Genomic DNA, 229,840 nt, shown 5'->3' on the forward strand with positions numbered 1-229,840 from the left:
TGGGCAGCGCCATGGCCGAATAGGCGAGCAAGTAGTACGCCGACATGGTCTCGCCGCGCTTGTGTTGCGGCACGACATCCGACAGGTGGCGCAGCGATCCGCCGAAACCGAGTCCGAAGGTCGCGCCCAGCGCGACGCCCGCGGCGAGCACCACCACCCAGTTGTGTGTGGCCAGCGCGGGCACCGTCAGCACAAGCGCCAGCGCCATGCCGGTGTCGCCGAGGATCGCGGCCCGCCGAGCGGGCACGCCGGTCGCGAACAGTTGCGCGGTGGCGCCGGAGAGGGCGGTCGAGGCGACGACGGCGCCGCCGAAGACCAAGTTGTGGATGCCGGTCTGCTGCGTGGCCAGCGAGGGGTACAGCGACAGCAGCACGCCCAGCACCGACCAGGCCGCCATCACGCCGATGGCCGAGAACCAGAAGTCGGCCCGAATCTCCGGCGGCACGGCGGGTTTCGCGATCCGGATGCGCCCGGCCACCCGGGCCGAATGCGGTTCGCGCAGCGCGAGCACGCCGACGCCGATCGCGAGGCAGACGACGGTGATCACGACGTACGGCGTCCGCAACGGATGCGGCGCGTACTGAGCCAGCAGCGCCGAGCCCAAGATCGCCACCGCCATTCCCACGTTGAACGCGACGCCGCTGAGTTGCCCGGACCGCGCGCCGCGGTGCGGACGCAGATCCAGCAGCGCGGCCGCGCCCGCGACCACGGTCGAGCCGACCGCGACGCCGTGCAGCGCACGGGCCAGCAGCAGCATGGGCACGCTGTCGGCGAGCACGAATACCAGCAATCCGGCGACCATTGTGGCGAAGGCGCCGAGCAGCACCGGTTTCCGGCCGACCACATCGGAGATCCGCCCGGATACCAGCACCGCCCCCAGGGCGGCCACCGCGTAGACCGCGAACACGATGGTCGTGGTGAGCGGCGAGAGATGCCACTGTTTCTGATAGATGCCGTAGAGCGGCGCGGGAACGCCCGAAACCCCCAGCGCCACGCCGCTGGCCGCCAGCACCAGGGCGTAAGCCCAGCGCTGTGAGGTCTGCTCGTCGACGGCCACCGCCATCGTCGCTGCCATCGGAACTCCGATCAGGTAGGTTTGATGATGATCGAACAGCAGTCGACGATACATCCGGTACGACAATCATCAAACCCGAGAGTGAGCCAGATCATGGTCGATGTCCGAGACGCGGACCAGCAGGCGCCCCCGGTGGCCACCCTGCCCGCGGTGCTCAGCGCGCTGCAGGACCCGGTGCGCCTGGAAATGGTGCGCCGGCTCAGCAACGCGGGAACGGCGGTCCGCTGCGGCGCGCTCTACGAGGTGATCAACAAGTCGACCGCCACCCACCATTTCAAGATCCTGCGCGACGCGGGCGTGATCGAGCGCCTGGTCATCGACGGCCAGACCTGCCAGCGTCTGCGCACCGACGAACTCGAGTCCGCTCTGCCCGGACTGGTGCCGACGATCGTGGCGGCCGCCAACCGCGCCCGGCCGGAATGACCCGGCCGAGCGGGTCTGCGGTCAGCAGTTGTCGAAGCGCCACTGCCCGTCGACGAATGTCCAGGTCTTGGGCTTCGAGTCGTCCTGGGCGGCGCGGGCGTCGAAATTCTTGACCGTGACCGTCCCGGTCGATCCGGACGTGGTGACGGTGATCTCCGACGGCTTCGACTTCAGGTCCCGGCCGTCGTACAGCTGCGCCATGGACGCCACGTAGTCGTCCTCGTTGAGCGTGAGCCTGCAACGCGCGGAACGGAATCGGTACGCGGCGGCGTAGTCGTGACTCGCCAGCGCCTCGGTCATCTTCGTGGCTTCCGTGCGCAGTGCGGCCTCGGTCGGCTCACCCGGCTCGCCCGCGTCCGCGTCCGTTCCGCCGCACCCGGCCAGCACGACGACGGACAGCGAAACCGCGCCGAGCAGGCGAAGGGCACGACTTGTTCGGTTCATCTCGACTCCTTGCCAGAGATCGCCGGATCCGACACCCGGACAATCGAGTTCAGCGCCCTCCGGCGAAGAACCGACGGCCGGGCGGCCGAAACAGTATCGCGGCGGGGGATGCTCCGCCAAGCGGCAACCCCGCGCCCGCGTGCGGATCAGCTCGGCACCAGCCGCCGGACGGCAGCGGGCAGATCACGGGTGCGCTTGTACGGTCCGGCGACCGACGCGGCGAACGGCCGCGCCAGCAAGGTCCGCGCGACGGCCGACACTTCCTCGGTCGTGACGGCGTCGATGCGGGCCAAGGTCTCCGACACGGTGCGGTGGTTGCCGTAGCTGAGTTCGCTGCGCCCCAACCGGTTCATGCGCGAGGCCGAATCCTCCAGACCGAGCACCAGCCCGCCGCGCAACGAGCCCTTGGCGCGGGCGCACTCGGCGTCGCTGATGCCGTCGGCTGCGACTTCCTCGAGAACGCCGCGGGCCAGTGCCGCCACCTGACCGAGGTTCTCCGGCTGGCAGCCGATGTAGACCGAGAACGCTCCGGTGTCGGCGAAGGTGTCCACGCTGGAATACACCGAATAGGCCAGTCCGCGCTCCTCCCGGATGCGCTGGAACAGACGGGAACTCAACCCGCCGCCGACCACGGTGTTCAACACCGACAGCGGCCAGCGCCGGTCCCCTTCGTGCCGCCCGAAGGCGCGCACGCCGAACACCAGATGAGCCTGCTCGCTGTCGCGATGGCTCCAGTGCAGCTGCGGGTCGCCGTGTGGGCGGAACCGGCCCTCGCGCCGCCGGGCGGGCGCCGCCGCCAGGTCGAGCCGGTTCTCGAAGGCACGATGCACCAATTCCACGGTGTGGTCGTGCTCCACGTTGCCCGCGACCGCGACCACCATCCGGTCCGGCCGGTAACGCCGCAGGTGGAACGACCGCAGCTGCGCGGCCCGCATCCCCTCGATGGATTCGATCGAGCCGATCACCGGACGCCCGATCGGATGATCGCCGAACAACGCCGCCAAGAAGGAGTCGCCGACCAGGTCCTCGGGGTCGTCGTCGCGCATGGCGATCTCCTCGAGCACCACCTGCCGCTCCACGTCCACGTCCGAGGCCCGGCACAAGCCGTTGAGCACCACGTCGGAGACCATGTCGACCGCCAAGGGCAGGTCGTCGTCCAGGACATGCGCGTAGTAGCAGGTCTGCTCCTTCGCGGTGAACGCGTTCAGCTCGCCGCCGACCGCGTCCATCGCCTCGGCGATGTCCAGGGCCGACCGCGTCGGCGTCGCCTTGAACAGCAGGTGCTCCAGGAAGTGGGCAGCTCCCGCGACGCTCGGGCCCTCGTCACGCGATCCGACACCGACCCAAACACCCACGGACGCCGAACGCACCCCGGGCAGATGCTCGGTGACCACCCGCAATCCGCCGGGCAGTACGGTACGCCGCACGCCGCTGTCCGAGTCCGCCCGCAGCTCGAGTGACGAACCCCCCTGCCCGGTGCTGAGCAGAGGGGTTGTCGTCTTCTTCTTCGTCACAGAGACAAGTACTACTCGGTCCCGGCCGAACCCGCATCGGCCGTGTCATCGCCGGTCTCCTCGGCGTTCTCCTCGACCGGCACGAGCGAGATCTTGCCGCGATTGTCGATGTCGGCGATCTCCACCCGCAGCTTGTCGCCGACGTTCACCACGTCCTCGACCTTCGCCACGCGCTTGCCGTTGCCCAGCTTGGAGATGTGCACCAGACCGTCGCGGCCCGGCAGCAGCGAGACGAACGCGCCGAAGGCGGTGGTCTTGACGACCGTGCCCAGGAAGCGCTCGCCGACCTTCGGCAGCTGCGGGTTGGCGATGGCGTTGATGGCGTCGATCGCGGCCTGCGCGGACGGGCCGTCGGTCGCGCCGACGAACACGGTGCCGTCGTCCTCGATGGAGATGTTGGCGCCGGTGTCCTCGGTGATCTGGTTGATCACCTTGCCCTTGGGGCCGATCACCTCGCCGATCTTGTCGACCGGGATCTTGATCGCGGTGACGCGCGGCGCGTACGGGCTCATCTCGTCCGGGGTGGTGATGGCCTCGGCCATCACGTCCAGGATCGTGGTGCGCGCGTCGTGGGCCTGGCTCAGCGCGCCGGCCAGCACCTGCGACGGGATGCCGTCCAGCTTGGTGTCCAGCTGCAACGCGGTGACGAACTGGCGGGTGCCCGCGACCTTGAAGTCCATGTCGCCGAAGGCGTCCTCGGCGCCGAGGATGTCGGTCAGCGCGACGTAGCGGACTTCTTCCTCACCCTGGTCGTTGGTGATGGTGTCCGACACCAGACCCATCGCGATGCCGGCGACCGGCGCCTTCAGCGGCACACCGGCGTTGAGCAGCGACAGGGTGGAGGCGCACACCGAACCCATCGAGGTGGAGCCGTTGGATCCCAGCGCCTCCGACACCTGACGGATGGCGTAAGGGAACTCCTCCTGGCTGGGCAGCACGGGAATCAGCGCCCGCTCGGCCAGCGCGCCGTGGCCGATCTCGCGACGCTTGGGCGAACCCACCCGGCCGGTCTCGCCGGTGGAGAACGGCGGGAAGTTGTAGTGGTGCATGTAGCGCTTGCTGGTCTCCGGGCCGAGCGAGTCGACCTGCTGGGCCATCTTCACCATGTCCAGCGTGGTGACGCCCAGGATCTGGGTCTCGCCACGCTCGAACAGCGCCGAGCCGTGCGCCCGGGGCACCACAGCGACCTCGGCGGACAGCGCGCGGATATCGGCCAGCCCGCGGCCGTCGATGCGGAAGCCGTCGGACAGGATCCGCTGACGGACCAGCTTCTTGGTGACGGAGCGGAATGCCGCGCCCAGTTCCTTCTCCCGCCCGGCGTAGTCGTCGGCCAGGCGGTCGAGCACGGCGAGCTTGATCTCGTCGATCTTCTCCTCGCGCTCCTGCTTGCCGGAGATGCTCAGCGCCTCGCCCAGCTCACGCTTCGCGGTGCCCTCGACGGCCTCGTACACGTCCCGGCCGTACGGCGGGAAGAGCGGGAACTCCTCGGTGGGCTTGGCGGCCAGTTCGGCCAGGTCCTGCTGCGCGCGGCAGAGGCGGGCGATGAACGGCTTGGCGGCCTCGAGCCCCTCGGCGACGACAGCCTCGGTCGGCGCCTGCGCACCGCCGTCGACCAGCGCGATGACGTTCTCGGTCGCCTCCGCCTCGACCATCATGATCGCGACGTCACCTGACTCGACCACGCGGCCCGCGACGACCATGTCGAATACCGCGCCCTCGAGCTGCTCGGTGGTCGGGAAGGCCACCCATTGGGATCCCGCCCCGTCGTGGATCAGCGCGACGCGCACGCCGCCGACCGGGCCGGAGAACGGCAGGCCCGCGATCTGGGTGGACGCGGACGCGGCGTTGATGGCCACCACGTCGTAGAGGTCCTTGGGGTCCAGGCTCAGCACGGTGACCACGACCTGGATCTCGTTGCGCAGGCCGTCGACGAACGACGGACGCAGCGGACGGTCGATCAGGCGGCAGGTCAGGATCGCGTCGGTGGAGGGGCGGCCCTCGCGGCGGAAGAACGACCCGGGGATGCGGCCCGCGGCGTACATCCGCTCCTCGACGTCAACCGTCAGCGGGAAGAAGTCGAACTGGTCCTTGGGCTGCTTGCCCGCGGTGGTGGCCGACAGCAGCATGGTCTCGTCGTCCAGGTAGGCGACGACCGAACCGGCGGCCTGCCTGGCGAGGCGTCCGGTCTCGAACCGGATGGTGCGGGTGCCGTAGCTGCCGTTGTCGATCAGCGCTACGGATTCGAACACGCCCGGCTCGACCTCGACGGCCGAGCTCTTGCGTTCAGTTGTTTCGGTCATTCTTCTCTCTCAACCTCTCGTCTTCGCCGGCTCCAGCGCACGCTGGCGCGATCCGGCTGTCGTCAGCCGTACCGGGTACGGACGCGCGGCAACCCTCCTGGCTGCGGCGCGCACACCCGGCCGAATCCCCTTGGACACGGCGACGCGGAGGCGGTCATCGATCGAAGCCCGACGGCGCCAACTCGCTGCCGATAGGCCACTACCGAAGACCGACGCCACGCGACGGGTGCATACGGCTGTGCAATGTTGTCGTGCGACGGGGGCAATCCGCACCCCTGTACACATATAACCAACGGTGCGATTGTACGTCTCCCCGTTGGCCGAACCAGCGACCGCCTCGGACACCCCCGTGTCGAGCAGCCGCCTACCACTCCGTCCATCGGCGCACCGGCTGCCCGGTGGCCACGGCCGGAAACCGCGCAAGCAGGGCCGGACCGATACCCCTGATTTCTGACGCGGCAGGCGCAACAACCCCCGGCCCGCGTCGGGTCCGTATGAACCACGACGGATCGCCTCACGAGCACGTAGGCGTGCACGACTCGGCAGCGCGAAAGCACCACGAGCAATGGTTACCAGCGGCGACCCGAACGCTTAGAACAGCAACTCTCCATCGACGGCCCCGCCGGACGGCGAACGAACAAACCGACACCGCAGCCCCACCAACGGATACTTCCCGAACAACACGGCCTCGCCGACGGATAACTCCCGACAACAAGGCCCCGCCGACGGATAACCCTCGACAACACGGTCCCGCCACCCGGACCGCACCGTCAGCACAAGGCGCGCTCAGCTCACCTCGACCACGTCTTTCGAGCGAAGCGAGACCAAGCCTGTTCCGTTCGCCGCCCGGCTCGCGTCCGAGTGGCCGCTGCGTCCGCGACGAAGTCGCCAGCAGTGGCCGCTCGGACGCGAGCCATGAAGGGGCGGCGAACACCCAGCGCCGCAGGCGCTGGAAATCAGCGCCTGAGCCCGAGCCGCTCGATCAGCGAACGGTAGCGGTTGATGTCGTTGTCCTGCAGGTACTTCGACAGCCGCTTGCGACGACCGATCAGCGCCATCAGGCCGTGGCGGGTGTGGTGGTCGTGCTTGTGCTTCTTCAGGTGCTCGGTGATGTCGGCGATGCGCTTGGAAAGCAGCGCGATCTGCGCCTCCGGGGAACCGGTGTCCTTCTCGTGCAGGCCGTACTCGGCGAGAATCGCCGACTTCTGCTCGGTGGTCAGTGCCATGGGGCATCCACTCCTGTTTCTCAGTTCCGCGCTCGAATGTCCGGTTACCCGGGTGCGGGCGCCACCGCGGACCGCAGCAAACCCGAGGGACCACCCTACCGGACCGGGATCTTCCCGCCGAAATCGCGGGCCGACCGAGTCCCATCCGGGCAACGACGCTCGCCCGCGCTGATCGAGCACGAGACCCGCCGCTACAGCGATCCGCTCGAGTTCGGAATTCCCGACGCTCAGCGGGCGTCGACGGCGGTGAGGATTTTGCGCGCGGTCTCCACGTCGCGGCCCATGCACTCGATGAGCTCGTCCACCGAGTCGAATTTGCGCTGGCCCCGGATGTGCTCGACGAAGTCCACCGCGACGTGCTGACCGTAGAGATCGGCCTCGCCGTCGAGCACGTACGCCTCCACCGTGCGGGCGCGTCCGGAGAAGGTCGGGTTGGTGCCCACCGAGACGGCGGCCATGGCCCGCTCGCCCGGGGTGACGGTGCCGATGGTGGGGCCGGGGCCGAGCACGGTGAACCACCCGGCGTACACGCCGTCGGCGGGAATGGCGGCATGCATCGGCGGCGCGACGTTCGCGGTCGGGAAGCCGAGTTGCTTGCCGCGGCCGTCACCGTGTACGACGACGCCCTCCACCCGGTGCGGACGCCCGAGCGCCTCGGCGGCGGCCGCCATGTCCCCCGCGTCGACGCACGAGCGGATATAAGTCGAGGAGAAGGTCACGGCGTGTTCGGCGAGCAGCGTCACGCCGTCGACCTCGAAACCGAATCGCTTGCCGAGCTCGCGCATGGTCTCGACCGTGCCCGCGGCCTTCTTGCCGAAGGTGAAGTTGTCGCCGACCACCACCTCCACCACGTGCAGCCGCTCCACCAGCAGGTCGTGGACATAGCTCGCCGGAGTCAGCTTCATGAACTCCTGGGTGAAGGGCATGACGCAGAACACGTCGACACCCAGTTCCTCGGCCAGTTCGGCGCGGCGGGTCAGGGTGGTCAATTGCGCGGGGTGCGACCCGGGGCGGACCACTTCCATCGGGTGCGGATCGAACGTCATCAGCACCGCGGGCACGCCGCGCGCGGCGGCGGACTTCACGGCCCGGCTGATCAGCTGCGCGTGGCCGCGGTGCACACCGTCGAACACACCGATCGTGAGGACACAGCGCCCCCAGTCCGCGGGCACCTCGTCGAGACTTCGCCATCTCTGCACAGTGCGCAGCCTACGCAAATCAGGTAGCGAACAGTATTCGGGCGTGCTGATCTCACACAACGGTTGCGCGGCCGTGAGCCGACGTGGAGGTGCGAAGCGCGCCGGGGCCCCGCGCGCCGGTTCGCGCCGCGCGGCCGCGCCGCGAACCGGTCGGATCATCCGAACCGCGGCACGACTCGTGCCGCAACCGCGGCGGTGGGATAACCGGCAGGTCGCCGTGGCCGTCGCACGACGGCGCGCCGCGGGGCCGCTACGTCGGGGTCGGCGACATCGCCGCGGAAGTCTTCGCGCACCGGAAACTAACCGGACGGATTCGCGAAAGCGCCGATATACCCCGGGTTTTCCACGGGCCCGCAAGCTCGTCTCACCAGCAGCGGGAATGGTCTAGCGTCCAATTCGTCGATGACGGAATGCCCCGGAGTAGCCATGAAAAGCGCAGTCAAGCACGTGCGTGTGATCAAACCGTCCGATGCGGCCGAAACAATCGGACGGCAACGACAACGCCTCATTCCTTGCATCACCACGGAAACCTGTGGCGCCACCGGCATTTCGGCGGGCATGGTCAACATGGCCCCGGGAGCGATGTCGAAAGCGCATTATCACGCGCACAGCGAGATCGTCGTCGTTTGCCTGCGCGGGCGAGCGGCCACCTTGATCGGCCCGGAACTGACGCCCTATTTCCACGGTCCCGGTGAGTTCATCTACATCCCCGACGGCGTCGTGCACGTGGCGGTGAACCTCGACGATGCCGAGGACCTGGTCGCGGTGGAAATGCGGACCGATCCCCTGTTCAACGACGACGTGGTGCTGACGCCGGAGTACGACGCCCACGTGCCCGAAGCCGTTGCCCGCCTGCGGCGGCGCGGGCCGGCCGGCGCCTGACATGGCCGTCGGCAAACGCAGCCGCGGCGCGGCCGAGGTGACCAGCGGTCCCATCGACGATATCTTCGCGGCACTGGCAGGCCGCCCCGACGTGGTGTCCTTCGCGGTCGGAGCGCCCGATCCCGCTCTGCTGCCGAGCGAGCTCGTGGCGACGCTGGCGCAAACGGTCATCGGCAGATACGGCAGCGCCGTCCTCCAATACGGCATGACCCGGGGATTCGCTCCGCTGTTGGACGAAGCCCGAAACCTTCTGCACGGCCGCGATATTCAGTGCACGCTCGAGCGCCTGCATATCTCGACCGGCGGCTCCGGCGCATTGCACAACGTGTGTTTGGCGCTGCTCGACCCGCAGGACGTGGTTCTGGTCGAAACCCCCACTTACGGCCCGGCGGTCAAGGAATTCCGCAGCCACGGAGCGACCGTCGTGGCGGTGCCGTCCGACGAATTCGGCATCGTTCCGGAAGCGCTCGAAGAAGCCCTGGCTCGATACGATACGGCATTCGTCTACCTACTGCCGACTTTCCAGAATCCGACCGGCCGGACGATGCCCGTCGATCGGCGCGAACGAATCGCCGAGATCGTCGTCCGCCACGGCACGCTGGTCATCGAAGACGACGTCTACACCGACCTGCGCTATCGCGGTGTGGCACCGCCCGCGTTGTCGTCTTTCGCCCCGGACAACTCGGTGTACATCACGTCCCTGTCGAAAACTCTCGCTCCTGCGATCCGCGTCGGGATCACCGTTATGCCCCCGGATCTGCTGCGGACCGTGCTCGCGTTGAAGCAGGGCATCGACATGCAGACCTCGACGTACTGCCAGGCGATTGCGGCCGAATTTCTCGGCAGTCCGGACGGGGCCGCGCACCTCGCTCATGTCGTCGACGCCTATTCGGCCAAGTTGGACGCGTTGACGGTCGCGCTCGAGCGGCATTTCCCGGCCGGGTTCCGGTGGGTCGAGCCGGAGGGCGGGATGTTCCTGTGGGTCGAGGGGCCGCCGGGTTTCGATGCCGACGCGCTGCTGGCGCGGGCACTGCGGCACGGAGTCGCGTTCCTGCCCGGCAGCGCGTTCTACGCCGACGACATCACCGAGCACCGCAACACCATGCGGCTGAGTTTCGCGAACGTGCCGCGCGACGCCATCGATCGGGGCATCGCCGCACTGGCGTTCGTCTGCGGGGAGACGGTATGAGTGGTCAGGCCCGGAGGCGGCAGCGCAGCGTGATCGCGCAGAGGCCAACTCGTGCCGGCGACGAACACAGCGCGAGCGATCGGCATCCGGTGCTCGGCACCTGGGAGGTTCGCGCCGACGGCGCTCCGTTCGGCTACCACGTGATGCAGTTCCACCCTGGCGGCACGATGCTGCAATCGAATCCCGACCACGGCAATCGCGCCACGAGCGACAGCAACGGCATGGGCACCTGGCACGGCGCGGGCAACCGGGTCACCGGCGCCTTCTTGGAGTTCACCGTCGATCGCACCGACCCCGCCGTAGTCCGCAAAGGGATCGTCGCCTTCGAACTCGACGTGACCGGCGACGACTTCACCGGACGCGCCACGGCGACGTTCTACGAGTTGTCCGGCGAGCCGGTCGGCGCGCCCGCGACCGCCCGGTTGGCCGGTCGCCGATTCGACGGCGTGGCCGCGCATCGGAACACGCTGGATCTGTCGAGAACGGTATGACCCAGGCGGACCGGCATCGGTCCACCGCTTCCAAATGGGTGAACGGCGAATAGCGATTCGCTGTCGATCGGCCGACGGCAGGTCGAGGATGTGTGTATCGGCGCGCCAGTGCCTAAGCTCGGGTATGTGCCAGGTAAACGAGATATCGCCACTCGACGCGAGTTGGCCGACGCCCCGGCGCCGGGCGATGCGCACGGCGGTACCGCGACGATCGCGCCTGTGCTCTCGTCGGTCGCCCAGGACTACCTGAAGGTCATCTGGACCGCGCAGGAGTGGTCGCAGGAGAAGGTGACCACCAAGTTGCTCGCCGAACGGATCGGCGTATCGGCCTCGACCGTGTCCGAAGCCGTCCGCAAGCTCGCCGACCAAGGGTTGGTCGAGCACGCCCGCTACGGCGCGATCGCCCTCACCCCGGAGGGCCGCCGAGCCGCCGTCGCGATGGTGCGCAGGCATCGGCTCATCGAGACCTTCCTGGTGAACGAGCTCGGCTACGGCTGGGACGAGGTGCACGACGAAGCCGAGGTGCTCGAGCACGCGGTCTCCGAGCTGCTGATGGCCCGGATCGACGCCAAACTCGGATACCCCGATCGCGATCCGCACGGCGACCCGATCCCGTCGGTGGACGGCGCGGTGCCCACCCCGCCCGCGCGCCAGCTCAGCGACTTCCATGCCGGTGAATCCGGCCGGGTCGCGCGCATCTCCGACGCCGATCCCGACATGCTGCGCTACTTCGACTCCGTCGGCATCGCCCTGGACACCGCCATCGCCGTCGTCGAACGCCGCGACTTCGCGGGCACCATCGCCATCCGCATCGGCGCCACCGAATCACCGACCGACCTCGGGCGCCCCGCCGCCGAGGCCATCTGGCTCACCGCCTGACCGGGGCTCCACAGATCAGGCCCACCCCGTCGAACCGGCGATAGCGGGTGCGTCGGGCTCGGACGCCGCCGGGCGTGCCATCGGGGCCGCACCGGGTAACGGCATGGCGCAGGACCGGGGTCACGCAGCCCCTCCGCCGGCCACGCGCGGGCGCATACGACTCGAGCCCGGCGATGGATGACCACCGCGAAGCCCGATGCCCGGAAACCGGCGAAACGATCCCGCCCAGACCGCTTCCGAACACCCCCGGTTTCCGAGGCGGTTCCGGCCGCGGACTCAGCCCAGGTCGGCCCTGAGGGCGGGACACACCAACTCGTCCGCGCGGGCGGCGATGGCGTCGCCCAGTTCGTCGGTGGTCGAGGTGCCACCGAGGTCCGGGGTGCGGACCTCCCCCGCGGCGAGCACGTCGCACACCGCTCGGTCCACCGCGGCCGCCGCGGCGGACTCGCCGAGATGATCCAGCAGCATCGCGCCCGCCAGGACCTGCGCGACGGGGTTCGCGATGCCCTGACCGGCGATGTCGGGCGCGCTGCCGTGCACCGCCTCGAACATCGAGGGGCCGGTGCGCTCGGGGTTGACGTTGCCCGACGGCGCCAAGCCGAGCCCGCCGGTCACCGCGGCGGCGAGGTCGGAGAGGATGTCGCCGAACAGGTTCGAGCCCACGATCACGTCCAGCCGGTCCGGGTGCAGCACGATTTCGGCGGCCAGCGCGTCGACGTGCATCTGCCGCGTCCGCACCTGGGGATACTCGGTCCCGACGCGTTCGAACACACTGTCCCAGTAGGGCATCGAATGGATGAGCCCGTTCGACTTGGTCGCCGAGCACAATCGCCCGGATCGCTCGGCGGCCCGCTCGAAGGCGTAGCGGATGATTCGCTCGCATCCGGTGCGGGTGAACACCGATTCCTGGAGCACGAATTCGTCGGGGCGGCCCTCGTTGTGGATGCCGCCGATCCGCGAGTACTCGCCCTCGGAGTTCTCCCGCACGATGAGGATGTCCAGATCGTCGGCGGTCCGGCCGCGCAGTGCCGATTCCGTGCCGGGCAGCAGGCGCACCGGGCGCAGGTTGACGTACTGACCGAAAGCGCGGCGCAGCGGGATCAGCAGGCCCCACAGCGAAACATGGTCGGGCACACCGGGAAAGCCGACAGCGCCGAGCAGGATCGCGTCGAAGCCCGCGAGCCGCTGCGCGCCGTCCGGCGGCATCATGGCGCCCGTGCGCACGTAGTTCTCGCACGACCAGTCGAATTCGGTCCATGCCAGACCGGGCAGCACGGCGTCGAGCACACGTACCGCCGCCGCGGTGACGTCGACTCCGATCCCGTCACCCGGGATGGTGGCGATGCGGTACTCGCTCACTGGCACTCCTTCACAGTCGCACTCCGATGTACTTGGTCTCCAGGAATTCGTCGATCCCGGTCAGCCCGCCCTCGCGTCCGAGCCCGGATTCCTTGACGCCGCCGAAGGGCGCGGCCGGATTCGACACCACGCCCTGGTTGAGGCCGACCATCCCGGTTTCCAGCGCCTCGCACACCCGCAGTCCGCGCCGGAGATTCTCGGTGAACACGTAGCTCACCAGCCCGTAGGGAGTGTCGTTGGCCCGGCGCACGGCTTCGTCCTCGGTGTCGAAGACGCCGATCGCGGCGACCGGTCCGAAGATCTCGGTGTGGCACAACTCGGCGTCGTCGGGGACGTCGACCAGGACGGTCGCGGGATAGAAAGTGCCCGGTCCGTCCCAGGCCGCCCCTCCGGTTAGCACCCCGGCCCCCCGGGCGCGGGCATCGTCGACCAAGCGCTGCACCTTGGCGACGGCCTCGGTATCGATCAGCGGGCCGACCACGACGTCCGGCTCGGTGCCCCGGCCCATCGGCAGGGCCGCCAGCCGCTCGGCGAGCCTGCGCGCGAAGACCTCGGCGACGCCGCGCTGAACCAGAATCCGATTGGCGGCGGTGCACGCCTGACCGATGTTGCGCATCTTCGCCGCCACCGTGCCCTCGACCGCCTCGTCGAGATCCGCGTCGTCGAAAACCAGCAGCGGCGCGTTGCCGCCCAGTTCCATCGAGGTGCGCATCACCGTCTGCGCGCACTGCGCGAGCAACTGCTTGCCGACCGCCGTCGAGCCAGTGAACGACAGCTTGCGCGAGCGGTCGTCGAGGATCAGCGGAGTCATCACCGCGGCGGGATCCGCCGTCGTGACGACGTTGACCACCCCGGCCGGCAACCCGGCGTCCGCCAGCACCTGAGCCAGCGCCAGCATCGAAAGCGGCGTCTGCTCCGCGGGTTTCACGACGCAGGTGCAGCCCGCGGCGAGCGCGGGCGCGATCTTGCGCGCGCCCATGGCGACGGGAAAGTTCCATGGCGTGATGAGCAGGCTCGGACCGACCGGCTGCCGGGCCACCAGAAAACGCGAGCCGCCGGTCGGCGCGGGCATGTACCCGCCGTCCAGGCGGACGGCTTCCTCGGCGAACCAGCGGAAGAACTCCGCGGCGTAGGCGATCTCACCGCGCGCCTCGGCCAGCGGCTTGCCCATTTCGAGGGTCGCGATCAGCCCGAGCCGGTCGGTGTCGGCCAGCAACGCGCGATGCACGCGCATCAGCAGATCGCTGCGCTCGCGCGGCGCGGTGGCTGCCCAGTCGGCCTGCGCCGCGCACGCCGCGTCCAGCGCCGCGCGACCGTCGTCCGGCGTCGCGTCGGCTACTTCGCACAGCAGTCCACCCGTCGACGGATCGAAGACCGGCAGCGTGCGGGTCGTCGCCCGCCACTGCCCCTGGATGAACAAGCCGCGCGGCACCGTGTCGATCGCGGCGCGTTCGGGCGCGCTCAGCGCGCTTTCGGTGAGCATGGTCGGTGGCTCCTTTCGGCAGCGCGCAGCGTCCGGCCATTGCTGCGACCCGTGCGGCCATGTTATGCATATTGTCGACAATCCGACAATAGACAATGACCCTCCATCCCACCCGCACCGGGAGGCGAACCACCATGACCGAGCTCTCGCCCATCCTGAAACAGGCCACTCCGGTGACCGTCGACCACGGCGCGGGGTGCTACCTCTACGGCACCGACGGACGCCGCTACCTGGACTTCACCGCCGGCATCGGCGTGACCAGCACCGGCCACTGCCATCCGAAAGTGGTCGCCGCCGCGCAGGCACAGGTCGCTTCGCTGATCCACGGCCAGTACACGACCGTGCTGCATCGGCCGCTGCTGGAGCTGACCGAACGGCTCGGCGCGGTGCTTCCGGAAGGACTGGACACGCTGTTCTTCGCGAACTCCGGCAGCGAGGCGGTCGAGGCCGCACTGCGACTGGTGCGCCAGGCCACCGGGCGGCCGAACGTCGTCGTCTTCCACGGCGGTTTCCACGGCCGCACCGTGGCCGCCGCGACCATGACCACCTCGGGCACCCGCTTCTCGGCCGGGTTCAGCCCGCTCATGCCGGGCGTGCACGTCGCGCCCTTCCCCACCGCCTACCGCTATGGCTGGAGCGAGCGGGAGGCCACCGCCTTCGCGCTGCGCGAACTCGACTACTTGTTCGCCACGCTCACCTCGCCCGCCGAGACCGCCGCGTTCATCGTGGAGCCGGTGCTCGGTGAGGGCGGTTACGTCCCCGGCAACACCGAGTTCTTCCACGGGCTGCGCGAACGCGCCGACCGGCACGGCATCCTGCTGGTCTTCGACGAGATCCAGACCGGTTTCGGCCGCACCGGGAAGTTCTTCGGGCATCAGCACTTCGGCGTCCGGCCCGACGTGATCACCATCGCGAAGGGCCTGGCCAGCGGCTTTCCCCTGTCCGGCATCGCGGCGCCGCGCGAACTGATGACGCGGGCGTGGCCGGGTTCGCAGGGCGGCACCTACGGTGGCAACGCGGTGGCGTGCGCGGCGGCGATCGCCACGCTCGACGTGATCGAATCCGAAGGGCTGGTGGACAACGCGGCCGCCCGAGGGGCGCAACTGCTGCGCGGTATGCGCGAGAGCGCCACCAAGGCGATCGGCGACGTCCGCGGCCTCGGACTGCTCGTGGGCGCCGAATTCACCACGGCCACCGGCGAGCCCGATACGGCCACCGCCGCGGCCGCCCAGCGCGCGGCGGTGGACAAGGGACTGCTGCTGTTGACCTGCGGCGCGCACATGAACGTGGTGCGGATGATTCCGCCGCTGATCGTGACCGATACTCAGATCGAGGACGCTCTGGCGATCTGGTCCGAGGTGCTCGCCGAGTTGTAGCGCGCACCCCACCCGTCCGCAGTGCCCGCCCGGCGGGCCCGATCAGGAAGCAGGACCGCATGGCCCGCTACATCACCATCACGCTCACCAAAGCCGCGGTGACCTGCCGCGCCCGTTTGCTGGACGAGGAAGCGCCGCAGACCTGCGCCGCGGTGTGGAACGCGCTGCCGCTGGAAGGCGACGCCTTCCACGCCAAGTACGCCCGCAACGAGGTGTACACCCTGCTCCCGCGCATCGGCGCGGCCCCGCATCGGGAGAATCCGACGGTCACGCCCATCCCCGGCGATGTGTGCCTGTTCGACTTCGAGCCGTGGGAGATCGGCAATCCGGCCTACGGCTACGAGCCCGGTTCCGCGGCCGAGCACGAGCGCGGGGCGACCGATCTCGCGCTGTTCTACGGCCGCAACAATCTGCTGATCAACGGCGACCTCGGGTGGGTGCCGGGCAATGTGTTCGCCACCATCGAGGAGGGGCTCGCCGAGATGGCCGCGGCCTGCAACACGCTGTGGTTGCACGGTGTGCAGGGCGAGACGCTCGTCTTCGCCCGCGCCTGAGCGACGGTGACGAGTGGCCCCGCGGTCTTCCGCGGGGCCATTCGCTTTCAGGAAGCCAGCACGAATTCGGCGTAGCGGGCTACCGCGAGGATCAGATCGTCGGAGTGGCGTGGGCCGATGATCTGCATCCCGACCGGTAGACCCGCGCGAGTCGTGCCCGCCGGGATACTGATCGCGGGTTGCTGGGTCATGTTGAACGGGTAGGTGAACGGCGTCCATTCGGGCCAGCTGCGCAGGCCGCTGCCCGGTGGCACGTCGTGTCCCGCTTCGAACGCGGGAATCGGCACCGTCGGAGTGATCAGGATGTCGTAGTCGTTGTGGAAGGCGCCCATGGTGATACCGATCTGGGCCGCGACGTTGCGCGCGTCGAGATACTCGACGGCGGTGACGGTTTCACCGCGCTCCCAGACCGCGCGCAGGCCCGGATCCACCCGTTCGCGCGTACCTTCCGGGTACCCGGACAGCATGGTGGCCGCGCCGGCCGCCCACAGCAGCTCGAACGCCTCGCGCGGATCGGCGAATCCGGGATCGGCGGCGCTCACCCGGAGTTCGGCGTCGGCCAGCCGGGTCACCGCCGCTTCCACGATCGCGGCGACCTCGGGGTCGACCGTGGCGTAGCCGAGCGCAGGTGAGTACGCCACGCGCAATCCCCGCACGTCGCGTTGCATTTCGGCGCGGAAGGCGGCGAGCGTGGGAGCCAGCGCGGTGGGATCGCGCGGATCCGGTAGCGACAGGATGTCCATCAGCAGCGCCGCGTCCTCGACGGTGCGCGTCATCGGTCCCGCATGCGCCAGCGGACCGAACGGGCTGGCCGGGAACAGCGGAATCCGGCCGTAGGTGGGCTTGAAGCCGACGATGCCGCAGAAGGCGGCCGGAATGCGCACGCTGCCACCGCCGTCCGTGCCCACCGACACCGGGCCCATGCCCGCGGCGACGGCCGCGGCGCTGCCGCCGGAGGAGCCGCCCGCGGTGGTCGACGGGTCGGCCGGATTCCGCGTGACACCCGCCAGCGGACTGTCGGTGACCGCCTTCCACGCGATCTCCGGGGTGGTGGTCTTGCCGAGGAAGACCATCCCGTCCTCGCGCAGCCGCGCAGCCACCGGACTGTCCACCAGCCAAGGTCCCGCCGGGTCGATGGACGTGGAGCCGCGCCGGGTGGGCCAGCCCTCGGTCAGGAAGACGTCCTTGATCGAGATCGGCACGCCGTCGAGCAGCCCTCTGGCATGACCGGACTGCCAGCGCGCCTCGGAGTCCTTCGCCTGCACCAGGGCGCGATCGGGATCGACCAGACAGAAGGCGTTGAGCGCGCCGTCGCGATCGGCGATCGCGCGCAGGATCGCCTCGGTCGCCTCGACGGGCGACAGCGCGCCCGCCGCGTAGGCCGAGACCAGCTCGACCGCGGTCATGGCGGTCGGGTCGGTGGGTTGGTTCTTTTCGGGGTAGCTCATGGATGGGCTCCTTCAGCCGGGCACATACCCCAGCCTTTTGTCGACCACGTTGTCCAGCGGACGTCCGGCGATCCAGTTGTCGAAGTTCTCGGTGAACGCGTCGACGATCTCGGTGCGCCATCCGATGAAGTCACCGGAGTTGTGCGGGGTGATCCGGACGTTCGGCAGTTCCCACAGGGGGTGATCGGCGGGGAGCGGCTCGGGGTCCACCACATCGAGCGCCGCCGCGGCGATCGATCCGGTGCGCAGCGCGGCGACGAGATCGTCGGTCACAACGAGTTCCCCGCGGCCGACGTTGACAAACCTGGCGTGCGGCTTCATCGCGGCGAAGGCGGCGGCGTCGAACATGTTCCTGGTCCGCTCGGTGAGCGGAGCGATCGCGACGACGTAATCGGCGCGGGCCAGTTCGGCGTGCAGATCGGTGGTGACCTCGCCGAAATCCGGGTCCGCCGCGCGCTCCCGCCTGCCGACGGCGCGCACGGTCATGCCGACCGCGCGCAGCAATCGGGCGATATGACGCCCGATCGAGCCGGTGCCCACGATCAGCGCCGTCGACCCCGCGACCCGTTCGGATTCCCGATGCCGCCACTCGTGCCGTTGTTGCAGCAGCAACGAACCGGACAGGTCCTTGGCGAAACCGAGAATCTGCCCGAGCACGTACTCGGCGATCGCGGCGTCGAAGACGCCTCTGGTGTTGGTCACGACCACGTCACTGGCCCGCAGTTCGGGAAACATCGCCGGATCGACGCCGGTGGATCCCATGTGCACCCAGCGCAGCCGGTCGGCGGCATGCCAGGCGCCGGGCAGCGCCCGGGTGCGAAAGTCGTAGACGAACAAGATCTCCGCTCCGCGCAGGGCGTTCGCCAACCCGGGCGCCTCGGTGTACCGGATGGTGGCGCGGCCTGCTACTCGGTCCATTCGTTCGTCGTCGGGCACACTGTCACTGTGCAGGACGACGACAATCGGGCCCTGTTCCACATTGACACACTAAGATCACATCGTATGATTGTCAACAATCCGATCGTGTTCGGAGGTCGTCCCGGCTGAGCGCGAGAGGGGCCGTAGTGGATTTGAGCTTTCCCGACCTCGAAGGGCCCGTTGCACAACGGGGTATCGGGATCATCGCACCGTTCGACCTCGCCCTCGAACGAGAGCTCTGGCGCTGGGCGCCTCTGGAGGTGAGTCTGCACCTGGCCCGTACCCCCTACGAACCGGTTCCGGTGTCGCTGGAGATGGCCGAATTGGTCTCCGACGCGGCGCATCTCACCGCGGCCACCCGCAACGTCCTGCACGTGGAACCCGAAGTCGTGGCCTACCTGTGCACATCGGGCAGTTTCATCAAAGGCCTCGCCTACGAGAAGTCGTTGCGCGACACCATCTGCCGTGCCGGGGCGCTGGACGCGGTCACCACCTCGGGCGCGTTGCTCGAAGCGATCCGCCATCTGGACCTCACCCGGATCTCGGTACTGACCCCGTACGACGAGATCCTCACCCACCGGCTGCACGAGTTCCTCGCCGAAGCCGGCTGCACGGTGGTCCGCTCCGATCACCTCGGGCTCGGCGGCGGCATCTGGAAGGTCAGCTATCGCACGATCGCCGAACGCATCGTCGGCGCCGACGACCCCGAGGCCCAGGCCGTCTTCGTCAGCTGTACCAACCTGCCCACGTACGACGTGATCGAGCCGCTGGAGAAAGCCCTCGGCAAGCCGGTGCTCACCGCCAACCAACTCACCATGTGGGCATGTCTCGGCCGGATGAAGCTCCCGATGATGGGCCCGGGCAAGTGGCTGCTCAACGTTTTCTGAAGGAAGAACATCACATGCACGCACCCACCGTCGGTTTCATCTACCCCGACCACGCGGCTGAGGACGACTACCCGCTCGCGGCGGCAGCGCTCGGCGCGCACCTTCCGGTGGCCCACATCTACGGCACCGATCTGCACGCCGTCCCCGAACTGCTCGAACTGGGCAGCCCGGAGAAATTGCGCCTCGGCGCCTCACTGCTCGCCCGGCACCGCCCCGACGCGATCGTCTGGGCCTGCACGTCGGGCAGTTTCGTCTACGGACCCGAGGGCGCGCGCGATCAGGTGCGCGCGCTGGCCGAGGTCGCGGGCGTCCCGGCGACCAGCACCAGCATCGCGTTCGCCGACGCCGTGCACACGCTGGGACTGCGCACCGTCGCGGTCGCCGCCAGCTATCCCGACGAGGTCGCCCGGCTGTTCGTGGAGTTCCTCGCCGACGCGCGCATCGACGTCGTCTCGATGTCCAGCGCGGGGATCGACACCGCCGCCGAGGTCGGCACCCTCACCCCGGCCCAGGTGCTGCGGCTGGCGGCGGACAACGACCATCCCGACGCGGAGGCGCTGCTCATCCCCGACACCGCGATGCACACCGTGGCGGTGCTGCCGGACCTGGAGGCTACGCTGGGCAAACCGGTGCTGACGGCCAATCAGGTCACGATCTGGGCAGGGCTGCGGCTGGCCGACGCCGAGCCGGTCGTTCCCGGATTCGGGACCTTGTTCGCGGAAAGGCAGATCGATGTCCGTCGTTGATTTCGAGCCGGTGAACCGGCAGTCGACCGCGGAGATGATCGCAGATCGGCTCCGCGAGGCGATCATGCGCGGCAGTCTCGCGCCAGGGTCGCAGCTCGGCGAGGCCGACCTCGCGGCGCGGTTCGCGGTCTCGCGCGGGCCGGTGCGCGAGGCGATGCAGCGCTTGGTGTCCGAGGGTCTGCTGCGCAGCATCCGCCACCGCGGCATCTTCGTCATCGAACTGAGCCTCGACGACGTCGTCGACATCTACCGGGCCAGGACGGCACTGGAGGGCGGCGCACTGGAGCTGATCCTGGACGGTCGCCGCCCCATCGCCTACGAGGCGCTCGGTCCCAGCGTCGAGGAGATGATCGCGTGCGCCGAACGCGGCGACGCGGTCGGCGTGTCGGAGGCCGACCAGGCCTTCCACGAGGCGCTGGTGGAGAGTGCGGCCAGTCCGCGGCTGGTACGCGCGGCTCGCACCTTGCTGATCGAGACGCGCATGTGCTTGGGCGCCTTGCAGACGACCTATCCGGACCTGCGGGAACAGTCCCGCGAACACATCGGCCTGCGCGACGCGATCGGCGCGGGCGACCCCGCGCGCGCCCGCGCTCTGCTCGTCGAGCACATGGACGACGCCGTGCAACGCCTCCGGCACCAGATCGGCTCCTGAACGCCGACTCACCGCGACCGCTACCCGGCCACTGCCGCCGCAGGCGACTTTCCCACACTGCGCGAATTTCCTTGCGGCGGTGGGATTATGCGATGAACCCCCTCGGCGGGCCGGAGCCGGTCACGGAAATCAGCAGACGAGGCTCGAATCCTGCGGCACGGGCAGGTGCGAGCATTGCACAGTGCCGAGCAAGCGCCGCGAGGTGGTCAACCACTATCGCCCGGGAGATTGGCGGGGCGGACGACCATCACCGAGGACGCGCGATTACCGGATTCCCGGAGCAGTGCGATAGCGCGGCCTTCCGGATCGATGGCGGCGTAGACGCCGGGCATTCCGGCCGGAGCGAGCCAGCGTCCGTTGCGCAGGTCGTCGGCCTGCTTGTCATCGATGTCGCGGCGCGGGAACGCCGTTCGCACCGCGGCATCGATATCGAGGCTCAGTGGCGGCACGCCGGACTCAGCGGCGGCGGCCAGATCGTCCAAGGTGCGTGCACGCTCGAGCGTGAACGGCCCGACGCTGGTGCGGCGCAACGCGGTCAAGTGGCCGCCGACGCCGAGCCCGGCGCCCAGGTCTCTGGCCAGCGCGCGCACGTAGGTGCCCGAGGAACATTCGACCACCACGTCCAGGTCGACGAAATCGCCGACATCGCGCCGCGTGAGCACGTCGAACCGCGACACCGTGACCGGGCGGGCGGCCAACTGCACGTCCTCGCCCGCACGGTGGCGGGCATAGGCACGTTCGCCGTTCACCTTGATCGCGCTGACGGTGGCGGGCACCTGCTCGATGTTCCCGGTCAGTTCGGCTGTGCGCGTGGCGATGTCGGCGTCGGCGAGATGACCGGCCGGTGTCGTGGCCAGCACCTCGCCCTCGGCGTCGTCGGTGCTGGTCGCCTGCCCCAGCCGGATGGTCGCGGTGTACGCCTTGGTGGTCAAGGTGAGCAGGCCGAGCAGTTTGGTCGCGCGTTCCACGCCGAGCACCAGCACACCGGTCGCCATCGGATCGAGCGTGCCCGCGTGGCCGATCTTCTTGGTGCGCAGCAGCTTCCGGCATTTCGCGACGACGTCGTGACTGGTCCAGCCACCGGCCTTGTCGATGACGAGCAGCCCGCCGAGTCCGTCCATCAGACGTGCGCGATCGCTGTCAGGATGTACCCGTCGGTGATCAGCCAACGACCGTCGAACGCGATCAGCGGCGTGCCGCCGTCGGTGGTCTGCCCCGGCACCAGCAGTTCGGTATGGAAGCTTCCGCGCCCGGAAGCGGCGGAGCTGTCCTCGATCTCGAACGTGATGTGCGCGTCCTCGAAGCCGAGCCAGCGCAGCGTCAGCGGGAACCACGCCTTATAGGTGGCCTCTTTGGCGCAGAACAGCAACCGGTCCAGGTGCAATTCGGACTCGGTGGTCTTCAGCCATTCCCGCTCCGGCGGCAGGCTGACCGAGTCCAGTACGCCGTCCGGCAGGGTGGCGTGCGGCTCGGCGTCGATGCCGATGGAACGGAACCGCAGTTTGTGACCGAGCGCGGCGGCCTGGTAGCCGTCGCAGTGGGTCAGGCTGCCGACGATTCCGCGCGGCCACACCGGAGCGCCGCGCTCGCCCTTGCCGATCGCGACCGGCTGCTCGCCGAGTTGCGTGAGCGCAAGGCGGGCGCAATGCCGCGCGCCGATGAAGTCACGGCGCCGCTTCTCCACCGACTTGGCGATGAGATGCTCCTCCGCCGGATGCGGCCGCAGATCCTCCGGGTACGCCAGCAACTCGGCCGAGGCCACACCCGCGGGCAGAATTTTCTCGATCATCACCGACGAGCGTAGTCGAGCCGCACCGGGTGGGATCGCAGCGCCATGTGCGTGGGACTACGCCAGCCCGCGCCGCTGCTGCGCTTTGCTGCGCATCTCCGCGGCGGCGGCTTCCATCTCGGGAGTCACCTGGAAGTGTCCGCCCCACTTGTTCAGCGTGCCCGGCGGATACTGCGGGGTCGGCAGGATCTGGCGCAGCAATCGCTCGGGCAGGCCGCGGCGCTGCCACTCGCGCGGGTAGCCGAGCGAGACCTCCTCGAATCGGACGCCGTCGTAGTGCGAGGTCCGCGGGATGTGCAGGTGACCGTAGACCGAGCAGACCACGTTGTAGCGGGTGTGCCAGTCCGCGGTGAGTTCGGTGCCGCACCACAGCGCGAACTCCGGGTAGAACAGCACGTCGGTCGGCTGCCGCACCAGCGGGAAATGGTTGATCAGGACGATCGGGGTGCCCGGGGCGAGCGCGTCGAGCTTGCGCTTGGTCACCTGCACCCGGGCGTGGCACCACGCGTCCCTGGTCAGGTACGGATCCGGCGAGAGCAGGAATTCGTCGGTGGCCACCACGTTGCGCTCACGCGCGATCGCCAGGCCCTCCGCTTTGGTGGTGGCTCCTTCCGGCAGGAACGAGTAGTCGTACAACAGGAACATCGGAACCAGCGTGACCGCTCCGCCGTGCTCTTCCGCGCCCGCGCCCTGCCACACCGGAAACGGATCCTCCGGCGTCAACACATCCAGGTCGCGGCAGATCGACACCAGGTAGTCGTAGCGTGCCACCCCGACCATCTGCACCGGGTCCTTGGCCGTCGTCCACAGCTCGTGATTGCCCGGCACCCAGATCACCTTGGCGAACCGACGGCGCAGCAGCTCCAGCGCCCACCGGATGTCCTCGGTCTTCTCCCCCACGTCGCCGGCCACGATGAGCCAGTCCTCCGGCGAGTCCGCCTTGATCTGCTCGACGACCGGCCGATTCCCCTGGTGCCCGACATGAATGTCGCTCACCGCCATCAACTTGGGTATCACCACACCTACCTTGGCACATCGTTTCGGATTCGCGCGCACCGGCCGAGCCGGGTGTCGCTCACCTCGGTACTTCGGCGCCGACCAGGGCCCACCGGCCCGACAGCGCCCGCCCCGCGACGGCGATCAGCCGCAACAGCATGAACGCGGCGAGGCCGGACCAGATTCCGGCGACGCCCCAGTCGAAGGCCAGCGACAACCAGATAGCGGGCAGGAAGCCGAGCAGGGCCGCTCCGAGCGTGGTGGTGCGCAGGTAGGCCGCGTCACCGGCTCCGAGCAGGACGCCGTCGAGCGCGAAGACGATGCCCGCCACCGGAATGAGCGCGACGAAGAACCACCACACCACGTGCGCGCGCTCCAGCACGTCCGGGTCATCGGTGAACAGCGCGGGGATCGCCACCGCCCCCGCCGCGAAGCAGGCGGCGAGCCCCAGGCTGAAGATCTCCGACCAGCGGGTCACGCGCCGGGCGATCCCTCGGGCGCCGGTGGCATCACCCGCGCCCAGAGCCGCGCCCGTGAGCGTCTGCGCGGCGATGGCCAGCGCGTCCAGGGCGAGCGCCAGGAAGTTCCACAGTTGCAGCACCAACTGGTGGGCCGCTACCGACGCGGCGCCGAAACGCGCGGCGACGGCAGCTGCCGAGACGAAGCACGCCTGGAAGGCGAAACTGCGGACGATCAGGTCGCGTCCGAGGACGAGCTGGGCACGCATCACCGACCAATGCGGGGCGAGGGAAACCTCCTCGCGGATCAGCGCGTTCAGGAACAGGACCGCGGTGACGATCTGACCCGCCACGTTCGCCGCGGCCGAGCCCGGCAGACCCAGGCGCGGTGCGCCGAACAGTCCGTGCACCAGCGCCGGGCAGAGCACCGCCGACACCCCGAGTCCGGCGACGACGTAGACCAACGGCCTGCGCGTCTCCTGGACGCCACGCAGCCACCCGTTCCCCGCCATGGAGATCAGGATCAGCGGCACGCCGAACAGCGCGATCCGCACCCAGTCCAGCGCCTGCGCCGCGATGTCACCACCGCCCGCGATGGCGCTGGTCACCGGCACGGCGAACGCTTGGACCAGCAGCAGGATCGCGACGCCGACGGCCACCGCGATCCACGTGGCCTGCACGCCCTCGGCGACGGCTCCTTGATGGTCGCCCGCGCCGTGACGGCGCGCCGAGCGCGCGGTGGTGCCATAGGACAGGAAGGTCAGCTGCGAACTCGTCTGCGCGAGGATCAACCCGCCCACGGCGAGCCCGGCCAGCGCGAGCGCGCCGAGCCTGCCGACCACGGCCAAGTCGAACAACAGGTAGATCGGTTCGGCGACCAGTACACCGAGGGTGGGCACCGCGAGGCCGAGAATGCGTTTGGGCCCGGCGGCGGCGGCCCGGTCGATAGTTTCCGGCTCGCTCGCGCGCAGGACCGGGTCACCGATATCCGCCCCACTACAACCCCGCGCGCTCACGAACACCTCCCCCGCATGTCGTCCTTCGAGACCACCGTCGTTGCGATCCGGCTCCCACCTTGGCACGGCCCACCGACAAACTCGGCGGCGTCCGGCTCCGGTCGCGGAGAGGGTCGCATCACCGGTGATTCCGGATGTGTGGCACGACGCCGAACCAGGCTCGGATGGCGAGGCGGGCGAACCGGCTCGACTTCCAGCGCCACTCGACAGGCAAACGCCCGCAGGGCACCGGGCACGAACGCGGGGCGCCCCGCACACGCCGAGAGTGCGCCGCATCCGCACACCGCCCCGGTCGATCCGTCGACCCGTCCGGACGACGAATTCGGCCTCAGCACTCGAAACCCGTCGGACCGGAACGTTTTGGTGAGAGCCGACCCGGCATTCGCCGATGATCGAACACGATCATCCGAGCGCGGTCAGCAGCGCGCCGATCAGGTCCTCGGGCGCGCCGTGTGCGGTGTACCCGGCCGCGAAGCGATGCCCACCACCACCCAGTGTCGTGGCCACCTCTGCGACGTCCACCCCGTCGCCCGCACACGCTCCGCTGTCCCGTGAGCGCAGCGATACCGTCCACCGATCCGGCACCACACGAGATTGCTTGAACACCGCGGCGATTCCCGCTTCGGCGGTCGTGCGCACGATATCTATGACGCTCTCGACTTCCTCCGAACGCACGTCGTCGATGTCGTCGCGCCGCACGAACGCGTACACCAATCCGACGCCGCCGCGCGCCCCCGGGACGAGCTGCGCCGTCCCGAGCACCCGCGCCAACATGGGCAGCCATCCGAACGGGTGCGTGTCCATCAAGGTGCGGGCGATATGCGCGCCGTCGATTCCGGTGGCCAGCAGCCGCTCCGCCAGTTCGTGGGTACCCGGCCGCACCCACCGGAACGAACCCGTGTCGGTGACCAGACCGGCGTACAGGCAATGCGCCACGTCCGCATCGATCGGCACACCCCACGCGTCGAGCAGTCGCGCGATCAGGCTCGTGGTGGACTCCGCGGCGGGATCGACCACGTTGATCGCTCCGAACCTCGTGTTCGACCGATGGTGATCGATCACCAGCGTCGTTGCGGCACCGGACAATCGGTCGACAAGCGCACCGAGCCTGCCCGCGCTGCCGCAGTCGACCGCTACCAGCAGGTCGACCTCGGCGCGCACTTCGGCGGGCGCCACCAGGTGCCTTACGCCGGGCAGCGACCGCATCGATACGGGCAATTCCGCCGGCTCGGCGAACGACACCTGCACCGGGACGCCGCGCCGGTGCAGCACCAGCGCCAGCGCCAGACCACTTCCTATGGTGTCCGCATCGGGCTGCACATGGCAGACGATGGTCACCGAGCGCGCGGCGTCGAGCGCCGCCACGGCCGTGTCCAAGCCGGCCGTTTCTCGCATCGTCGTCATCGACTACCGCATGTCACTCGTCGGCGTCGCGTTCGATCTTGTAGGGGTCGGCGTCGCCCGCGGGCCTGGCGGTGGCGGCCACCTTGGCGACCTCGTCGTCCGCGGCCCGCGCCCTGGCGAGCAGTTCCTCCATCTGCCGTGCCGCGTCGGGCACGGTGTCCAGTACGAATGCCAGCGTCGGGGTGAACTTCACCCCGGTTCCCGCGCCCACCTTGGAGCGCAGAACTCCCTTGGCCTTCTCCAGTCCGGCCGCCGCACCGTCGTAATCCGGTTCGGCGTCGAGGGTTTCACCCATCACGGTGTAGTACACCGTCGCCTCCCGGAGATCGCCGGTGACCTTGGCGTCGGTCACGGTCACGAAACGCAGCCGCGGGTCCTTCACCTCGTATTCGATCGCGGTCGCGACGATCGAGGAGATCCGCTTGGCGAGTCGGCGTGCCCTGGCTTGATCCACCATGGCCGTTTCCTCCTCACTATCAACTCTGTTCGATGGCGGTCGGAGCGTGGCTCGCGGCCGCCACCCGAGCTCCGTCGCTGCGCCGCGGTCAGTCCTCGGGCCCGAAGATTCGGCGGCGCACCGCCAGCAACTGTAACTCCGGACGGGCCGCGACGTGCCGTTCACATTTGTCCAGCACCTCGGTCAGATGATCCATGCCCGCACTGACCATGGCCACGCCCAGCAGCGAACGACGGTATAGATCGTGTTCCCCGCCTTCGGCGGCACTCACACCGAAACGCTGCAATTCGGCCAGGATAGGCCGGATCACCGAGCGCTTCTGTTTCAGTGAATGCACATCGCCGAGCAGCAGGTCGAACTCCAGTGCACCCAGGTACACCCACACCCTCCCCAGTCAGGAAGACCCGCCGGGCGCCGCGCACTTCGCGCGGCGCCCGGACTCGTCTCGGTCTATCAGTCGCGCGGCTTCTCGCGCAGTTCGTAGGCCTCGATGATGTCGCCTTCCTTGATGTCGGAGTAGGTGACCGTCATACCGCATTCGAAGCCCTCGCGGACCTCGGTGACGTCGTCCTTCTCCCGGCGCAGCGACGAGATCGACATCGTCTCGGCGATCACCACGTTGTCCCGGAGCAGGCGCGCCTTGGCGTTGCGCTTGACCGAGCCCGACGTGACCATGCAACCGGCGATGTTGCCGATCTTCGACGAACGGAAGATCGCCCTGATCTCGGCCCGCCCCAGCTCGACCTCTTCGTAGATCGGCTTGAGCATGCCCTTGAGGGCCTTCTCGATCTCGTCGATGGCCTGGTAGATCACCGAGTAGTACCGGATGTCGACGCCCTCACGGTTGGCCAGCTCGGTCGCCTTGCCCTCGGCGCGGACGTTGAATCCGATGATGATCGCGTTCGACGCCGAAGCGAGGTTGACGTTGGTCTCGGTGACGCCACCGACGCCGCGGTCGATCACCCGCAGCCGCACCTCGTCGCCCACCTGAATCCCGAGCAGCGCCTCTTCGAGGGCCTCGACCGTACCCGAGTTGTCGCCCTTGAGGATCAGGTTCAGCTCGCTGGTTTCCTTCAGCGCGGCATCCAGATCTTCCAGGCTGATCCGCTTGCGGCTGCGTGCGGCCAGCGCGTTGCGCTTGCGCGCGTTGCGCCGATCGGCGATCTGCCGGGCGATCCGGTCCTCGTCGACCACGAGCAGGTTGTCACCCGCGCCGGGCACCGACGTGAAGCCGATGACCTGAACCGGCCGCGACGGCAGCGCCGCCTCGACGTCGTCGCCGTGCTCGTCGACCATCCGGCGCACTCGGCCGTAGGCGTCTCCCGCCACGATCGAGTCGCCGACCCGCAGGGTGCCGCGCTGGATGAGCACGGTCGCCACCGGGCCGCGGCCACGGTCGAGGTGCGCCTCGATGGCCACACCCTGCGCGTCCATGTCCGGGTTGGCCCGCAGGTCCAGCGCCGCGTCCGCGGTCAGCAGGACCGCCTCGAGCAGCGCATCGATATTGATGTTCTGCCTGGCGGAGATGTCGACGAACATGGTCTCGCCGCCGTATTCCTCGGCGACCAGGCCGTACTCGGTGAGCTGCTGACGCACCTTCTGCGGGTTGGCGCCTTCCTTGTCGATCTTGTTGACCGCCACGACGATCGGCACGTCGGCCGCTTGCGCGTGGTTGATCGCCTCCACCGTCTGCGGCATGACGCCGTCGTCGGCGGCGACCACCAGGATCGCGATGTCGGTGGCCTTCGCACCACGGGCGCGCATGGCGGTGAACGCCTCGTGACCCGGGGTGTCGATGAAGGTGATCAGCCGGTCCTCGTCGCCGAGGTGGGTGAGCACCTGGTAGGCGCCGATGTGCTGGGTGATGCCGCCTGCCTCGCCCTCGCGGACGTTCGCCTTGCGGATGGTGTCCAGCAAGCGGGTCTTACCGTGGTCGACGTGACCCATGACGGTCACCACCGGCGGACGCTGTTCGAGGTCTTCCTCGCCGCCCTCGTCCTCGCCATAGGTGAGGTCGAACGACTCCAGCAGCTCGCGGTCCTCGTCCTCGGGGCTGACCACGTGGACGACGTAGTTCATCTCGCTGCCCAGCAGCTCGAGGGTCTCGTCGTTCACCGACTGGGTCGCGGTGACCATCTCACCGAGGTTGAACAGGGCCTGCACCAGCGCGGCCGGGTTCGCATCGATCTTCTCGGCGAAGTCCGACAGCGACGCGCCGCGAGCGAGCCGGATGATCTCGCCGTTGCCGCGCGGCAGCCGCACGCCGCCGACGGCGGGCGCCTGCATCGAGTCGTACTCTTGCCGCTTCTGCCGCTTCGACTTGCGGCCACGCCGGGGCGCGCCACCGGGACGGCCGAACGCGCCTGCCGCACCACCGCGGCCACCGGGACCGCCAGGACGACCGCCGCCGCCACCGCCGCCACCGGGACGACCGCGGAAGCCACCGGCCGCACCACCGGCACCGGGCGCACCCGCACCCGCACCGGGAGCGCCGCCACCGCCACCGCGGTAGCCGCCGCCACCGCCGCCACCGGGACGACCGGCACCGGCGCCACCGGGACGACCGGGACGACCCGCACCGGGGCCTCCGGCGCCGCCGGGACGCGCCGCACGCGACGGCATCGCGCCGGGATTCGGACGAGGCGGCATCGAGCCGGGGCTCGGCCGCGGGCCGCCGGGACGCGGACCACCAGGGCCGGGCGCCGGACGCGGGCCACCCTGAGCGGGGCCGGGACGCGGACCACCCTGGGACGGACCGGGACGCGGACCACCCTGAGCGGGGCCGGGACGCGGACCACCCTGGGACGGGCCGGGACGCGGGCCACCCTGACCGGGGGCCGGACGCGGCGCGGGACGCTCGGGAGCCGAGGAATAGGGGTTGTTACCGACGCGCGGGGTCTTCGGCCCAGGACGCGGGCCGGGAGCCGCGCCACCCGGGCGATGTCCACCCTGGCCGGGGCCGCCGGGACGCTGCTGCTGCCCGGGGCGCGGGCCGCCCGGCGTCGGACGCGGACCGGCCGGAGCGGGCGCGGAACTCGCGCTCGCGCCCGAAGCCGCGGCGGCTTGCGGGTTGATCGATTCCCGGGCGGCGGGCTTGGGCGCCGGGGCCGGTCCGGGACGCGCGGCGGGGCCCGGCTTCACGGCCGGGGATTCACCGGTACGCGCGGCCGGGGCCGCGGTCTCCTGCGCGGTGGGCGCCGGAGTGGGCGCCGACGGACGGGGACCTGGACGCGGGCCTCCGCCCGCGGGCTTGGGGGCCGGACGACCGGACGGTCCGGGGCGTGCACCCGGCTTGTTGCCGTTGGACGGGGCGGATTTCGCCGCGAACGACTCACGCAGCCGGCGGGCGACGGGAGCTTCCACCGTCGAGGACGCCGACTTCACGAACTCGCCCTGCTCCTTGAGCGTTGCGAGTAGTTCCTTGCTCGTGACACCGAGTTCTTTTGCCAACTCGTGCACGCGGGCCTTGCCTGCCACTGCTCTCCTCACTGAGAGGCCGAGCAGCGCCACCGTTGGGGACGGCGGCCCGCACGACCTCGGGTTATCTCCGATGGACGTTCATCGTTGGTACTTCACGGTGTGCTCATGAGTGCTCGTGCCTGTTCTCGAGGTAATGCTCCAGGGCTGAGATATCCAGATGTCCGGACACTCGTAGTGCTCTGCCGATCGCTCGGCGCCGCTCTGCCGCGCGCAGACAAGCCGAAAGGGGGTGCAGCCAGGCACCCCGTCCGGGAAGTCTGCGCCGCGGATCGGGAACGATCTCGATGACGTGGGAGCCGTCTCCGGTCTCACGGTCCCGAGCCACGATCCGCAACAGATCGACGGCCAGCTCGCGCTTCCGGCACCCGATACACGTCCGTACCGGAGCCGCTCGGCGCCGGGGCGCCTGGTGCTGCTCGGTGGTGCGGTCGGGCATGGAAACCGAAGACTCGGACTGAACCTTGGACCACTCTACCGCTGCCACGCTCGGAACGCCGAACCCCTCCCCCGCGGAAGTTACGAACCTGTCATCCCGAGCACTCCGCGGGCGGGCTCCGGTCAACTGCGATGCGCCTCCGTCCGAACGGATCCGCCCATGTCGGGCGCGGCGTCGCTGCGGATATCGATGCGCCAGCCGGTCAGCCGCGCGGCCAGGCGGGCGTTCTGCCCCTCCTTGCCGATCGCCAGGGAAAGCTGGAAATCGGGGACCACTACGCGGGCCGCCCTTGCCTCCGGGTCGACGATAGTGACCGAAACCACTTTCGACGGCGAGAGCGCATTGCCGACGAAGGTCGCCGGATCGTCGGCGTAGTCGATGATGTCGATCTTCTCGCCGGCCAGTTCGCTCATCACGTTGCGCACGCGCTGTCCCATGGGCCCGATACAGGCGCCCTTGGCGTTGACGCCGGGCACCGTGGTGCGCACGGCGATCTTGGATCGGTGCCCCGCCTCGCGCGCCACGGCGACGATCTCCACCGAGCCGTCGGCGATCTCCGGCACCTCCAGCGCGAACAGGCGCCGCACCAGATTCGGGTGGGTGCGCGACAGCGTGATCTGCGGTCCACGCGGCCCACGGGAGACCCCGACGACGTAGCACTTGATCCGGTCGCCGTGCTCGTAGGTCTCGCCGGGCACCTGCTCGGCGGGCGGGATCAAGCCCTCCGCGCCGTGCAGTTCGCTGCCGATGCGCACCACGATGGTGCCGCGGGCGTTGGCGCGCGCGTCGCGCTGCACCACACCGCCGACGATGTCGCCCTCGTGGGTGGAGAACTCGCCGAAGGACTTCTCGTTCTCCGCGTCGCGCAGCCGCTGCAGTACGACCTGCCTGGCGGTGGTCGCCGCGATCCGGCCGAACCCCTCCGGGGTGTCGTCCCATTCGGAGATCACGTTGCCGTCGGCGTCCACCTCGCGCGCCATCACCCGGACCACGCCGGTCCTCTGGTTGATGTCGATGCGCGCGTTGGGCTGGTGGCCCTCGGTGTGGCGGTACGCGGTGAGCAGCGCCGACTCGATCGCGGAGATCACGGTCTCGATCGAGATCCCCTTGTCGGCGACGATCGCGCGCAGGGCTTCGATTTCGATGTTCATTCCACGATCCCTTCGGTCGGCGAATCGGACGCTGTTACGGATTCGGACAGTGCATTCGGTGTTCCTCGGAGCTGCGCGGCGTCCTCGACCGCCACCGCGTCGTCCGCACCCGGAGCGGGCCGCCCCGGAACGACTCCGCCCGTGAGTTCCAGCTCTCGAGCACTCGGCGGGGAGAACTCGACTTGGACGACGGCCGTGGCGATGTCGGCGAGCGGGACCGTCACCCGGTGCGGGTCGCGTTTGCCGCCGAGCACCAGCGCCACCGAATCACCGGTGAGCGCGCCGACCCTGGCCTCGAAGGTCGCCGACCCCTCCGGCGGCTGTGCGCCTTCGCGTAGTCGCACGCGCACCTTCCGCCCGCGCGCCCGACGCCAGTGCCGGTCGGCGGTCAACGGGCGGTCGATCCCGGGGGTCGTGACTTCCAGCAGGTAGGGCGTCTCGCCGAACTCCCCCGCGTCGTCCAGCAGCGCCGACAGCTCCGTACTCAGAGTCGCCAGGGAGTCCAGATCGGAGGTGTCGCGGTCCACGGTCACCTGCACCCGAGCCTGCGCGTCCACGCGCGTGCCCGCCGTCGAGATCTCGACGCCCTCGAGATCGAATCCTCGGCGTTCGACGAGACCAGCTACTAGCTGGCTCACCCTTTCCTCGGTCGGCATCGGCATGTGGGCGGCTCCTGGTTCAGTTGTGACGCGGCGGGAAATTTCTCTACCGAAGGTCTAGCGTAACGCGCCACGAGAGTGTAAAGGACCAGCGGTCTCGGAGTCCGCACGCCACGGCCGATGCTCGTCCGGCGACGCCCCGCGAGTCTGGCACGATAGTGCCGTGCCCATCCGCCTTCCCGCCCCGCCGCGTGCCGGGCGCACTACCGGCATGCCCTCCGACCGGCACGAGCCCCGCCGCGCCGCCCTGGATCGTCGCAGCGCGCTACGTCTCGCCGGCGGCGGAACGGCCGGGGTGCTCGCCCTCGGCGCGCTGGTCGGCTGCACCGGTGACGACGTGGTCCACGAGCCGGATCCGCTTGCCGCACAAGAGGTCGCGGCCCGCTCCGACGCCGCGGCGGCGACCGCGGCCATCGCCGTCGCGCCCGACCGGCACGCCGCGTTGGCGGCGATCGCGGCCGAGCGCACCGCCCACGCCGACGCCTTGCGCACCGAGATCGACCGCGCGATCGGCGTCTACGCCGACGGCACCAAACCGGCGCACCGCACCCGCGCCGGTGCGTCCGGCCCGTCGGCCGTGGCTTCGGGCAGCGCCGTGCCGCCCACCGCGCCGCCGAGCGTCGAGACGCTGCGCACGCAGCTCACCGCCTCCCAGAGATCGGCGGCCGAACTCGCCCGCGCCCTGACCGGCTATCGGGCCGGTCTGCTCGCTTCGATCAGCGCGGCCTGCGCGGTGCAGACGGGGGTGTTGCTGGCATGACCGAGGACGAACGCCGAGCGCTCATCGGCGCGCTGAACGCCGAATACGGCGCGGTGTACGCCTACGGGGTGATCGCCGCCTACGCCTCCTCCGAGCGCACCAGGCTGGTCGCCGAGCACACCGCCGCGCACCGGGCTCGCCGCGACACCACGGTGGACGCCCTCGCTCTGGGCGGCGCGACGGCGCCGCCGCCGGACGCGGCCTACACGGTGCCGTTCGCCGTGACCGATCCGATCTCGGCCGCCAAGCTGGCCGTGACGGTCGAGTCCGACACCGCCGTGGCCTGGCGGTCGGTGGTCGAGCGCGGTGACTCCATGGCCATCCGGCGCACCGGTGTCGAAGCGCTCACCGAGGCCGCCGTCCGGCTGGCCGCGTGGCAGTCGATTCTCGGCGCGAATCCGCCCACGGTCGCGTTTCCTGGCAAAGCCTGACCCGTCGACCTGATCGACTGCCCGAGATCTGATGCGCCGCAAAGGAGACGACGCGAACGGCGGCCGCGGGCGACCCGGGCCGCCGTTCGCTCGACAACCGACCTACGGCCGCATCTCGTACGCGCCGTCGTAGGACGCGACCTCGGCCCACACCCGGTCGAAGCGCGGGCGATCGGCGACCGGCGGCCGCAACGCGGATGCCGCCCAGCCCTGCTGGTCCGGCGTGGCCGACGGCTTGCCGTACAGCGCGGTGGCGTAGCCGTTGAAGTCGCGGACCTGGAAGTCGAAGATCTGGTCGATCAGGTCGCGGTCCAAGCCGGTGATCGCGGCCTGCTCCAGAATCAGCTGCCCGTAGACCACCAGGGAGAACAGGTGGCCGATGGTCAGCATGAAGTCCAGGTCCTTCTGCTGCGCGGCGTCCGGTGCCGCCGTGGTCAGCAGCGTGCGCAGCGCCTGCGCCTGCTCGTAGAACCGGCTCACATTCGGGATGTCGGCGTGCTTGTCGTAGATCGGCGCCCAGTCGGCGAAGCGCACCTTGCCCGCGCCCCGCGCCGGGCCCTGGCGCCAGAAGAACGCGTCGTCGGCCGCGTCCTGCCGGGTGCCGATCTCCGGGTAGTCCTGCGGGTCGAACAGATAGTTGGGCATGAACTTCAGGATCTGCCCGACGTTCACGTGCACCGTGCCCTCGAGCCGGGGCAGCGTGCTGATCAGCCGTTGCACCTCGGCGAAGTAGGTGTTCTTCTCGAATCCCTTGGCGGCCAGCACATCCAGCAGCAGCGTCATGACGGTTTCGCCCTCGGAGGTCACCTTGGACTTCGTCATCGGGTTGAACAGCAGGTACCTGCGATCCTCCAGGCTCGCGCCGCGGAAGTAGTCGATCGCGCGGTCGCTGAACAGCTTCATCGCGATGATGCGCGCGTAGGCGTCGACGAAATTCGCCCGCACGTGCGGGAATTCGGTGACCGGGTTGCCGTAGAGGACGCGGTTGTTCGCATGGGTGATCGCCTCGTAGAAGGAGTGCTCGACCATGCCGATCCCGCCGTGGCACAGATTGAACTTGCCCACGTTCACGGTGTTCAGCGCCGCGGAGAACGCCTCGGGGCCGGTGTGCAGGATGTCCTCCGCGCGCACCGGGTAGTTCTCCAGCCGGAAGGTGCTCACGTACATCTGCTGGTGCACGACGTTGCCGAGCAGGCGATAGTTCTCGTGCCGGGAGTCGGCGGCGAACCAGACGTACGCGTCGGCGCCTTCGAGGTCGGCGCGGCGGGAGAACACCGACACCATGCTGGCCACATTGCCGTTGCCGATGTAGTACTTCTCGCCGTTGGCGCGGAAGAGGATTCCGGCTTCGGCGTCCGCGCTTCCCGGCTCGGTCGGGGTCAGCACCAGGTCGGTGTTGTAGATGTCGGCGCCGTGGGTCTGCTCGGACAGACCGAACGCCATCACCTCACCCGCGGCCAGGTCGGCGGCCGCGCGCTTCTTGGCCGCCTCGTTGTCGCTCTGCCAGATCGGGCCGAGACCGAGGATGGTCACCTGCTCGGCGTACCAGTACGCCAGACCGTAGAAGCCGAAGATCTCCGACAGCGCCGCGTTGCGCGCGGCGTCCCAGCGGCGGTCCGGGTCACCGTCGGCGTACGCCGCGGGGGTCAGGAAGGTGGCGAACAACTTCTCCTTCTTCACGAAGTCGAGGAAGTCCGCGGTCCACACCGCATTCGCGTCGTCGGCGAGCAGACGCTGCTTGCCCCGCCCCTCGAACCACTCGATCGTGGCGCGCAGCAGGCGCCGCGTCTCGGCGTCGAACTGCTGCGGATCATAGGTGGCGGGGTTGAACAACCGCACGTCGGTGTTTGTCATGCGGGTTAACTTACCAGCGGGTAACAGCAGCGTGGACGAGGTCTGCGGATCTGTGACCAGCGAATTCAGGTTACGGTCGCGTAGGTGGACACCGTCCCCGTTCCCGCGTGCGCATTCTCCTGCGGCCTTCGTGCCGATAGCGAACGGCCCCCGGCATTTTCTGCCGGGGGCCGTTCGGGGAAACGAGTCAGCCGCGAACTCTGGCCACCACCGCGTCCACCGCGGAGGCGGCGGGCAGTTCCTCGGTCTCGCCGGTGAAGCGGTCGCGCAGTTCGACCTTGCCCTCGGCCCAGCCGCGGCCGATCACCAGCACCAGCGGCATGCCGAGCAGCTCGGCGTCCTTGAACTTCACGCCCGGCGAGGCGGTGCGATCGTCGAAGAGCACGTCCAAGCCCTGCGCGTGCAGGCCGGACACCACCTCTTCGGCGCCCGCGCGGGCCGCGTCGTCCTTGTTCGCGATGACGACGTGCACGTCGTAGGGCGCGACCGCCGCGGGCCAGCGCAGCCCCTTGTCGTCGTGCTGCTGCTCGGCGATCACCGCGACCATGCGGGAGACGCCGATGCCGTAGGACCCCATGGTCAGCCGCACGGGCTTGCCGTTCTCACCGAGCACGTCCACCTCGAACGCGTCGGTGTACTTGTTGCCGAGCTGGAAGATGTGGCCGATCTCGATGCCGCGGGCCGCCACCAGGGTGCCGCGCCCGTCGGGCGAGGGGTCGCCGTCACGGACCTCGGCGGCCTCGATGGTGCCGTCCGGGACGAAGTCGCGGCCCGCGACCAGGCCGACGACGTGCCTGCCCGGCTCGTCGGCGCCGGTGATCCAGCTGGTGCCGGTGCCGACGCGGGGATCGACCAGGTAACGAATGCCGTTGGCCTGCAACGCCTTCGGGCCGATGTAGCCCTTGACCAGGAACGGATTCTCGGCGAAGTCCGCTTCGGTGAGCAGCTCGACCTCAGCCGGTTCGACCGAGGCGCCGAGGCGCTTGTCGTCGACCTCGCGGTCACCGGGGACGCCGATGCCGACGATCTCGGTCTTCCCGTCCGGGTGGCGCAATTTGACCATCACGTTCTTCAAGGTGTCGGCCGCGGTGACGGGGCGACCGTAGCGCTCGGCGATGCCCGCGCCGTTGGCCCAGTCCACCAGCCTCGCGATGGTGGGAGTGTCCGGGGTGTCGTGCACGACCGCCTCGGGCTGTCCTTCGATGGGCAGCGGTTCGGGAGCGGGCGTGACCACCGCCTCCACGTTGGCCGCGTAGCCGGATTCCGGGCAGCGCACGTAGGTGTCCTCGCCGACCGGGCTGTCGGCCAGGAACTCCTCCGACGCGCTGCCGCCCATCGCGCCCGAGGTGGCGGCCACGATGACGTACTTGACCCGCAGCCGGTCGAAGATGCGCTGGTAGGCCTGGCGGTGCGCGTGATAGCTGGCCTTGAGGCCGTCCTCGTCCAGATCGAAGGAGTAGGAGTCCTTCATCACGAACTCGCGCCCGCGCAGGATGCCCGCCCGCGGGCGCTCCTCGTCGCGATACTTGGTCTGGATCTGGTACAGCGTGACCGGCAGGTCCTTGTAGGAGCTGTACTCGCCCTTCACGGTGAGCGCGAAGAGCTCCTCGTGGGTGGGCCCGAGCAGGTAGTCCGCGCCCTTGCGGTCGCGCAGCCGGAACAGGCCGTCGCCGTATTCGGTCCACCGGTTGGTGGTCTCGTACGGTTCGCGTGGCAGCAGCGCGGGTAGCGAGATCTCCTGCCCCCCGATCGCGTCCATCTCCGCGCGCACCACGTCCTCGACCTTGCGCAGCACACGCAGGCCCAGCGGCAGCCACGAGTAGACACCCGGGGCGACGCGGCGCACGTAGCCGGCACGGACCAAGAGTTTGTGGCTGGGCACCTCCGCGTCGGCGGGATCGTCGCGGAGAGTGCGCAGGAACAGGCGGGAGAGGCGGGTGATCACGGAAGCACAGGGTAGTCGCTGGCCGGACGCAGGTCCCAGCGCATTACCGTATTCGTTCGTGCTGGTCCTGCTGCCTCCCTCCGAAACCAAGTCCGACGGCGGCGCCGGGGCGCCGCTCACCCTGGACTCGCTGGCGATGCCGCAGCTCACGGCGGTGCGCGCCCGGCTGATCGAGGAAGTGGTGCGCCTGGCGGCCGACCCGGAACGCTCCCGGCACGCGCTCGGCCTCGGCAAGGGGGCCGACGGCGAGATCGCCCGCAACGCCGCGCTGCGCACCTCGCCGACGCGGCCCGCGCTGGAGCGCTACACCGGCGTGCTCTACGACGCGCTCGACGCGCGCTCGTTCACCAAGGCGCAGCGGGCCAAGGCGGATGCCCGGCTCGGTATCGGCTCCGCGTTGTTCGGCGCGGTCCGCGCCGGTGACCCGATTCCCGCGTACCGTCTGTCCGGCGGCTCGAAACTACCCGGGCTGCCTACTCTTTCGGCCGTCTGGCGCGACGAGCTCGCGGCGGCGCTGCACGCCGAGGCGGCGGGCGAACTCGTCGTCGACCTGCGCTCGGGCACCTATCAGCAGTTGGGGCGGGTGCCCGGCGCGATCACCGCCAACGTCCTCACCGAGCATCCGGATGGGTCGCGCACGGTGGTGAGTCATTTCAACAAACACCACAAGGGTCTGCTGGCGCGTGCCCTCGTGCTCACCAGGGCCGAACCAGCCGACGTGCGGAGCGTCGCACGGGTGGCGGACAAAGCGGGGTTGCGAGCCGAGATCGCCTCTGCCACCGAACTTCTGATAATCACCTGAGCGCGTCCGGCTGTTCCGTGGTGAGCGCGGCGAGTTCGACCGCGAGGTTGGCTCGGGCCCAGTCTTACGCGAACCGCGGTCGCGCGACAACGGCGTGGCGACCGGGATCACCCCTGACCCGGACCCGCCGTCAGATCACGGATCAACAGCGCGGTGTGCAGGGAGGTGCGGGACTCGCCGTCGTCGAGATCGACTTCGAGGATGCGCGCGATGCGGGCGAGCCGTTCGTAGAGGGTGGGGCGGCTGATTCCGAGCCTGCGGGCGAGTTCGGTCTTGTTGCCCGCGAGATCGAGGAACTGCCGCAGCGTGCGGGTCAGATCCGCGTCGTGGCGGATGTCGTAGCGCAGCAGCGCGCTCAGCTCGGTCTCGGCGAAGCGCTGCACGCCCGGCTCCGCCCGGATCAGCGACAGCAGTCCGCGCAGCCGCACGTCGCCGCTGCGATAGAACGGCCGAGACGCCGAAGTTCGCAGCGAGAGCGCGACGTCCGCGACGTGCGCGGCGTGCGGGAGGCCGTGGGCGGTGTCCAGCAGTGTGTCGGATACCGCGCCCGCGCCGATCACCACTCCGCGCACGCCGTCGACGCGCCGGACCTCGCCGAGCATCGCGGCGCACGCGGCGGCCAACGCCTCGTCCGGATCACCGGCCCGGGGCAGCGCGACGATCAACGACACCCGGTCGCCCGGCTCGGGGGCGACCAGCGCGGTCACCTTGGCCAGCCCCAGCCCGTGCGTCACCGCGTCCACGATGCCCGCCGTGCGGCGCTGACCCGCCAGCGGATCGGACTCGGCCGCCGCGGCGACCTCGACGGCCAGCGGCACGTAGACGGCACGGCGAGCCAACCCGAGCGCGGCGGCGCGCGCGAGGGCGTCGCGCTCGTCCAGTCTGCCGTTGACCAGGTCGTCGATCAGTCCGGTCTGCGCCTGGCGGTGCAGGCCGAAGCGATCCCGCTCGATCATGCGGTGCAACGTCAGCGTCTGGGCGGCGCGTTCGAGCACCATGCGCGCCCGTGCGGTCGGCACGCCGTCGGCGCGCAGGATCAACCGTCCCCAGCGCTGCGGGTGCGGGCCGACGGCCACCGCGTTCCAGTCGTCCGGCAGCAGGCGGGAGGTGGCCTCCCAGTTCTCCAGCACCGCCGAGGCGGACGCGTGGCGCGCGGACAGGGCGAGCACCCGGTGCGCCAGGTCCTCCAGCACCACCGAGGCGTCGAGCATCGCCGCCGCGGTCTGCACGATCTCGGCCAGCGCGGCGCGACGCACACTCAGCTCCGTGAACGTCTCGTGCACGGTGCGCGCGAACTCCACTTCCGCGTATTGCTCGGCGACGATCACCCGGTGCACCGCCTCGGTGATCTCCACGAATCGGGTCACCCGGTGCAGCGCGATCAAAGGAAGCCCCAGCGCGTCGGCCGTCGCCCCGACAGCGGGCGACACCTCGGGCACGTGGTCGCCCAGTTCGACCACCAGTCCCGACACGCCCGCACCGGCCAGCGCGGTCAGATACCGCGTCGTCGCCGCATCGCCGTGGCTCATGGGCTGCCCGGTGGTCAAGATCAGCTCGCCGCCGACCAGCAGATGCGCCACGTCGGCCACCTCGCTCACGTGCACCCAGCGCACCGGCCGCGCCAGCGATCCCCCGCCGACGACCTCCGGTTCACCGGCACGCAGCACCGGCATCGCCAGCACATCGGCGACGGAGAGGAGCATTGACGAATCGTAATACTCGCTCCCGAATTCCTTACTGATCGTCGGCACACCGAGAAGGGTGTATGCCGGACAGTGTTAGTCAGGCCGCGTTCTCGCCCCCGATCCGGTCCAGGCGGGAACCACGGCACCGCTGATGCTCACCGATCGAATCGAGGAGACATGCAAACCATCGCGCACTGGCTCGACGGCAAAGCTTTCGCAGGCACCAGCGAGACGACGGCCCCGGTGACCAACCCGGCGACCGGCGAAGTGACCGGACAGGTCGCGCTGGCGACCGTCGCCGATACCCGCGCGGCCATCGATTCCGCAGCGAAGGCCTTCCCTGCTTGGCGGGACACCTCGCTGACCCGGCGCACCCAGATCCTGTTCCGGTTCCGTGAGCTGCTGAACGAACGCAAGGAGGAGCTGGCCCGGCTGATCACCGCCGAACACGGCAAGGTCGTCGCCGATGCCGTCGGCGAGGTGAGCCGCGGCCTGGAAGTCGTCGAATTCGCCTGCGGCATACCGCATCTACTCCAGGGCGGCTACACCGAGAACGCCTCGACCAAGGTCGACATCTTCTCCATCCGCCAGCCGCTCGGACCGGTCGCGATCATCTCGCCGTTCAACTTTCCCGCGATGGTTCCGATGTGGTTCTTCCCGATCGCCATCGCAGCGGGCAACACGGTGGTGCTCAAACCGAGCGAGAAGGACCCGTCCCCGTCGCTGTGGCTGGCGCGGCTGTGGGCCGAAGCCGAACTGCCCGCGGGGGTGTTCACCGTGCTGCAAGGCGACAAGGTGGCGGTCGACGAACTGCTGGACAACCCGGGCGTCAAGGCCGTCTCGTTCGTCGGCTCGACGCCGATCGCCCGGTACGTCTACCAGCGCGGCACCGCTGCGGGCAAGCGGGTGCAGGCGCTCGGCGGCGCGAAGAACCACATGGTGGTACTGCCGGACGCGGACCTGGAACTGGCCGCCGACGCCGCGGTGAACGCCGGGTTCGGCTCGGCGGGCGAGCGGTGCATGGCGATCAGCGTGGTGGTCGCCGTGGGCGGGGCGGGCGACGCGCTGGTCGGCAAGATCGCCGAGCGGGCCGGGACCATCAAGACCGGCGACGGCACCCGGGGCGCCGACATGGGCCCGCTGGTCACCCGGGCGCACCGCGACCGGGTCGCCGAGTACATCGCGGCGGGTGAATCCGCCGGAGCCACCGTGGTTCTCGACGGCCGGGGCGTCGAAGCGGACGGCGCGGCCGACGGCTTCTGGCTCGGTCCGACGATTCTGGACCGGGTCGCCACTGACATGAGCGTCTACACCGACGAGATCTTCGGACCCGTGCTGTCGGTGGTGCGCGCCGACAGCTACGACGACGCGCTGGCGCTGATCAACGCCAACCCCTACGGCAACGGCACCGCCCTGTTCACCAACGACGGCGGCGCGGCGCGCCGCTTCCACAACGAGGTCGAAGTCGGGATGGTCGGCATCAACGTGCCGATCCCGGTTCCGATGTCCTACTACAGCTTCGGCGGCTGGAAGAACTCGCTGTTCGGCGACGCGCACGCGCACGGCGCCGACGGCGTGCGGTTCTTCACCCGCACCAAAGCGGTCACCACCCGCTGGCTCGATCCCAGCCACGGTGGACTGAACCTCGGCTTCCCCCGGAACAGGTAGGCGGACGCGATGACAGAAAGCAAGGCCCGGGCGTCGGTCGACCGGGCCGACGACCTCGATCGCAGGCACGTCTTCCACTCCTGGTCGGCGCAGGCGCATCGGGACCTCATGACGATCACCGCGGCGGCGGGTTGCTACGTGTGGGACGGCGAGGGCAACCGACTGCTCGACTTCTCCTCGCAGATGGTCAACACCAACATCGGCCACCAGCACCCGAAGGTCGTCGCGGCCGTGCAGCAGCAGGCGGCGAAGCTGTGCACCGTCGCGCCGCAGCACGTCAACGAGGCCCGTTCGGAGGCGGCGCGCCTCATCGCCGAGCGCACTCCCGGCGACCTCGACCGGATCTTCTTCACCAACGGCGGCGCCGACGCCGTCGAGCACGCGGTGCGGATGGCGCGGCTGCACACCGGCCGCTACAAGGTGCTCTCGCGTTATCGCTCCTACCACGGCGGCACCGAGACCGCGATCAACCTGACCGGCGACCCGCGGCGCTGGCCCAACGACCACGGCAGCAGCGGCGTGGTCCATTTCTTCGGACCGTTCTTGTACCGCAGCCAGTTCCACGCGACCACCGAGGCCGAGGAAGCCGAGCGCGCGCTCGCGCATCTCGAGCAGACCATCGCGTTCGAGGGTCCGGAGACGATCGCGGCGATCGTGCTCGAAACGGTCCCCGGCACCGCGGGCATCATGGTCCCGCCGCCGGGATACCTGGCCGGCGTGCGGGCCCTGTGCGACGCGTACGGGATCGTGTTCATCGCCGATGAGGTGATGTGCGGCTTCGGCCGGACCGGCAAATGGTTCGCCCTCGAGCATTTCGACGGCGTCGTGCCGGACCTGCTCACCTTCGCCAAGGGCGTGAACTCCGGATACGTGCCGCTGGGCGGGGTCGCGATCGGTCCGGCCATCGCCGCGACCTTCGCCGACCGGGCCTACCCCGGCGGGCTCACCTACTCGGGGCATCCGCTGGCCACGGCCGCGGCGGTGGCCACCATCACCGCGATGCGCGAGGAGTGGATCGTGGAGAACGCCGCCGACATCGGCGCCCGCGTGCTCGGACCGGGCCTGCGGGAACTCGCGCAACGCCATCCCAGCGTCGGCGAAGTGCGCGGCCTGGGCGTGTTCTGGGCGGTCGAGCTGGTCCGCGACCGGGAAACCCGCGAGCCGCTGGCACCGTACGGCGGCTCGAGCCCGGCGATGACCGAACTGGTCGCGGCATGCCGGGCGGCCGGGTTGCTGCCGCTGGTGAACTTCAACCGGCTGCACGTCGTGCCGCCGTGCGTGCTCACCGAGACCGAGGCGAAGGAGGGGCTGGCGATTCTGGACCACGCGTTGGCGGCGGCGGACCGGCACACCGTCTGAGTGACAGCGTCTTTCGCGGCCGACGGGAATGCGGGGCCGTCTGGCGCTGTTCGCTCAGAGCGTGACCACTACCGCTGAGTTCTCCGACGAACTGAAGAAGTACCTGGACGAAGAGAAGGTCTTCGCCACCGCGGCCACGATCGGCCCCAACGGGCAGCCGCACCTGACCGTGATCTGGCTGAAGCGCGACGGCAACGACCTGCTCTTCTCCACCACGACAGATCGCCAGCAGGGCAAGAACCTCGCGCGCGACCCGCGCATCACCGTGCTGATCAATCCGCCGGACAACCCGTACGTCTACGCGGAGATCCGGGGCAGCGCGACCCTCACGCCCGATCCGGAGAAGACGCTGCCCAACGAGCTGTCGGCGAAGTACACCGGACAGAAGTACGTGGACTTCAACCCCGCCTCCGTCAACGACGGCCCGCGCGTCATCGTGCGCGTGACACCCCGTCGAGTAGCGGGGAGGTTCTGAGTTCAGGCCTGCTGGGCTTCTTCTTGGGCGTGCTGGGCCATGGCCAGTTGCTGCGGGGTGAAGCGCAGGGTCAGGGCGACCAGCCCGGCCGCGAACGCGGCGAAGGCGCAGACGAACAGCACCAGGGTGTAGCCGTTGCCGAGCGCGGCGATCTCCGCGGACGTCATCCCGGCCACCTTCTCGGTGCGGCCGCCGAGCGAGAGGGTGCGGGAGGCGGCGATCGGGGTGAGCAGGCCGATGGCCACGGGAGTGGCAAGGTTCATGAACATCTGCCCGACCGCGGCCAGCGGGCCGATATTGGCGGGCGGCACGCCGACCAGCACGCACAGCGGTGCGAGCACCATGGCGATGCCGACGCCGAAGCCGATCACCACCAGCAGCGGCAGCAGCGTGGCGAAGTACATGACCTCGCCGTCGAGGGTGGAGCCGAACAGCAGTCCGACACCGAGCACCACGGCCGCGCCCGCGAGCAGCCAGCGCGGCGCGATGTACAGCGCCGCCTTGGAGGCCACCGCGCCGCCGATGCCGATGCCGACGGTGAACGGAATCGCCGCGACGCCCGCCTTGAGCGGCCCGTACCCGATGACGTTCTGCATGAACTGGGCGACGAAGAAGGTCATCGCGCCCAGCACGCCACCGGCCAGGAAGATCAGCAGGAAGGTGGCGACGCGGTCACGGCTGTCGAACAGCGACCACGGCAGCAGCGGGTCGTCCACCCGCCGTTCCAGCGCCACGAAGACGATCAGCAGCACGACGCCCGCGATCAGCGAACCGATGATCGCCGGGTGCCCCCACCCCATCTCCGGCCCCTCGGTCGCGCCGAACACGATCGACGCGCAGGCGAAGGTGCCGAGCACCGCGCCGGGGATGTCGAGGGCCGAACGGTGATGTTCGGTGTCGGCGAGCTTGTAGGCCGCGCCGAGGATGATCAGCGCGCCGATCGGGACGTTGATCAGGAAGATCCACCGCCACGACAACTGGGTCAGCGCGCCGCCGACCACGAGGCCGCCGACGGAGCCGATGCCGACCATCGACCCGACGATCGCGATCGCCTGGTTGCGTGCCTTGCCCGGCGCGAAGGTCGTCGCCACGAGCGCGAACGCGGTCGGCGCCGCGACGGCCGCGCCCGCGCCCTGGAAGGCCCGCGCGGCGAGCAGCATCGCCTGGTTCTGCGCCAATCCGCACAACAGCGAGGCCAGCGTGAACACCGCGACACCGACCACGAGCATGCGCTTGCGGCCGAACGCGTCACCGAGCCTGCCGCCGAGCAGCATCAGACCCGCGAAGGTGAGCCCGTAGGAGGTCACCGTCCACGCGCTGCCCGCGCTGGACAACCCCATTTCCTCTTGCAGCCGCGGCAGCGCGAAGATCACGACCGTGCCGTCGAGCACGACCATGAGCTGCAATCCGCTCAGGACTAGGATCGCGAGCCCGAAGGCCCGCTGCGTCACTGGATACTGCATCGTCGCAGCGGGGTTCCGAAGCACAGTGAGTCACTGTAATTGATGCCGCTGCCGTATTTGTCCGCCCACCGGCCCGGCCGGGTACACGACGGGGAGCGCGCCCTGTGATCCGGGCGGCCCGAAAGGTCTCCGGCTCGTCCACTCCAGTGCCAGCCCTCGGTCGACTGAGCGACCTGCTGTGCGGCACGTCGCGGGGCGGATCGGGCGGCGGCCCGCGAGCGACGACGCGCGCACTCGGCGGGCGGCCACCGGCACGGGTGCCACCGCGACCGGGACGGGCGGCGGTCGATGCGGCCATGGTCTCGCGGAATCGGATCGCCGCACCGCCGCGGACGCTAGCCCGCCGCGGAGTCGGCGTGCGGAACGAGCGCGTCGGCGGAGAAACCGGCGGTCGGGCCGATCACCACGATCGCGGGTGGGCGGATGCCCTCGGCGCGAACCCGGGCGGCCACCGTGCCGAGATCGGCGCGCAGCACGCGCTGCGTGCGCAGCGTGCCCTCCTGGATGACGGTGGCGGGGGTACCCTCCGGACGACCGCCCTCCAGCAGCGCGGCGGCGAATTGTTCGATCCGCTCCACCGCCATCATCAGCACCAGGGTGCCGCGCAGCCGGGCCAGTGCGGGCCAGTCCACCAGCGAATCCGGGTGATCCGGCGCGACGTGCCCGCTCACCACCACGAACTCGTGGGTGACGCCGCGATGGGTGACCGGGATACCCGCCGCGGCGGGCACCGAGATGGGACTGGTGACGCCGGGCACCACCGTGACCGAGACCCCGGCGGCCACACAGGCCTCCAGCTCCTCGTACCCGCGCCCGAACACGTACGGGTCGCCGCCCTTGAGCCGCACCACGAACTTGCCCGCCTTCGCGCCTTCGATCAGCGCGTTGTTGATCGCTTCCTGCGCCATCGCCCGTCCGTACGGGATCTTGGCGGCGTCGACCACCTCGACCTCGGGCCCGAGCTCGGCGAGCAGTTCCGGCGGCGCGAGCCGGTCGGCCACCACCAGATCCGCCCTGGCCAGCAGCCGCCGTCCGCGCACGGTGATCAGGTCGGGATCACCGGGCCCACCGCCCACCAGGGCGACACCGGGCGCGATCGGCGTCGAGTCGTCGCTCACGACACCGGATTGCAGGGCTTCCAGCAACGCGTTGCGCACGGCCGCCGAGCGCCGGTGCTGCCCGCTCGCGAGCACACCGAGGGTGAGCCCGTCGTAGCGCGCGGTGGCCGGGGTGACCGCCGTGCCCAGCCGTGCCGTGTCGGCCCGCACGCAGAAGACCCGCCGCCGGGTCGCCTCGGCCACCACCGCCGCGTTGGTCTCGGGTTCGTCGGTGCACGCGATCGCGTACCAGGCGCCGTCGAGGTCGCCGTCGGCGTAATCGCGCAGCGTGACGGTGATCTGCCCGGAGCTCGCCATTCCCTCGACCGCGGGCGTGACGGCACGACTCACGACGTGGACGTCCGCGCCGGAGGCGATCAGCAGGCCCAGCCTGCGCTGCGCCACCGACCCACCGCCGACCACGACGACACGCCGTCCGTGCAGATCGAGCCCGACCAGGTAGTTCGGGTCGCCGGTGGGCTGCTCTTGCGTTGCGTCTGACGTGTTCGGCACAAGTTTCGAGCCTACGGCGTGACCGTCGGGCACCGGCAATCGACCGGCACGCCCGCACGGACGACGCAACGACCGCGCGGCCGGGCAAACCTACTGTGACCAGCGGTAACAAGCGATTCGGCGGTCCGCGGCGGTAGGTTGCGGTGTAGTCGTCCAGCTCGGAAAGGCGGACCGATGAAGCAGCCGACACCGGCACGACTGCTCGACGTGGCCTACGACGAGGCGCTGCGCGGGCTCGCCGAGGGCGGGATCCCGATCGGCGCCGCCCTCTTCGACGCGGGCGGCACCCTGCTCGGGCGTGGCCGCAACCGCCGGGTGCAGTCCGGCGACCCCAGCATGCACGCCGAGACCGACGCCTTCCGCGCGGCGGGACGTCGCCGCGATTACCGCGACACCATCATGGTCACCACGCTTTCGCCGTGCTGGTATTGCAGCGGCCTGATCCGTCAGTTCGGCATCGGCTCGGTGGTGGTCGGGGAGTCGCAGACCTTCTCCGGCGGGCACGAATGGCTCGCCGGGCACGGCGTCGCCGTCACCGTCCTGGAAGACCGGCGCTGCATCGACCTGATGACCCGCTTCATCGCCGAGCATCCCGCGCTGTGGCACGAGGACATCGGATTCGCCGACGATCTCGAGGCTTGACCCGAGCCGCGGGCGGCTCAGCGGAAATACGGATATTCCTGCACCCAATGAAAACCACGGCTGCGCAAGGGGAAGTCCTCGAGCGCGACCGAGGTCAGCGCCACCGATACCGGCTGCCCGGCGAGCGTGCCCGTCAAGGTCAGCCGTTCGGGCGCGGGCCGGTCGAAGCCGAAACTGCCCAGCGGTTGCGGTCCCCCGCCGACGGCCGTCGGCGGCGCGGCCATGACAAGCGTGCGCGCGCCGGGATCGACCATGGCGAGCACCGGGACCAACTGACCGTCCATTCGTTGCACGGTCGCCCCGTCCCGGTCGAAGACGACTTTCTGCCAACGTAATTGATCGGTGCTCAACGGTGGAAGCGGTTTGCCGTCCACGCTGAAGTCGGTGACCGCCCAGATGCCGTACAGCGGAGGTTCCGGCCGCCCGGCTCCCTCTTCGTTCCACCTTTCCCAGCCGGTGTAGGCGTTCGAGAACACCAGCCACACCCCGAGCGCGATCTGCGCCGCGGCCGCGATCCGACGGGCACGGGGCGAGTGCAGCAACGGCGGTGTCGTCGACGGTCCGGTGGGCCGGTCCAGTACGAGCGCGTTCGCCAGACGCCCGGCCTCCGGAACGAGCAGCACCAGGCACAGCAACATCAGGTGGAACGACAGGATTTTCGCGGGCACGTCGTAGGTCATGTCCAGCACGACCACCTGTGTCGTGCATACCAAGGCGAGCATGGCGCCCACCAGCGCGGTGCGCGGTACGAACAGCAGCACACCGGCGAGCAGTTCTGCCGAGCCCAGCAGGATCTCGTACTGCGGCGACACCCCGATGTGGTTCCAGAGCACCGCCATCGGACTGAAGTTCCCGTAGGGCTCGAGCAATCGGCTCAGCGGTGTGGGCGGCATCTGGGTCGGGACGGCCTTCGCCATGCCGTAGGAGACCAGCTGCCCCGCCAGGCACAAACGCACGAACAGCAGGAACCACGGTTGCACAGCGCGGTAATGCGGCCGCTGCCGATCCAGCACGCTCCAGAGCAGGGTTCCGAACACCGCGGCCACCAGGACGACGAACACCAGCACCCAGAAGTACGCCTGGTCACCGCTGATCGAAGCGGTGTTCGCCGCGACGGACGCGCCGAACACGCGCGTCCCGACCCCCTCCACCACCGGACGCAGCGCGCGGGCCGCGCCGTAGTTCACCCAGTCCGGCAGCCATTCGCGCGTCAGTCCGAGGAACTCCGGGACGATCGACGGATACGCCAGGCAGAACAGTCCGAAGTACAGGAAGCCGAAACGGAACGTCACCCGGGTCGCCCCGCTCCACGGCCGGACTCCGGCGTCCTCCGCGCTAGCGGCAGCGTCTGTCCGATCCAGGATCGCTTCGGTCACGACGGCCCTCCAGTCCGAGTCGATGCAGACCGAAGGTATCGAAAAGAGCCGTGGCCGTAGGGGATTTCAGCGGAAGTACGGGTATTCCTGAACGAAGTGGAATCCCCGGCCGCGCAGCGGGAAGGAATTCAGGTCCATCCGGTCCAGCGACAGGGTCACCGGCGTTCCGTTCAGCTCACCCGTCAACGACAGCGTGTCGGTACCGGGTCGGGTGAAGGTGAAGGCGCCGAGGCGGGCGGGCGGAGCGCCTGCCGACTGGGGAGCCACCGACAGAACAATGGTGTGCGCGGCCTCGTCGACCACCGCCACGACGGGCACGAACGAGTCGTCCATCTTCTGCACGGTCGTGCCATGGCGGTCGAAGACGAGCCGCCGCCAGCGGCCGTCGTCGGTGAGCAGCGGCGGCGCCGGATGCCCGTCCCTGGTGAACTCGCCGACGGTCCAGATGCCGTAGAGCGCGGGCTTCGGCGCGCCGTCACCCGACTCGCGCCAGGTGTGCCAGCCGATGTACACACCGCCGATCAGCACCCACAGGCCCAGAGCCACTTGCGCCGCCGCCGCGATCCGGTTCGCGCGGCGGGAACCGAACAGCGGCGGCTGCGCGGCCGGTTCGGACGGGCGTTCCAGCACGAGCAGGTTCGCCAACCGCCCGGCCTGCGGCGCCAGCACCACCAGCGAGAGCAGCAGCAAGTGGAACGAGAGGATCTTCACCGGCACGTCGTAGGTCATGTTCAGCACGAAGACCTGTGCCATGCTCACCAGACTGAGCAACGCGCCCGCCGTCGCGGTGCGCGGGAGGAACAGCAGCAGGCCACCGAGCACCTCGGCCGTACCGAGCAGGATTTCGTACATGGGCGCGGCGCCGACCTGGTTCCAGAGCACCGACGCCGGGCTCATCGTCCCGTACGGTTGCAGCAGCGCGGTCAGCGAAGGCGCGGGCATCTGCGACGGAATCGCCTTGGCCATACCGTAGAAGAGCATTTGGCCGCCCAGGCACAGCCGGATGAACACCAGGAACCAGTTGCGCAGTGCCGTGTAGTCCCGGCGGCGGCGATCGAGGATCGACCAGACGATCGTGATCAGCGCCGCGGCGACGAGTTCGCAGAAGATCAGCAGCCAGATCGCGGCCTGGTCGCCGCTGCCCGAATTCTCGTGCAAGACGGCTTCGACCCCGAAGACATGCTCGCCGACCCACCCGACCAGCGGGCTCGTCGTGCGCATCTGCCACAGGATCGCGCTCTCGGGCAGCCACTTGCTCAGTATCCCGGTGAAGACGAAGAGGATCTGGGCGAACAGCAGGCAGAACAGACCGAGGTAGGCGAAGACGAAGCGGAACGCGATCCGGGCCGGCAGGCTCCACGGCCGCCGCTCGCCACCGGTTCGCGCCTCGCCGCTCGTCAGGACTTCCATTTCGACGGTACGCACACCGCTCCCCTCGCAGGCCGACAGATTGGCCAGCCGAAAGTATCCGACCAGGTCATGGGATGACCTCCGGGAAAACCCTGGATTTCCGGGTACTTCTTTCGGCCTACGTGCCCGCCGCACCGAGCGGCGCCGGGATTCGTTCCCGGTTCCGGCCCGTCAATAACTAGAACGCGTTACAGTCGCGTATCCCGGCGCACCGCCAGCGGTGCACCCGGGCCGCACGTGTCAGGAGGACAATGATGACCGACGATCCGGACCCGGCACAGCGACAGCAGCTGACCGTCAGCGAACGCGACCTGGACACGCTCGCCGGGAACCTGGCGCGCTGGCTGAACGCGAAGGTCGCCGCGGACGAGTTGCCGCGCATCTCGGATCTGTCGCGTCCACAGTCCGGCGGCATGTCCAGCACCTCGATTTTGTTCGACGCCGAATGGACCGCCGGGGGTCGGGCGGAGCGCGGGTCGTTCGTGGCGCGGATGGCGCCCGAGGCCGGATCGTTCCCGGTCTTCGAGACCTACGACCTGGCCACCCAGTACCAGGTGATGGCCGGTGTCGCCGCGGCCACCGACGTGCCGGTGCCGGGCCTGTGCTGGCTGGAGAACGACGAAAAGCCGCTCGGCGCACCGTTCTTCGTCATGCGCCGGGTGGACGGACGGGTGCCTACGGACAACCCGCCGTACGTGTTCATCGGCTGGCTGTTCGATGCCGATCCCGCCGACCGCCTTCGGCTCACCCACAACACCGTCGAGGTGATCGCGAAGATCCACGGCCTCCCCGAGCCGGCGGCGCACTTCCCGATGCTGAGCGGGCCGGGAGACGCGCTGCGCAGGCACGTCGCCGCGCAGCGCTCCTGGTACCGGTGGGGGCTCGCGGACGACGGCTACGAGATCCCACTCATCGAGCGGAGTTTCACCTGGCTGGAGGAGCACTGGCCCGCCGATCCCGGTCCGGATGTGCTCACTTGGGGCGACGCCCGCCCGGGCAACATCATCTACCGCGAATTCGACCCGGTGGCGGTGCTGGACTGGGAGATGGCCGCCCTCGGGCCGCGGGAGCTCGACCTGGGCTGGGTGATCTTCATCCACCGGTTCTTCCAGGACCTGGCCACCCGCTTCGGGCAGCCGGGGCTCCCCGATTTCCTCCGCCGCGACGACGTGGTGTCGAAATACGAGGAGCTGACCGGTCACACGGTGCGCGATCTCGATTTCTACCTCGTGTACGCCGCGCTGCGGCACGCGATCGTGATGGCGCGGGTGAAACGCAGGATGATCCACTTCGGCGAGGACACCGACACGCCGGACCGCGACGACTACGTCATGCACCGGGCAAGCCTGGAAGCGCTGCTCGACGGAACCTACGAATGGGACTGATCATGCCTGTGCCCTTGGACGAGTACCCGATCCACCAGACCCCGCTGTCGCTGGCCCGGGTGGCCAGTAGCGATCGGAACTTCTACGACCGCAGCTACTTCAACGCGCACGACCGCGACGGCGGCACGTTCCTGATCACCGGTCTCGGCGTGTACCCCAACCTCGGGGTGACCGACGCCTACGCCGCCGTCCGGCGCGGCGACACGGTGCGCGCGGTGCGCTTCTCCGACGCGCTCGGCGACCGGAGCCTCGACCAGCGCGTCGGCGGCTACCGCGTCGAAGTGATCGAACCGCTGCGGCGCATCCGGGTGGTCTGCGAGCACGACGATCTCGGCTTCGACCTGACCTGGACCGGGGCCTTCCCCGCCGTGCAGGAACAACCGCACCAGATCCTCGCGGGCAACCGGCCGATCATCGACGCGTCCCGATTCGCGCAGGTCGGCTCGTGGGCGGGAACGCTGCACGTGGACGGCGACGACATCATGGTCGACCCGGCGGTGTGGACCGGGACCAGGGATCGTTCGTGGGGCATCCGCCCGGTCGGCGAGACCGAGCCGCCCGGACGCGCGGCCGCCGAGCCCTCGGGCGGATTCTGGTGGCTCTACGTGCCGCTGCGGTTCGACGACTTCGCCGTCGTGGTCATCGTGCAGGAGGAGCCGGACGGCAGGCGCACCCTCAACGACGCGACCCGGATCTGGCCGGACGGACGCACCGAACAGCTCGGCTGGCCCCGCATCGCCATCGACTATCGTTCCGGCACCAGGTTTCCCGTCGGGGCGCGACTGGAGCTGACCACGCCGGACGGCAAACCCCTGGAGATCGAGATCACGCCGGGCACGGGCGTTCCCTTGCACGTCGGATGCGGCTACGGCGGCGATCCCGACTGGCAGCACGGCCAGTGGAAAGGCCGCGACTGGTCCTCCTCCAGCCGCTACGACCTCACCGACCCCGGGATCGCCGCCCGCATCCCCTACGGCGTCACCGACCACGTGGCCCGCGCCCGCTGCGGCGACGCCGAAGGCTGGGGCCTGTTCGAGCACGCCAGCATCGGCCGCCACGACCCCACCGGCTTCGCAGACTGGGGCTCGGTCGCTCCCTGAAACAGGGGCCGGAGCAGGGTCGAACGGCTCTATCGCTCATACAGCGCTGCAGCGAGCACCACGCCGTGCACGACGCGCTTGGACAGCACCAGCGGCCCGCCTTCGGCGGCGAGCAGCGCCGCGGCCTCCGCGACGCTGGCCGTGCCGATGGCGGCACGCGTCCGGTCTCCCGGGTTCGGGACGGTGACCGCCGCCAGTTCGTCGGCGGAGTAGGACCGTAGCGGCACCCTGAGGTCAGCGGCGACCGCGCGCAGTCCGGGTTCGGCGGAGCGCCGCGTGATGGTGGCGAGGCACACGATCCGATGGTCGCCCACGCTCTCGTGCAGGGCAGCGCGAATCGTGCGGGCCGAAGTGCGCGGTCGCAGGCCGATGCCGACGACGATCTCAGCGGACGGCACGGGAACTCGCGAAACGCACTGTCTCCGTTACGAATCGACGCACCGCCTGGGGATTCCCCGCCGGATGTGTATGCAGGTACGAGGCATGCACGTTGCCGCTGAGCGCCCCTTCCTGGACGCGCTCTCCCGCGCTTCCGCGCCATCCCCACGCCGGATTCCGTGGCGGCGCGGACACCACGCGCGTGCGGTGGAATTCGTGCCCACGGACCCGTTCCCCGGCCCGCCACAACGGCGAGTCGGCGAGCGCGACGGCGTCTCGGTAACCGAGCGTCAGGCGCGGCCCGAACGCGGCGTCGGCCTCCACCACTCCGGCCATCGGGTGCCCGTCCAGCGAACGGGTCAGATACAGCAGCCCGGCGCATTCGGCATGGACCGGCATCCCGTGGCGGGCGGCTTCGGCCACCGCCCGCAACAGGCCGGAATTGGCGGCCAGCTCCGCGGCGTGCTCCTCGGGGAAGCCACCTGGCAGCACCAACCCTGCTGTCCCGGCGGGCAATTCGTCGTGCAGCGGATCGAAGACGACCACTTGTGCCCCCGCGGCCGTCAGCAACTCGCGGTGCTCGGCATAGCCGAACGTGAACGCCGGGCCACCCGCCACGGCGATCAGCGGACCCTCCCGATCGGCGGGTCCGCCGATGACGATCGCGCCGTCCGTGCTTTCGTCGGCTCGCGAGATACCACCAGGCTCCGTGGAGACGCGCGAGTCCCGATCACCGCCGACAAATGTCGTCGCCGCCATGTCACCGGCTTCACCGAGCGACGCCGCGGTGTCCTCTACCCCTTCGAGCCCACGCACGGCCGCGGCGGGATCCCACGCGGGTCCCGCCACCGACGAGCGAGCGAGTGCGGCGACGGCGTGCAGGTCCACATGCGCGGCGACGAGGTCCGTCATCGCCGCCACCGCCGCTGTCGCGGCAGAACCGTGTTCCACGGCCGGGATCAAGCCGAGATGCCGGGAAGGCACCTCGAGTTCGGCCAGGCGCGGCAACGACCCGAGCACCGGCAGCCCGACGCGATCGCAGGCGGCGCGCAGCACTTGCTCGTGCCGTTCGCTGCCGACCCGATTCAGGATCACACCGCCGAGCCGGACGCCGCTGTCGAAGGTCGCGAATCCGTGCAGCAGCGCCGCCAGGCTCTGGCTGTGCCCGCGCGCGTCGACCACCAGCACCACCGGCGCCCCGAGCAGAGCCGCGACCTGCGCCGTCGAACCCTCCGCCACCGCGCCGGAATAGTGTTCATCGATCCGCCCGTCGAACAGCCCCATCACGCCCTCGACCACGGCGAGATCGCACCCCCACGCGCCGTGCCGGTACAACGGCACAACCCGTTCCTCCCCCACCAGCACCGGATCCAGATTCCTCCCCGGCCGCCCCGCCGCCAACCCGTGATATCCCGGATCGATGTAATCCGGCCCCACCTTGAACGGCGCCACCCGATGCCCCACCCGCCGCAACGCCCCCACCAACCCGGTCGCCACCGTCGTCTTCCCGCTCCCCGACGCCGGCGCCGCCACCACAACGGCTCTCATCCCCGCCTCCGCTTCACGAGTGGTACACCCTCGTGCGGCCCTCTCGCGATTCGCCGCAGCCATGTGCCACTCGCGGAGATCACCATTCGATGCCTCGTTGGCCTTTGCGGCCCGCGTCCATGGGGTGTTTGAGTTTGGTCATTTCGGTGACCAGGTCGGCGGCTTCGAGGAGGGGTTGGGGGGCGTCGCGGCCGGTGATGACGACGTGTTGGTTTCCGGGGCGGGTGCGGAGGGTTTCGACTACTTCGGCGGTGTCCACCCAGCCCCATTTGAGGGGGTAGGTGAATTCGTCGAGGACGTAGAAGCGGTGTTGTTCGGTTCCCAGGCGGCGGGCGATCTCCTGCCAGCCCGCCAGCGCGGCCGCGGCGTGGTCGTCTTCGGTGCCCTGTTTGCGGGTCCAGGACCAGCCCTCGCCCATCTTGTGCCATTCGACCGGCCCACCCGCGCCGGTCTGCTCGTGCAGTGTGCCGAGAGCGCGGAAGGCGGCTTCCTCCCCGACCTTCCATTTGGCGCTCTTCACGAATTGGAACACCGCGACGTCGAAACCTTGGTTCCAGGCCCGCAGCGCCATCCCGAACGCGGCCGTCGACTTGCCCTTGCCCGGCCCCGTGTGCACGGCGAGCACCGGCTGGTTGCGCCGCTGCCGCGTGGTCAGTCCGTCGTCGGGAACGGTCTCGGGAACACCCTTGGGCATCGAATCTCCTTGCTCTCGACCTACAGCGTGTCCAGGTCGGAAGCCACGACCTCACACAACCGGCCCGGACCGAACGGGCGCGTGCTCGCTCGACCGATCGCGCCGCCCACCAGGCGAGTGCCGCCGAGCGGCACGTAGTGGACACGCCGATCGAAAGTCGTGGTCACGCCGCTCGAACCGCACCACTCGGGCGTGCGGAACTCGACCGCACGACATCGGCGACCGAATCGCCGGTCAGCTCGGCCAACCGCAGATATCCACCGCGCAGGTCGCGAGCCAGATCCGCGGCGAGACCGAGCCGGATCATGCCGCGTTCGCAGTCGACCACGATCGAGGTGACCGCGTCCCTGGCGAGCGAGCGGGCCGCGGCGCGGGCGCGGGAAACCGGGTCGGCGCCACCGGTGGCGCGGCCATCGGTGAGCAGCACCAGCATGGGCCTGCGGCGCGGATCCCGCACCCGCTCGCGCAGCACGATCTCGCGCGCCTTCAGCAGGCCCGCGGCCAGCGGCGTCTTCCCGCCCGTGCGCATCCCGGACAACCGGCGCACCGCGATGTCGACCGACGAGGTGGGCGGCAGCACGAGTTCGGCCTCGGCACCCCGCACGGTGACGACGGCGACCTTGTCGCGGCGCTGGTAGGCGTCGCGCAGCAGCGTGACGACCGCGCCGGTGACCGCGGACAACCGGTCGCGGGCGGCCATCGAGCCGGAGGCGTCGACGACGAACACGACCAGATTCCCTTCGCGGCCTTCCCGATACGCACCACGGAGGTCTGCGGCGGCCAGCCGCAACGGCCCGGCGGCCCGCCCGCGCGCATGCTGATGCGGCGCGGCCGCGAACACGGTGCCGAGCAGGTGCAGCCCCGAGGAGGTGTCGGTGCTGGAACGCACCGCTCGCCCGTGCCGGGATTCCGCGCGTGAGCGGCGCCCCGGAGCGCCCTCGCCGACTCCGGGCACTTCCCAGCGCGGTGTCCGCGCACCAGCGGAAACCGGTGTGCCGGTATGACCTTCACCCGAGCGCCCGCCACCCGGACCGTCCGGCGGCGACGGGTCTTCATGGCCTCCGCCCGGACCTTCCGGCGGTAGGGGGTCGTCCGGGTCGTCCCCGGGACGAGCCCGTCTTTCTTCGTCCGTCACCGCACCGTCGGCCTCCCCGGCGTCCTGCTGCGCGGACGACGGCTGTTCGCGTTGCGCCTCCGCGGCGGCGTCGCGCATGGCGTCGTCGAGCTGTTGCTCGCTGATGCCGGGCTCGTCGAACGGATCGCGCCTGCGCCGGTGCGGCAACGCCAGTTCGGCGGCCACCCGCACGTCGTGCTCGGTCACCGCGTCGCCGCCGCGCCATGCGGCGTGCGCTGTCGCGGTGCGCGCGACGACCAGGTCGGCGCGCATGCCGTCGACGTCGAACGCGGCGCACAGCGCGGCGATCCGGCGCAGCTCCACATCGTCGAGCGCCACCTGTCCCAGCCGGTCGCGAGCGGCGAGAATCCGTTCGGCCACTTCCTGGTCGGCCTCGGCGTACCCGGCGGCGAATCGGGCCGGGTCGGCCTCGTAGTCCAGCCTGCGGCGCACCACCGCCATGCGCACGTCCACGTCCCGGGAGGCGGCCACGTCCACGGTCAGGCCGAATCGATCCAGCAGCTGTGGACGCAGCTCGCCCTCTTCTGGATTCATGGTGCCGACCAGAACGAATCGCGCCGGGTGCGAATGCGACACACCGTCGCGCTCGATGTGCACCCGGCCCATCGCCGCGGCGTCCAGCAGCACGTCCACCAGATGGTCGTGCAGCAGATTGACCTCATCGACGTACAGCACACCGTGATGGGCGGCGGCCAGCAGGCCGGGACGGAACGCCTGCTCCCCGTCGCGCAGCACCCGCTCCAAGTCCAGCGAGCCGACCACGCGGTCCTCGGTCGCACCCACCGGCAACTCCACCAAGCGAGCGGGCCGGGCGCCGGTCTCGTCCACCACCGGCGGGAGCAACTGCGCCAGCGCGCGCACCACGGTCGATTTCGCGGTGCCCTTCTCGCCGCGCACCAGCACGCCGCCGATACTGGGATGCACCGCGCAGAGAATCAGCGCCAGTTGCAGCCGTTCCTGCCCGACCACCGCCGAGAAGGGAAATCCCGCCTCACCGTCCGAGGTGGAAAGTGTTCGGCCGCGCTGATCGGACGTAGGCACTGTTTCGGCATGGGACAGGGACACGCCCCAACTCTAAGGGCGCGCCCGCACCCGTCCGACAGGGCCCTTCGATTCAGAACCGATGCGGGCGGGCCCCGAAAGCGCCGCACCCGCCCCGGAGACTTCCGGAGCGGGTGCGAATGGCGGGTGGAGTGGCTACTCGCCTCCCCTGCGCATCGGCACGTGCGCGATGCCGTCTTCCTCGAACTCCGGGCCGTCGACCTTGAAGCCGTGCTTGGTGTACAGGTCGATCAGGTAGCTCTGCGCGCTCAGGCGCACCGTCGCCGAGCCCACCTCGGCCAGCGCCGCCTGCAGCAGTCGCGTGGTGTACCCGTGTCCGCGAGCGGGGACCGCGGTGCAGAGCCTGCCGATGCGGAAGCTCTTCACACCGTCGCGGTGCTCTTCGCACAACCGCAGCGTGGCGATGACCTCGCCCTCGTCATCGAGCCAGAAGTGCCGGGTCTCGGGAAGCAGGTCCTTCCCGTCCAGTTCGGGGTACGCGCACTTCTGTTCGACGACGAAGACTTCGACGCGAAGTTTCAACAGCTGGTAGAGCGTCGCGGTATCGAGATCCTGCGCCCAGGAGCGTTTGAGAGCAACCGTTGACATCATCGCGCCTTGCTATCACAACCTAGGCGTTCGCCGCGACCCCTGCACGTCTCGGCGTGTTGTCGCCGCCGTCGACGAGGTTGAGCGCCTTGGAGGTCCAATCCCACACTTCGTGGAACAGCGCCGGGTCCTCCGAGAGCTTGACGCCCAGCGAGGGCACCATTTCCTTCAGCTTCGGCGTCCATTCGGCGTACTCCTGCGGGAAGCACCGCTGCAGCACGTCCAGCATGGCGGTCACGCAGGTGGAAGCGCCCGGGGACGCGCCGAGCAGACCGGCGATCGTGCCGTCCTGGGCGGCGATCACGGCGGTGCCGAACTCGAGCACGCCACCCGCGCCCTTGCGCCGGATCACCTGCACGCGCTGGCCCGCTGTAATCAGCTCCCAGTCCTTGGCCTCGGCGCGCGGGATGAACTCCGACAGCGTGATCACCTTGCCCGCCTCCGACTTCAGCAGCTCGCTGACCAGGTACTTGGTCAGGCCGAGTTCGGTGACGCCGACGCCGAGCAGCGAGAAGATGTTGTTCGGCCGCACCGACTTGAACAGGTCGGTGTTCTTGCCATCCTTGAGGAACTTCGGCGTCCAGCCCGCGTACGGGCCGAACAGCAGGCCCGGCTTGCCCTTGATGACGCGAGTGTCCAAGTGCGGCACCGACATCGGCGGAGCGCCGACCGCGGCCTTGCCGTACACCTTGGCCTCGTGCTGGTTGATCAGCGCCGGGTTCACGCAGCGGAAGAACTGACCGCTCACCGGGAACCCGCCGAAGCCCTTCGCTTCTTTGATATTCGCCTTCTGCAGCAGCGGCAGCGCGCCGCCGCCCGCGCCGACGAAGACGAACTTGCTGATCAGCGTGCGACTTTCGCGGGTGCGTACATTGCGGACCGTGACCAGCCATGATCCGTCGGACTGCTTGGACAGGTCACGCACCTCGTGCCCGAAGGCCAGGTCGGCGCCGGAGGCGCCGAGGTAGGCGAGCAGTTCCTGGGTGAGCGAGCCGAAGTCGATGTCGGTGCCGCCGTCGGTCCAGTTCAACGCGATCGGATCGGAGAAGTCGCGCCCGCGCGCCATCAGCGGCAGGCGGCGGGAGAACTCGTCGGGGCTGTCGATGTACTCCATGCCCTCGAACAGCGGGTGCGGCGCCAGCGCCTCGTACCGCTTGCGCAGGTACTGCACGTCGTCGGCGCCGTGCACGAAGCTGACGTGCGGGATGGGGTTGATGAAGGCGGACGGATCGCGCAGGATGCCGTTCTCCACGCCGTAGGACCAGAACTGGCGGGAGACCTGGAAGCGCTCGTTGATGTCGACGGCCTTGGTGATGTCCACCGAGCCGTCGGGCCGCTGCGGGCTGTAGTTCAGCTCGCACAGCGCCGAGTGTCCGGTGCCCGCGTTGTTCCACGGATCGCTGCTCTCCGCGGCGGCGGCGTCGAGCCGCTCGAACAGGGAGATCGACCAGTCCGGCTGCAGCTGCCGCAGCAGCGCGCCGAGGGTGGCACTCATGATGCCGGCACCGATGAGTACTACATCGGTCTTTTCAGTCATGGCAGCGTTCGGCACGGGTAGATCGACTTCCTTGTCTGCGCGGGCCCACCGGGCGGGTGGACCAGCCTGGGCACGGTGTAGTTGTGGCTCGGTTCCGGCGTCCGCCGGTTCCGAACGGCATGGCGGGAGTCAGGTTACCCGCCGTTCACCTACGCCCAATTGTGCACCTCACCACGCCGCCACCCCGCAGCGAACCTGCAGAATGTGCGGAATGCGACAGAGACGGTCGTCACTTCGGCGGCCGGGCGGCGGCCGCGGACTGTCCGCGTTCGACACCGTCCAATAGATTGGTCGCGTGACGAACGAACAGTCGCTTGCCGAGCCGGTCAGCACCTCCCCGGATGGCGCAGGCTGGCGCCCCGACGTCCTCGGCCCGCACTATCAGCAGCGCACGCTGGACCTCGGTCCCGACCCCGACGGTGAGGGCGAGGTGGTCGCCACGCTGGTGCGCTACGTCCCGTCCGGCGACGTCGAGCAGACCGCGGGCGCGGTGCTCTATGTCCATGGCTTCACCGATTACTTCTTCCAGGAGCACCTGGCCGAGCACTTCACCGCGCGCGGGTTCCAGTTCTATGCTCTCGACCTGCGTAAATGCGGGCGGTCGCTGCGTGAAGGGCAGACCCCCCACTATGTGACGGATCTCGCTTTCTACGACCGCGAGCTGGCGGAGTCGCTGCGGATCGTCCGGGCCGAGACCGGTGCTCCCGTCGTGCTCAACGCCCACTCGACCGGCGGCCTGGTCGTGTCGCTGTGGCTGGACCGGCTCAATCGGGCCCAGGGCACGGCCGCCGCGGGGATCACCGGCGTCGTGCTCAACAGCCCGTGGTTCGACCTGCAGGGTCCCGCGTACTACCGGAGCATCGGAACGCCGATCATCAAGGCCGTGGGACGGTTCCGGAAGATGGTCCAGCTGCCCGGCGGCAAGATCAGCACCTACGGCGACAGCCTGCACCACTCGGCGTCCGGTGAGTGGGAGTACAACCTGGACTGGAAGCCGTTGCAGGGCTTCCCGGTCCGGCTCGGCTGGCTGCGCGCGATCCGCAACGGCCACGCGCGGCTGCACCAGGGCCTGGACATCGGGGTGCCCTCCCTGATCCTGCGCTCCCGGATGACCAAGTTCGCCAAACAGTACGGTCCCGCCGTGGCCGTGGCCGACGCGGTGCTCGACGTCAAACAGATCCAGCGCTGGTCGGGTTGCCTTGGCGACCGCACCAACATGGTGCCGATCGACGGCGCCAAGCACGACGTGTTCCTGTCCGGCCCGGAACCGCTGGCCCAGGCGTTCCGCGAGCTCGACAGCTGGCTCGACTGGCTCGCGGACTACCAGGGCGCGAAGTCACCAGAGGCTGGTGCGTAGCACGATCTCGGTGGCCAGCTCGTGGTCGGCTTCGGTGGCCACGTCGGTGACGTCGACCTCGACCACCCGGAATTCGCCGTAGACGAACCGCCCCGACGTGTCGGCCACCGAGCGCGGCAGATTCTTGGTCACCAAGAGCGTGGTGGGTACCTCGACCGGACCGGTGGACGCATCCACCACCGTTCCGTCGGCGCCGGGAGTCGCCGGGTGGCCGCGATCGGCCACGACCAGGCTCTGGAAGCGGCCGAAGCCGTGTGCGCACGCCTGCCAGGCCAGCACGGCACCCGCGCCGCATCCGGCCACGTTGACCCACGGCAACCCCAGCTCATCGAGGATCGCGGTCACACCGGCCGCGTCGAGGCCGTCGATCGACTCCACCGCGAAGGTGCGCAGATCCGAGGTGTGCAGGCGAGCGCACACCCGATCGAAGACGTCCGCCGGCTCGCCCGCGTCGGGCAGCAGCAGCACGCTGTGCCGGGATTCCGGTCCGTCGATCCGCACGGTCCACGCCCGGTCACCCACCGTGATCTGCCGAGATTCCATGCCGATTCACGCTACACGGCTCGCGGCGCCGTGGCGGCGGGTCCGGGGTGGCGGAATCAGGCGAGCAGGCGCATCCCGGCCCGCTCACCTGCGTTGTGGTCGAAGGTGACGGTCAGGTCACACCCGGCCTCCTGGCCGAGCTGCTGGATCAGCGCGTCGGCGAAGTCCGCGCCGTCGGCGGCCCGGCGCAGCGCCTGGCGAACGGTGTCGGCGCGCTCGACCACGATCTCGCTGGAATCGAGCAGTCCGAGCAACACGTCGGTGACCGCTTCGGGATCCTGTTTGTAGCCGCGGCGCAGCACCCAGTGGATCTCGGCGAGCACGATCATCGTGATGTAGCCGGGTTTGCTCTCGCTGAGCCCGTCGATCACCTGATTGGCGCGGGCGGATTGCTCCGGGTCGTCCTGGGTGAGGTAGCGGATCAGCACGTTCGCGTCCAGGCCGATCATTGCGCCTTCCCTTCCACCACGTTGCCCGCGATGGCCTCGTTCATCTCCCCGAGGCCGATCGGCGAGCCGGACCAGCCCACGATGCCCTTCAGCGACTTGATCGTGCGCGTTTCGGGCACCAGTTCGTAGGTGCCGCTGGGCGTGGGGACGAAGGCGACCCGCACTCCGGTACGCAATCCCATCGCCACACGCACGTCGATCGGGATGGTGATCTGCCCCTTACTGGTCACCGTCGCCGACACCACATTGCCCCCTCGGCTGTTGGGTCTCTTCTCCGCCGCCATCATCCTCGCACCCGACCGCACTCGCTCGACCCAGCCTTACCTGGAGCCGAATTCCTTACTGCAAGGTAAGGCGCGGGGTGGCTCCCGTCAACCGATACGGTCGCTCGCGAGCACCACGTCGGTGGCCATGATCGGCAGACCGGCGGGCGCGCCCTCGGCGACCAGGCGCTCGAGCGCGGCGAGGTCGAGGTGACCTTCGATCAGGTCGGCCAGCAGATCGAGTTGCGCGGCGCGCACCCCCGCGACCGAAACATCTTCGGCCACAGCGAATCCCGACCGACCTGCCGCGGCGGCGACCGCGCGGAGCCACCCGCGGCGGAACTCGTCGGACTCGAGCAGCCCGTGCAGGTGTGTGCCCCACACCGCGCCGCGGACGCTGCCCTCCGGCTCGCGGTCGATCGTGAGCCACGCCGGGTCGCCGCGGTGCGTGACGCGGCCGTGATGGATCTCGTAGCCGCGCACGGCGACGCCCGCCGCGTGCCCGGCACTGCGGCGCAACACCTTCGGCTCGGCGAATTCGACGGTCAGGTCGAGCAGCCCGAGTCCGTCCACCGCACCGGCGCCGGACTCGACGCGGTCGAGAACGCGGGTGCCGAGCATCTGATATCCGCCGCACACGCCCAGGATCGGCCCGCCCGCGGCGGCGCGCGCCATCAGCGCGTCGGCGATGCCGGTACGCCGCAACCACCGCAGATCCGACACCGTCGCCTTACTGCCGGGCAGCACCACCAGATCGGCGTTCGCCAGCCGGGACGGCTCGGTCACCCAGCGCACCGCGACGCCGGGTTCGCAGGCCAGCGCCTCGACGTCGGTGGAGTTGGAGATGCGCGGCAGCCGGATCGCGGCGACGGTCAGCCATTCCTCGCCCACCGGCGGCCGGGGGCGGCCCACCGGCGCGTCGGCGAGGGTGCCCAGCGAGTCCTCCGCGTCGATCCAGAGGTCTTCGGCGTACGGCAGCACACCGAGGGTCGGGCGACCGGTGAGTTCGGTGAGACGCTCCAGTCCCGGCTGTAGCAGCTCAACCGCGCCGCGGAACTTGTTCACGATGAAACCCGAGATCAGTTGCTGGTCCTCGGGTTCCAGGATGGCGACGGTGCCGAACAGGTGGGCGAGCACGCCGCCGCGATCGATGTCCCCGACCAGCAGCACCGGCAGGCCCGCCGCGCGCGCGAGGCCCATGTTCGCCAGATCCGTCGCGCGCAAGTTGATCTCGGCGGGCGATCCGGCGCCTTCGCAGACGACCACGTCGAATTCGGCGCGCAGCGCGGCGAGTTCCGCGGCGACCACATCGCGCAATTCCCGCCGATGCCGGAAGTAGTCCTCGGCGCCGACGGTGCCGATCGCCTTGCCCCGCACCACCAGCTGGGAACGGCGGTCGCTGCCGGGCTTGAGCAGGACGGGATTGAACCGCACGCTGGGCTCCAGCCCGCATGCCTGAGCCTGCAACGCCTGCGCCCGCCCGATCTCCCCGCCGTCGAGCGTGACCACGGAATTGTTGGACATGTTCTGCGCCTTGAACGGCGCGACCCGCACGCCGCGCCGCGCCAGCATCCGGCAGATCCCGGCCACGACGACGCTCTTCCCCGCGTCCGAGGTCGTGCCCGCGACCAGCAGCGCGCCCTTCATCGCGGGCCGGTCTTCCGGCGCACGGCCGGGCCTCCGGTCACGGGAGGGTCAGGATCTCGGTCCCGGAATCGGTGACCACCAAGGTGTGCTCGAACTGCGCGGTCCACTTGCGGTCCTTGGTCACCACGGTCCAGCCGTCGTCCCAGATCTCGTAGTCGATGCCGCCGAGGTTGATCATCGGCTCGATCGTGAACGTCATGCCGGGTTCGATGATGGTCTCCACCGCGGGCTGGTCGTAGTGCAGCACCACGAGCCCGCTGTGAAAGGTCGGGCCGACGCCGTGGCCGGTGAAGTCGCGCACCACGCCGTAGCCGAAACGGTTGGCATAGGACTCGATGACGCGGCCGATCACGTTCAGCGCCCGACCGGGACGCACCGCTTTGATGGCCCGCATGGTGGCCTCCTCGGTCCGCTCGACGAGCAGGCGCACCTCCTCGTCGACGTCACCGGCGAGGAAGGTCTTGTTGGTGTCGCCGTGCACGCCGTCGATGTAGGCGGTGACGTCGATGTTGACGATGTCGCCGTCCTCGATCACGGTCGAGTCCGGAATGCCGTGGCAGATGACCTCGTTCAGCGAGGTGCAGCACGACTTCGGGAAACCCTTGTAACCGAGGGTCGACGGGTAGGCGCCGTGGTCGCACATGTACTCGTGCGCGATGCGGTCCAGTTCGTCGGTGGTGACACCGGGGGCGACCGCCTTACCCGCCTCCTCCAGCGCCTGCGCGGCGATCTTGCCCGCGATGCGCATCTTCTCGATCGTCTCGGCGGTCTGCACCCAGGGCTCGCGTCCCTCGTTGGCGGTCTTCTTCCACGCGTATTCCGGGCGCTCGATGGCGCGCGGGACTTCACGGGTGGGCGACAACGTACCGGGAACGAGAGGCTTGCGGGTGCGGACAGACATAGCGAACAGCGTAATCGGCCGACACCAGCGGTGCCGAGGGCCTCCGGGGACAGGGCCGGACCACGGGCACCGTGCTCATCGGCACACCCTCGGAACGAGCTATCCCGGCACGTCGGCATAGGCGACACCCGAGCGAGTAATTCCGCCGACCGCGTCCTCCGTCCACATAAGATCATCTGTCGACCGAAAGCCCTCTTCCGGTGGGAGTGAAAATGGCCACTGAACCAGCTTCTCCACCGCACCGAGACAGAAATGAAGCGGCTTCGTCGCCCGAGATACCCCCCGACCAGTCGGAGGAAAACTCCACGACCGCGCAGGCCGCGCAAGAGGACGTGCTCCCGCGCGAGGCGGACGCGACCACCAGAAGTGGACGCTACGCGCTCATAGCGGCCCTGTGCGCTGCGCTGATCTCCAGTGTCGTGTCGGCGTCGGCGGCCGTGTACGTCACGGTCAACAAGGCAGACAGAGACCAGCAACTAGCGTTGATACAGGTGACTCGCGAGAATCGCCAAAAGTCATACTACGAATTTCTTGCGAGCACTTTCAATTTCGTGGAGCAGACGGGAAAGATGGCCGGTCTCCTTCGCGTGGACAACCTCGACGGCTTCCGCGCCGCGACAGTCGAGTTCAGCCAGCGCATGAACAAGTTCCTGTCCACTCTCTATATGGCCTCCATGACATCCAGCGAAGACATGATCCACCTGTTGGCCAAATTTCCCGAAGAGACCAAAGAATTGCTGGACAAGCACTACATGCCCTTCGTGCAGAAATATACGGTCAGGACCGAGGCCCCTTCCGACAGCGATGAACGGAAGCTCGACGGCGCCGCCCTCGATACGGTGCTCATGAATTTCATCAACAGGCTCGATTCTTTGGTGAGCGACTTCATCGAGCAGGGCCGCAGGGACCTCGGCTAGCCTGCCGGTCCGTGATCGTACGGAATGGGCATGCACTGCCTCTGAGTCGAGCATGTAGGGTCGCCCAACCCGGTAGCCGCGCCGGGCAGCGGAGTCCACCCCCTTGTTCGGCTCGGCAGCCTGGCAACGAGATCACGCCGCCGACACTGCACTCCCGGTCGCCCTACCATGGGCGCGTGTCCGCACTACCTCTCATCTTCACCGCAGGCTGGGCCAGCGGAGTGAACGCATACGCGGTGGTCCTGCTGCTCGGAATCTTGGGCCGGTTCGGATTCACCGATTCGGTACCGGATGGATTGCAGCGCACCGATGTCCTGATCGCGGCGGCAGCGCTGTTCCTGATCGAGGCCGTGGCGGACAAGATCCCGTATCTCGACTCGTTCTGGGACGCTCTGCACACCGTGGTGCGGCCGATCGCGGGCGCCGTGGTCGCGGCTCTCCTGGCCGGACAGGACGGTTCGCTGCCGCAGCTCGCCGCCGGTGCGGTGGGCGGTACCGCCGCGCTGGTGAGCCACCTGGTGAAGGCCGGAACGCGCATGGCCGTCAACACCTCGCCCGAGCCCGCCAGCAACATCGTGGTCAGCACCGCCGAGGACGTGACCGTCGCGGGTGTGGTCACCCTGGCCGTGTTCCACCCTCTGGCGGCGGCGGTGATCGCGGCGGTGCTGCTCGTCATCGGTCTGGCGCTGGTGTATTTCTGCGCGAGCCGGATCCGTCGCTATCTGCGCCGGCGCCGCGCCCGCCGGGCAGCGCGCGCGGGCAACCGAGTCGCAGTCGCTGAATAATTGCCACGCAGGCGAATCCGTCACGGGCGTGCCGCGCCAGTCGACCACGCGGCACGCCGGGCGGGGCGCCCCGTTGCGCCCGCCGTCACTGTGCCGGCGACATGAGCGCCCGGCTGGAGCCGCCGGCCATGGGACTCGGCGCCGGGACGTCGCCATTCGGACGAGTGACGCTGCGGGGCAGTGTCACTACCGCGGACGAGATCACCGTCGCGACGAACTCATTGTTCGGGCAAACGGCGGCGGCCACCGGCCACGTCGGTTACCAGGTCAGTGTACCCGTCGACGAGCTCGGCCAGTTGGTACCAATGTTTATGGGTATTGTCGCTGCGCCCGCCCTCGATGTGGATGACCTGATTGGCATCCACCCAGCTACGCGCCATCCGGTCCACCACGGCGCCGAGGCTTTCGGTGTGCAACGACGCGCCGTTGCGATGCTGCGGGATCTCCTGCGCGACCCAGTCGTTGATGTCGTCGACCAGTTCGAGTCGCCGGCAGTCGATTTCGGCGATGAGTGCGGCGTCCACCACCTGCGCGCGGCGCTGGTGCAGCTCGGCGAGTGCGTGTGCGGACCGCAGCAGTTCCCGGTCTTGGAAACGCCGTCCCTGGAAAGCGCACAGCAATTGCGGCGCGGTCGGTAAGGCGCCGACCGTCGGCGCGCTCACCGCCGCACTCCGAGTTGACCCGACCCCAACGCTCTTTGTACCAACATAATTGGCTCTCGATTCGGTTATCCCGGCCATCGGATGGGTTGTCACAACTAGGCTAGCTGGATCATGCACGTACAGATGCAAGAACGCAAGATTGCGTCTGCATTTCTGCGGTCAAGGGCTCCATACGGCGCGCGGAGGCCCAGAGCAGACCGGTCGCAACCTTTTTCGGCTCACCGATCGAGCGCTTCCGGCGCCGGTCGGCGCTGACGAGCACCACCACTCGTTCCCCATTTCCGGCCGCCCGCTCGGCCGGTCGCCGGCCCGTGCACACGAATTCGCCCACTGCTGTGCACGTTCGGTAGCCGACAGTGCGCTGTCGATCTTCCTTACGACGTGGGAAGCCCCTCGCGGTCGCCTTGCCACGCGCGCCGATACCGAAGCGTCGCACCGATCCTCAGCCGCTGGCCCGACTACGCGGCCACGTTCACAGCTGGGTCACGGCGGCGAGCAACGTCAGCGCGGGCAAGGCGCCCTGCACCACCGCGCCCCTGGCGAACCGGCGGTCGTGCGCCACCAGCACCACCGCCGCGGCCAGCATCGATCCGCAGCCGGCGAGCACCAGCGCCCATCCCGCCGCGGGCACCGTCCGCAGGATGGCCACGCCGACCAGTGTCGTCACCGCGAGGAACAGGTTGTAGAAACCCTGATTGAACGCCCACGGCCGCGCCGCGGGCAGTTCGGCTCCGGAAACCCGGAATACCCCCTGGTACACCTTGGGGTCGCCGAACCGCACGGACTCCATGACGAAGATGCCGACATGGAGTAGGGCGGCCGCGACGGCGAACACCTGTACGACCCAGAGCATTCGACCTCCTCACGATGCGCGCCGGGGAATCCTATGGCCCCCAGCCGCGGAACGCCGCGCAACACACCGCCGACACGCCGCCGCGCTAGTCGGTCAACCGGCCAGTCCGAAAACGCGTCGGGCATTGCCGCCCAGGTACAGCTCGCGAGTCTCGTCGTCCAGGCCGAGCGCGGCGAGGCCGTCGAGCGCGTGCTGCGGGAAGATCATCGGATAATTCGTACCGAACAACACCTTGCGGCGGCCGCTACCGGACTTCAGGTACGACACCAGTTCCGCGGGAAGGCGTTTCGTCGTGTACGCCGAGGTATCGATGACGACGTTCTCGTGCTTGCGCGCGACCGCGATCATCTCCTCGGTCCACGGATAGCCGATATGCCCGCAGACGATCGTCAGCTCCGGGAAGTCGAGCGCGACCTGATCGATGTACGGGATGGGGCGCCCGGTTTCCGACGGCCGCAACGGTCCCGTGTGCCCGACCTGCGTGCAGAACGGGATTCCCGCATCGACGCACGCGGCGAACAACGGATAGAAGCGCCGATCGGTCGGGGGCACTTCCCACAGCCACGGGAGCACCCGCAGCCCCTTGAAGCCCTGGTCCACGCGGCGGCGCAGCTCCCGTACCGCGTCCATCGGCCTGCGCAGATCCACCGACGCGATGGGGAGCAGGCGCTCCGGCGCCTCGGCCGCCCAGGCCGCGACCTCGTCGTTGGAGATGAGGACGCCTTCCGGCGCGTGCCACGCCGAGATGAGCGCTCGGTCGACGCCTGCGGCATCCATCGCATCGAGAGTGAACGACAGCGGGATCTCGTCGGTCGGTATAACGGCCCCGGTCCACCGCCGCAGCGAGGCGAACATGTCGTGGGCGAGGAATCGCCGAGTCGGATGCTGCGCCCAGACGTCGATGGTCATGCGCGGATTCTGACATACGTCATAGCGCCCCGGACACCCCCGCTACGACGTATGTCGCGGAAAGGTACTTTCGCGACAAACGGTGCGAGACAGCGACTTCCATCGCGACGTACAGATATTGCCGAGTCACGTCAGCCACACCGCGCCCGCCCCCGAAACCGACGATAATACCCTTCCCACCTCATGGTCTATATCAGCCGTAATAACCAGGGAAAGGGTTCGCTGGGCATAAACTGGGTATCTACCGCAGGACCACAGACAGCCGACAAGAGCAGGGCCATGGCAGGTTCGGACCCGTTCGCCACACAGCACGATCGACCTCCAGGTATCGAGCGGGAACTGGAGGGCGCGGGTCTCGACGACCCCGAAGTGATCGGCAAAGGCGGGTTCGGCGTCGTCTACCGCTGCAGGCAGCGGGCGTTGAACCGCAGCGTCGCGGTCAAGGTCCTCACCGCCCGGCCGGATCTGGAGCCGGAGAACGTCGAGCGATTCCTGCGCGAGCAGCAGGCCATGGGCGCCCTGTCCGGGCATCCGAACATCGTGCCGATCCTCCAAGTGGGCACCACCCGCAGCGGACGCCCCTACTTGGTGATGCCGTATCACTCACACGGTTCGCTGGAGAACCGTATCCGCCGGGAAGGCTTTCTGCCGTTGCCCGAGGCGATCGGGATCACCGTCAAGCTGGCGGGCGCTCTGGAGACCGCGCACCGGGCCGGGATCTTGCACCGCGACATCAAACCGGGGAACGTCCTGCTCACCGACTACGGCGAGCCGCAACTGACCGATTTCGGGATCGCCCGCGTCGAAGGTGGTTTCGAGACCACCACGGGAGTGGTGACCGGCTCGCCCGCGTTCACCGCCCCGGAGGTGCTGCGCTCCGGCGTTCCGTCCGTCGCCTCGGACGTCTACGGGCTCGGCGCGACGCTGTTCGCCATGATCACCGGCCACGCGGCCTACGAGCGACGTTCCGGTGAGCAGATCGTCGCGCAGTTCCTGCGCATCTCCGCCGATCCGCTGCCGGACCTGCGGCTCGACGGCATCCCCGACGAGGTCGCGGCCGCCATCGAGGCCAGCATGGCGCACAATCCCGCGGATCGCCCGCCCTCGGCCGCCGCCTTCGGCGAGATGTTGCGCGAGATCCAGCGCGGTAACGACATGCCGGTCGAGCACATGACCCTGCCCACCGGCGAGCAGCCCGCGCCCGAAGACCTCAGCACGCGGCCGCTCACCGCCACAGCGCGTTTTCCCACTCCCCACCCCAAGACGCCGCCGACACCCGAGACCAAGTTCCGCCCGGCGATGTCCACCCGGCCGCTGGTCCAGCGCGAGCGCCTCATCGACGCGTTGCAGACCGAGCCGCGGCCCCGCCTCGCCGTCATCCACGCCCCGGCCGGGTTCGGCAAGAGCACGCTGGCGGCCCAGTGGGCCAAGCGTCTCGCCGACACCGAGAAAGTGGCCGTGGCCTGGTTGAACGTCGACCGCGACGACAACAACGTGGTGTGGTTGCTGACCCACCTGATCGAGGCGTTCAACCGCGTGAGCCCCGCGCTGGCGCCCGGCCTTGCCCCGGTCCTCGAAGAGGGCGACACCAGCGCAGCGCGCTACGTGCTCACCACGCTGATCAACGCCATCGACGAACGCGACGAGCGGTTCGCCCTGGTGATCGACGACTGGGACCGGATCACCGACCCCGCCGCGGTCGATGCCCTGCTCTACCTGATCGACCAGGGGCCGCGGCACCTGCAGATCATCCTGACCAGCCGATCGCTGGAGGGCCTGCCGCTCGGCACCCTGCGCGTTCGTCACCAACTCGTCGAAATCGACGCCGCCGCATTGCGTTTCGATGCCGGGGAGGCGCGGGCCTTCCTCACCGAGCAGACCGGTCTCACCCTGGCCGACACCGAGAGCGCCGAGCTGCGCGACTACACCGAGGGCTGGGCGGCGGCCTTGCAGCTGGCCTCGCTGTCGCTGCGTGAGCATCCCGATCCGGCCTCGCTGATCGCCCACCTGTCCGGGCGTCATCACGCCATCGCGGAGTACCTGGCCGAGAACGTGCTCGACACCGTCGAGCCCGAACTGCGCGAGGTCCTGCTCGCCACCTCGCTTCCCGAACGGATCTCCGGCGGCCTCGCCACGGCGCTGACCGGGGACCCGCACGGGCAGGCCCTCCTCGAGAATCTCGAACGCCGTAACCTGTTCCTGCGCCGCGTCGACGAAGGCGGCGAATGGTTCCGCTACCACCATCTGTTCGCGGAGTTCTTGCGCCAGCGCCTCGAGCGCGACCATCCCGAGCGCGTGCGCGAACTGCATTGCAAGGCAGCCTCGTGGTTCGGCGACAACAGGATGCTCAGCGAGGCCATCGACCACGCGCTGGCCGCCGACGACGGCGACATGGCCGCAGACCTCCTCGAGGCGAAATCCCGCGCTCTGGTGCAGGACGGGCAGCTCGCCACGTTCCTGGGACTGCTCGACAAGCTCCCGCCCGGCATCGCCGCCAGCCGCCCCATGCTTCAGGTCGGTGTCGCCTGGACGCACGTGCTGCTGCGGCGGCCCACCGAACTGCATGCCGCGTTACGGCTGGTACGGGCGTCGCTGGAGAACGAGCCCGCCGCAGATCCCGATGTCGCGCTCGAAGCCGACCTCATCGAGAGCGTGGAGCGCGCCTTCGGCGACCACCCGGAAGGACTGGACGCCGTGGTCGGCAAATGCCTGGCCCGGGCCGACACGTTGGGGCCGTGGGCGCTGTGCGCGGCCGCCAACCTCGCAGCGTTTTCCGCGATCACCAAGTTCGACTACGAGCGGGCACGGGAGTGGAACGACTGGGCCACCCCCTTCTATCGCAAGAACCGCAGCACGTTCACCTTGATGTACAGCCACTGCCTGGTCGGCATCGCGGCCAGGGAACAACTCGACATCGCCACGGCGGAACACAGCTTCCGCACGGCGGTCGAGATATCCACCACCTCGTCGGGCCCGCGGTCTTATGCCGCTCGCTTGGCCGGCGCCCTGCTCGGCGAGCTGCTCTACGAACGCGACCAGCTCGCCGCGGCCGAGCGCCTGCTGGACGAAGCGGGCAGGCTCGGCACCGAGGGCGGCCCGGTCGACCTGCTGATGGCCAACTACGCCACCGGCGCGCGGATCAAAGCCCTGCGCGGTGACCTGGCCGCCGCCGCGCGACGGCTGGACGAAGGCGCCGAGTTGGCGCGGGCCATGAAGCTGCCGCGCCTGGCCACCCGCGTGGCCAACGAGCAGGTCCGGCTGGGCCTGACGGCCACCTACGTCACCGAACCTCCGGCCGGAGAGGGCGGTATCGCCACGATGGCCGCGGAAATGCGTGAGGACTCCGCTATCCGCATGCTGCTGCGTTCGGGGGCCGCCAAAAGGGTGACCGCCGCGTCCACGCGCGCCCGTCAGCTGCGGGATTCGATCGACCCCGATCGACGTCCCCGCGCCGCGGCACAGGCATCGCTGCTGCTCGCCTCCTGCCTCGCGGCGGCGGGAAAGACCGAAGCGGCCAAGGACGAGCTGGCCCCGGTGGTGGTCCGGTACGCCGATGCCGGTCTCATCCGGCCGCTGCTCGACGAGGGCCCCTGGATCATGTCGTTGCTGCACAGCTTGGACTACGACCTGCGCGAAGGCCTCTGGGACGAGGAACGACCGATGATCCCGCCCGCGTTTCTGCGCAGGTTGCTGGCCCGCTGAGCGCCATCGGCCGCCTGAGTCGCCACCCGCCGCGATACCTCTGCTCGAACGCGGACGCCGGACATCGCTCGGCCGCGAAGTTACGCGCGACGGGCGGTGGCTCGCTTCCGCTGCTCACAACACCGGTTGCGGACCGAGCGAAGTGTCGGTGTCCAGAATGTGCAACACCCACCGGCCCTTGCCGTCGGCCTTCGCCCGGTAGAGGCCGGTGTCGGCCGCGTCGAGCAGTGATTCGGCGTCCGCGCCCGCGACCGCGGTGACGACCGCGCCGATGCTGATCGACATGCGTAGTCGCCGGTCACCGGCCGTGATCGGGTCGACAAGCGCCTCGAGCAGGCTGTTCGCCACCGTGGCCACCCGGTGATCGCTGGCGGGCGGGGGGATCAGCGCGACGAACTCGTCCCCGCCGATGCGGGCGACCAGACACCCGGATCCGCGCACACTGTCCTGCAGGCGTCCGGCGACCGCGGTCAATATCTGGTCACCTGTGCCGTGGCCGTAGCGGTCGTTGACGTGCTTGAAGCGGTCGATGTCGACGAAACACAATCCCGCCCGATCCCCGTTGCGCGCCTCGTCGATCATCGCGTCGATCCGTTCGATGAGATGCCGCCGGTTCGGCAGTCCGGTGAGCGGATCGTGCCGGGCCTGCCGGTGCAGTTCCTCGCGCATCCGGTGCTGTTCGGTGACGTCCTCGCCGACCGCGAGCAGGTAATCGCTCTGCCCCTCCGCGCCCTTGACGAAGGTGATGGCGAACGACGCCCACCCGTAGCTGTCGTCGGCGCGCCGGATGCGCTGTTCCAGTTTCACCGTGCCCGCACCGGCCGGGACCAGTTTCTCGTACACCAGCGTGCGGATGCCCTCGCGGTCGTTGGGGTGCGCGAAGTCGTAGACCGACACCCCGCGCAAGCTTTCCACCGGGACTCCGATCATCTCGGCCAGACCCCGGTTGACATCCAGCAACGTACCGTCGGTGTCACCGATGGCGATCGCGATCGCTGCGTTGTCGAACACCACACGGAACCGCTCGTCATCGGATCGGTGCGCGTCCTCGTTCGCGCGCCGCTGGGCTTCGTATCCCTGACCGACCTCCGCGAGCAGCGCCGCGAGCCGTCGGCCGGCCTCCGGAGCCGTCGCCTGTTCGGCCAGCCCGTACAGGACCTGGGCCGACGTACTGGGCACGGCCGGGTCGTCGAGTCCCGCGGAGGCCAGCGACGCGCCGACACGCCTGCCGACGCTCGCGTCGAAGGGTTCGGCTTCCAAGCCGGAAGCCAGCTCCTCGACCATCCCGAGTAGCGCGAGCTCGGGGTCCGGTACAGACGCGGACCCACCGGCGACGGCCTGCAGAGCGCGCCACCACATGTTCGCCATCCTGGCGAGTTCGATCTGTTCCACCGCAACCCCCTCACCATTCAGGCCGGAGATAGCCCCCGACGCATCGTATCCACACATGTTCGAGACCGTCGAGTACTGCCGCCTGGAAGCATTCCCAGGAATGGTGAGAGTGGAGCTATAACTGCAACCCGTTCTCCCGGAAGATCGACGCCCCCTTGTACCGCAGAGTCTTCACCTGCCAGACCCAGGTCGCCTGGACGCAGGCGACCAGATCGGCGAGGTGGGTCGCGACGGTGGACGCCAAGGCGGCGTCCACCGCTGCCAGTCGGTCGCACCGTTCGGTGGCGACCGCACACAGTTCCCGGAACTCGGCCAGGCGCGCGCGCACGATCTCCGTGGCGCCCCGCACGGCGTCCTCCAGCGAGTATCCGGGGTGGTTCAGCAACACCGCGGGAATCAAGTTGAAATCCGCCAGATCGACGATGCACTCCTTCTCGAAGGAGAACACGTCGTTCATCAACGCGCCGATCTCGACGGTCAGCACCCGCAGCCGGAGGAGGTCCCCGGCCAGCCCCGTCCGCCGGATCAGCTCCCAGGGCAGATAGTCGTCCCGGCCGAACTCGCACAGCGCGATCGCCGGGTACATACCCGAGACCTGAGCCCGCAGATCGATGTACTCCGCGACGCTGAGCAACCCGCCGCGCGCCCGGGCGTTCTGGTCCTGGATCGCGGGCCGCAGGTGCGCGACGGTGGCTTCGATGAACCGATCGAGCCAGTCCGCGTCCGCGCGGGCGGACAGCATCGTGAGGAACGCCGAGGTCGAGGTCTCCAACGGGGTGGCGTCCGCCGGAGCCGACCCTGTGCACAGGAGCGCGCACAGCCGATCGATCGCCACCCGCGCCTGTCGCTGTTCGTCGTCGCCGAGGTGCCCGAACTTCTCCCGGCCGACAGTGTCGTTGAGCCAGAACAGGATCGCGTTGTACAGGCCGATGATCGTCATCCGCTCGGCGCTGACGGCGCCGGGGTGCAGATAGGGCGTCATGCTGTTGTAGTGCGGGCCCGCGGGCTCGAGCCAGATGCCGTGCTCGCGGCAGAAACGTTCCACCTCCGCACAGGCTTGCTCCCCGAACCGATTGGGCCGGAAGTCGCGGCAGTAGTCGATGATGTCCCAGTCGGGTGTGCCGAACATCGCGCGCAACGACCACTGCCGCCCGGTCCGCAGCAACATCTCGTGTTGCCCGCGCATGTCGACGATCTCCCGCTCGAGTGCCGATGTGTACTCACTGACCACAACGACTCCCTCCCACTATGGTTACTTCTAATGAATTGTCTCCGACTTATCGGTAGTGGGACCGGTCGAAGGGCGAAGATCACGCAACACTCGCGCCCTGAATGGCATTGGCGCATCGCGTATTCGACGGCGACACCGCGGCAAACGGGAGCTCGGTCCGCAGCGCGGCGCCACGGCTCGAGAGTCGACATGGCGCATGGAGGCAAGCGGCCGGTACGGGACGCGCAGGGTGCTCCGGTGCCGATGTCGCCGGACGCGACCTCCCCGTAGGGCCGCCTATCGGGTATCGGTCACCGGCACGGCGCTCACTTCGACGCCAGGACGTCGTGCATGGTCAGCAGCAGATGGTCGAAGCGCGCCCGTTGCGCCGCGGGACCGCCACCCATCGCGGGAACCTCGCCGACCAGTTGTTGCGCCAGGGTCCGCAACTTGATGTTGGTTTCCTGGGAGCGCCATTGCAGCACCCGGAAGGCCTGTTCGGCGTTGATGCCGTAGACCACCATGAGCACACCCTTGGCCTGCTCGATCACCGCCCGTGATTGCACCAGTTCGGGCAGCGTGTCGTCGAGGATCTCCTGCCGGTTCTCCTCGAGTGTGCCGGACACGTCGATGAAATAGCCCGCGGTGCCGACCACCGACTCCTGGTCGTCGAGCATGCGATCGGCGACGACGATGACGTGATGGGTGCGCCCGGCGGTGTCGATGACGCGGTGACGTCCGCAGAACGGCTCACCGGTTCGCACGGCGGAGGCGATGGACTCGGCGACGAGAGCGCGGTCGTCGGGATGCTTGTGCGCCAGCAACAGCTCCGTACTGGGTCGCGCACTCCCCTCGGTGTAGCCGTATATCGCGGCCGCCGCGTCCGACCATTCCCATCGCTGATCCTCGAACCAGAAGCGGAAGCTGCCCACGCTCTGCGGCGTGCCCGCGATGACGCTCTCGATCGCGGAGGCGCTTCTCAGCGCGAGGTCGTCCATCCTCGTCACGCGGTCATTATCCATCGGCGCCCGAGGGCCACGGCCGGGAACACGAGATGAAACCAAATTGTGGCAAACTTTCGGCATCATCAAGAAAAGGCTCTCTAGCTCGACACTATGGACTTAGTTCATATGTATGAATGCATTGGCAATTAATCCGCAATGGGCGTGATGCCGGGCGGTCAGCGCTGTTGCCCACGCCCCGAGCCGGAATCCACACCGGCCGCGTTGCGTCGCCCAGGCGCGGCAGCCGGGCCTCTCCCGGCCCGCCCGGACGCGCGGCGTCGTCCGGCGATCACGTTCGAGCGTGGCGTTCCCACCGCCCGGAAAGCGGCTCCGCACAGTTCGGCGAGTCTCCACATACCCCCGCAACCGAGCGGTCGGTCCGGTTCGCCCCGCGATATCGCCCAGCGGCCGTAAACGCACACGAAAACACCGACCATAAGGTGCATCACGGGAGGTAGTCTCTGTTGCTGTGCCCACACCAGGCACAGATCCGCTGCACGCAGGCCGCATTCGAGGTCGAACGTCAGAACACGTTCCAGCAAGTGCGCACACCGAAGGGGTTGGACTGATGGCAGGCAAGCGCACCGTACTGACCGTCCGGTTGCGGCGGCTGGCGGCGATGCTGCACGAGATGCGCGAGAACGCTCAGCTCAGCAAAGAAGAGGTCAGCGCGAAGACCGGGATCAACGTCACCACGCTGTACCGGATCGAGACCGCGCAGGCGCGGCCGCAGCGGCGCACCCTCATGGCGATGCTCGACCTCTACCGCATCGGCGACGAGCAGCGCGAGGACGCGCTGGAGCTGCTGTCCGACGCGCTGAAGCCCGGCATGTCACGCGCCTACGAGGGCAGCGTGTCGGAGGTCTACGCCGCCTACATCAATTTCGAGTCCGAGGCGTTGTCCGCGCGGCACTACCAAACCTCTTTCATTCCAGGCCTTTTGCAGACCTACGAGTACGCCACCGCCGTGATCGACACCTCCATGCCGAAGCTGGAGGCGTCGGTCATGGAGAGTAGGGCGAAGGCGAGGATGGATCGCGCCGTCAACCTGACCAAGGACGACCCGCTCGAACTCTGGGTCGTCCTGGACGAGGCCGCCATCCGCCGCACCGTCGGCGGGCCCGCGGTGATGCGGGGGCAGCTCGAGCGACTGCTGCAAGAGATCAAGCGCAAGAACGTGATCCTGCAGATCCTGCCGTTCGACGCGGGCGCGCACCCCGGCATGGCGGGTTCGTTCACCTTGTTGGACTTCCCCGACCCCGCCGATCCCGAGCTGGTCTATGTGGAGGGCATCGCGGGTGACGAGCTGATCGAGGGCCACTCCGAGATCCGTCGCTTCGGCGTGATCTTCGACCAGCTGCGCGCCATGGCGCTGAGCCCGCGCGACTCCGCGGCCATGATCGTGGAGGCCGCGGGGCAGATGGATCGGGAGGGCTAGCAGCCCGCCCCTGGCAGGTGAAATCCAGGCGAAATACGGCCCGGTGCACGACTATTCCGTATCGGAATGGGTACCCTCGCCCTACTGCCGAGGGGAGGACGCATGTCCGAAGTCACAGCCGATCCGCCGTCCGACTCCGGGCCCGAACTCAAACGGGTAATGGGGCCGGGATTGCTCTTGTTGTTCGTCGTCGGCGACATCCTCGGCACCGGCATCTACGCGCTCACCGGCAAGGTGGCCAACGAAGTCGGCGGGGCGGTCTGGGTGCCCTTCCTGGTGGCGTTCCTGGTCGCGCTCATCACCGGTCTCAGCTATCTGGAGCTGGTCACCAAGTACCCGCACGCCGCGGGTGCGGCCCTCTACACGCACAAAGCGTTCGGCATCCACTTCCTCACGTTCATGGTCGCTTTCGCGGTGATGAGTTCCGGCATCACTTCCGCGTCCACGGCCTCGCGGGCTTTCGCGGCCAACTTCGCCGAGGCCTTCGATCCGGATCTCGGCAGCGGCACCGCGGTGACGGTGATCGCGCTGCTGTTCATGGCCGTGGTGGCGGCGATCAACCTGCGCGGGGTGAGCGAGGGTGTCAAGCTCAACGTGGTGCTCACCTGTGTGGAGCTGACCGGGCTGCTGATCGTCATCGGGATCGGCTGCTGGGCATTGGGCGTTGGCGACGGCGACTTCTCCCGCATCGTCGAATTCGACACCGGGGAGCGCAACGCGGTCGGCGGCGTCATCGTGGCCACCACGCTCGCGTTCTACGCGATGGTCGGTTTCGAGGACTCGGTGAACATGGCCGAGGAGTGCAAGGAGCCCACCCGCATCTTCCCGAAGGTGCTGCTCGCGGGACTGATCATCACCGGGCTCATCTACGTGCTGGTATCGATCAGCGCGGTCGCACTCGTGCCCGCAGACCAACTCGGCGAAGGCGACACGCCGCTACTCAAAGTGGTCCAGGTCGGCGCGCCGAGCTTCCCGACCCACATCTTCGCCTACATCACCATGTTCGCCGTCGCCAATTCGGCGCTGATCAACATGCTGATGGCCAGCCGACTGATCTACGGCATGGCCCGTCAAGGCGTGTTGCCCCGGCCGTTCGGCCGCGTGCACCAGCGGCGCCGGACGCCCGTCACCGCCATCGTCTTCACCACGCTGCTCGCGCTGGGGTTGATCCTGTTCGTCGGCGAGGTACCCGAACTCGGTGGCACCACGGCCCTGCTTCTGCTGGCGGTGTTCACGGTGGTCAACGTCGCGGTGCTGGTGTTGCGCCGAGACACTGTGTCGCACAAGCACTTCAAGACGCCGACGCCGCTGCCGGTCGTCGGCGCGCTCAGCTGCGGCTTTCTCGTCACACCCTTCACCGACCGCAATCCGGCGCAGTACGCCATCGCCGGCGTGCTGCTGGCCATCGGGGTCGCACTGTGGGGCCTGAACTACCTGGCCATTCGGGCCATGCGGGCACAACCCTTGGACAGCGGGTCATCCGCTGAGTGACCGATCGCGTTGTCCCGCCGCGGATCACCTTTTGTCGGTATGCCCGGATTCCGCAGATGACTAGTCGCCGACCGATGGGTAAGGTGGGCGCCGATGACCAGCATGGAAGCCCGTTTCGGCGATGCCACCCGGACCGTGCCCCTCCCAAACCCGTGGAATCTGACCGCTTACCTGGCCGCGGTGGCCGCCCATCGCGGACGCTCGATCAGCCTGCATCCGGTGCCCAAGGCGATGTTGGCGGACATGGGTTGCGGCGGAGGCGGCTTGTGGGTGGCACGCAAGCACGACGACATCATCGTCTACGACGCCGCGGCGACCGGCCGCAACGCCGATCACGTCATCTTGCACGAGATCGGTCACATGCTCTTGGGTCACCACAACGACCAAGAACGCGGCGATCCGTTGCCGCCCTCGTTGGCCGTCGTCCTGCCCTCGATTTCGCCGCAATCGATCGACCACGTCCTCGGCCGTGCCGAGTTCGGCGTCGATCGCGAGCGGGAGGCGGAGGTCTTCGCCGACATGACCATGGTGTACGCGACTCTGCCACGTCGGCGCCGCCGCTCGTTCCGGCTGTTCGGGCGAGGTCGGTAGCTACCAGCGGTCGTAACGCCCGTCGGGTAGTCGTCTGGCTCCGGCACGCAGGTCGTCGATGAGATCCTGGTAACCGTCGGCCAATTCGTCGATTCGGACCCATGCGTCGTAGAAGACCGATTCCGGCGCGTGCGCCAGCGCCACGAACGCCTGAGCGGCCAGCATGGCCAGCCGGTCGACGATGTGGCCCACGGTCTCGGCGTGTTCGGGCGCGGCCGGCGGCGGGATCGGCGTCGCCAGGGTGACCCAGCGGTCGATGCCGCGCACGAGCTGCACTCGACGCCGGTCGAGTTTGTCGCACCGGCTCGCGGGAGTGCGTTCGCGTGTCTGGTGCAGCTGAGCCAGTTCTCCGGCCGCTTCCAGCATCGGATGATCCATGTGCGGCAAGCCCCGGAAGGCAGCCAGCAGGAGTTCTTTGCCCGGAATCACCCGGGCCTCGGACACCTGTTCCATTCTCCGGACCCCCATTCCGACCAGCGTGGACGCGTCTCGGTCGCGCCCGCGATGCCTTGCCTCGCCGGTGTCCCGGCACTGCCCGAACATCCACATATGCCCAGCGTGACCGAGAGTGGCCCGGGTCGCGTCGAATTCGATCACTTCCGCGCACGCGACACGCCCATTGACCGATTTATCCGGTCACACACCACCCTCCAAAGCTTTGGCAAATATCCAGTGACCTTGCGTTTTTCGACGATAGAGCCATATCTCCTGGGATTATGGCCAGCCGAGACGACACGCCAGCCACGCTCCGGCGAGCCGGGCAAACACTGACTGATGCTCACGCAACCGCGGCGAACGCGGCGGTCCCGGCTTCCGGCAAGCCGCCGCCCAATACCCGGCGAGCGCGCAGACGAAAGCGTCGACCGCCACGGGGTCCACGTCGCGAGTCACTGAATGGGTGGCGATGATCGGATCCGGATCCACACCGGCGGCCGCGATGGACGGCGCGAGCGCGACGAGGTCGATCCACGCGGCGCCCCGGCAGGCCCACGCCCAATCGACCGCCAGCACCGCACCATCGGGCCGCCGCAGCATGTTGTCCGGCCGAAGATCCGTGTGCAGCAAAGTGTTTCCTTCCGCGGCCGTGGGCCACGCGGCTTCCAGTTCGGCCAATTTCGTCAGGTGACGAAGCGACCAACTGTCCAAGTCCGCCGGAGGCCCTTCCGTCACGAACGTTCGCCAGCCGGTCAGCTCCGGTCCGTAGGCTTCCGCAACCGTCGGCACATCAGCCAGTGGGCTCGGAGTCAGCTCCGCCGCCAATCGCGCCACCAGCTCGAGAGTGTCTCGCAACTCCCCCGGCTCGCCGAGTCGGGGAAACGCTCCCTCGACATCGTCGAAAACCGCGACGAACCACCCCGCGATCTCCGTCGCGAACCGGCATCGCGGTGCGGGCACCGTCGCCGGGAGCCGAGCCGCGATCCGCGCTTCCTGCCGATACATCACCGCGAGACCGTCTTCCGCCTCGATCGCCTTCACGAAGGCAGCACCACCGCCGACGGTGCGCAAGCGCGCTGCCACACCGTGGCTGAACCCTCCGCGCTGATTCTCGGCAGTGTGGACGGCGTCTCCGAGTACGCGCTCTACTTCCGCCCGTACCGGCTCCGGCGCCTCGGCCCATCCGATCCGCAGAGCGGTGCCCTGGTAACCCACCATCACTCGATCGTCCGAGCCGCACCGGGAACTCACCACCGAATTACGCGCCCGCATGCGCTCGGATCGGCACTGCACCGCCACACTTCTTCATGAGGCAAGGCCGAACGCAAGGGCGACCTCGTCACACACGGGCAAGCCCTTCGACTCTGGGCAATTCAGCTTTCGCGCCGCAGGGCGTCTCCGCACTCGAGGCGCTGGCGTCTGATAGTGCGAAATTCGAAGCGCGCGTTCCGGATGGTTCTCCCGGGCACTACCGGAGCGCTTCTATTCCCCGCGGCGCGATCGACACGCCGCGTGGCAGGTTGCCGCCCACGGCCGGAGTGCGTCATGCCTGCGGGTCGGCATCGCTTCAGGATGTGATCTCTTGCGCGTCGAGATAATCCAGACCGCCGATGTAGATGGTGTGGCCGGGGTCAGCGGTGGCGGCGGTGGCATCGGCGACCGCGGTGGCGAACTCCGTGACCGTGGGCAAGTCGCCGTGCTCGCGGCGCGCGGCGACGGCGTCGGGATTTCGGCGTTCCAGCAGTTGGACGATGATCGTGCCGTCGATCATGTCGCCGGAGACCACGTGCAGGGCGATGCCCCTGGCATCGAGTTCCAGGATCATGGCGCGCAGCGCGTCCTCGCCCGCGCGCTTGCTGGCGGCGATGGGTTCGTAGTCGGCGGGGACGGGCTTGCGGCCGTGGAAGTGCGCCTGATGGCTGGTCACGAAAACGATCCGCGCACCGGAAGGCATGTGCGGCAGGGCAAGCCGCACAAGCCGTTCCTGCGCGTCACGATTGAGGGCCATGGCGTAGTCGGGCCGGGCATCGCGCTCCAGCCCACCCGACGCGTTCAGCACCAGCACATCGAGACGGCCGAACTCCTCGGCGACCCCGGCGACCAGCGCCCGGGCCGAATCCGCGTCGGCGATGTCGGCGCCCGCCGTCGAGGCACTACCGCCCGCCTGCCGAATCGACCCCGCCAGCGCGTCGGCCCGCTTCGCCTTCTCCCGGTAATTGATCACCACATGGTCGCCGCGCGTCGCGAGCACCCGGGCGGTCTCCGCGCCGATGCCGCGGGAGGCACCCGTGATCAGAACGATTCGCCGACCGGTCCTCTCGTCCACCGTCACCCTTTCGGTCCGCCCGGCACCCGGGCCAGTGCTTCTGATTCAGAACCACTATGCTGGTTCTAAATGAGAAGCGCAAACGAACCCAAGCCGCCGCGTGGGCGGGACGACCCGGCGAACGCGCCGTTACTGGCCACGATGGACTTACTCGGCCAACGCTGGATTCTGCGCATCCTGTGGGAATTGGAACCCGACCGCCTCGGCTTCCTCGAACTGCGCCGACGGATGGGCAACTGCTCCTCGAGCATGCTTTCGGTCCGCCTGCAACACCTGCAATCCGCGGGCCTCATCGCGAAGAACCCCGACAAGTCCTATGAACTGACCACCGCGGGAGCCGAACTCGGCACGGCACTCGGATCGGTCTGGGACTGGTCGCGCCGCTGGCGCGTGACCCCCATCGAGGCCGGGGCCGACTGACTCGCGCCAGGCTCGACGGTTCGCGGTTCTGCGAGTGGCGACCTCGTATGCGTGAGACGCGAATCACAGCATGGTCAGGATGAAGGAACCGTTCACCGGCGCGTTTTCCCCCACCCCTGGCCCCTCTGTTAGAGCACATCCGAGTGACAGGCGACGGCCGTGTGCTCTACCTCGACCAGTCGCGAAACTCTCGCGACACCGCCAAAGGCGGAGACCCGGCCGCCGATGCTGGATCTGTTCATCGCGATCCTGCCGCAAGTGCTGAAGCTCGTCGATGCTTTCACGTGGCCGGCGCACATACGCGGCCGGATGTCGAGCGCCTCGGTCTGCCCGTCCAGTTGCCCATGTCCTGCGGTTGTGCACCACCTGATTTGCGGCGGGCAACACCGACAGCCCCGCGAAGTCGCGGACACTGCGCCCTGGCGGGCTGCGGCAACTTCGGCTTTCCCGCAGCTCGGCAGCGTGCGCATCGCGTTCCAGCAGCGGAACACATGGACTGCGATTGGTTGCTCCACCCGCGAAGTTGACCTTCGAGTTGGTTGAGGCTCCATGATGGCCGGGTGGTGAGTACGGAGTCGACAGGGTTGATCACGATCGGCGTGCTCGCGCGAGCCAGCGGGCTCACGGCGAGCGCGCTGCGGTTCTACGACGACTGCGGCCTGCTCGTTCCGGCCAGAGTCGATCCGCTGACCGGATACCGCTACTACACCGAGGCGCAGCGGGAGCGGGCGGTGCTCATCCGGCAGCTGCGCTCGATCGATCTGCCGCTGGACACCATCGCGGAGATCCTCGCCGGTGACACCGACCGGGCACGATACCTGCTCGATCGTCACGTCGCGGAACTGGCGCGGCGAGCGGACGAGGCCGCGCGCGTCGCCGCCGTGGTCGAACAGTCTCTCGGCACGCAGGTGGCGATCGATGCGGCGACGCTGGCCGAGGCGCTCGACCAGGTCCGCACCGCGGTGGCCCGTACCCGCGAGATACCCGTGCTTGCGGGCGTTCTGCTGGAAGCGGGCGCCAACGCGGTAACCCTCACCGCGACCGATCGCTACCGGTTGTCCACGCGCACCGTGGTGGCGACCCGGCAGCACGGCGGCGAGTGGTCCGTGGTGCTCGATTCGAACGGGCTCGAGTCGATCACCGACCGATTGCGCGGCATGGACGAGGTCGTCGCCGCACCGTCCGGCGGCGGGCTGCTTCTGACGGGAGGCGGCGCGGAACACCGACTGGCAGTCATCGACGCTCCCTTCCCCGACCACCGCGCCGTACTGGCGGGATTGGGACCGGTGCGCACCAGGGTGGTCGTCGCCCGGCATCTGATGCTGCGGGTTCTCGAGAAATCGGATGAAGCACTGCAATTCGCGATTGATCCGACCGATATCTCGGTATCGGTGCCGGGGGACGTGCAGAGCCTGCCCGCGAAGGTGACCGGCTCCGCCGTCACACTGTCGTTCGACCCCGCGACACTGCTGCCCGCTGTCCACACCGCGCTCGGCCCCGACCTCATGCTCGACATCATCGCCGCCGATCAGCCGGTGGTGCTGCGCTCTGCCACCGACGGAGACCTCACCACCCTGGCCATGCCGGTCCGGTCTCTCCACCACAACGTCTCCGTATAAGTCGTCCGCGCCGCCGGCCATCGCCCGCGCAAACCACTGCGCGGCACGGACCACCGCGTCCCTCCCGCTCTGTTGGCACCGCGATCCGATCACCCATCTCGGTATCGCAGGTGCCCGCCCACCGCCACTACTTCCGATCGATCACCCATCTCGGAATCGCAAGTTCCCGCCCACCGCCACTACTTCCGATCGATCGGCCGCCCGACGCCGACCGTTCGGCCTCGCACACGAAACGATCCGCGTCCATCCCCCACCTGAAGGAGTTCCGCATGAACGACCACACCATGAACACCATCACCAGCGCCGTCGCACTCGGCCGCGAAGGCCGTCCGGACGACGCGCGGGAAGCTCTGCTCGCCGTATGGGCCTCGCTCGGCCCACAGGGCGACCCACTGCACCGGTGCACCCTCGCCCACTACCTGGCCGACTTGTACGACGACGCCGCCGAAGCGCTCACCTGGGACATCCGCGCACTGGACGCCGCCGACAGCCTTTCGGACGCTCGCGCTCGAACCTTCGACGAATCACTGCGGGTGACCGCGTTCTACCCGTCGCTGCACCTCAATCTCGCCGACGACTATCGCAGGCTCGGCTCGTTCGACGCCGCACAGCGCGAAATCGATGCCGCTCGCACACGTCTGCACACGCTCGCCGACGACGGCTACGGGGCGACGATCCGAACGGCGGTCGACGAAGTCGAGTCGGCTATCCGCGAACGGCGCACCGAACCCCGGGCCTCGGCCCCGAACGGAGGCCGCTGAAGCGCGAGCAGCCCGCACCGATTCGGTGCGGGCTGCTGCGGAGCGCGACTACTTCAAGCGAAGCTTGCCGAACAGACCGTCCTTCTCGTCGTCCGGTCCCGCGGTGAAGTACAGCGAGTCGGCGTCACCGAGGCTCTCGCCGTTGCCGAACATCAGCGCCCACAGTCCTTCGATGGCGACCGGCTTGCCGTCGGCATCGCGCAGGTAGTCGGCGAACTTGCCGGTGGTGTCGTCGTAGGCCAGCACGTGCCCCGCGCCGCCGAAGTTGCCGACCAGCAGTTTGCCGCTGAGCGGACCGAACCCGTCCGGCGCGATCGTCACCGCCCACGGGGCGTTGAGGCGCTTGCCGTCGTCGATGATGCGCACCAGTTTGCCGCCTGCGTCGAACTCGGCGAGCTTGCCCTTGTCCGGCTTGCCGCCCTCTTTGTCCTTGTCCAGCGAGTCCTCCTCACCGGCATCGAACTTGGTCGCGTCCTTCTCGTCCGGCTGGGTGGTGGCATAGGCGACGAAGACCCGGTTGCCGATGGTCGAGACGTTGAACGGCGCGGGATCGCCGGGCTTGGCCTTCTTGCCCTTTTCCGGCGCGGCCGGGTCGATCGCGTCGCCGGTGGCGAACGGGTTGGCGAAGCCGGTGGTCGGGATCAGCTGCCAGTTCTTGTCGAACGTCCGCACCTGCGGGTCGGCGCCGAAATCCGCGGCCAGCAGCTTGTCACCGGAGGGAGCCAGCGCGATCCCGAAGAACTGCATCCCCTGCGACTGTCCGTCGAAGACCAGGTTGGCGGGGCCGTCGTGGCGCACGATCCGGCCCTCGAAGCCCAGCTCGGTCCAGGCGGAGATCTTGCCGGAGTCGGTGGCGAAGATGAACCGCGCCGAACCGTTCAGCGGCCCGCCTTCCTCCTCCACCGGCTGGTCGTGGACGACGAACAGGTCGGAGGTGATCGGCGCCGGGTTGAACACCACGCCGGTGGTCTTGCCCGCGCTCTTGTCCGAGGTGTCGGCGTCGGCGCCGGGGATGGTGACGATCTTCAGCGGGTCCTGGAAGAGCTTGTGCACTTTGTCGTCCGAGGACTTGGTCACGTCGCCGACGAACTGGAACGACTTGCCGCCCGCGCCGACCCAGAAGTGCCCACCGGCGCCCTTGGGGCGGTTGGCCAGCCCCCAGGCGTTCACCAGGTCGGGGAAAACGAACTGCGCCTTGTACTCCGCGTTGTTGGCCGCGAGATTGGTCTGGACGTATTTGTTGCCGTCGAGCGCGGGCACCTCGTCCGACTTCGAGTCCGAGCAGCCGGCCGCCACGACCAGCGCGACGCCAAGCGCCGACGCGCGCAGCAGACCACTTCGGGTCCGCGACCGGGGCGTACCGCCACGGCGCGACTCATTCCAGCGTCCGTTCAACTTCTTGTTTCCTTTCCGACCACACCACATTGGTGATAAGGCGAAGCTAACCTTAGCCTGCGGCAAATTCGGGAGTACCCGAACGGTTCGATGAGGACGGGTTTAGGCTGTTCGCCGTGGCCGAACCCCAGCCTGCGATTGCCCTGCATCCCGATATCGCTCCGCTCGCTCCACTGCTCGGCACGTGGCGCGGTAATGGGCAGGGTGAATACCCGACCATTCAGCCGTTCGGCTATGTCGAGGAAATCCGGTTCGGCCATCTCGGCCGCCCGTTCCTCACCTACCGGCAGAAGACCCGCGCCACCGACGACGGCAGGCCGCTGCACGCCGAGACGGGCTATCTGCGTTGCCCGCGCCCCGACCGCGTCGAATTGATCCTCGCCCATCCCACCGGCATCACGGAAATCTGCGAGGGCTCGCTCGCCGTCGAGGACGGCACGCTGCGCATGGAATTGGACTCCACCGCTCTCGGCCGCAGCGGCACGGCGAAACTCGTGACCGCCCTCGGCCGATCGCTGCACCTCTCCGGCGACACCATCGACTACACACTCCGGATGGCGGCGGTCGGCGAACCACTGCAACATCACCTGGCCGCCACTCTGCTACGGAATTGACCCCGGCCGGAAGGTGCTCGGCAACCGGCGCCGCCCACTGCTCAGCTCGCTGACCAGGTCTTCATAAGCGACCGCTGATTCGGCCAGCCGCTCCCACGCGAACCAGAGGTCCCACTCCTGGTCGTCGGCCATGGCCGCGTGCGCGTACGCGCTGAGCCGCGCCAGGCGGTCGACCACCGAGCCGAACGATTCGGTGTGCAGATAGGCTCCGCCGCGCGCGGCGGGCAAACGAACCTCGACCCAGCGGTCGATGTCCCGAATCAGCCGTGACCGGCGCTCATCGCCGCCGCAACTACATTCCCCATCCACCCGGATGCGGCGAATATGGAGGTCAGCCAAGGTGCGCGCCCGCAGCAGCACGGGATGTCCCGGTGGCGGCACGTCTTCTCTACAGGCGCGCAGTAGTTGACTTCGCGTCGGCAGTCCTTCGCTCATACCGCACCTTTCCCACCCGCGCGGGCCAGCACGCAGTTCACGATCACCATCCCGGACGGACGAAACGTATCCCGCGGCGCCACCACCCAGCGGCGGAATACGCCGTTCGCGTCGGCGGGTGACGGCAGCGCGATTTCACTGCCGAACGGCACGATCGAAACGTCGATCCGGAACAACGCGGCGAACAACCGCACGTCGTCGGGTAGATCCGGTCGGCACAGGAAAGTCCATCGGCGAGAACGGATATGCGCGATCACCGGGCCGATCGAGTGGCCACGGAAAAGCATGTCGTCGCGCACGCGCTGCCCCAGCCTGTCGGGCATCGTGATCCCGCCCACCACGCCCGCCTTCACGACGATGCGGCCGATCTCCGGATGTATACCGGCGGGCAACCCACAGGTGCGGCGGTAAAACGCGCAGCGGGACGCGGGAGTGTCCGCGAATGCCGCATGATTCATTCGCCAGCCTCGATTCACATAGTTCGGTACGCGAAATCCCGGTCGCTGGACCTGGAACCGTTGGCGCGGTTAAGGTTTCAGCACTTCTTCGATTGGGTCCGGGCGCGTTCAGTGAAGCACCGGATATCGCTGGGCGGGAATGTTCTCAGTGGTGGAATCGGGCGGAAACGGCCCAGGTTCCAAGACCCCCCGCCACAAGGTTCCAGTTAGGTACCCGACCACTAGTTCGGCTACGAAAGGGATTAGTCGTGACTTCAACAGGTTCCACCCTGCCTCGCCGGATGCTGGGGCGTCAGCTCCGGGCGCTGCGAATCAACGCGGGCATCAGCGCGGAATACGCCCGTGACGCGATCGACGTGAGCAAGCAGACCCTGTGGCGGATCGAGACCGGGCAGTCCGTCCGGCTTCATCCGCTGGTCATCGAAGGGCTGTGCAAGCTGTACGGGGCGTCCGAGGAACGCACCGCCATCCTGCTCAACCTGGTCGAAGAGACCAAGCGCACCGGATGGTGGCATGCGTTCAACGACACCATCCTTGAAGACTTCAACCTCTTCGTGGAGTTGGAGGCGACAGCCGAGCGACTCGTCTCCTACCAAACAACCCTGCTCCCCGGCCTCTTGCAAACCGATGAGTATCGCCGCGCCCTTATCTGGGTGGACTTCCCAACGATTTCCGGACCAGAAGTCGAACGAATGATCGAGGTCTTCAGGCAACGAAAGTCACGTCTGGACAGCGATTCAAACCTTTTGCGCATGGATGCCGTCATCGACGAATCCGCGCTGCGGCGGGCGGTCGGCGGCCCCTCGGTCATGGCCGATCAGCTCTGGCATCTGACACGAGTTGGTGGGCAACAGAATATTTCGGTGCGAGTGGTCCCGCTCGCAGCGGAGACATACGTAGGGCTCGGCGTCGGCCCGTTCGCGATGCTCGAGTTCCCCAAACACCCCACTGCCCATCTCACCGAACCACCGGTTGTCTACGTGCAGGGCTTCACAGGCAACCTGTATCTTGAGAAGCCCGAGGAGATCCGGCAACACCGCCAGGCGTACGCCGATATCCAGCGATCGGCACTGGATCAAGAGCGAAGCCGAGCCCTCATCCGCAAGATCGCCAAGGAGTACGCCGAGTGAACGACGGCCTTTCTGAAGCCACCTGGTTCAAGAGCAGCTACAGCAGTGCGTCAAGGGACTGTGTCGAAGTCGCGTTCCTGAGCGGAGGTTCGGTGGGTGTACGCGACTCGAAGAATCCCACCGGCACGGCTCTGGTGTTCACTCCGCGCGAGTGGGACTCGTTCACCGCCTGCATAGCCAACGGAGAAGTCGACCGTTACCAACCCTGACGGAGCCGTTTGCCCACGTCCCTGGACCTCCCAGTCGGGGGTCCAGGGTGCTCGATCCAACCGGAGTTTCCGGGACGAGCGATGCATGTCGGCGCGCTTGCGCCCTAGGGAAATCTCCCGGTAGCGTCAACATTCACTGCAGGGGGCGGAGGAGCTGGTCCGGCCCTGGAGGGGCCAGGAACCACACACCGGTGCACGAGGGGAACCAATGACTTCAGGGCGGAAATCTCGGCGACTGACCATCCTCGCTCTCGGTGCCGCACTCGTTCTTCCAGGCTGCGATTCCTCAACCGATCATGCCGCGCCAACGGTAGCCACGTCCACCAGCCCCAGCATCGCCCCTGACGTACCCACCGGCTACGACCCGTGCACCGACATCCCACAAAGCGTGCTGGATTCAGAGAGCCTGCGCAGTAAGGACAAGCAGGACTCGAACGCGTCCGGCGGGGTCAAGTGGCGTGGTTGCGCTTGGCTCCAGACTGACGGCTACGCCCCGGTCATCACCACGACAAACATCACTGTGGACATGGTGCGGGACAAGAAGTTTGCAGATACGCGCGAGTACACGATCAACGGTCGCCGCGCGATCTCGACACGGCAGGTCGATGAGCACCCCGATGCAGTGTGCACGATCAACGTGGAGATGAAGGGCGGAAGCCTCGAAATATTCCTCAGCAATCCGCCGTCGCGCAAAAATACGGGGAGCCTGGATACTTGCGCACTGGCACGGACCCTCGCCGAGAAGGTAGTGCCAACAATGCCTGCCACGTCCTGAAACTCGCTGAAGCGATCGAACTCACCGGGAGGGAGTAACACATGGGTGACGACAGCGCGCAGCCGCCTCGGCCGATGGCGAACATTTTGAGCGCGACCAAAGAGGGCCAGCTAGAGATGCGGATGTCCGCAGAGGACTTCATCTACATTGACCGCGATTGCGAGTATTTCAAGAGCGCCATTCAGAAGATCCAGAGGTCCATGGATTTTGTTTCAAAGCAGTCTCACTGGGGCTTGGGGGAGGGCGACGGCGACATGGTCTCGGCACAAACCTTGGTCGATAGATTCAAAAAGAAGGCCCGCGGCGCGGAAGACAACAACAGCGTCTATCAGATCATGGAAGATCACTATCGGATCGTCGAGGACATCCAAGAGGTGCATCGGCTCGCCCGTGATCGAATCATGCAGGTAGACAGTGACTTTGCCGCAGATTTCAACCGGTTGAACACCACCCTGCCCGAGCGACCGCCCGTCGGCGTCCAGTTCTCACCGCCCAGACTCCCGAATGGAACCGACGAATGAACGGCTACGAGAACAAGCGCATCCCGAACGGTGGTGAGCACGCCGACAGCTGGGAACACTCCCGCATCACCGACACGTTCAAGCCGCTCGACCCCACCGACACGTTCACCCAAGCTGACACGTACTGGCAAGCTCGCAACGAGTGGGAGCGAGGTGTTGAGACTTTCGCGCGCTCCATCCAGACGTCCATTGCGCAAGCCTGGTCCGGCCCCGCAGCGGAGCAGTCCAAGAGCTCCATCGCCAAATACACCAGCGACGCACAGAATCTGACGACATCCCTCGAGGAGCTGTACTACCGGGTTCGCGACGCCGCCACCGCGATCACCGATACGAAGAAGGCCATCCCCGATCTCGTCAATATCCCGTTCGAGGATCGCATTTTCAATCCGAGGCGCTGGAATCTGTCGAGCGAACGCTTCCTGGCCGAGCAATCCGCGCGGGTCGCGATGCAGGAATACTACGTTCAGCCGTTCAGCGAGATGGACGGCAAAATTCCGGTGCTGCCCACTCCGGTCGGCCCGACCGCGTCGGTAGACATCCCGGCGCCCCCTCCGGGCGGATACCACAGCGACGGTAGCGGGGGCCCCTCGTCGAACGACTCCGACAACGGCCCTACCAACGATTCCGGTAGTCCCGGCGACAAAGGCGGCGACGGCAAGCCCGACGCGACGAGCACCGAAGAGCAGCAGTCCACCGACGAGTCGACCCAGAACCAGCAATCCTCCGACACGACGGCGTCCGATACCACGACCAAGCCCGCAGGCGTGGACCCCACGTCGACCACCCCCGCCTCCACCACGGACCCGACGAAGACCACGTCGACGGGCACCCCGACCCCACACAGCCCGGGCACACCGGGCAGCCCCGGCACGCCCGGCACAACGAACCAGCCGCAACCGGGACGCAGCATCGCGGGCACACCGGGAACGCCGAACACATCAATGAATCCGGCAGCCGCGGCGCGGACCACCTCCGGACTGCGAGGCACGAGCGGAACGTCGGGCATGATGCCGCACGGCTCTCGCGGCAGCGGCAAGGACGATGAATCCGAGCACAAGACACCGGACTACCTGATCACCCAGGAGAACACCGACGAGCTGCTCGGCGAGCCCCCGAGAACGCTGCCCGGCGGCGTCATCGGTGGCACCCCCGACTGACTGCCCGCACACTTCTCGACTCGGCGCACGCCCGCATCCACAGGTAGCGGGCGTGCGTGGATAGTGGCCGCTCCGACGCGGCCGGATTGGACCTCACATGGCTGAATGGACCTGGGAACCGGACGATTTCGCCGCTCTCTGGTACGGCGACGCGCACGATCGCATCCCCAGCCCACTGCGCTACACCAGCCGTTTCGCCTTCCGCGACGACTTCGCCGCCCACCGCGCCGCCGTATGGGAGCGCTACACCGCGGACGAACTGGACGAGATCGCCGCGGCCTTCCACACCCTCGGCGACTCCGATCTCCGAATCGAGATCCTCGGCGGCACCTGTAAGCACAGGAACAGCACCGGCCCCGACGACATCCGCGAGTACCGAATCCTCGGCGCCCGCGACAGCTACCGCGCCGTCGTCCTCAGCCAAGCGGGCAACCAACACGAGCACGGCCCGATCCGCGGCCGCATGTTCCCCGCCGAACAACTCCCGGCACGCCTCGTCAACGCCATCCCCGCCTGCGCCCCCGGAGGGGAGAAACCCGCCACCTTCCACCCCGACGACCTGATCCCCCGCCGCGACACCTACCTCCAGGACAACGCCCGCAACACCCCCCGCGAGCAATACCAGCGCCTCCTCGGCCGCCCCGTCGACGGCGGCGGCACCGCCGTTCTCATCACCGCCCCCCTGCACACCCACACCAAACCCACCAAAGTCCTCCAGTGGCACGACATCTCCGCCGACGGCCGCTACACCGAACACCGCACCGACCACATCACCGTCCGCCCCACCACCCCCACCGACCTGACCACCCACTTCACAACCTGGATCGACCAAGCCCTCCAACGCCTCGAAGCCGCCCGCCCCGAAAGCTGGTAGCAATCCATTGGAACCGAACCGGGTCCCGCGGCGTCCAACTAGTTCAGATAACCGCTGTAGGTCGCTCAAGAGCGACCGAGGAGAGGATGCCGCAGTGAATACTGAGGGTGTGCATGCACCCCGTTGCGAGGTGGGATCGAAAGTAAATGAACAGGTCGGTATCCGCACGGTCGGTACGGGTTCGTTCACCGTGAACCTCCATGACGGTCGACTTCCCGTCGCCGTCGATGCGGATCGGACCCACCACACTCGCTTGCACCCGCCGGGATTTTCCGCCGCCGCGATGACCGCGATTTCGGACCAGACGAATATTTGCACATCATTGACTGACAAACGCCGCGAGGTACTCTGATGGCGGTTCAAGGCCACTACAATCACTACGACGACCCCGATGAATTCTGGGATGACGAGCCGCTCGAACCGAGGCGAACTCATCGCCCACGGAGCGCCGCGGTGCCACCTTCTACCCGTCCGGAATCATCAGCGTCTTCGCTTGCACCGCTGTCGCAACAGGCAGTACGGAGCGATCGAGAAACCCAACCACTCGCGATCCAATATGCTGCCGGATCCTCACTCGTCTCGATGGATCTCGATGGCGGATTTCTACCAGTCAGCATCGATTTCAGTTCTGGGTGGCGCACTCACGTTGCTCCCCATGAAGTGAGCGACGAGTTGATGTCGGCATACAGGGCGGCAGCATCCATGCGCCTGGATCGGTTGTACTCTACTGGCCGTTTACCTTCCCCACAAGAAATTTCAGAGACGGCGGTTCCGGACCGGCGGAAGATACTTATGGTGCTGCTGGAGACCGAAACCTGGGAGCAGTTCAGTGAAACGTCCAGCAGGATGCTAAGAGACGCTGAATATCAGGTGTACGGTAGGGCGGAAACTTCTGACAGATATTTCGCTGAAGTGGTTGCCGATCGAACCTACCTACGGTCTATCAAGATTTCGTCGTCCTGGCCCGGGTCCACTGACCCTCATCAACTCTCCGACGAAATTTTGCGGTGCGCGCAGCAAATCCGCTCGTTGCGCCCGACATTCGAAGCTCGGCGGGACTACTCACGATACACCGAAGCAGATCTCGAGTACCACTTGGATCGCCACAGAGAACGACTTCTGGACGAGAGGCCGATATGACATCCGACAAGGTAACTGTCTCACTGAATCTGATGCAGCATGCTGTGAACAAATGGAATGAGGCTGCCGATCATCTGAACCGCGCGGCTATGAGAACCTTCGCCGTCGACATTCCCGAGGGAAAAGCCGGCGCGTTCGCCCTCACCCTGGAAAAGTACAGACCCGCCCCGAGCTACTTCCTCGGCAGAATGCTTGAAGGAAAGACCGTGTTCGAGGACATAGCCTCGGTACTCAAACAGGCACACGATACATATGAGGCAGAGGATATCGCTGGCGCGCATGCCATCCAAAGCAAAGCCGGTGAACTGTGACTACTACCCGCGAGGAGTTGATCAGACAGATAGAGGCCATTCGGTCGAGTAAGAACGACATCGGCAACCTGCCCCAAAAAGTACAGGACTGGCATGGGGATTTGGTCAAGCTGATCCGCGCGGAGGGGTACACCGGCGGATTGGTCACCGGTGGCGTGTTCACGACCGAAATGCAAGTAGATTTGGTATGGGCGAACCGCGATCAGATCAATAAGGCACTGGGTGAAACCTGGGACAAGCTTGCTGAAATGGAACCCGGACTCGAAGTCCCGGTTACTTTTATCGACTATGCGAACGAATGGCGCAATATAAGGAACGATATCTTCAATGCAAGCAATGCATTCTCGGAAACAGACCTCACAGGCGAATGGGAAGGCGATGCCGCCAACCGATACAGGGAACTGCGCATGCGACAGAAGCTCGCCCTGGACACCATGCCGCAAGTATGCGAGACAATAGCGACAAGCCTTGAGAGAATTGCCCAGAACGAGCTCGCCCTCTACACTGATCTCGCGACCAAATCAAAGGATCTGGTAACGAAAGTTCTGACTGTCGTTACAAGTCTAATCAAGTCCTTCTTCAATTTCCCTCTCGGTCCCATATCAGCCTCAACCGACCTGGTGGCGGCAGTGGATGCATCGAAGACCTTCATCCTTGGAGCTGCTACGTCCATTGCAACAAACGCTCAGACAAATATGATCGAAGGCAACAAGATTACACAGAATATATCGGCCCAAGCTGGCCTCCCTGAAAACAAATGGCCTCCGGGAGTCGTCGCAAGTTACGGCGAGGGTATCAATGGGCTTCGTATCGCACTCGGCGATGCATCGGTGAATGATGGCGACAAATCAGATTGGAAGCTCCAGCTGTGATCGGAATCTTTCGGTTTATGACGGTGGCCGTAGTTGCTGCAGCACTGACAGCCGGATGCGCCACGTCGCCTTCGCCTTCGCCACCATCTCCAGAGCAGCCGGCCGCTGTAACCCAGGGCGCCTTGTGCGATTCGCTGCTCACTTTCTTTGGCAACCAACTCGGCGCAGTTGACTTGACCGCGGTGCCGCTCTTCAATCGTGAAGAAACGATTTCACCCGGCGGGATTTGCACAGTCATCAACAGCACGAGCCAGAGGGCGAATGGCAGGGTATCGTTACGGAATGCACCGAACGCCCCGGACCCGACTGAAGGTGTCGTAGGATTTAGAAAAACGACCGGACTGAATGATCCAGTTTGGGTTCAGGATATGCGCACCGACACTAGAAATCCCGGTATCGAAGTCGTTTTGGCAACCCGGATCGGAGAGTGGAATGGACAATTCAGGATCACCGAATCCGAAACCCGAACCGCAACTGGCATCCTGCATCTAACGGATGAGGACATTAATAGGGCTGCCTATTTTCTCGTCGAGCTGACCAGAAAGGTTTCAAAGGCTTAGCGGTCAGCTCCGCGGGTGGAAGCTGCCGACGCGGCCAAACCTGTTGCCTGAGGTGAGTTCGTTCGAAGAAGGTGTTTCAGTGGGGTATTCACATTCCATCAACAATCGGTGGCCGCGCAGCTCTTCCGACGACTTCAACACCAACTCTCCCAGCTCCGAATGGCAGGCGACGTGATCTTCCGAAAGCTGCTTGCGATTTCGGCTCTGGGTGTGCTGCTTTCGGCCTGCGATTTGTTTTCGCACACTCATCCCGACAAGTATGAGATACCGACGAGCAGCCACACAATTCAGGAGTTGTGCGACTCTGCGAAACAGTTCTTCGTCACTCGAGCTGGTGCCGAAAATCTGCAGGTCAGCGCCGGCGCTGGCGGAAAATCGCTGACCGATAAGATCGGCACCGGCAATGGGTGTGTCTATGAGAAGGCAGACGGGTCCGCGTGGCCGTCTGCCCTCGGATACGTATCCCTGTTTCGCGTCACCGTCAGCGGTAACACCCTGTCCACACCTCCCGCGTCGACAGATAACTACCCGACCAAGGTTCTGACCGTGAACGGCGCGAGCGTCAAGGTCGCGACCGAGCCACTGCCCAAGGGGGGCGACCACGCCACCACACTGCTCGACGTCGACCTCACCACCACGGTCGACGGCTGGAAGGGCGAACTCCAGTTCCGAGCCACCGAAGCCCAAACGACGCGAGATGACCAACTGACCCGAGAAGGCGCGCAGGTGCTCATCGACACGATCCGCGCTCTCAGGGGTTGACGGCAGGCCCTCCGTCAGCGGACCGCGACCGACGGCAGTGTGCGGCCGGTCTCGCTGTGCTCCAATGGGTTGTCGTTTATCGCCGCCGAAGCATCGCGTGATGGATGTAGTACTTGTCGACCTGGCGGGTGAAGACGCTCACCAGTTCCCAGCCGAAGTACGTGTCCAGCCATTCGATACAGGAAGCCAGTATCGACAAATTTCCGTCGTGGTTGGCTTTCAGCAGGCCCGCATCCCAGGCGAGACCTCGCCGGGGTTGCGCGTAGATGACCAGGTACTTGCGCCGGTAGGTGCGCATGTCGACGGTTCCGTTCAGGACTGCCCTGGCGTCGAGTACCGTTCCCGGGCCCGCAGGGAGCAGCGGGGGCTGACCGTTCACGCTTCCGTTCCCACTCGCGCGGGTCGGGAGGCACGACCGAACCGCGCATCGGTGGCAGGCCGACGGAGGACGACCGGCCCCACAGTGATTCCCGCACCGGTTCTCCCGATCAATGAATCCCCCTCGGACGCAGCGCACTCGGACAGCACGACCGGGTCCACGATACCGCTTTCCCGCTGGTGCCGACGGGCTCCAGCCGCCGAGGCGTCGCCCGAGCTGCCATCACATCCGTATGTGTCGCCGGACCCGGTGACGGCGTCGGAAGGTCGCCGTCACCGGGTCCGGTCAGAAGAGCCCGTCACCAGGGTGCGATGGTCCGGCGGGCTACGTGCCGGGCGACGGTGGGATTCTCGAGATCCAAATGCCGGCTGGGCACCAGCAGATAGACGCTCGCGGCCGCGTCGGCTACGGCGCCATGCTGGTGCGCCTGGTGACCCGTCTCGACCCTCGCGCCCTCACCGTGCCCACCCTGGTGATCGCCGGACGTACCGACCGCATCGCGCCGGCGCATCGCTCTCGCCTCCTCGCCGAGAAGCTGCCGCGGCTGGTGGACCTGCGGACGAGGTGGCGGCGTTGCCGGCGTATCTTTTCCGGCCGCGGCCGAGGCCGTGTGACCCCGCGAGAACACCGCTGGGAGGCGTTCACACAGAATGGATTCGAAAACAGACAAAAACGGAGTGGCTGACTTATTGCCGAGGTAGCGGCGGTGAGCGCTAATGGAAAGAGCCGGGCCACTGAGTGAGTCGGGGCGCCCTCCCCCCGGCGTAGAGAAAACAATCTCCACGAAACCAGGAGGCATCGCCGTGCCCACAATCACTTCGATCACACCCACCTCGGGCCCCACCACGGGAGGCACCAGCGTCACGATCGCGGGCACCGGGTTCACCGGTCCGCTGACCGTGCGGTTCGGCTCCACCGCAACGACTTTCACCATCGACTCCGCCATACAGATCACGGCCGTCGCTCCCGCGGGGTCGGCCGGCGCGGTACAGGTGACGGTCAGCGATTCGGGCGGGACCAGCAACGGTGCCACCTACACCTATCTCGCCGTCCCGGCTTTGACCTCCATCGCCCCCGGCCAGGGGTCAACCGCCGGCGGGACGTCGGTCACACTCACCGGGTCCGGACTGACCGGTGCCACCGCCGTCACTTTCGGCACCACACCGGCGACTTCGTTCACCGTCGACTCGGATACGCAGATCACGGCCGTCGCCCCGGCGGGCACGGGCATCGTGTCGGTCACCGTCACCGCTCCAGGCGGCACCAGCAACGGGGTCACCTTCATCTATGTCGTGGTGCCCACCATCACGGCGGTCTCCCCTGCTTCGGGTCCCGCATCGGGCGGCAACAACGTCACGATCTCCGGCACCGGGTTCACCGGCCCGCTGACCGTCCGGTTCGGCAGTACCGCCACGACCTTCACCGTCGACTCCGCGTTGCAGATCACCGCCATCGCTCCCGGAGGTGCGACCGGATCCGTGCAGGTCACCGTCACCGGCTCGGGTGGCACCAGCAACGGCGTCACCTACACCTACGTCTGATCGAGACAACCCACGGGCCGTCGCCGGGAATCCGGCGGCGGCCCGATCGCGTTGAGCGCCTGATTCACTGCGAGCTTCTCGCAGTCCCTCTCGAGCAGACCGTCCGCAACAGCAGGGTCCTTCCTTCACACCGGCGACCGACAGCGGCCACCTGCCCGGAAGCCCACGCGCCGTGGAACGGCTCGGCACCGATAGTGACTGCGCGCGACTGGATTCCGTCCGCAGGAGGGACGGTCGGCTGCCAAGGCGACAGTCCCAGCCTGCCATGTCGGCGAGAACAACTCCGGGGCAAGGCCCGACGATCCGTTCCCGGCGCTGGTCAACACGTGGCAACAATCTGGAAAACGGACAAAAACGGATCATCCTACACGTTGCCGACGCGCTGTTCCTGGGGCATAACGGAGTTAACCGATCCAACACCAGCTTCGGGCACCCCCCGCTTTGGAGGAACCAGCAAACAGAGAGGCAGCGCCATGCCTACATTCCTCTCCCCGTCTTCGGGACGGCACGCGCGGGCTTCTCGTGTCACGGTGGCGACCGGCATTCGAGTGGACAGCATCGCGGTGGTGCGGGCGACAGCATCGCATCACGAACCGTCCTCCACCGCACACGGGTTCAACTAGGTCCCGCTCGGGGTGGATTCCACGACACCGACACGGTCCGAACTCGCGACCGTGTCCCAACGGACCCCGACGCCTGGGTGCGGCGCACAGTTCTCCAGTCATCGGGCTTCCAGACCGGCCGGCGGCACCCCGATGCCGCATCAAGAAAGAAAGGAAAGAACCGATGAACAAAGTAATCACGTTCCTGCACAGTGAGCCCGTCCGCGCATTGTTGTACCCACTGCTGGTCGCGCTGATCGGGTACGGAGTCGCCAAGGGCGTTGTCTCGTCCGACCTCTCCGGATTCGTCCTCGCCATCATCGCGGCGGCGCTGGGCCTGCCCGCGGTCGAGTCGGCACGCCACCGGGTCAGCCCGGCGCCACCGGACAGCGGTGAGCCAGCATGAAAGCGACCAAGGAGAAGACCCGCCACGACCCCTTCGAGGTGGTGCTGTGCGCTGTCTTCGGCGCCTCGATGCTCTTGCAGTGCGTCTACGGGCCGCCACCTGATTCGGCGACCGCGGCCATGCCGTCGGGGCTCCGGACACTGTGGCTGGTTCTCATGCTGATCGGCTGCGCCACGACGCTGGTCGGTTTGTTCGCCCGGCACGTCTGGGGGTATCTGATCGAGCAGGTCGGTCTCGGGGCGCTCGGCTGGTCCCTGGTGGCCTTCGGTGCGCAGCTGCTGCTGTTGCAGCTCGAGAACCGAAGCCTCGGCACGGCCACGTTTCTCGGCGGTCCGCTGCCGATCGCGCTGGGCGTCGCGTTCCTGTGGAAGCGCCGCCAGGTGCTGCAAGACGTGCGGACGTTGCACGCGGTGAAGGTGAGGGAGGTGTCATGAACCTGGTACAGCAGTCGCCGCTCTTCGCCGCGCTGGTGCTCATCGCCAGCTCATCGGCGCTGTCGGCGGCGGTGACGGCGTGGTTCAAGCGCGGCGACGTCGACGCCAACATGACCAAGACGAAGGCCGACGCGGCGAAAGTCCTCAGCGACCTGGCCATTTCGCAGACACAGCAGATGTCCGAGCAGATGGGCGAGTTCCGCATGGCGCTGCGGGCACACCGGGAGTGGGATCGGAAGATGGTGAGCCGGGTGCGGCAGGCGGGCATCGAATTCGACGATCCGCCCGAACTGTTCCTGTGACGCGGACAGGAGCTCGACGAGCGGGACACCGCGAGGCCATTTTCCAGTGGTCGCCGAATGTTCGCGGCTCTCCGCGCTCCGGCCACCCGCTTCGCGTCGGCAAATAATCGGCGGCGTCGCGACGCCGCCGAAAACTTCGCTGCCGCAACGTGTGCCAAGTAGTTCACTTCGCAAACAGACACGCCGGCACCTATCCGAAAACGGACCAAAACGGATTCCAGACATGTTGCCAGCCCCCGTATCTCGGAGTGAGATGGAAACCAGCCGGGCCATGGAATTGTCGGCGCCCCCCGGTGACAGAGGAACAAACACCACGGCAACAAGGAGGCAGCGCCATGCCTACCATCACCTCTCTGTCCCCGACATCGGGACCGACCACCGGTGGTACGAGCGTCACGATCACGGGCACCGGATTCGGCGGTCCCACCACCGTACGATTCGGCAGTACCGCAACCACGTTCACGCTCGATTCCGCCACCCAGATCACTGCGGTCGCCCCCGCCGGTTCGGTCGGCACCGTGCAGGTCACCGTCACCAACTCGGGCGGGACCAGCAACGGGCTCCCCTACACCTATGTCGCCGTTCCCGCGTTGAACAGCATCACTCCCAATCAGGGGTCGACCGCGGGCGGAACGACCGTCACTCTGAACGGATCCGGCTTCACCGGCGCCACCGCGGTCACGTTCGGCAGCACACCGGCTACGTCCTTCACGGTCGTCTCCGACACGCAGATCACGGCCGTCACCCCGGCCGGAACGGGGATCGTCCCGGTCACCGTGACCGGTCCCGGCGGCACCAGCGGCGCGGTCCCCTACACCTATGTCGTGGTCCCCACGATCACGTCCATCTCGCCGACTTCCGGTCCCACCGCGGGCGGTAACAGCGTCATCATCACCGGTACCGGGTTCACCGGCCCGCTGACGGTGCGATTCGGCAGCACCGCGACGCTTTTCACAATCAACTCCCCGACTCAGATCACGGCCGTCGCACCCGCCGGGACCGGCACCGTGCAGGTCACCGTCACCGGATCGGGTGGAACCAGCAACGGAGTCGCCTACACCTACGCCGCGGTGCCCACGCTGACGAGCATCGCCCCCAGCGCCGGGCCGGTGACCGGCGGGACGACGGTGGTTCTCACCGGAACCAACCTGACCGGAGCCACAGCGGTCACCTTCGGTGCCACACCGGCGACCTCGTTCACCGTCAACTCCGCCACCCAGATCACCGCCGTCGCACCGGCCGGAACCGGAACGGTATCAGTCAAGGTCACCACACCGGGTGGAATCAGTAACGGCGTCGCCTACACCTACGTCGCGGTGCCCACCCTCACCACGGTGGTCCCGAACACCGGACCGGCCGCGGGCGGAACAACGGTGATACTCACCGGAACCAACCTGACCGGAGCCACAGCGGTCACCTTCGGTGCCACACCGGCGACCTCGTTCACGGTCAACTCCGCGACCCAGATCACCGCCGTCGCACCCGCCGGAACCGGAACAGTGTCGGTCACCGTCACCACTGCGGGCGGGACAAGCAACGGAGTCGCCTACACCTACATCGCCGTTCCCGCCCTCACAGCGGCAGTGCCGAACGTGGGTCCGGTGTCGGGCGGAACGACGGTCGTTCTCACGGGAACGGGACTGACCGGAGCCACAGCGGTCAGCTTCGGTGGCACACCGGCGACTTCGTTCACCGTCAATTCCGCCACCCAGATCACCGCCGTCGCACCCGCCGGAACCGGAACCGTATCGGTCACCGCCACCACACCCGGTGGAACCAGCAACGGAGTCGCCTACACCTACGTCGCGGTGCCCACCCTCACCACGGTGGTCCCGAATGTCGGACCGGTGTCCGGCGGAACAACCGTCGTTCTCACGGGAACCGGACTGACCGGAGCCACAGCGGTCACCTTCGGTGGCACACCGGCGACCTCGTTCACCGTCAACTCCGCCACCCAGATCACCGCCGTCGCACCCGCCGGAACCGGAACCGTATCGGTCACCGCCACCACACCCGGTGGAACCAGCAACGGAGTCGCCTACACTTACGTCGCGGTCCCGACCCTCACCGCGGTGGTCCCGAATTCGGGTGTGGCAGCTGGTGGGACGACGGTCGTCATCACCGGCACCGGGTTGTCGACAGCTACTGCGGTCACCTTCGGTGGCACACCGGCGACCTCGTTCACGGTCAACTCCAATACGCAGATCACCGCCGTCGCACCCGCCGGAACCGGAACCGTATCGGTCACCGTCACCACAGCGGGCGGAACCAGCAACGGCCTGCCCTACACCTACATTCCGGTTCCCACTCTCACCACGGTGGTCCCGAATATCGGGCCTGCCGCGGGCGGAACAACAGTCGTCATCACGGGAACCGGGCTGACCGGTACCACCGGGGTGGACTTCGGCGGTGCACCGGCGACCTCGTTCACGGTCGACTCCAATACGCAGATCACCGCCGTCGCACCCGCCGGAACCGGTACAGTGCAGGTCACCGCCACCACATCCGGCGGAACCAGCAACGGCCTTCCATACACCTACATCGCAGTTCCCACGCTGACGGCAGCTGTCCCGAATGTGGGCGTGGAAGCGGGCGGTACGATCGTCGTTCTCACCGGCACAGGGCTGACCGGAGCCACAGCGGTCGACTTCGGTGCCACACCGGCGACCTCGTTCACCGTCGACTCCGCCACCCAGATCACCGCCGTCGCACCCGCCGGAACCGGAACGGTGCAACTCACCGTCACCACAGCGGGCGGAACCAGCAATGGCGTGGCCTACACCTACATTCCGCTCCCCACCCTCACCACGGTGCTGCCGAATGTGGGATTGGAAGCCGGTGGGACGATCGTCGTCCTGACCGGGACGGGGCTCTCCACCGCCACCGCGGTCACCTTCGGCGGCACACCGGCCACCTCGTTCACAGTGCTCTCCGATACGCAGATCACCGCGGTCGCGCCCGCGGGGACCGGCACCGTACAGGTCACCGTCACCACCGCAGGAGGTACCAGCAACGGAATCGCCTACACCTACCTCGGGGTTCCCACATTGATCACGGCGCTGCCGAACGTGGGGTCGGTGGCGGGCGGGACGACGGTCGTCATCGCCGGAACGAACCTGCTCGGAGCCACCTCGGTGGACTTCGGCGGCACACCGGCGGCGTCGTTCACCGTCGACTCCGCGCTCCAGATCACGGCGGTCACACCCGCCGGAACGGGCACCGTACAACTCACCGTCACCACTGCAGGAGGAACCAGTAATGGTCTTGCGTTCACCTACATCTGACGGCTGAAGCGGCTGGGCCGTCGGCAGGCTGTTGCCGGCGGCCCAGCTTCGTCGCGGTCGAGCGACTACGACACGAGTCTCCGCCACCGTGGACGGAGGCTGCAGGGGTTAAGGGGGTTTCGTTGGCGACCGTACTCAAGATGCTGCTGGCGGAGCGGCATCTCAAGAGTCATCACGATTTTCTGGCCGCGTACGACCGGTGCGCGGCGCGGCTCGATCCGCCCATCCCGCCTGGGCACGGGCCGGCGAAGGCGCAGTATTACCAGTGGTTGTCCGGGCGCATGATCGGGCTGCCGCGCGACTATCACTGCCGAGTGCTGGAGCGGATGTTCCCGGGCTGGACCGTTGAGGGATTGTTCCAGATGGCCAACTCCGCACCCGTCGACATCCCTTCGCACGAGACGGGATTCTCCGGCGTCGAGGCCTCACTCGAGGCTTTCCTCGGCGCCGAGATGATCACCGACGGAACGACGCTGGTGTACTCGGCATTCGAGTTGGCACGGCCCGCCGCGCAAGCACTTCGAGCGGCGGGCATCGGCCAGCAGCGTGTGTTTCAGAAGCATGGCGGCGCGTTCGGGAACCGATACGTCGACCTCCCGTCGGTGGTGGCGGAGAACGATCTGCGGGGATTGCTGTATGTGCTTTCCTTCCTGCAACGCCACACCAGCATCCCGGTCGACGTCCGCAGCGACCGCGATCTCGTCGCGCGCCGCGACCGCCCGTGCATCAGCTTCGGGCTGACCGGCAACGACTGCCTGCGGTTGTATCTGGACACCGTCGAGCGTCCGCTGTTCACCGTGCGCGACAGCGTCGCCGAGGACGGTTTCCGTTCCGTGCAGCTGCGACTGGCCGACGGAAGCGGGTACGACTCCGACGACGACCGCAACATCGGCGTCGTCGCCCGGGTACGCCCGAGCCCCGATCGGCATCCCGGCCGCTACTGGATGCATTGCGGCGGTTTGGGTCCACGGGGCACCGCCGGAGCGGGGTGGTATCTGGCCCACTCGTGGGGGGCTCTGCAACAGCGTGCCGGTGATCACGACTTCGTCGCCGTCATCGGTGTCGACCAGTACTCCGACCACACGGTCAGCTTGGAGCATCTGCTGATCGGGCCGGCCTCCGGTGAATGACAGTGTGGGCGGCGATGCGTCAGTATCCGGGTGGCAGCGCCGCCAGCATGTCCCGTGTCACCGCGACGGCGTTGTCGGAACTGCCCCCTTCGACCAGCAGCGTCGCGAAAGCGATGTCGCCACGGAAGCCGACGAACCAGGAGTGCGACCCGCCGTCCACTTCGGCTTCGCCGGTCTTGCCGTAGACCTCGCCCTGATCGGCGATCCGCTCGGCCGTACCGCCCAGGACCACCTTGCGCATCATCGTGCGCAATCCCTCGATGACGTCGGGAGCGAGGGGCGGACGGTCGCCATCGACCTGGGTGGGCCGCCCCGCGATCAGGTACGGCACGGGCACCGAGCCGTGCGCGACGGTCGCTGCCATGAGCGCCATGCCGAACGGGCTGACCACCACTTTGCCCTGACCGATGCCGTCCTCGGTGCGCTGGATCAGGTCGTCCGAGGCGGGCACCGAACCGGTGGTCGTCGGCAGCCCCACCACCGTATACGTGGGTCCCACACCGAGCTTCGCGGCGGCCTCGTGCAACGCGGGACCGGGCAGATCACTGGCGAGTTTGGCGAACGAGGTGTTGCAGGACCGCTCGTAGGCCGTGGACATCGGCACATTGCCGACGGTGAACAGGTTGTAGTTGGGGATGGTCCGCTCCCCGATCACGATTCGGCTGGGGCACGGCAGCACCGTGTCCGGGGTCACGAGGCCGTTCGACATGGCCGCGGCGGCGGTCACCGTCTTGAACACCGAGCCGGGCGGATACTGGCCGATCGTCGCGAGGGGACCATCTCGATCGGCGGCCTTGTTCTGCGCGACCGCCAGGATCGCGCCGGTGGACGGGCGCACCACCACCATCATGGTCTGCTCGGTACGCGCCTGCACGGCACGCTGTGCGGCGTTCTGCACGTTGCGGTCGACGCTGAGCGAGAACGACGGCGCGGGTTGCGAGGGCACCTCCATCAGGACATCGGTGTCGGCGCCGTTGGCGTTCAAGGTGACCACGCTCCACCCCGCTTTGCCGTCCACTTCCGCGATCACCGTTTTACGCACCTGGGTGAGCAGATCGGGCGCGAACTCCCGATCGGTGGCGACCAGATCCCACTGCTGGGTCAACGTGACGCCGGGCAACCCGATCAGATCGGTGGTCACCTCAGCGGATTCGAGATCGTTGAGCAGCGCGACCGTGTAGGCGCCGTGCGCGGCCTCGGCCGCGTCGAGAATCGACTGCGGCGTCAGCGACTTGTCGAAACGGTACAGCGCGGCGGAGAGCGCGGTGGCCACACTTTTCGGATCGGCGGCGTCGGCCGCCACGAACGCGACCCGGGACACCTTGCCGGGCACCATGATGTCGCTGCCGGACTGCTCGTTCACGCGCGCCCGCGGCGGCGGCTCGGATCGCAACGCCATGGTCTGGGTGTCACCGAGTTTGGGATGGATGTCGGAAGAGGTCCAGCGGACCATCCAGCGCCCGTTGCTGCGTCCCATCTGCAACTGGCCCGAGTACTTCCAGGTCCGGTTCTTCGGTAGCCGCCACTCGTAGGTGTAGTCGACGGTCGCGGTGTCACCGGTCACGCGCGCCGCGCCGGTGCGCGCCGTGAGCTGTTCGGCCTGGAGTTGATTCCAAGCGGAACGCAATGCTGCGTCTGCCTTTTCCGGCAGGTTCGTAAGGTCGGCGGCGGCGCTGACCCGGTGCTCGGCGAACGCTTTGACGAACGCGTCCGCGACGGGAACCGGCCCCTGCGGCTTGCTCGCACAACCGGCGGCCGCCACCGTGAGGGCTGCGACGGCGACCGAGAGAAGCATCCGAGTGGACATCGGCACCGATGGTAATAGTCACTGATGGGCAAACGCCTGCGGCACTCCGGGATTCGCCGCGGAGTCGGCCACGCTCAGTCGACCAGCACGGTGGCGAAAGTCGCGATCTGCCGGAACCCGACGCGGCTGTAGGCGCGGCGAGCGATCGCGTTGTAGTCGTTCACGTACAGGCTGGCAGTGCGGCCGGAGGCGACCACGGCGTTCGCGACCGCCGCGGTACCCGCGGTGCCATGCCCCTTCCCCCGATGATCCGGGTGCACCCAGACGCCTTGGATCTGGCCCGTGCGCCGGGACAGCGAGCCGACCTCCGCTTTGAAGACCACTTCCCCGTCCTCGAAACGAGCCCAGGCGCGGCCGGATTCGATCAAGCTCTGGATGCGGCGGCGATAGCCGCGTCCGCCGTCACCCGCGCGCGGATCGACGCCGACCTCCTCGATGAACATGGCGATCGCGGCCGAGAGGTAGCGGTCGAGCTCGTCGCGACGCACCCGGCGTACCTCCGCGTCGGGCGTCGCCACTGGTGGCTGGGCCAGTGCCAGCAGCGGTTGTTCCCCGCGTAGCTCACGTTCCGGACCCCAGTGCCCGGTCAACATCTCCCACAGCGGCAACGCCAGTTCCCTGCGCCCGACCACCGAGGAACAGACGCGGGGCCAGCGCATAGCGCGGTCGGCGAACGCGCGCAGTGCGCCACGATCCCCCAGCAACGGCACCAGGTTCGCACCCGAGAAACACAGCGATTCCGACGGGCCGCCCCTGCTCCACAGCTCCCCTTGGCCGCACCGGTTGTCCAAACCGAACTCTTGCAGGCGGGCCGCGACCATGCACGAGGCGACCGGATCCGCATCCAGCACACGTAGCACCTGAGCAAGATCCCGATTAGCGAGCTGCCGCGCAGGGGCGTATTTGGCCCGTCGCGCCGGCTCCAGCAGACTCCGCACGATGACAGCCTGCCACGAACCGGCGCTATGCGGTATGACTAAGCCGAAAGCGCTGGTTAGGCGCGTCCTCAGCCGACGGTGACGACCGGTTCGCCCGCGCCCGAGTCCTCGCCCATCTCCTCGGCGATGCGCATCGCCTCTTCGATCAGCGTCTCGACGATCTGCGCCTCGGGAACGGTCTTGATGACCTCGCCCTTGACGAAGATCTGGCCCTTGCCGTTGCCGGAGGCCACACCCAGGTCGGCCTCGCGCGCCTCACCGGGCCCGTTCACGACGCAGCCCATGACGGCCACTCGCAGCGGCACCGCCATGCCCTCCAGGCCCGCGGTGACCTCGTTGGCCAGCGTGTACACGTCGACCTGCGCGCGCCCGCAGGAGGGGCACGACACGATCTCGAGCTTGCGCGGGCGCAGGTTCAGCGATTGCAGGATCTGCCCGCCGACCTTGACCTCCTCGGCGGGCGGCGCGGACAGCGAGACGCGGATCGTGTCGCCGATGCCCTCCGCCAGCAGCGCGCCGAACGCGACCGCCGACTTGATCGTGCCCTGGAACGCAGGGCCCGCCTCGGTGACGCCGAGGTGCAGCGGGTAGTCGCACTGCGCGGCCAGCTGCCGGTAGGCCTCCACCATGATCACCGGGTCGTTGTGCTTGACCGAGATCTTGATGTCACCGAACCCGTGCTCCTCGAACAGGCTCGCCTCCCACAGCGCCGACTCCACCAGCGCCTCCGGCGTGGCCTTGCCGTACTTCTCCATCATCCGCTTGTCCAGCGAACCGGCGTTCACGCCGATGCGGATCGGGATGCCCGCCGCACCCGCGGCCTTGGCGACCTCCTTGACCCGGCCGTCGAACTCCTTGATGTTGCCGGGGTTGACCCGGACCGCGGCGCACCCGGCGTCGATCGCGGCGAAGATGTAACGGGGCTGGAAGTGGATGTCGGCGATCACCGGGATCTGGGATTTCGCGGCGATCGTGGCCAGCGCGTCCGCGTCCTCCTGACGCGGGCAGGCCACTCGCACGATGTCGCACCCCGACGCGGTCAGCTCCGCGATCTGCTGCAGGGTGGCGTTCACATCGTGCGTCTTGGTCGTGGTCATGGACTGCACCGAGATCGGGTGGTCGCTGCCCACCCCGACCTTGCCCACCATCAGCTGGCGGGTCTTACGCCGTGGAGCGAGCACTGCCGCGGGGGCGGTCGGCATCCCCAATCCGATTGTGCTGGTCACCTTCGGCTGCCTACTTTCGTCGTGTCCGGCCGGTTCGGTGCCGAGTCTAGCCGTGGCGCGCGACGCCCACCCTACGTCGCCGGTCACACCGCCTGATCGGCGGCGCCGGTCAGAACAGCTTGATCGGGTTCACGATGTCGGCGGCCAGGGTGAGCAGCATGTACGCACCGCCGATCACCACGACGACATAGGTCGCCGGCAGCAACTTCAGGTAATTCACCGGCGCACCCGGCGCGAGTCCCTTCCAACCGCGGATGGTGTTGCGGATCTTCTCGTAGATCACCACCGCGATGTGGCCCCCGTCCAGGGGAAGCAACGGCAGCAGGTTGAAGATGCCGAGGAAGAAGTTCAGGCTGGCCAGCACCAGGATGAAGACGTTCCACAGGCCGCGTTCGGCGGTCTCGCCACCGATCTTGCTGGCGCCGTACACGCTGACCGGGGTCTCCGGATCACGCTCGCCTCCGGTGACCGCGTTCCACAGCGCGGAGACCTTCGCGGGCATCTCGGTCAGCGAGTCGACCGTGCGCAGGAACATGTCGCCGGTGAACCCGGCGGCGGCGGGGACAGCGCCCAGCAGGTCGTATTGCACGGGGTCGTAGCGCTCGGGCGCCACGCCGACGGCGCCGACCACGCGGCCCTCGCCACCGCCCTCGGGGTAGCGCACGACCCGCTCCGGGGTCACCGGAATGGTGAGGGTGCTGCCGTCGCGCTCGATGAGGTAGGTGAAGGGGCCGGTCTGCTTCTGGGTCTCGGCCTGGAACTGCCGCCAGGTGTCCACCTTTACGCCGTTCACCTCTTTGACGATGTCACCGCGCCGCAATCCGGCGCGCTGCGCCGGGCCCGTGCCGGTGCAGGACTCGGACGAGCCGTCCGGCTTCCCTTGCGGCACGCAGCTCATGACCCCCAGCGCGGTGGCGGGGGGTTCCTTCAGATTGGGCAGCCCCCAGCCGACAGCGAGCACCACGATCAAGATGAAGCCGAGGACGAAGTTCATCGCGATGCCGCCGGACATCACCACCAGCCGCTTCCAGGTGGCCTGGCGATACATGGCGCGGTCGAGTTCTTCCGGGCGCAATTCGTCGAGCGCCGTCATGCCCGCGATGTCGCAGAAACCGCCGAGCGGAAGCGCCTTGAGTCCGTATTCGGTCTCGCCGCGGCGGAACGAGAAGATCTTCGGCCCGAATCCGATGAAGTACCGCCGCACCTTCATGCCGGTCGCCTGGGCGGTCCACATGTGCCCACATTCGTGCAGCGCGATCGACACCGTGATGCCCAGCGCGAACAGCACGAACCCCAACGCGAACACCATTTGCTCTACAGCCCTCCTGCGTATGCGCAGCTCGAATATCCCGCACGCGCGCGTCCGCTCCTGGCCGCGAGCACTCTGACCACCTTAATGGGACAAAGCTCTGTCCTGTGTGTTCAGTGTGCCAGGACGCCGTCGCTTCGCGCGTCCGATCCGGCGCCGAAGGGCGTCAGCCGCGTACCCGGGCGGCGGCGAACTCCCGCGCCCAGGTGTCCGCGGCGAGGACTTCGTCGAGCGATTCCGGCTCCGCGCGCCACTGCTGGGCCGCCTCCACCGCGGCGGCCACCGTGCCGACGATCTGCGGGAAACGGATGGCGCCGTCCAGGAAAGCCTGCACCGCGACCTCGTTGGCGGCGTTGTAGACCGCGGTGACACTGCCGCCGGCCTCGCCGGCCGCGCGGGCCAGCTCGACCGCGGGGAAGACGTCGTTGTCGACCGGTTCGAACGTCCAGGTGGACGCGGTGCCGAAATCGCAGGCCGCGGCCGCGCCTGGCACCCGGTCGGGCCAGCCGAGCGCCAGCGCGATGGGCAGCTTCATGTCCGGCGGGCTGGCCTGAGCGAGCGTGGAGCCGTCGGTGAAGGTGACCAGCGAGTGCACTATCGACTGCGGGTGCACGGTGACGTCGATGCGGTCGTAGGGCACGCCGAACAGCAGGTGCGTCTCGATCAGCTCGAGTCCCTTGTTCACCAGCGAGGCCGAGTTCAGGGTGTTCATCAAACCCATCGACCAGGTGGGATGCGCTTTGGCCTCGGCGGGCTCGACCGACTCCAGCATCTCGGCGGTCCAGCCGCGAAAGGGGCCGCCGGAGGCGGTCAGCACCAGCCGGTCGACCTCGTCGGCGCGACCGCCGCGCAGGCACTGTGCCAGCGCGGAGTGCTCCGAGTCGACCGGGACGATCTGTCCGGGGACGGCGGCCCGGGTGACCAGGGAGCCGCCCGCGACCAGCGATTCCTTGTTGGCCAGCGCCAGGCGCGTACCGGACTGGAGGGTGGCCAGGGTCGGCTCCAGCCCGAGCGAGCCGACCAGAGCGTTCAGCACGACGTCCGCCTCGGTGCGGCGCACCAGTTCGGTCACCGCACCCGGGCCGCCCAGCCGCAGGTCCAGCCGCTGGGCCGCGGCCGGATCGGCCACGGCCACATTGCGTGTGCCCGTGGCGGCCATCTGGGCGGCGAGCAGCTCGGTGTTGCCGCCGCGCGCGGCGAGTCCGACCACCTCGAAGCGGTCGGGATTGGCGGCGATCACCTCGAGCGCTTGGGTGCCAATGGATCCGGTGCTGCCCAGCAGCAGGACTCTCACGATGTCGGACACGCCTTCATTGTGTCCTACCTGGGGAACGTGTTCGACCGGCGCGGGCCGACTTACAACGACGCACCGTCGTATGTCACGATATGCGGCAGCAGCTCATCGAGTGCGTACCGGAATATCGGTACAAGTAACAGCTAAGGAGCGATCGTGGCCGCCACGGAACTCGAACACGTCGAAACCGAGCGCGTCGTCACTCGCGTGGATCCCGCCGAAGTTCCCTCCGCCGCCTGGGGCTGGAGCGGCGAGTCGCGTCGTACCTTCCGTATCGCGGGCTGGATCGTCGCGCTGATCCTGCTGGCCATGCTGGTCGGCAATCACAAGGGCAAGATCGAGGACATCTTCCTCGTCGGCTTCGCCGTCCTGATCGCGGGCATCCTGATCCGCGACTCGGTGCTCCAGCGCAAGCCGCGCTAGCCGAAAAGTCCTCTCGCACAATTTCATTCGTCCTGTATCGCGGGCTGCGGCCCGGTACCGTGTGCGTCCGAGGTCCGCGTCCCAGCCGGGTCGCGGACCTCGGTTTCTGTTCGCACGACTACTTAGGACGCAATGATCAAGATCTGTTCGGCCGCCCTGCTCGCCGCGAGTGCGTTCGGCTCGCTGCTGTTGTCGCCCGCCGCGCCCGCGTACGCCCAGTCACCGGCGTGCGGCGCGGCCGTCGACGCGATCAACGCCGCCATCGACGAGTCGGGCGGGAATCTGGACCCGACCGTGCAGCAGTCCCTTGCCGCCAAGCTCTCGGCCATCCAGGCCGACGGCGCGGAGAAGGAAGCCATCGCCGCCTACGCCCGCGCTCTGACCGACGACAAGGTCACGAGCATGGACGCCGCGACGGACGAGCTGAACCGAGTCTGCAAGAGCTGATCGCCGGGCGGCGCGGACCCGGGCCGGGTTCGCGCCGTCGCCGGACGGATCGCTAGCGTCCGCGGCGTCGGGCAGGTTTCTTCTTGGCCGGGGCCGAACGACCGACCACCTTCTTGGCCGGGGGCTTCTTCCGCGACTCGTCCTTGTCGGCTCGGGCCTGGCTGCGGGAACTGCGCTCGGAACGGCCACGGACGACGCCGACGAACTCCTCGACCAGATCCGTGGTGCGGCCGGCGGGCCAGGCCAGCGCGACCTCCGTGTCGGGAACGTCGAGCATCGGACGATAGACGAGGTCGCGGCGATGATGCAGGCGAGCGAGCGAGTGCGGCACGATCGCCGCGCCGCCGACCGCCGCGACCAGCTCGAGAGCGCCGCCGATCGCATCGACGTCCGAGGTGTCCTGGAGACGCTCGTCGGCCAGGTCGGCCATGCGCACCTCGTCGAACACCGACAGCGGGTGTTCCTTCTGCACCACCACGACCGGGACCTCGCGGTAGAGCGGGATCGCGCTCATGCCTTCGCGGTCGATCGGCAGCCGGACGAAGCACATGTCCACGCTCCCCGCGCGTAGAGCCGCCTCCTGATCCGCCTGCGCCAGCGCGCTCACCTCCAGCGGGATGTCCGGGAACCGCTCGGCCCAGATCCGGGTCCATTTGGACACCGTGACGCCCGGCACGAAACCCACCCGCAGGGCGGCCGATGCCTCCGGCTCGTGCCGCTGCGCCGCCGACTCGGCGCGCGCGATGATCTCGCGGGCCCGCTCCAGCAATTCGCGGCCGTCGTCGGTGAGCTGGGTCGGTTGCGCGCCGGGCACGAAAAGCTTTGTGCCGAGTTCGTTTTCCAAGTCGATGACGGTATGGCTGAGCTTCTGCCGCGAGATGTGCAGCGACTTCGCCGCGCGCGCGAAGTGCAACTCCTGCGCGACCGCGACGAACCAGCGCAGGCGCACGACATCGATCGACTCCAACGGGCTCATTCGTGGAAGCGTATGCCACCGCGCGGTCGGGCCCCGCCGCGCCGCCCAGTAAGCTGGGTCGGTGAGCCCGGACAAGAAACCGCAGATGATGAAGCCGTTGACGGCGGCGAACAAGCTCGGCATCTACCTTCCGGCCGCACCCGAGGAGTTCCGCAACGCGCCGATCTCGCGCACCCAGCTCGACGCGCTGCGCGCCGATCCGCCCGAATGGCTCACCGAACTGCGCCGCACCGGCCCGTTCCCGCGCGACGTGGTGGCACGCAAACTCGGCGTCTCCAACACCGGCTTGACCCGCGCCGGGGTCTCCGACCATCTCACGGTCGACGAGATCGACGCCCTGCTCGCCGACCCGCCGGAGTGGCTCGTGCGCGAGCGGGAGAACTACGCCGCGGTCCGCGCGGAGAACGAGCGCATCAAGACGAAGGAAGCCGAACGTCGCGCCGCCACCAACCGTCCGGCGAAGAACCGCGGCTAACGCTTCCGTCGGGGAAACGCTGGCCCTGCAATGGGCGGCGCGAGGCTATGCCGCCACCCATCATGCGCAGCCGAGATTTCAGTTCTCCGCGGCCAACTGCCCGCAGGCGGCGGCGATCTCTTGGCCGCGGGTGTCGCGGACCGTGCAGGGCACGCCCTTGGCGTTGACGCGGCGGACGAATTCCTGCTCGACCGTCTTGGGGCTGGCATCCCACTTGGAGCCCGGAGTCGGGTTGAGCGGGATGACGTTGACGTGGACCCGGGAGCCGAGCGCCTTGTGCAGCTTCTCGCCCAGCATGTCCGCGCGCCACGGATGGTCGTTGATGTCCCGGATGAGCGCGTATTCGACCGAGACGCGGCGGCCGGTCTTGTCGGCGTAGTAGCGGGCCGCGTCGAGCACCTCGGCGACCGGCCAGCGGTTGTTCACCGGAACCAGGGTGTCGCGCAGTTCGTCGTCGGGCGTGTGCAGCGAGACCGCGAGCGTCACCGACAATCCCTCGTCGGCCAGTTTGCGGATGGCCGGAGCCAGCCCCACGGTCGAGACCACGACATTGCGCTGGGAGATACCGAGTCCGTCCGGCGCGGGCGAGGTGATCCGGCGGACCGCGGCGACCACCCGCTTGTAGTTCGCCAGCGGCTCCCCCATGCCCATGAAGACGATGTTGGACAGTCTGCCCGGCCCACCGGCCACTTCCCCGTCCCGCAGCGCGGCGGCCGCGGCACGCACCTGGTCGACGATCTCCGCGGTGGACAGGTTGCGGTTCAGCCCACCTTGGCCGGTGGCACAGAACGGGCACGCCATGCCGCAACCGGCCTGACTGGAGATGCACAGGGTCGCGCGATCGGGGTAGCGCATGAGCACGCTTTCCAGCAGCGTGCCGTCTCCCGCACGCCAGAGCGTTTTGCGAGTCTCCCCCTCGTCACACGCGACATGCTTGACCACGTCGAGCAGCGGCGGGAACAGTGCCGCGCCGATCTTCTCCCGGACCGCGGCGGGCAGATCCGTCATCCGCGCCGGATCGGCCTGCAATCGCGCGTAGTACTGCCGGGCGATCTGATCGGCACGGAACTTCGGCAGGCCGAGTTCCTCGATGGCCGCGCGCCTGCCATCGGCGTCGAGGTCGGCGAGATGACGCGGCGGCATGCCACGGCGCGGAGCGTCGAAAACCAGGGGCAGGGAGAGGGTCATAGTCGTTCCATTCTCCCATCCGAGGCAGACACCCCCGCACTCGACCACATACGCACGTCTCGACATGCTCGGTCGTCCCGAGGAAATGCGTGCGGGCGTGATAGCCGTCGGCCATGATCGAGATATGTCCACGCATGCCGAACACCCGCCGGAACCGGATCCGGACCTGTCACAGCGTCAGCGCACGACGCCGCCGGGCGCCCCGCCGGTCGTTCCGCCCGCCGTCCCGGTCAAGAAGTCTCTTGCCTCGCGCACCGGTTACGCCTGGACCGGACTCGTCGCAGGCGTCTTGATCCTGGTCCTGTTGCTGATCTTCATCGTGCAGAACCTCGAGCAGGTCCAAGTGCACTTCTTCTTCTGGGACTTCTCGCTGCCACTCGGCGTCACCGTGCTGCTGTCGATGATCGGCGGCGCGCTCGTCATGGCCTCGGTGGGCGGCGTGCGCATCCTGCAGCTGCGCCGCGCGGCCAAGAAGGTCTGACGCGCCGGATCACAGCAGCGTGGACAGCACCAGCCAGGAGACGAACGCCGAGGGGAGCATGGAGTCGAGGCGGTCCATGATGCCGCCGTGGCCCGGCAGCAGCGTGCCCATGTCCTTGATGCCGAGTTCGCGCTTGATCTGCGATTCGATCAGGTCGCCGCAAGTGGCCACCAGCACCAGGCCGACGCCGAGGACGACGCCGATCATCGAGTTGGCATCCAACAGGAGCGTCACCGTGAGCAGACCGCCGATCACGCTGAACACCAGGGAGCCGCCGAAACCCTCCCACGACTTCTTCGGGCTGATCGAGGGCACCATCGGATGCTTACCGAACAGCACGCCCGCGACATAACCGCCGACGTCGGAGCAGACCACCAGGATCATGAAGGTCAGCACCCGCAGATTGCCGTCCGGCTCGAGCAGCAGCAGGGTGGCGAACGAGGCGAGCAGCGGAATCCAGGCCAGCGTGAACACCGTGATAGCGGTGTCGCGCAAGAAGTTTCGTGGAGCTGTCCGTAAGCCGTGGTCGAACAGCCGCCACGCCATGCAGATCAGCGTGGTCGCGGCGAACGCGCCCGCGACACCGCTGGCGCCGTACGGCCAGCCCAGCCAGAACACCGCTTGGCCGCCCACGATCAGTGGAATCCGCGGGACGAGCACATCGGCCTCGCGCAGGCGCTTGGCGACCTCCCAGGTGGCCACGCCGACCCCGGCCGCCGCGACGCCGATGAACACCTTCGGCACGAACAGCAGGATCGCGATCAGCGAGAGGCCGAGGCCGAAGCCGACGGCCAGCGCGGCGGGCAGATTGCGACCCGCCCGCGAACCACTCGAGGCGGGAGCGGTGTGCGCCGCAGCGGGATTCGCGGGACCGCCTAACCGTTCATAACCGGAAGCACCAGCATCGTGCGCGTGCTGTCGCATCGCATCGGCTGTTCCGTTCACCGGCGGCTCCTCTGCCGCACCGGTCGCGGCGGCGTTCTCGGCCACGATTGTCCCGTCGCTCAACTCGTCGTTCCGTTCGTCCCCCGCCCGGGCGGGCCTCGGCGCTGTCACGGGCGGCACTCGCGGTGACTTGGGCCTCCTCCGGGCCCGGTCACGCCTGCCGACCGATCCGCGTCAGACCTCGAGCAGTTCGGCTTCCTTGTGCTTGACCAGTTCATCGATCTGGCCGACATACTTGGCGGTGGTCTTGTCGAGCTCCTTCTCGGCACGCCCGACCTCGTCCTCGCCCGCCTCGCCATCTTTCTGGATGCGGCCCAGTTCGTCCATCGCCTTGCGACGGACATTGCGAATGGCGACCTTGGCGTCCTCGCCCTTGCCTCTCGCCTGCTTGGCGAGCTCACGACGGCGCTCCTCGGTCAGCTGCGGCACCGAGATGCGGATGATGTCCCCGTTGTTGGTGGGGTTGACGCCGAGATCCGAATTGCGGATCGCGGTCTCGATCGGCCCGAGCTGGGCCGCCTCGTAGGGCTTGATCACGACCATGCGCGGCTCCGGCACCGTGATGCTGGACATCTGGGTGATCGGGGTCGGCGATCCGTAGTAGTCGACCACGACCCGAGAGAACATGCCCGGATTCGCGCGACCGGTGCGAATGGTTCCGAGATCGTCCTTCGCCACCGAGACGGCCTTCTCCATCTTCTCCTCGGCGTCGAAGAGCGCTTCTTCAATCACGACCGTTTCCTCCACAGCGTCGTCATGTCATGATCCGCGGTCGGCGGGTATCAGGACCGAACCAGTGTGCCGATCTTCTCACCGGCGACCGCGCGGGCGATATTGCCCTTGGTCAACAAATTGAACACCAGAATCGGCATCTGGTTGTCCATGCACAAGCTGAAGGCGGTCGCGTCCGCGACCTTGAGGTCGCGCTCGATGACCTCTTTGTGGGTGATCTCGGTGTACATGGTCGCGGTCTCGTCGACGCGCGGGTCGGCGGTGAACACTCCATCGACCGCCTTGGCCATCAAGACCACGTCCGCGCCGATCTCCAGCGCGCGCTGCGCGGCGGTGGTGTCGGTGGAGAAGTACGGCATACCCATGCCCGCTCCGAAGATGACCACGCGGCCCTTCTCCAGATGCCGCTTGGCGCGCAGCGGGAGGTAGGGCTCGGCGACCTGGCCCATGGTTATCGCGGTCTGCACCCGGGTGTCCACACCTTGCTGCTGCAGAAAGTCTTGCAGCGCAAGGCTGTTCATCACCGTGCCGAGCATGCCCATGTAGTCCGAGCGCGCGCGTTCCATGCCGCGCTCCTCGAGTTCGGCGCCGCGGAAGAAGTTCCCGCCGCCGATCACCACGGCCACCTGGACGCCGGTGGCGACCACCTCGGCGATCTGCTCGGCCACCGTCTGCACCACGTCCGGGTCGAGTCCGACCTTCCCGCCGCCGAACATCTCTCCGCCGAGTTTCAGCAGTACCCGGCGATATCCTGGGCGATCGGTCCCCGGGTCCGTCATGGGTCTCCAGTCTCCTTCGGCGAGGGATTGTCGTTCTTCCGGCGATTCGTTGCTCACGGCAGGCGCCTGTGACGTAGAGCAAGGCAGAGCGGCATCTATCCTGCCTTATTCGGTTGGAGCGGCAGCAGAAGGCCCCCCGTCAACCGGCGTTCGTTCGGTCGGCGGGGGGCCTGCACGCTGAAGGTGCGGCGAAACTCAGTTCGCGCCGACCTCGAAGCGGGCGAAGCGGGTGACGGTGACACCGGCCTCGTCCAGCAGAGCCTTGACGGTCTTCTTCGAATCGGTGACCGACGGCTGCTCGAGCAGCACGACGTCCTTGAAGAAGCCGTTGACCCGGCCCTCGGTGATCTTCGGCAGCGCGGCCTCAGGCTTGCCCTCCTCGCGAGCGGTCTGCTCGGCGATCCGGCGCTCGTTCTCCACGAGGTCGGCGGGAACCTCGTCGCGGGTCACGTACTTGGCCTTGAGCGCGGCGACCTGCATGGCGGCGGCGCGAGCGGCCTCGGCCGCGGCGTCGCCCTCACCGGTGTACTCGACCAGCACGCCGACGGCGGGCGGCAGGTCGGAGGCACGCTTGTGCAGGTAGGTGGCGACCGGGCCGTTCAGCGAGATGACGCGGCGCAGCTCGAGCTTCTCGCCGATCTTCGCGGCGAGCGCCTGCACAGCCTCGTCGACGGTCTTGCCGCCCAGGTCAAGAGCCTTCAGCGTGTCCAGGTCGCCCGGCTTGGCGGACGCCGCCGCGGCGACGACCTGCTCGGCCAGCTGCTGGAACTCCGCGTTCTTCGCGACGAAGTCGGTCTCGGAGTTGATCTCGACCATGACGCCGTCCTTGGCGGCGACCAGGCCTTCGGCGGTGGTGCGCTCGGCACGCTTGCCGACGTCCTTCGCGCCCTTGATGCGCAGCAGCTCGACGGCCTTGTCGAAGTCACCGTCGGTCTCGGCCAGCGCGTTCTTACAATCCATCATGCCGGAGCCGGTCAGCTCCCGGAGCCGCTTCACGTCGGCAGCGGTGTAGTTCGCCATTCTCGGCGAGCCTCCTTTGGAGAAGTGTGGATGTTGACAGCGGCGATCACGATGGCACTGGCTCGTGATCGCCGCCGAAACAGCTGGTTACGAGTCCGCTCAGGCCTCGGCGGAGGTCTCTGCGGCCTCGGCGCCAGGGGCGGCCTGCGCGAGCAGCTCCTGCTCCCACTCGGCCAGCGGCTCGCCCGCGCCCGCCTCCGGCTTCTCGTCGCCCGAGGACAGACCGGCGCGCGCCTGCACGCCCTCGGCCACCGCGGAGGCGACGACCTTGGTCAGCAGGGCGGCGGAGCGGATCGCGTCGTCGTTGCCCGGGATCGGGTAATCGACCAGGTCGGGGTCGCAGTTGGTGTCCAGGATCGCGATGACCGGGATGTTCAGCTTGCGCGCCTCACCGACGGCGATGTGCTCCTTGTTGGTGTCGACGACCCAGATGGCCGAGGGCACCTTCTGCATGTCGCGGATACCGCCGAGGGTGCGCTCCAGCTTGTTCATCTCACGCGTCAGCATGAGGATTTCCTTCTTGGTGCGACCCTCGAAGCCACCGGTCTGCTCCATGGCCTCGAGCTCCTTGAGGCGCTGCAGACGCTTGTGCACGGTGGAGAAGTTGGTGAGCATGCCGCCCAGCCAGCGCTGGTTGACGTAGGGCATCCCGACGCGAGTCGCCTCGGCCGCGATCGACTCCTGGGCCTGCTTCTTGGTGCCGACGAAGAGGACGGTGCCACCGTGGGCGACGGTCTCCTTGACGAACTCGTAGGCCTTGTCGATGTAGGTCAGCGTCTGCTGCAGGTCGATGATGTAGATGCCGTTGCGGTCGGTGAAGATGAACCGCTTCATCTTCGGGTTCCAGCGCCGGGTCTGGTGTCCGAAGTGTGCGCCGCTGTCGAGCAGCTGCTTCATGGTTACGACAGCCATGGCTCCCGTATCTCTCTTTCGTTTGCCGGTTGACGCAGCGAATCGGCGATCCGCTGCCCTGGCGCCACCGAATCGTCGGACCCGACCACGAAGGTGGGGACCAGCCGGCGATTCCCTGTTCCGAACACGCTGCCGCGAACCCAATTGTCTCGAGCTCGATTCGAACAGCGCCGCTGTGAACAAGCACGGTGGCGCGCGAAGTCGGTCCATGCACGCACAGACCGCTCGATCAGTTTACGACCTCGGGGCACCAGATCTAAATCGGTCCGATCCGAAGCCTCCGACCAGGCGGAACGGCGGCTTTCCACAGTCGAGCGGGTTATCCCCATTCCACGGATCGAGCCCTCGGCGACGCCGGAGCCGCGGAAGGGTTGAGCCATGAAACCGATCTCCACCGCGACAACCCTTCTTCTTCCGCTGTTCTTCGCGCTCGGCATTGTGACCGCGCCGCCGGTCGGGGCCGAGACGCCTGCCGTGAAACCCGGGCTCGGGGCCTGCACGGGCTCCGTCTGCCTGCCGTCTCTGTCCGGCCTGCCGCGTCGCGCGCCGCTGCCCTTCCGGCAAGCCGGACTCGGTGGCGGTGGGGACGACCGGCATGAGACGAGTTCCGCCCCCGGTAGCGACCTGTGCGCACCGCCCGCACCCCTCTGCGGGCGGTAGTCGGCCCTCCCGGCGCGGCGCGAATGACCAGGTCGAATGCGATGCGGCGGCGGTCTTCTTCGGCGCTGGCTCTCGGCATCGCCGCAATCGTCGCGGCGGCGCCGACCGCGACAGCCCGACCCGAAGGGCGATTCGACTGGCCCCTGCAGCCGCGCCCCGCGGTGGTTCGGCACTTCGACAAACCCGCGCAGAACTGGCTACCGGGGCATCGGGGGGTCGATCTGGCAGGCGCCGAGGGGCAAGCTGTGCTCGCGGCGGGAGAGGGGATCGTCATTTTCGCCGGAACGGTGGCCGACAAGCCGGTCGTTTCCATCGACCACCCCGGCGGGCTGCGCACGACATACGAGCCCGTTCGCGCCGAAGTCCCCGTGGGAAGGCGGGTCGGACGAGGTACCCGGATCGGCACGCTGGAGTCCGGGCACCTGGGATGCGTGGCGGTGTGTCTGCACTGGGGAGCCCGCGTCGAGGGCGGTCTCCACCGCAACCGTGAGTATCTGGACCCCCTCGGGCTTCTGCATCTCACTCCCCTGCGGCTCAAGCCGGTGCGTCCTGGTTCCAGCGTCGGACGATCCGCCGCGTCGCAGCGCATCGGTCGGCGGCCTCGGCGCCCCCGGACCGGCGTGTCTGCGGCAGAAGGTGGCGAGACCGTAGGCCGTGGGGCGAAGATCAGGACATGGCGGATGGACTGGAGCCGTTCACGTACTCCGAACTCGGCGCGACCCGGGGTGTGGCGCCGGAGGGCTATCACGGGTTACGGCTGCGGCGGCGCATCGGCCGGGGACGCGCGCTGTTCGAGCAGGCGGGGGCGCAGATTCTGGCCTACCGCGTGCAGAAGGGCACCGGGATCTTCCGATCCGCCGATACTCCGACGGCCGAACCCGGCACCGCCGTCACCGTGCGGCTCGGAGTCGGGCCGTTCGGGATCACCGCTCCGTGCCGGGTGGTGTACGTCCTCGACGAACCCGACCGGCGGGGTTTCGCCTACGGCACCCTGCCCGGGCACCCGGCCTCCGGTGAAGAATTGTTCGCGGTCGAGTACGACTCCGCCGACGACATGGTGTACGGGCTGATCGTCGCGTTCTCCCGCCCAGCCACCTGGTACACCCGGCTCGGCGGACCCGTGATGCGGCTGACCCAGCGCTTCGTTGCGGGCCGATACCTCGCGACATTGCCGACGTCCGATTGAACGATGACGGAACGGCCGTACGTTCGGAACAACCGAAAAGTGCTTTGTATCAGAACTTTTGATCAACCAGCAGGGCAGCGACGACGGGGCGATACTGTTCCGGTGACCGGCGAACCCGAAATGGCCGAGGGTCCTGTGAATTTCCCTGTGGACAGCGATCCGGCCTCGCCCATTTACGGCGAGGCACTCGACAGCCGTGCCGAGATCCAGGAGATCATCGAATCTTCTCGACTGATGGGCGTCGAGTCCCTTTCGTTCGACCAGATGATGACCTACATCACGGCGAAGCGCGAATACCAAGCATCGGCCTATGCCGACACCGAGGCCGTCGATCGAGCTCGGCGCGACCATGAACTGCAGGCGGAGTCGCGCCGCACCGAGCTGATCAAAGAAGAGGCGGAGGCGAAGAACAAGATCCTGGAGGCGCGCTACCGCGCAGGACTCGCCGCCGCGCTGGTGGCGGGCACGGTGGCCGGAGTCATGTTCGGCATCGTCAAAGGTCTGCCCGCACAGGAACTGACGCAATACCTGGCGCCGGTGTCGGGCCTCGCCGGGATCGTGGTCGGCTATTTCTTCGGCCGCGAGGCGAGATGAGCAGAGCGCGGACTATGGTGTGACGATCGCGAAATCGGGGTCCGGGGCGTCGAAGATGTCGACCAGTTCGGCGAGCTTGGTGACGTCTCCCTCGATGACGATGTCGCCGGCGGCCGCCGCGACGCCGAAGTCGTCGCCGGCCAGCAACACGCGGATCAGTGTTGCCTTGGCCAGCGTGAAGGTGGCATCGGCTTCCGGCAGGGACATGCCCGGGGCGACGTCGAAGTGGGTGAGGCGGCCGTTGCGCAACTCGAGCCGATGGGTGCGGTCCTGGTCGGTGAGGATCCAGTCCGTCACCAGCCGATGGTTCCACGCCTTCGGGCCGTCGACGCGCAACGCCAGCGCGTCGAAGATCTGGTCGACGGACAGCGCCGCCGCCATGGTGGCCGATTCCGTCTTGGTGGGCGTGCCGAACGAGCCGTAGCGCAGTTCGTAGGCGCCGCTGAGATAGAAGTTGCGCCACGTGGCGTTCTCCGCGCCGTAGCCCAGTTGCTCGAACGTGCTGGCCTGCAATTCTTTCGCGGCGTCGTTGTCCGGATCGGCGAAGATGACATAGTTGACCACCTGCGCCACCCAGCGGTAGTCCCCGGCGTCGTAGGAGGCCCGCGCTTTGCGGAGCACTTCTTCCGCACCGCCCATGAATTCCACGTGCCGCCGAGCGGATTCGACCGGCGGATGCTCCCACAGATGTGCGGGGTTGCCGTCGAACCACCCCATGTAGCGCTGATAGACAGCCTTCACGTTGTGACTGACCGAGCCGTAGTACCCGCGCGCGTGCCAGGCCTCCTCGATGGCGGGCGGGAGGGCGACCAGCTCGGCGATCTCCGCGCCGACGTAGCCCTGGTTCAGCAGGCGGACGGTCTGGTCGTGCAGATACCCGTACAGATCCCGTTGCAGGGAGAGGAACTCCACCAGGCGGTCGGTGCCCCAGGTCGGCCAATGGTGCGAGGCGAAGACGACGTCGGAGTCACGGGCGAACAGGTTGATCGCCTCGGTCAGGTATTTCGCCCAGACATGCGCGTCACGCACCAGCGCGCCGCGCAACGTGAGCACGTTGTGCAGGGTGTGGGTCGCGTTCTCCGCCATGCACAGCGCGCGACGGTCGGGGAAGTGGAAATTCATCTCCGCGGGCGCTTCGGTGCCGGGCGTGAGCTGGAAGACCATCCGTATGCCGTCGATCGTCTTCTCTTCCCCGGTGGCGGTGATGTCGACGGTCGGGGGGATCAACGTGACCGTGCCGACCGACGTGGTCTGGCCCAGCCCGGAGCCCACCGCGCCCAGCGGACCGCGCGGCAGCACGGCGCCGTACATGTACCCCGCACGGCGCGCCATCGCCGTGCCCGCGTAGATGTTCTCCGCGACCGCGTGTTCCAGGAATCCGGCAGGCGCCAGCACCGGGCAGCGTCCCGTCTCGACCTCCTCGGCGGTGATGACGCCGCAGGCTCCGCCGAAATGGTCGGCGTGCGAATGCGTGTAGATCAGACCGGTCACCGGGCGGTCGCCACGATGCGCGCGGTAGAGCGCGAGACCGGCCGCGGCGGTCTCGACCGAGATCAGCGGATCGATCACGAGGACTCCGGTCTCGCCTTCGACCAGCGTCATATTGGAGATGTCGAAACCACGGATCTGATAGATGCCCGCGCACACCTCGTACAACCCCTGTCGCACCGCGAGGCCGGACTGCCGCCACAGGCTCGGATGGACCGAGGGCGGGCAGGGTTCGCGCAGGAACGAGTAGGAGTCGTTGTCCCAGACGACGGTTCCGTCTTCGGAGGTGACCACCCCGGGTTCCAGCGCGGCCACGAAGCCGCGATCGGCGTCGGCCAGATCGGTCCTGTCGGCGAATGGCAGCGCGGCGGTCGCACGCTCGTGCTCCGCGACGATGAAGCCGCTCGGCTCGCTCGCTGTGCACATTGTCGTCCTCCTGTCGTCTCGGCCAACTTTGCTGGGCCGCTACCCGATCAAGGCAGCGGTTCGAGAGAACCGGCCGCCGCGGCGGCCAGCGCGACCACGACCACGGCCGCGGCCGTCGCGGCGATGACGCGACCACCGTGGGCGTAGCGGCCCCGGCGAAGACCGCGGTTGCGCAGATAACAAGCCCCCGTCAGCGCCGCCATCGCGATCGCGGCTCCGATGGGCGCGACCGCGGCCGCACGCCATCCGCTGCCGAGAGCCTGATGCAGGAACAGCGTGCCGACGACCATCGCCGACACGGCGGTGCGCCGCCACGCCAGTGCGGTGCGTTCGGCGGATAGATGTGGCGCGCTCACCGCAGCAGCACCGCCACCGCCGCCAGTACCGAGACGATCGCGATGCCCGCCGACAGGATCGGCACCAGCACCGTCTCCGGCAGCGGATCGCCGCGCCGCATGGCCACGCCGATGCGCCGCCAGTGCCCGTACGCGCCGATCGCGACGACCGCCGCCAAGACCAGGCAGCTGAGCGCGATCGCGCGCCGCAATCCCGCGATCCGGAACGACTGAACCAGTGTGTGCACCGCGACGCCACCGGCCAGCAGTCCGAGCGAGGTCCGCATCCAAGCCAGGAAGGTGCGCTCGTTGGCGAGCGTGAAGCGGTAGTCGAGCTCCTCCTCACCCTCTTCCCCTTCGGCTCCGGGGTTCGGGTTCGGGAGCGTCACGCCGCCTCGGTTCGGGTCGAACGACATCGGGCGTCCGCCCACCTGCGCCTCGCGAGGGCGACCCGCTCGCGCCCCGCGGGTCTGCATGTCGTTGCGCCAGGCGGTGTTCCGATGCGCAGGAGGACGCCGGACTGCACGGTGGTCACGACACACCACGCTAGTGGGGATCGGGGCAGCTCGCGGCGCACCATCACCGGCGGCGGGAACGCGACCGACTCCGTCACGTGTCCTGAGAATCTTGTCCGGGCGAGCACACTGACCATCGAGCGGTCCGGTCGGCCGGCCGAAGACCCGAACGTTTCTGAATAACTCAGCAACCAGAGTTTCGGCGCGTATCCGGTACCGGAAATCACTTGCGCAAGCCACTCGAAATCGTGCGATATCCGCTGTTCACAGCGCCCATCAGCGACGCAGGTCCGGTCGGCGACGATCACGGGCACACTCCATAACTTAGAGCGCTGGCAAACGATCCGCTAAGCCAGGCTAACCGCAGCCGCGCCGGACCGTCCACGTACCCCACCCGCCCGTGACCGGGTGGTTATGCGGAAGGCACGTCAGATCGAGATCGCGTCTTCGAACGTCATCGCCAGCCGCGAGACGGACGACGACATCGACGCACGCCGCTGCAGACCGAGCGACCGGAGTTCCGCGGCGATCGCATGGTCGCCCAGCGTCAGCTCGGCCCCGCCGAAACGCGCACGCATGCCGGAAGGCCGCATCTCCCAGCGCGTGCAGCGAGTGACGCCGTCGATGTGCGAGTAGGCGTCGAACGAGGACGCCGCGGCGCGACCGTTCGGGGTCGCGAATCCCGGCCGCACCGTGAGATCGGCGATGAGCTGCCCGTCCTGGTGCAGCGCGCCGCTGCGCGTCCGGCCGTCGTGATCGACGACGAATTCGGCGAGTTCCTTCGGAAAGCCCCAGATGCCACGCCCTGCGGCCAAAGTGAACTCGCCGTCCACCGGCAGCTTGTGGATGAACACGCCGGCCTGCCCGGTCACCAGCGCCCGCAGGTCGCCGATTCCGGAGGGCGCCCCCGCGGTGTGGTGGCGCACCATGAACGAGACGCCGAACTCGTTGTACGGACCCAGATCGCCGTCGACGTAGTCGACGAAGACCAGCGTGCACATCGCCCGCCCGCCCGGGAGCCGGAGAATCCCCAAGCCGGAGTAGTCGATGAGGCGCTGCGCCCGTTCAGCGGGCACCAGATAGGTGGCCATGAACGCGTGCGCGAGCCGGATGCGGACCGGCATGCGCACCTCTCGGCCGAGAACGGTGTGCGTGCTCACGTCAGACGCCTTTCTGCGCATCGGCGCTCGGGCGCGCCGCGTGGCCATGCGTGATCCGGTACCGGATCACGTCTATAGAACACGTTTCAATTTATCGGCACAATTCCGATTTTCAGCCCGTTTCGACTACCGAGAACCTGTTTCATGTTTGTTCAGCGTCACCCACGGGCGATCCCGCCGCCCGCGACTCTTGCCCGGGTTCCCGCAGGTTGCGCAGGCGAGCTTCCAGGCCATCGAGGACGCAGAGCAAGCCGAAGTCGAACGCCATCGCACGCCCGGCCTCCTGGTCGGTCGGCACGGTCGCCCGATAGTCCGCCAGCATCTCGGGATAGTCGCCGGCCACGTCCTGCATCACGCGCAGCACGCCGTCGGCGTCGATCTCCATCCCCTCGGATACCTTGTCCCATGCGATCTCCGGAATCACCTGGCCTAAGACGAAACACATCACCGTGCCGCTCGCCAGATAGATGTCCACGCCATGAAAACCCGCCCGGACGAACGCGCGGCGCAGCCGATCGCTCAAACGCAGCGAGTTGGGGCCGATGCTCGGCAGTTGCCCGACCAGCGACGCCATCCATGGGTGCTCCCTGATGGACGCGCGCAAGTTGTAGGCGAAGGTGTTCAGCAGTTCACGCCAGGACGCCTCCTCGGGCTCCGGGGTCCGGACCAGACCCCAGAACTCATCGAGCACCAATTCCAGCAACTCGTCCTTGTTGGAGACGTGCCAGTAGAGACTGGTCGCCCCCGCACCCAGTTTCGCGCCGAGCTTGCGCATGCTCAGCGACTCCAGCCCCTCGGCGTCGAGAATCTCGACGGCCGCCGCGATGATCTGCTCGCGGCGCAGCCCGGGCGATTTGGGCTGGCGCGGCTGCTTGGTCCATACCGACGCGAACTGCTTGGTCACAACACGATCTTATAATCGCTCGCACACTGTTCGAGTTTCTCGTACGCTGTGCGAGTGGAATCGAACATTGTGCGAGACCCCCGGCGCTGGTGGGTCCTGGGGGTCCTCTGTCTGTCCTTGCTGGTGCTGATGCTCGACAGCACCGTGCTGAATCTCGCCATCCCCTCGCTGATCCGGGAACTGGGCGCGACACCGTCGGATGTCCAGTGGATCCTGGACGCCTACGTGCTGGTCTTCGCCGGGCTCCTGCTCACCGCGGGCAGCTTGTCCGACCGGTTCGGCAGGCGACGAGCGCTGATCACCGGGCTCGCCGTGTTCGGGATGGCCTCGCTGGCCGCCGTACTGGCGACCGAACCGTGGCAGGTCGTGGCCGCCCGCGTCGCGATGGGCGTCGGTGGGTCGCTGTTGATGCCGTCGACGCTGTCGATCCTGATGACCAGCTTCGCCGAGGACGAACGGCGCACGGCGATGGCGGCGTGGTCGACGGTCTCCATGGTCGGCATCGTCGCCGGTCCCACGCTGGGCGGCTTCCTGCTCCAGCACTACTGGTGGGGATCGGTCTTCCTGCTCAATATCCCGGTGGCGGCGCTCGCGATCATCGCGGCCGTCGTGCTGATGCCGGAGACCACCGGTGAGCAGCGACCGGTCGACATCGTCGGCGTCGTCCTTTCCGTCGTGGCGCTGAGCGCCACGGTCTACGTGATCATCGAACGGGAATGGAACTTCGGCGTGCTCGCGCTGGCCGCTGTCGCGGCGACCGCCTTCGTCATCTGGGAGAGCCGTTCGGCACATCCGATGCTGCCGTTGGCGGTGTTCCGCAGCCGCGATTTCACCGGCACCTGTTTCACCCTGTTGCTGATGGTCTTCGGCATGGGTGCGGTCATGCTGATGCTCACTCAGTACTTGCAGTTCGTCCTCGGCTACGGCCCGATGAAGGCCGGACTGGCGTTGCTCCCGTACGCCGTGGCCGCCGCGGTCTGCAACGGCCTCGGCGCGACGCTCGGCAAGACGCTGAGCAACAAGACACTCGTCGTGTCCGGCCTGCTCGTCATGGGAGTGGCCTTCGGCATCCTCGCGCTCGGGAGCGGATATCTCTGGGTGCTGGTCAGCATGCTGGTGATGGGTGTGGGCGGCGGCTTGGCGGGTCCGGCCGCCTACGCGGCCATCATGAGCGCCATTCCGCTGGAGCACGCCGGTGTCGGCTCCGCGATGAACGACACGATCCAGCAAGTCGGCATGGCGATCAGCATCGCCGTCCTCGGTAGCGTGCTGGCCGGTGTGTTCACCTCGAACATGCCCGCCGACGCGCCCGACACGGCGCGTGAATCCATCGGCGCCGCCTTCCAGCTCGGCTACGTCGAGCCCGCCAAGGACGCCTTCACCGCCGCGATGTCCACGGGCGCGTGGATCAGCGCCGGATTCAGCATCGCCGCCGCCGCGCTCGGCGCGGTGCTGCTGCGCGCCCGGCGTCCGCAACCGGCCGAGCAGCCGGATCCCGCTCCGGTCGCGCACGGCTGATCGTTTCGGCGGGCCGCGCCGGGCAGGTGAGATCACCGTCCGGCGCGCCGCCGCCTGATTCGACGGCCACATTCGGTTCGCGCAGAATAGCGATTCCGATGTCATCTCGCCTCCTCCGGTATGAATGATTCCGACCCGGAGGCTGATGGCCTCTTGCGCTTGCTCCGAGCAGAGTTGGTTGTGTGTTCACACTGAGGCCTTCAACAAACGAGGGCTGGTGAAGCAATCAACCACTGGAGACACATCATGATCACGAACAAAATGCGCGTAACGGCGGCGGCGGTAGCGCTCGCACCGATCATCGCCCTCGGGTCAGGTTTCGCTTCCGCAGCCCCGGACGTAGCACCGGGACCGGTGCAAGTGGCGGACCATCCGGTACCTGTCCAGGTCGAGCCCGCGACACTGGGCCTGATTTGGCCGCTGGGCATTTTCTGCGCTCCTCTGTTGCTGCTTCCGCCGGTGGCCAATGCGGTTGCCGTGGCCGTTTGCGCCGCCTGATCGCGTTTCGTCATAAGCTCGTCGAACACGAGTGCGCCTCGGGCGTAGACCCGAGGCGCATCACATCTGACCATCGATTCCCGTCCCGATGAAGAAATTCGTTTCGAGCCGTATCCCTGCCACGTGAACATCTGGGAATCGACGGTGACGCACGGACAAGTGCGGTTGAATTACCGGATGACCAAGTTCAGGAAACTCGTGGGCGCTGCGGCGGCATTCGCCGCGCTGACAGCGCCGTTCGGAGCACCTGGGACCGCGCAGGCCGCGACGCCATCCGTGCTGGGTGGCGGCTCCGGCATCGTCGTCGGCGGTCAGAACATCTGCACTCTGACCACGATCGGACGCGACTCCGGTGGTCGGCTGGTCGGGTTCACGGCGGGGCATTGTGGTGGGGCGAATGCCGCCATCGTCTCGGAGAACGATCGCGATGCCGGCACCCTCGGCACCATCGTCTACGCCAACAACGACATGGACTATGCCGTCATCGAATTCGATCCGGGGAAGGTGACGCCGGTCAACCAAGTGGGCGGAACCACCATCACCGGCCTGGGCGGACCGGCTCGATTCCCGGACACCGTCTGCAAGGAAGGCAGGACGACCGGCCGGACCTGCGGGCCTGCCTACGGCGATATGTTGACGGGCGGCAATTCGACGTGGAGCCAAACATGTGTCGCCGAGGGAGATTCGGGCGCTCCGCTCGTCGTCGGAACGACACTCGTCGGCATGGTCAACGGTTACTTGGGGGTGCCGTGTCTCGGACCGGAACTCGGCGCCGACATCACCGCGGTCGTCGCGGACGTGAATGCACGAGGCGGGGCAGGGTCCGGTTTTCAGCCGATCTGATCGGATTTCATTTCGTTCCCAGCCGGAGCCTTACCTCTCCTGGTCGGTGATGATGCCGAATTCGATAGCGCGTTCGACCAGGAACAGCCTTTTCTGGTTCGGGGGTAAGGCTTCGACCTGGAATATCCGGAACAGCGCCCGCATATGCGTCTTCACCGTGGACAGACTCAGACACAAATTGTCCGCGATCTGCCGGTTGGAGGCGGGGTACGAGTACGCGTCGCGCGCGTCGTACGGGTGACACAGAGCCTCGAGAACCACGTACTGGGCCGGGGTAAGGGAGTTTCGGGTCGGCAATGGTGAATGGGCGAGAGTCATTTCCTCGTCGAAGGACTCGTCGACCCGCAAGACGAATACCGATCGACCCACGCGAATCATGTCGCCGGAACCGAGCTTCCGCCGACCGCCCACACGTTCGCCATTGACGAATGTCCCATTCTTGGACAATCCGTCGTCGACGATTGTCCAGCATCCGCCCACTCGCTCGAGAATGGCGTGCAGCCGGGACACGGTCGGGTCGGAAGTCACGATGATGTCGGCGGCGACGGAGCGCCCGATCGTCATCCTGGACGCGCCGCCGTCGAGGGAGATCTCCCGCGCCCCGTCCGGTGCGGCGGGCTGCGGCGAGGCGGAAGCGATGGCCGAGCGTCGCCACGCGGACTGCCCCACCAGTGGGTACAGTTCGCGACGCAGGGCCTCCGGTCCGCTGGACGTAGACATCGCTCGTCTTCCCACTCGAAGTACGCCGTGAACTGCGGGCACTGATTCGCTACCTCAAGGGTGCCCTTTCTCAACGCCGATCACATGCGTATTCGACTACTTCGCTGCGCGAGCGAGGCGGTACCGGACCGCAGTGCACGACAATGAACGGAAATCCAACCGACCGGTCTGAATAATGCTGCCTCCAGCGTGGGGCAGTAAGAATGGTCGAGATGAGCGTCATCATTCGACCGCGCACCGAGGGTGATCTCGACGCCTGCGCCGCGGCACTGCGGCACGTCCACGACAGCGATCGGTATCCGGACGTGTGGCCTGCGAACCCGGCAGGCTGGCTGTCGCCGCCCAAACTCCTCGCGGCCCTTGTCGCCGAACACGACGGAGCGGTGGTCGGGCACGCCGGACTCGGCACGGGCGGCGGAATGCCGGAGGTCGTGCGCGAATCGGTCGGCGCGGAGACTGTCGTCTCGGTGATCCGGCTGTATGTCGTCCCGGCCGCGCGCCGGGTGGGAGTGGGTTCGCAGTTGCTGACCGCGACTGCGCGCATGGCCGCGAGCCTGGGGCACCGTGCTGTACTCACCGTGGCCTCCGACAGTGGCGCGGCGATAGCGATGTACGAGCGGCACGGTTGGCGGCAGGTGTACAGCGGGCTCGGCGGTTGGCATACCTCGGATGGACAAGAGGCGCGGGTGCATTACTACGTCAGCCCGTGACGGGTCGGATGTTGTCGCTTGTCCACTCACTCCCTTTGTCCGGGAGATCGCGGCCTGCGACGATGCCGGGTGTCGTAGTGGCGGCGCGCGCCGCCTGGGCGGAACCGGCGACCGCACTGCGAAGGTGCGGGTTCGGCAGGGGCGCGACGAGCAAAATGGATGCGGCTCACTCGATAAAGCCCACACGGCCTCCCACGCACACGCGCCGGCAGGCAGGCAGGCTAAGGCACTGGCCCCGCCCACACTCGCACAGTCCAGCAGGCCAAGAGCACCGGCCGCCCACACTCCGGTAGGCCAACGCACAGGCCACGCCTCCCTCACCCACACTCTCCAGCAGGCCCACGCACGAACCGCCGCCCCCACACACTCCAGCAAGCCAAGGGCACCAGCCGCCCACACTCGCACACGCTTCGGCAGGGCAAAGCACGGACCGCCGCCCTCACACACTCCAGCAGGCCAACACACGAACCGCCGCCCCCACGCACACTTCAGGATGGCCAGCACGGGCCGCCAGCACTCGCACACGCTCCAGCAGGCCAACCACACGAACCACCGCCCCCAGACACTCCAGGATGGCCAGCACGGGCCGCCCGCACTCGCACACGCTCCAGCACAGGCCAACACACGAACCGCCGCCCCCACGCACACTTCAGGATGGCTAGCACGGGCCGCCAGCACTCGCACACGCTCCAGCACAGGCCAACACACGAACGCGCGCCTTCACGCACACTCCAGCAGGCCCAGCGGCGCGCCACGGGGCCGCCCACACTCTCACATGCTCCAGCAGGCCAACACACGGACCACCGCCCTCCCGGCAGGTCCAGCGGCACGCCACGGGCCGCACGCGCTCCAACAGGCCAAAGCATGGGCCCGGCGCACTGTGCACGTGCGCGCCCGCTGGCGGTACCGGAGGACAGCGTGCCCGGCCATCCGACCGGTTGCCGACGCCGTGATTGGCGTCGACAGCCGGGCTATTTGTCGTCGCCTTCAAGATGCCGCCGTCTCCGCGTGACCCCAAAGGGCCGAAGCCGATGGACGCCGCGTCGCCGAAGGTGAGCTGCATGCACTCGTTCGCTCGGCCCTCACCCGGACCGATCACTTGGGTATCGGCGAAACCAACGTGCACGCACTACGCCCCGTCGCCGCCACCGCCCCACGAGCGGGTCAGGCGCGGGGGTGAGCCTGGTCGTGCACCTTCTTGAGACGGTCGATGGAGACGTGGGTGTAGAGCTGAGTGGTGGCCATGCTTGCGTGTCCGAGGAGTTCCTGGACCACGCGCAGGTCGGCACCGCCCTCGAGGAGGTGGGTCGCCGCGGTGTGCCGCAGACCGTGCGGCGCCAGGTCCGGTGCGCCGGGGATGGCCGAGACCACCTCGTGCACAACGGTTCTGGCCTGGCGCTGATCCAAGCGCCTGCCGCGGCGGCCGAGCAGCAGCGCTCGACCCGAGTCCGCGGTGGCGAAAGCGGGGCGTCCGTAGCGCAGCCAGTTGCCTACCGCCTCGTCGGCGGGCGTGCCGAACGGCGCCGAGCGCTCCTTGTTGCCTTTGCCGAGCACCCGCACCACGCGCCGCTCGCGGTCCACGTCTTCGATGTCCAGCCCGCACAACTCGCTGACCCGGATACCGGTGGCGTACAGCAACTCCACGATCGCCCGATCGCGCAGCGCCATCGGATCGCGCTGCGCGGCACCGGATTCCGCCGCGTCCATGGCACCGAGCGCCTGTTGCCGCCCGAGTACGGCGGGCAGCACGCGATGCGCCTTCGGCGACCCCAAACGCAGTCCGGGATCGACAGGCAGCCGGCCGGTCCGGGTGAGCCACGCGGTGAACGTGCGCGCCGATGACGCCCGCCGGGCCACAGTCGTGCGCGCCGCACCCGTGGCGGCTTGCCGGGCCAGCCACGAACGCAGCAACATCAGGTCCAGTTCGCGAATCGCCGAATCCGCCGATCGCGCGTACAGATGCTCCAGCAAGGATCGCGCGTCCCCCAGATACGCGCGCACCGTGTGCTCCGAGCGGTTGCGCCCGAGCCGCAGATGCCTGCCGTACTCCGTCAGCAGCGCTTCCAGATCTTCGGGCAGTTCCTCCATGCCTCCACCGTCCCCACCCGTGGCCCGGATGGCAAGCGACCGCGCCGAACACGCTCATCGACCCCGTACCGTTCGGTGCCAACCGCTTTCGTCACTGGACACCAGACCCGCCAATTCGAGAGCGGACAAAGTCGCACGGACCACCGGAAGCGACAATCCGCACTGCCGGGCGACCTCCAGTGGCAGTCGTGAGCCGATTCTCGGCAGCGCGGCGAAGACCAGCCCGTCGTCTCCGGTCAGCTGATCCTCCGGATTGCCGCCCGGTGCCGTCGCGGGGATCGACAGCCGCAACGGTCCGGCCTCGTCGACGACTTCTTCGGCTCGGGTGACCAGCAGGGCTTCGCCGTCGCGGATCATGCGGTGACAGCCCACCGAAGCGGCCGAGGTCACCGGACCCGGCACGGCCAAGGCGGGACGACCCATGCGGCGTGCCCATTTGACGGTGTTGCGCGCGCCGCTGCGCAGGCCCGCCTCGACGACGAGCACGCCGTCGGCGAGAGCGGCGATCAAGCGGTTCCGGGCCAGGAACTGATGCTTCTGTGCGGTGACGCCGGGCGGGTATTCGCTGACGACCAAGCCTGATTCGGCTATATCGGCCAGCAGGCGTTCGTGCTGCACCGGATAGGGCCGGTCGATGCCGCAGGCCAGCACGGCGATCGTGGGGCCTTCCACCGCCAGCGCTGCCCGGTGCGCCATGCCGTCGATACCGAACGCCGCTCCGGACACGATGGTCCACCCCTGCGCGGCGAGGTCGCCCGCGATCTCCCCCGTGACCCGGTTTCCGTAGCCGGTGCTGCACCGCGCACCGACCACCGCCACCGCGCGTTCGCTCGACTCCAGCAGTGAGCGCGGGCCACGTACCCAAAACACCAGCGGTACCGCGCCGTCGCGATCCTTGCCCGGCTCGAGCTGGGCGAGACCGAGCATGCGCCATGCGGGCCATTCCGGATCGTCCGGCGTCACCACGCGCCCGCCGATCCGCTCGACGGTCTCGAGATCCCGCGCCGCGAGGTCGATGTCGCGCCGCTGCGCCGTGGGCCCGCGAAGCGGCTCGGGCAACGCGCACTCCCGCACGGCACGGGCCGCCTCGACAACCCCGACCGACTCGATGAGCGCCGACAGCGGAGCACACGGCCCCTGCACCACCCGCGACAGATACACCCACGCGAGCCGCGGGTCGTCGCATTCACCGGACGACGATCCCGCTCCGCTCACGGGCACACCAACCACCGCAGGCGCATCTACGACCCCAGGAACGCCCGCCGCTGCCGGCGTCTCGACAACCGGTACTCCGTTCGCCGTAGCAGCCACCTCCGCGAGCACAGAGCGATCCGCGCCTGCACTCGAGTCCCCCACTCCAGAGACCGCCACCATCGCGGGCACCTCGACAACGGCAGGCACATCCACCTCGCGCCATTCCGCATTCCCAGCCACGTCGACAACCACGGACAAACCCGCCCGGGCAGGCAGTGCGGGCACGTCCACGGCCTCACGCGCCTGTCCGACACCAGGAACAACCACCTCGGCGACTGCAGGCGCATCTGCGGCTGCGCGCATGTGGGCCCCCGCCATTGCCCCGAAGACCACAGGGGCGCCGACGATCGCTGGCAGATTCACGACGCCGGATAAATCAATGCTTCGAGGCACGTCCACCACCGCGGGCGCATCGGCGGCCACAGGCGCACTGTCGGCTGCAGTTGCGTTCGCGCCCGCAATCACGTCCGCGCCCCCAGCCACATCCTCGGCGGCAGGCACATCGACCGCCACACACGCCCTATCGGCTGCAACTACGTCCGCGCCCGCAAGCACGTCCGCAACCCGAGGCCCGTCCTCGGCGGTGGACACATCGCCGACCACACACCCGCTGTCGGCCGCAGTTGCGTTCGCGCACGCAAGCACATCCACGACCCCAGCCACACGCTCGGCGGTAGGCACATCGACCGCCACAGGCAGGTCGTCCGCGCCTTCGGGCGGCACTGTCGCACTCATTGCGCACCCCGCTGACGGAAGTTCAACGCGGACAGTACGTCCTGCGCCGAGGGCAGCTCGCCGCCGCGCAGATCGCATATGGTCCACGCGACGCGGATGGCTCGGTCGGCACCCCGCGCGGACATGCGACCGAGACGCAACGCGGCCTCGACCGGAGCGAGCGATTCGCGCGGCAACCGGAATCGTTGACGCAGGATGTGGCCGGGAACCTCAGCGTTGGTGAGCCATCCGTATTCGCGCCACCGGGCGGCGGCGGCGCGCCGTGCGACGGCGACCCGGCCGCGGACCACCTCGCTGCTCTCGGCCGCATCGGTGCTGAACGCCGCGCCGGACTGCCCGTGCATCCGCACCCAGATGTCGATCCGGTCCATCAGCGGACCGGACAATTTGCCGAGATAGCGACGACGAGCCAGCGGCGCGCAGATGCAGTCGACGTCGCGCGCCGGAGCACATGGACACGGATTGGCCGCCAGCACCAGCTGGAAGCGGGCCGGGTACCGCGCGACACCGTCGCGCCGGGCGATGCGCACTTCCCCTTCTTCCAACGGCGTTCGCATCGCTTCCAGCACTTTCGTGCCGAGCTCGGCACATTCGTCGAGGAACAGAACACCGCGGTGGGCTCGGCTGACCGCGCCCGGCCTGGCGGTCCCCGATCCGCCGCCGATCATCGCGGTCACCGAGGTCGAGTGGTGCGGGGCGACGAACGGCGGCGCGGTGACCAACGGGTGATCGCCTGCGAGTGTGCCCGCCATGGAGTGGATGGCGGTGACCTCCAGCGCCTCGGTCTCCGTGAGTGGTGGCAGCAGCCCAGGAAGACGTTGGGCCAGCATGGTTTTGCCGATGCCGGGCGGCCCGGTGAGCAGCAGGTGGTGCCCGCCCGCAGCGGCCACCTCCAAAGCCCAGCGGGCTTCTTCCTGCCCCACCACCTCGCTCAGATCGCCGCCGTGGCGCACCGTGTCCGGCAGGTCGCCGTCCGGCTCGTCGAGCGCGCCTTCCCCGCGCAACCAGGCCACCACCGCGCGCAAACTGCGCGCCCCGAAGACCTCGATGCCCTCGACGAGCCCGGCCTCCGCCAGGGTCACCGCGGGCACCACGACGGTCGACCAGCCCGCCCTGCGCGCGGCGAGCACGGCGGGCAGGATGCCGCGCACTCGCCGCACCCGTCCGTCCAGCGCGAGTTCGCCGAGCAGCACCGTCTTCGCGAGCCGTTCGGAGGGCACCGAGCCGGACGCGTCCAGCACGGCGATCGCGAGCGCCAAGTCGTACACGCTGCCCAGCTTCGGCAGTGTCGCGGGCGACAGCGCGAGAACCACCCGGCCGTCGGGCCACTTCTCCCCCGAGTTCGCCACCGCGGAGCGGATCCGGTCACGGGATTCCTGCAACGCGGTGTCGGGAAGCCCGACCAGGTGGACCGATGGCAGGCCCTGTCCGATATCTGCCTCGATCTCGACGAGCAGACCGTCCACGCCGGTGACGGCGACCGAGTGCGCCCGCCCCAGCGCCATTCAGAACACCGCCTCGAGATGGTCGATGACCGGCGTACGCCCCCGCGCCACCAGCACCGACACCACGTCGAACCGGATGCGCCGCCACGGCCCCTCCTGCTCGGCCAGCCATAGCAGCGCCAGCCGCCGGATCCGCTGCCGCTTGGCGAAGGTGACCGACTCCGCGGGTGTGCCGTAGCCCAACCCGGAGCGGGTCTTGACCTCGACGAACGCGGTCACATCCCCGTCGCGGGCGATCAGATCGAGCTCGCCGTATCGGCACCGCCAGTTCCTGGCGACGATCTCCATCCCCGCGGCGCGCAGAAAGTCCGCCGCCAGTTCCTCCCCGTGCGCGCCGAGCGCCTGTTTGTCCGTCACCCGGCCAGCGTGCGCCGCAGCCGGATCAGGTCAGCGCCGCCGACCTGGGGAATCGGAAAACCTGTTGATAACCGAGTCGCTGTGCAGAACGCCGGGCGGGCTCACTCGGGCAAGCGCAGGTCCGGCTTCTCCAGCTCCTCGATGTTGACGTCTTTGAAGGTGATGACCCGGACGTGCTTGACGAAGCGGGCCGGGCGGTACATGTCCCAGACCCACGCGTCGCTCATCCGCACCTCGAAGTACACCTCGCCGTCCGCGTTCTGCGGCCGCAGCTCCACGGAATTGGCCAGGTAGAAGCGGCGCTCGGTCTCCACCACGTACGAAAACTGACCGACGATGTCCTTGTACTCGCGATACAGCGAGAGCTCCATCTCGGTTTCGTACTTCTCGAGGTCCTCGGCACTCATCGGGTGGGACGTCCTCCTTCTCGCCGCATCGCGTCGTGTGGTGACATCATCGCGCATGCGCTGCATCGGTAGCTACTCGGCCAGCCGTACGCCCGTTCGGAAACTGCTCCGACAGCGCCTCGTCCAAGCCCTCGGCCAGTACGGTGTCCGCGACATCGGCCGCCGCCGCGACCGGGCGCAACCCGGCGGCTTCGCGTACGTTGCGCCAGGAGCGCCGGTGCTCGCTGCTCGGGCCGAGACGTTGCAACGCGGCGGTGTGCTCGGGCGTGTTGTAGCCCTTGTGGGCGGCGAATCCGTAGCCGGGGAACCGCCCGTCCAGCTCGACCATGATGCGGTCCCTGGTGACCTTGGCCAGGATGCTGGCCGCCGCGATGCAGGCCGCCGCACCGTCGCCGCCGATCACCGGCAGCGAAGGCACCGGTATGCCGGGCACCCGGAACCCATCGGTCAGCACGTAGCCGGGAGTGCGCCGGAGCCCGGCCACGGCGCGGCGCATCCCCTCGATATTGGCGACGTGGATGCCGATCGAGTCGATCTCCCAGGCCGGGATCACGACGACCTGATAAGCGAGTGCCAGACGGACGATCACCGGATACAGCTCTTCGCGAGTGGCCTCGGTGAGCTTCTTGGAGTCGTCGAGGCCGGCCAGCCTGTCGTAGGCCTTCGGGGCCAGCAGGCACGCCGCCACCACCAGTGGTCCCGCGCAGGGGCCGCGCCCCGCCTCGTCAACACCCGCGACCGGCCCCAGACCACTGCGGATCAACGCCGCCTCGAGCGTGCGCAATCCTCCGGCCCTGCGCATCACCACACGCGGCGGCCAACCGTTACCCACCGGCACTCGACCTTGCCCCACCGTTCAATTATCCAGCGCCTCGCGTGATCAGTTCTGCTGGGGATTCTCCGAGTGCACCGGACCGATCCGTCCGGGCGGCCAGATCTTGAACACCGCCTTGCCGCGGACGTTCTCCACGGGGATGGTGCCCTGCAGTTCGTCGGTGATGTGGGCGCGGGAGTCGGCGGACTGGTTGCGGTTGTCGCCCATCACCCACAGATGCCCTTCGGGCACCTTCACGGGCTTGAACTCGCGGCCGCCGGACGCGTTGTAGGGCTGGCCGGGCACGTACGGGGCGAGGTACCGGGCGTACGGCTCGTCCAGCGGCTTGCCGTCCACGATGACCCGCCCCTGCGGGTCGCAGCACTCCACGGTCTGGCCGCCGACCGCGATGACGCGCTTCACCAGATCGTTCTCGTCCGGCGGCACCAAGCCGAAGAAGGAGAAGAAGTTCTGCACGCCACGGACCGCGGGATTGTCCGAGCGGATCGACTGGTAGCGGGTGTTCCACGACGGCGGGCCGACGAACACGACCACGTCGCCCGGTTGCGGGTCACCCCAGTAGTAGCTCAGCTTCTGCACGTAGATGCGGTCGCCGGTGCATCCGGCGCATCCGTGCAACGTGGTTTCCATCGACTCCGAGGGAATCACGTACGGCCGACCGACAAAGGTAACCATCAGCGCGGCGATCACCGCGGCGATCACGATGAGGATCGGCAATTCCTGCCAGAACGGCCGCTGCTTCTTCTTCGATCGCCGCTTGGCGCGACCCGCCCGCGTACTCTCGTCGCCCGATTCGGACACCGATACCGACCCACTTTCGTCTGCCACGCCGAACAGATTAGCCCGGCAGCGAAACCGAGGTCCGATGCCGGGCTGAGGAAGATCTGTTGTGCCGAAAAGCTAACTCAGCGCTTTTCCTTGATCTTGGCGGCCTTGCCACGCAGGTCGCGCAGGTAGTACAGCTTGGCGCGACGGACATCACCGCGGGTCACGACATCGATGTGGTCGATGTTCGGGCTGTGCACCGGGAAGGTGCGCTCGACGCCGACACCGAACGACACCTTGCGGACGGTGAAGGTCTCGCGGATGCCACCACCCTGGCGACGGATCACGACGCCCTTGAAGACCTGGATGCGCTCCTTCGAGCCTTCGATGACCTTCACGTGCACGTTCAGCGTGTCGCCCGGCCGGAACTCGGGGACGTCGCTGCGCAGCGACTTCTCGTCGACGAAGTCAAGGGTGTTCATTTCCATCCTTATGGTTTCGCGCGAACAGAGGACCCTGGCGGCACTGGGCGTGCTCGGCCGGTTCATGCTCCGATCAATGGGATGCGCCGGGTCGACAACCACCCAGGGCAACCTGAGCATTGTGCCAGATCGGCGCGCCGTGGAAGAAATCGACCCTGGTGATGGCGAGTCGGCGGTCTCTTCACGTTACGCCCGAAGGCGGTGCGATCGGTTCACGACTCCGGCGGGAGTATGGGCGAGGCGAACACTTCTTCGAGCGGAATCGGGCCGGTGTAGCGGCGGCAGTTGCAACCGACCCACTCACGCAGGCCGTGGATGCCTTTGCGGGAGATCTCGGCGTGACAAGCGCCCGAGGAGCGGTCGTGCAGTGCCAGGTCGTGACCACAACCGCAGCGTGCGCGAAGCTCCTTCCCCGCCCGGCCTCGCCGAGGCACGAATCGACCACATACCCAGCCGACACCGACGAGGCCGGCGCCGACCGCAAGGCTGAGCGGATCCAACATGAACGCAGTATACGTATACGCATAGCCACCGTCGATCGAAAATGTCCTGCGACAGAACCATTTACGGGTTACGCGACACAGAGGCTTCCGGCAATCTCACGCGACCCCGATCATCCCCCGCCGCGAACGGCACGTTGCCCGGCCGACCCCTCCGCTGAGCGTTCGTCAGCGGTGCTGTTCGCCGGAGATCGCGTCCTGGACAGGCGGCGGGCCGGGCGTACGCGGCGAGCCGTGGTCGGAGTGCCAGAACGAATGGTCGCGGTGCGGAGCGGGCGGGGCGGGCACGACCGTACGGGTGAGTTCCGCCTCCGCCGCCGTGCGGACGTGCTCGACGTCCGGTTTTCCGGCGACCAGATCCTGCACGAAGATCTTGGCGCGGATGACCGGGCGACGGTATCGCCGTTCCCGGACGATGGCCCGGTACCTCAGGCGCCTACGGTCGCCGTAACGCCAGCGCGCCCAGGGCGCGCCAGGGCGGCTCAGCCGCAGCGCACCGACGACCAGCAACGGCAGGAAGAACATGCCGAACAGGCCGGTCCAGATCTTCCCTTTGGCGATCACGATGGCGGCGAGAGCGAGGTTGACCACGGCGAACACGACGACGAAGGAGCGGACCTCCAGGCTCGGATCGCGCCGGAAATCATTGATGTCCAGCAGCCACAGCGGGTGGAAGCCCAGCAGCAGCAATCCTGTCACGGCGAGCGCGACGAACACCGCGTCCACCGATGTCCGCCCCTGCTCCTCCCAATACACGTCGCGCAGATAGAAGATCAGCGCGAATTCGTCCAGCACCAGAGCGGCGCCCACGCCGAACAGCGCGGCGAGGATGCTGCCCGTGGCGGTGTCGGCGCTCTCGTACTGGGCGACCATGCCGACGCCGGAGGACAGCAGCAGGATCACCCCGAACACCATGTGGTGGATGTGCGTGTCACCGGCCCGGAGGTTGCCCGGCCACCAGCGCACCCGCGCGCGGATCAGCCGGACGCTGAGGCGGATGAACAGGAATCCGACGATGAATCCGAGCAGGAAGCACAGCAACGGCAGCCGCCCTTGGGCGATCACGTCCTCGTGGAGCCACCGTCGCATGGCCGCTACTTCCTCCTGCGGACCGGGCTACTGGCCGAAACCCGCCCTGCGCAAGGCGTCCGCCATCGCGCCGCTAGGTGCCGGCGCGTTCCTGCGCTGATTGCCGCCACGCCCCTGTCCTTGATTACGGTTCTGGCCCTGCTGCCTGTTCTGACCATTCTGCCGCTGCCGCTGATCGCCTCCACCGGATCGGCCGCCGCCTTGACCGCGCTGCCGGTTGTCGCCGCCCTTGGCGGGCGTGCCGGGTTCGTCGTCCAGGCGCAGGGACAGACCGATGCGCTGGCGCGCGACGTCCACCTCGAGCACCTTCACCTTCACGACGTCGCCGGACTTGACCACTTCGCGCGGATCCTTGACGAAGTTGTGCGACATGGCCGAGACATGCACCAAGCCGTCCTGGTGCACGCCCACGTCGACGAACGCGCCGAAGGCGGCCACGTTGGTCACCACGCCCTCGAGCACCATGCCCGGCTTCAGGTCGGCGACTTTCTCCACGCCCGCGGCGAACTCAGCGGTCTTGAATTCCGGACGCGGGTCGCGCCCCGGCTTCTCCAGCTCGGCGATGATGTCGGTGACGGTCGGGACACCGAAGCGCTCGTCGGTGAAATCGCCCGCGCGCAGCGAGCGCAGCGCCGTGGTGTTGCCGATGATCTCCGCGATGCCGCGTCCCGTCGATTCGAGGATGCGCCGCACCACCGGATACGCCTCCGGGTGCACCGCGGAGGTGTCCAGCGGATCGTCGCCGCCGCGAATGCGCAGGAAGCCCGCGCACTGTTCGAACGCCTTCGGGCCCAGCCGCGGGACGTCGAGCAGCGCGGTCCTGCTGCGGAACGGGCCGTTCTGATCCCGGTGCGCCACGATGCTCTCCGCCACCGACCCGGCGATGCCGGAGACCCGCGACAGCAGCGGCACCGAGGCGGTGTTCACGTCCACGCCGACCGCGTTCACCGCGTCCTCGACCACCGCGCCCAGCGAACGGGCCAGCAGCGATTCGGACACGTCGTGCTGGTACTGGCCGACGCCGATGGACTTCGGATCGATCTTCACCAGTTCGGCCAGCGGGTCCTGCAGCCGGCGCGCGATCGACACCGCGCCGCGCAGCGACACGTCCAGCTCGGGCAGCTCCTGCGAGGCGTAGGCCGAGGCGGAGTACACCGAAGCGCCCGCCTCGGAGACCACGATCTTGGTGGGCTTGTTCTCCGGGATGCGGGAGATCAGTTCGGCGGCAAGGGCGTCGGTCTCGCGCGAGGCGGTGCCGTTGCCGATGGCGATGAGTTCCACGCCGAATCGGGCCACCAGCGCGCCGAGCACCGCGAGCGACTTCTCGGTCTGGCCCTGCGGTTTGTGCGGGTAGATCACCTCGGTGGCGACCACCTTGCCGGTGGCGTCGACCACCGCCACTTTCACGCCGGTGCGGTAGCCGGGGTCCAGACCCATCGTCGTGCGGGTGCCCGCGGGGGCGGCGAGCAGCAGATCGCGCAGATTCGCGGCGAACACGTCGACCGCGTCCTTCTCCGCCGCCTGCCGCAACCGCATCCTGGTGTCGATGCCGAGGCTGACCTGCAGCTTGGTCCGCCAAGCCCAGCGCACCGTGTCCAGCAGCCAGGAGTCGGCGGGGCGGCCCCGGTCGGCGATGCCGAAGCGAGTGGCGATACGACCCTCGTAGACGGTGCGTTCGCCCGGCTGCGGCTCCTCGGTATCCGGTTCGAGGTGCAGGGTGAGCACCTCCTCCTTCTCGCCGCGCAGCAGCGCCAGGATGCGGTGGGAGGGCAGCTTGTCGAACGGCTCGCTGAACTCGAAATAGTCGGCGAACTTCGCGCCCGCCTCCTCCTTGCCCGCGCGCACGGTCGAGGTGACCTGCCCGCGGTTCCACATCAGTTCGCGCAACTCGCCGACCAGATCGGCGTCCTCGGCGAAACGTTCGACCAGGATGGCGCGCGCGCCGTCGAGTTGCTCGGCGGTGTACTGCGCCGGGTCGGTGTTCGGATCCTCGATCAGGGCGTCGGCCACCGGCTCGTGCCCGGCCTCACGCGCGATCTGCGCCTTCGTGCGCCGCTTCGGCTTGTACGGCAGGTAGATGTCCTCGATCCGGGCCTTGGTCTCGGCGAGCAGGAGCTGCCGATGCAGAGCGTCGTCGAGTTTGCCCTGGCCCCGGATCGATTCGATGATCGCGGCCCTGCGCTCGTCGAGTTCGCGCAGGTAGTGCAGACGCTCGTCGAGCACGCGCAGCTGCGCGTCGTCCAGGCCGCCGGTGACCTCCTTGCGGTACCGGGCGATGAACGGCACCGTCGAGCCCGCGTCGAGCAGCTCGACGGCGGCGCGCACCTGGGTCTCGCGCACCGCGAGTTCCTCGGCGATGCGACGGTTCACGCTGGCTGGGCCCGCGGTGTCGGAGCGTGGCACGGCGGGTGTGGACTCTGCACTGGCAGTCTCGGGCGCTGTCGTCACGTCGGAGACACTACCGTCGCCGCCTGACACGCGGTCCACACCCAGGTGAACCTCCCTCGTCTCAGCTGTCGTCCAGGCCGAGCAGCCGCCGCGACAGTTCCCGCATCTGCGCCTTGCGAACCTTGCCGGTGACCGTCATCGGGAATTCCTCGACCACATGCACGTAGCGGGGAATCTTGAAGTGCGCCAGCTTGCCGGCGGCGAAGTCGCGCACGGCGGTGGCGTCCAACGGCGTTGCGCCCTCGCGCATCCGGATCCAGGCCATCAGTTCTTCGCCGTACTTCGGATCCGGCACACCGATCACCTGCGCGTCCAGGATGTCGGGATGGGTGTAGAGGAATTCCTCGATCTCCCGCGGGTAGACGTTCTCGCCACCCCGGATGACCATGTCCTTGATCCGGCCGGTGACGGCCACATAGCCCTCGTCGTCCATCACGCCGATGTCGCCGGTGTGCATCCAACGGGCGGCGTCGATGGCCTCGGCGGTCTTGTCCGGCTCGTCCCAGTACCCGAGCATCACCGAATAGCCTCGGGTGCACAGTTCGCCGGGTTCGCCGCGCGGCACCGTGAGACCCGTTGCGGGATCGACGATCTTGACCTCCAGGTGCGGCCCGACCCGGCCGACGGTGGCGGTGCGCCGTTCGATGCCGTCGTCGCGCCGGGTCTGGGTGCTGACCGGAGACGTCTCCGTCATGCCGTAGCAGATGCAGACCTCGCGCATGCCCATCCGGTCGATCACCCGCTTCATCACCTCGACCGGACACGGCGAGCCCGCCATGATCCCGGTGCGCAGCGTGGACAGGTCCGCGGCGGCCGAGTCAAGCGCGGCGAGCATGTCGATGAACATCGTCGGCACACCGTAGAGGGAGGTGCAGCGCTCGGCTTCGACCGCCGCCAGGGCCGCTCTCGGATCGAACGACGGCGACGGAATCACGATAGCGGCACCGTGGCTGGTGCTCGCCAGGTTGCCCATCACCATGCCGAAGCAGTGGTAGAAGGGCACCGGGACGCAGATCCGGTCCTGCTCGGTGTATCCGCACAGTTCCCCGACGAAATAGCCGTTGTTCAGGATGTTGTGGTGACTGAGCGTGGCGCCCTTCGGGAAACCGGTTGTGCCCGAGGTGTACTGGATGTTGATCGGGTCGTCGGCGGAAAGCCGCGCGCCCAGTTCGACGAGCCGATCGGTGTCGATCTCGGTGCCCGACAGCGCCTCCCACTCCGGTGTGCCCAGCACGAGCACCTCCGTCAGCGCCGGACAGTTCGGCCGGACCTGCTCGATCATCGCCACGTAGTCCGAGGACTTGAACCGCTCGGCCGCGATGAGCATTCGCACGCCCGCCTGGCACAGCACGTACTCCAGTTCACTGGTGCGGTACGCCGGATTGATGTTGACCAGGATCGCGCCGATTTTCGCCGTGGCGTACTGCACCAGAAACCATTCCGCGCGGTTCGGCGCCCAGATGCCGACCCGGTCGCCCTTGCCGATGCCCTGTGCGGCCAGGCCGCAGGCCAGGGCGTCGACCGCGGCGCCGAGAGCGCGATAGGTCCAGCGCCGTCCGCTCGGCAGGTCCACCAGGGCTTCCCGGTCCGGGAACGCCGCCACCGCGCGATCGAGATTGCCGCCGATGGTGTCGCCGAGCAGCGCGACGTCCGACACGCCCGAGGCGTAGCTGGGCAGAGGCAACATGGCCGAAGTCATCGGGCACCGCCCTGCCGCAGCACGAACCGCTGCACCTTGCCGCTGGGCGTCTTCGGCAGGCTCGCCACGAAGTGAACCCGGCGCGGGTAGGCATGCGCCGCGAACTTTCGCTTCACCAGGCTCTGTAGCTCGGCTTCCAACGCGGCATCGCCGACGGCGCCGTCACGCAGCACGACGAACGCCTCGAGCACTTCGCCGCGCAGTTCGTCCGGCATGCCGACCACCGCCGCCTCCGCGACCTGCTCGTGCAGCACCAGAACGCTCTCCACCTCGAACGGGCCGATGCGGTAGCCGGCCATGATGATCACGTCGTCGTCGCGGGAGGAGAAGCGGAAGAAGCCGTCCGCATCCTGTGAGCCCGCGTCACCGGTCAGATACCAGCGGCCGTCGGCGGTGTAGCGCTGCGCGGTGCGGTCCGGAGCGTCGAGGTAGCCGAGGAACCACAGCAGCGGACTGCGTTCCGTATCGATCGCGACCCGGCCCAATTCGCCGGTGGGAGCGATCGTGTCCGCGTCGTCGGAGAGCACGGCGCAGGTCCAGCCGGGCAGCGAGCGACCCATCGATCCGGCCGGGGTCTCGGTGTCCAGGTCTTCGTGCCAGGCGTTGCAGATAACCATGCCGTGCTCGGTCTGGCCGTAGTGGTCGCGCACCGGGACACCGAGGTACTCGACGGACCACGCGACCACTTCAGGGGTCAGCGGTTCTCCCGCCGAAGAGGCGCGGCGCAATCGGGAATGCACGGGCGGCGTGGCACCGTCGGCGCGCAACGCTCGATATACCGTCGGGGCGGCGGCGAAGTTGGTGACGCCGAACGTCTCCAGCACCTGCCAGGTCAGCGGTGCCGAGAAGCCCGCGTGCAGCAGGATGCTGCGGATGCCGGTGGCCAGCGGGCCGAGGATGGCGTAGTAGAGCCCGTAGGCCCAGCCCGGATCGGCGGCGTTCCAAAAGACGTCGTCGGGGCGGACGTCCAGCGCGAATTCCTGGTACGCGTGGAAGGAGGCGAGCGCGCGCAGCGGAATCGGGACGCCCTTGGGCGTGCCCGTGGTGCCGCTGGTGAACAGTTGGACGAGCAGTCCGTCACCGCCGACCGCGATCGGCTGAGCCTGCGGAGAGGTGGCCGTATGAGCGTGGAGCAACTCGTCCATCCGCAGCGCCCCTTCGGGCGCCTCCGCTCCGGTGACGATGAGCCGCCAGGACGGATCGCCGGGCAGATCGGGTCCCGGCGCCAGCTTCGGCGCCTGGTCGGCATCGGCGATGACGACCGAGGCGCGACTGGCGTTCAACCGCAGGGCGATCGCGGGCGGAGCGAAGGCGGTGAACAGCGGAACGTGCACCGCACCCCGGCGCCAGATCCCGAGCAGAGCGACCACCAGGTCCGCGGATTTCGCCATCAGCGTGGCGACCCGGTGGCCGGGTTCGACGCCGAGTCCGGCGAGTGCGTCGGCGAAGCGGGCGGAGCGTTCGCGCAGTTCGCCGTAGGTGAGGTCGGTCGAGGACAGGTCTGCCTCGACGATCGTGAAGGCGACCCGGTCGGCCGGGTGCCGATCACACAGCAGGTCCGCCGCCGACGCGTCGGCGCGGTCGTAACAGTCCAGCAGTTCGCGCACCCGCTGATTCAGATCGGTGCCCATCTTCAGTTCTCCTCGTTCTGTGATCCAGCTCAACCCGGGTGTGCAATAGGATGTGGGTCACATCCCGCTGCCCACTACCCCCGAAAAGGGGTGAGTCTCGTGACCCACACCGCACTGCTGCGTCCGCGCGACAGCGACGCGCTGCGCGCCGAGATCCGCTGGGTGGCGAGCGCGGCGGGCGTGCCGGTGGCGTTCGGCGGCGAAGTGCACGGCGACGCGCTGCTGCTGTCGGAATTCGTCGGCACGCTGACCAACGGCCTGCGCGGTCTGGCCGTCGTGCGGGCTTCCGGGCTGGGCGGACGGGTGATGGATTCCGGACGGCCCGCGGCGGTCTCCGACTATCGCCGCGCCTCCTCGATCACCCACGACTACGACGGGCCGGTCTCCGGCGAGGGCATCCGCTCGGTGCTCGCCGTGCCCGTGGTGGTGGACCAGCGCTCCCGCGCGGTGCTCTACGCCGCCACGCGCGGCGCGAGTCCGCTGGGCGACCGCACCGCGGATCTGGTCGTGCAGGCCGGGCGCCGCTTGGCCACCGAGATCGCCGTTCGCGACGAGGTCGACCGTCGGCTGCGCATGCTGGAGGCCACCGCGCCGTCGGCGGCCGCGGCACCGGCGATCACGGAGGAACTCCGCGACATCCACGCCGAACTGCGCGGCATGGCGCGCTCGACCGAGGACGATCGGCTGCGCGGACGCCTGCACGCGGTATGCGAGCGCCTCACCCGGGTCATGACCGGCGACCCGCGGCCGGACGGCCCGAAACTGTCCCGCCGAGAACTCGACGTGCTATCCCAGATCGCCTTGGGTTGCACCAATCAGGAAGCGGCGCAACGACTCTCACTCGGCCCGGAGACCGTGAAGAGCTACCTTCGCAACGCGATGGTCAAACTCGACGCCCACTCCCGGCACGAGGCGGTGGTGGCCGCCCGCCGCCATGGTCTGCTGCCCTGACGATCCCCGCTGCAGTCCACCGAGGGCAACGTTCCGTTGTCGGTACACCTCTCGGCGGTGACGTCGGTGCCGAAGGCCCGAGCACGGCCGATGACGCATGGCTGCTCGAGAATTCGGATTCAGGTGGGTGAGGAGGTCGTCGACCAGGTCGGTGGGGTCGGCGTTGCCTTTCCATCGGCCGCGAGGTGGCCCGCCGCGGCGAGGTCGGCGGCGCCGTGCGCGAGAGCGCGGAGCAGGGCGGCGAGGCGGATGGGGTCGCCGGGCGGGAAGGTCGCCCGCGGCTTGGCATCGGGCGACGATGTCGATCTGCGCCTCTTGCGCGGCGTGAGCGGCCGTGGCGAGTTCGGGCGAGTCGATCGTCCACGCGCCGAAGACCAGCCTGAAGCGGGCCGGATAGGGGCCAGTGCCCACTCGATGTAGCCGTGCAGCGGTCTATCGCTCGGGTCCGGCCGTGCCGTGGTCCGCGAGCAGGTCCGGACGACGCTCGCGGGTCCGCGCGAGTGATTGCTCGCGCCGCCAGGCCGCCACCTTCGCGTGGTCGCCGGACAGCAGGACCGGCGGGACGTCCAACCCGCGCCAGGAGACCGGACGGGTGTAGCTGGGACCTTCGAGCAACCCGTCGGAGAACGAATCCTCTTGATGTGATTGCTGATTGCCGAGGACACCGGGCAGCAGCCGGACCACGGCCTCGGTCATCACCAGCACGGCCGCCTCGCCGCCGATCAACACGTAGTCGCCGATGCTGACCTCTTGCACCCGGACGCGGCGGGCGGCGTCGTCGAAGACGCGCTGGTCGATGCCCTCATAGCGGCCGCAGGCGAAGACGAGATGCCGCTCGGCGGCCCAGCTGTGTGCCATGGCCTGCGTGAACGGCACCCCCGCGGGCGTGGGGACCACGAGCAGCGCGTCATCGGGACATACTTCGTCGAGCGCGTCGCCCCACACGGTCGGTTTCATGACCATGCCCGGCCCACCCCCGTAGGGGGAATCGTCGACGGACTTGTGCACGTCATGCGTCCAACGGCGCAGGTCGTGCACCGTGAGCGAGATCAGTCCCTTGTCGATCGCCTTACCCAGCAGTGCCGTGCGCAACGGCTCCAGGTACTCGGGGAAGATCGTGACGACGTCGAGTTTCATGACTGTCTCCTAGCGCCGCCGGGCCGCAGGTCGTCGGCCGGGGCGAGCGACGCGCGGTCGGACGCCCACCGTGTCATTCCGGGTCGAGCAAACCTTCGGGCGGATCGATCACGATCACGCCCTCGGCGAGGGACACCGTGGGCACGATGGCGGTGACGAACGGGATCAGGATCTCCCGCCCGTCGTCCGCGGCCCGCACCTCCAGCAACTCACCCGCCGCGGAATGCAGCACTTCGCGCACGGAGCCGACCACGGTGCCGTCGGTGAGCCGTACCTCCAGCCCCTCCAGTTCATGGTCGTAGAACTCGTCCGGATCCTCGGAAGGCGGAAGGTCGGCACTGTCGACCACGAACAGCATGCCGCGCAACGCGTCGGCAGCGGTGCGGTCGGTCACACCGGACAGGAACACCAGAAGCCGGCCCGAGTGCTCCCGGGCCGACTCCACGGTGAACTCGCGAACCTCCGCCGCTCGCGGCAGCCGACCGCGCAACCTGACGCCCGGCGCGAAACGCGCCTCCGGCTCGTCGGTGCGCACCTCGACGACGAGTTCGCCGCGCACGCCGTGCGACTTGGCGACCCGCCCGACGACGAGTTCCATCTACTGGTCGGTGTCGACCACGTCGACCCGGATGCCCCGGCCGCCGATACCGGCGACGAGGGTGCGCAGCGCGGTCGCGGTACGTCCGCCGCGACCGATCACTTTGCCCAGGTCATCGGGGTGAACGTGCACCTCGACGGTGCGTCCCCTGCGGCCGGTGATCAGCTCGACGCGGACGTCATCGGGATTGGCGACGATACCGCGCACCAGGTGCTCGACGGCATCGGCGACGACGGCGCTCACTGCTCCATCACCTCACGACGCAACTCACCCGTCGGCGGGGCCGGTCTGCGCACGGCTCGTGACGGGTATCGGATGGACGGGTATCGCCCGCTCATTACTCGCCGGCCTCGGCAGCCTCGGCGCCCTCCTCGGCGTCCTTCTTGCCCTTCTTCTTGGGGGTGACCGCCTCGGCGACCGGCTCGTTGTCGGCGGCGGCCAGCGCGGCGTTGAACAGGTCCAGCTTCGACGGCTTGGCCGGCTTGACCTTCAGGGTGCCCTCGGCGCCCTCGATGCCCTTGAACTTCTGCCAGTCGCCGGTGATCTTCAGCAGCTGGAGGACCGGCTCGGTCGGCTGCGCGCCGACGCCGAGCCAGTACTGCACGCGCTCGGAGTTGATCTCGATCAGCGAGGGCTCTTCCTTCGGGTGGTACTTGCCGATGGACTCGATGGCCCGGCCGTCACGGCGGGTGCGGGCGTCCGCGACGACGACGCGGTACTGCGGGTTGCGGATCTTGCCCAGGCGGGTGAGCTTGATGCGAACAGCCACTGCTGATCTGCCTTTCGTTGGTTGGTCACGACGCAATTCGGCGACCCGCATGGTCTGCGAGCCCGGTTTTGCGCTTTCGAGTGTGTGACCGCCGCGCGGTACGGAACCGGAGACGGGCTGACACTTGTCCGGAAGGACGGTGGTCCATTGTGCCAGACCGGACGATCCCGCCAGAAATCGCGTGCGTGTTCACACAGCGATGCCCACCCGCCATAACCAGGCATGCGACTGTTCCGACGCCACCGCACACGACCCGCCCGCATCACCCGCGACATCGCGAGCGAACTCGGCGATGAGGCTGCCGTCGAGTACGTCGTACCCGGCGTGTTCCGGGTGCTGCGACTCGTTGCCGCGGGCGTCGCCCGCGCCATGGAGTGAGGCTCGGCGTCTCGATGCGGCTAGCCCGGGACGGTGGCGGTGAGCGCACGGGTGGGGACCCAGGGGCCGCCCCACCACATCTGCCACCCCACGGGGCGCAGGGTGAGGGCGGTCGCGCCGTTCGCCGCCAGGACGGCGCGGTACGCCCGGGTGTCGCCGATATCGACGATGACCAGTTTGCCGCCGGGACGCAGCACGCGGCACGCCTCCCGGAGCGCCGCCGCCCGGCCCTCGGCGGTCTTGATGTCGTGAATCGCCAAGCTGGAGACGACGACGTCGAACACGCCGTCCGGGAACGGCATGCGGGTCATGTCGCCGGTGCGCAACTCGATCCGGTCGGCGACGTTCTCCGCGAGCGCGTTCCGCTCCGCGGTGGCCGGGGTGTTCTCGCAGTGGTCCGCGGAGCACCACAGATCCAGGCCCACCGCACACCCGGCGGGCAAGCGGCGCGCGGCGGCCAGCAGCACCGCGCCGCGCCCGCACCCCATGTCGAGCAATCGTTCGTCGCCACGCAGTTCGAGGTCGTCGAGCAGGCGCGCCCAGACCCGGAACTTGCCCCGGCGGGTCGCGTGCAGGAACAGCCCGAACTGCGTGGCCAGCACGACGCCGATCAGCAGGAGCAGCAGGCTCGGGCGCAGTTGCTGGAACAGCGCCACCACCAGCGCGGCGGCAAGATACCCGACCGCGAGAACTCCCAGCAACAACAGCACCGACGGCGCGTCGACACCGTACGACGCGCGCCACGGAGGGGCTATCATTGCCCGATCATAACCAGCGCCAACGGTATTCGCGCCGGGTTCGCGCTCGTCAGCGCACCAAGGGAGCGAAGGTACGCCCGGCGAGTTCGACCGCACCCGGCTCGTGCCCGTTGAACACCATATTGATGATGAGACCGTCTACGCCGTGGTCCAGAACGCGAGTCCGCAGCTGTTCGGCAACCTCGTCCGGTGTGCCGACGAACTGGCGGTCGGCCGGGCTCTGCGCGAGCTCGGCGTCCGACAGGGCCGACAGGTCGATACCCATGCGGCTCAAGTAATCCCGCTGCTGCTTGCGCACGAGGTCACCGTCTTCGTCCATCATGACGAAGCACAGGTAGCTGGTCTCCAGGGTCCGCGGATCCCGGCCGACCTCCGCGCAGCGCGCCCGCAGCGCCTCGATCTTGCGCGGCAGCTCGGACGCGTTGCAGATGATGTTGAGATGGTCGGCGAAGCGAGCGGCAAGGCCGAAGGTCTTCTTCTCACCGCTGCCGCCGAGCAGGATCGGCAGATCGTCGCGTACGCGCGGCTCGTTCATCGCGTTCTCGACCCGGTACCACTTGCCCTGGAAGGTGGGCCGCTCGCCGCGCAGCATCGGCTGGATGATGTGCAGCGCTTCGTCGAGCCGCTCGAAGCGGTCGGTGAAGGTGCCGAACTCGTAGCCCAGGGAGCGGTGCTCGAGTTCGAACCAGCCCGCGCCGATGCCGAGCACCGCGCGGCCACCGCTGACCACGTCCAGCGTGGTGACCGTCTTGGCGAGCATCGCCGGGTTGCGGTAGGTGTTGCCGGTGACCAACGCCGACAACTGGATTCGCTCCGTCGCCGTGGCCAGGCCGCCGAGCGCGGTGTAGGCCTCTAGCATCGGCTCGTCGGGCGTGCCGATGCCAGGCAACTGATAGAAGTGGTCCATGACGAAGGCCGTGTCGAAACCGGCGGCTTCGGCCTCTCGGGCCTGCGCGATCACCGTGGGGAACAGCTCGCGCACCGACTTGCCGTAGCTGAAGTTGGGCATCTGATATCCGAGGCGAATTGTCACGAAATCCGACCTTACGCCCCTTTCGGATACGCGCGGGTGAGCCGCGGCGCCGAGTTATCTATGGCCGGTGACCGGACCGTGCCCGCCGTACACGCGCCCGCGCAGCACGACGGCATACGGCGTGGTGAGCGTCTCGGGGTGGCTACGCGGATCCTCCTCGTAGACAACGAAATCCGCGGGAGCACCGTCCTCGATGCCGGGTCGCCCGAGCCACTCGCGCGCCTGCCAGGAGGCCGCGCCGAGCGCGTCGTGCCGGGACAGTCCCGCGGCGCCGAGCGCGGCGATCTCGTCGGCGATGCGCCCGTGGCGGATGGAACCGCCCGCGTCCGTGCCCGCGAAGATCGGCACGCCCGCCTCGTGCGCGGCGGCGACCGTGCCGCGCACCCGCCGGTGCAGATCGCGCATGTGCGCGGCGTAGACGGGGAATTTGCCCGCGCTGTCGGCGATACCGGGGAAGGTGTCGATATTGATCAGGGTGGGAACCAGGGCGGTGCCGTGCTCGACCATCATCTCGATGGTCTCGTCGGTGAGACCGGTGCCGTGCTCCAGGCAGTCGATACCGGCGTCGATCAGGCCGGGCAGCGCGTCTTCGCCGAAGACGTGTGCGGTGACCCGCGCACCGTTGGCGTGCGCTGCGGCGATGGCCTCCTTCAGGATCGCGTCGCTCCACAACGGCCGCAGGTCGCCCACCGAGCGGTCGATCCAGTCGCCGACGATCTTCACCCAGCCGTCGCCGTGGCGGGCCTGCTCGGCGACGATCTCCGGCAGGTCGCGTTCGTCGTCGAGCTCGATGCCCAGTTCGCGGATGTAGCGCTTCGGACGGGCGATGTGGCGCCCCGCGCGGATGATCCGCGGCAGGTCCTCGCGGTCGTCGACGAACCGGGTGTCGATGGGCGAGCCCGCGTCGCGCAGCAGCAGGGCACCGGCGGCGCGCTCGGTCTCGGCCTGCGCGACGGCGCCGGCGTGGTCCTCGTGGCCCCCGCCGTACCGGATTCCCACGTGGCAGTGGGCGTCGACCAGTCCCGGCACGATCCAGCCCGAGCCGCACAGCGTTTCGGCTCCGGGCACGGGCTCGAACGACACCAGGCCGTCGCGCACCCAGAGGTCGCGCACCTCGCCTTCGGGAAGAACCACACCGCGCAGATGCACCGCAACCTCCTGGAACTCGTCGGCGGCCGCCAACCTGGTGTCCGACTCCCGAATCGGACATTTCGCGCGAAGCACGGCCACGCGGCAGCGACGCCGCGCACACGGCGACCGACCGGCGAGGCACACAGGCACGCCGCCCACGAACAGCGTGGGCGGCGTAAGTGGCCTACTTCTTCGGGAACTTCAGTTTGCTGAGATCGAAGCCCTCCAGGCCGGGCGGCAACTGGTCCAGACCGGCAGGCATGTTGGACAGGTCGGGCATCCCCGCGGGCAGGCCGGGCATGCCGCCCATCCCCGGGAAACCACCGCGCACCTTCGGCGGCGTCGGGCCGCGACCACCCTTCTTGCCCTTCTTGCCCTTCTTCGCGTTGCCGCGACGGGCGCCGGGCAACCCCATCTGGCGGCCCATCATCGTCATCATCTTCTTGGCCTCGAAGAAGCGGTCGACGAGCTGGTTGACCTCGGAGACCTGGACACCGGAACCGTTGGCGATGCGCAGGCGGCGCGAGGCGTTGATGATCTTCGGGTTCGCCCGTTCGGCCGGGGTCATACCGCGGATGATCGCCTGCACCCGGTCCAGCTGCTTGTCGTCGACCTGGGCGAGCATGTCCTTCATCTGGCCCGCGCCCGGCAGCATACCGAGCAGGTTCCCGATCGGGCCCATCTTGCGGATGGCCAGCATCTGGTCGAGGAAGTCCTCGAGGGTGAGCTCGCCGCTGCCGATCTTGCGGGCGGCCTCCTCGGCCTGCTTGGCGTCGTAGACCTGCTCGGCCTGCTCGATCAGGGTGAGCACGTCGCCCATGCCGAGAATGCGGCTGGCCATGCGATCCGGGTGGAAGACGTCGAAGTCCTCGAGCTTCTCACCGGTCGAGGCGAACAGGATCGGCGCGCCGGTGACCTCGCGGACACTCAGCGCCGCACCACCGCGGGCGTCGCCGTCGAGCTTGGTGAGCACCACGCCGGTGAAGCCCACGCCGTCACGGAACGCCTCGGCGGTGTTGACCGCGTCCTGGCCGATCATGGCGTCCAGCACGAACAGGGTCTCGTCCGGTTGCACGGCGTCGCGGATGCCCGCGGCCTGGCGCATGAGCTCTTCATCGATGCCGAGACGGCCCGCGGTGTCGACGATGACGACGTCGTACTGCTTCTGCCGCGCCTCTTCGACACCCCCGCGCGCCACGTTCACCGGATCGGCGGCGGAGATGCCGAGCGGGTTCTCACCGCCACCGATCGAGGTGCCGGGGTGCGGCGCGTAGACGGGCACGCCCGCGCGCTCGCCGACGACTTGCAGCTGGGTGACGGCGCCGGGGCGCTGCAGGTCGCACGCCACCAGCAACGGTTGATGGCCCTGCCCCTTCAGCAGTTTGGCCAGCTTGCCCGCGAGCGTGGTCTTACCGGAACCCTGCAGACCGGCCAGCATGACCACCGTCGGCGGGTTCTTGGCCAGGTTCAGCCGCCTGGTCTCGCCGCCGAGGATCCCGATGAGTTCCTCGTTGACGATCTTCACGACCTGCTGGGCCGGGTTCAGCGCCGCGGAGACCTCCGCGCCCTTGGCGCGCTCCTTGATCCGCCCGATGAACCCGCGGACCACGGGCAGCGCGACGTCGGCCTCCAACAAGGCCAGGCGGATCTCGCGGCAGGTGGCGTCGATGTCGGCCGGTGACAGACGCCCCTTACCGCGCAGATCCTTGAGGGCACCGGTAAGCCGGTCGGACAGGGATTCGAACACCGATCGCGCTCCTGATCTCGGGGGACGTCACATTCTCTCCCAGGGTAATGGGATCGCCCGCGTGTTCGCGCAGGCGGTGCGTCCTTCCCGGCGCGGCGGGCTCGCTAGTCGAGCACGCGACGGCGCGGCCTGGCCGTTTTGCGGTAGTCGTGGTTCTCCTCGGCCACCATGAAGACCGCCTCGTTGGCGGTCAGGCCCAGCTCGAGGGCCAGGCCGTCGAGAACGGCCCACTCGGCCCTGCTCGGGATGGGCGAGGTGGCGACCGTGGAGGCGATCGTCATCGCGGTAACCGCCTGTCGCCCGGTCAGCGTGCGACCAGGAAGCCAGGAGACCACCCACCGGTCGCCGCCGACGCAGCGCGCCATGTGCGCGGTCTCGTCACTCGTCATCGTGGATGCCGAAACGACTTCAATTGCCATCGACCTGCTCCCCTCGTGCTCGCGATAGCCGGACGCTCTAGATCGTAGGGTCAGGTCACGAGACGAGAGTTGGGATGCAGCAAATATTGCGCAACAGATTTATCACCGGATAAACGTGCTGCTAATCACCATTTTCCGAATCTCGAGCACCGTCAGCAGGCGGTTTCGGCGCGGTTCTGGGAACCACCGCGATAAGCGCTTTCTCGATCGTTTCGCGGCGCGCGGGGCTGTCCTCGGCGCCCAGCTCAAGGCAGAAGCTGTCGACCACCGCGGACCCCATCGTGACCACCTTGGCCCAACGGACGTCGGCTCCGCAGCCGGCCAGCTCCGCGGCCAGGCGGCTGAGCAAGCCGACCCGGTCCTCGGCGCGCAATTCCAGGATCACCTGCCCCGGTACCGAGGTGTTCGACCAGATCACCCGGGGTTGGGCCTGCGCGTACCGGCTCCGACCGATCGTGCCCGCCTCCCGCTCGCGTTTGGCCAGCGCCGCCGCCACATCCAGGTCGCCGGCCGTGGCCCGGATCAATTCCTGGCGCAACAGCCCCGGGTCCGGCGGATCGCCGAACTTGGGCGCGACGACGAAGGTGTCCACCGCGGAGGCGCCTTCGACGCCGAGCGCGGCCGACAGCACACGCAGCGAATGCAGCGCGAGCACACCCGCGGCGTCGGACAGCAGCCCGGAACTGTCGGGCGCGATGACGGTGACCACATACGTGTGCTTGCTCTCACCGGGCTGCAGATCGACGTGCACGCCGCCCGCCCTGGCCTTCTCGACCAAGTCCGGTGCGATCGGTTCCGGTGTCGGCAGCTGGTCGCCCGCCATGACCAACCGGCAGCGCCGGACCAGTTCGCCGATCAGCGACGCCTTCCAGTCGCCCCACACGCCGGGACCGGTGGCCTGCGAATCCGCCTCGGCCAGGGTGTGCAGCAGCTCCAGCAGTTGCGGATCGCCGTCGAGCGCCTCGACGACGTGCCGCACCGTCTCCGGATCGGACAGATCGCGCCGGGTCGCGGTTTCCGGCAGCAGCAGGTGATGGCGCACGACCGCGCTGAGCGTGCGCACGTCCGACGGCCACAGTCCGAGGCGGCGGCCGATATGGGTGGCCAGTTCCGCGCCGACCACGCTGTGATCGCCTGCGCGACCCTTGCCGATGTCGTGCAGCAGCGCACCGAGGGCGAGCAGGTCGGGGCGGGCGACCCGGGTGCTCAGCCCGCCCGCGTAGGCGACCGTCTCCATGAGATGCCGGTCGACGGTCCAGATGTGCTGGACATCGCGCGGCGGCAGGTCGCGCACGGCGCCCCATTCCGGCAGCAGCCTGCCCCACAATCCCGTCCGGTCCAGCGCCTCGATCGCGTCGATCGTGCCGCGGCCCGCGCCCAACAGGACCAGCAAGTCGTTGAGGGCGTCCTTGGGCCACGGCTCGCGTAGCTCGGGAGCGTCCTCGGAGAGCCGGTTGAGGGTGGTGGCCGACATCGGCAGGCCGGTCTGCGCCGACGCCGCCGCGACGCGCAGGATCAGCCCGGGGTCGCGCTGCGGGCGGGCGTCTCTGGCCAGCACGACCTCACCCGCGTGCTCGACCACGCCTTCGTCCAGCGGCCTGCGCACCGGCATCCGGCGCAGGCGCGCCAATCCCCGGCGGGGCAGTGCGTTGGCTGCGGTACGCAGCCCGACGTCCACGGAGTAGCTGACCGTCCGGGCCGAATCGCTCAGTGTGCGGGCCAGATCGAACCGATCGCCGATGCGCAGGGCAGCGCCGATCTCGTCGGCGTCCTGTGCGCGCAGCTGGTCGCGGGCTCGTCCCGCAACACGGTGCAGTTCGGTGCGCACGTCCAGCAGCCGACGGTGCGCCTGCTTCAATCCGCCGCCGGGCACGTCCGGCCCCAATCCGGGCATGGCGTCGGTGAGCTGCGCGATCGCCAGCGCGTCCAGCAGCTGGATGTCGCGCAGGCCGCCGCGCCCGTTCTTCAGGTCGGGCTCGGCGCGGTGCGCGATCTCGCCGTTGCGCTCCCATCTGGCCTTGGCCTGGGCGATGAGCTCCTCGAAGCGGGAGCGGATGCCGGTGCGCCACTCCCGGCGCACCCCGCCGATCAGCAGATTGCTCAGTTCCTGGTCGCCGACGATGTGCCTGGCCTCGAGCATGCCGAGCGCGGCGATGAGATCGTCCGCGGCCACCCGAAGCGCCTGCGGAACGGTACGCACGCTGTGGTCGAGTTTGATGTGCGCGTCCCACAGCGGATACCAGAGCTGGTCGGCGACCTCGGCCACCCGGGCCGGGTCGACGTCGTCGTGCAGCAGCACCAGGTCCAGATCGGAGTACGGCAGCATCTCCCCGCGCCCGAGACCGCCGACGGCCACCACGGCCAGACCGCTGTCGGGGGCGATGCCCAGTTCGGCGCCCTTGCTGGTGAGCCAGAGTTCGTAGAGGTCGACCAGCGCCTGGCGCAGCGACTGGGCGTCCAGCCGGGGATTGCGCGGCTGGCCGCCGTCGAGCAGTTGGGTTCGCGCGCGGACCAGGTCGGCCGCCCCGTTGGACACCTTGCCGTTGCCTTGTTCGGTGACCTTCGGATCACCGTCGTGCTCGTACTGACTAGCCACAACCCACCGCCCATTTGATGCGCGCGGCCCCGCCCCGACCGGGAGCTCCGGTGGGAGCGGGGCCGCCGCTCGACTCGTTTCCGCTACAGCGCGTCGGTGCCGCGTTCGCCGGTCCGCACCCGGATGATCGCCTCCACCGGAGTGATCCAGACCTTGCCGTCGCCGATCTTGCCGGTGCGGGAGGCCTCCACGATCACCTCCACGACCTTGTCGACGGAGGCATCGTCCACGACGACCTCGACGCGAACCTTCGGCACGAAGTCGACGGAATACTCCGCGCCGCGGTACACCTCGGTGTGGCCCTTCTGCCGGCCGTACCCTTGGACCTCGCTGACGGTCATGCCCAACACACCCGCCTGCTCGAGACCGGACTTGACGTCTTCGAGCGTGAACGGTTTGACGATTGCGGTGATCAGTTTCATGTTCGTCATGCCTCCTTGACGGCCGAACGTGCCGTGCTACCCAGAGCGGCGAAGTCGTAGGCGGTTTCCGCGTGCTCGGACTCGTCCAAGCCGACCGACTCTGCTTCCTCGCTCACGCGCAGCCCAATGGTGAACTTCACGATATAGGCAATGATCAGGGTCGCGATGAAGGAGAAGGCAAGTACCACACCGGCGCCCACCGCCTGCCGCCACAGCTGATCGAAACCGCCGCCATAGAACAGGCCGGTCTTGGCCGCACCCGCCTCGGGCGCCGCGACGAAACCGACCATCAGGGTGCCGACGATACCGCCGACCAGGTGCACGCCGACCACGTCGAGCGAGTCGTCGAAACCGAACTTGAACTTCAGGCCGACCGCGAGGGCGCACAGCGCGCCGGCGACGACGCCGATGGCGAGCGCGCCGAGCACGTTCACCGAGGAACACGACGGCGTGATGGCGACCAGACCCGCCACGATGCCCGAGGCCGCGCCCAGCGAGGTGGGCTTGCCGTCGCGGATCTTCTCCACCAACAGCCAGGCCAGCATCCCGGCGCAGGTCGCGATGGTGGTGGTGACGAAGGTCGAACCGGCGAGGCCGCCGGAGGTCACCGCGGATCCGGCGTTGAAGCCGAACCAGCCGAACCACAGCAGACCGGCGCCGAGCATGACGAACGGCAGATTGTGCGGGCGGAACGGGGTGGTCGGCCAACCCTTGCGCTTGCCGAGCACCAGCACCAGGGCCAGACCGGCCGCACCGGCGTTGATGTGCACCGCCGTTCCACCGGCGAAGTCCACCGCGAGCAGCTTGTTGGCGATCCAGCCGCCCTCGTGCACGACGTTGCCGTCGGCGTCCTTGACGTCGAAGTCGAACACCCAGTGCGCGACCGGGAAGTAGACCACTGTGGACCAGATGCCCGCGAACACCAGCCACGCGCCGAACTTCAAGCGGTCGGCGACCGCACCCGAGATGAGGGCAACCGTGATGATGGCGAACATCAGCTGGAAGGCGACGAAGACGGTCGCCGGAATAGTGCCCGCGAGCGGGATGTTCACCGCGTCGGTGGTGACCGCGCCCGCCGCGTCCTTGACCTCGGCGACGGAGTTGCCGCCGATCAGGCCCTTCAGGCCGAAGAACTGCGTCGGGTCACCGATCACGCCGAACGTGTTGTCGCCGAAGGCCGTCGAGTATCCGTACAGCGACCACAGAACGCCGACCAGGCCCATGGCGCTGATGCTCATCATGATCATGTTGAGCACGTTCTTCGACCGGACCATGCCGCCGTAGAAGAAAGCCAGGCCCGGCGTCATCAGCAACACGAGCGCCGAACTCGCCAGCATCCAAGCGGTGTCACCGGTATCCGGTGCACCGGTAAGTGGAAAAGCCACCTTAATGTCCTCCTCATCTCGGGCCCAGCCGCTTCCGGCAAATGGACCTGAACAGAAGGGTCCTAACTCGGTGTTTCATCCGTAGAGCTGCCGTGTTTCACCTACGTGAACGGATGGAGCAGCTGTGTTGCCACTAGGTTTCGTCCCACGCACCAGCGGTTTTCCGGCGCTGTGAGCACGGTGTTCGGGAAATCGGACATTCGTTACCGCGCACGAGGAGTCGGCAAACTTCCGGGGTGTGACCGCCCTCGCACCGAGGGCGGCGGCGATCGAACGAGCGCCCTCGGCGCACCTCGTGGATGGAACGCCGCGGGCGGCAACCTCTTTCGACCGGTCTCGGCGAGTGGAACGGCTCAGCCCAGCAGCGCGTCCACGAACGCGGCGGGCTCGAACGGAGCCAGGTCGTCAGCCCCCTCACCGAGCCCGACCAGCTTCACCGGCACGCCCAATTCGTGCTGGACCTGGAAGACGATGCCGCCCTTCGCCGTCCCGTCGAGCTTGGTCAGCACGACGCCTGTGATATCGACCACTTCGGCGAACACCCTGGCCTGGGTCAGTCCGTTCTGCCCGACGGTCGCGTCCAGCACGAGCAGGACCTCGTCGACGGCGGCCTTCTTCTCCACGACGCGCTTGACCTTGCCCAGCTCGTCCATCAGACCCGTCTTGGTGTGCAGCCGACCGGCCGTATCGATCAGCACCACGTCGACGCCGTGCTCGACGCCCGCGGCCACCGCGTCGAACGCGACCGCGGCCGGGTCGGCGCCCTCGCGGCCGCGGACGGTGTCGGCGCCGACCCGCTCGCCCCAGGTCTGCAACTGGTCGGCGGCCGCGGCGCGGAAGGTGTCGGCCGCGCCGAGCAGCACCCGGCGGCCGTCGGCCACGAGCACGCGGGCGAGCTTGCCGGTGGTGGTGGTCTTGCCGGTGCCGTTCACGCCGACCACGAGCAGGATCGACGGGTGATCGGGATGCGGCAGCGCGCGCACCGAGCGATCCAGCTCCGGTCGCAGCTGCTCGATCAGCACGTCGCGCAGCACGGCACGTGCCTGGTCGGTGGTCCGCACGCTGCGTGCCGCCATCTCCGAGCGCAGCCGGGAGACGACAGCGGTGGTGCTCGCGGTGCCGAGGTCGGCCAGCACGAGGGTGTCCTCCACCTCTTCCCACGAGTCGTCGTCCAGGTCACCGCCGCCGAGCAGGCCGAGAAGGCTCTTGCCGACCGCGTTCTGCGAGCGTGACAGTCGTCCGCGCAGCCGGACCAGGCGGCCGGCGGTGGGCTCGATCTCCTCCAGCGCGACGGGTGCTTCCACCCCCGCGGGCGTGTCGGGCGCGACGATCTCGGTGGCGGCTTCGGTGTCCGGCCCCGCGGTGTCGGTGGGCGGCTCGGCGGTCGCGTCCTCGGCCGTGGCCGGGCTCTCCTGGGTTTCCAGCTGGTCGGGCGCCTGCGCTGGCGCCTCGGCCGCCGGAGTGCCCGCCTCGGGCTCGGCGGCCAGCTCGACGACGTCCGGGGCGACGGAGGCCTCGGTGACGTCCGCGTCCGGCAACGGAACGTTGGTTATGCCGCGTTTGGGCGCGTCGCGTGGAATCGCGGCGTCGTCGCCGACGTGCGGCTGTCCTTCGGTGTCGGTGCGCTCGATCGGTTGCGGTTCGGTCGCCGCGCCGCCCCGGCTGAAGGTGAATCCGCCGGACGCGGCATAACCACCGGACCGGTCGGTCACCTCTTTCTCCTGCGTGGGCGGAGTCAGCGACACGCGGCCGCGCTTGTACCGGACGAAACCGGCGACGAGCACGACGAGCAGCAGTGCGGCGACCGCGGCGATCAGGATCCAGACTTCAGGACTCACGCGGACCATCCTTGCAGACCGACCGTCACGGGATCGGCCCCGAGCCGCACCCGGCGCGCGCGTCGCGCGCCGGGGCCGGGGGCGCGAACTCGGCGAACATCGCAGGTGCCGGGCCGAGGGCGGGTGCGAGCGGGCACCGACACAGCCCTCCAGATTTCTTGTCCTGCGGAACTTCTCGCGAAGGGACAATAGGATCGGCGACGTGACCGATCGAAACGTGCTTGGGGGGCCGCTGGAAGAGTGCGGCACCGATCCTCTCACCGGCTTCTACCGGGACGGCTGCTGCAGTACCGGGCCGGAGGATCTGGGCAGCCACACTGTGTGCACCGTCGTCACGGCAGAATTCCTGGAGCATCAAGCTTCCATCGGAAACGATTTGAGCACGCCGCGTCCGGAGAACAATTTTCCCGGTTTGCAGCCGGGTGACCGATGGTGCGTGGTCGCCGTGCGATGGCTGCACGCGCACGAGGACGGCGTCGCCGCGCCCGTGGTGCTGGCCGCCACGCACGAGAACGCCCTGGAAGTGATCTCGATGGACATCCTGCGCAAGTACGCCGTCGACGTGCCCGACGACGTCAGCGACCTGCTCTGAGCCACCGGTAACCCTACGGCGGGCGCAGCGTGGACCACCGGCTCACCCGAATCGCGGACCGGTGTCCGATGGGTTCGTGGCGCAGCGGAGAACCGATTGGCACAAATGCGCCATTCGGCTCAGCGCGCCGCCGCGATGCGCCGGCGATGAGCTTTCTGACGACATGCCGCCGAGCAATATCTCGCCCGTCGGCCCGTCCCAGCGCGGGACAACGCCGCGTGACATACCGGGCAGCTGTCGGCTCCACTTTCGTTACGATCGACAGTTTCGTTACGGACTTCGGCCACCGCATGCCGTTTCGTCACCATCAGCCCTACCGGCTCCGCGCGCAGCGCGTCCAGCACGATGGCGGCGCTACGGTCCATGCCGCCCCGCGCCTTCCGTAGCCGTTGGATCGCAACGCATCCGGTGAAGATCGCCAGCACGTCGTCGAGTTCGATGTCGGCCCGGACCGCCCCGTCGCGCTTGGCCGCGTCGAGCAGAGCGGCCAACGCGTCGTGGAAACGCGCCCCCGCGCTGCGCAAAAGCGCACGCGGCCAGCCGTCGTCGGACTGAACGATGTCGCATAACGCCTGGTTGTCCGGCGTTGTGGTGATCACCGCGGTGCAGAAGTCGAAGAAGGCGGCGCCGGGACCCGGCGCGGCGAGATGGTCTGCGGCCATCTTCGCCAACCGGTCGACGCGCTGCTGCATAACCGCTTCCAACAGTGCGGCTTTCGTGGGGAAGTGCCGGTAGACGGTGCCCGCGCCGACACCCGCCCTGCGGGCGACCTCGACGAGCGACACGGAGGCGCCCTGCTCCGCGAAGGCGCGTTGCGCGGCAGCCAGCACGAGGGCGCGATTGCGGCGGGCATCGGCTCGCGACGTCGCGCCCGGGGCGAGCGATGCGGTCATTTCGTTACGGCCTTCCGTTGAGCAGCCTGGTCAATCGGGTCGAGGCACCCGTATCGTTCGAATCCGGGTCAACCAACCCGATTCTACCGAGCAGAGAAGGCGGAGCATGTCCCCTCAGCACAACCTCATCCTGGTCACCGGCGCCACCGGCAAGCAAGGCGGCGTGACCGCCCGGCGACTGCTGGCCGACGGCAGGGCGGTGCGCGCGCTGGTCCGCGACGCGCAGTCGCCCGCCGCGCGGGAGTTGGCCGCGGCGGGCGCGGAACTCGCCGTCGGCGACTTCGACGCCCCCGAGACCTTGCCCGCGGCGCTGGCCGGCGTCAGCGGACTGTTCCTGGTCCCGCCCGCCGCGTACGGCCCCAAAGGCTGGGATGTCGAATTGGAAGCCGCGCGCGGAGAAGCCGTCGTGGACGCCGCGCGTGCGGCCGGTGTGTGGCAGATCGTGTTCACCGGCATCGCGTCGATGGGCGACGACGTCTCGTGGGGGGCCAGGGGCAAGAAGCGCATCGAAGACGCCGTCATCGCCAGCGGCGTGCGGTACACCCTGCTGCGCCCGGTGCGCTTCATGGAGAACTACCTGCTGCGCACGTCCCCCGTCGACGGCATCTTCGACGGCGTGCACCGGCACCTGTTCCCGGCCGAAGGTCCGATGAAGGTCATCGCCGTCGCGGACATCGGCGATATCGCCGGTCTCGCGTTCGCCGACCCGGATCGCTTCCACGGCCGCGTCCTCGAACTCGCGGGCGATGTGCTCGTCCCACCCGCGGCCGCCGCGGCGATCAGCGCCGCCACCGGGCATCAGGTGCGCTACCACGAAGTCACCGAAGCCGAGGCGGACGCGCTCGGCGAGGAGATCGGCAATACGTGGCGCCTCATGCGCCACACCGGCGGCTGGCTCGCCGACGTCGACGAGATCCGCGAGATCCACCCCGGGCTGCGCACGTTCGACACTTGGCTCGCCGAGACCGGCGCGGCGCAGATCAAAGCGCTGCTCGACCACGAGAACGCGCGCATCGCAGGGTGATTGGAGGCGACTATTCGCCCTGTTCAACGGGATGATCGTGCGGCGAGGCGTACCCTCGGCGCGTTGATACGCCCGCGCGGAGGATCCCGGCCGCGCCCGGCGCGACCCGGTCGGCGCGGAGGTCGACGAGTATTCGGCCCGTCGCGCAAGCACATCCACGAGCGCAAGGAATGGGTGGCGATCGCGAAGGTCGACGATCGGGTCTCCGGTGACGATCCGCTGGTCGACCTGGACTCCGGCACCGTCACCCTCCGCGCACGCCGCGGGTGACCGCGCGGCGCGGCTCAGCCCGCCGCGCCGACCGGGGCCAGGTTCTCCCCGCGCAGCCGCTGGGAGATCACCTGGGTGATGCCGTCGCCGCGCATGCTGACACCGTAGAGCGCGTCGGCGATCTCCATCGTCGGCTTCTGGTGGGTGATGACGATCAGCTGGCTCTTCTCCCGCAACTGCTCGAACAGGCCGATCAGGCGGCGCAGGTTGGTGTCGTCGAGCGCGGCCTCGACCTCGTCCATCACGTAGAACGGCGAGGGCCGGGCGCGGAAGATGGCCACCAGTAACGCGACCGCGGTCAGCGACTTCTCCCCACCGGACAGCAGCGACAGCCGCTTGACCTTCTTGCCCGGCGGACGCGCCTCCACCTCGATGCCGGTGGTGAGCATGTCCGAGGGGTCGGTGAGCAGCAGCCTGCCCTCGCCACCGGGGAACAGTTTCGCGAACACCTCGACGAACTCGCGTTCCACGTCGGCGTATGCCTCGGTGAACACCTGGAGGATGCGGGCATCGACCTCGGCGACCACGTCGAGCAGATCCTTGCGCGCGCTCTTGACGTCTTCGAGTTGCGTGGCCAGGAAGTTGTACCGCTCCTCCAGCGCCGCGAATTCCTCCAGCGCCAGGGGATTCACCTTCCCCAGGGTGGCGAGATCCTTCTCCGCACGCTTGGCGCGACGTTCCTGGGTCTGCCGGTCGTAAGGCATCGGCGCGGGTTCGCTGACTTGCTCGCCGCGCTCCTTGGCCTGTTCATATTCCTGCAGCTCCAGCGCCGAGGGCGGCAGCGGCACGTCCGGACCGTACTCGGCGATCAGGTCGTCCAGCGCGATGCCGAACTGTTCGGCGATGGTCGCCTCCAGTTGCTCGATGCGCAGCGCCGCCTGAGCCTTCGCCACCTCGTCCCGATGCACCGCGTCGGTGAGCTGGGAAAGCTGCGCGGTGAGCGCACGCACCCGCTCCTTGACCTGCTCCACCTGCGCGGCACACTCGGAGCGCTTGCGCACCAGTTCGTCCCGGCGCGCGCCCGCCTCGGCGACCACGCGCTCGAGTTCGCCCGCGATCTTCGCGCCGGATTCGGCGACGGCGGCGGCCACCTCCGCCGCCTTCTTGCGCGCGGCCTGGGCGCGCTCGGCCCTGGCCCGGGTCTCCCGCTCGGCGCGCGCGGCCCGGCGCAGCGAGTCCGCCTTGCCGCGTACCGATTCCGCTCGCTCCTCGGCCGTGCGCACGGCGAGCCTGGCCTCGACCTCCATCGCCCGCGCCTCGGCCAGCGCGGCCGCCGCCTCCTCCCGCGCCCGGCCCGCGGACTCGGTGCCCGCCGCGCCCGCACCGTCGGCATCGACCTCGGCCTGCTCGAGTTCCGCATGACGCAGGCGGTCTTCCAGTTCGGCGAGCGAGGCGAGTGCCTCTTCCCGGCTCGTCTCCGCGTCGTCGCGCTGGCCGACCAGCCGTTCGCGGTCCGCGTGTGCGGTGCGGGCGGTCTGGCCGAGCCTGCCCAGCCGCTCGTAGATCGCCACCAGCGCCTGGTCGGATTCGTGCAGGGCGAGCAGCGCGTGGTCGACGGCGTCCTTGCGATCGGCTTGCTCTTCGAGCGCGCCGGACAACGCGGCCTCGAGTTCCTCGGCGCGCCGCTGCGCCGCGACCAGTTCGGTCCGGGCGGCGTCGATGTCGGCCTGGATCTCCAGCTGGCTGGGCGCGCGATCGGAACCGCCCAGCAGCCAGCCGTTTCCGGCGAGATCGCCGTCGCGGGTGACCACGCGCAGCTCGGGCCGCACCGCGACCAGCGCGCGGGCGGCGGGCAGATCGTCGGCCACGGCGATCCCCGCGGTGAGCGCCGCGATCGCGCCGCGCACCGTATCGGGGCACTCCACCACGTCGACCAGCCAGCGGGCGCCGTCGGGCAACGCGCCTGGCTGCGGCCGATCGGTGCGCTCGGCGCCGAAGACGACGGCGGCGCGGCCACCGTCGGCGTCCTTGAGCGCCTGGATCGCGGCGTGCGCGGACTCGCCGGTGTCGGCGGCGACGGCGTCGGCCAGCGGGCCGAGCGCGGCGGCGACCGCGGCCTCGAAGCCGCCGTGCACACGCAGCAGCGCCGAGAGCGGGCCGAGCAGACCTTGTTCGCGGTGCTCCACCAGCCAGGCGACGCCGTCCCGGCGCGCCAGGTTCATGCCGAGCGCCTCGATCCGCGCGCCGAGCGATGCGACTCGCTTGCTCGCGTCGCGGTCCTGTTCACGCAGTTCGGTGACCCGCTGATCGGCCAGTTCCAGCGCCTGCACCGCGTGCTCGTGCTGGGCGTCCAGACCGGCCTCGCCCGCGTCGAGTTCGGCGAGTTCGGCTTGCACCGTGTCGAATTCGGCTTGGGCGGCCTCGCCGCGGTGACGGGCGTCGGCGATGGCGACCGACAGTCGCGCGATCTCCGCGTCCACCGACTGCGCCCTGGCCCGCAGGGTGTCCACCTTGCCGGACAACCGGGCCACGCCCTCGCGCCGGTCGGCGATCGCCCGCACGGCGGCCAGATGCGCCTGCTCGGCGGCCTTGGCGGCGTATTCGCGTTCGGCCAGCTGGTCTCGGGCCGCCTCCAAGGTCTCCGCGGCGATCTCCACCGCTTCGCGCAGTTCGGCCTCCTCGGCTTCGACCCGGTCGGCCTCGGCCTCGAGCTGCTCGGGGTCGCGGCCGTTGCTGACCGGAGCTGCGGTGTCCAGGTGCCGCGCCCGGTCGCCGGCGATGCGAATGGTCGCGTTGACCCGTTCGGCGAGCGCGGAGAGCTGGAACCACAGCTGTGCGGCGGCCTCGGCGCTCGGCGTCAGCCGGGACAGCTGGAATTCCTGCTGCGCCAGCGCCGCGTTGGCGGCGTCCAACTCGGAGTGCACGGTGATCTGCTGCTCGCGCGCGTACGCTTCCTTGCTCTGCTGGCTCGCCAGCTCTCCGCGCCGGGTGACCAGATCGTCGGCGGCCAGCCGCAACCGGGCATCGCGCAAGTCGGCCTGCACGGTCTGCGCCCTGCGCGCCACCTCGGCTTGCCGGCCCAGCGGTTTGAGCTGGCGGCGCAGTTCGGTGGTCAGGTCGGTCAGCCGGGCCAGGTTGGCCTGCATCGCCTCGAGCTTGCGTACCGCTTTTTCCTTGCGTTTGCGGTGCTTGAGCACACCGGCGGCCTCCTCGACGAACGCGCGGCGGTCCTCCGGGCGCGACTCCAGGATGGCCGACAGCTGACCCTGCCCCACGATGACGTGCATCTCGCGGCCGATACCGGAGTCGCTGAGCAGTTCCTGCACGTCCATCAGGCGGCAGGAGTTGCCGTTGATCTCGTATTCGCCCGCGCCGTCGCGGAACATGCGCCGGGTGATGGACACCTCGGCGTAGTCGATCGGCAGCGCGCCGTCGGAATTGTCGATGGTCAGCGTAACCTCGGCGCGGCCGAGGGGGGCGCGGCCCGCCGTGCCCGCGAAGATCACGTCCTGCATCTTGCCGCCGCGCAGCGCCTTCGCGCCCTGCTCGCCCATCACCCAGGTGAGCGCGTCGACGACGTTGGATTTGCCCGATCCGTTGGGACCGACCACACACGTGATGCCCGGTTCCAAGCGCAGGGTCGTCGCGGACGCGAAGGATTTGAAGCCCTTCAACGTCAGGCTCTTCAGGTGCAAGTTCGACGACCTTTCCGTGTTCTGCCCGGTCGGCGTTTCGCGTCGCGGCAGCGCATCCGGCGACCTGTCATGGTATCCGTCGCGTACCGGGAGCCTCCGGGGCCCGACGGCGTGCGCGGCCGAGTGGTGGTTCGGCGATATCCGTAGGTTATCGACTAGCCGCCGGTTCGCGCGCATTTCGATGTGCTCGAGGTTTGCCGGGATGGGCGGCCACGCTGCCGGGCGGTGTCAGCGGCACGACCCATTCGGCCCTCTCGCCGCGACCGGGGAACGCCCGCCCGCGCTCGGCCTGCCACCGGTAGCCTCCCCACCCGTGGGTCCGCCGATTCCGCGCGGTCTCGAACTGGCACTGACGCCACACCCTCCGGCCACATACGATCCCTCTGATTCGCCAGCGGAATTTCGGGAGCGCACCACGATGTCTGCCCCCTCACCAGGGACAAGTACCCGGTTCCGCCTTGCCCGGATCGCGGGGCTGGTACTCGGCAGCCTGCTGCTCCTGCACGCCTGTGAACGCAGCAAGAGCGCGCTGCTGAGCGATGTGCGGGTGGAGGTCGCGATAGCGGCCGCCTTCGGTGCGGCCGCCCTGGGCGCGGCGTGGTTCGAGATCAAACTGCGGGCGCAGGAGCAGGACGCGGACCCGCCGTGGGACGACGACGAGGAGGACGAAACTCCCAGTTCTGGGAATTTTCCCGGTCGAGCCGGGCGATCCGCCGACCCCGGATACGGCAGGGGCGAGCGTGCCGGACGCACCGGCACCGGCGCGCGGGCGACGCCCATGGCTCACTTCGAGGACGAAGACCTGCCCGAACCCGCGGAAGCCCCCGGGCGCGCGGATCTCGTCGCCGGGATTGCGCGGACATTGCGGATCACCCGCTCCGGCGACTCGGACGACCGGCAGCCGCTGCTCCCGCTGGGCGCGGTGACGAAGTGGATGCGCCGCGTCGACCCCGACGACGACATCGAGCCCGGCGAACTCGACGACCATGACGAGACGGAGCAGATCACCCGCAGCGAGACCGGCGAACTAGTCATCGAATCCGGCACGCGAACGGTGCGGGCGAAAATCTCCCGCTCCGGCGACCTCGTCCTGCACGGCCGCCGACACGGTGAGGCGCGGTCGGAATGGAAGTGGACGTTCCCCGCGGACGTCTTCCCCGCCATCCGCGGCGCACTCGGCGACGGGCGCGGTGACCTGCTCGATCTGCTCGAGGACACCCTTCCGTGGCTGGACGCCGCCGCCCGCCACGACCCGGGTGCGTGGCTGCGCGCTCACGACATTTCCGCGAAGTATCAGGAGAAAGGCGTCAGCGCCACCCAGGACACCCGGGAACTTCCCGTGCTCCAGCCGGGGCGTCCGCCGCAGCCGCCCCACGCGATCGGATCCCACCGGAAGCCGCCGAACGACGCGTCCGGCGCACGGGAGGCCCGCGCGTCCGCGAAAGCCTCCGACGACCATGACCACCGCGGAAAACCCGCTGCGACACGATCCCGCGAGTCCCTAGCCGCGCACGGCGATACTCGCTCCACCCGGCGCGGAGCCGCCGACCCACCGCCCTCATCCCCGCGCACCGATACCGATCGACGAACTCGCGGCGACAAACCCCGGCCCACGGGACAAGCGAAGCGTCCGGCCGACGACTACGGTTCGCCCACGCCGTCGCGCCGTCGCCGTGACGAACCCGAACCCACTCGGCGCGGCGATCGGCTCCCGCGCGGCGGCGGGACGGATGCACACCCGCGCCCTACACCCGGCCGCCCCGAACTGCCGAGACGTCGGCAGCAGGACGGGCACGACACACCACACGTCGCTGGACATCGCGACGACTACGACGAAGCGGATGCCCGATGGCCGCGAGCGAACCGGCGATCGGGGCGTGGCCAGGAGCCCAGGGACTTCGAGTCCGAGACCGGCCGACGAGAGCGACCCGATACTCCCTACCGCGACCGCCCCACCCCATCCGACCGAGCACCGGAACGGACCTACGACCAACCACCCAGCCGCCGCCATCGCGACGACCAGCGGTCACGCCGCGATACCTCGCTTCCCCCGCACGAGTCCTCGCGGCGCAGATGGTAGGACACGAAAACGGCGCTGTCACTCGATGATCCGGGTGACAGCGCCGAGGAATGACGCTCAGCTCGCGCGGTGGGTGAATCGGCCGTTCTCGAAGCCGGCCACCATGCGGAACGCCAGGACGGCGCCCCACGGGCCGATCACCCAGACCGGCCAGAAGTAGGTCAAGGCGCCGACGCTCAGCGAGATCGCGCCCCAGATGACCAGCACCAGCGCGCTCACTGCGAGCCAGGTGCTGCCCTCGATGCGCTGCCAGATCGGGATGCGCGGGCGTGCGGTGGCCGGTGCGCCCGCGTCCTTGCTCAATTCGGGCAGATCGGACAACACCCCGCGCAGGTCCTCCCGGTCGGTGGTGGCGTACACCTGGGCGACACGCTGGTCGTATTCGGGCAGATCGATCCGCCCGTCCGCCATATGCCTGCCGAGCAGGCGCACCACGGCGTCGCGTTCGGCATTCGAGGCGCGGGTGCCGGTGGAGATGTCCATGCCTGGTCCTATCGACGGGTTCCACCCTCCATAGTGGAATATGACTTAAGCATAACCCTCCAAAGTGGAATGTCAACCCCGCCGTGATTCCGGGCCGAAACTCGAGCCTTCCCGCGATCCGGCGGTAGTGTTCGCACCGAGAACAACTGTATGGACAGGTGTTCGGCTTGCGGGTCCACGGAACGGCCGGATCCGCGTCCCGAGAACTCGCTCAGGAGGCACAGGTGTCGGAAACCGTCCGCGGGATCGTGGCCCGCAGCAAAGGCGCACCGGTCGAGCTCGTCGAGGTGGTGATCCCCGATCCGGGCCCGCACGACGTGGTGGTGCGGGTGCAGGCGTGCGGGGTCTGCCACACCGACCTGCACTATCGCGAAGGCGGCATCACCGACGACTTCCCGTTCCTACTCGGCCACGAGGCGGCGGGCGTGGTGGAAGCCGTCGGCGCCGAGGTAACCCACGTGGCCGAGGGTGACTATGTGATCCTCAATTGGCGCGCGGTCTGCGGCGAATGCCGGGCGTGCAAGCGCGGCAAGCCCTGGTACTGCTTCGACAGCCGTAACGCGAGCAAGAAGATGACGCTCGCCGACGGGACGGAGCTGACTCCCGCCCTCGGCATCGGCGCGTTCGTCGACAAGACCTTGGTACACGAAGGCCAGTGCACGAAGGTCGATCCGGCCGCCGACCCGGCGGTGGCGGGCCTGCTCGGCTGCGGGGTGATGGCGGGCATCGGCTCGGCGATACACACCGGCAACGTCTCGATCGGCGACACCGTCGCGGTGATCGGCTGCGGCGGCGTCGGGGACGCGGCCATCGCCGGAGCCCGGCTGGCGGGCGCGCGCACCATCATCGCGGTGGACCGCGACGCCCGGAAACTGCGGTGGGCCATGGATTTCGGCGCCACCCACACCATCGACGCGAGCACCGAGGACGTGGTCGAGAAGATCCAGGAGTACACCGACGGCTGGGGCGCGGACGTGGTCATCGACGCGGTCGGACGGCCGGAGACCTGGCAGCAGGCCTTCTACGGTCGCGACTTGGCGGGCACAGTGGTCCTCGTCGGGGTGCCGACCCCGGAGATGACCCTCGAGATGCCATTACTGGACTTCTTCTCGCGCGGCGGCGCGCTGAAATCCGCTTGGTACGGCGACTGTCTTCCCGAACGCGACTTCCCCACCCTGATCGACCTCTACCGCCGGGGACGGCTGCCGCTGGACCGCTTCGTCTCCGAGCGCATCGGGATCGACCAGGTGGAGCAGGCCTTCGCGAAGATGCACGCGGGCGACGTGCTGCGTTCGGTGGTGGTCTGGTGACCGTCCGCATCGACCGCGTCGTCACCTCCGGCGACTTCTGTCTCGACGGCGGAACCTGGGCGGTGGACAACAACATCTGGCTCGTCGGCGACGACGACGAAGTGGTCGTCATCGATGCCGCCCACGACGCCGATCCGATCGTCGCGGCGGTCGCCGGGCGCACCGTTCGCGCGATCGTGTGCACCCACGGACACAACGATCACGTGACGGTCGCCCCCGAACTGGCCGAGCGCTCGGCGGCACCGATCCTGCTGCATCCCGGCGACGAGCCGCTGTGGCGCATGACCCACCCGGACACGGCCTACCGGCCGCTCTCGGACGGCGATCGAATCGCGGTGTCGGACAGCGAGCTTCACGTCCTGCACACCCCCGGCCACTCCCCCGGTTCCGTCGCATTGCATCTGCCCGATGCGAAGGTCGTGTTCACGGGCGACACATTGTTCGCCGGTGGACCCGGTGCGACCGGCCGATCGTTCTCCGATTTCGGCACGATCATCGAGTCGATCCGCGAACGCCTGCTGACGCTTCCGGAGGAGACCACGGTCCATACCGGGCACGGCGATTCCACCACCATCGGCGCGGAGAAACCTCTCCTCGCCGACTGGATCGCCCGCGGCCACTGACCGCCGCGGGCGGCACCCGGCGCCGCCCGCGGCGGCACCGCGCGGATCAACCGGGGAACCGGCGATCCAGCTCCAGGTTCAACCGGAGCACCTCGACTCGCGGCTCGCCGAGGAACCTCAGCGTCCGGCCGCTGGTGTGCTCGGCGACCAGCGCCCGCACCTGCTGTTCGGAAATCCCGCGCGCCTTCGCGACCCGGGGCACCTGGATGGCCGCGTACTCCGGCGAGATGTTCGGGTCCAGCCCACTCCCGCTCGCGGTGACTGCATCGGGGGGCACCGCCGGATCGGCGGGCGCGTCGCCGTGGATCGGGACGACTCGCCCGGCGGAATAGTCCCGTCCCGGTTCGGCGCATTCGACTCGGACGCCGCGAAAGGCGGCGACGAATGGCTGCGCCGGGCACGCCTCGTTGACGCTGACGACCTGACCGGGATGCGAAACGTCCCCGTCGGCGTCACGCGGTCCGATCACCGAGAGCACCGCGCCCACACCGCCTTTCGTGCAGAACGGACGACTGCCGTCGACCCCCTCACGGTCGCCGATCTCCTTGCTGCGGGCGCAGATCGTGGTGAGCAGGCTCGCGCGTGCCGGAGTGTCGACGATGTCCTCCGGTCCGAGATTGCTCGCCGCGGTGGACCGAGGATCGTAGCCGTCACCGGCGGCGGAAGGGCGGCTCTGGAAGTACCGCACCAGGGCCGCGCCGTCGGATCCGGTGAACGATTGCCCGATCAGGCCGGAGCCCACGGTCGTTCCGTCGACGGCGACCAGCGACCCGTCCGCCTTCTCGTGCAGGCCGGGCAGCTGGGCCACCGCGAAAACGGCCAGCGGGTAGACGATTCCGGTGATCGCCGTGAGCGCGAGCAACGCGCGCAGGGCGGCGAGATGCTGCCGGATCCAGGTTGAAAGGCGCATGTCAGGACATCCCGGGGAGGAACTGGACCACGAGGTCGATGAGTTTGATGCCGAGGAACGGCGCGATGATGCCGCCGAGCCCGTAGACGGTCAGGTTGCGGCTCAACAGTTTCGACGCGTTCGACGGCCGGTAGCGCACACCGCGCAGCGCCAGCGGGATCAGCGCCACGATGACGACCGCGTTGAAGATCACCGCGGACAGGATCGCCGACTGCGGACTGGACAGCCGCATGACGTTGAGCAGGTCCAGGCCGGGAAACAGCGTCACGAACAGGGCGGGGATGATCGCGAAGTACTTGGCGATGTCGTTGGCGATGGAGAACGTCGTCAGCGCGCCACGCGTGATGAGCAGTTGCTTGCCGATCTCGACGATCTCGATCAATTTGGTCGGATCGGAATCCAGATCCACCATGTTGCCCGCCTCTTTGGCGGCCGACGTGCCGGTGTTCATCGCGACGCCCACATCGGCCTGTGCCAGCGCGGGCGCGTCGTTGGTGCCGTCGCCGGTCATCGCGACCAGCCGTCCGCCCTCCTGCTCCCGTTTGATCAGCGCCAGCTTGTCCTCCGGCGTCGCCTCGGCGAGGAAGTCGTCGACCCCCGCCTCGTCCGCGATCGCCTTCGCGGTCAACGGGTTGTCGCCGGTGATCATCACCGTGCGGATGCCCATGCTGCGCATCTCGTCGAACCGCTCGCGCATGCCCTGCTTCACCACATCCTTGAGGTGGATCACGCCGAGCACCCGGGCGGCACCGCCGTCGACCTGGCCGACGACCAGCGGCGTGCCGCCCGCGGCGGAGATGCCGTCGACGGTGGCGCCGAGTTCCGCCGGCACCGAACCACCCTGCGATCGCACCCATTCGGTGACCGCGCTCGCCGCGCCCTTGCGCAGCAGACGGCCCTCGACGTCGACGCCGGACATCCGGGTCTGCGCGGTGAACTCCACCCACCGCGCGTGGCTCAGCTCGCCCGGTGTGCGCTCCCGCAGGCCGTAGGCCTGTTTGGCGTAGACCACGACCGAGCGGCCCTCCGGGGTCTCGTCGGCCAGGCTGGAAAGCTGTGCGGCGTCGGCCAGTTCCGCCTTGCTCACGCCGGGCGCCGGGACGAAGTCCGCCGCCTGGCGGTTGCCGAGCGTGATGGTGCCGGTCTTGTCCAGCAGCAAGGTGTTCACGTCTCCGGCCGCCTCGACGGCCCGCCCGGACATGGCGAGCACATTGCGCTGCACCAGGCGATCCATGCCCGCGATCCCGATCGCCGACAGCAGCGCGCCGATGGTCGTGGGGATCAGGCACACCAGCAACGAGACCAGCACGATGCCGGTGACGCCGTGCGCGTCCAGCGCCACGGTGTCCGGCACGCCCGGATTGTTCGACTTGCTGAAGATCGCCATCGGCTGCAGCGTGACCACCGCGAAGACGAAGATGATGGTCAACGCCGCCAACAGGATGTTCAGCGCGATCTCGTTCGGGGTCTTCTGCCTGCTGGCCCCCTCCACCAGGGCGATCATCTTGTCGATGAAGCTCTGCCCCGGTTCCTGCGTGATCCGGACGATGATCCGGTCCGACAGCACGGTGGTGCCGCCGGTCACCGCCGACCGGTCACCGCCGGATTCTCGGATCACCGGAGCGGATTCACCGGTGATCGCCGACTCGTCGACCGAGGCGATGCCTTCGACGACGTCGCCGTCACCGGGGATCACCTGCCCCGCCTCGACCACGACGTGATCACCGCGGCGCAAGTCCGGGGCCGCGACGCGTTCCTCGACCACCCGCGCGCCCGGCGACCACTCGACCAGTCGCCGCGCGACGGTGTCGGTCTTCGCCTTGCGCAGCGTGTCGGCCTGCGCCTTGCCGCGCCCCTCCGCGACGGCCTCGGCCAGGTTCGCGAAGATCACCGTGAGCCACAACCACACGACGATCGCCCAGGCGAAGAAGGTCGGGTCCGCCAGCGCGAGCACGGTCGACCACACCGCGCCCAGTTCGACGATCAGCATCACCGGGTTGCGCCACAGCGTGCGCGGATCGAGCTTGCGTACCGCGTCCGGCAACGAGGTCAGCAGCATCTTGGGGTCGAGCACGCCGTTCGGGACACTCTTGCCCCTCGGCCGCTCGGGCTCGGCCTGTGCCGAGACGTTCTCATCGATCGCGGGACTCGACATGTCAGTGGATTCCTTCGGCGAGCGGCCCGAGCGCCAGCGCGGGCAGGAAGGTGAGCGCGACCAGGATCACCGTTACGCCGACGACCATGCCGACGAACTGCGGACGATGGGTCGGCAGCGTGCCGATCGATGCGGGAGTGGTGCCCTGCCGCGCGAGCGAACCGGCCAGCGCGAGCACGAAGATGATCGGCAGGAAGCGCCCGAAGAGCATGGCCAGGCCCAGCGCGGTGTTGTACCACTCGGTGTTGCCGGTCAGGCCCGCGAAAGCGGAGCCGTTGTTGTTGGCGGCCGAGGTGAACGCGTAGAGCACCTCCGACAGTCCGTGCGGCCCGGAGTTGAGCATGCTCGCGCGCTGCCCCGGCATCGCCATCGCGGCGGCCGTGCCGACCAGCACGATCAGCGGGCTGATCAGGAAGTACGACGCGGCGAGCTTGATCTCGCGCGGCGTGATCTTCTTGCCCAGGTACTCCGGGGTGCGACCGACCATGAGGCCCGCGACGAACACCGTGATCACCGCCAGGATCAGCATGCCGTACAGGCCCGACCCGGCGCCGCCCGGCGCGACCTCGCCCAACTGCATGTTGAACATCGTCATCAGACCGCCGAGGCTGGTGTAGGAATCGTGGAAGGAATCGACCGCGCCGGTGGAGGTCAGGGTGGTAGCACCGGCGAAGGTGGCCGAATTCGCCACACCGAAGCGCTGTTCCACGCCCTCCATCGAGGAGCCGATCGCGGTCGGCACCGTGCCGTGGTGCTGGAGCTGGAACAGGTTGGTCAGCGTGACGCTGAGCAGTGCGATCGTCCCCATCACCGCGACGATCGCGTAGCCCTGCTTGCGGCTGCCCACCATCCGGCCGAAGGTGCGCGGCAGCGAAAAGCTGATCACGAGCAGCAGGAAGATCTCCACCCAGTTGGTCCAAGTGGCCGGGTTCTCGAACGGGTGCGCGGAGTTGGCGTTGTAGAAGCCGCCGCCGTTGGTGCCGAGTTCCTTGATCGCCTCTTGGCTGGCGACCGGGCCGCCCGTGATGGTCTGCTCGGTGCCGCCCAGCGTGTGCGCCACCTGGTCGTGCAGATGGAAGTTCTGGATCGCCCCGCCCGCCACCAGCACGAGGGCGAAGACGAAGGCGATCGGCAGCAGGATGCGCAGCGTGCCGCGCACCAGGTCCACCCAGAAGTTGCCGAGGTCACCGGTGTGCCTGCGAGCGAACCCGCGCACCAGCGCCACGGCCACCGCCATGCCGACCGCCGCCGAAACGAAGTTCTGTACGGCGAGCCCGGCCATCTGCACCAGGTGCCCTTGAGTGGATTCACCGGAGTAGTTCTGCCAGTTGGTGTTCGTCACGAAGCTGACCGCGGTGTTCCACGCCAGCGCGGGCGTCATCTCGGTGCCCGGATCGTTCAGGTGCAGGGGCAACCTGCCTTGCACGAGCTGGAAGAAGAAAAGGAAGAGAATGCCGACCGCCGAGAAGGCCAGCACACTGCGCGCGTACACGGGCCACGGCTGCTCGACTTCGGGATGCGCGCCTATCGCGCGATAGACGAGACGTTCGACGCGAGAATGCGCACGTCCCTCGTAGACCCGGTACATGTAGTCGCCCAGCGGCACGTGTACCAGCGCGAGCGCCGAGATCAGGGAGGCCACGAAGGCGATCCCCGCGGTTGTCGTGCTCACTCAGAACCTCTCGGGAAACAGCAGCGCCGCGACCAGGTAGACCGCGACGCCTGCGGCGAGAACGAGACCGATCAGGTTCGCGGTCACAACTTCTCCACCCCGCGCTGGATCAACCCCAGCAGCGCGAACGCCGCCACGGTGAGCGCGGTGAACACCACGACCGACATAGCTCGACAACCTCCATCCGCGCGCCGGGCTTCGGCGCGACAGAGCGAGTGAAGCGCCCCGATGGCGCGTTGGGTCGTTTCCTGACGACTTCTTGACGCCCCGGCACCTGGCATTTGCGGTTCGTTGACGGGCCCGCGATGCCCGCAAGTATGGCGTCAAGGAACACGGGCGGACCGTCAACACACCGTAAAAATCGAGGTCGGCCCGCCTGGCGGCGGTAGAAGTGGAGAGCCGGCCAGGCGGGACGATTCCAGCGCGACCGGCGCCGGGAAGGAAGAGAGGATCGCAATGTCGGCAGTGATCTTTGTCGTCGCATTCGTCTGCTGCGCGCTGGTCATTCGCGCATTCGGCGCTCGTGCGCAGACGCCGCGGCTGCAACCGGTGCGGATCGAGGCCGATGATGTGCGGCGGTGACGTGGGGCAGCGCGCCGGGACGACCCAGGGGTGTTCGGCCGGGGCGGCGCGACGCGCGATGATGAAGGCGTGAAACGCGGTCAGCTGCGTATCTACCTCGGCGCCGCGCCGGGAGTCGGCAAGACCTACGCCATGCTCGGCGAGGCGCACCGGCGACTGGAGCGCGGTCGCGACGTGGTGGCCGCGGTGGTCGAAACACACGGCAGGGAGAAAACCGCGGAACTGCTCGATGGCATCGAACGCATCCCCCCGAAGCTGATCGAATATCGCGGTAGCACGTACCAGGAAGTCGACGTCGAGGCGGTGTTGCGCCGCGCCCCCGCGGTGGTGCTGGTCGACGAGCTGGCGCACACCAACGTGCCCGGCAGCACGCACGAGAAGCGCTGGCAGGACGTGGCGCAGCTGCTCGACGCGGGGATCGACGTGATTTCCACGGTCAACGTGCAGCATCTGGAGAGCCTCAACGACGTCGTCGAGCAGATCACCGGCATCCAGCAGCGCGAAACGGTGCCCGACGCCGTGGTGCGCGGGGCGGATCAGGTGGAGTTGGTCGACATCACGCCGGAAGCATTGCGGCGCAGGCTCTCCCACGGCAACGTGTACGCCGCCGAGCGGATCGACGCCGCGCTGCGCAACTACTTCCGCGCGGGAAACCTCACCGCGCTGCGCGAACTGGCGCTGCTGTGGCTGGCCGATCAGGTCGACGCCGCGCTCGCCAAGTACCGGGCCGATCACAAGATCACCGAACTGTGGGAGGCGCGCGAGCGCGTCGTCGTGGCGGTGACCGGCGGTCCGGAATCGGAGACGATCGTGCGCCGGGCCGGCCGGATCGCCACCAAATCCAGCGCCGACCTGGTGGTCGTGCACGTGGTGCGCGGCGACGGCCTGGCCGGGGTCTCCACCGAGCGGCTGGCCCGGCTGCGCGAGCTGGCGGCCAGCCTGGACGCCTCCCTGCACACCGTCACCGGCGAGGACGTGCCCACCGCCCTGCTCGAGTTCGCCCGAGAGGCGAACGCCACCCAGCTGGTGCTCGGCACCTCCCGTCGCTCGCGGTGGGCGCGCATCTTCGATGAGGGCATCGGCTCCACGGTGGTGCAACGCTCCGGCAAGATCGACGTGCACATGGTGACGCACGAGGAGGCCCACCGCGGATTCCGGTACGCGGCCCTGCATCCGCGCCGCCCGGTGGCGGCGTGGCTCGCCGCCGTCGCCGTACCGGCCCTGGTGTGCGCGCTGAGCGCCGCCTACCTCGACGAGGTGCTGGATCTCGGCGGCATCAGTGCCGTGTTCGTGGTGGGCGTGGTCGCTGTCGCGCTGCTCGGCGGCGTCGTACCCGCCTCCTTCTCGGCGCTGCTGTCGGGCCTGCTGCTGAACTGGTTCTTCGCGCCACCCCGCTACAGCCTGACCATCGCCGAGCCGAACAGCTTCATCACCGTGGTGGTGCTGCTCATCGTCGCCGTCGCGGTGGCCGCGCTGGTCGATCTGGCCGCGAAGCGAACCGCGCAGGCGCGCAAGGCCTCCCGGCAAGCCGAACTGCTGACCATGTTCTCCGGCGCGATCCTGCACGGCGCGGATCTGCCCCGGCTGCTCGAACAGATCAGGGAGGTGTTCGGGCAGCGCGCGGTCGCCCTGGTGTCGGGTGACCAGGTCCTCGCCGAGGTGGGAGTGGGCCCACCGCGGCGGCCCTCCGACGCGGACACCGTGGTCGAGGCGGGCGATGCCGTGCACTGGTTGCTGCTGGCCGGCCGCCCGCTGGCGGCCGCCGACCGTCCGGTGCTGAACGCGGTCACCAACCAGGCCGTCGCTCTGGTCCGGCAGGCTCGCCTGGCCGAGGAGGCCAGCGCCGCCGCGGCCCTGCTGGAGGCCGATCGCCTGCGGCGGGCGTTGCTCTCGGCGGTCGGCCATGACCTGCGCACCCCGCTGGCAGGCGCCAAAGCGGCGGTTTCCAGCCTGCGCAGCGACGACATCGAGTTCTCCCCGGAGGACACCGCCGAACTGCTGGAGACCATCGAGGAGTCGGTGGATCAGCTCACCGCGCTGGTCGGCAATCTGCTCGACTCCTCCCGGCTCGCGGTCGGCGTGGTCACGCCGCAGGTGCGGCGGGTCTACCTGGACGAGGCGGTGCACCGCGCGCTGGTGAGCGTCGGGATGGGTGCGCGCGGGCTGCGGCGCGCAGCGATGGACCGGGTGCGGGTCGAGGTCGGCGACGTCTCGGTGCTCGCCGACAGCGGCCTGCTGGAACGGGTGCTGGCCAATCTGATCGACAACGCGCTGCGGCACGCCCCACGCGCGGGCACGGTCCGGGTCACCGCCGAACGCGCGGGCGACCGGGTCGCGATCGCGGTCGTCGACACCGGTCCCGGCGTACCGCACGGCACCGAGGAGCAATTGTTCGAGCCTTTCCAGCGGCGCGGCGACCGGGACAATACGACCGGCGTCGGGCTCGGCCTGTCGGTGGTGCGCGGGTTCGTCGAAGCGATGGGCGGCACCGTGCACGCCGAGCCCACACCCGGTGGAGGATTGACCATGCTGGTCGACTTGCCCGGCGGCGAGGCGCCGGACGCGAACGGCACGGGCGTGGCACACGAGACGACGAGCGCGGGTGAGTGAGGTGTCCGCGACGACACAGGAGGCGGCGGTTGTGACGAAGACGCCCGATGCGGTGGCGACGAAGGTGCTCGTGGTCGACGACGAACCGCAGATCGTGCGCGCGTTGCGAATAAATCTCTCGGTCCGCGGCTACGAGGTGATCACCGCGGCGACCGGCAGCGCGGGCCTGCGCGCGGCCGCCGACCGGCATCCGGACGTCGTGATCCTCGATCTCGGCCTGCCCGACATGGACGGCATCGAGGTGCTCGCCGGATTGCGCGGCTGGACCTCGGCGCCGGTGATCGTGCTGTCGGCGCGGACGGATTCCGCCGACAAGGTCGAGGCGCTCGACGCGGGGGCCGACGACTACGTCACCAAACCGTTCGGCATGGACGAACTGCTGGCCCGGCTGCGCGCCGCGGTCCGGCGCGGCGTCACCGATCCCGATGCCTCGGCGCCGGTGGTGACCACCGACTCGTTCACCGTCGACCTGGCCGCCAAGAAGGTCACCAAGCGCGGCGAGACGGTGCACCTGACCCCCACCGAGTGGGGCATGCTCGAAATGCTGGTGCGCAATCGCGGCAAGCTGGTCGGGCGGCGCGAGCTGCTGCGGGAGGTGTGGGGCCCGTCGTACGCTACCGAGACCCATTACCTTCGGGTCTATCTGGCGCAATTGCGCCGCAAACTGGAGGACGATCCGTCACGCCCCAAGCACCTGCTCACCGAGGCGGGCATGGGATACCGGTTCCAGGAGTAATCCCGGCCACGGTCCGCCGACCGCGCGGAATGGCCCGTCCTCGCGCGGCGTTGCCAGGCCCGCGAACTGATTGCGACGACAATGGCAGGATCGAACCCATGGCTGAACAGACCGCTACATCCGTCACCGCCCCCGCGGCGCCGAGCGCGCCGGAGCCGACCACGTTGTGGGTCGAGCGCACCGGGACCAGGGCCTACACCGGCCGCAGCTCCCGCGGCGCCGAGGTCCTGATCGGTTCGCAGGGCGTCTCCGGTGTGTTCACCCCCGGCGAGCTGCTGAAGATCGCGCTCGCCGCCTGCTCCGGCCTCAGCGCGGACTTCCCCCTGTCGCGCAAACTCGGCGACAACTTCGACGCCACCATTCGCGTCTCCGGCGACGCCGACCGGGAGAACGAGGTCTACCCGCAGCTGGACGAGGTGTTCGAACTCGACCTCAGCGACCTCGACGAGGAGGCTCGTGAACGGTTGCTGGTCACCGTGCAGCGCGCGATCGACAAGGTCTGCACCGTGGGGCGGACGTTGAAAGCGGGATCGAAGGTGACGCTGTCGTTCGACATCGAGGCCTGATGGACGAGGCCGTTCGGTTGAGCGCCTGGGTGCACGGACTGGTCCAGGGTGTCGGTTTCCGCTGGTGGACCCGGTCCCGCGCGCTCGAACTGGGACTGGCCGGGCATGCGACGAATGCCAGGGACGGCCGCGTGCACGTGGTCGCCGAAGGTCCGCGACCGGCTTGCGAGCGGTTGCTGGCCCTCTTGCGTTCCGAGGACACACCTGGTCAGGTCAGGTTGGTTGTGGAAAGCTGGGAGCCCGCGCGGGGTGATTTGACCGGTTTCGAGGAGCGGTAGTGGTGGTTCGGGCGACGAGGGGGGCGCAGCGATGAGCACGCTAAATCCGGGTGACGAGCGCCGGGACGAGCCCGAGCGGCCGTCCGGCCCACAGCGCCCGGCCGAGGACCGGCAACCGCCGACGCCGACGCCCCCCGATGAACAGGACAGGTCGGCACCTGCCGCCGGTGGCGCCCACCGATCGACCCCCACGTCCGCATCGGGTGACGCCGATCAGCCCGAAAACGACTGGTCGACGCCCACTTCGGTGCCATCGAGCGGGGCCGGTCCCGGCGATCGGCCGCCCGCCGCGTCCCCTCCTCGCCCCGGCAGTATCCAACGCCAAGAAGCGGGCGTGACCCGCCCCCGCCCGCCCACGGTGGCCGAGGCACGAGCGCGCGACAAGGCGCGCAAGCGCGCCGAGGAAGTCCAGCGCGCGGCCGCCGCGGCCGAGGAGGCCAAGAAGCGCACCCGCAAACGCGTCATGATCGGCGGAGTCGCCATCGTCGGCGTCGCCGCCCTGGTCGGCGGCGGCTATCTGGCCTATCGCGCCTTGGCTGCCCCTGACCGGGTCACGGCCCAATGCATGAAAATCGAGAACGGCCAAGAAATCGTGGTCGACGACTCTTACTGCGGCGACGGCCGTCCTGGCTTCGTCAACGACACCGGCATCAATCCCGGTTTGATCATCCTCGGCGGCGGGCCGCAGTACCGCTACTACTACGGCGGCACCGGCACGATCGGCAAACCGCCCGTCGGCGGCACCACGATCAAGCCGAAGAGCGCCGAGATCAAGACCAAGAGCGGCACCACCATCCAGCGCGGCGGCCTGGGTAGCAAGAGCGGCGGAGGATCGTAGATGCGGCGTGTACGGGATACGCCCCGGCCGGGCTGGCAGCAGATCATCGAGAGCCAAGGCCTGGTCTACGGTGCCCCGGGGCGGGACGCGAGCGGTCAGCCGCGGCCGTACTGGGACGAGTCGGTGCACTACGAGTTCGAGATGTCGGAGATCCTCGCCTTGGAGGCCGACGTCGAACTCCTGCACTCGCTGTGCCTGAACGCGGTGGAGCACATCGTGCTCAACGAGCGGTACGCCGATTTCGGCCTGCCCGAATGGAGTTGGGGCCCGATCGCCGAATCCTGGCGGCGTTCCGATCCGCACGTGTACGGGCGTTTCGACCTGCGCTACGACGCACGGCGTCCGGCGAAACTATTGGAGTACAACGCCGACACGCCGACCTCGCTGCTGGAGGCGGCCATCGTGCAGTGGCACTGGCTGACCGACCGCTACCCCGGCGGCGACCAGTGGAACTCGTTGCACGAGAAGCTGGTCGAGCGGTGGGGCGAGTTGCGTGACGTGCTGCCCACGTCGCAGCTGCACTTCACCTGGTCCGGTGCTGACGCCACCGGCGAGGACAACGTCACCACCGCCTACCTCCAGGAGACCGCGGCCGAGGCCGGTTTCGACACCATCGCGCTGCCGATCGAGGAGATCGGATTCGATTCCGAGCTGGAGCGTTTCGTCGACCTGGCGGAGGCTCCGATGGAGGCGGTCTTCAAGCTCTACCCGTGGGAATGGGTGCTCGACGACGATTTCGGCAAACGCGTCGTGGACAGCCTGCCGGAGACCATGTGGATCGAACCGCTGTGGAAGACGCTGCTGAGCAACAAGGCGATCCTGGCGGTGCTGTGGGAGATGTACCCGGGTCACCCGAATCTGCTGCCCGCCTACCTCGACCAACCCAACGAGCTCACCGAGTACATCCGCAAACCGAAGCTGGGACGCGAGGGCGCCAACATGACGATCGTCGGCGCCGGACTGGAGACCGCGACCGGCGGCGTCTACGGCGAGGAAGGCTACGTGTACCAACTGCTCGATCCGCTCCCGGAATTCGATGACATGCGTCCGGTGCTCGGCGCGTGGATCGTCGGCGACGCCGCGGCGGGGCTGGGTATCCGCGAGACCGCGGGACTGATCACCGACGACGGCTCCGCATTCGTCCCGCATCGCATCGCCACCGACTGAGCATCGTCACCGTCAAGCACGAACCCATCTCGGCCGCATGCCGATCCATCTCGGAAGGATCAAGATGACCGCAGTCGCCCTGGAATCGGGGTACTGGAACTCGCTCGGCGAGGGCGTGGGCGCGATCGTCCTCTATGCCCTCGTCGGCTTGGTGCTCATGCTCGTCGGCTTCTACGCCATCGACCTGACCACGCCGGGCAAGCTGCGCAAGCTGGTGGTGGCGGGCAAGCCGAACGCCGTCATCGTCACCGCGGCGGGCATGATCAGCATGGCGTTCATCGTCGTGCTCGCCATCTTCGCCGTGGGCGGCGGCGGCAAGCTCTCCGAGGGCCTGATCGCCGCCCTGGTGTTCGGCTTGGTCGGCATTGTCGCGCAGGTCATCTCGGTGCGCGTCATCGAACGGGCGCTCGGCATCGACATCGGCGCCGCGCTGCACGCCGACACCTACACCACCGAGGTGCTCGTGGTGGCGGCCGCGCATTTCGCGCTCGGGCTCGTGGTCGCCTTCGCGATCCTGTAGGCGTCGTCACGGCGGTGCGTGGTGTCGGCAGGACGCTCGGTGCCCTGCCGACACCGCGTTCCGGAGTGCGGCCGATGGTTCAGTGCTCGTCGCCGTGGGCGAGACAGTACGCCGCCGCCGCGAGATATTGGCGGCACTCCGGGCCGTGACCGGCGTGCACGCTGCGAATGAACAATGCGCGATCCATGTCGAGATCCGTCGACGGCTCCGCGGAACAGTCCCGGTACCGGGTCCGCCACAGATCCTGTATGTCCAGCGATGTCTGCATCGTGCACCTCCCGTGCTGCGTATCAGTGCGAGAAGGCTTGCAATGTCCTTATATCCGGGGGCATACCCGCTCCCGACCCGCGGCAATCGGTGCGGGTCATCGGGTCACCAACCGCCAGTCGTCGGGCAAGCGCGCCGCGGTGATCTGCGCGCCTTCTGCCTCGAGGTCGACGGTGGTCGCACCGAGCCGCAGCGCGCGCAGCGACACCTTGCCCCACCGCGCGGGCAGCTGCGGTCGAACGGTGAGCGTCCTGGTCGGCGCGTCGGGATCGAGCCCGAGGAACGCGCGCACCAGCAACAGCGGCGCCGCGCTGGCCCACGCCTGTGGCGAGCAGGACGTCGGATACGGCACGGGCGTGGCGAATCGAGACCGAGGGAAGCCGCAGAACAGCTCCGGCAGGCGTCCGTCGAACACCGCGGCCGCGTCCAACAAGCCGGTGGCCAGCCGAGTGGCCAGCTCCACCGCGCCGGGAACGTGCCGGTAGCGCAGCAGCCCCGCCACCGCGATCGCCGTATCGTGCGGCCAGACCGAGCCGCAGTGATAGCTCATCGGATTGTAGGCGCCCATGTTCGACGCCAGCGTGCGCAACCCGAAGCCGGAATCCATCTCCGGGGCCGCCATCCGCGACACCAGCTCCGCCGCGTGCTCGTCGGTGGCGATGCCCGACCAGAGGCAGTGCGCTACATTGCTGGTCAGCGCGTCGACCTGGCGCTTGCCGCCGTCCAGCGCCACGGCATACCAGCCGCGATCGGGCAGCCAGAACTGTTCGGCGAACTTGACGCGCAACTCCGCGGCGCGTTCGCGTAGCTGGCCGGCCAGCCGCAAGTCGTCGAAAGCCTCCGCCAGTTCGGCCCTGGCCAGCAGCGCGGCGTGCACGTACCCTTGCACCTCGCACAGGGCGATGGGCGCTTCGGCGATATGGCCGGTGGCGTCGTTGATTCCGTCGAAGCTGTCCTTCCAGCCCTGGTTGACCAGGCCGCGATCGGTGGCGCGGCGGTACTCGACGAAGCCGTCGCCGTCCCGGTCGCCGTAGTCGGTGATCCAGTGCAGCGCGGCGTCGGCGGCGGGCAGCAGGTGCCGGATCGCCTCCGGGTCGGCGCCCCAGCGATGACATTCGGCCAGCAGCATCACGAACAGCGGTGTGGCGTCGGCAGTTCCGTAGTAGATGTGGCCGCCGAACACCTGTCCGCCCGCGGGGCCGCGGCGCATCTCGTGCATGATGCGGCCGGGTTCCTCCTCGGTGAGCGGATTCACGTCCTGCCCTTGCAGCTCCGCCAACTGTTGCAGCGTGCCCAGCGCGAGATCGATCTCCAGCGGCAGCGCCATCCACGCGGTGAGCAGGCTGTCGCGGCCGAACAGGGTCATGAACCACGGTGCGCCCGCGGCGACGAAAGGCCGCGCGTCGCCGGATTCGTCGTGCATCTGCAAGGCGCCCAAGTCGCTCTCGGTGCGGCGCAGCACCCGGGTGAGCGCCGGATCGGAGGCGGCGATGTCGGTGGCGGTGTCGCGCCACGCCTCGATCTTGCGGCCCGGCGCGCTGACGTTGTAGTGCTCGCCCGGCGAGATCGCCTGGAAACGCTGGTTGCCCACGGTCGGCTGGGCGATGATCTCGGCCTGCCAGCATTCGCCGACCGGCACGATCACCCGCCACAGCAGCGAACCGGGCATCACCTCGGGCTCCACGGTCGCCGAGATCGAGATGCCCCGGCTGCGGTCGGCGTGATCGTGCAGCACCAGTTCCCCGTCGGCGACCGTCACGTCCGCCCGCCCGTGTCCTGCGCGTCCTTCCTTCACCGCGAACAGGTCGACGAAGTCGGCGTCCACATGCAGTTCCAGCAGCACCGCGGTGGGCTCGCGGCCCATGTTCTCCAACGTGATCAGCTCGTGCATGCCGTCGGCCACGATCCGTTCGCGCACCACCAGCAACGTGCTGTCGGCCAGGCCCGCCTGCGGGGGCCTGCGCAACACGAACCTGGCGGCGAACGCCTCCGGACTGAGCACCGAAAGCGACTCGGCGGGTTTGCCGTTCACCAGCAACTCCCAGCGCGACAGCACGCGGGCGTCCCGGAAGAACAAGCCGTGCGGCTTACCCGGTTCGACGTCGCCGAGCCGATTGGACAGGCAGAAGGTGCCGCCTTCCACCAGGGTCACCGAGCCGCACCCCCCGAACCCGGTGGACTCACCGGAGTTCAGGGGGGCGGGGCTCACCGGTACGGAATCGGTCACGCCAAGCCGCTCGCCGCGATCCGGATCGGCGAGGCGGGCGCCGGGTCGTCGAGTGGCGTGGTCACGGCCGCCGCGGTGTCGAGCGGCACCGCTCCGGACCGCTTCTTGGAGCGCAGGACCCGGCGATACACCTGCTCGTACCCGAAACCGAGCGTGTCGGAGCCGAACTTGGCCTGCACGTGCGCCCGGCAGGCGTACGGATCCAGCGCCCTGACCTCTTCGATGGCCGCGGGCAATTCGGCGGGATCCTCACAGATCCGGCCGGTTACGCCGTCGACGATCACCTCGGACACCGCCCCGCCGCGCAGCGCGACCACCGGCGTGCCACAGACCATGGATTCGATCATCACCATGCCGAACGGTTCCTCCCAGCGGATCGGGAACAACAGGCAACGCGCGTTCGCAAGCAGCTTACGCTTGGCCGTCGCGTCGGCGAGACCGAACACGTGATCGTTTTCCGTCAGCAGCGGTCGCACCTTCTCCTCGAAATAGGCCTGCTCGGGACGCTCGCTGCACTTGCCGGCCAGCACCAGCGGGATACCCGCGGCATGCGCGGCTTCCAGCGCCAAGTGCGGGGCCTTGCACTCGTTGAACCGCCCGAGGAACAGCGCGTAGTCGTCCTTCTCGACGCGGAACGGCCAATCGTCGACGTGCAGTGCGTTGTGCACCCGTCCGGACCAGTTGAGACCCTGCGCGAGCTCGCGCTGGCGGTCGCTGATCGCCACCAAGGCGACCTCGTCGCCCAGATCCTGGTAGTAGCGGTAGATATCGTCCTCCACCGGCCCGTGGACGGTCAGCACCGTCGGAAGGCCCATGTTCTGGAAGACGGTCGCGTTCAGCGGCCCCGCGAACGTGTGGTCGTGCACCAGGTCCACACCGGAAGTGGCCGCGAGGTTCTCGATCGCGCGGCGCACCCGCAACGCGTGCACGACCTCGGGAAACGGCTCTCCGAGGCGTTCGGGCAGCGCCCGGTCCCACACCGGCACGAACTTGGCCTTCGTCCCCGGCTCCCCCGCGCCCAACAGCGTGACGTCGTGGCCGCGAGCCACCAGCGCGTCGACCAGATCGGCCACCACGGCCTCGACGCCGCCGTATGCCTTGGGCGGGACGTCGAAGTACGGTGGCACGACCATCGCGATGCGAAACGGGCCGCTGGAACGATCTGTCGACAAGTAGTCGGACGACGGCATCTCCAGATCGGACGACGCCTGCGCGGAAATCGGCACGGAAAGCGCGCTCATGACCCTCCTTCCAGGGACAACCAAGTAGCACTCGCATTCACCCAGCACTCGGAGTACCGGGCGCCGAACTGAACTAAGTGGCCCCCGCGGCGGAGGTGAAGACCTAGCTGCACCGCCGTCCATGGGGCTTGGTTGGCCTGGTCACGCGGTCGGCATGATCAGGGGGGCCGAGTGGGAGGTACCTCAGGGGGTGCCGTTCAAACCAAACAGTTCGGGAAAAATCCCCTCCCGCAGCGTTCGTTCGGCTACCGATGGGTAGTCCGGTGGCCCCGCGTTGTCCGCCGGACCATGGGAACGACGTCCGGGGTCACTGATCCGGCAGGCAGCGACCGGGATCGGGCAGGTCGGCACACGGCGCGTTGCCGTGCGCGCGCAGCACCTCTTTGCCGGTCTGATCGGTCAGGAAGTGCAGGAAGCTCGCGGCGAGCGACCCACCGGGCAACTCGCCGTTGCTGTAGGCGTACTCGACGCCCCACAAGGGATAGGCGCGCCGCACGGCGGCGTCCCGGCTCGCGCCGATGCCCTCGATCGCGATGGTCGGCAGTCCGGCTCCGACGGCCTCGGAGAATTCCGAATAGCCGATGGCCCCTGGTATTTCGGCCACCGCTTTGCGCATGTCGGCGGTGACCTGCACCTCGCACTGCGCGGGCGCGGTGACGACCGTGCCCTTCAACGCCGTGCAGCTCACGTGCGGGCGCTCCGGCTGCGTGCCGCCGAGCAGCCTGCGTTCGAAGATGGTGCGCGTGCCCGAGCCGGGTATGCGGTTGACCAGCACCACCGGCAAGTCCGGACCGCCCACCTCGCGCCAGTTGCCGATCCTGCCCCGGAACAGATCCTGGATCTGGGCGGCGGTGAGGTCGCGGACGCCGACGCCGGGATGCGCGATCATGGTGAACAGCGACAACGCCAACGGCCGGTGCACCAGTGTCGGATAGCCGCCGCCCTTCGCACCGTCGGTGACGGCGAGCAACCCGGGATTGCCCGCGCCTTCTTCGGCGAGCCGGTCCAGTCCGCGCTCGGATCCTTCGAAGCCGTAGGTGAAATCGGCGCCGACGCAACTCTTCCGATACTGCTCGGCGGCGTCTTCGATCACCTGGGCGAACGCCGAAGACCCGATCACGGTCAGTTTGCCGGAGGCGCACTCCAGCGGCGTCGGCGACGGCTCCAGTGCGGACACCACCAACTGGACGACGATCACCAGCACCAAGAAGACCGTGAGCGCGACCATCATCAGGGAAACGCCGGTGCGGCTGCGGGTCTCGGTGATCCGCCCGCCTTTGATGCCGCCGCGCAACGCCGGCGGCGGGTATTCGCCCACGCCCTCCGAACGCTGCAGGATCGCCAGAATCTTGTAGTGATCGCCGGGGGCGAGCGGCACCTTCGGCAGGTCGATCACGCCGATGTGCCCGCCGGTGTCCTCGCGCACCGCGATGCCGGAATCGGCGTCGAGGTTGTCGGCCAACGCGGGATCGCTGAGTTCGTTCACCGCCATGCCGATCACGCGGCGCTGCGGAAAACGCAGATGCAGGCCGATCCGCGCGGCTTCCGGCGCTTTGTAGTCGTGGCTGTCGATGGTCGTGATGCCGCTGTTCTCGACGCGCACCAGAACGACCGAGATGTCCTTCAGGTCCGGACTGGCGCCGTCGAGTGAGGGGCGCAGTTGCGGGAGCACACCGGGAAACACCGATTCGATCTCACCGGTGACCGGCGTATCCATCTGCACCCGATAGCCCAAGCGCCTGCGGCCGGCGAAGACGAACTCCCACAGGAACGCGCCGATGGGCACCGCGATACCGATGAGCGCGAGTACGATTTCGAGCGGAAAGTCGCCCACCAGTTGATCCCACCCCTAGCGATTCGTGTGACCCTTATTCTGTTCCGCAATAGCCTTCGGACACAGGCGAAGTCGTATTGTTCGGTACAAGTTAACCCGGCGGTCACGCTTGCGCGCGAGTCCACGCCAGCAGATCCGCCAGCGGCCAGGTATTGATCACACGTTCCGCCGCGACGCCGTTCGCGAGCGCGCGCTCGCAACCGTACCCCTGCCAGTCGAGCTGGCCGGGTGCGTGCGCGTCGGTGTCGATCGAGAAGTGACAACCCATCTCAGCGGCCAGGCGCAGCAATCGCGAAGGCGGATCCAGTCGTTCGGGCCTGCTGTTGATCTCCACGGCGGTGCCGTAGGTGCGGCACGCCTCGAACACCACTTCGGCGTCGAACGTCGACTCCGGCCTGGTGCCGCGTCCCCCCGTGACCAGGCGGCCGGTGCAGTGACCGAGCACGTCGACGTTGGGATCGGCGACCGCGTACGCCATGCGCTTGGTCATGGTCGCGCTGTCGTCACGCAGACGCGAGTGCACGCTGGCCACGACCACATCCAACCGGGCGAGCAGATCCGCCTGCTGATCGAGGGTGCCGTCGTCGAGGATGTCCACCTCGATGCCGGTGAGGATGCGGAACGGCGCCATCCGGTCGTTGAGCTCGGCCACCACGTCCAGCTGCCTGCGCAACCGGTCGGCGGACAGGCCGTTGGCCACGGTCAGGCGCGGGGAATGGTCGGTCAGGGCGCAGTATTCGTGCCCGAGCGCCGCCGCGACTCGCATCATCTCCTCGATCGGGCTGCCGCCGTCGGACCAGTTCGAGTGGGTGTGCAGATCGCCGCGCAGCAGCTCGCGCAACGGCTTGCCCGGCGCCCCGATCGGCTGCGCGGCCGCCCGCAACTCGCTGAGGTACCGCGGCACCACGCCCGCGTACGCCTGCTCGATGACGGCGGCGGTCTTGGGCCCGATGCCGGCCAGCTCGGTCCAAGTGCCTGCCGCCCGGCGCGCCTCGCGCTCGTCGGCGGACAACTCCGCGACGACGTCGGCGGCGCGCCGGTAGGCCTTCACCCGGTGGGTCTCCGCCCGGGAGCGCTCCAGCCAGAAGCCGATCTCCCGCAGCGCCGCCTCCGGACCGGGCGCCGCGGCGGCGTCCGGCATCCCGCTCGATTCCTGACCGGGCACCGGGTCAGTGCACCCGGCTGTATTTGACGAAGGCCACCCCGTCCTCGAACACCGTGCTGGTGATCACCCGGAACTTGGCCGGTTCCGGCAGCCGCGACCCGGCGCCGAACAGCGCACGGCCGCTGCCGAGCACGATCGGGTAGAGCTTGAGGAAGATCTGGTCGATCTCCGGCAGCAGCGCCTGCGCCAGTTCCCCGCCGCCGCACAACCAGATACCCAGCCCGCTCTCCCGCTTGAGTGCGCGAACCTTCTCGATCGGGTTCTCCGAGATCAGCTCCACGGCCGCGTCGGGACTCTCGGGCAGGGTGGTCGAGACCACGAATTGCCGCAGATGCGCGTAGGGAGTGGAGGTGCCGGTGCGGACGCCGAAGTCATGCGTCTTGCGTCCCATCAGCACCGTGTCGAAGTAGCGATTGCGCTCCTCCAACCCGATCGCCTCGCGCACCTTGGTCGGCAGCGTCTCGGGATACTGCGCGTTGATCGAGGGACCGTGGTCGCCGCCGACCGGGAAGAAGTCGACCGAGCCGTCCTCGGTGGCGATGAAACCGTCGATCGTCGACGCGACGTAATAGGTGAGCTTGCGCATGCTTCCCTTCCTCACGGTCGGCTGACATTCCGAACCGCCCTGAGGAAACGGTAGCTCGCCCGCGCTAACGACGACGAGGCTTCGGCTGGCAGCGCGGGCAGGAGTAGGACGAGCGGTTCATGAACCGCTCGCGGATGATCGGCGCACCACACCGGCGACACGGCTCGTGCTCCCGACCGTATACGGCCAGGGAGCGTTCGAAGTAGCCCGACTGGCCGTTGACGTTCACATAGAGCGCGTCGAACGACGTACCGCCCGCGGCGAGCGCTTCGCTCATCACAATGCCGACTTCGGCGAGCAACCCGCGCACCGCGGGTCTGGACAGCCCGGAGGCGGTCCGTCCCCCGTGGATCTCGGCCCGCCACAGCGCCTCGTCGGCGTAGATGTTGCCGATGCCGGAGACCACGCCTTGGTCGAGCAGCACGCGTTTGATCTCACTCTGCTTGCCCCGGATGACGGCGACCACGGATTCGACGTCGAAACGCGGATCCAGCGGATCGCGAGCGATGTGCGCGACCGGCTCGGGCACCAGGGTGCCGTCCACCTCGACCAGCGGCGCGAGCGCCCAGCCGCCGAAGGTGCGCTGGTCGACGAAGCGCAGCTGGGTGCCGTCGCCGAAGGTGGCGCGGATGTGGGCGTGCTTCTCCAGCGGCGCTTCCGCGGGCTGGACCAGCATCTGACCGCTCATGCCGAGATGCACGACGAGCGCCGCCTCCGGATCGTCGAAGGTGAGCCAGAGGAATTTGCCGCGCCGCTCGGCCGACTCGACCTTCAGGCCGGTCAGCCGTGCGGCGAGATCGGCGGCGCCTTCGAGATGGCGGCGCACCGAGCGGGGATGGGTGATCGCCACCGATTCGATCATCCGGCCGACCACGTGCTCGGCGAGCCCGCGCCGCACGACCTCGACCTCGGGAAGTTCGGGCACGTCAGGTTTCGGCGGTCAGCGCCTCGTAGGCGGCCCCCGCGGCCTTCTGCTCGGCTTCCTTCTTCGACCGTCCGACGCCCTGCCCGTAGGCCCGGCCGCCGATCACCGTGGTGGCGGTGAATTCCTTGTCGTGGTCCGGCCCGGTCGAGGTGATCTCGTAGCTGGGCACGCCGAGACCACGCTCGGCGGTGAGTTCCTGCAGGCTCGTCTTCCAGTCCAGGCCCGCGCCCATCCGCGGTCCGCGCTCGAGCAGCTCGGCGAACAGCCGCAGCACCACGGCGCGAGCCACCTCGATGCCGTGCTCCAGATGCACGGCGCCGAGCAACGACTCCATACCGTCGGCGAGGATGCTCTCCTTGTCCCGGCCGCCGGTGAGCTCCTCGCCCTTGCCGAGCAGCAGGTGGGCACCGAGCCCGCCCTCGCCGAGCCCGCGGGCGACCTCCGCCAGCGCGCGCATGTTCACCACGCTCGCGCGCAGTTTGGCCAGCTCACCCTCGGACTTCGAGGGATGCTCGTGATACAGCCGTTCGGTGATGCTCAGCCCGAGCACGGAGTCGCCGAGGAACTCGAGACGCTCGTTCGTCGGCAGACCGCCGTTCTCGTACGCGTACGACCGATGAGTCAGTGCGAGACGCAGCAGATCCGGCTGCACGTCGACGCCCAACGCGGCGAGCAGGCTCGCGTGTTCACCGGACGAGTCGGGTTCGTCGGTCACGTCGCTACGACAGATCGGACGATCAGACCGCCGCCGTGACCTGGCGGCCCTTGTAGGTACCGCAGGACGGGCAGGCGATGTGCGGCAGGGTCTTCTCGCCGCAGGCGCGGTTCGGGCAGGTGATCAGGGTCGGCGCGGTGGCCTTCCACTGGCTGCGCCGCGACCTGGTGTTGGAACGGGACATCCGGCGCTTGGGAACGGCCACGACTACTTCTCCTCTGTCTTAATTGCTCTGCCGGTTCGGCTGATCGGTCTTGCTCAGTGGTCTCGGTCGGCCGCACCCTCGTCGGGGCTGCCGCTGCCGGGCGATTCGGAGGCGAATCTGGCCAGTCCGGCCCAGCGAGGGTCAAGTATCTCATGCCGGTGGTCGGATCCCGCAATCGCCATCCGTACGCCGCATTCCGGGCACAGTCCCGCGCAATCCGGGGTGCACAGCGGTTGCAGCGGCAACTCCAGCCCGACGGCGTCGATCACCACCGGTTCCAGATCGATGAGGTCGTCGTCCATGCGATAGATCTCGTCGTCCTCGGTGGTCTGCTCGGTGGTGCTGTCCGGATAGGCGAACAGCTCGGTCAGCCGCAGGGTGACCGAGTCGGTGAACGGCTCCAGGCAGCGCGAGCACTCACCTTCTATCGGCGCCTCGACCGTCCCGGTGACCAGCACTCCCTCGGACACCGCCTGCAACTGCAGATCCAATTCCACCTGCGCACCCACCGGAACGCCGATCAGATCCAGACCGATCCGCTCCTCGGTGGTGACGGTACGGCGCAGCTCGCGCATGGTCCCCGGCCTGCGGCCGAGGCTGCGGGTGTCCAGCACGAAAGCGGCGTCCGGCGACCGGCGCTTGGCCGATCGGGGACGCGACGCGGAACCGGAACCGGCGGACATCACGGACTCACTCACGATCGAGGGGATACGGGCAACCACTCAACAATACGCGATCACGCGGTTCACGCCCAAACGCGGCCCATCGCGCTCGGGGCCGCTACCTGCGGAATTCCGTGGCGTAGTCGGGTGCGCCCGCCCCACTGCGCAGTTGATGGCGCCCCCGCCCGACCGTGCGCAGCGTGCTGGTCAGCGTCTCCTCGAAATCGGCGAGCCGGGAGTCGACGTAGTGGTCGCACTCCTCGCGCAGGCGATCCGCCTCGGCATGCGCGGCGTCGATCACCCTGGCCGATTCGGCGTGCGCGGCCCGCACCACCTCGGTCTGCGTGACCAGCCGCTCCTGCTCGGCGAGCCCGTCGGCGACGGAGCGGTCGTAGGCGGCCTTGCCCGCATCGATCATCCGCTCCGACTCGGCCCGCGCCCGGCCGGTCACCGCCTCGTATTCGGCGTTGCCGTCGGCCACCACCCGATCGGCCGCCTCCTGAGCGGAGGCCACCAGGTGATCGGCGTGCGCGCTCGCCTCGGCGACCATCCGATCGGCATGCGCCTTGGCGTCGGCGAGGATGCGGTCGGCTTCCTCGCGCGCCGCGCCGATGGTGCGCTCGGCCTGCTCGTTCGCCCCGGTCACGGCGGTCTCGGCCGCGGTCCTGGCATCGGAGACGATCTTGTCGCGATGGTCGAGCACGTCCTGTGCGTCGTCGAGTTCGCCGGGCAGCGCGTCGCGGACGTCGTCGAGTAATTCCAGCACGTCGCCGCGCGGCACGATGCAACTGCGGGTCGGGGGGATGCCGCGCGCCTCTTCGACGATGGCGACCAGTTCATCGAGCGCTTCGAAAACGCGATACATGCTCACTACCCTCCTGCGGACTCACGGCGAAATCTCCGCCGACGCCCAGTGTGCCCCTCGTCACGGCTCGTGCCGAGTCCCTTTCCGGTGTGTCGTGCCAGTGTCTCGCACGCCACAAAATCAAGTGGAGACCTCCTCTCCGCTTCGTGTTACATTTTCTTGGAAGGTCGACCAAGATCTTCAGCACCTACCGCGTTCCCTGGATCGCGGACAAGGAAGCCGGAGGTAAGGACAACCCGCCGTCGAATGTTGACAGGCGCCGACACGTCAGCGATTGCCGAATATGCGCTACGAACGGAACCTGCCAAGAGTCGACGGGGGAAGCATGCGAGCACTCTCGCCGTTGTCCCTGCCGAGGGCTTGTGTTCGATCGGAAAGACGATGACCTTACTGGAACTGCCGCGACCCGGAGGAGTGAGCGCCACCAGCTTCTTCGTGCCGTGGGCCGGCCCCTATCCGGCACTGCCGAGGACCTCGGTGGCGACCGGGCTCGGCCGGCTCGCCCGGTACCTGCGCGGCGATCGAGCCTTCGCTCAGCTGATCCGATTCGCGCTGGTCGGCGGCTCCAGCAATATCGCGTACGTCCTGTTGTTCTTCGCCATGCACGGCGTCGGACCGCTGATCGCCAACGTCGTGGGCTCGATCGTCAGCACCGTGATCGCCAACGAGCTGCACCGTCAGCTCACCTTCCACGCCGCGGAACGGGTCGGCTGGTTCACCGCGCAATGGGAAGGCGGCGGGCTCGCGTTGGTCGGACTCGGCGTCACCACCGCGGGGCTGGCCGCCCTGGGTCTGTGGGCTCCCGGCCTCGGGGACACCGCCCAGGCCGTCGCGATCCTGGCGATCACCGCTGTGGTCGGCGGCATGCGCTTCCTGGCCCTACGTGGTCTGGTGTTCTAGGCTGCCCGCCCGCCTCGCTGCCCGCCTCTCCGAGTATTCAGGCCGTACCAGTAAGTGGGACGTGAGTTGCGTTCAGGTCTTGCGTTGGGTGTCGGTGGGGTTTGGGCGTTCCCCGGGAGTTACCCAAATTCTCGCGTGATCAGTGGTTGCTTTGGCGAACCCGACAGGGTGGTGAACCACCCGGTCGGGTCGGCAGGTGTGAAGGCTCCGTGGCTTTTCCGTAGAGGGTCCGTTGTTCGCCACCGCGTCAGCGTTCTGGCCGGTTTGCGATGAAGGCGAGATCACCTGCGGATTCGCGGCCTGGTTGGTCAGTTCTTGCGTTCGGCCAGGCGGTCGAGGAGGCGCTTGTGCACCGAGGGGGGCAGCATGTCGGCGACGTCGCCGCCGTAGGCGGCGACCTCCTTGACCAGTGAGCTGGACAGGAAGCTGAACGACGGGTTGGTGGCTATGAAGAAGGTGTCCACGCCGGAGAGCTTCTTGTTCATCTGCGCCATCTGCAGTTCATAGCCGAAGTCGCCCGCGTCGCGCAGACCCTTCACGATGGCGGTGATGCCCTGCTCGCGGGCGAAGTCCACCAGCAGCCCCTGCCACGACTCCACCCGGACGTTGCCCAGGTGCGCGGTCGACTCGCGCAGCATCTCGATGCGCTCGTCGACGGTGAACATGCCCTGCTTCTTCGGGTTGATCATGACGGTGATGACGACCTCGTCGAACTGGGCCGCCGCCCGGGTGAAAACGTCGAGGTGTCCGTAGGTCACGGGGTCGAACGACCCGGGGCACAGTGCTCCTGCCATGAGGCGACGCTAGCAGGACGCACGCGGCCGGGCACGGGTGGCCGCACGCGCGCCTATTCGTCCGGATCGAACTCCGCCAGCTCGATGCGGGTTTCGCCGTACCGGCGCGACTTGGCCGGGACGAAGCCTGCGGGCCAGGCGGTTTCGGGGGAACGCGCCGAACGCTCCAGCACGACCACCGCCCCTGGGCGCAGCCAACCGCGCTCGGCCAGCGCGCTCAGGTCGGCCAGCACCGCGGCGTTGTCCACCGCGTACGGCGGGTCCGAGAAGACCACGTCGAAGCCGCCCGCCTCGCCCAGTTGCAGCACACTGGCCACCGTCGCGACCCGCAATTCGGCGCCGGGCAGCCCGAGGTCGGCGATATTGCCGCGAACAACGGCCGCCGCCTTCCGGTCGGATTCGACGAGCAAAGCGTGCTCGGCGCCACGCGACAGCGCCTCCAGCCCGAGTGCGCCGGAACCCGCGTACAAGTCGAGGACGCGCGCGCCCGCGAAGTCCAACCGGGCGTCCAACGCGCTGAACAGCGCCTCCCGGACGCGATCGGAGGTCGGGCGGGTGCCGGACGGCGGCACCCGGAGGCGCCGTCCGCCCGCCGCGCCCGCGACGATCCTCGTCATCCGGCGGACGACTCCCGCACCGCCAGTTCGATGAGCAGGTCACCGCCCTCGACCTGCTGCACGGAGCCGATGGCGACGCGGCCGACGATGCCCGCGCGTGGCGCGGTGATCGCGGCTTCCATCTTCATGGCCTCGATGGTGCCGATGGTGTCGCCCGCCGCGACCGAATCGCCTTCGGAGACCGCGAGAGTGACGACACCGGCGAACGGCGCCGCGATGTGGCCTGGGTTGGCCTTGTCGGCTTTCTCCGCCGCGGGGATCTCGCTGGCGATCGATCGGTCACGCACCGAGACCGGCCGCAGCTGCCCGTTCAAGATGCACATCACCGTGCGCATACCGCGCTCGTCGGGCTCGGAGATCGCTTCCAGGCCGATGAGCAAGGTGACTCCCTTCTCCAACTGCACCCGGTGTTCCTCGCCGCGGCGCAGCCCGTAGAAGAACTGGTTGGCCGACAACCCGGAGGTATCGCCGTACTTCTCCCGGTGGGCGAGGAATTCGGCGGTGGGGCCGGGGAACAGCAACCGGTTCAACGTCGCCCGGCGCTCCTCGGAGCTGCCGGACAGGCCCTTCTCGTCCGCGGGCGTCAACGGTGTCTCGGGCTTGGCCGCGCCGCGCCCGGCCAGAGCCTTGGTGCGGAACGGTTCGGGCCAGCCGCCGGCGGGTGTGCCGAGTTCACCGCGCAGGAAACCGATCACCGAATCCGGGATGTCGTAGCGACCCGGGTCGGAGGCGAAATCCTCGACCTCGACACCGGTGCCGACCAACGCCAGCGCCAGGTCACCGACGACCTTCGAGGACGGGGTGACCTTCACCAAGCGGCCGAGCAGCCGGTCGGCGGCGGCGTACTTCGCCTCCACCTCCTCGAACCTGTCACCCAACCCGAGCGCGATGGCCTGCTGACGCAGGTTCGACAACTGCCCGCCGGGGATCTCGTGGGTGTAGACGCGACCGGTGGGTGCGGGCAGCCCGGACTCGAACGGGGCGTACACCTTCCGCAGCGCCTCCCAGTACGGTTCCAGGTCGCACACGTTCTGCAGGTTCAACCCGGTGTCGTACTCGCTGTGCGCCGCCGCGGCGACGATCGCCGAGAGCGCGGGCTGGCTGGTGGTGCCCGCCATCGCGGCGCTCGCCCCGTCCACGGCGTCGGCGCCGGCCTGCCACGCGGCCAGATAAGTGGCCAGCTGCCCGCCCGGGGTGTCGTGGGTGTGCACGTGCACCGGCAGATCGAAATTGCTGCGCAACGCGGTGACCAGTGTGGTCGCGGCCGGGGCGCGCAGCAGACCCGCCATGTCCTTGATCGCGAGCACGTGCGCGCCCGCGTCGACGATCTGCTCGGCCAGCTTCAGGTAGTAGTCCAGGGTGTAGAGCGACTCTTCCGGATTCGACAGATCCCCGGTGTAGCTGATCGCGACCTCCGCGATCGCGGTACCGGTCTCGCGGACCGCATCGATGGCCGGGCGCATCTGGTCGACATTGTTGAGCGCGTCGAAGATACGGAAGATGTCGATACCCGTGGCGGTCGCCTCCGAGACGAACGCGCGGGTCACCGCCTCCGGATACGGGGTGTAGCCGACGGTGTTACGGCCGCGCAGCAGCATCTGCAGGCAGATGTTCGGGATCGCCTCGCGCAACGCCGCCAGCCGCTCCCACGGGTCCTCGTACAGGAACCGCAGCCCCACGTCGTAGGTCGCTCCGCCCCACGCCTCGATCGACAGCAACTCCGGAGTCAATCGCGCCACATGCCCCGCCACGCCCAGCAGACCGTTGGTGCGCACCCGGGTGGCCAGCAGCGATTGGTGTGCGTCGCGGAAGGTGGTGTCGGTGACGCCGACCGCCTTCTGCTCACGCAACGCCCGCGCGAAACCCTCCGGACCCAGCCGCAGCAGCCGCTGCCGCGAGCCGTCCGGCGGCGGCACGCTCAGATCGATCGCGGGCAACTTGTCGTGCGGGTACACCGTGGTCGGCCGATCGCCGTGCGGCTTGTTCACCGTGACGTCGGCCAGGTAGTCGAGGATCTTGGTGCCGCGGTCCGCGGACCGGCGCAGGGTCAGCAGCTGCGGACGCTCGTCGATGAACGAGGTGGTGACCCGGCCCGCCTTGAAGTCCGGATCGTCCAGCACCGCCAGCAGGAAGGGAATGTTCGTGGCGACGCCGCGAATCCGGAACTCGGCCAGCGCCCGGCTCGCCCGCGCCACCGCCGTATCGAAGTCACGGCCCCGGCAGGTGAGCTTGACCAGCATGGAGTCGAAGTAGGCGCCGATCTCGGCGCCCAGGTTCGCGCCGCCATCCAGGCGGATGCCCGCGCCGCCGGGTGTGCGGTAGGCGGTGATCCGGCCGGTGTCGGGACGGAATCCGTTGGCCGGGTCCTCGGTGGTGATCCGGCATTGCAAAGCCGCGCCCCGGATGGTCACGGCGTCCTGGCTGAGACCCAATTGCTCGAGCGTCTCCCCCGCCGCGATGCGCAGCTGCGACTGCACCAGGTCCACGTCGGTGATCTCCTCGGTCACCGTGTGCTCCACCTGGATGCGCGGGTTCATCTCGATGAAGACGTGGTTGCCGCGCTCGTCGAGCAGGAACTCCACGGTGCCCGCGCACGAGTAGCCGATCTGCCGGGCGAAGGCGACCGCGTCGGCGCAGATCCGTTCCCGCAGTGCGGGGTCCAGATTGGGTGCCGGTGCCAGCTCGATCACCTTCTGGTGGCGGCGCTGCACCGAGCAGTCCCGCTCGAACAGGTGCATCACGTGCCCGTGCTGATCAGCCAGGATCTGCACCTCGATGTGGCGGGGGTTCACCACCGCCTGTTCCAGGAACACCGTCGGGTCGCCGAACGCCGACTCCGCCTCCCTGGAGGCCGCCTCGATCGACTCGCGCAGCTGTTCGGGCGCGGCGACCCGGCGCATCCCGCGCCCTCCGCCGCCGGCCACCGCCTTCACGAAGATGGGGTATTCCAGCCCCCGTGCCGCGGCCAGCAGCTCCTCCACGTCCGACGACGGTGCGCTCGAACGCAACACCGGCAGCCCGGCAGCCTTGGCCGCCGCGATCGCCCGCGCCTTGTTACCCGCCAGTTCGAGCACCTCGGCCGACGGTCCGATGAAGGTGATGCCCTCGCGGGCGCATGCCGCCGCCAGATCCGGGTTCTCCGACAAGAACCCGTACCCCGGGTAGATCGCGTCCGCGCCCGCCGACTTGGCCGCCTCGATGATCGCCTCGATCGACAGGTAGGCCCGCACCGGATGGCCGGGCTCGCCGATCTGGTACGACTCCGCCGCCTTCAGCCGATGGACCGAATTGCGGTCCTCGTAGGGAAACACGGCGACCGTCCCGATGCCGAGTTCGTAGGCCGCACGGAAGGCGCGGATGGCGATCTCGCCACGGTTGGCAACCAAGACTTTCGAGAACATTGACCCAAGGTACCCGGCCGCGTGAACCGCACCGACACGGAATCCCCCTTCGCAAACCTTTTCACAAGACCGACTAGCACGGTTGCGAAGTTGCGTTCACAGCGCCGACACATGAGCGGTGCGGCAGCAACCGGTGTGCTGTCCCGAGGCCGGGTTCGGTTCGGGTCCGGCGGCGGAGGCCGCCGAGCAGCCGTCCCGGTGGTCGATCCCGGCATCGAGCCGCGCTCCCCTGGCACGAGTTCGCGCCCTCGGACCAGGCGAACCACGCATGCGACGAGTTCGGAAAGGTGAATCCCGGGTGACCCGGCGGTCTGGTAGCCGGTCGAGAGCAGATCCGGGACCGCATGGGCGGCCCGGCCGATAGCCGGAACGGAAGCAGGTGCGGAATCGGTTCGCGATGAGCGGTGCGGGCAAATGCCGGTGTGATCCCTCGCGGTGTGCTCGCTCGGCCGCGTCCTATGCTGAGTGGGCAGCTGGTTCACCGCAGCACGACGAGATGGAGCCCCGACGTCGCGCCACGGAGTCGAGCCCGCCCGTACGGCGACGTCACGGCGGGTGAGAGGGAACCCGGTGGGAATCCGGGACTGTCCCGCAGCGGTATGCAGGAACGACCGCCGTCACCAGGCACTGAGTTCAGCGATCCGGAAGGTTCGGCGACTTGGGAAGCGACGGCCAGTAGGTCGGCCATCGGGAGCACTCCGGCGTATGCCGGCCCGCACGGCCGGTGCCCGCGAGTCCGAAGACCTGCCAGCCGTGCCGGGTACGCCGTACCCGGCGGCCACCGCCTCGTGGATTGGGCGTGCGGATCACCAGCTGACGTGTCGGGCTCCGCCGGGAACATCACCGGCATGTCACCGGGTTCTCCGCCTGCCCGTATGGCGATGGCTTTCGTCCTCAGCAATGGAGAAACATCGTGACTGTTGCACAGCAAAAGCCGTTTACCGCGACGGTTCTCGGGCTTCCACGAGTGGGGCCGCGGCGCGAACTGAAGCGGGCCACCGAAGCCTATTGGGCGGGCAAGATCGACGCCGACCAGTTGCACGCCGTGGCGCGCGACCTCCGGCACGCCCAATTCGCCGAATTACGGGCCGCGGGCCTGGACTCCGTTCCGATCGGCACGTTCTCCTACTACGACCAGATGCTCGACACCGCCGAGTTGCTGGGCGCGCTGCCGCCCCGGGTCGCCGGGATCGCGGACCCGCTGGAACGGTATTTCGCCGCCGCGCGCGGCACCGACACGGTCGAGCCCTTGGAGATGACCAAGTGGTTCGACACCAACTACCACTACCTGGTGCCGGAAATCGAGCCGGAGACCGCCTTCTCGCTGCACCCGGAGAAGCTGCTCGCGGAACTGCGGGAAGCGCTGGAGCTGGGGGTGCCCGCGCGGCCGGTGGTGATCGGGCCGATCACCTTCCTCAAACTGGCGAAGGCGACCGGCGGCTCGGCGCTCGCCCGGCTGATCGAGCTGCTGCCGCTGTATCGGGAACTGCTGCGCAGGCTCGCCGTCGCCGGTGCCGGATGGGTGCAGATCGACGAGCCGGTGCTGGTCACTGACCTCACGGCGGAGGAAATCGATTTGGTGCAGGTCACCTACGAGGAACTCGCCGACGCCGCCGAGCGCCCGGCGATCCTCGTCGCGACCTACTTCGGGCGACCGGATGCGGCGCTGACGGCGCTGGCGAGCACCGGAATAGAGGGGGCCTCCCTCGATTTCACGGTCGGCGCCGACGTCGCCGCGGTGGCCGCCGTGCCCGCGCTGACCGGCAAACTGCTCGTCGCGGGGATCGTCGACGGCCGCAATGTGTGGCGCACCGATCTGGACCGCGCCATGGCCACCCTCGGCGCGTTGCTGGGATCCGCTGCGCACGTGGCGGTTTCGAGTTCCTGCTCGCTGCTGCACGTGCCGTACACGCTGGCCGCGGAAACCGGGTTGGACGAGCGGCTGCGGTCCTGGCTGGCGTTCGGTGCGGAGAAGGTGGCCGAAGTGCGCCTGCTCGCCACCGGGCTGAGCCAGGGCACGGAGGCGATCGCCGCCGAGTTGGCCGAGGTGCGGGCGGCGCTGGCGTCGCGGTGGTCGGATCCGCGGCTGAACGATCCGCGCGTGCGAGCCGCGCTCGCCGCGCTCGGGCCCGACGCCGACCGCCGCGCGCCCGCCGAACAACGCCGGGAACTGCAACGGGATCGTCTGCGGCTGCCCGCGCTGCCGACCACGACGATCGGTTCCTACCCGCAGACCTCGGCCATCCGGCTGGCGCGCGCCGCGCTGCGCAAGGGCGAGATCGATCGGGCGGAGTATGTACGCCGGATGCGGGCCGAGATCGCGGATATTATCGCGCTCCAGGAGGAGTTGGGGTTGGACGTGCTGGTGCACGGCGAGCCGGAACGCAACGACATGGTGCAGTACTTCGCCGAGCAACTCGACGGGTTCGCGGCGACCGAGCAAGGTTGGGTGCAGTCCTATGGGACGCGCTGCGTGCGGCCGCCGATCCTGTTCGGGGATGTCGCGCGGCGGGAGCCGATGACCGTCGAGTGGATCGGCTACGCGCAGTCGCTCACCGACAAGCCGGTGAAGGGCATGCTGACCGGCCCGGTGACCATTCTGGCGTGGTCGTTCGTCCGCGACGACCAGCCGTTGGGCGAGTCCGCCCGACAGGTGGCGCTGGCGATCCGGGAGGAGACCGTGGATCTGGAGTCGGCGGGCATCCGGATCATCCAGGTCGACGAGCCCGCCTTGCGGGAACTGCTTCCGCTGCGCGCGGCCGATCAGCCCGGGTATCTGGAATGGTCGGTGCGGTCGTTCCGGCTCGCGACCTCCGGGGTGTCCGACGCGACGCAGATCCACACGCATCTGTGCTACTCGGAGTTCGGCGAGGTGATCGACGCGATCGCCGGACTGGACGCCGATGTCACGTCCATAGAGGCGGCGCGCTCACGCATGGAGGTGCTCGACGACCTCAACGCGGCGGGATTCGACCTCGGCGTCGGCCCCGGCGTGTACGACATCCACTCTCCACGGGTGCCCAGCGTTGACGAGATCACCACATCGCTGCGCGCGGCATTGAAAGCCGTTCCGGCCGAGCGTCTTTGGGTGAATCCCGACTGCGGATTGAAGACCAGGGGACGCACCGAGGTGGAAGCCTCGCTCCGCAACATGGTCGCGGCAGCGGCGGCCGTGCGGTAACCCACCCGCAGATCGCCGATCCGGCGCCCCCTTTACCTGCCGAAGGGGGCACCGGATCAACTACGGCCTCAGCCGGATTCGGGTTCCGGCCGAGGCGGCTGCCGCCGCCGTAGGGTGTACCGGTCACACGGTTCTTCCCGCCGCGTGACCGGCAACTCCCGCGCCCGCGTCCGCATCCCTCGTCGCCACGCCGTATGACACCCGGAACAACGCTCCATCGGCTACCCCTCCTCACTAGTCGACTACGACACCGTCTTTCCCCTCTTGCTTACTTTCGACGCACCGATGGCCGGTTCGGTTCCATACGATACGAAAGTTCACTTCACAAATCCGAATGTCATTGCGCCCATATAGATTTCATCCCATGCCGACACGCTCGCGACGGATGACGAGCGGGCGAAAATGTACTATGACCTTGTTGTCGCGGCCCTGTCGAAGACGGCCCGGCATCGACTGGAGGAACTCATGACGTCGACCTTCAAGTACGAGTACCAGAGCGACTTCGCCCGCAAGTACGTGGCGCAAGGCCGCGACGAAGGGCGGACCGAGGGGCGGACCGAAGAAGCGGTGCGGGCCCTTCTCCTTGTGCTGGAAGCGCGCGGGATCGTCGTCGGGCAGAAGACGCGAGCCGAGATCACCGGGTGCACCGATCTCGACCGGCTCGAATCCTGGACGCGCAAGGCCGCCACAGCCGAATCCGAGAACGATCTGTTCGGCTGAGGCCCTACAGTCCGAAGGCGCGGTTGATGGCGACCATGTCGAAGTAGTCACGCCACGTGGTGATGGCGCCGTCGGCGACTTCGAAGAAACCCATGACCGGGAGCGGAGTCTCGCGTCCGGCGGAGCGGAGGATGTCGGTGCGCTCGTTCATCACCACGTTGCCGGAGGCGATCTGGTGGTGGATGTCGAAATCGATGGCGTCGAAGGTGGTCAGGAAACCCGCGATGAAGTCGCGAATGGCGGCGCGGCCGACGATGGGCTCCATCGGGATGTTGTGGTAGACGGCGTCCTCGGCGAAGTACGCGCTGATCCGATCCGGATCCGGGTCGGACCAGCTTCGGCACATCGCACGCACGAGCTCGTCGGGATCGGGCATTCGTCTGCTCACTTCCTGGTGCCGGGGCGGGGATTGGACCCCTCGATTCAACCAAGCAATTGCTCGGCAGGGAAGGGCGTCAGCGACTTCCGGGTCGGTTTCGTTCCAGGCCGCGGGCAACGGCGAATTTCACGCGTTCACAACGACACGGTGGCAAACCTCTCTTCGCACGCTACGCAGATCGAATACATTGCTGGACACCTCGCAAAAGCACATCTTTGTGGGTAATAGCGCGCGTTATTGCGATGATTGCGAATAATCACAGCTACCATCGTGCACGTGCGCAAGATGTATGCGGGCGCCCGGCTTCGGCGGTTGCGTGAAGAGCGGAGAATGACTCAGGCGGCTCTGGCGAAATCGCTGGATCTGTCGCCGAGCTACCTCAATCAGCTCGAGCGGGACCAGCGCCCACTCACCATTCCCGTACTGCTGAAATTGAATTCCACCTTCGACCTGGACGTCCAGTTCTTCGCCGCCGATTCCGACGCGCGGCTCGTATCGGATCTACACGAAGTGCTGGTCGACGCCGCGGGCGGACACACAGCGCCGCTGACCGAGGTGGAGGAGCTGGCGACCCGCCAACCGGAAGTCGCCAGGATCGTCGTCGCCATGCATCGCCGCCTACGCGCCGCCACCGATCAGCTCGACCTGCTGTCCGCGCGGGTGTCCGCGCCCGCGGGCGCGCCCGGGGTGCCCATGCCCTACGAGGACGTACGCGACTTCTTCTACGACCACCACAATCACATTCCGCAACTCGACATCGCCGCCGAGCAACTGTTCGAGAATTCCGGGCTGACCATCGGCTCGCTCGATCGCCAGCTCGCCCGCATCGCCGAGGAACGCGCCGGCGTCACCGTTCTCGTGCGCGGCGACGGCGCCGACCCCACCGTCCCCAAACGCCACTACGACACCGAGACCCGCACGCTCACGCTCGCTCGCCGATTGCGGCCGGGCCAGCGCGCCTTTCAGATCGCCACCACGCTCGGCCTCCTGCTGTACGGGGCCGAGCTGGATGCCGTGCTGGCCGAGAGCCCGTCGCTCAGCGGCGAATCCCGCACGCTGGCGCGGATCGGGCTGGCCAATTACTTCGCGGGCGCGCTGGTGCTGCCCTACAGCCGGTTCCTGCGCTCGGCCGAGGAACTCCGCTACGACATCGACCTGCTCGGCCTGCGTTTCGAGGTCGGGTTCGAGACCGTCTGCCATCGGCTCAGCACCCTGCAACGGCAGGGCCAGCGTGGCGTTCCGTTCTTCTTCGTCCGCACCGACCGGGCGGGCAACATCTCCAAACGTCAGTCCGCCACCGCTTTCCACTTCTCCCGGGTCGGTGGCAGTTGCCCGCTCTGGGTGGTGCACGAGGCCTTCTCCCATCCCGGCCGGATCCTGACCCAAGTGGCCGAGATGCCCGACGGCCGCCGGTATCTATGGATCGCGCGCACCGCGGCGATCGCCCCACACGGGTTCGGCACCGCGGCGAAGAACTTCGCCGTCGGCCTCGGCTGCGATATCGAATACGCCGACCGCTTGGTGTACTCGTCCGGGTTGCAGCTGGACGACCCGGCGGCCTCGGTCCCGATCGGCGCGGGCTGCAAAGTGTGCGAGCGTCCCGCATGTCCGCAGCGCGCCTTCCCGCACATAGGCAGCCCGTTGGCGGTCGCCGAACACACCAGCACCGACCTGCCCTACCCGCGGCTCGGGCGCTGACGACTTCGCTTCCGGCGAGCTCGTGCGGGTCGGCCCGGCGCGGATCGCCCGGAGTCGCTGCGTCGATCTCGAGCACGACCACCGTGAACGGCGCGCCCGCCGAGGAGATCGGTGCGGCCGGGTCGCCGTTCAGCACCGATCTTTCGGCCGCCACTGTGCGCGAACGGCGACGTGGCCGCCGCACGTGCGCGCCCGGAGTCCGACGTCTCCCGTCCACACCGCCGGGGCGATCAAGACTTGGCCAGATACTCCAGCCGCTCGGAGTCCACCGCCGCGTGCATCATCCCCGCCAGCCCGGGATGCCCGCGCAGCCCCGGGTCGGATGCCACCACCGCGCGGGCGAACTCCTGCGCCGCGGTGATCACCTCGAGATCGTCCAGCAGTGACAGCAGGCGCAGCGAGCGGGCGGTGCCGGATTGGGCGGCGCCCAGCACGTCGCCCTCGCGCCGGGTCCGCAGGTCGAGCACCGCGAGTTCGAAGCCGTCGGTGGTGGCGGCGACCGCGTCCAGACGCGCCATGGCCGACCCGCCCGGCGCGGCATCCGTGATCAGCAGGCACAAACCGGGGTGCTCGCCCCGCCCGATCCGGCCGCGCAGCTGATGCAATTGGCTGACGCCGAACCGGTCGGCGTCGACGATCACCATCACCGTCGCGTTGGGCACGTCCACACCGACCTCGACCACGGTGGTGCACACCAGAACGTCCACCGATCCGTCGTTGAACGCCCGCATCACCTGGTCTTTTTCGTCGGCGGGCAGTCTGCCGTGCAGCAAGCCGACCCGCACGCCGGACAGCGGGCCCGCGCGCAGCGTCTCGAACACGTCCAGCACGGCCTGGGTGGTCGGGCCGTCCTTCTCGCCGTCGCCGTTCTTCGCCCGCCCGTTGCGGGATTTGCCCGCGGCCTCCTCGTCGTCGCCGATGCGCGAACACACCACGTACGCCTGGCGCCCGGCGGCGACCTCCTCCACGATCCGCTCCCAGGCGCGATCCACCCAGTTCGGGTGCTGCCTGCGCGGCACCACCCTGGAGACGATCGGCGAGCGGCCTCTCGGCAGTTCGGTCAGCGTGGAGGTCTCCAGATCGCCGAGCGTGGTCATGGCGATGGTGCGCGGGATCGGGGTCGCGGTCATCACCAGCAGATGCGGACTGGCGCCCGCTTTCGCCTTGGCGCGCAGGGCATCCCGCTGCTCGACACCGAAGCGATGTTGCTCGTCGACCACCACCATGCCGAGGTCGAAGAACTCGACGTTGTCCTGGATCAGCGCGTGCGTGCCGATCACGATGCCCGCCTCACCGGTCACCGCTTCCAGCAACGCCGCCTTCTTGGCCGAGGCCGACATCGACCCGGTCACCAGCACCACTCGGGTGGCGTGGTCGGCCGCGCCCAGCTCGCCCGCGGCGCCCAGGTCACCGAGCATGCCGCGCAGCGACCGATAGTGCTGCGCGGCGAGCACCTCCGTCGGGGAGAGCAGCGCGCACTGCAGTCCCGCGTCCACCACCTGCAGCATGGCGTGCAGGGCGACGATCGTCTTGCCGGAGCCCACCTCGCCTTGCAGCAACCGGTGCATCGGCTGTTCACGGGCCAGGTCGGCGGAGATCTCCGCGACGACCTGCTGCTGCCCCGCGGTGAGTTCGAACGGAAGTCGCTGCTCGAACGCCGCGGCGATACCGTCCGGCCGCGGAGCACAAGCGCGCGCCCTGCGCCCGGACACCTCGTGCCTGCGCTCGGCCAAGACCAATTGCAAGGCCAGCGCCTCGTCGAAACGCAGCCGGTCCTTGGCTCGATCGATATCGTCCTTGCGTTCGGGCAGGTGGATCAGGCGCAGCGCGTCGGACAGGTTCGGCAGCGCGCGTTCGGCGCGCACGTCTTCCGGTACGGGATCGTCGAGGGGATCGAGCTGGTCGAGCACCTGACGCACGCAGGCGAGCACGTCCCAGCTCTGCACCTTCGCGGTCGCCGGGTAGACCGGGATGAACTCGCGTTCCATGAACGAGGTGTCCACTCCCCCCGCGCCTTTCGCGCTCTCCGCGAGGCCGCGCAGGTCTCCGCCGCCGCGCACCCTGGTCAGCGCGCCGACCGAATCGTCATCGCCCTCGGTTTCCGGCAGGATCAAGTAGCCGGGATGGCTGAGGTTCCACTGGCCGGGACGCCAGTAGTTCACCGTGCCCGACATCATCGCGCGCAACCCTTCGCGGACCACGTACTTCACCTTGTCGCCGTTGAAGAAGGTGACGTCCACGCCGCGCCCGGAGCCGGTGTCGAGGACCACCTTCAGCAGGGAACCGCGGCGGTTGCGCATCGGCCGCAGCTCGGCCTTCGTGATCCGGCCGATGACGGTGATGTGCGAACCGTCTTCCGGCGCTTCCTCGGTGAGCGGCTGCCCCTGCGTCGCGTATCGCAGGGGGTAGTGCCGCAGCAGATCCTCGACGGTCCGCATGTCGAAAGCGTCCGCGAGCGAGTCCGCTGCCTTCGCGCCGAGGATGTGGTCGAGCCGATCACTCAGTGCCGCCATGCCTACTCCACTCCGATCTGCACCGAATCGCCCTGCTGCCCACCGGAATACACGATCACCTCGACGCCGGGAAAGTTCTGCGCGATATGCGCCGCCAGTTCGTCGCCGAGGCCATCCGGCGCCGCCGCGCCCATCAGCAGGGTGACCAGCTCGCCGCCGAAGGCGAGCAGCCGGTCCAGCAGCGTCCGCCCGGCGGCGGGCACATCGCGCTCGATCACGACGACGTCGTGCCCGGCCAGACCGAGCCCATCGCCCGGTTCGCAAGTGCCGACCATGGTGAGCGCGCGCTCGGTCGCCGCGCGCAGCGATCCCCAGCGCGTGGTGGCGGCCGCCTCGGACATGGCGAAGGCGTCGTCCACCGCGATCCGCCCGCGGTCGTGCACGGCCAAGGCCGCCAGTCCTTGCACCATCGACGCGCTCGGCAACAGCAGCACGTCCCGGTGGGCGTCACGCGCGGCGACACCGACGGCGACCAATTCGTGCGCAGGCAGCGCGCCGTTGGGCAGCACCAGTACCTCTCGGTTCGGCATACGCCGGATCGCGGCCAGCAGAGTTGCCGCGGTGACGGGCTCGCCTGCCAGCACCACCGCGCCCGCGTCCTCGAACAGCGTCGCCGCGCCCGCACCCGCGACCACCGCCAGAATCCCGCGGTCGGCCGGAGCTACGCTCGGGCCGAGCGCACCGGCCACCACCTGGGTCGAATCGGCGGGCGGAACCGATCCCGCGATGCCTTCGCCTCGGGCAGGCCCGGTCCGGGACGCATCGCCATCGGACAGTTCGCCGGGGTTCGCGCGCGTGGCGCGATCAGCCGCGCCGAGGCCGCTCGACACCTCGGATATGTCCGCGTGCGAAGCGAAAGCGACGTTCTCGACGCGGATCCGGCTGAGCATGCCCGCCGCGATGCCCGCTTCCACCGCCGCACCCGCATCGGCGCAGTGCACGTGCGCCGACCAGGATCCGCTTCCGTCGCCGACGACGACGACCGAGTCGCCGAGTTCGCCGAGACGGGCGCGCAACGCGGCCACTTTCCGCTCGTCGGAGTCGGCCAGCAAATACATCACCTCGTACTGCGGTTCGGCCTCGCCGGCGGGCGCCGAACGGTCGGCCACCGCGGGCCGCGGGTACTCCGGCCGCGTCGGCGCCTCGCCTCGGGTCACGGTGACCAAGCTGTCCAGCAGCACGACCAACCCTCGGGCTCCCGCGTCGACGACACCGGCCCGACGCAGCACGCCCAATTGGAACGGGGTATCGCCGAGCGCTTTGGCCGCGCCGTCGGCCGCCGCGAGTGCCACATCCGCCAATTCCTGGTCGGGGCATGCCGCGGCCGCCGCGGTCGCGCAGTCGAGCACGGTGAGGATCGTCCCTTCGATCGGCACGCTCAGTGCCTCACGGACCAGTTCGGAGGCCCTGGCCAGCGCGGCGCGCAGGCTGTCGGCCGTGAACGGACCGCCGTGCACCGTGTCCGCGACGCCGCGCAGTACCTGCGACAGGATGATCCCGGAATTGCCGCGGGCGCCGACCGTCGCGCCGTGCGCCATCGCGACGGCGACGGCACGGGCGGCGCTCCCGTCCGCCCGCGCGGCCGCCTCCCCCGCCTCCACCGCGGCACGCATCGTGGCCAGCAGATTGGTGCCGGTATCCGCGTCCGGGACAGGGAACACATTGAGCGCGTTGATCTCCTCGCGCCGATGCTCCAGGCCGGCGAGACAGGTACGGCCCCAGCGCAGCAATGCCGTGCCGTCCATCACGTCTCGCGCTCCGGACACCGTCACCTCACTCCCTTCCGCCACCTGCGCACCACCACCGCCCGCCAGGTTAGCGGGCGGTCCCGACAGGCGACCGGTAAGACCGCGTCATTAGAATGGATATGCCCGGCGACCGATCCGGCACTCGTTCACGGGGACCGGTTTGGTGGATCGAAGGCAGCACAGCTACCCTTGCAGGGTTGCCTCGCGCGGCCGTCACCGGTCTGCGCTGGTCGGCTCTCCGCTGACAGGGCACTCGACATTGCACGAGGATGCGCCGCACCGCGAAAGCGGCGGTCCCCACCATTGACATGAAGGAGTTCGCGACTATGGCTGCCGTCTGCGACGTCTGCGCCAAGGGCCCCGGCTTCGGGAAGTCGGTCTCGCACTCGCACCGGCGCACCAACCGTCGTTGGAACCCGAACATCCAGACCGTTCGCGCGCAGGTCGCCCCGGGCAACACCCGCCGGATGAACGTGTGCACCTCTTGCCTGAAGGCGGGCAAGGTCGCCCGCGGCTGATCCGCCCTCGGGCTGACCGGCCTCGTCGGTACACGCCCCGGCACCCGTATCGGGTGGTCCGGGGCGTTGTCATGAGTGCGGGCCGCGCATGGCCGCTGTGACCGAGCATCCGTGGCGGGTTCAGCCGCTGACCGCCGAGTACGTCTACAGCCTCGCCGAATGCCACATCGCCTGCTGGCGCGAGGCGTACCGGGGGCTGGTGCCCGCGCACGTGCTCGACGCCTTCGATATCGGACGACGGGCCGAGCAGTGGGAGCGCGACCGGCTGCGCTATCCGGGCCGCACGCACGTCGCGGTCGTAGATGACGTGGTGATCGGATTTTCCAGCGCGGGCCCGCCCGGCGACCCGGACGCGGTGATCCCGATCGAACTGCACGCGCTCTACGTGCGTTCCTCCTGGCACGGCAGCGGGGTCGCCGACGACCTGATCCGCGCCGCGCTCGATCCGGCCGCTCCGTGCTCGCTGTGGGTGTTCGAGCAGAATGCGCGCGCCAAGGCGTTCTACCGGCGGCATGGGTTCGTGCTCGACGGCACGCGCAAGGTCGAACCGTTCACCGCCGCGATCGAGGTGCGCATGGTGCGCACGCCGACGACGCACGCCGAGTCGGTGTCGGACGACGGCCGCTAGAGGTAACCTCGCCCTCGCTCCGGTTGCCGTGCGGACTACCGAGGGACTGCGTCCGGCCGCGCCCGTTAAGGTGCAGATCATGACCACCAGCGAGCAAACCGGCTACGTGACGACCGTCGACGGCGTCCTCCAGATCACCATCGCCACCTCCGCCAACGGCACGTCCATGGACTTCGCGGGCATCAACGCGGGCACCGCCGCACTGGGTTCGCTGGGGTCCGAGGTGGGCGCGGTGCTGCTGCGCGGCACCGGCGCGAACTTCTGCGCCGGCGGCGACGTGCGGGGCTTCGCCGCGGCGCAGGACCGCTCCGCGCACATCCGCGGTCTGGCCACCGATCTGCACGATTTCGTCCGCGCGCTGGACGCGACCGCGGTGCCGGTGGTCGCGGCGGTGCAGGGCTGGGCCGCGGGCGCGGGCATGAGCCTGGTCTGCCTGGCCGACATAGCCCTCGGCGGGCCCGGCACCAAACTGCGCCCGGCCTATCCCGGCATCGGACTGAGCCCCGACGGGGGCATGTCCTGGACGCTGCCGCGCATCGTGGGGCAGGGGCGGGCGCGCGAAATCCTGCTCACCGACGCCGTCATCGACGCCGACGAGGCAGTGCGCCTCGGCGTGCTGAGCAGGCTGGTCCCCGACGGCGAGATCGCCGAGGAGGCGCAGCGCCTCGCACGCACTCTGGCCACCGGACCGCGTTCTACCCACGCGAGCATCAAGTCGCTGTTGCGGCAGTCGGGCACCGCGACGCTGAGCGATCAACTCGACAGCGAGCGCGACGGTATCGCCGCTGCCGCGGGCTCCGCCGCCGGACGGGAGGGCGTCGACGCGTTCGTCGCGAAACGCAAACCCGACTACGCCGGACTCGCCTGAATCACTCCCGGGTGGAGAGCACGAATTTCGCCACCGCGTCGGTGAACGAGTCGTTGTCGTCACCGGCCGCGGTGTGCGCCGCGCCGCCGATCTCGACCAGCTGGGCGTGCGGCACCAGCCGCTGGAACGCTTCGGCTCCTTCGGCGCTGACCACGTCCGAGCGCATGCCGCGCACCAGCAGCACCGGGATGCGCAGCGCCCGCGCCGCGTCCTCCATCGGCTCGATCATCGCGGACGGGTCCTCGACCCGATCACTGAGCATGTCCGGATCCCAGTGCCAGTACCAGCGGCCGTCGCGCTCACGCAGATTGCGCAGCAGTCCTTCGGGGCTCTTCGGCCGCGGGCGGTGCGGCAGGTATTCGGCGACCGCGTCGGCGGCCTGTTCGAGGCTGTCGAAGCCGTCGCGATGTTTGCCCAGGAAGTCGATCACCCGGGCGACGCCTTCCGGCTCGGGCCTGGTCACGATGTCGACGAGCACCAAGGCGCTGATCGCATCCCCGCCGGGCCGCGCGGTGGCGAGCAGACCGGTGATTCCCCCCATGCTGGCCCCGACCACCACCGCGGGCTCGCCCAGCTGTTCGAGCACGAGCAGCAGGTCGTCCACCATGGTCTGGCGCCGATAGTCACGATCCGGCGCCCACTCGCTGTCGCCGTGGCCGCGGGCGTCCACCGTGACCACCCGCATTCCCGACGCGCCGAGCCGGGCTCCGGTCTTCTTCCACGAATGGCGGGTTTGCCCGCCACCGTGCAGGAAGACGACGAGCGGGCCGTCGACCGGGCCGAACTGATCGGCGGCCAGCTCGATTCCGCCCGAACCGCGCAGCCGGAGCCGGGACGGTTCGAGAAGATAGTTCGCATTACTCACGATCCGTAGGATCGCACAAACGCCGGGACGCGCTGGCGCGAACCCGGCGTTTCGAGTGTTCAGCAGGCGAGGTTGCCCGCGAAGAACAGGCACGCGATCTTGGCGTTGAACGACGCGGAGATGGTGGAGGAACCGCTGGAGGTGTATTCCTCGGCGACCGGGGCCGTGGTGGTCTCCGTGGCCGGCTCGAGCCGCAGCGGAGCCGCGCTCGCGACGGCGGCGCCACTGCTCAGAGCGGCGCAGAAGGCCAGGGTCGCGGTGGTACCGCGCAGCGCGCCCCGGACGGTGTTGTTGTGCATGGAACAGCTCCTCACTCGTTAACTCGGTCGATCACACACAGACGCCCAACTCAGGGCAGGCGCCAGTCAACCGGTTCGGCCCCCAGTTCGTCGAGCAGTTCGTTCACTCGCGAGAAGGGGCGGGAACCGAAGAACCCGCGGGACGCCGACAGCGGCGACGGATGCGCGGACTCGATGTAGGGCACCTCGGACTCGGTCAGCAACGGCTTCAGCGTCGCCGCGTCGCGGCCCCACAGGATCGCGACCAACGGCTCGTCCCTGGCGACCAAGGCGCGGATCGCCTGCTCGGTGACCGCCTCCCACCCCTTGCCGCGGTGCGAGGCAGGCTTGCCGGGCGACACGGTGAGCACTCGGTTCAACATCAGCACACCCTGGTCCGACCACGGGCTCAGATCGCCACAGGACGGCGTCGGGTGACCGAGATCCTTGCTGTATTCGGCGAAGATATTGGCCAGGCTGCGCGGGATCGGCGAAACATCCGGCGCCACGGAGAAACTCAGCCCCATCGGGTGACCGGGCGTCGGATACGGATCCTGGCCGACGACCAGCACGCGCACCGCGTCGAACGGACGCTGGAAGGCCCGCAGCACGTTGTCACCGGACGGTAGATAGCCACGGCCTTCCGCGTTCTCGGCACGAAGGAAATCGCCCATGGCGGTAATCCGATCCGCCACCGGCTCGAGTGCCTTCGCCCATCCCGGATCCATGATTTCCGACAGTGGTTTCGCGCCCATGACCGCACAACTTAGCGTGACCGGCCGTCGCATGACGAGTCCGCCCCACGGAACGATTCCCACCCGACGTCGCCGGTCTGCGCCACACCGTCGACGGTGAGCCCGCGACCGGCCAGAACCCGCCCGATCGCGACCCATCCAGGGGGAAGCGCACCGTCCGGCGCCCAGGTGCCCGCGAAAGCATGGTCCTCTCCGCCGGTCAGGATCCATTGCGCCGCATCGGCATCCAGCAGGGCGGCGATCGGTTCCAGCGCAGGGTCGCGCAGGGCGGCCGAATCCAGATCGATGGCCACGCCCGAGGCCGACGCGATGTGCCCGAGATCCGCGAGCAGTCCGTCGGACACGTCGGTCAGCGCGTGCAGGCCGACGTCGGACGCTTCGGTTCCGAAGTCCTCGTCGAGCGTGACCGGTGCGGACGACTCGGTAGCCGAGGTCCCGAGGGAGCCGGGCGCTCCCGAATCGAGGCGTGCGGTCGCGGGATCTCCGGCAGTTACCTCGGATGTGGTTTCGGTTCGGGACGAGACGGGCTGCACCTCAGACGGATTCGATCCTCCGCGTCGCCCGCGCCGCAGCGCGCTCAATACGAGCGCGTACGGCGGCTGCGGAACGCGATGCGCGGCAAGCGCTTCCACGAACTCCGGTCCGGTCGCTCCGGCGGTGAAGGCGGCCAGTCCCGCGGCCGACCAGCCGAGGCGGCCCGCTACCGCGACGACATCGCCCACGCGGGCACCCGCTCGGGTGACCGGCGCGCCGCGGCGCGGATCACCGAAGGCGGTGACGGAGACGACCAGTTCGCGGCTGCGGACCAGATCGCCGCCCGCGATGGACGCGCCCGCCCTGGCGGCCTCGGCCCACATGCCGTCCGCGAGTCCGTCGATCACCTCGAGCGGGGTCTCGGCCGGGCAGCCGAGCGCGACGACGAACGCGGTCGGCGTCGCCCCCATGGCGACCACGTCGGCGGCGTTCTGCGCGATCGCCTTGCGGCCGACGTCCTCGGGGCTGGACCAGTCCAGCCGGAAGTGCCGGTCCTGCACGAGCATGTCGGTGGTCACCACGAAACGGCCGTCCGGCGCCGCGACCAGCGCCGCGTCGTCACCGGGGCCGAGCAGCACACCCGGCGCCTGGACGCGACCCGCGTTGATGCGCTCGATCAGCGCGAACTCGCCCAGTTCACGCACTGTCCTCGGGGCACTGCTGGCGCTGATGACCGATCCTCTCCGGCGCGCTGCTTGCTGGAATGAGCCCGACGGTACCCTTTCGGGGGCACTCGAGTACCAACGGCCCTGCGGCGCGGCAGCGACGACGCGCGTAGCGGAAAGGATCGGTGAGCATGGCGGCGGATTCGTCGGACCGTGATTCGGCGGAGCCCGAGCACGAACGCACCGATGCCACGGATCCCGGGAGCGCCCCGAAGGAACCGGCGGCGACGGACAATGCGTCCGATCGCCCACAAGCCGCCGACTCGGACGCGCGGACCACTCCTTCCTTGTCGAAGAGCGAGGACAGCGCGAAAGCGGATACCGATACCGGTGAGCCGGACAGCCGCCCCGCGTCGTCCCCGGCACACCAGTACCCGCCCGCGCTCATCGCGACCGCCGTGGCGCTTCCGGTCGTGCTGGTCGTCGCGGTGCTCGTCGCCGCCGTACTCGCGCACCGCGCGCCCGTCGAGCGCGAACCGCTGGTGCTCGGCCCTGTCCCGGCTCCGGCTGCGGAGGGCCCGGCGTGCGCCGCCCTGCTGCCCGCCTTACCCGCGGAGCTGGGTGATTTCACGAAATCGACGCTGGTCGAGCCCGCTCCGCCCGCCACACGCGCATGGCAGCGCGCCGACGGCGGCGACGCCATCGTGCTGCGCTGCGGGCTGGATCGCCCGTTGGAATTCAATCGCGCCTCGCCGCTGCAGATCGTGAACGGCGTGCAGTGGTTCGAGGTCCGCGACCAGGCCGCCAAGGCGAGCACGTGGTTCGCCGTCGACCGTGGGACCTACGTCGCCCTCACCGTCCCCGACGGCTCCGGTCCGACACCGCTGCAAGAAGTCTCCGACACCATCACCGCCAACCTCCCGGCCCAGCCGATCGACCCGGGACCGCTGCCCAACTGACTCCGAGTAGTCGCGCGCCGATCACCTGGGGCGCACCCGACGACGGCAGGCCCTAACGCAACCCGGTGCCGCGAACGAGCGCGGTCTCGATGAGCGTGGAGACGAGTGCGGCATAGTCGATGCCGGTGGCCTCCCACATGCGCGGATACATGGAGATGGCGGTGAATCCCGGCATCGTGTTGATCTCGTTGATGACCGGCCCCTGCTCGGTGACGAAGAAATCGACCCGCGCCAGTCCCTGGCAGTCGAGAGCCTGGAAGGCACGCACGGCCAATTCCCGGATCCGGTCGGACACCTCGTCGTTCAGTTTCGCGGGAACGTCGAATTCGCAGACGTCGTCGAGGTACTTCGTGTCGAAGTCGTAGAACGCGGGTCCGTCGACGGTGACGCCGGTCTCCGGCATCCGGATCTCCGCCACCACGCTCGCCGCGACCCGGCCGTCCGGGTATTCCAGGACCCCGCACTCCACCTCACGCCCGACAATGCCCGCTTCGACGATCACCTTCGGATCATGCGCGCGCGCCACGGCGATGGCCGCGTCCAGCTCGTTCCAGTCGGTGACCCGGGTGATGCCGATCGATGAGCCGCCACGGGCCGGTTTGACGAACACGGGCAGACCCAGGCGCAGCCGGTCTTCCTCGGTGACCGTCGCGGTGCCGGGCCGCAACACCACCTGCGTGCCGATCGGCAGCCCCTCCGCCGCGAGCAGTTTTTTGGTGAACTCCTTGTCCATGCCCGCGGCGCTGGCCAGCACGCCGGGGCCGACGTAGGGAATTCCGGCGAGTTCCAGCATCCCTTGCAGGGTGCCGTCCTCGCCGAACGGTCCGTGCAGGATCGGGAACACCACATCGACCGAGCCGAGCGCCGCGCCGGGATCGTCGAGCGCGATCAGCGCCCCGGGGCGGCTGGGGTCCGCGGCCAGGGTCAATGCCGTGCCGGTGGCGTCCACCGACGGCAGTGCGCGATCGTGGATGCCGAGCGCGGCCACCTCCGAACCGCCGAGCACCCAGCGGCCTTCCGTGGTGATGCCGATCGGCACGACCTCGTACTTCTCCTGATCCAGGTGGCGAAGCACGCTACCGGCCGATACGCAGGACACGGCGTGCTCGTTACTGCGCCCGCCGAACACCACAGCCACCCTGATCCGGTTCGTCATGCCCCGAACCGTACCCGTTTCGATGCGCACTCCCACCGCTGACCGTCCCGGACACTCCCGCCGGGGCGGAGCGGGCTCACTCGGGCTTCATCCGCCGCCCGAGCAGGTTGCCGACGGCTTCGCGCACGGAGAGCCCTTCGTGACAGACCTGATGCACCGCGGTGGTCAGCGGCATCTCGACGCCGTGCCGCTCGGCCAGCGCACGCACCGATGTGCAGGACTTCACACCCTCGGCGACCTGGCCATGAGTGGCCGACTGGGCGGCGTCCATGGATCCGCCCGCGCCGAGCACGCGCCCGAACGACCGGTTGCGCGACAACGGGGAGGTACAGGTGGCGACCAGGTCTCCGACGCCGGCCAGACCCGCGAGCGTCACCGGCTCCGCGCCGAGGGCCACCCCGAGCCGGATGATCTCGGCGAGACCGCGGGTGATCAGGCTGGCGATCGAGTTGTCGCCGAGCCCCATTCCCGACGCGATGCCGCAGGCGAGCGCGATGACGTTCTTGCAAGCGCCGCCGATCTCGCAGCCGACCACGTCGGTGTTGGTGTAGGGACGGAAGTATCCGGTCGCGCAGGCGTGCTGCACCGCCACCGCGCGATCGTTGTCCGAGCAGGCGACCACGGTCGCGGCAGGCTGGCCCACCGCGATCTCGCGCGCCAGGTTCGGTCCGGAAAGCACCGCGATCCGGCTCGGATCGGCCCCGGTGACCTCCTCGATCACCTGGCTCATCCGCAGCAGCGTCCTGGTCTCGATGCCTTTCGCCAGACTCAGCAGCGTGGCGTCGCCGGGGATCAACCCCTTCCACTCCGCGAGGTTGGCCCGCAGCGACTGCGACGGCACCGCCAGCACGACGATGTCCGCTCCGTCCAGCGCCACCGCCGGGTCGTGGGTGGCCGCGACCGGCGGCAGCGGAATATCCGACAGGTAATCGGGATTGCGATGTTCGGAGGCCAGCGTCGCGGCGACCTCGGGCCGCCGGGCCCAGATCGTGACCTCGGTTCCCGCGTCCGCCAACACCTTCGCGAACGCGGTGCCCCACGATCCCGCGCCCAGCACTGCCGCCCTCGTCATCAGCCCAATATGCCATGGAAGGATTGCTCGCATGCGCCCGCACGCCGTGCATGCCGTGATCGCGGTCAAGAGCCTCGATCAGGCCAAGAGCCGACTGGCCGACCGGCTGCGCCCGGAGCACCGGGCCCGGTTGGTGTTGGCCATGCTCGCCGACACCGTGACCGCCACCGCGGCGGTCGGCGAGGTCGTATCGGTCACCGTGGTCACGCCCGACCCCGCCGTCGCGGACCTGGCCCGCACGTTGGGCGCGGAAGTCCATCCGGAACCGCGTCAGCGGCACGCCGACGGGCTGAACACCGCGCTCGCCGCCACCGCCGCCGCGTTGCGCGGCGCGCACGGCCCGATCGATCTGCTCGCTTTGCAGGCGGATCTGCCCGCGCTGCGTCCGGAAGAACTGTCGGACATGCTCGCCGCCGCCCCGCGCGGGTTGCGCTCGATCGTGATCGATCACGAGGGCAGCGGCACCGCCGCGCTCGTGGTTCGCGACCCGGTCGCCGCGCTCGATCCCCGTTTCGGTCCCGGGTCGGCACGCAGCCATATCGACGCGGGCGCGTTCGATCTCACCGGGGACTGGCCGGGCCTGCGCTTGGACGTCGACACTCCCGCCGATCTGGACCGCGCGGTGGCACTCGGGGCCGGAAACGCGACGCGTGCTGTCCTGCACGACATCGGCTGGCCGGGCGGCGTTCACGAACACGTTCCACACGTGTGCTAGCCGGTCGCCGTGGTGGCGTGAGACACATGACGATCACGGTCGCGGGATGCACACGACCTCTCCGGTAGGGGATGATCGGTGACGTGAGCGATACGGAAACCGTCAAGCAGCAGCCGTTGCTTCCCACGCCACCCCCAGCGGCGACACCCTTGTCCGCCGACTCGTCGGCGGCGCGGTTGCCACGCGATCGCTACCTCAATCGCGAATTGAGCTGGCTGGACTTCAACGCCCGCGTGCTCGCCCTCGCCGAGGACGAGTCGCTGCCGTTGCTGGAGCGTGCGAAGTTCCTGGCGATCTTCGCGTCCAATCTCGACGAGTTCTACATGGTGCGGGTGGCCGGGCTGAAACGCCGCGCCGAGACCGGCCTGCTGGTGCGCTCGGCTGACGGTCGCTCCCCCGGCGAGCAGTTGGAACTGATCGCCGCGCGCACCCAGGAGATCGCGGTGCGGCATGCCCGCGTCTTCCTCGACAGCGTGCTGCCCGCGTTGACCGCCGAGGGCATCGCGATCATCGACTGGAGCGATCTGGACGAGGACGAACGCAGTCGCCTTTCGGGTTACTTCCAGGATCAGGTCTTCCCGGTCCTCACCCCGCTCGCGGTCGATCCGGCGCACCCCTTCCCCTACATCAGCGGGCTGAGTCTCAACCTCGCGGTGACGGTAAAGGATTCCGCGACCGGCGGCGAGCACTTCGCCCGCGTCAAGGTCCCCGACAACGTCGACCGGTTCGTCCGTGTGCGCCGCACCGACTCCGGCTCCCCGATCGCGGCTTTCCTGCCGATGGAAGCGCTCATCGCCGCGCACTTGGACCTGTTGTTCCCCGGCATGGAGGTGGTCGAGCACCACTCGTTCCGGATCACCCGCAACGCGGACTTCGAAGTCGACGAGGATCGCGACGAGGACCTGCTCCAGGCGCTGGAGCGGGAACTGGCCCGGCGGCGGTTCGGTTCGCCGGTGCGACTAGAGGTGTCCGACGATATGACCGAGCACATGCTCGATCTGCTCCTCCGCGAGTTGGACGTCGACCCCGACGACGTCATCCAGGTGCCCGGCCTGCTCGACCTGTCCTGCCTCTGGCAGGTGTACGGCGTCGACCGGCCGAATCTGAAGGACACTCCGTACGTTCCCGCGACCCCGCCCGCGTTCGGCGAGCGCGAGACGCCGCGCAACGTCTTCGCCGCGCTGCGCGAGGGTGACGTGCTGGTGCACCATCCGTACGACTCGTTCTCCACCAGCGTGCAGCGGTTCATCGAACAGGCCGCCGCCGACCCGCAGGTGCTCGCCATCAAGCAGACGCTGTACCGCACCTCCGGTGACTCCCCGATCGTCAACGCGCTCATCGACGCCGCCGAGGCGGGCAAGCAGGTGGTCGCCCTGGTCGAGATCAAGGCGCGCTTCGACGAGCAGGCGAACATCAAATGGGCCCGCGCGCTGGAACAGGCCGGCGTGCACGTGGTGTACGGCCTCATCGGCCTGAAGACCCACTGCAAGACCTGCCTGGTGGTGCGCCGCGAGGGCGCCACCATCCGGCGCTACTGCCACATCGGCACCGGCAACTACAACCCGAAGACCGCGCGCCTCTACGAGGACGTCGGATTGCTCACCGCCGCACCCGAAATCGGCGCCGACCTGACCGACCTGTTCAATTCGCTGACCGGTTACTCGCGGAAAGAGAACTACCGCAATCTGCTCGTCGCCCCGCACAGCGTGCGCTCCGGCATCATCGAGCGCATCCAGCGCGAGACCGATCTGGCGGGTGAGGGTAAGGACGCCCGAATCCGGCTGAAGGCCAACGCCATCGTCGACGAGGAGGTCATCGACGCTCTGTACCGGGCCTCCCAGGCGGGCGTGCCGGTACAGATCGTGGTGCGCGGCATCTGCGGCCTGCGCCCCGGTGTGCCCGGGATGAGCGAGAACGTCGAGGTCCGCTCGATCCTCGGCCGGTTCCTGGAGCATTCCCGCATCCTGCACTTCCAGGCGCAGGACGAGTACTGGATCGGTAGCGCCGACATGATGCACCGCAACCTCGATCGCCGGGTCGAGGTGATGGCGCAGGTGAAGGATCCGCGGTTGACCGAACAACTCGGCGGGGTCTTCGACTCGGCTCTGTCGCCGACCACGCGCTGCTGGGTGCTGCAACCGGACGGCACGTGGCAGGCGTCGCCGGGCGTGTCCGGCGACGGGGACAAGATCAGAGACCATCAGGAGTTCTTGATGCGGCTGCGGAGGCCAGATCAGCAGTGAACGCCAAAACGGGGTTCGAACAAGAGGGGGGCCCGTTCTGGGATCCCCGCGTCACCGCCAATATCCACGCCGCCGGAGCGGTGCTGTGGCGCGAGTCGTCCTCGGGTGCGATCGAGATCGCGATCGTCCACCGCCCCAAGTACGAGGACTGGTCGCTGCCGAAGGGCAAACTCGACCCGGGCGAGACCCCGGTGCTGGCCGCGGTCCGCGAAGTACGGGAGGAAACCGGGCTGGAGAGCAGGCTCGGCCGCTACCTCGGCCACGTGACCTACCCGATCCCCGGCCACCGCAAGCTGAAGCGGGTCGACTATTGGGCCGCCGAACAGGTGGGCGGTGAGTTCACCGTCAACTCCGAGGTGGACGTGCTCAGCTGGCATCCGCTGGATCGGGTGATGGACCAGCTGTCGTATCCGATGGACCGGCAGGTGGTGCGCGCCTTCACCCGGCTGCCCGCGCGCACCGACACTCTGCTGTTGGTGCGGCATGCCAAAGCAGGCCGCAGGGACCGCTTCAACGGTCCCGACGAGCAGCGTCCGCTCGACCGCGAGGGCGAGGCGCAGGCACAGGCGCTCACGCCGAACCTCTTGGCGTTCGGCGCATCTGAGGTCTATTCGGCTCCACCACTGCGTTGCGTGCAGTCCGTGGCGCCGTTGGCGGAGAAACTCGGTGTCGAAATCATCGAGGAGCCATTGCTTTCCGAGACCGGGTACGCCGAAAACCCGGACGACGCCCGGGAACGTTTTCGAGCCCTGGTGTCGGACAAAGCCATTCGTGTCGTCTGCAGTCAGGGCAAGGTGATCCCCGATCTGCTGGGATGGCTGGCCGAACGCGATGGAGTCGCGCTGCCGTCGGCGCGCAATCGCAAGGGCAGTGTGTGGGTGCTGTCGTTCGTCGGCCATCGCTTGGTGGCCGCCGACCATCTGGATCGATCGCTGTCAGCCTACGTGGTGCGGTCGGATTAGACCGGCAGCTCCCGCGTCACCGCGCGGGTCGGCGGGCGCCGAGTGGCGGCCACGGCCGTGAAGTCTCGGTAGGCGGACAGCCGAAAACGGCCCCGGGTGTCTCCCGGGGCCGTCTCGACGTTGAGGCGAATGGGCCCAGTCGTGGGGCCACGCATTCAGCGCCGATCCGGCGGTGGCTCGAGATCAGCGGCTTCCGCGAGTCGAGGCCTTCTTGGCCGCGGTCTTCTTCGCGGTGGTCTTCTTGGCGGCAGCGGTGGTGGTCTTCTTGGCTGCCGTGGCCTTGGTGGCCGTCTTCTTGGCCGGAGCCTTCTTCGCGACCGCGGTCTTCTTCGCGGGCGCCTTCTTCGCAGCGGTCTTCGTAGCGGTCGTCTTGCGCGCGGTGGTCTTCGCCGGAGCCTTGGCGGCGGCCTTGCGGGCCGTCGTCTTGGCGGGCGCCTTGGTCGGCGTCGACTTCTTGGCGGCGGTCTTCTTGGCCGCCGTCTTCTTCGCCGCCGCCTTCTTCGCCGACACCGGCGCATTCACCCCGCGCTTGACGGCGGGCCCGGTCGCGGCCAGTTTCTGCTTACCCGCGATCACCGCCTTGAACTGAGCGCCGGGACGGAACGCGGGCACCGAAGTGGGCTTGACCTTCACGGTTTCGCCGGTACGCGGGTTCCGCGCGACGCGAGCCGCACGCTTACGCTGTTCGAACACACCGAATCCGGTGATAGTGACGCTCTGACCCTTGTGCACCGCGCGCACGATGGTGTCGACCACATGCTCGACTGCCGCGGTGGCCGTGCGCCTGTCCGTACCCAACTTTTCGGTCAGAACGTCGATCAGTTCCGCCTTGTTCATTGAATCCTCCGCAGACTAATGGCCCGTCGTCGGACCGACTAGGTACCACGGTAAACCCACTTTGGGCAAGAGTCTATGTGCCACGCCAAAATTCATGTGGTTTAGCACACGTCCAGCTACCGCAACTCCGGGTGTCCAGCTAACCGGCGGGGGTGATTACGTCTGCGAAATATGTGCAGGCAGGGTAGTGGGTTTCCATGTTGGCCTTGCCTTTTCGAACCGGGCGATCGCGTCCTCCCGGCGCAGCGTCAGGCCGATGTCATCCAATCCTTCCAGCAGACGCCACCTGGTGTAGTCATCAATATCGAACGGCAACACGACGGTTCCGGCCGTCACCGTGCGCGCCTCGAGGTCCACAACCAATTCCAAGCCGGGCTGTTCCTCGAGCAACTTCCAGAGCATTTCGACATCGTTCTGTGACATCTGAGCGGCGACCAGACCGCCCTTGCCCGCATTGCCGCGGAAGATGTCGGCGAACCGGGATGAGATGACCACCCGAAAGCCGTAGTCCGACAGCGCCCAAACGGCGTGCTCACGCGACGATCCCGTACCGAAATCCGGACCCGCCACCAAGACACTACCCCTGTTGTAAGGCGCGATGTTCAGAATGAAGTCGGGATCGGTGCGCCATGCGGCGAACAACCCGTCCTCGAATCCGGTCCGCGTCACCCGCTTGAGGTAGACCGCCGGGATGATCTGATCGGTATCGACATTGGAGCGGCGCAGCGGCACCCCGATGCCCTTGTGCACAGTGAAGGCTTCCATAACGAATCTCCTGGGTTTGATTGAGGGAATCGGGGCCGGTCAGTCCAGATCCGCAGGCGATGACAGAGTTCCACGGACCGCCGTCGCGGCCGCTACGAGGGGAGAAACGAGGTGCGTACGGCCGCCTTTGCCCTGCCTGCCCTCGAAGTTGCGGTTCGAGGTGGACGCGCAACGCTGGCCCGGCTCGAGCTGGTCCGGATTCATTCCCAGGCACATTGAGCAGCCGGCTTGCCGCCATTCGGCGCCCGCCGCAGTGAAAATCTCCCCGAGTCCTTCTTTTTCCGCCTGTGCGCGAACCCGCATCGAGCCCGGTACAACCAGCATTCGCACGCCGTCGGCGACATGACGTCCCTTCAAAATCCCGGCCACCGCACGCAAATCTTCAATGCGTCCGTTGGTGCACGAGCCGACGAATACGGTGTCGATCGGCACTTGTCGAAGCGGAGTACCCGGCTCCAAGTCCATGTAACGCAGAGCTTTCTCCGCGGACTCGCGAGCCACCTCGTCGGCGATGGCGGCGGGGTCGGGCACCGCCTCGCCCAGCGGGGCGCCTTGACCCGGGTTGGTGCCCCAGGTGACGAACGGAGTCAGCTCGGAGGCGTCGATGTGCACCTCGGCGTCGAAAACAGCGCCCTCGTCGGTCTTCAGCGCCTCCCAGGCGGCCACCGCGGCGTCCCAATCGGCTCCCTGCGGCGCGTGCGGCCGTCCTTTGAGGAATTCGTAGGTGGTCTCGTCCGGCGCGATCATGCCTGCCCGCGCGCCCGCTTCGATGGACATGTTGCAGATCGTCATTCGGGCCTCCATCGACATGGCCCGGATGGCCTCGCCGCGGTACTCCAGGACGTAGCCCTGTCCGCCGCCGGTGCCGATCTTCGCGATGACGGCCAGGATCAGGTCCTTGCTCGTCACGCCGGGCGGCATGACGCCGTCCACCGTGATCGCCATCGTCTTGAACGGGCGCAGCGAGAGGGTCTGGGTGGCAAGCACATGCTCCACCTCGGAGGTGCCGATGCCCATCGCCAGCGCCCCGAACGCGCCGTGCGTCGAGGTGTGGCTGTCGCCGCAGACCACGGTCGTGCCCGGCTGGGTCAGGCCCAGCTGCGGCCCGACCACGTGCACGATGCCCTGGTCCAGGTCGCCCATCGGGTGCAGCCGCACACCGAATTCCGCGCAGTTGCGCCGCAGCGTCTCCACCTGGGTACGTGAAATCGGGTCGGCGATCGGCTTGTCGATATCGATCGTCGGAACGTTGTGGTCCTCGGTCGCGATCGTGAGATCGGGCCGTCGCACCGGCCTGCCCGCCGCGCGCAGTCCGTCGAAGGCCTGCGGGCTGGTCACCTCGTGGACGAGATGCAGGTCGATGTAGATCAGGTCCGGTTCGCGCGAGGCACCCTCGCCCTCCCCGCGAGCGACGACGTGCTGGTCCCATACCTTCTCGGCCAGCGTGCGCGGTTCGGCCATTGTCGATCACCTTTCGGACGAAGCAGCCGTTCCGCGATCTGGACTCCGACGCGGCGACGGTTGCACAAGTTGGGATAGCTGCGCCTGGTCCGAACGCTGAGAGGAAGGATCCGTGGAGGTGGATTTCTCAACATCCGAGACGCTAGTATCGTTCTATGAGACAGCATAGCGGCATCGGCGTCCTCGACAAAGCAGTGGCGGTCCTGTACGCCGTAGCCGAGCATCCCTCGGGTCTCAACGAGCTGTGCGCGCGCACCGGTCTACCCCGCGCCACCGCACACCGTCTCGCCGTCGGCTTGGAAGTGCATCGCCTGCTCGCGCGCGACAGCAACGGCACCTGGCGGCCGGGGCCGGCCCTCGCCGAGCTCGCGACCAGCGCGAACGATCCACTGCTCGAGGCCGCGTCGGCCATCCTCCCCCGGCTGCGCGAGATCACCGGCGAGAGCGTCCAGCTGTACTGCCGCGACGGCAACGCCCGCGTCTGCGTCGCGGCGCTGGAACCTCCCGTGGGACTGCGCGACACCGTGCCGATCGGGGCGCGGCTGCCGCTCACCGCGGGGTCGGCGGCCAAAGTACTGCTGGCGTGGGCCGACCCGGAACTACAGCGCACCATCCTGGCCGACGCGGTGTTCGGCGAACGCGCGCTGGCCGAGGTGCGCAAGCGCGGGTGGGCGCAGAGCGCGGCCGAGCGTGCGGCAGGCGTGGCCAGCGTCTCCGCGCCGGTGCGCGACGCGGGCGGCGCCGTGGTCGCGGCCGTGTCGGTGTCGGGACCGATCGATCGGATGGGCCGCAGGCCGGGCGCGCGGTGGGCGGCGGATCTGGTCGCGGCGGCCGAGGCGCTGCACAAGCGCCTGTAACCTGTTTCAGTCCGGACTCTCTAGAGTTGCCCCATGGGAGTCAATCAACGGGCACAGATCGTGATGTCCGACACCGAGATCACCGAGTTCCTGCAGCGCAGCCGGATCGCGACGCTGGCGACCATCGGACCGAAGGGCACGCCGCACCTGACCGCGATGTGGTACGCGCTCATCGACGGCGAGATCTGGTTCGAGACCAAGGCCAAATCGCAGAAGGCGGTGAACCTGCGCCGCGATCCTCGGGTCACCTGCATGGTCGAGGCGGGCGACACCTACGACCAACTCCGGGGCGTCTCGATCGAGGGCCGCGCCGAGATCATCGATGACGCCGAGAAACTCTTCGCCGTCGGCGTGAGCGTATGGGAGCGCTACACCGGCCCCTACAACGAGGAATTGCGCCCGATGGTCGAAGCCATGCTGAACAAGCGGGTCGCCGTGCGCGTCGTGCCGGAGCGCACGCGCAGCTGGGATCATCGCAAGCTCGGCCTTCCGGCGATGCCGCTGGGCGGCAGTACCGCGCAGGCACTCGACTGACCGGCCCGAACGCGATCGGGCCGCGCGACGCGCGCGAAATCCAACTGACACAACCGCCTCGCACGGGCTAGCGTCGGGTGTTCGACAGCAATCGGCCGGGCACCGCCGCCCGCGAGGACGCGGCGCGCGGCCGCGACGACGAGGAGCAGCGATGGCGGATTCGGGTAAGTCCAACGGCGCCGACGAGGTGAAGCGCAAGTTCCGGGAAGCACTGGAGCGCAAGAACCAGCAGAACGCCCGCGCGGCCGACCACCTCGACGGACGGTCGAAGGCGTCCTCGGCGCACTCCGCGGTCGGCCACAAGCGGGAATTCCGGCGCAAGAGCGGATAGTCCGCACAGTCGGCGAAAGCCCTCCAGCAAGATCGCTGGAGGGCCTTTCTTTTGCCGCTCTCCCCCGCGACCGGCGCGGCCCGGCGGCCGATTTGCGTCCGTCCCCCGCGACCGGCACGGCCCGGCGGCCGATTTGCGTCCGTCCCCCGCGACCGGCACGGCCCGGCGGCCGATTTGCGTCCGTCCGCTGCCACCGGCGCAGCCGGGCCGCTCATTTGCCCCCATCTCCCGCGAACGGCTCGGCTGGATTGCCGGACTCACCGGGACGGCTCGAACAGTCCCGCACCCGGAAGACCCGGCACGGGCAATTCGGCGCCACCGCCGCGCTGCCCGATCCTGCCGGTGGGCGATCCTGACCGTCCGCACAGGCGGCTCCGACGCTCTCTGCCGTGCGATCCAGGTCATTGCGGATCGAGACTCGGGCCGACTGCCGCAGCATGCGAATCGGTCCACACGAGCACGTCGCATGGGATGCCGCTCTGCCTTCGATGACTCGGCGGCGTTCCCATGGTGGGACGGGACCAGAGCTGGTACCCGCCGAACACCTGGATCATGGCCCCTTCATACGGAGCCGGACAGCGCCCACGGGGTCCAGCGCGAACCCGATCGGCCGAGAGTGAGATACGGCACAGTCAAGGTACCACCAAACGACAGGCCGAGCTTCCGAAGAGATCCGCCGCCCGCCTAGGCCCGGATCCGCCACTGACCACACCACCGGACCACGACCATCCAGGCGGGGCGAAGCCCTCGCCGAGTGTCCGGGGGCGAAGCCCTCCAGGCGGGGCGTGGGGGTTGCACCATCACAAGACACTGCGAAACGAGAAAGGCCCATGCTCCATGAGCATGGGCCTTCCATTCGTGTAGCCCCGACGGGATTCGAACCCGCGCTACCGCCTTGAGAGGGCGGCGTCCTAGGCCGCTAGACGACGGGGCCAGGACTGCTTCTCACTGTCGCGAGGAGCGCCGTGGTTGATCTTTCGATCAGGAGGCTCGGCTAGTTTATCTGGCCGAGGCCCGGCGACCAAATCGCCAGGTGCTGAGGGATTTCGGCCGCGAACCGAAGTCTTACAACACACTCCG

Annotated in this window: 218 protein-coding genes, 1 tRNA gene, 1 pseudogene and 1 riboswitch (1 of these 221 cut by a window edge); of the genes and pseudogenes, 88 read left to right on the forward strand and 132 right to left on the reverse strand. The window is 68.5% G+C overall.

Annotated elements, in window-relative coordinates; genetic code table 11:
* Positions 1–1,075, reverse strand: the 5' portion of a protein-coding gene (locus tag AB0L97_RS09335; RefSeq protein WP_355070136.1) for an MFS transporter. Its footprint begins 140 nt before the window's first position; only the first 1,075 of its 1,215 coding nucleotides appear in the window; it begins with the start codon at positions 1,073–1,075; its stop codon lies off the left edge, out of view.
* Positions 1,076–1,168: 93 nt separating this feature from the next.
* Between AB0L97_RS09335 and AB0L97_RS09340 the strand changes: the two genes are divergently transcribed.
* Positions 1,169–1,498 (forward strand): helix-turn-helix domain-containing protein, encoded by a 330-nt coding sequence (locus tag AB0L97_RS09340; protein ID WP_364426935.1) that lies wholly within the window; start codon positions 1,169–1,171, stop codon positions 1,496–1,498.
* 21 nt (positions 1,499–1,519) lie between these two features.
* On the opposite strand, the gene AB0L97_RS09345 is transcribed toward AB0L97_RS09340, so the two are convergent.
* From AB0L97_RS09345 to AB0L97_RS09365, 5 genes are all read right to left on the reverse strand, one after another.
* The gene (locus AB0L97_RS09345) at positions 1,520–1,942 is read right to left on the reverse strand and encodes a hypothetical protein (protein WP_364426938.1); all 423 of its coding nucleotides are present in this window, start codon (positions 1,940–1,942) and stop codon (positions 1,520–1,522) included.
* Between the two features lie 146 nt (positions 1,943–2,088).
* A complete protein-coding gene (locus AB0L97_RS09350) occupies positions 2,089–3,429 on the reverse strand; it encodes a pitrilysin family protein (RefSeq protein ID WP_355071003.1) in 1,341 nt (446 codons plus the stop codon).
* A gap of 38 nt (positions 3,430–3,467) precedes the next feature.
* On the reverse strand, positions 3,468–5,756 hold the full coding sequence (locus AB0L97_RS09355) for a polyribonucleotide nucleotidyltransferase (protein WP_355070130.1): 2,289 nt from the start codon (positions 5,754–5,756) through the stop codon (positions 3,468–3,470).
* Positions 5,757–6,712: 956 nt separating this feature from the next.
* Entirely contained in the window at positions 6,713–6,982 is a 270-nt protein-coding gene (rpsO, locus tag AB0L97_RS09360; RefSeq protein ID WP_039799352.1) for a 30S ribosomal protein S15, read from the reverse strand.
* A gap of 227 nt (positions 6,983–7,209) precedes the next feature.
* Positions 7,210–8,181: a bifunctional riboflavin kinase/FAD synthetase gene (locus AB0L97_RS09365; protein ID WP_355070128.1), complete on the reverse strand. Its 972-nt coding sequence runs from the start codon at positions 8,179–8,181 to the stop codon at positions 7,210–7,212.
* A gap of 402 nt (positions 8,182–8,583) precedes the next feature.
* On the opposite strand from AB0L97_RS09365, the gene AB0L97_RS09370 reads away from it, so the two are divergent.
* From AB0L97_RS09370 to AB0L97_RS09385, 4 genes are all read left to right on the forward strand, one after another.
* Positions 8,584–9,063, forward strand: coding sequence for a cupin domain-containing protein (locus AB0L97_RS09370; RefSeq protein WP_355070126.1), 480 nt, complete (start codon positions 8,584–8,586; stop codon positions 9,061–9,063).
* A 1-nt stretch (position 9,064) separates the two neighbouring features.
* A complete protein-coding gene (locus AB0L97_RS09375) occupies positions 9,065–10,252 on the forward strand; it encodes a PLP-dependent aminotransferase family protein (RefSeq protein WP_355070124.1) in 1,188 nt (395 codons plus the stop codon).
* Positions 10,249–10,743: a hypothetical protein gene (locus tag AB0L97_RS09380; RefSeq protein WP_364426945.1), complete on the forward strand. Its 495-nt coding sequence runs from the start codon at positions 10,249–10,251 to the stop codon at positions 10,741–10,743. Before AB0L97_RS09375 ends, AB0L97_RS09380 begins: the two co-directional genes overlap by 4 nt.
* A gap of 210 nt (positions 10,744–10,953) precedes the next feature.
* Positions 10,954–11,622, forward strand: a complete 669-nt coding sequence (locus AB0L97_RS09385) for a metal-dependent transcriptional regulator (RefSeq protein ID WP_355071001.1) — start codon at positions 10,954–10,956, stop codon at positions 11,620–11,622.
* A 276-nt stretch (positions 11,623–11,898) separates the two neighbouring features.
* Here AB0L97_RS09385 and AB0L97_RS09390 read toward each other — a convergent pair whose 3' ends face one another.
* Positions 11,899–12,981, reverse strand: a complete 1,083-nt coding sequence (locus AB0L97_RS09390; RefSeq protein ID WP_364426948.1) for a tartrate dehydrogenase — start codon at positions 12,979–12,981, stop codon at positions 11,899–11,901.
* Between the two features lie 10 nt (positions 12,982–12,991).
* Entirely contained in the window at positions 12,992–14,464 is a 1,473-nt protein-coding gene (locus AB0L97_RS09395) for an NAD-dependent succinate-semialdehyde dehydrogenase (protein WP_364426951.1), read from the reverse strand.
* Positions 14,465–14,598: 134 nt separating this feature from the next.
* Between AB0L97_RS09395 and AB0L97_RS09400 the strand changes: the two genes are divergently transcribed.
* A complete protein-coding gene (locus tag AB0L97_RS09400) occupies positions 14,599–15,840 on the forward strand; it encodes an aminotransferase class III-fold pyridoxal phosphate-dependent enzyme (protein WP_364426954.1) in 1,242 nt (413 codons plus the stop codon).
* A 59-nt stretch (positions 15,841–15,899) separates the two neighbouring features.
* Positions 15,900–16,394, forward strand: coding sequence for a DUF3830 family protein (locus AB0L97_RS09405; RefSeq protein WP_364426957.1), 495 nt, complete (start codon positions 15,900–15,902; stop codon positions 16,392–16,394).
* A 47-nt stretch (positions 16,395–16,441) separates the two neighbouring features.
* On the opposite strand, the gene AB0L97_RS09410 is transcribed toward AB0L97_RS09405, so the two are convergent.
* The gene (locus AB0L97_RS09410) at positions 16,442–17,842 is read right to left on the reverse strand and encodes an amidase (RefSeq protein ID WP_364426960.1); all 1,401 of its coding nucleotides are present in this window, start codon (positions 17,840–17,842) and stop codon (positions 16,442–16,444) included.
* A gap of 12 nt (positions 17,843–17,854) precedes the next feature.
* Positions 17,855–18,820, reverse strand: a complete 966-nt coding sequence (locus AB0L97_RS09415) for a D-2-hydroxyacid dehydrogenase (protein WP_355070110.1) — start codon at positions 18,818–18,820, stop codon at positions 17,855–17,857.
* An 86-nt stretch (positions 18,821–18,906) separates the two neighbouring features.
* Here AB0L97_RS09415 and AB0L97_RS09420 point away from each other — a divergent pair, with 86 nt between their 5' ends.
* Genes AB0L97_RS09420 through AB0L97_RS09430 form a run of 3 tightly spaced genes read left to right on the forward strand, consistent with a single transcriptional unit; the run spans position 18,907 to position 21,045 of the window.
* Positions 18,907–19,647 (forward strand): Asp/Glu/hydantoin racemase, encoded by a 741-nt coding sequence (locus tag AB0L97_RS09420; protein WP_356961417.1) that lies wholly within the window; start codon positions 18,907–18,909, stop codon positions 19,645–19,647.
* 14 nt (positions 19,648–19,661) lie between these two features.
* Positions 19,662–20,393 (forward strand): maleate cis-trans isomerase, encoded by a 732-nt coding sequence (locus tag AB0L97_RS09425; RefSeq protein WP_364426965.1) that lies wholly within the window; start codon positions 19,662–19,664, stop codon positions 20,391–20,393.
* A complete protein-coding gene (locus AB0L97_RS09430; RefSeq protein ID WP_355070104.1) occupies positions 20,380–21,045 on the forward strand; it encodes a GntR family transcriptional regulator in 666 nt (221 codons plus the stop codon). The genes AB0L97_RS09425 and AB0L97_RS09430 overlap by 14 nt, the downstream gene beginning before the upstream one ends.
* 206 nt (positions 21,046–21,251) lie before the next feature.
* On the opposite strand, the gene truB is transcribed toward AB0L97_RS09430, so the two are convergent.
* The 11 genes from truB to rimP all read right to left on the reverse strand — a co-directional run bounded on the left by truB (position 21,252) and on the right by rimP (position 32,894).
* A complete protein-coding gene (gene truB / locus AB0L97_RS09435; protein WP_364426969.1) occupies positions 21,252–22,166 on the reverse strand; it encodes a tRNA pseudouridine(55) synthase TruB in 915 nt (304 codons plus the stop codon).
* Positions 22,166–22,834: a 4'-phosphopantetheinyl transferase Npt gene (gene npt, locus AB0L97_RS09440; RefSeq protein WP_364426972.1), complete on the reverse strand. Its 669-nt coding sequence runs from the start codon at positions 22,832–22,834 to the stop codon at positions 22,166–22,168. The genes truB and npt overlap by 1 nt, the downstream gene beginning before the upstream one ends.
* Before the next feature lie 57 nt (positions 22,835–22,891).
* A complete protein-coding gene (locus AB0L97_RS09445; protein ID WP_356961411.1) occupies positions 22,892–23,851 on the reverse strand; it encodes a metallophosphoesterase in 960 nt (319 codons plus the stop codon).
* A gap of 58 nt (positions 23,852–23,909) precedes the next feature.
* Entirely contained in the window at positions 23,910–25,235 is a 1,326-nt protein-coding gene (locus tag AB0L97_RS09450) for an MATE family efflux transporter (protein WP_364427349.1), read from the reverse strand.
* Between the two features lie 471 nt (positions 25,236–25,706).
* Positions 25,707–26,708, reverse strand: a complete 1,002-nt coding sequence (locus tag AB0L97_RS09455) for a bifunctional oligoribonuclease/PAP phosphatase NrnA (RefSeq protein WP_364426976.1) — start codon at positions 26,706–26,708, stop codon at positions 25,707–25,709.
* 13 nt (positions 26,709–26,721) lie between these two features.
* Positions 26,722–27,165, reverse strand: coding sequence for a 30S ribosome-binding factor RbfA (rbfA, locus tag AB0L97_RS09460; protein WP_355070094.1), 444 nt, complete (start codon positions 27,163–27,165; stop codon positions 26,722–26,724).
* Positions 27,166–27,253: 88 nt separating this feature from the next.
* The gene (locus AB0L97_RS09465; protein ID WP_067810001.1) at positions 27,254–27,544 is read right to left on the reverse strand and encodes a DUF503 domain-containing protein; all 291 of its coding nucleotides are present in this window, start codon (positions 27,542–27,544) and stop codon (positions 27,254–27,256) included.
* Between the two features lie 74 nt (positions 27,545–27,618).
* A complete protein-coding gene (infB, locus tag AB0L97_RS09470) occupies positions 27,619–30,642 on the reverse strand; it encodes a translation initiation factor IF-2 (RefSeq protein ID WP_364426981.1) in 3,024 nt (1,007 codons plus the stop codon).
* Between the two features lie 106 nt (positions 30,643–30,748).
* Entirely contained in the window at positions 30,749–31,081 is a 333-nt protein-coding gene (locus AB0L97_RS09475) for a YlxR family protein (protein ID WP_355070089.1), read from the reverse strand.
* A 122-nt stretch (positions 31,082–31,203) separates the two neighbouring features.
* Entirely contained in the window at positions 31,204–32,232 is a 1,029-nt protein-coding gene (gene nusA, locus AB0L97_RS09480; protein WP_355070087.1) for a transcription termination factor NusA, read from the reverse strand.
* Positions 32,229–32,894, reverse strand: a complete 666-nt coding sequence (gene rimP, locus AB0L97_RS09485) for a ribosome maturation factor RimP (RefSeq protein WP_355070085.1) — start codon at positions 32,892–32,894, stop codon at positions 32,229–32,231. The genes nusA and rimP overlap by 4 nt, the downstream gene beginning before the upstream one ends.
* A 160-nt stretch (positions 32,895–33,054) precedes the next feature.
* Between rimP and AB0L97_RS09490 the strand changes: the two genes are divergently transcribed.
* Together AB0L97_RS09490 and AB0L97_RS09495 are read left to right on the forward strand one after the other, a co-directional pair.
* On the forward strand, positions 33,055–33,651 hold the full coding sequence (locus tag AB0L97_RS09490) for a hypothetical protein (RefSeq protein ID WP_364426987.1): 597 nt from the start codon (positions 33,055–33,057) through the stop codon (positions 33,649–33,651).
* Positions 33,648–34,082, forward strand: coding sequence for a ferritin-like domain-containing protein (locus AB0L97_RS09495; protein ID WP_355070081.1), 435 nt, complete (start codon positions 33,648–33,650; stop codon positions 34,080–34,082). Before AB0L97_RS09490 ends, AB0L97_RS09495 begins: the two co-directional genes overlap by 4 nt.
* Positions 34,083–34,184: 102 nt before the next feature.
* On the opposite strand, the gene AB0L97_RS09500 is transcribed toward AB0L97_RS09495, so the two are convergent.
* Together AB0L97_RS09500 and AB0L97_RS09505 are read right to left on the reverse strand one after the other, a co-directional pair.
* A complete protein-coding gene (locus tag AB0L97_RS09500) occupies positions 34,185–35,936 on the reverse strand; it encodes an acyl-CoA dehydrogenase family protein (RefSeq protein WP_355070079.1) in 1,752 nt (583 codons plus the stop codon).
* 187 nt (positions 35,937–36,123) lie between these two features.
* Positions 36,124–37,881 (reverse strand): proline--tRNA ligase, encoded by a 1,758-nt coding sequence (locus AB0L97_RS09505; RefSeq protein WP_364426991.1) that lies wholly within the window; start codon positions 37,879–37,881, stop codon positions 36,124–36,126.
* Between the two features lie 58 nt (positions 37,882–37,939).
* Here AB0L97_RS09505 and yaaA point away from each other — a divergent pair, with 58 nt between their 5' ends.
* Complete coding sequence (gene yaaA / locus AB0L97_RS09510; RefSeq protein ID WP_364426994.1) at positions 37,940–38,683, forward strand: peroxide stress protein YaaA; 744 nt, start codon at positions 37,940–37,942, stop codon at positions 38,681–38,683.
* Positions 38,684–38,790: 107 nt separating this feature from the next.
* Here yaaA and AB0L97_RS09515 read toward each other — a convergent pair whose 3' ends face one another.
* Positions 38,791–40,386 carry a PucR family transcriptional regulator gene (locus AB0L97_RS09515; RefSeq protein ID WP_364426997.1) on the reverse strand — a complete coding sequence of 532 codons (1,596 nt, stop codon included), beginning with the start codon at positions 40,384–40,386 and terminating at the stop codon, positions 38,791–38,793.
* 159 nt (positions 40,387–40,545) lie between these two features.
* Between AB0L97_RS09515 and AB0L97_RS09520 the strand changes: the two genes are divergently transcribed.
* The 3 genes from AB0L97_RS09520 to AB0L97_RS09530 all read left to right on the forward strand — a co-directional run bounded on the left by AB0L97_RS09520 (position 40,546) and on the right by AB0L97_RS09530 (position 43,870).
* A complete protein-coding gene (locus AB0L97_RS09520) occupies positions 40,546–42,036 on the forward strand; it encodes a CoA-acylating methylmalonate-semialdehyde dehydrogenase (RefSeq protein WP_364427000.1) in 1,491 nt (496 codons plus the stop codon).
* 9 nt (positions 42,037–42,045) lie between these two features.
* Positions 42,046–43,395 (forward strand): aspartate aminotransferase family protein, encoded by a 1,350-nt coding sequence (locus tag AB0L97_RS09525; RefSeq protein WP_364427004.1) that lies wholly within the window; start codon positions 42,046–42,048, stop codon positions 43,393–43,395.
* A gap of 61 nt (positions 43,396–43,456) precedes the next feature.
* A complete protein-coding gene (locus tag AB0L97_RS09530) occupies positions 43,457–43,870 on the forward strand; it encodes a PPOX class F420-dependent oxidoreductase (RefSeq protein ID WP_355070067.1) in 414 nt (137 codons plus the stop codon).
* A 2-nt stretch (positions 43,871–43,872) separates the two neighbouring features.
* On the opposite strand, the gene AB0L97_RS09535 is transcribed toward AB0L97_RS09530, so the two are convergent.
* Positions 43,873–45,333 (reverse strand): MFS transporter, encoded by a 1,461-nt coding sequence (locus AB0L97_RS09535; protein ID WP_355070065.1) that lies wholly within the window; start codon positions 45,331–45,333, stop codon positions 43,873–43,875.
* A 335-nt stretch (positions 45,334–45,668) separates the two neighbouring features.
* Positions 45,669–46,943 (reverse strand): uroporphyrinogen-III C-methyltransferase, encoded by a 1,275-nt coding sequence (gene cobA, locus AB0L97_RS09540; protein ID WP_364427009.1) that lies wholly within the window; start codon positions 46,941–46,943, stop codon positions 45,669–45,671.
* Positions 46,944–47,141: 198 nt separating this feature from the next.
* Here cobA and AB0L97_RS09545 point away from each other — a divergent pair, with 198 nt between their 5' ends.
* Positions 47,142–47,585, forward strand: a complete 444-nt coding sequence (locus AB0L97_RS09545) for a nucleoside deaminase (RefSeq protein ID WP_364427352.1) — start codon at positions 47,142–47,144, stop codon at positions 47,583–47,585.
* Positions 47,586–47,602: 17 nt separating this feature from the next.
* Here AB0L97_RS09545 and AB0L97_RS09550 read toward each other — a convergent pair whose 3' ends face one another.
* Both AB0L97_RS09550 and AB0L97_RS09555 read right to left on the reverse strand, forming a co-directional pair.
* The gene (locus tag AB0L97_RS09550) at positions 47,603–48,961 is read right to left on the reverse strand and encodes a DoxX family protein (RefSeq protein ID WP_364427012.1); all 1,359 of its coding nucleotides are present in this window, start codon (positions 48,959–48,961) and stop codon (positions 47,603–47,605) included.
* Positions 48,962–49,027: 66 nt separating this feature from the next.
* Positions 49,028–50,386, reverse strand: a complete 1,359-nt coding sequence (locus AB0L97_RS09555) for a DoxX family protein (protein WP_364427015.1) — start codon at positions 50,384–50,386, stop codon at positions 49,028–49,030.
* Between the two features lie 239 nt (positions 50,387–50,625).
* Between AB0L97_RS09555 and AB0L97_RS09560 the strand changes: the two genes are divergently transcribed.
* Positions 50,626–51,756 carry a phosphotransferase family protein gene (locus tag AB0L97_RS09560; protein ID WP_364427018.1) on the forward strand — a complete coding sequence of 377 codons (1,131 nt, stop codon included), beginning with the start codon at positions 50,626–50,628 and terminating at the stop codon, positions 51,754–51,756.
* Positions 51,757–51,758: 2 nt separating this feature from the next.
* A complete protein-coding gene (locus AB0L97_RS09565) occupies positions 51,759–52,856 on the forward strand; it encodes a hypothetical protein (protein WP_356961392.1) in 1,098 nt (365 codons plus the stop codon).
* A gap of 29 nt (positions 52,857–52,885) precedes the next feature.
* Here AB0L97_RS09565 and AB0L97_RS09570 read toward each other — a convergent pair whose 3' ends face one another.
* The 7 genes from AB0L97_RS09570 to mqo all read right to left on the reverse strand — a co-directional run bounded on the left by AB0L97_RS09570 (position 52,886) and on the right by mqo (position 59,798).
* Positions 52,886–53,254, reverse strand: coding sequence for a cobalamin biosynthesis protein (locus AB0L97_RS09570; RefSeq protein WP_355070053.1), 369 nt, complete (start codon positions 53,252–53,254; stop codon positions 52,886–52,888).
* On the reverse strand, positions 53,241–54,782 hold the full coding sequence (locus AB0L97_RS09575) for a cobyrinate a,c-diamide synthase (RefSeq protein WP_364427022.1): 1,542 nt from the start codon (positions 54,780–54,782) through the stop codon (positions 53,241–53,243). Before AB0L97_RS09575 ends, AB0L97_RS09570 begins: the two co-directional genes overlap by 14 nt.
* 79 nt (positions 54,783–54,861) lie before the next feature.
* The gene (gene cobO / locus AB0L97_RS09580) at positions 54,862–55,476 is read right to left on the reverse strand and encodes a cob(I)yrinic acid a,c-diamide adenosyltransferase (protein WP_364427024.1); all 615 of its coding nucleotides are present in this window, start codon (positions 55,474–55,476) and stop codon (positions 54,862–54,864) included.
* A 20-nt stretch (positions 55,477–55,496) separates the two neighbouring features.
* Positions 55,497–55,643 carry a hypothetical protein gene (locus AB0L97_RS09585; RefSeq protein WP_364427027.1) on the reverse strand — a complete coding sequence of 49 codons (147 nt, stop codon included), beginning with the start codon at positions 55,641–55,643 and terminating at the stop codon, positions 55,497–55,499.
* Positions 55,640–57,652 (reverse strand): VWA domain-containing protein, encoded by a 2,013-nt coding sequence (locus tag AB0L97_RS09590; protein ID WP_364427355.1) that lies wholly within the window; start codon positions 57,650–57,652, stop codon positions 55,640–55,642. The genes AB0L97_RS09585 and AB0L97_RS09590 overlap by 4 nt, the downstream gene beginning before the upstream one ends.
* Positions 57,653–57,808: 156 nt before the next feature.
* Positions 57,809–58,264 carry a GNAT family N-acetyltransferase gene (locus tag AB0L97_RS09595; protein ID WP_356961386.1) on the reverse strand — a complete coding sequence of 152 codons (456 nt, stop codon included), beginning with the start codon at positions 58,262–58,264 and terminating at the stop codon, positions 57,809–57,811.
* 19 nt (positions 58,265–58,283) lie between these two features.
* Positions 58,284–59,798 (reverse strand): malate dehydrogenase (quinone), encoded by a 1,515-nt coding sequence (gene mqo, locus AB0L97_RS09600; RefSeq protein WP_364427031.1) that lies wholly within the window; start codon positions 59,796–59,798, stop codon positions 58,284–58,286.
* A gap of 295 nt (positions 59,799–60,093) precedes the next feature.
* Here mqo and AB0L97_RS09605 point away from each other — a divergent pair, with 295 nt between their 5' ends.
* Positions 60,094–61,155: an alpha/beta hydrolase gene (locus tag AB0L97_RS09605; protein ID WP_355070041.1), complete on the forward strand. Its 1,062-nt coding sequence runs from the start codon at positions 60,094–60,096 to the stop codon at positions 61,153–61,155.
* Here the strand turns inward: AB0L97_RS09605 and AB0L97_RS09610 are convergent.
* The 5 genes from AB0L97_RS09610 to map form a co-directional block, all read right to left on the reverse strand.
* On the reverse strand, positions 61,135–61,698 hold the full coding sequence (locus tag AB0L97_RS09610; RefSeq protein WP_355070039.1) for an alpha/beta hydrolase: 564 nt from the start codon (positions 61,696–61,698) through the stop codon (positions 61,135–61,137). The genes AB0L97_RS09605 and AB0L97_RS09610 overlap by 21 nt on opposite strands.
* Before the next feature lie 56 nt (positions 61,699–61,754).
* The gene (locus AB0L97_RS09615; RefSeq protein WP_195149221.1) at positions 61,755–62,147 is read right to left on the reverse strand and encodes a type II toxin-antitoxin system VapC family toxin; all 393 of its coding nucleotides are present in this window, start codon (positions 62,145–62,147) and stop codon (positions 61,755–61,757) included.
* On the reverse strand, positions 62,144–62,377 hold the full coding sequence (locus tag AB0L97_RS09620) for an AbrB/MazE/SpoVT family DNA-binding domain-containing protein (RefSeq protein ID WP_364427036.1): 234 nt from the start codon (positions 62,375–62,377) through the stop codon (positions 62,144–62,146). The genes AB0L97_RS09615 and AB0L97_RS09620 overlap by 4 nt, the downstream gene beginning before the upstream one ends.
* A gap of 141 nt (positions 62,378–62,518) precedes the next feature.
* Complete coding sequence (locus AB0L97_RS09625) at positions 62,519–64,057, reverse strand: cobyric acid synthase (RefSeq protein WP_364427039.1); 1,539 nt, start codon at positions 64,055–64,057, stop codon at positions 62,519–62,521.
* Between the two features lie 37 nt (positions 64,058–64,094).
* On the reverse strand, positions 64,095–64,958 hold the full coding sequence (map, locus tag AB0L97_RS09630; protein WP_355070033.1) for a type I methionyl aminopeptidase: 864 nt from the start codon (positions 64,956–64,958) through the stop codon (positions 64,095–64,097).
* A 212-nt stretch (positions 64,959–65,170) separates the two neighbouring features.
* Between map and AB0L97_RS09635 the strand changes: the two genes are divergently transcribed.
* Entirely contained in the window at positions 65,171–65,875 is a 705-nt protein-coding gene (locus AB0L97_RS09635) for a hypothetical protein (RefSeq protein WP_364427044.1), read from the forward strand.
* Between the two features lie 176 nt (positions 65,876–66,051).
* Positions 66,052–66,660, forward strand: coding sequence for a DUF4126 domain-containing protein (locus tag AB0L97_RS09640; RefSeq protein WP_364427047.1), 609 nt, complete (start codon positions 66,052–66,054; stop codon positions 66,658–66,660).
* Between the two features lie 218 nt (positions 66,661–66,878).
* Here the strand turns inward: AB0L97_RS09640 and AB0L97_RS09645 are convergent, their stop codons facing one another.
* From AB0L97_RS09645 to AB0L97_RS09655, 3 genes are all read right to left on the reverse strand, one after another.
* Positions 66,879–67,322 carry a DUF4254 domain-containing protein gene (locus AB0L97_RS09645; RefSeq protein ID WP_364427050.1) on the reverse strand — a complete coding sequence of 148 codons (444 nt, stop codon included), beginning with the start codon at positions 67,320–67,322 and terminating at the stop codon, positions 66,879–66,881.
* 472 nt (positions 67,323–67,794) lie between these two features.
* Positions 67,795–68,175, reverse strand: coding sequence for a DUF1304 domain-containing protein (locus tag AB0L97_RS09650; protein WP_356961375.1), 381 nt, complete (start codon positions 68,173–68,175; stop codon positions 67,795–67,797).
* A gap of 93 nt (positions 68,176–68,268) precedes the next feature.
* A complete protein-coding gene (locus AB0L97_RS09655) occupies positions 68,269–69,084 on the reverse strand; it encodes an amidohydrolase family protein (RefSeq protein WP_356961373.1) in 816 nt (271 codons plus the stop codon).
* Between the two features lie 279 nt (positions 69,085–69,363).
* On the opposite strand from AB0L97_RS09655, the gene AB0L97_RS09660 reads away from it, so the two are divergent.
* Entirely contained in the window at positions 69,364–72,786 is a 3,423-nt protein-coding gene (locus tag AB0L97_RS09660) for a protein kinase (RefSeq protein WP_364427055.1), read from the forward strand.
* Between the two features lie 114 nt (positions 72,787–72,900).
* On the opposite strand, the gene AB0L97_RS09665 is transcribed toward AB0L97_RS09660, so the two are convergent.
* The 3 genes from AB0L97_RS09665 to AB0L97_RS09675 all read right to left on the reverse strand — a co-directional run bounded on the left by AB0L97_RS09665 (position 72,901) and on the right by AB0L97_RS09675 (position 76,386).
* Entirely contained in the window at positions 72,901–74,178 is a 1,278-nt protein-coding gene (locus AB0L97_RS09665) for a diguanylate cyclase (protein ID WP_364427058.1), read from the reverse strand.
* Between the two features lie 115 nt (positions 74,179–74,293).
* Positions 74,294–75,409: a terpene synthase family protein gene (locus AB0L97_RS09670; RefSeq protein WP_364427061.1), complete on the reverse strand. Its 1,116-nt coding sequence runs from the start codon at positions 75,407–75,409 to the stop codon at positions 74,294–74,296.
* 305 nt (positions 75,410–75,714) lie between these two features.
* On the reverse strand, positions 75,715–76,386 hold the full coding sequence (locus AB0L97_RS09675; RefSeq protein WP_356962435.1) for a PAS and ANTAR domain-containing protein: 672 nt from the start codon (positions 76,384–76,386) through the stop codon (positions 75,715–75,717).
* Between the two features lie 574 nt (positions 76,387–76,960).
* Here AB0L97_RS09675 and AB0L97_RS09680 point away from each other — a divergent pair.
* The 3 genes from AB0L97_RS09680 to AB0L97_RS09690 all read left to right on the forward strand — a co-directional run bounded on the left by AB0L97_RS09680 (position 76,961) and on the right by AB0L97_RS09690 (position 79,912).
* Positions 76,961–77,830, forward strand: a complete 870-nt coding sequence (locus AB0L97_RS09680; protein ID WP_355070013.1) for a helix-turn-helix transcriptional regulator — start codon at positions 76,961–76,963, stop codon at positions 77,828–77,830.
* A gap of 102 nt (positions 77,831–77,932) precedes the next feature.
* Positions 77,933–79,321, forward strand: a complete 1,389-nt coding sequence (locus AB0L97_RS09685; RefSeq protein WP_364427065.1) for an APC family permease — start codon at positions 77,933–77,935, stop codon at positions 79,319–79,321.
* A gap of 93 nt (positions 79,322–79,414) precedes the next feature.
* Complete coding sequence (locus AB0L97_RS09690; RefSeq protein WP_364427068.1) at positions 79,415–79,912, forward strand: hypothetical protein; 498 nt, start codon at positions 79,415–79,417, stop codon at positions 79,910–79,912.
* On the opposite strand, the gene AB0L97_RS09695 is transcribed toward AB0L97_RS09690, so the two are convergent.
* From AB0L97_RS09695 to AB0L97_RS09705, 3 genes are all read right to left on the reverse strand, one after another.
* Positions 79,913–80,356, reverse strand: coding sequence for a DUF4254 domain-containing protein (locus AB0L97_RS09695; protein ID WP_356961367.1), 444 nt, complete (start codon positions 80,354–80,356; stop codon positions 79,913–79,915).
* A 270-nt stretch (positions 80,357–80,626) separates the two neighbouring features.
* Positions 80,627–81,565, reverse strand: a complete 939-nt coding sequence (locus AB0L97_RS09700; protein ID WP_364427072.1) for a phosphotransferase — start codon at positions 81,563–81,565, stop codon at positions 80,627–80,629.
* Between the two features lie 349 nt (positions 81,566–81,914).
* Positions 81,915–82,679 carry an SDR family oxidoreductase gene (locus tag AB0L97_RS09705; RefSeq protein WP_364427075.1) on the reverse strand — a complete coding sequence of 255 codons (765 nt, stop codon included), beginning with the start codon at positions 82,677–82,679 and terminating at the stop codon, positions 81,915–81,917.
* 63 nt (positions 82,680–82,742) lie between these two features.
* Here AB0L97_RS09705 and AB0L97_RS09710 point away from each other — a divergent pair, with 63 nt between their 5' ends.
* From AB0L97_RS09710 to AB0L97_RS09720, 3 genes are all read left to right on the forward strand, one after another.
* Complete coding sequence (locus AB0L97_RS09710; RefSeq protein ID WP_355070001.1) at positions 82,743–83,093, forward strand: helix-turn-helix domain-containing protein; 351 nt, start codon at positions 82,743–82,745, stop codon at positions 83,091–83,093.
* Positions 83,094–83,653: 560 nt separating this feature from the next.
* Complete coding sequence (locus AB0L97_RS09715; protein WP_364427079.1) at positions 83,654–84,712, forward strand: MerR family transcriptional regulator; 1,059 nt, start codon at positions 83,654–83,656, stop codon at positions 84,710–84,712.
* 269 nt (positions 84,713–84,981) lie between these two features.
* Positions 84,982–85,473: a hypothetical protein gene (locus tag AB0L97_RS09720; protein WP_364427082.1), complete on the forward strand. Its 492-nt coding sequence runs from the start codon at positions 84,982–84,984 to the stop codon at positions 85,471–85,473.
* 48 nt (positions 85,474–85,521) lie between these two features.
* Here AB0L97_RS09720 and AB0L97_RS09725 read toward each other — a convergent pair whose 3' ends face one another.
* On the reverse strand, positions 85,522–86,805 hold the full coding sequence (locus tag AB0L97_RS09725; protein ID WP_355070992.1) for a TIGR03118 family protein: 1,284 nt from the start codon (positions 86,803–86,805) through the stop codon (positions 85,522–85,524).
* Between the two features lie 179 nt (positions 86,806–86,984).
* On the opposite strand from AB0L97_RS09725, the gene AB0L97_RS09730 reads away from it, so the two are divergent.
* Complete coding sequence (locus AB0L97_RS09730; RefSeq protein WP_355069993.1) at positions 86,985–87,482, forward strand: peroxynitrite isomerase; 498 nt, start codon at positions 86,985–86,987, stop codon at positions 87,480–87,482.
* On the opposite strand, the gene AB0L97_RS09735 is transcribed toward AB0L97_RS09730, so the two are convergent.
* Positions 87,471–87,917, reverse strand: a complete 447-nt coding sequence (locus AB0L97_RS09735) for a DUF4254 domain-containing protein (RefSeq protein ID WP_364427086.1) — start codon at positions 87,915–87,917, stop codon at positions 87,471–87,473. The genes AB0L97_RS09730 and AB0L97_RS09735 overlap by 12 nt on opposite strands.
* A complete protein-coding gene (locus tag AB0L97_RS09740) occupies positions 87,914–88,375 on the reverse strand; it encodes a DNA-directed RNA polymerase subunit beta (RefSeq protein ID WP_364427089.1) in 462 nt (153 codons plus the stop codon). Before AB0L97_RS09740 ends, AB0L97_RS09735 begins: the two co-directional genes overlap by 4 nt.
* A gap of 248 nt (positions 88,376–88,623) precedes the next feature.
* Here AB0L97_RS09740 and AB0L97_RS09745 point away from each other — a divergent pair, with 248 nt between their 5' ends.
* The 11 genes from AB0L97_RS09745 to AB0L97_RS09795 all read left to right on the forward strand — a co-directional run bounded on the left by AB0L97_RS09745 (position 88,624) and on the right by AB0L97_RS09795 (position 96,686).
* The gene (locus AB0L97_RS09745; protein ID WP_355069987.1) at positions 88,624–89,505 is read left to right on the forward strand and encodes a helix-turn-helix transcriptional regulator; all 882 of its coding nucleotides are present in this window, start codon (positions 88,624–88,626) and stop codon (positions 89,503–89,505) included.
* Entirely contained in the window at positions 89,502–89,714 is a 213-nt protein-coding gene (locus tag AB0L97_RS09750) for a DUF397 domain-containing protein (RefSeq protein ID WP_364427093.1), read from the forward strand. The genes AB0L97_RS09745 and AB0L97_RS09750 overlap by 4 nt, the downstream gene beginning before the upstream one ends.
* A 208-nt stretch (positions 89,715–89,922) precedes the next feature.
* The gene (locus tag AB0L97_RS09755) at positions 89,923–90,489 is read left to right on the forward strand and encodes a DUF3558 domain-containing protein (protein ID WP_364427096.1); all 567 of its coding nucleotides are present in this window, start codon (positions 89,923–89,925) and stop codon (positions 90,487–90,489) included.
* A gap of 41 nt (positions 90,490–90,530) precedes the next feature.
* Positions 90,531–91,010, forward strand: a complete 480-nt coding sequence (locus AB0L97_RS09760; protein WP_364427099.1) for a hypothetical protein — start codon at positions 90,531–90,533, stop codon at positions 91,008–91,010.
* Positions 91,007–92,167, forward strand: a complete 1,161-nt coding sequence (locus AB0L97_RS09765) for a hypothetical protein (RefSeq protein ID WP_364427102.1) — start codon at positions 91,007–91,009, stop codon at positions 92,165–92,167. The genes AB0L97_RS09760 and AB0L97_RS09765 overlap by 4 nt, the downstream gene beginning before the upstream one ends.
* 97 nt (positions 92,168–92,264) lie before the next feature.
* Positions 92,265–93,041, forward strand: a complete 777-nt coding sequence (locus AB0L97_RS09770; protein WP_364427105.1) for an ESX secretion-associated protein EspG — start codon at positions 92,265–92,267, stop codon at positions 93,039–93,041.
* Positions 93,042–93,135: 94 nt separating this feature from the next.
* Complete coding sequence (locus AB0L97_RS09775) at positions 93,136–93,393, forward strand: hypothetical protein (RefSeq protein WP_355069975.1); 258 nt, start codon at positions 93,136–93,138, stop codon at positions 93,391–93,393.
* Positions 93,394–94,177: 784 nt separating this feature from the next.
* A complete protein-coding gene (locus AB0L97_RS09780; protein ID WP_355069971.1) occupies positions 94,178–94,492 on the forward strand; it encodes a hypothetical protein in 315 nt (104 codons plus the stop codon).
* Positions 94,489–95,364 carry a hypothetical protein gene (locus AB0L97_RS09785; protein WP_364427110.1) on the forward strand — a complete coding sequence of 292 codons (876 nt, stop codon included), beginning with the start codon at positions 94,489–94,491 and terminating at the stop codon, positions 95,362–95,364. Before AB0L97_RS09780 ends, AB0L97_RS09785 begins: the two co-directional genes overlap by 4 nt.
* A 17-nt stretch (positions 95,365–95,381) precedes the next feature.
* On the forward strand, positions 95,382–95,924 hold the full coding sequence (locus tag AB0L97_RS09790; protein ID WP_364427113.1) for a hypothetical protein: 543 nt from the start codon (positions 95,382–95,384) through the stop codon (positions 95,922–95,924).
* 159 nt (positions 95,925–96,083) lie between these two features.
* Positions 96,084–96,686 carry a hypothetical protein gene (locus tag AB0L97_RS09795; protein ID WP_364427116.1) on the forward strand — a complete coding sequence of 201 codons (603 nt, stop codon included), beginning with the start codon at positions 96,084–96,086 and terminating at the stop codon, positions 96,684–96,686.
* A gap of 76 nt (positions 96,687–96,762) precedes the next feature.
* Here AB0L97_RS09795 and AB0L97_RS09800 read toward each other — a convergent pair whose 3' ends face one another.
* Both AB0L97_RS09800 and AB0L97_RS09805 read right to left on the reverse strand, forming a co-directional pair.
* Positions 96,763–97,065 carry a hypothetical protein gene (locus AB0L97_RS09800; RefSeq protein WP_355069963.1) on the reverse strand — a complete coding sequence of 101 codons (303 nt, stop codon included), beginning with the start codon at positions 97,063–97,065 and terminating at the stop codon, positions 96,763–96,765.
* A gap of 298 nt (positions 97,066–97,363) precedes the next feature.
* Positions 97,364–97,576: a hypothetical protein gene (locus AB0L97_RS09805; RefSeq protein ID WP_364427120.1), complete on the reverse strand. Its 213-nt coding sequence runs from the start codon at positions 97,574–97,576 to the stop codon at positions 97,364–97,366.
* Between the two features lie 292 nt (positions 97,577–97,868).
* Here AB0L97_RS09805 and AB0L97_RS09810 point away from each other — a divergent pair, with 292 nt between their 5' ends.
* From AB0L97_RS09810 to AB0L97_RS09835, 6 genes are all read left to right on the forward strand, one after another.
* Positions 97,869–98,606, forward strand: coding sequence for an IPT/TIG domain-containing protein (locus AB0L97_RS09810; RefSeq protein ID WP_356961338.1), 738 nt, complete (start codon positions 97,869–97,871; stop codon positions 98,604–98,606).
* Positions 98,607–99,392: 786 nt separating this feature from the next.
* On the forward strand, positions 99,393–99,614 hold the full coding sequence (locus AB0L97_RS09815; RefSeq protein ID WP_355069956.1) for a hypothetical protein: 222 nt from the start codon (positions 99,393–99,395) through the stop codon (positions 99,612–99,614).
* Complete coding sequence (locus tag AB0L97_RS09820) at positions 99,611–100,048, forward strand: hypothetical protein (RefSeq protein WP_364427125.1); 438 nt, start codon at positions 99,611–99,613, stop codon at positions 100,046–100,048. The genes AB0L97_RS09815 and AB0L97_RS09820 overlap by 4 nt, the downstream gene beginning before the upstream one ends.
* The gene (locus tag AB0L97_RS09825) at positions 100,045–100,350 is read left to right on the forward strand and encodes a hypothetical protein (RefSeq protein ID WP_355069953.1); all 306 of its coding nucleotides are present in this window, start codon (positions 100,045–100,047) and stop codon (positions 100,348–100,350) included. Before AB0L97_RS09820 ends, AB0L97_RS09825 begins: the two co-directional genes overlap by 4 nt.
* 335 nt (positions 100,351–100,685) lie before the next feature.
* Positions 100,686–103,634, forward strand: a complete 2,949-nt coding sequence (locus AB0L97_RS09830; protein WP_364427129.1) for an IPT/TIG domain-containing protein — start codon at positions 100,686–100,688, stop codon at positions 103,632–103,634.
* Between the two features lie 122 nt (positions 103,635–103,756).
* A complete protein-coding gene (locus AB0L97_RS09835; protein WP_364427132.1) occupies positions 103,757–104,764 on the forward strand; it encodes a hypothetical protein in 1,008 nt (335 codons plus the stop codon).
* Positions 104,765–104,783: 19 nt separating this feature from the next.
* Here AB0L97_RS09835 and AB0L97_RS09840 read toward each other — a convergent pair whose 3' ends face one another.
* The 5 genes from AB0L97_RS09840 to dxr all read right to left on the reverse strand — a co-directional run bounded on the left by AB0L97_RS09840 (position 104,784) and on the right by dxr (position 111,350).
* On the reverse strand, positions 104,784–106,571 hold the full coding sequence (locus AB0L97_RS09840) for a penicillin-binding transpeptidase domain-containing protein (RefSeq protein ID WP_364427135.1): 1,788 nt from the start codon (positions 106,569–106,571) through the stop codon (positions 104,784–104,786).
* A gap of 74 nt (positions 106,572–106,645) precedes the next feature.
* A complete protein-coding gene (locus AB0L97_RS09845) occupies positions 106,646–107,509 on the reverse strand; it encodes a GNAT family N-acetyltransferase (RefSeq protein ID WP_355069946.1) in 864 nt (287 codons plus the stop codon).
* 68 nt (positions 107,510–107,577) lie between these two features.
* A complete protein-coding gene (gene ispG, locus AB0L97_RS09850; RefSeq protein ID WP_355069944.1) occupies positions 107,578–108,735 on the reverse strand; it encodes a flavodoxin-dependent (E)-4-hydroxy-3-methylbut-2-enyl-diphosphate synthase in 1,158 nt (385 codons plus the stop codon).
* A gap of 109 nt (positions 108,736–108,844) precedes the next feature.
* The gene (locus AB0L97_RS09855) at positions 108,845–110,044 is read right to left on the reverse strand and encodes a site-2 protease family protein (protein WP_355069942.1); all 1,200 of its coding nucleotides are present in this window, start codon (positions 110,042–110,044) and stop codon (positions 108,845–108,847) included.
* 166 nt (positions 110,045–110,210) lie between these two features.
* Positions 110,211–111,350 (reverse strand): 1-deoxy-D-xylulose-5-phosphate reductoisomerase, encoded by a 1,140-nt coding sequence (dxr, locus tag AB0L97_RS09860; protein ID WP_364427141.1) that lies wholly within the window; start codon positions 111,348–111,350, stop codon positions 110,211–110,213.
* A 144-nt stretch (positions 111,351–111,494) separates the two neighbouring features.
* Here dxr and AB0L97_RS09865 point away from each other — a divergent pair, with 144 nt between their 5' ends.
* Both AB0L97_RS09865 and AB0L97_RS09870 read left to right on the forward strand, forming a co-directional pair.
* Positions 111,495–111,761, forward strand: coding sequence for a DUF2631 domain-containing protein (locus tag AB0L97_RS09865; RefSeq protein ID WP_355069939.1), 267 nt, complete (start codon positions 111,495–111,497; stop codon positions 111,759–111,761).
* A gap of 132 nt (positions 111,762–111,893) precedes the next feature.
* Positions 111,894–112,208, forward strand: a complete 315-nt coding sequence (locus AB0L97_RS09870; RefSeq protein ID WP_355069937.1) for a hypothetical protein — start codon at positions 111,894–111,896, stop codon at positions 112,206–112,208.
* A 52-nt stretch (positions 112,209–112,260) separates the two neighbouring features.
* Here the strand turns inward: AB0L97_RS09870 and AB0L97_RS09875 are convergent, their stop codons facing one another.
* Positions 112,261–113,184, reverse strand: coding sequence for a LysR substrate-binding domain-containing protein (locus AB0L97_RS09875; protein ID WP_364427146.1), 924 nt, complete (start codon positions 113,182–113,184; stop codon positions 112,261–112,263).
* Between the two features lie 61 nt (positions 113,185–113,245).
* Here AB0L97_RS09875 and AB0L97_RS09880 point away from each other — a divergent pair, with 61 nt between their 5' ends.
* A complete protein-coding gene (locus tag AB0L97_RS09880) occupies positions 113,246–113,659 on the forward strand; it encodes a DUF5997 family protein (protein WP_355069934.1) in 414 nt (137 codons plus the stop codon).
* A gap of 78 nt (positions 113,660–113,737) precedes the next feature.
* Here the strand turns inward: AB0L97_RS09880 and rlmN are convergent, their stop codons facing one another.
* Entirely contained in the window at positions 113,738–114,847 is a 1,110-nt protein-coding gene (gene rlmN / locus AB0L97_RS09885) for a 23S rRNA (adenine(2503)-C(2))-methyltransferase RlmN (RefSeq protein ID WP_364427151.1), read from the reverse strand.
* A 124-nt stretch (positions 114,848–114,971) separates the two neighbouring features.
* On the opposite strand from rlmN, the gene AB0L97_RS09890 reads away from it, so the two are divergent.
* Complete coding sequence (locus tag AB0L97_RS09890) at positions 114,972–115,328, forward strand: lipopolysaccharide assembly protein LapA domain-containing protein (protein WP_355069930.1); 357 nt, start codon at positions 114,972–114,974, stop codon at positions 115,326–115,328.
* A 9-nt stretch (positions 115,329–115,337) separates the two neighbouring features.
* Here AB0L97_RS09890 and AB0L97_RS09895 read toward each other — a convergent pair whose 3' ends face one another.
* The 5 genes from AB0L97_RS09895 to rpsB form a co-directional block, all read right to left on the reverse strand.
* On the reverse strand, positions 115,338–116,336 hold the full coding sequence (locus AB0L97_RS09895) for a phosphatidate cytidylyltransferase (RefSeq protein WP_355069928.1): 999 nt from the start codon (positions 116,334–116,336) through the stop codon (positions 115,338–115,340).
* A gap of 111 nt (positions 116,337–116,447) precedes the next feature.
* Positions 116,448–117,005 carry a ribosome recycling factor gene (gene frr, locus AB0L97_RS09900; protein WP_355069927.1) on the reverse strand — a complete coding sequence of 186 codons (558 nt, stop codon included), beginning with the start codon at positions 117,003–117,005 and terminating at the stop codon, positions 116,448–116,450.
* A gap of 50 nt (positions 117,006–117,055) precedes the next feature.
* Positions 117,056–117,784, reverse strand: a complete 729-nt coding sequence (gene pyrH / locus AB0L97_RS09905) for a UMP kinase (RefSeq protein WP_039799499.1) — start codon at positions 117,782–117,784, stop codon at positions 117,056–117,058.
* A 195-nt stretch (positions 117,785–117,979) separates the two neighbouring features.
* A complete protein-coding gene (gene tsf, locus AB0L97_RS09910; RefSeq protein ID WP_355069925.1) occupies positions 117,980–118,804 on the reverse strand; it encodes a translation elongation factor Ts in 825 nt (274 codons plus the stop codon).
* A 99-nt stretch (positions 118,805–118,903) separates the two neighbouring features.
* Complete coding sequence (gene rpsB / locus AB0L97_RS09915; protein ID WP_355069923.1) at positions 118,904–119,716, reverse strand: 30S ribosomal protein S2; 813 nt, start codon at positions 119,714–119,716, stop codon at positions 118,904–118,906.
* Positions 119,717–120,094: 378 nt separating this feature from the next.
* Between rpsB and AB0L97_RS09920 the strand changes: the two genes are divergently transcribed.
* From AB0L97_RS09920 to AB0L97_RS09935, 4 genes and pseudogenes are all read left to right on the forward strand, one after another.
* A complete protein-coding gene (locus AB0L97_RS09920) occupies positions 120,095–120,376 on the forward strand; it encodes a hypothetical protein (protein WP_364427160.1) in 282 nt (93 codons plus the stop codon).
* Between the two features lie 23 nt (positions 120,377–120,399).
* Positions 120,400–120,921, forward strand: a pseudogene (locus AB0L97_RS09925) (M23 family metallopeptidase); the annotation flags it as partial.
* A 128-nt stretch (positions 120,922–121,049) separates the two neighbouring features.
* Positions 121,050–121,562, forward strand: coding sequence for a DUF1990 domain-containing protein (locus AB0L97_RS09930; RefSeq protein ID WP_355069919.1), 513 nt, complete (start codon positions 121,050–121,052; stop codon positions 121,560–121,562).
* A 3-nt stretch (positions 121,563–121,565) separates the two neighbouring features.
* On the forward strand, positions 121,566–122,156 hold the full coding sequence (locus AB0L97_RS09935; RefSeq protein ID WP_364427164.1) for a hypothetical protein: 591 nt from the start codon (positions 121,566–121,568) through the stop codon (positions 122,154–122,156).
* A gap of 12 nt (positions 122,157–122,168) precedes the next feature.
* Here AB0L97_RS09935 and AB0L97_RS09940 read toward each other — a convergent pair whose 3' ends face one another.
* The 5 genes from AB0L97_RS09940 to AB0L97_RS09960 all read right to left on the reverse strand — a co-directional run bounded on the left by AB0L97_RS09940 (position 122,169) and on the right by AB0L97_RS09960 (position 126,984).
* Positions 122,169–124,070: an alkyl sulfatase dimerization domain-containing protein gene (locus AB0L97_RS09940; RefSeq protein WP_364427167.1), complete on the reverse strand. Its 1,902-nt coding sequence runs from the start codon at positions 124,068–124,070 to the stop codon at positions 122,169–122,171.
* Positions 124,071–124,117: 47 nt separating this feature from the next.
* Complete coding sequence (locus tag AB0L97_RS09945) at positions 124,118–124,426, reverse strand: DUF202 domain-containing protein (protein WP_355069915.1); 309 nt, start codon at positions 124,424–124,426, stop codon at positions 124,118–124,120.
* Positions 124,423–124,821, reverse strand: coding sequence for a DUF202 domain-containing protein (locus tag AB0L97_RS09950; RefSeq protein WP_355069913.1), 399 nt, complete (start codon positions 124,819–124,821; stop codon positions 124,423–124,425). Before AB0L97_RS09950 ends, AB0L97_RS09945 begins: the two co-directional genes overlap by 4 nt.
* A 527-nt stretch (positions 124,822–125,348) precedes the next feature.
* Entirely contained in the window at positions 125,349–126,080 is a 732-nt protein-coding gene (locus tag AB0L97_RS09955; protein ID WP_364427172.1) for an acetoacetate decarboxylase family protein, read from the reverse strand.
* A 142-nt stretch (positions 126,081–126,222) separates the two neighbouring features.
* Positions 126,223–126,984 carry a TetR/AcrR family transcriptional regulator C-terminal domain-containing protein gene (locus AB0L97_RS09960; protein ID WP_355069910.1) on the reverse strand — a complete coding sequence of 254 codons (762 nt, stop codon included), beginning with the start codon at positions 126,982–126,984 and terminating at the stop codon, positions 126,223–126,225.
* A gap of 54 nt (positions 126,985–127,038) precedes the next feature.
* Between AB0L97_RS09960 and AB0L97_RS09965 the strand changes: the two genes are divergently transcribed.
* The 3 genes from AB0L97_RS09965 (at position 127,039) to AB0L97_RS09975 (ending at position 129,843) form a co-directional block, all read left to right on the forward strand.
* Positions 127,039–128,502 carry an MFS transporter gene (locus tag AB0L97_RS09965; RefSeq protein ID WP_364427176.1) on the forward strand — a complete coding sequence of 488 codons (1,464 nt, stop codon included), beginning with the start codon at positions 127,039–127,041 and terminating at the stop codon, positions 128,500–128,502.
* 246 nt (positions 128,503–128,748) lie between these two features.
* The gene (locus AB0L97_RS09970) at positions 128,749–129,000 is read left to right on the forward strand and encodes a hypothetical protein (RefSeq protein WP_364427179.1); all 252 of its coding nucleotides are present in this window, start codon (positions 128,749–128,751) and stop codon (positions 128,998–129,000) included.
* Between the two features lie 177 nt (positions 129,001–129,177).
* Positions 129,178–129,843, forward strand: coding sequence for a serine protease (locus AB0L97_RS09975; protein ID WP_364427182.1), 666 nt, complete (start codon positions 129,178–129,180; stop codon positions 129,841–129,843).
* Between the two features lie 30 nt (positions 129,844–129,873).
* On the opposite strand, the gene AB0L97_RS09980 is transcribed toward AB0L97_RS09975, so the two are convergent.
* A complete protein-coding gene (locus AB0L97_RS09980; protein WP_355069905.1) occupies positions 129,874–130,563 on the reverse strand; it encodes an FHA domain-containing protein in 690 nt (229 codons plus the stop codon).
* A 212-nt stretch (positions 130,564–130,775) separates the two neighbouring features.
* Between AB0L97_RS09980 and AB0L97_RS09985 the strand changes: the two genes are divergently transcribed.
* A complete protein-coding gene (locus AB0L97_RS09985) occupies positions 130,776–131,273 on the forward strand; it encodes a GNAT family N-acetyltransferase (protein ID WP_364427187.1) in 498 nt (165 codons plus the stop codon).
* Between the two features lie 1,164 nt (positions 131,274–132,437).
* On the opposite strand, the gene AB0L97_RS09990 is transcribed toward AB0L97_RS09985, so the two are convergent.
* From AB0L97_RS09990 to AB0L97_RS10050, 13 genes are all read right to left on the reverse strand, one after another.
* On the reverse strand, positions 132,438–133,361 hold the full coding sequence (locus AB0L97_RS09990) for a tyrosine recombinase XerC (RefSeq protein ID WP_364427191.1): 924 nt from the start codon (positions 133,359–133,361) through the stop codon (positions 132,438–132,440).
* Positions 133,362–133,415: 54 nt separating this feature from the next.
* Positions 133,416–134,576, reverse strand: coding sequence for a DNA-processing protein DprA (gene dprA / locus AB0L97_RS09995; RefSeq protein ID WP_364427196.1), 1,161 nt, complete (start codon positions 134,574–134,576; stop codon positions 133,416–133,418).
* A 770-nt stretch (positions 134,577–135,346) separates the two neighbouring features.
* A complete protein-coding gene (locus tag AB0L97_RS10000) occupies positions 135,347–136,855 on the reverse strand; it encodes a YifB family Mg chelatase-like AAA ATPase (protein WP_364427199.1) in 1,509 nt (502 codons plus the stop codon).
* The gene (locus AB0L97_RS10005; RefSeq protein ID WP_364427202.1) at positions 136,856–137,212 is read right to left on the reverse strand and encodes a YraN family protein; all 357 of its coding nucleotides are present in this window, start codon (positions 137,210–137,212) and stop codon (positions 136,856–136,858) included.
* Positions 137,213–137,313: 101 nt separating this feature from the next.
* On the reverse strand, positions 137,314–137,619 hold the full coding sequence (locus AB0L97_RS10010) for a DUF2469 domain-containing protein (RefSeq protein WP_011210678.1): 306 nt from the start codon (positions 137,617–137,619) through the stop codon (positions 137,314–137,316).
* 46 nt (positions 137,620–137,665) lie between these two features.
* On the reverse strand, positions 137,666–138,451 hold the full coding sequence (locus tag AB0L97_RS10015) for a ribonuclease HII (protein ID WP_364427360.1): 786 nt from the start codon (positions 138,449–138,451) through the stop codon (positions 137,666–137,668).
* Between the two features lie 48 nt (positions 138,452–138,499).
* On the reverse strand, positions 138,500–139,282 hold the full coding sequence (gene lepB / locus AB0L97_RS10020; RefSeq protein WP_355069897.1) for a signal peptidase I: 783 nt from the start codon (positions 139,280–139,282) through the stop codon (positions 138,500–138,502).
* A 77-nt stretch (positions 139,283–139,359) separates the two neighbouring features.
* Positions 139,360–139,701, reverse strand: coding sequence for a 50S ribosomal protein L19 (gene rplS / locus AB0L97_RS10025; protein WP_014352079.1), 342 nt, complete (start codon positions 139,699–139,701; stop codon positions 139,360–139,362).
* A 212-nt stretch (positions 139,702–139,913) separates the two neighbouring features.
* Complete coding sequence (locus AB0L97_RS10030) at positions 139,914–140,204, reverse strand: hypothetical protein (protein ID WP_355069896.1); 291 nt, start codon at positions 140,202–140,204, stop codon at positions 139,914–139,916.
* A gap of 165 nt (positions 140,205–140,369) precedes the next feature.
* Positions 140,370–141,290 carry a hypothetical protein gene (locus AB0L97_RS10035; RefSeq protein WP_355069895.1) on the reverse strand — a complete coding sequence of 307 codons (921 nt, stop codon included), beginning with the start codon at positions 141,288–141,290 and terminating at the stop codon, positions 140,370–140,372.
* A gap of 27 nt (positions 141,291–141,317) precedes the next feature.
* Positions 141,318–143,693 (reverse strand): Tex family protein, encoded by a 2,376-nt coding sequence (locus AB0L97_RS10040; RefSeq protein WP_364427364.1) that lies wholly within the window; start codon positions 143,691–143,693, stop codon positions 141,318–141,320.
* Between the two features lie 106 nt (positions 143,694–143,799).
* Positions 143,800–145,437, reverse strand: coding sequence for an AMP-binding protein (locus AB0L97_RS10045; protein ID WP_364427208.1), 1,638 nt, complete (start codon positions 145,435–145,437; stop codon positions 143,800–143,802).
* On the reverse strand, positions 145,434–147,068 hold the full coding sequence (locus tag AB0L97_RS10050) for an AMP-binding protein (protein ID WP_364427211.1): 1,635 nt from the start codon (positions 147,066–147,068) through the stop codon (positions 145,434–145,436). The genes AB0L97_RS10045 and AB0L97_RS10050 overlap by 4 nt, the downstream gene beginning before the upstream one ends.
* A 99-nt stretch (positions 147,069–147,167) precedes the next feature.
* On the opposite strand from AB0L97_RS10050, the gene AB0L97_RS10055 reads away from it, so the two are divergent.
* Complete coding sequence (locus AB0L97_RS10055) at positions 147,168–148,019, forward strand: LuxR C-terminal-related transcriptional regulator (protein ID WP_356961296.1); 852 nt, start codon at positions 147,168–147,170, stop codon at positions 148,017–148,019.
* 432 nt (positions 148,020–148,451) lie between these two features.
* On the opposite strand, the gene trmD is transcribed toward AB0L97_RS10055, so the two are convergent.
* The 4 genes from trmD to rpsP all read right to left on the reverse strand — a co-directional run bounded on the left by trmD (position 148,452) and on the right by rpsP (position 150,523).
* On the reverse strand, positions 148,452–149,156 hold the full coding sequence (gene trmD / locus AB0L97_RS10060) for a tRNA (guanosine(37)-N1)-methyltransferase TrmD (RefSeq protein WP_355069887.1): 705 nt from the start codon (positions 149,154–149,156) through the stop codon (positions 148,452–148,454).
* A gap of 73 nt (positions 149,157–149,229) precedes the next feature.
* Positions 149,230–149,754 carry a ribosome maturation factor RimM gene (rimM, locus tag AB0L97_RS10065; RefSeq protein ID WP_356961291.1) on the reverse strand — a complete coding sequence of 175 codons (525 nt, stop codon included), beginning with the start codon at positions 149,752–149,754 and terminating at the stop codon, positions 149,230–149,232.
* Positions 149,755–149,997 carry an RNA-binding protein gene (locus tag AB0L97_RS10070; RefSeq protein WP_011210690.1) on the reverse strand — a complete coding sequence of 81 codons (243 nt, stop codon included), beginning with the start codon at positions 149,995–149,997 and terminating at the stop codon, positions 149,755–149,757.
* A gap of 94 nt (positions 149,998–150,091) precedes the next feature.
* A complete protein-coding gene (gene rpsP, locus AB0L97_RS10075; RefSeq protein WP_355069884.1) occupies positions 150,092–150,523 on the reverse strand; it encodes a 30S ribosomal protein S16 in 432 nt (143 codons plus the stop codon).
* A gap of 222 nt (positions 150,524–150,745) precedes the next feature.
* On the opposite strand from rpsP, the gene AB0L97_RS10080 reads away from it, so the two are divergent.
* A complete protein-coding gene (locus AB0L97_RS10080; RefSeq protein ID WP_355069883.1) occupies positions 150,746–150,901 on the forward strand; it encodes a hypothetical protein in 156 nt (51 codons plus the stop codon).
* Positions 150,902–150,921: 20 nt separating this feature from the next.
* On the opposite strand, the gene AB0L97_RS10085 is transcribed toward AB0L97_RS10080, so the two are convergent.
* The 9 genes from AB0L97_RS10085 to ftsY form a co-directional block, all read right to left on the reverse strand.
* Positions 150,922–151,659, reverse strand: a complete 738-nt coding sequence (locus tag AB0L97_RS10085; RefSeq protein ID WP_355069881.1) for a class I SAM-dependent methyltransferase — start codon at positions 151,657–151,659, stop codon at positions 150,922–150,924.
* Positions 151,660–151,708: 49 nt separating this feature from the next.
* Entirely contained in the window at positions 151,709–152,692 is a 984-nt protein-coding gene (locus AB0L97_RS10090; RefSeq protein ID WP_355069879.1) for an LLM class F420-dependent oxidoreductase, read from the reverse strand.
* A gap of 54 nt (positions 152,693–152,746) precedes the next feature.
* A complete protein-coding gene (locus AB0L97_RS10095) occupies positions 152,747–153,841 on the reverse strand; it encodes an amidohydrolase family protein (RefSeq protein ID WP_364427221.1) in 1,095 nt (364 codons plus the stop codon).
* Positions 153,842–154,007: 166 nt separating this feature from the next.
* On the reverse strand, positions 154,008–155,570 hold the full coding sequence (ffh, locus tag AB0L97_RS10100; RefSeq protein WP_364427224.1) for a signal recognition particle protein: 1,563 nt from the start codon (positions 155,568–155,570) through the stop codon (positions 154,008–154,010).
* 104 nt (positions 155,571–155,674) lie between these two features.
* Positions 155,675–155,989: a hypothetical protein gene (locus AB0L97_RS10105; protein WP_355069876.1), complete on the reverse strand. Its 315-nt coding sequence runs from the start codon at positions 155,987–155,989 to the stop codon at positions 155,675–155,677.
* A gap of 121 nt (positions 155,990–156,110) precedes the next feature.
* Entirely contained in the window at positions 156,111–158,525 is a 2,415-nt protein-coding gene (locus AB0L97_RS10110; RefSeq protein WP_364427367.1) for a [protein-PII] uridylyltransferase, read from the reverse strand.
* 143 nt (positions 158,526–158,668) lie between these two features.
* Positions 158,669–159,007, reverse strand: a complete 339-nt coding sequence (locus AB0L97_RS10115) for a P-II family nitrogen regulator (protein WP_330249397.1) — start codon at positions 159,005–159,007, stop codon at positions 158,669–158,671.
* A gap of 5 nt (positions 159,008–159,012) precedes the next feature.
* Positions 159,013–160,392, reverse strand: a complete 1,380-nt coding sequence (locus AB0L97_RS10120; protein ID WP_355069874.1) for an ammonium transporter — start codon at positions 160,390–160,392, stop codon at positions 159,013–159,015.
* 353 nt (positions 160,393–160,745) lie between these two features.
* Complete coding sequence (gene ftsY, locus AB0L97_RS10125; RefSeq protein WP_364427229.1) at positions 160,746–162,239, reverse strand: signal recognition particle-docking protein FtsY; 1,494 nt, start codon at positions 162,237–162,239, stop codon at positions 160,746–160,748.
* 193 nt (positions 162,240–162,432) lie between these two features.
* Between ftsY and AB0L97_RS10130 the strand changes: the two genes are divergently transcribed.
* Positions 162,433–162,822 (forward strand): DUF2237 domain-containing protein, encoded by a 390-nt coding sequence (locus AB0L97_RS10130; RefSeq protein WP_019048221.1) that lies wholly within the window; start codon positions 162,433–162,435, stop codon positions 162,820–162,822.
* Positions 162,823–162,941: 119 nt separating this feature from the next.
* Here AB0L97_RS10130 and AB0L97_RS10135 read toward each other — a convergent pair whose 3' ends face one another.
* Positions 162,942–163,715 (reverse strand): helix-turn-helix domain-containing protein, encoded by a 774-nt coding sequence (locus tag AB0L97_RS10135; RefSeq protein ID WP_364427233.1) that lies wholly within the window; start codon positions 163,713–163,715, stop codon positions 162,942–162,944.
* Between the two features lie 106 nt (positions 163,716–163,821).
* On the opposite strand from AB0L97_RS10135, the gene AB0L97_RS10140 reads away from it, so the two are divergent.
* Positions 163,822–164,739, forward strand: coding sequence for an NmrA family NAD(P)-binding protein (locus AB0L97_RS10140; RefSeq protein WP_364427236.1), 918 nt, complete (start codon positions 163,822–163,824; stop codon positions 164,737–164,739).
* 284 nt (positions 164,740–165,023) lie between these two features.
* Here the strand turns inward: AB0L97_RS10140 and smc are convergent, their stop codons facing one another.
* Positions 165,024–168,644 carry a chromosome segregation protein SMC gene (gene smc / locus AB0L97_RS10145; RefSeq protein WP_364427239.1) on the reverse strand — a complete coding sequence of 1,207 codons (3,621 nt, stop codon included), beginning with the start codon at positions 168,642–168,644 and terminating at the stop codon, positions 165,024–165,026.
* A 418-nt stretch (positions 168,645–169,062) separates the two neighbouring features.
* Here smc and AB0L97_RS10150 point away from each other — a divergent pair, with 418 nt between their 5' ends.
* A complete protein-coding gene (locus AB0L97_RS10150; protein ID WP_364427242.1) occupies positions 169,063–170,724 on the forward strand; it encodes a hypothetical protein in 1,662 nt (553 codons plus the stop codon).
* Between the two features lie 57 nt (positions 170,725–170,781).
* Here AB0L97_RS10150 and AB0L97_RS10155 read toward each other — a convergent pair whose 3' ends face one another.
* Entirely contained in the window at positions 170,782–171,207 is a 426-nt protein-coding gene (locus AB0L97_RS10155; protein WP_364427245.1) for a DUF1707 domain-containing protein, read from the reverse strand.
* A gap of 224 nt (positions 171,208–171,431) precedes the next feature.
* On the opposite strand from AB0L97_RS10155, the gene AB0L97_RS10160 reads away from it, so the two are divergent.
* Positions 171,432–172,517 carry an S-(hydroxymethyl)mycothiol dehydrogenase gene (locus tag AB0L97_RS10160; protein ID WP_364427248.1) on the forward strand — a complete coding sequence of 362 codons (1,086 nt, stop codon included), beginning with the start codon at positions 171,432–171,434 and terminating at the stop codon, positions 172,515–172,517.
* Positions 172,514–173,140 carry an MBL fold metallo-hydrolase gene (locus AB0L97_RS10165; RefSeq protein ID WP_364427251.1) on the forward strand — a complete coding sequence of 209 codons (627 nt, stop codon included), beginning with the start codon at positions 172,514–172,516 and terminating at the stop codon, positions 173,138–173,140. The genes AB0L97_RS10160 and AB0L97_RS10165 overlap by 4 nt, the downstream gene beginning before the upstream one ends.
* A 46-nt stretch (positions 173,141–173,186) precedes the next feature.
* Here AB0L97_RS10165 and AB0L97_RS10170 read toward each other — a convergent pair whose 3' ends face one another.
* From AB0L97_RS10170 to AB0L97_RS10185, 4 genes are read right to left on the reverse strand one after another with little or no spacing between them, the layout of a single operon-like run.
* Positions 173,187–174,050 (reverse strand): potassium-transporting ATPase subunit C, encoded by an 864-nt coding sequence (locus AB0L97_RS10170; protein ID WP_364427254.1) that lies wholly within the window; start codon positions 174,048–174,050, stop codon positions 173,187–173,189.
* A 1-nt stretch (position 174,051) separates the two neighbouring features.
* On the reverse strand, positions 174,052–176,205 hold the full coding sequence (gene kdpB / locus AB0L97_RS10175) for a potassium-transporting ATPase subunit KdpB (protein WP_364427257.1): 2,154 nt from the start codon (positions 176,203–176,205) through the stop codon (positions 174,052–174,054).
* A 1-nt stretch (position 176,206) separates the two neighbouring features.
* On the reverse strand, positions 176,207–177,877 hold the full coding sequence (gene kdpA / locus AB0L97_RS10180; RefSeq protein ID WP_364427261.1) for a potassium-transporting ATPase subunit KdpA: 1,671 nt from the start codon (positions 177,875–177,877) through the stop codon (positions 176,207–176,209).
* A complete protein-coding gene (locus AB0L97_RS10185; protein ID WP_364427264.1) occupies positions 177,878–178,228 on the reverse strand; it encodes a potassium-transporting ATPase subunit F in 351 nt (116 codons plus the stop codon).
* 105 nt (positions 178,229–178,333) lie between these two features.
* Between AB0L97_RS10185 and AB0L97_RS10190 the strand changes: the two genes are divergently transcribed.
* From AB0L97_RS10190 to AB0L97_RS10225, 8 genes are all read left to right on the forward strand, one after another.
* Positions 178,334–178,459 carry a hypothetical protein gene (locus tag AB0L97_RS10190; protein WP_364427268.1) on the forward strand — a complete coding sequence of 42 codons (126 nt, stop codon included), beginning with the start codon at positions 178,334–178,336 and terminating at the stop codon, positions 178,457–178,459.
* Positions 178,460–178,528: 69 nt separating this feature from the next.
* The gene (locus tag AB0L97_RS10195; RefSeq protein ID WP_356961265.1) at positions 178,529–181,069 is read left to right on the forward strand and encodes a sensor histidine kinase KdpD; all 2,541 of its coding nucleotides are present in this window, start codon (positions 178,529–178,531) and stop codon (positions 181,067–181,069) included.
* A gap of 31 nt (positions 181,070–181,100) precedes the next feature.
* Positions 181,101–181,805, forward strand: coding sequence for a response regulator (locus AB0L97_RS10200; protein ID WP_355069850.1), 705 nt, complete (start codon positions 181,101–181,103; stop codon positions 181,803–181,805).
* A gap of 98 nt (positions 181,806–181,903) precedes the next feature.
* Positions 181,904–182,371, forward strand: a complete 468-nt coding sequence (locus AB0L97_RS10205) for an OsmC family protein (protein ID WP_364427273.1) — start codon at positions 181,904–181,906, stop codon at positions 182,369–182,371.
* Positions 182,371–182,649, forward strand: coding sequence for an acylphosphatase (locus tag AB0L97_RS10210; protein ID WP_355069847.1), 279 nt, complete (start codon positions 182,371–182,373; stop codon positions 182,647–182,649). Before AB0L97_RS10205 ends, AB0L97_RS10210 begins: the two co-directional genes overlap by 1 nt.
* Positions 182,650–182,983: 334 nt before the next feature.
* A complete protein-coding gene (locus tag AB0L97_RS10215) occupies positions 182,984–183,487 on the forward strand; it encodes a hypothetical protein (protein ID WP_355069846.1) in 504 nt (167 codons plus the stop codon).
* Complete coding sequence (locus AB0L97_RS10220; RefSeq protein WP_364427278.1) at positions 183,488–184,654, forward strand: glutathionylspermidine synthase family protein; 1,167 nt, start codon at positions 183,488–183,490, stop codon at positions 184,652–184,654. It begins immediately after the preceding gene.
* 64 nt (positions 184,655–184,718) lie between these two features.
* Positions 184,719–185,174, forward strand: a complete 456-nt coding sequence (locus AB0L97_RS10225) for a DUF350 domain-containing protein (protein ID WP_355069843.1) — start codon at positions 184,719–184,721, stop codon at positions 185,172–185,174.
* A 79-nt stretch (positions 185,175–185,253) separates the two neighbouring features.
* On the opposite strand, the gene AB0L97_RS10230 is transcribed toward AB0L97_RS10225, so the two are convergent.
* The 11 genes from AB0L97_RS10230 to AB0L97_RS10280 form a co-directional block, all read right to left on the reverse strand.
* On the reverse strand, positions 185,254–185,442 hold the full coding sequence (locus AB0L97_RS10230) for a hypothetical protein (RefSeq protein ID WP_039799555.1): 189 nt from the start codon (positions 185,440–185,442) through the stop codon (positions 185,254–185,256).
* Between the two features lie 96 nt (positions 185,443–185,538).
* Positions 185,539–187,650 (reverse strand): glycogen debranching N-terminal domain-containing protein, encoded by a 2,112-nt coding sequence (locus AB0L97_RS10235; RefSeq protein WP_355070982.1) that lies wholly within the window; start codon positions 187,648–187,650, stop codon positions 185,539–185,541.
* Positions 187,651–187,664: 14 nt separating this feature from the next.
* Positions 187,665–188,858, reverse strand: coding sequence for a glycosyltransferase family 4 protein (locus AB0L97_RS10240; protein ID WP_355070981.1), 1,194 nt, complete (start codon positions 188,856–188,858; stop codon positions 187,665–187,667).
* Between the two features lie 358 nt (positions 188,859–189,216).
* A complete protein-coding gene (locus tag AB0L97_RS10245; RefSeq protein ID WP_364427283.1) occupies positions 189,217–190,743 on the reverse strand; it encodes a substrate-binding domain-containing protein in 1,527 nt (508 codons plus the stop codon).
* A gap of 103 nt (positions 190,744–190,846) precedes the next feature.
* A complete protein-coding gene (locus tag AB0L97_RS10250) occupies positions 190,847–191,884 on the reverse strand; it encodes a PHP domain-containing protein (RefSeq protein WP_355070980.1) in 1,038 nt (345 codons plus the stop codon).
* Positions 191,885–191,912: 28 nt separating this feature from the next.
* Complete coding sequence (locus AB0L97_RS10255) at positions 191,913–192,494, reverse strand: dihydrofolate reductase family protein (RefSeq protein ID WP_355069839.1); 582 nt, start codon at positions 192,492–192,494, stop codon at positions 191,913–191,915.
* A 64-nt stretch (positions 192,495–192,558) separates the two neighbouring features.
* Positions 192,559–193,419 carry a bifunctional DNA-formamidopyrimidine glycosylase/DNA-(apurinic or apyrimidinic site) lyase gene (gene mutM, locus AB0L97_RS10260; protein WP_355069838.1) on the reverse strand — a complete coding sequence of 287 codons (861 nt, stop codon included), beginning with the start codon at positions 193,417–193,419 and terminating at the stop codon, positions 192,559–192,561.
* Between the two features lies 1 nt (position 193,420).
* A complete protein-coding gene (gene rnc, locus AB0L97_RS10265) occupies positions 193,421–194,134 on the reverse strand; it encodes a ribonuclease III (protein WP_355069836.1) in 714 nt (237 codons plus the stop codon).
* Between the two features lie 22 nt (positions 194,135–194,156).
* Complete coding sequence (gene rpmF / locus AB0L97_RS10270) at positions 194,157–194,339, reverse strand: 50S ribosomal protein L32 (protein WP_014987105.1); 183 nt, start codon at positions 194,337–194,339, stop codon at positions 194,157–194,159.
* 53 nt (positions 194,340–194,392) lie between these two features.
* Complete coding sequence (locus AB0L97_RS10275) at positions 194,393–195,022, reverse strand: DUF177 domain-containing protein (protein ID WP_355070978.1); 630 nt, start codon at positions 195,020–195,022, stop codon at positions 194,393–194,395.
* A gap of 97 nt (positions 195,023–195,119) precedes the next feature.
* On the reverse strand, positions 195,120–195,866 hold the full coding sequence (locus tag AB0L97_RS10280; RefSeq protein ID WP_356962422.1) for a DivIVA domain-containing protein: 747 nt from the start codon (positions 195,864–195,866) through the stop codon (positions 195,120–195,122).
* Between the two features lie 381 nt (positions 195,867–196,247).
* Here AB0L97_RS10280 and AB0L97_RS10285 point away from each other — a divergent pair, with 381 nt between their 5' ends.
* The gene (locus AB0L97_RS10285; protein ID WP_355069834.1) at positions 196,248–196,766 is read left to right on the forward strand and encodes a GtrA family protein; all 519 of its coding nucleotides are present in this window, start codon (positions 196,248–196,250) and stop codon (positions 196,764–196,766) included.
* 308 nt (positions 196,767–197,074) lie between these two features.
* Here AB0L97_RS10285 and coaD read toward each other — a convergent pair whose 3' ends face one another.
* The 3 genes from coaD to AB0L97_RS10300 are packed head-to-tail and all read right to left on the reverse strand — an operon-like array spanning position 197,075 to position 201,578.
* On the reverse strand, positions 197,075–197,560 hold the full coding sequence (coaD, locus tag AB0L97_RS10290) for a pantetheine-phosphate adenylyltransferase (RefSeq protein WP_356961254.1): 486 nt from the start codon (positions 197,558–197,560) through the stop codon (positions 197,075–197,077).
* Positions 197,561–197,613: 53 nt separating this feature from the next.
* On the reverse strand, positions 197,614–198,177 hold the full coding sequence (rsmD, locus tag AB0L97_RS10295; protein ID WP_355069831.1) for a 16S rRNA (guanine(966)-N(2))-methyltransferase RsmD: 564 nt from the start codon (positions 198,175–198,177) through the stop codon (positions 197,614–197,616).
* Entirely contained in the window at positions 198,174–201,578 is a 3,405-nt protein-coding gene (locus AB0L97_RS10300; protein WP_364427292.1) for a pyruvate carboxylase, read from the reverse strand. The genes rsmD and AB0L97_RS10300 overlap by 4 nt, the downstream gene beginning before the upstream one ends.
* A gap of 558 nt (positions 201,579–202,136) precedes the next feature.
* Positions 202,137–202,324, forward strand: a riboswitch (cobalamin riboswitch).
* Between the two features lie 167 nt (positions 202,325–202,491).
* Here AB0L97_RS10300 and metE point away from each other — a divergent pair.
* Both metE and AB0L97_RS10310 read left to right on the forward strand, forming a co-directional pair.
* Positions 202,492–204,759, forward strand: coding sequence for a 5-methyltetrahydropteroyltriglutamate--homocysteine S-methyltransferase (gene metE, locus AB0L97_RS10305; protein WP_364427295.1), 2,268 nt, complete (start codon positions 202,492–202,494; stop codon positions 204,757–204,759).
* A 465-nt stretch (positions 204,760–205,224) separates the two neighbouring features.
* A complete protein-coding gene (locus tag AB0L97_RS10310; protein ID WP_364427298.1) occupies positions 205,225–205,479 on the forward strand; it encodes a hypothetical protein in 255 nt (84 codons plus the stop codon).
* Between the two features lie 4 nt (positions 205,480–205,483).
* Here the strand turns inward: AB0L97_RS10310 and AB0L97_RS10315 are convergent, their stop codons facing one another.
* The gene (locus tag AB0L97_RS10315; protein WP_356961249.1) at positions 205,484–205,855 is read right to left on the reverse strand and encodes a limonene-1,2-epoxide hydrolase family protein; all 372 of its coding nucleotides are present in this window, start codon (positions 205,853–205,855) and stop codon (positions 205,484–205,486) included.
* A gap of 279 nt (positions 205,856–206,134) precedes the next feature.
* Here AB0L97_RS10315 and AB0L97_RS10320 point away from each other — a divergent pair, with 279 nt between their 5' ends.
* A complete protein-coding gene (locus tag AB0L97_RS10320) occupies positions 206,135–207,556 on the forward strand; it encodes a short-chain fatty acyl-CoA regulator family protein (protein WP_355069823.1) in 1,422 nt (473 codons plus the stop codon).
* 230 nt (positions 207,557–207,786) lie between these two features.
* On the opposite strand, the gene recG is transcribed toward AB0L97_RS10320, so the two are convergent.
* Together recG and AB0L97_RS10330 are read right to left on the reverse strand one after the other, a co-directional pair.
* Positions 207,787–210,069, reverse strand: a complete 2,283-nt coding sequence (recG, locus tag AB0L97_RS10325) for an ATP-dependent DNA helicase RecG (protein WP_364427303.1) — start codon at positions 210,067–210,069, stop codon at positions 207,787–207,789.
* Positions 210,070–210,071: 2 nt separating this feature from the next.
* Complete coding sequence (locus AB0L97_RS10330; RefSeq protein ID WP_364427374.1) at positions 210,072–211,814, reverse strand: DAK2 domain-containing protein; 1,743 nt, start codon at positions 211,812–211,814, stop codon at positions 210,072–210,074.
* Positions 211,815–212,143: 329 nt separating this feature from the next.
* Between AB0L97_RS10330 and rpmB the strand changes: the two genes are divergently transcribed.
* The 3 genes from rpmB (at position 212,144) to AB0L97_RS10345 (ending at position 213,831) form a co-directional block, all read left to right on the forward strand.
* Entirely contained in the window at positions 212,144–212,335 is a 192-nt protein-coding gene (rpmB, locus tag AB0L97_RS10335) for a 50S ribosomal protein L28 (protein ID WP_039799620.1), read from the forward strand.
* Positions 212,336–212,423: 88 nt separating this feature from the next.
* Positions 212,424–212,963: a GNAT family N-acetyltransferase gene (locus AB0L97_RS10340; protein ID WP_355069820.1), complete on the forward strand. Its 540-nt coding sequence runs from the start codon at positions 212,424–212,426 to the stop codon at positions 212,961–212,963.
* A 79-nt stretch (positions 212,964–213,042) separates the two neighbouring features.
* Positions 213,043–213,831: an enoyl-CoA hydratase-related protein gene (locus tag AB0L97_RS10345; RefSeq protein WP_364427308.1), complete on the forward strand. Its 789-nt coding sequence runs from the start codon at positions 213,043–213,045 to the stop codon at positions 213,829–213,831.
* Position 213,832: 1 nt separating this feature from the next.
* Here the strand turns inward: AB0L97_RS10345 and AB0L97_RS10350 are convergent, their stop codons facing one another.
* The 4 genes from AB0L97_RS10350 to thiL are packed head-to-tail and all read right to left on the reverse strand — an operon-like array spanning position 213,833 to position 216,907.
* Positions 213,833–214,696 (reverse strand): alpha/beta hydrolase, encoded by an 864-nt coding sequence (locus AB0L97_RS10350; protein ID WP_355069816.1) that lies wholly within the window; start codon positions 214,694–214,696, stop codon positions 213,833–213,835.
* Between the two features lie 59 nt (positions 214,697–214,755).
* Complete coding sequence (locus AB0L97_RS10355; RefSeq protein ID WP_355069814.1) at positions 214,756–214,995, reverse strand: hypothetical protein; 240 nt, start codon at positions 214,993–214,995, stop codon at positions 214,756–214,758.
* Positions 214,996–215,045: 50 nt separating this feature from the next.
* Positions 215,046–215,729 carry a uracil-DNA glycosylase gene (locus AB0L97_RS10360; protein WP_355070973.1) on the reverse strand — a complete coding sequence of 228 codons (684 nt, stop codon included), beginning with the start codon at positions 215,727–215,729 and terminating at the stop codon, positions 215,046–215,048.
* A gap of 11 nt (positions 215,730–215,740) precedes the next feature.
* Positions 215,741–216,907, reverse strand: coding sequence for a thiamine-phosphate kinase (gene thiL, locus AB0L97_RS10365; RefSeq protein ID WP_364427313.1), 1,167 nt, complete (start codon positions 216,905–216,907; stop codon positions 215,741–215,743).
* A gap of 152 nt (positions 216,908–217,059) precedes the next feature.
* On the opposite strand from thiL, the gene AB0L97_RS10370 reads away from it, so the two are divergent.
* Positions 217,060–217,827 carry a DUF3515 domain-containing protein gene (locus AB0L97_RS10370; RefSeq protein ID WP_355069811.1) on the forward strand — a complete coding sequence of 256 codons (768 nt, stop codon included), beginning with the start codon at positions 217,060–217,062 and terminating at the stop codon, positions 217,825–217,827.
* Positions 217,828–217,879: 52 nt separating this feature from the next.
* On the opposite strand, the gene AB0L97_RS10375 is transcribed toward AB0L97_RS10370, so the two are convergent.
* Both AB0L97_RS10375 and AB0L97_RS10380 read right to left on the reverse strand, forming a co-directional pair.
* Complete coding sequence (locus tag AB0L97_RS10375) at positions 217,880–218,983, reverse strand: D-alanine--D-alanine ligase family protein (RefSeq protein WP_364427317.1); 1,104 nt, start codon at positions 218,981–218,983, stop codon at positions 217,880–217,882.
* Between the two features lie 76 nt (positions 218,984–219,059).
* The gene (locus tag AB0L97_RS10380) at positions 219,060–220,055 is read right to left on the reverse strand and encodes an NAD(P)H-dependent glycerol-3-phosphate dehydrogenase (protein WP_364427320.1); all 996 of its coding nucleotides are present in this window, start codon (positions 220,053–220,055) and stop codon (positions 219,060–219,062) included.
* Positions 220,056–220,086: 31 nt separating this feature from the next.
* Between AB0L97_RS10380 and cofC the strand changes: the two genes are divergently transcribed.
* The 3 genes from cofC to AB0L97_RS10395 all read left to right on the forward strand — a co-directional run bounded on the left by cofC (position 220,087) and on the right by AB0L97_RS10395 (position 223,975).
* Positions 220,087–220,770 (forward strand): 2-phospho-L-lactate guanylyltransferase, encoded by a 684-nt coding sequence (gene cofC, locus AB0L97_RS10385; protein ID WP_364427323.1) that lies wholly within the window; start codon positions 220,087–220,089, stop codon positions 220,768–220,770.
* Positions 220,771–220,841: 71 nt separating this feature from the next.
* On the forward strand, positions 220,842–223,013 hold the full coding sequence (locus AB0L97_RS10390) for an RNA degradosome polyphosphate kinase (protein ID WP_355069805.1): 2,172 nt from the start codon (positions 220,842–220,844) through the stop codon (positions 223,011–223,013).
* Positions 223,010–223,975 carry a bifunctional NUDIX hydrolase/histidine phosphatase family protein gene (locus tag AB0L97_RS10395; protein WP_356961239.1) on the forward strand — a complete coding sequence of 322 codons (966 nt, stop codon included), beginning with the start codon at positions 223,010–223,012 and terminating at the stop codon, positions 223,973–223,975. The genes AB0L97_RS10390 and AB0L97_RS10395 overlap by 4 nt, the downstream gene beginning before the upstream one ends.
* Positions 223,976–224,158: 183 nt before the next feature.
* Here AB0L97_RS10395 and AB0L97_RS10400 read toward each other — a convergent pair whose 3' ends face one another.
* From AB0L97_RS10400 to leuC, 3 genes are all read right to left on the reverse strand, one after another.
* Complete coding sequence (locus AB0L97_RS10400) at positions 224,159–224,812, reverse strand: HU family DNA-binding protein (RefSeq protein ID WP_364427328.1); 654 nt, start codon at positions 224,810–224,812, stop codon at positions 224,159–224,161.
* A gap of 156 nt (positions 224,813–224,968) precedes the next feature.
* Positions 224,969–225,577, reverse strand: a complete 609-nt coding sequence (leuD, locus tag AB0L97_RS10405) for a 3-isopropylmalate dehydratase small subunit (RefSeq protein ID WP_356961237.1) — start codon at positions 225,575–225,577, stop codon at positions 224,969–224,971.
* A gap of 39 nt (positions 225,578–225,616) precedes the next feature.
* The gene (gene leuC / locus AB0L97_RS10410; RefSeq protein ID WP_355069800.1) at positions 225,617–227,038 is read right to left on the reverse strand and encodes a 3-isopropylmalate dehydratase large subunit; all 1,422 of its coding nucleotides are present in this window, start codon (positions 227,036–227,038) and stop codon (positions 225,617–225,619) included.
* Between the two features lie 155 nt (positions 227,039–227,193).
* Between leuC and AB0L97_RS10415 the strand changes: the two genes are divergently transcribed.
* The 3 genes from AB0L97_RS10415 (at position 227,194) to AB0L97_RS10425 (ending at position 228,760) form a co-directional block, all read left to right on the forward strand.
* Positions 227,194–227,895 (forward strand): IclR family transcriptional regulator, encoded by a 702-nt coding sequence (locus AB0L97_RS10415; protein ID WP_355069799.1) that lies wholly within the window; start codon positions 227,194–227,196, stop codon positions 227,893–227,895.
* 33 nt (positions 227,896–227,928) lie between these two features.
* Positions 227,929–228,429, forward strand: coding sequence for a PPOX class F420-dependent oxidoreductase (locus tag AB0L97_RS10420; protein ID WP_356961235.1), 501 nt, complete (start codon positions 227,929–227,931; stop codon positions 228,427–228,429).
* Between the two features lie 151 nt (positions 228,430–228,580).
* Entirely contained in the window at positions 228,581–228,760 is a 180-nt protein-coding gene (locus AB0L97_RS10425) for a DUF5302 domain-containing protein (protein ID WP_355069796.1), read from the forward strand.
* 861 nt (positions 228,761–229,621) lie between these two features.
* Here AB0L97_RS10425 and AB0L97_RS10430 read toward each other — a convergent pair.
* A tRNA-Glu gene (locus AB0L97_RS10430) sits at positions 229,622–229,694 on the reverse strand.
* Positions 229,695–229,840: the final 146 nt, after the last annotated feature.

It is taken from the genome of Nocardia sp. NPDC051911 (assembly GCF_040681035.1).
In the GTDB taxonomy this organism is placed as follows: Bacteria; Actinomycetota; Actinomycetes; order Mycobacteriales; family Mycobacteriaceae; genus Nocardia; species Nocardia sichangensis.

Excerpts from the sequence above, each read along its gene's own strand:
- AB0L97_RS09475 (WP_355070089.1), bottom strand. The coding sequence starts at position 31,081 with ATGCCCGACCGCACCACCGAGCAGCACCAGGCGCCCCGGCGCCGAGCG.
- AB0L97_RS09340 (WP_364426935.1), top strand. The coding sequence starts at position 1,169 with ATGGTCGATGTCCGAGACGCGGACCAGCAGGCGCCCCCGGTGGCCACC.
- AB0L97_RS09735 (WP_364427086.1), bottom strand. The coding sequence starts at position 87,917 with ATGAGCGAAGGACTGCCGACGCGAAGTCAACTACTGCGCGCCTGTAGA.
- AB0L97_RS10315 (WP_356961249.1), bottom strand. The coding sequence starts at position 205,855 with ATGCCCGATCCCGACGAGCTCGTGCGTGCGATGTGCCGAAGCTGGTCC.
- AB0L97_RS09985 (WP_364427187.1), top strand. The coding sequence starts at position 130,776 with ATGAGCGTCATCATTCGACCGCGCACCGAGGGTGATCTCGACGCCTGC.
- AB0L97_RS09980 (WP_355069905.1), bottom strand. The coding sequence starts at position 130,563 with ATGTCTACGTCCAGCGGACCGGAGGCCCTGCGTCGCGAACTGTACCCA.
- AB0L97_RS10370 (WP_355069811.1), top strand. The coding sequence starts at position 217,060 with ATGGCGGCGGATTCGTCGGACCGTGATTCGGCGGAGCCCGAGCACGAA.
- AB0L97_RS10210 (WP_355069847.1), top strand. The coding sequence starts at position 182,371 with ATGGACGAGGCCGTTCGGTTGAGCGCCTGGGTGCACGGACTGGTCCAG.
- AB0L97_RS09565 (WP_356961392.1), top strand. The coding sequence starts at position 51,759 with ATGCCTGTGCCCTTGGACGAGTACCCGATCCACCAGACCCCGCTGTCG.
- trmD (WP_355069887.1), bottom strand. The coding sequence starts at position 149,156 with ATGAAACTCGACGTCGTCACGATCTTCCCCGAGTACCTGGAGCCGTTG.
- AB0L97_RS09890 (WP_355069930.1), top strand. The coding sequence starts at position 114,972 with ATGTCCACGCATGCCGAACACCCGCCGGAACCGGATCCGGACCTGTCA.
- rlmN (WP_364427151.1), bottom strand. The coding sequence starts at position 114,847 with ATGACCCTCTCCCTGCCCCTGGTTTTCGACGCTCCGCGCCGTGGCATG.
- AB0L97_RS09720 (WP_364427082.1), top strand. The coding sequence starts at position 84,982 with ATGAACGACCACACCATGAACACCATCACCAGCGCCGTCGCACTCGGC.
- AB0L97_RS10360 (WP_355070973.1), bottom strand. The coding sequence starts at position 215,729 with ATGGGCGCGAAACCACTGTCGGAAATCATGGATCCGGGATGGGCGAAG.
- AB0L97_RS09920 (WP_364427160.1), top strand. The coding sequence starts at position 120,095 with ATGAAACCGATCTCCACCGCGACAACCCTTCTTCTTCCGCTGTTCTTC.
- AB0L97_RS10355 (WP_355069814.1), bottom strand. The coding sequence starts at position 214,995 with ATGCACAACAACACCGTCCGGGGCGCGCTGCGCGGTACCACCGCGACC.
- rpsB (WP_355069923.1), bottom strand. The coding sequence starts at position 119,716 with ATGGCTGTCGTAACCATGAAGCAGCTGCTCGACAGCGGCGCACACTTC.
- leuC (WP_355069800.1), bottom strand. The coding sequence starts at position 227,038 with ATGGCCGAACCGCGCACGCTGGCCGAGAAGGTATGGGACCAGCACGTC.
- AB0L97_RS09815 (WP_355069956.1), top strand. The coding sequence starts at position 99,393 with ATGAACAAAGTAATCACGTTCCTGCACAGTGAGCCCGTCCGCGCATTG.
- coaD (WP_356961254.1), bottom strand. The coding sequence starts at position 197,560 with ATGGCAGGAGCACTGTGCCCCGGGTCGTTCGACCCCGTGACCTACGGA.
- rimM (WP_356961291.1), bottom strand. The coding sequence starts at position 149,754 with ATGGAACTCGTCGTCGGGCGGGTCGCCAAGTCGCACGGCGTGCGCGGC.
- AB0L97_RS09820 (WP_364427125.1), top strand. The coding sequence starts at position 99,611 with ATGAAAGCGACCAAGGAGAAGACCCGCCACGACCCCTTCGAGGTGGTG.
- AB0L97_RS10390 (WP_355069805.1), top strand. The coding sequence starts at position 220,842 with ATGATCGGTGACGTGAGCGATACGGAAACCGTCAAGCAGCAGCCGTTG.
- recG (WP_364427303.1), bottom strand. The coding sequence starts at position 210,069 with ATGGCGGCACTGAGTGATCGGCTCGACCACATCCTCGGCGCGAAGGCA.
- AB0L97_RS09690 (WP_364427068.1), top strand. The coding sequence starts at position 79,415 with ATGACCAGCATGGAAGCCCGTTTCGGCGATGCCACCCGGACCGTGCCC.
- AB0L97_RS10050 (WP_364427211.1), bottom strand. The coding sequence starts at position 147,068 with ATGGGCACCGATCTGAATCAGCGGGTGCGCGAACTGCTGGACTGTTAC.
- AB0L97_RS10115 (WP_330249397.1), bottom strand. The coding sequence starts at position 159,007 with ATGAAACTGATCACCGCAATCGTCAAACCGTTCACGCTCGAAGACGTC.
- AB0L97_RS09825 (WP_355069953.1), top strand. The coding sequence starts at position 100,045 with ATGAACCTGGTACAGCAGTCGCCGCTCTTCGCCGCGCTGGTGCTCATC.
- AB0L97_RS10170 (WP_364427254.1), bottom strand. The coding sequence starts at position 174,050 with ATGCGCCTTTCAACCTGGATCCGGCAGCATCTCGCCGCCCTGCGCGCG.
- rpmB (WP_039799620.1), top strand. The coding sequence starts at position 212,144 with ATGGCTGCCGTCTGCGACGTCTGCGCCAAGGGCCCCGGCTTCGGGAAG.
- AB0L97_RS10140 (WP_364427236.1), top strand. The coding sequence starts at position 163,822 with ATGTCCCCTCAGCACAACCTCATCCTGGTCACCGGCGCCACCGGCAAG.
- leuD (WP_356961237.1), bottom strand. The coding sequence starts at position 225,577 with ATGGAAGCCTTCACTGTGCACAAGGGCATCGGGGTGCCGCTGCGCCGC.
- rplS (WP_014352079.1), bottom strand. The coding sequence starts at position 139,701 with ATGAACACCCTTGACTTCGTCGACGAGAAGTCGCTGCGCAGCGACGTC.
- AB0L97_RS10240 (WP_355070981.1), bottom strand. The coding sequence starts at position 188,858 with ATGCCGTCGTCCGACTACTTGTCGACAGATCGTTCCAGCGGCCCGTTT.
- AB0L97_RS09795 (WP_364427116.1), top strand. The coding sequence starts at position 96,084 with ATGGCAGGCGACGTGATCTTCCGAAAGCTGCTTGCGATTTCGGCTCTG.
- AB0L97_RS10045 (WP_364427208.1), bottom strand. The coding sequence starts at position 145,437 with ATGACTTCGGCCATGTTGCCTCTGCCCAGCTACGCCTCGGGCGTGTCG.
- AB0L97_RS10255 (WP_355069839.1), bottom strand. The coding sequence starts at position 192,494 with ATGCGCAAGCTCACCTATTACGTCGCGTCGACGATCGACGGTTTCATC.
- AB0L97_RS09560 (WP_364427018.1), top strand. The coding sequence starts at position 50,626 with ATGACCGACGATCCGGACCCGGCACAGCGACAGCAGCTGACCGTCAGC.
- AB0L97_RS10330 (WP_364427374.1), bottom strand. The coding sequence starts at position 211,814 with ATGGACGGCACGGCATTGCTGCGCTGGGGCCGTACCTGTCTCGCCGGC.
- AB0L97_RS09970 (WP_364427179.1), top strand. The coding sequence starts at position 128,749 with ATGATCACGAACAAAATGCGCGTAACGGCGGCGGCGGTAGCGCTCGCA.
- kdpB (WP_364427257.1), bottom strand. The coding sequence starts at position 176,205 with ATGTCGAGTCCCGCGATCGATGAGAACGTCTCGGCACAGGCCGAGCCC.
- AB0L97_RS09610 (WP_355070039.1), bottom strand. The coding sequence starts at position 61,698 with ATGGAATCTCGGCAGATCACGGTGGGTGACCGGGCGTGGACCGTGCGG.
- AB0L97_RS10340 (WP_355069820.1), top strand. The coding sequence starts at position 212,424 with ATGGCCGCTGTGACCGAGCATCCGTGGCGGGTTCAGCCGCTGACCGCC.
- AB0L97_RS09410 (WP_364426960.1), bottom strand. The coding sequence starts at position 17,842 with ATGAGCTACCCCGAAAAGAACCAACCCACCGACCCGACCGCCATGACC.
- truB (WP_364426969.1), bottom strand. The coding sequence starts at position 22,166 with ATGGACGGACTCGGCGGGCTGCTCGTCATCGACAAGGCCGGTGGCTGG.
- AB0L97_RS09405 (WP_364426957.1), top strand. The coding sequence starts at position 15,900 with ATGGCCCGCTACATCACCATCACGCTCACCAAAGCCGCGGTGACCTGC.
- AB0L97_RS10425 (WP_355069796.1), top strand. The coding sequence starts at position 228,581 with ATGGCGGATTCGGGTAAGTCCAACGGCGCCGACGAGGTGAAGCGCAAG.
- rpsO (WP_039799352.1), bottom strand. The coding sequence starts at position 6,982 with ATGGCACTGACCACCGAGCAGAAGTCGGCGATTCTCGCCGAGTACGGC.
- AB0L97_RS10275 (WP_355070978.1), bottom strand. The coding sequence starts at position 195,022 with ATGTCCGCCGGTTCCGGTTCCGCGTCGCGTCCCCGATCGGCCAAGCGC.
- AB0L97_RS09870 (WP_355069937.1), top strand. The coding sequence starts at position 111,894 with ATGATCAAGATCTGTTCGGCCGCCCTGCTCGCCGCGAGTGCGTTCGGC.
- AB0L97_RS09655 (WP_356961373.1), bottom strand. The coding sequence starts at position 69,084 with ATGACCATCGACGTCTGGGCGCAGCATCCGACTCGGCGATTCCTCGCC.
- AB0L97_RS09805 (WP_364427120.1), bottom strand. The coding sequence starts at position 97,576 with ATGCGCCGGCGCGATGCGGTCGGTACGTCCGGCGATCACCAGGGTGGG.
- AB0L97_RS10250 (WP_355070980.1), bottom strand. The coding sequence starts at position 191,884 with ATGCCGGACGCCGCCGCGGCGCCCGGTCCGGAGGCGGCGCTGCGGGAG.
- ftsY (WP_364427229.1), bottom strand. The coding sequence starts at position 162,239 with ATGGTCCGCGTGAGTCCTGAAGTCTGGATCCTGATCGCCGCGGTCGCC.
- AB0L97_RS10000 (WP_364427199.1), bottom strand. The coding sequence starts at position 136,855 with ATGGCGCTGGGGCGGGCGCACTCGGTCGCCGTCACCGGCGTGGACGGT.
- AB0L97_RS09780 (WP_355069971.1), top strand. The coding sequence starts at position 94,178 with ATGACATCCGACAAGGTAACTGTCTCACTGAATCTGATGCAGCATGCT.
- AB0L97_RS09930 (WP_355069919.1), top strand. The coding sequence starts at position 121,050 with ATGGCGGATGGACTGGAGCCGTTCACGTACTCCGAACTCGGCGCGACC.
- AB0L97_RS09975 (WP_364427182.1), top strand. The coding sequence starts at position 129,178 with ATGACCAAGTTCAGGAAACTCGTGGGCGCTGCGGCGGCATTCGCCGCG.
- AB0L97_RS10380 (WP_364427320.1), bottom strand. The coding sequence starts at position 220,055 with ATGACGAGGGCGGCAGTGCTGGGCGCGGGATCGTGGGGCACCGCGTTC.
- AB0L97_RS09615 (WP_195149221.1), bottom strand. The coding sequence starts at position 62,147 with ATGATCGGCCTGGACGCGAACGTGCTGATCCGCTACCTCACCCAGGAC.
- AB0L97_RS09520 (WP_364427000.1), top strand. The coding sequence starts at position 40,546 with ATGCAAACCATCGCGCACTGGCTCGACGGCAAAGCTTTCGCAGGCACC.
- AB0L97_RS09375 (WP_355070124.1), top strand. The coding sequence starts at position 9,065 with ATGGCCGTCGGCAAACGCAGCCGCGGCGCGGCCGAGGTGACCAGCGGT.
- AB0L97_RS10155 (WP_364427245.1), bottom strand. The coding sequence starts at position 171,207 with ATGGACATCTCCACCGGCACCCGCGCCTCGAATGCCGAACGCGACGCC.
- AB0L97_RS09500 (WP_355070079.1), bottom strand. The coding sequence starts at position 35,936 with ATGACAAACACCGACGTGCGGTTGTTCAACCCCGCCACCTATGATCCG.
- AB0L97_RS10105 (WP_355069876.1), bottom strand. The coding sequence starts at position 155,989 with ATGGCAATTGAAGTCGTTTCGGCATCCACGATGACGAGTGACGAGACC.
- nusA (WP_355070087.1), bottom strand. The coding sequence starts at position 32,232 with ATGAACATCGAAATCGAAGCCCTGCGCGCGATCGTCGCCGACAAGGGG.
- npt (WP_364426972.1), bottom strand. The coding sequence starts at position 22,834 with ATGATCGAGAAAATTCTGCCCGCGGGTGTGGCCTCGGCCGAGTTGCTG.
- AB0L97_RS10135 (WP_364427233.1), bottom strand. The coding sequence starts at position 163,715 with ATGACCGCATCGCTCGCCCCGGGCGCGACGTCGCGAGCCGATGCCCGC.
- AB0L97_RS09685 (WP_364427065.1), top strand. The coding sequence starts at position 77,933 with ATGTCCGAAGTCACAGCCGATCCGCCGTCCGACTCCGGGCCCGAACTC.
- cofC (WP_364427323.1), top strand. The coding sequence starts at position 220,087 with ATGCGCCCGCACGCCGTGCATGCCGTGATCGCGGTCAAGAGCCTCGAT.
- rsmD (WP_355069831.1), bottom strand. The coding sequence starts at position 198,177 with ATGACGAGGATCGTCGCGGGCGCGGCGGGCGGACGGCGCCTCCGGGTG.
- AB0L97_RS10010 (WP_011210678.1), bottom strand. The coding sequence starts at position 137,619 with ATGAGTGCCGAGGACCTCGAGAAGTACGAAACCGAGATGGAGCTCTCG.
- AB0L97_RS09635 (WP_364427044.1), top strand. The coding sequence starts at position 65,171 with ATGGCCACTGAACCAGCTTCTCCACCGCACCGAGACAGAAATGAAGCG.
- AB0L97_RS10190 (WP_364427268.1), top strand. The coding sequence starts at position 178,334 with ATGTCGGCAGTGATCTTTGTCGTCGCATTCGTCTGCTGCGCGCTGGTC.
- AB0L97_RS09495 (WP_355070081.1), top strand. The coding sequence starts at position 33,648 with ATGACCGAGGACGAACGCCGAGCGCTCATCGGCGCGCTGAACGCCGAA.
- AB0L97_RS10310 (WP_364427298.1), top strand. The coding sequence starts at position 205,225 with ATGACGTCGACCTTCAAGTACGAGTACCAGAGCGACTTCGCCCGCAAG.
- AB0L97_RS10375 (WP_364427317.1), bottom strand. The coding sequence starts at position 218,983 with ATGACGAACCGGATCAGGGTGGCTGTGGTGTTCGGCGGGCGCAGTAAC.
- AB0L97_RS09535 (WP_355070065.1), bottom strand. The coding sequence starts at position 45,333 with ATGCAGTATCCAGTGACGCAGCGGGCCTTCGGGCTCGCGATCCTAGTC.
- AB0L97_RS09395 (WP_364426951.1), bottom strand. The coding sequence starts at position 14,464 with ATGCTCACCGAAAGCGCGCTGAGCGCGCCCGAACGCGCCGCGATCGAC.
- AB0L97_RS09675 (WP_356962435.1), bottom strand. The coding sequence starts at position 76,386 with ATGGACGACCTCGCGCTGAGAAGCGCCTCCGCGATCGAGAGCGTCATC.
- AB0L97_RS09755 (WP_364427096.1), top strand. The coding sequence starts at position 89,923 with ATGACTTCAGGGCGGAAATCTCGGCGACTGACCATCCTCGCTCTCGGT.
- AB0L97_RS09625 (WP_364427039.1), bottom strand. The coding sequence starts at position 64,057 with ATGAAGGGCGCGCTGCTGGTCGCGGGCACGACCTCGGACGCGGGGAAG.
- cobO (WP_364427024.1), bottom strand. The coding sequence starts at position 55,476 with ATGCCCAAGGGTGTTCCCGAGACCGTTCCCGACGACGGACTGACCACG.
- AB0L97_RS10035 (WP_355069895.1), bottom strand. The coding sequence starts at position 141,290 with ATGCGACGGTGGCTCCACGAGGACGTGATCGCCCAAGGGCGGCTGCCG.
- AB0L97_RS10300 (WP_364427292.1), bottom strand. The coding sequence starts at position 201,578 with ATGTTCTCGAAAGTCTTGGTTGCCAACCGTGGCGAGATCGCCATCCGC.
- AB0L97_RS10285 (WP_355069834.1), top strand. The coding sequence starts at position 196,248 with ATGACCTTACTGGAACTGCCGCGACCCGGAGGAGTGAGCGCCACCAGC.
- AB0L97_RS09650 (WP_356961375.1), bottom strand. The coding sequence starts at position 68,175 with ATGCTCTGGGTCGTACAGGTGTTCGCCGTCGCGGCCGCCCTACTCCAT.
- AB0L97_RS09830 (WP_364427129.1), top strand. The coding sequence starts at position 100,686 with ATGCCTACCATCACCTCTCTGTCCCCGACATCGGGACCGACCACCGGT.
- AB0L97_RS10205 (WP_364427273.1), top strand. The coding sequence starts at position 181,904 with ATGGCTGAACAGACCGCTACATCCGTCACCGCCCCCGCGGCGCCGAGC.
- AB0L97_RS09525 (WP_364427004.1), top strand. The coding sequence starts at position 42,046 with ATGACAGAAAGCAAGGCCCGGGCGTCGGTCGACCGGGCCGACGACCTC.
- AB0L97_RS10225 (WP_355069843.1), top strand. The coding sequence starts at position 184,719 with ATGACCGCAGTCGCCCTGGAATCGGGGTACTGGAACTCGCTCGGCGAG.
- AB0L97_RS09430 (WP_355070104.1), top strand. The coding sequence starts at position 20,380 with ATGTCCGTCGTTGATTTCGAGCCGGTGAACCGGCAGTCGACCGCGGAG.
- AB0L97_RS09355 (WP_355070130.1), bottom strand. The coding sequence starts at position 5,756 with ATGACCGAAACAACTGAACGCAAGAGCTCGGCCGTCGAGGTCGAGCCG.
- AB0L97_RS10400 (WP_364427328.1), bottom strand. The coding sequence starts at position 224,812 with ATGAACAAGGCGGAACTGATCGACGTTCTGACCGAAAAGTTGGGTACG.
- AB0L97_RS09790 (WP_364427113.1), top strand. The coding sequence starts at position 95,382 with ATGACGGTGGCCGTAGTTGCTGCAGCACTGACAGCCGGATGCGCCACG.
- AB0L97_RS09760 (WP_364427099.1), top strand. The coding sequence starts at position 90,531 with ATGGGTGACGACAGCGCGCAGCCGCCTCGGCCGATGGCGAACATTTTG.
- map (WP_355070033.1), bottom strand. The coding sequence starts at position 64,958 with ATGTCTGTCCGCACCCGCAAGCCTCTCGTTCCCGGTACGTTGTCGCCC.
- tsf (WP_355069925.1), bottom strand. The coding sequence starts at position 118,804 with ATGGCGAACTACACCGCTGCCGACGTGAAGCGGCTCCGGGAGCTGACC.
- AB0L97_RS09660 (WP_364427055.1), top strand. The coding sequence starts at position 69,364 with ATGGCAGGTTCGGACCCGTTCGCCACACAGCACGATCGACCTCCAGGT.
- AB0L97_RS09935 (WP_364427164.1), top strand. The coding sequence starts at position 121,566 with ATGACGGAACGGCCGTACGTTCGGAACAACCGAAAAGTGCTTTGTATC.
- AB0L97_RS09855 (WP_355069942.1), bottom strand. The coding sequence starts at position 110,044 with ATGGTGTTCGCGTTGGGGTTCGTGCTGTTCGCGCTGGGCATCACGGTG.
- AB0L97_RS10220 (WP_364427278.1), top strand. The coding sequence starts at position 183,488 with ATGCGGCGTGTACGGGATACGCCCCGGCCGGGCTGGCAGCAGATCATC.
- AB0L97_RS10030 (WP_355069896.1), bottom strand. The coding sequence starts at position 140,204 with ATGTTGGATCCGCTCAGCCTTGCGGTCGGCGCCGGCCTCGTCGGTGTC.
- AB0L97_RS10085 (WP_355069881.1), bottom strand. The coding sequence starts at position 151,659 with ATGATAGCCCCTCCGTGGCGCGCGTCGTACGGTGTCGACGCGCCGTCG.
- AB0L97_RS10150 (WP_364427242.1), top strand. The coding sequence starts at position 169,063 with ATGTCTGCCCCCTCACCAGGGACAAGTACCCGGTTCCGCCTTGCCCGG.
- AB0L97_RS09515 (WP_364426997.1), bottom strand. The coding sequence starts at position 40,386 with ATGCTCCTCTCCGTCGCCGATGTGCTGGCGATGCCGGTGCTGCGTGCC.
- AB0L97_RS10280 (WP_356962422.1), bottom strand. The coding sequence starts at position 195,866 with ATGTATCGCGTTTTCGAAGCGCTCGATGAACTGGTCGCCATCGTCGAA.
- AB0L97_RS09380 (WP_364426945.1), top strand. The coding sequence starts at position 10,249 with ATGAGTGGTCAGGCCCGGAGGCGGCAGCGCAGCGTGATCGCGCAGAGG.
- rimP (WP_355070085.1), bottom strand. The coding sequence starts at position 32,894 with ATGCCGATGCCGACCGAGGAAAGGGTGAGCCAGCTAGTAGCTGGTCTC.
- AB0L97_RS09370 (WP_355070126.1), top strand. The coding sequence starts at position 8,584 with ATGACGGAATGCCCCGGAGTAGCCATGAAAAGCGCAGTCAAGCACGTG.
- AB0L97_RS09740 (WP_364427089.1), bottom strand. The coding sequence starts at position 88,375 with ATGAATCATGCGGCATTCGCGGACACTCCCGCGTCCCGCTGCGCGTTT.
- AB0L97_RS09700 (WP_364427072.1), bottom strand. The coding sequence starts at position 81,565 with ATGGTGGGTTACCAGGGCACCGCTCTGCGGATCGGATGGGCCGAGGCG.
- AB0L97_RS10420 (WP_356961235.1), top strand. The coding sequence starts at position 227,929 with ATGGGAGTCAATCAACGGGCACAGATCGTGATGTCCGACACCGAGATC.
- AB0L97_RS09455 (WP_364426976.1), bottom strand. The coding sequence starts at position 26,708 with ATGACGACGATGCGAGAAACGGCCGGCTTGGACACGGCCGTGGCGGCG.
- AB0L97_RS09990 (WP_364427191.1), bottom strand. The coding sequence starts at position 133,361 with ATGGAGGAACTGCCCGAAGATCTGGAAGCGCTGCTGACGGAGTACGGC.
- AB0L97_RS09765 (WP_364427102.1), top strand. The coding sequence starts at position 91,007 with ATGAACGGCTACGAGAACAAGCGCATCCCGAACGGTGGTGAGCACGCC.
- AB0L97_RS09875 (WP_364427146.1), bottom strand. The coding sequence starts at position 113,184 with ATGAGCCCGTTGGAGTCGATCGATGTCGTGCGCCTGCGCTGGTTCGTC.
- AB0L97_RS09425 (WP_364426965.1), top strand. The coding sequence starts at position 19,662 with ATGCACGCACCCACCGTCGGTTTCATCTACCCCGACCACGCGGCTGAG.
- pyrH (WP_039799499.1), bottom strand. The coding sequence starts at position 117,784 with ATGACGGACCCGGGGACCGATCGCCCAGGATATCGCCGGGTACTGCTG.
- rbfA (WP_355070094.1), bottom strand. The coding sequence starts at position 27,165 with ATGGTGGATCAAGCCAGGGCACGCCGACTCGCCAAGCGGATCTCCTCG.
- AB0L97_RS10415 (WP_355069799.1), top strand. The coding sequence starts at position 227,194 with ATGAGACAGCATAGCGGCATCGGCGTCCTCGACAAAGCAGTGGCGGTC.
- AB0L97_RS09770 (WP_364427105.1), top strand. The coding sequence starts at position 92,265 with ATGGCTGAATGGACCTGGGAACCGGACGATTTCGCCGCTCTCTGGTAC.
- AB0L97_RS09950 (WP_355069913.1), bottom strand. The coding sequence starts at position 124,821 with ATGTCGTTCGACCCGAACCGAGGCGGCGTGACGCTCCCGAACCCGAAC.
- AB0L97_RS09710 (WP_355070001.1), top strand. The coding sequence starts at position 82,743 with ATGAGAAGCGCAAACGAACCCAAGCCGCCGCGTGGGCGGGACGACCCG.
- AB0L97_RS10345 (WP_364427308.1), top strand. The coding sequence starts at position 213,043 with ATGACCACCAGCGAGCAAACCGGCTACGTGACGACCGTCGACGGCGTC.
- mqo (WP_364427031.1), bottom strand. The coding sequence starts at position 59,798 with ATGACTGAAAAGACCGATGTAGTACTCATCGGTGCCGGCATCATGAGT.
- AB0L97_RS09840 (WP_364427135.1), bottom strand. The coding sequence starts at position 106,571 with ATGTCCACTCGGATGCTTCTCTCGGTCGCCGTCGCAGCCCTCACGGTG.
- AB0L97_RS09680 (WP_355070013.1), top strand. The coding sequence starts at position 76,961 with ATGGCAGGCAAGCGCACCGTACTGACCGTCCGGTTGCGGCGGCTGGCG.
- AB0L97_RS10230 (WP_039799555.1), bottom strand. The coding sequence starts at position 185,442 with ATGCAGACATCGCTGGACATACAGGATCTGTGGCGGACCCGGTACCGG.
- AB0L97_RS09940 (WP_364427167.1), bottom strand. The coding sequence starts at position 124,070 with ATGTGCACAGCGAGCGAGCCGAGCGGCTTCATCGTCGCGGAGCACGAG.
- AB0L97_RS09345 (WP_364426938.1), bottom strand. The coding sequence starts at position 1,942 with ATGAACCGAACAAGTCGTGCCCTTCGCCTGCTCGGCGCGGTTTCGCTG.
- AB0L97_RS09575 (WP_364427022.1), bottom strand. The coding sequence starts at position 54,782 with ATGAGAGCCGTTGTGGTGGCGGCGCCGGCGTCGGGGAGCGGGAAGACG.
- AB0L97_RS09400 (WP_364426954.1), top strand. The coding sequence starts at position 14,599 with ATGACCGAGCTCTCGCCCATCCTGAAACAGGCCACTCCGGTGACCGTC.
- AB0L97_RS10080 (WP_355069883.1), top strand. The coding sequence starts at position 150,746 with ATGCGACTGTTCCGACGCCACCGCACACGACCCGCCCGCATCACCCGC.
- AB0L97_RS09595 (WP_356961386.1), bottom strand. The coding sequence starts at position 58,264 with ATGATGTCAACGGTTGCTCTCAAACGCTCCTGGGCGCAGGATCTCGAT.